Raw genomic sequence first — 193,815 nt, 5'->3', positions numbered from 1 at the left:
GACCGCAACAGAATGGCCTTCAGAGCGCCTGTAAACGGCTCACGTTGAGAGAAAAGGGCCCGGGCCTTCAAAAAAGACGGCCAGAGCGACGCGTAACACCCCGCCAATGGGGTTGTTCAGCGATTAGATAATCGCGATGACCACCAGCAGTTCGATGAGCGTGAAACCGGTACGGCGGGACTTCCGGAAGCAAAGCATGGCTTGTGCACCTCCCTGAGTGGTTCGCAAAGGAGTTGCGAATCGGCGTCACCGCGCGAAAGCGCGGAGAGCGGCTTATTAACGGCGCTCAAGGCAGGTCAGCAGGGAGGTGCGCGGGGTTGCCAGGCGGCGGGAGTCTCGGTGTCCTGAAGAGGCAGTGCGGCAATGTGTGTCGATCTGGAGAATTGCGCGTCACACGTGATGACCAGCGGTGAGGGCACAGCAACTGCGCCCGAGTGCAGCACCTGGGAAGCGGGGCACTGGTCCGTCTGGTGCCCCGGTTGGTGGGCGTGCAAGTACGGCGCCCCGACCATCAGGAAGAAGGCCAGGATGCCGAACAAGGTCATGCTGCGAACGTAGACTGGACCCTTCCGCGACGCCACAACGCTTTGTTGCTTTCCTAGGATTGCACGAACAACCTATTGCCTGTTTCTCTGAACACACAGACCTCGATCCAGGTTTCCGGGTTTTCACCCGTCTATACAGGTACATCGTCTGCGGACGCGGAACAATCATAGGTCGGATACCGCCATGCCGGCAGGTGAGCGAAATGTTGGTTCGCCGCGTACTTCCCCTCGCAACCCTCGCGCTGATCATTCTTGCCGCATGTCCGGGCCACTCGCAGGAACAGCCCCTCACCGGCTGGACTTACACCTGTGACGCCAACCCCCTGGGCGACCAGTGGGCCGACCCGCAGTTCACCAAGCTCACGGACGGCGACAAGAACCCGTCCAGGAGCGCGATCTTCAGTGGCGGCCGGGTGGTCATCGAGATCACCCTGCCTGAGGAAACCCGGGTGCGACGAGTGGTCGCTCAGGTGCACCGCCACAACGACAATTACAAGCTCACGAAGACAACCGTGGAGGCGCTGCAGGCCGGACAGTTCGTTCAGGTCGGCGCGAACCCGGAGGGCTTCTGGGGCCCCACCGCGCAGAGCGCCTTCACAATCCCCATCGCCGTGGATGTGACCACCCGAAACCTGCGGGTCATCTTCCACGCCGCCTCGATCGTCAGCATCCAGGAGATCGAACTGTTCGGTGAGCCCCAGCAGCAGGCTGCCACCGGCGACTACGCCCTGGCTTTCGACAACCGCCCTGGCGCCCGCGCGACCGAGATGGATGCCGATAACGACGGCCGTCAGGAACTGATCCTCGAGAACCCCCGGGTACGTCTGGTGTTCGAACCCGAAGGCGGCCTGTGCCGCAGCTTCGCGCTCAAGGACTCCGGCGCGGAACTGGTGGGTGGCTCGGGACGTTACGGTCTCCTGCGCGATCAGCTCTGGTCCCCTGACTACTCCTTCGCCGAGCGCGATTACTTCAGCGAGATGGAGACGACCCCGCAGACGGCGCGGCTCGACCTGTGGACCCAGGGCCTGGGCGGTATGCTGGCCTTCACCGAGATCCGCAAGAGCATTTCGCTGGACGCAGACAGCCCCGTGGTCCGCGTGAAGTACCGGCTCACCAACGACCAGAACTCCCAGACCGAGTACAGTTACGGTCTGTGGTCCCACCATTTCCTGGGCGTGCGCGGGCAGGATGCCACCTACTTCTTCCCCACTACTTCCGGCGTGGTCGAGGAGCGCTTCGAAGCCGGCAAGCCGCTGGAGACCTGGCACTGGGACCCGGCTCGGGGCTGGGCTGCATATGTGGCTGACAACGGGGTCGGACTTGCAGTCTCCATGGAGTACAGGATCCTCAACTGCTTCTACATGTGGGCCGGTGCGGGCACGGCTATCCCCACCTTCGAATGGCGCTACAACCTCCTGCCCCTGCGCGCCGGTGAGAGCCTCGAGACCGACGTCACCCTGCTGCCCTTCGAAGGTCTCAAGCGCGTTGACGGAGTGGTCGGGGCCACCGTCGGCGGCCTTGAGATCAACACAGACGACCCTGCCGCGGTGCGCATCGGTCTCGGCGCGGTGCAGGTGGACGGCGCGGAGGGGACCGAGATCGCCTTGCGCACCCGGTCACTGCCTGATGGGGATTGGAAAGAGCTGGGCCGCTTTCCGCTGATGGATGGGCGTCTCAATCAGGAAGCGACCCTCGGGCTCTCGCCCGGCGCATATGTGGCCAACTGCGTGATCTACTCCGGCGGACAGGTTACCGGCGAGTTTGAACGTCCTTTCACCGTGGGCGGCGCGAAACTCGCGTATAAGTTGGAGCCCCTGGAAGAGCGGGTCGGCACTTCCGGCCCGGCCCAGACCGTCCAGCACAAGGGCCATGAGCTGTCCACCGAGGTCGAGACTCCCCACGTGAAGTGGGCCAAGCCCTACTTCAGCGGGCCGATTCGCGCCCTCGTCCTGTGTGATGATCGCTACTGCCGCGAGGTCATCGAACTGTGGCAGCGCCTGGACCTGGAGTTCGAGTACGTCAAGTTCTTCTCCACCCTTGACAAAGAGTGGCTCTACCACGGAGACCGCTCGATCCTCACCCTCGAGGCCGCCCAACGCAGGCTGTCCGAGAAGCTGGAGAAGGAATTCGACGTCATCATCCTCTCCGGCCTCAAGTGGGACCACCACTTCACCCCCGAGCTGCGCAGGACCATTGCACAGAAGGTCGAGGCCGGCACCGGGCTGGTCTATATCGAGCCCGAGGGTCTCAAGCCCGACGACGAACTCCAGGGCGTCTGCGGCATTCCCGACGGCGAGAGGCGCAATCTCAATGCGTGGGGGAAGTGGGAGCAGGTTGCCGAACACTACATCACCAGCGGCCTGCCCTGGGATACACTGCCGCGCACCCGCGCCATGCCCTTCGCCACACCGCCGCAGGGAGATGTCTTGGCGAACTATGTCGGCCAGATCACCCAGCCCTTGATCGTTGCGGGCAAACTTGGACAGGGCCGCGTGGTGACACTCACGTACGACACCCTCACCCACACGCCAGGCTACCGCGGGTACTCCGCACTCACCCCGGCGATCAGCTACCGCGGCAACTACAACCTTCCCGATGAGATGGCGAAGGTCACCTGGGACTACTTCGAACACTGGTGGGCCCTGCTCTGTCGCTGCGCTACCTGGGCCGCCGCGAAGGAACTCGATCTGCGCTTCCAGGACTTCCAGGTGAACGACGACCTGAGTCAGGTCTCCGCGCGGATCGTGGGCGATCTGCGCGCGCCCGAACTGCGGGATGCCGCACTGGAATGGCTCTTCCGGGACCGCTTCTCCAATGTGGTTGCCACCGCGAAGTCGCAGCCCGAAGAGAGTATTTCCGTGGCCGTGCCTGACAGACTGCGGGCCGGCAAGTGCTTCGTGGACGTTATCCTGCGCGACTCCGCCGGCGCCTCCCTCGCATGGGGGGCTTTCAGCTTCGATGGCCCGACCTCCCCGGCGCTGGAGCAGGTCAGTGTCGAGCAGAAGACCATCATCGACACCGAGTCACTGGTCCCGAAAGGGCAGCCCTGGCAGCGAGCCTTTCGCTCGAAAGTGCCCCTGCGCTTGACCTGCCGCGCAAGCCTGCCCGAGCCCGTTCGCGAGCCCGCAACGGTGACAGCGAGGCTCACCGACTGTCACGGCCGGCTGCTGTTTCAGGACTCAGTCACCGTCACTCGCGCACAGACCGACCTGACCTTCGAGTCCCGTCCGCCGATCCTGTACAACACCGGTATGCGCTGGGACCTCACGCTATCTCGGGGCGACCGAGTGTACGACACCGGCCAGGCGTTTCTCATCGCGATTCCCCCGCGAGAGCTGGACCGCCTGACGCTCACCAGTTGGGGCGGGCAGCACCTGTGGCGTTGCCAGTACCTGTTCGACGAGATGAGGCCGCTTGTGGAGAACCTCGGCCTGGACGTGGCGATGAACGGGGAAACCGAAATCAACACGGGCAAAGTCTGGTGGGATTACTACCAGAACATTGATCACTCCTTCCTGGGCATCCTCGGCTATCTGGGACGCGACGTGCCCGAGTTTATGGACCGCGAGTATGCAAAGAAGGCAGCAGAGTACGCGAAGACAAAGGACAAGCGGTGGCTGGTGCGCAACCCCAGCCTCAAGGACCCTGTGTACTTGTCGGCTCTCGTAGACGGTATCAGGAAGACCAAGCTCCAACTGGTGAAGCAATTTGGCGGTGCCTACGACTTCTGCATGGGCGACGAGATGAGCCTCACTTACTACACCCAGTACTTCGACTTCGACTTCAGCGAACACTCTCTCGCAGCCTTCCGCAACTGGCTGCAGCAACGCTATGCATCGCTTGATGCCTTGAATGACGAGTGGGAAACCAGCTTTGCGAGCTGGGATGCGGTCATGCCCATGACCCTCGATGAGGTCAAAGGCCGGCCGAACGCAGCGCCCTGGGCCGAGTTCCGGGACTTCATGAATGACAGTCTAGCCGAGTACTACACCCTCGTGCAGGACACCATCCGAAGTGAGTACCCGGGTGCCCAATGTGGTCTGTCGGGCACCCAGGAACCCAAGCCCGGCAATGGCATGGACTGGTGGCAGAACAGCAAGGCCTTCAGTTACTACCATTCGTACAATACCGGCTGGTCCGACGAGATGCGCCGCTCCTTCCAGCCTCACACCGGCGTGCGCTGCTCCCCGTACAGGTGCGGATACTGGCAGGCCGGGCAGGGACTGGAATACCAGATGTTCTGGTGCCTCTTGCACGATACCAAGGGCATCAGCGCCTGGACAACCCCCATCTTCTTCTACGGGGACTTCACTTACAGCGAATCCGGCCGAGACACCCGCGCCAATATCCGCGAACTCAAGGCGGGCCTGTGGGACGCCATCCGTCGGGCGAAACGCAAGCACGATCGCATCGCCATCCACTATTCCCACCCGAGCATCAACGCCGCGCTGCTAGCGGGGAAAGACCAGCACATCGTGAAGGTCCGTGACTCGTGGGTGAAGCTCATCGAGGACCTGGGGCTGCAGTATGACTTCGTAAGCTATGCTCAGATCGAAGAGGGCATCCTCAACAACCCGCCTAGTGAGGACTTCCGCTACAGCCTGCTGATCCTGCCGGAGTCCCTCGCGCTGTCGGATAAAGAGGTCGCGGAGATCAGAGCTTTCGTGGACAACGGCGGCGGAATTCTCGGCGACCAGGCCATCGGGCTCATGGACGCCAAATGCCGGCGCCAACCCGAGGGCCTGCTGGATGAAGTCTTCGGCATCCAGCGCATCGCCGACGCCCAGACGCTGAAGCCGGGGCTGGTGATCGAGGACATTGAGGGCGAGATTCGCCTGCCCGCGGCCGAACCCGAAGTCCGCGCCACATCCGCTGCCGGCCATGGGCGGGCGGTGGAAAGCGATGTCCCGGTGGTGCTTATCAATCGCTGGGGCAAGGGCGCCGCGGCGTATCTGAACATCGATCTCGCCGAGTTCGACAATGAGCGCAAGTTCGGCACCGCCACCGAGAAAGGCATGCGCGCAGTCTTGCTCAACGTCCTGGCGCAGTTCGGGATTCAGCCGCCGTACCCGGTGACCTTCGCATCCGGTCGCGCTCCGCATGTCGAGGTCATCCGCTACGAGGCCGGGCCTCTGGAGTACCTCGGCTTGCTGCGCGAGCGTCAGGACGAGGAGGACGACGTCGCCCGGGTGCCGCTTGGCCGAACCCGGCACGTCTACGACCTGCGTTCCGGCCAGTACCTGGGGCAGCTGGATACCATCACCGCGCCCATGCAGACCGGCGACTGCCGCGTCTACTGCCTGACTGACCAAAAGCTCAACCCGCCCGCGCTCCAGGCGAACATCGGCACCGACCGCACCGTCACTTGCACTGTGAACATCGCGCCTGCAATGGACCGGGAGCTCCAGATCGTCCGCCTGCGTTTCCTGCGACCCGACGGGACCGAATGTGAGGATTACTCACGGAATCTGCTCCTGGAGGGACAGCCGATAACAGTCCGGACGCAGCTTGCGCTCAATGATCAGCCCGGCCAGTGGACCGTGGAGGCCGTCCCGATCTGCGGTGGCGCGGATTCGGCCGCTAGAGCGAATTTCAGCCTGCCGGAGTAGACTCCATCCGCTACCTGCAGGCCCGGGCTCGTGCCTGGTAACCGCCTGCTGTCGCCTAGTCGGCCTTTGCCTTTGCCGCGTGGGGCGGGCATCTCGCCCGCCGCCGGCTCTGCCCTTCCTCGTCCGTCACGGCGTCCTGGGCTAGGGCCCGCCGTATATCGCCATTGGAGCTTCGCCCACATGGGACTCACGCTTGCTCTCACATTCGCGGCAATGCCTATCTTCGCCGCTTCACCGCATCTCATCACTGATCTCGATAGTCCGCGTCATGTGGACTATCTCATCATCGCCGCGGACCACCTGGCCCATGCCTGCGCGCCCCTGCTCGAACACAGGCAAGCTTGCGGCTATGGGGTGGGTCTCGTCCCCCTGAGCGCCATTGCCGGTGCGCAGTCAGGCCCACCGGAGTCCACCGTCGCTCTCACCCGTTTCATCGCCCGTGCTCGACACGATTGGGGCGTTCGGTTCTTGCTCCTCGTGGGGGACGCCGCGGGTCCGCCCGGGCAGTTTGTCCCCATGGTCGTCACCCCATCAGGCTACTACAGCACCGAGTTTCTCAGTGACCGCGATGTTGCCACAGACTATGACTACGCTGCCGGCGAGGACGGTCTCCCTGCGCTGCACATTGGCCGTCTTCCCGCGGACACCCCAGACGAACTCGCGTCCATGGTCCACCGGATCATCGAGTATGAGACTTCCCTGCCGGCGGGTGACTGGCAGGCGAGGGTCAGTTTCGTGGTGGGGCGAGCGGGGTTCAGCGAGTTCATCGACGCAGTGCTCGAGTCCCAGTTCACGCAGATACTCACCGCTGACCTTCCCGGGCGCTACCAGGTCAGCCTTCTCCATGGGAACGCGAGCTCGCCGCTGTGTCCGTACCCGCCCCAATTCCTGCGCGAGACCCTGGATATGCTCAACGCGGGGAGCCTTTTCTTCGTCTATGTGGGCCACGGCCGACAGGACGAACTGGATGATGTGCACTGGTCCGGGGGCCGAGCACCCATACTTCGCGTCCGGGATCTTGCCGGAATCAGTATCCGCGAGGGCGCGCCGGTGATGGCCGTGATCGCCTGTGACACTGCGAAGATCGACGACGCGTCAACCGACAGCCTGGGAGAACAAGTGCTGAAGCGACCTGCCGGGCCCGTGGGGTATATCGGCTCCACGCGCATCTGTCAGCCATACGGGAACGCACTGCTTGGACGGGGTCTGGTGCAGGCGGCTTTCAGCCAGGAAAACGCCACGCTTGGGGAGATACTGGACGCCGCCCGCAGGATCGTGCTGGAACCCGACGCAAGCCCCTTCCGGCAGCAGGCCGACGCCATGGCCGGGATGGTTCAGGGCCCCCAGAACCTTCCCGGAATGCGCCGCGATGTAGTGCGCCATTATGTCCTGCTGGGCGATCCCGCAACGCGCCTTCGTTTCCCGGCGTCGCTGCAGGAGTTCCAAGTGCGGCCGGAAGCGGATCGCGTCCTTGTGAACGGACGCGCATCGATCTCCACCGCAACAGGCAAGGTCACCCTGTCGCGCCCAATGAGTTCAGCGATGTCAGGCACCCGCGACGAACCCGCCACGCGCGAAGGATACGAGGCGCGTTACCGTGCGGCCTCTCGGTTTGTCATCGCCGAATCCGCAATCGCCGCCCCCCAGGGCAGATTCTCTGTGTCTCTCCGTCTGGATCAGCCCCTGTCGCCGGGAACCTACACTATTCGCGCGTCTATCTGGGACGATAGCCGCTGCGAGATAGGATCAGTCACTTTCGATGTGCCCAACCCCTGACGTCAGCCCATCTGGAGCGGGGACAGGCATTCGGACACCAGCCGCATCTGAGTTCGGTGGCTGTACCCACGGCATCCGGCTGTGTCCTCGGCGGGGCAGGATGCCGCCCCCTCAGAACCCCCAGTCCGTCGTAGGCTGCGGCAGGCATAGAACTCGATCAAGCTCCTCCAGCAGTTCCGGCGGCCCCTCCAGGCTGTCCGTCACCGCAAGCCCCGTCGCCGGACGCACTCCTAGCCACAGCCGCGTGAACGCATTGACCGTCGCCCGCAGCGTGGGCAACTTTGCGTCGATTCCCCGCACAGCCCCGGACTCCGGACCAAGCGTCACCGTGTACTCCCCCGATATGCCACTCCATTTCTCGCGCTCATCCAGGTGCTGCTGAATCGGATCATCAAGCACCAGGTTGAACCGCGTCGTTCCGTTGATCAGATGGGTGCGTTCCAGGCAGCCCGCAAGATCGCAGATCCGCATTTGCCACCACGCCACAGCCCCACAGTCCGTCTCATGCTTGCCACCCTCGCGCACGCGGGATGTGGAGAAGGGCTGCGAAACCAGATCCTGCAACTGGATGGCGCGCGGCTCGTACAACCGCACGGTGTAGACCTGGTCGCCCAGTGCCTTGAGAAGCGCCAGCAGTTCCATCATCTGCCGGTATTCCTGATAGGCCATCCAACGGACCTCCAGTGGCCCGTGCTCCCGGCGCTCCGCATGCAGCCACATGGCGTGGGTGATTTCGCCGCTGTGGTCACGGTATCCGAGCCCGTACCCGTTCCTGTGCTCCAGCAGCCCAAGACGGGTGATCTGCGGATCATCGAAACTCACCGCCCCGTGCTGCTTTATCCGTCTGAGCCGCGCCCGGTGCAGTGCCTCGAAGTCATCCGCACCCAGCCTCACCGGCGGGCGCGGAACCGTGCTGATCCGCAGGTCTCCGGGGTTGAGACTTTCGTATATCTCCCGCGCGCCAGTGCCGAATCCGAGGCGGTTATAGAAGCCCTGCTCAAACATACCCAGGCCGGCGACCATCGCCCCGTCTTCGACACCCCGGGCAACCGCAGCCGATGTCAGTCGCGCCGCGAAGCCCTGTCTGCGCGCAACGTAACTGGTCCCCACCGCCATGATGCCGCAGAAGGGAATCGGCTCGCGCAGGTGATGAACCACTCCGGGCGATCGGAACGCAAAGCTCTCCACATGCCCGTCCAGCTCCGCCACCAGACCTCTGTAGGCAGACGCAACCGCCTCGCCGACCCCTTCGCGCCCGGGCTCGATCCACCCGATCTCCTCCCAGATGCGCTGAATGTCCGCGGCGTCACGCGTCGCATCACAATCCCTGTAGACCACATCCACCAACTCTCTTCCGGTTCGAGATCCCCAACTATGTGCGCCTTGCAGACGGCCTTCCGCGGTCACTTAAGCCTACCGACAGCGGTTTCGTCGCGGTCGAGCATCTGCCCTGCTTCTCGCGCAATCGCCCCTTGACATCCGCGTTGCGGCGTCCTATAGTTAGGCTGTCCTAAGTTACTTACGGGAGCCGTACATGGTCACTCATCTGTCCGATACAATGCAGGACTACCTCGAGACCATCTTCAGCCTCCAGCGGTCTGACCGGGTCGTACGCGTGAAGGACATCGCGAAAGCGATGAACGTCAAGATGCCTTCGGTCACCAGCGCTCTACGCACCCTGAGCGCCGAGAAGCTCGTGCGCCACGAAAAGTACGGCCATGTTGAACTGACCACTGAGGGCCGGGAACTCGCGGAGAGCATCCACCGCCGTCACATCACCCTCGTTGGTTTCCTGCGCGACATCCTTCAACTTGATGAGAAGACCGCCGACGAGGAAGCCTGCCGTCTCGAACACGGCCTCAGCCGCGAGACCCTTCGACGCCTCCTCGGCCTCATGGAGTTCATCGAGAACTGTCCGCGCAGTGGCGGCGACTGGCTCAAGCATATGCGCGGCCGGTGGGAGCATCGCGAGTGCGACCACGATTGCCGGCAGTGCGTCGAGGGCATCCAGATTCCCGAGGCCGGCCCCTTCGCGGAGCCGGAAATGCCGGACACGCCGATGACGCTGGACAAGCAGGAGCCCGGCTTCAAGGGTACCATCGTCCGCGTGGCGGGCAAGGGCCCCCTGCGCCGGCGGCTCATGGAAATGGGCGTCACAGCGGGAACACCGGTAGAGCTCGAGCGTCTTGCACCCCTGGGCGATCCGCTGGAAATCAAGGTGCGCGGATACCATCTGTCGTTGCGCAAGGAAGAGGCCGCCAATGTCTTCGTCGACGCGGACTGAATGCGTGCGGTGTGGCGCATCCATGCCCCTGAGCCTGGCCCGCTCAGGCGACCAGGTTGTCTGCGTGTCCGTCGAAGGCAGCGTTGGCTCCCGCAGGCATCTCAACGACCTGGGGATTCTGCCCGGAACCCGGATGCAGGTGGTGAGCGGCGGCAGCCAGCCCGGCCCGGTTGTCATCAACGTGCGCGGCGCCAAGCTCATGCTCGGTCGCGGTATGGCCCACCGTATCATGGTCAGGCCTGACTAAGCCTTTCCCTGCCGCGGCGCTCCTCGCGGAGTCATGCTTCCCATCGAGAGTGGTGCGTCCCATGTCTCGCCCCATCATTGTCGGTCTCGCGGGCAACCCCAACGCCGGCAAGACCACGGTCTTCAATGCCCTCACCGGCGCCCACCAGCACGTGGGCAACTACCCCGGCGTGACCGTCGAGAAGAAAGAGGGCATCACCACCCATGCCGGCCGCGAACTGCGGATCATCGACCTGCCCGGCACATACAGCCTCACCGCCTACTCCATTGAAGAGATCGTAGCCCGCGACTTCGTGGTATACGAGAAGCCCGACGTCATCATTGATGTCGTTGACGCGTCGAACCTCGAGCGCAACCTCTATCTGACCACCCAGTTCATTGAGCTTGAGCAGCCCACCGTGGTTGCTCTCAACATGATCGACGTCGCCGAATTGTCCGGCAAACGTATCGACCACGAACTGCTGAGCGAGCTACTCGGAGTGCCCTTCGTCCCTTGCGTCGCGGCGCGTGGTCAGGGCATGCGCCAATTGCTCGACGAGGCGATCCGGGTCGCCGATGAACACCGCAAGCCCGCGCTGCACATGCGTTTTGGCTCCGAATTGGAGTGCCACCTGGACCAGATCGAAGCCATGTTGGTCGCCAGCGGACTTCACAATGACGCGGCCCCGCGCTGGCTCGCAATCAAACTCCTTGAAAATGATTCCCGGGTCCGCGAGATGGTGGCGAAGCAGGCCACGGGAGCCGACGAGATACTCGCAGCCGTCGATGCGGCCCGCGCCCACATCGAGCGGGTCGTGGGCGACGACGCCGAGGTCGCCATCGCTGACCAGCGCTACGGCCTTGCCTCCGGCGCCGTGCGACAGGCCATGCAGCACGACCAGATCCGCCGCATCGACTGGTCCGACGCCGTAGATCGCGTGCTGGTCGATCGCGTCCTGGGGCTGCCCATCTTCGTTCTGTTTATGTGGCTCATGTTCGAAATGGTCTTCCGCCTGGGCGGGCCACCGATGGAATGGGTGGAGGCGTTCTTCGGCACCCTTGCCGGCTACGCAGCCTCTGTCCTGCCGGAGGGTGACCTCAAGTCTCTTATCGTCGACGGGATCATCGGCGGCGTCGGCGGGGTTCTCGTCTTCTTACCCAACATCGTTCTCTTGTTCATTGCCATCTCCATCCTTGAAGATAGCGGATACATGGCTCGCGCCGCCTTCGTGGTCGACAAAGTCATGCACCACGTCGGCCTCCATGGCAAGAGCTTTATCCCCATGCTCATCGGTTTCGGCTGCACCGTACCCGCGGTCCTGGCGACGCGCACCCTCGACCGCGAGCGCGACCGCATCGTCACCATGATGATCGTCTCATTCATGAGTTGCGGTGCGCGGCTTCCCGTGTATATCCTTCTGGCGGGCGCTTTCTTCGCTCCCCACATCGCTGGGAAAGTAATCTTTTCCATCTATGCTCTGGGCGTCGCCGTGGCCATGCTCATGGCCTTCGTCTTACGGTCGACCCTCTTCAAAGGCTCCACGACACCTTTCGTCATGGAGCTGCCCCCCTACCGACTTCCCACCCTTCGCGGCATCGCCATCCACGTCTGGGAACGCGCCTGGCACTACATCAAGAAGGCGGGCACCGTCATCCTCGGGTTCGCCATCGTCATGTGGGTGCTCATGTCTTACCCGAAGCCGCCCGCAGACATGCTGGAGGGCCTCGACGAGGCGCACCAGGCAACGGTTGCCCTGGAATACAGTGCGGCCGGCCGGATGGGCAAGGCTATCGAGCCCGCCCTGCGTCCTCTCGGCTTTGACTGGCGCATCGGTGTGGCTCTCATCGCCGGGTTCGGGGCCAAAGAAGTGGTGGTCTCCACCCTATCGACGGCCTACAGCATGGGCGAAGCCGGAGACGAGACGGAAAACCTGCAGGCCGTGCTGCGCAAGCAGCCTGGTCTGTCGCCCCTGGTCGCCTATGCGCTCATGGTTTTCGTGCTCCTATACGTTCCCTGCCTGGGCACCATCGCTGTCATCTACCGTGAGACGGGCACTTGGCGCTGGCCGGCATTCTCAGCGGCATACACCACCGTGCTCGCCTGGATCGCCGCCTTTATCGTCCACAGTGTCGGATCGCTCCTCGGGTACCAGTAAGCCCCTCCCCTTCCCCTGAACCTGGCTGCTGGGTGCACGCGAAAGACCCTCGCGTGTGCCCCGGTGGGCGTGCCGGGAAAATTCTTCACAGAATCTCAATACAAAGTATTGACATGGTTGGGCGTCCGTGCTATAAAGATGCTGTACAGGGTTGTACAAGTTTGGCAGGCGCAACTTGAACAGACCTAGCAATCAGCGCTCTTATATCCCTGGCTCAGCTTAAGTCTCCCCCTAGACTTGCGCCCAGGCTGAGCTCCAGGGTTGGCGCGGCCCGCCCTGAAGATTACATTACAGCTTGAGAGCCGCGCACTCGGATCGGACCTGCTTCTGCCCCGGAGCAGGTCCGATCCAGTTCTGCTGCCCACCCTCCCATTGCGTCCAGACAGCTTCGCGTCCTTCGGCTCAGCAACCAACCACGACCCGCAAAGATAACCCTTGACGGGTCGCTAATCTAAGCTATACTGTTTCTGTAATGAAATATTCGTGTTCCGAAGGAAAATGCCGTGCCTGCTGACCCATCACGCGAGAAGTTCATGGCTGAGATCGACGAGTTCATGCACTCGATCTTCGGCTCCTACATGAGGCGCGGCCATCGTCCTCCCGCGGCCCATCTCGACCTCACTCTTGCCCAATTGGAGTGCCTGCGCACAATAGGCCATCTCGGCTGTCCGTCGATGACCGAGCTCTCTCGCGCCCTGCATCTGCGCCCCAGTACAGTAACCGGCCTGGTGGACGCTCTCATCGAACGCGGCCAGGTTGAGCGGCTTGACGACCCCGGGGACCGTCGTATTGTTCGCGTGCGACTCACGGCTCGTGGCGCCCGGGAGCGCACGCGTCATCTTGAGCGCGCGCGCCGGCGGATGATGGCTCTCCTCGCGGACCTCGAGGACGACGATCTGATCCGGCTACGCGACGCCCTGGCGCAGCTGCATGCCGCCGCGCTACGCAGATCGCAGGCGGAAGACGCGGCCGAGGAAAAGGAATCCCGTTAGGCCTGGGCATCCTGCCCAGGGTTGTCATTGATCAGGAGGCAATGGGCCGGTGAAGTCCCTGCGCACCATCATCCGTTACATGGCCCCATACTGGGTCCCGGCACTGCTCGCGCCTTTGTCGATGGCGCTGGAAGTCGCCATGGACCTTGCTCAACCGCGCCTGCTGCAGAACATCGTGGACGAGGGCATTGCCAATAATGACCTGCGGTACGTGATCCATACCGGACTGATCATGGTCGTCGCGGGCATCATCGGCCTCCTGGCCGGCGCGGGATGCACCATCTTCGCGACCATCGCCGGGCTCAACTTCGGCGCGGACCTGCGCGGCGCGGTCTTCCGGAAGATTCAGAGCTTCTCCTCCGCCAACCTGGATCGCCTGCAGACCGGCAAGCTGATCACCCGCCTCACCAGTGACGTCGACCAGGTGCAGGAAGCGTCGCTGATGCTTATGCGCATCATGGTGCGCGCCCCGCTCCTGGCAATGGGTGGCCTGGTGATGGCGATCCTGACCGCTCCCGGCCTGTCGCTGATCATTGTCATCATTGCCCCGCTGGTCATCGCCGCCCTGGTTATCACCAGCAAGCGCGCCTTCGGTCTGTTTCTCGGCGTGCAGGAGCGCCTGGACAAGCTCAATATCATTCTTCAGGAGAACCTCGCCGGGGTGCGGCTGGTCAAGGCTTTCGTCCGCGAACAGCACGAGTGCTCACGCTTCGGCTCCGCAAACGAGGACCTGATGGGCCAGACCGTTCGCGCATCCACTCTCGTCGCCGGGGTCACTCCCGCCATTTCACTCCTGGTCAATGTCGCGGTCGTCGCCGTGATCTGGTTCGGCGGGTGGGAAGTGAATCGGGGCCAGCTTCACGTCGGGCAGCTGCTCGCCTTCACCAACTACCTCACCCAGATGTTTCACTCCCTGGTGATGGTGGGCATGCTTGTGATGCGCATGTCCCAGGCCGACGCATCAACCCACCGCATCGCCGAAGTCCTCAACACCGAGCCCGACGTGACGGACTGCGCGGAGCCGGCGGAAATCTCGGCGCCCTCCGGCAGGCTGGAGTTCGATAGCGTACTTTTCGGCTACGACGGCGACGAAGCCGAGCCTGTCCTCCGCGGGGTCTCTCTCACCGCCGAACCCGGACAGACCGTGGCCATTGTCGGAGCAACGGGCAGCGGCAAGTCCAGTCTCGTGCATCTCGTGCCGCGCCTGTATGACGTCCAGGGCGGCCGTGTCCTCGTGGACGGCGTGGATGTGCGCAACCTGAGGCAGGCCGACCTGCGCCGGCACATCGGCATGGTCATGCAGGAGACCGTCCTCTTCTCAGGATCAGTCCGCGACAACATCGCCTACGCGCGGCCCGATGCGACCGATGAGGAGGTCGAACAGGCCGCCCGGACCGCGCAGGCCCATGAGTTCATCATGGCTCTGCCTGACGGATACGCCACGCAACTGGGCCAGCGCGGGGTAAACCTCTCCGGTGGCCAGAAACAGCGGCTCGCAATCGCTCGGGCTCTGCTCTGCAAACCTTCGATCCTGATTCTCGACGACTGCTCAAGCGCCGTCGACGCCGCCACCGAGTCCCGCATCATGGCCGCTCTCGATGACTCGCCCGATCCCTGCACGCGCCTGATCGTCGCCCAGCGGATTGGCAGCATTCTCGCCGCGGACAAAATTCTTGTGCTCGAAGACGGTGCAATCGCGGCCGAGGGCACTCATCAAGAGCTGCTGGAGACGAGCGCGGCCTACCGGGAGATCGTGCGGTCGCAGGTGGACCCGGAGGTGGTTACCGGTGTCTGAGAAGCGCCCGCCGGTAGATCACATACGCGTATTCGGCCACGGCCCGGGGCGCGGCCCGCAGGCAATGATGATGCCCGTCAGCCGGGCTGAAGACGTTCCGGCGGTCATGCGCCGGCTCTGGCAGTATCTCCGGCGCTACCGGTCAAGCCTGCTCCTGGTCGCAGCCCTTGTTGCGGTCAGCACCGTGTTGACCCTCATCAACCCGTACCTGATCAGCCGCGCCATCGATCGGTGCATCATCCCCCGCGAGATGGATGCCCTCGCGCGCATTGTCGCCCTGATGATCGGCATCCATATCCTCTCGGCCGTCACCACCTGGCTGCAGACGGTGATGATGATCCGCGTCTCCCAAAGCACCCTGCGGGACATCCGCGGCGACATCTTCCGCACCATCCAGACTCTGCCGTTGCGCTTCTTCGACCGCCAGACCCATGGCGAGATCATGAGCCGCCTCACCAACGACACCGAAGCCGTGAATCAAGCGCTGGCGCAGACCGTCACGCAACTCATGTCCAGCGTCCTGTCAGTCGTCGGCGCGATCTGCTTCATGTTCGCGCTCAACTGGCGCATGGCGCTGGTCACTCTCGCCACTGCACCCCTGGCATTCCTCTTCTCCCACGTCATCGCGGCCGCCAGTCGCCGCAAGTTCCGGGAGCGCCAGGCTGACCTGGGGGACCTCAACGGATTGATCGAGGAAAACATCACAGGGCAGCGGGTGGTCAAGGCCTTCGCCCGCGAGCAGCGCGCCATCCAGGACTTCGACCGCGCAAATGAGAAGCTACGGCGCAGTGCAACCGCTGCCGGCATGATATCCGGCGTCATGGGGCCGGCTATGAATCTCGCCCGGAACATAACTTTCGCAGTCCTCGCAACCGCCGGCGGCTGGATAGTGCTCCACGATCTCGCGACCATCGGCACCGTGGCGGCCTTCGTAAACTACGCGCATTTTGTCACCATGCCCATCAATCAGATCGCCATGCTCTGGGGCATGGTGCAGTCCGCCATTGCCGGTGCGGAACGAGTCTTCGGTATCCTTGACGAGCCTCCGGAAACCCCCGACGCTCCGCGTGCCGTCGCTCTCGAAACCCCCCGCGGCGACGTTACCTTCGACCGAGTGAGCTTCGGCTACGACCCGGAGCACCCGGTGCTCAAGGACGTGAGCTTCCACGCCGAGGCCGGACAGACCATTGCGCTCGTTGGCCCCACCGGCGCGGGCAAGACCACGATCATCAACCTCCTCACTCGCTTCTACGATGTGGATGAGGGCGCGATCCGCGTGGATGGCCACGACTTGCGCGAGATCCGCCGTTGTGATCTGCGCCGCGCATTGGGGATCGTTCTCCAGGACACGTTCCTGTTCGCCACCACGGTGCGCGAGAACATCCGCTACGGCCGCCCGGGTGCCACCGACAGCGAAGTTGAGCAGGCCGCAGAACTGGCCAATGCGGCCTCCTTCATCCGCCGCCTGCCTCACGGCTTCGACACCGAACTGACTGAAGACGGAGGTAGCCTGAGCCAGGGCCAGCGACAGCTTCTCGCTATTGCCAGGGCGATCCTCGCCGACCCCGCCATCCTGATTCTCGACGAGGCCACAAGCAGCGTCGATACCCGTACGGAAATCCATATCCAGGACGCGATGTTGCGGCTGATGCACGGGCGCACGGCCTTCGTCATCGCTCACCGGCTGAGCACGATTCGCCAGGCGGACTGTATCCTGGTGGTGGACGGCGGGCAGATCGTGGAACGCGGAACCCACGCGGAACTCATGGCGGCGCGCGGAGCCTACTGGCGCCTGCACAATCTGCAGTATGGGGCGATCTCAGGCGAGGACCGCCTGGCCGCGGCGACGTAGCGCCCTTACGCCGAGGGCCTTTGCCTTCCTCGTTGCCGTTGCCGCCTGTGGGGCGCGCACCTGTGCCGCGCCGACCTGCCTGTCCGCCGTCCGCTCCGAGCTGTCCCCCCGAAGGACAGACCTCCCAATCCCTGGAATTGTCATCTCTGGCGTGCGCACTCCATCAACCGGAGACACCCCTCATGCCGCAGACCGTTCTCGCCCTCATCTGCGCCCTCATCTTGCCCGGTCTCCTCCTGGCAACTGACCTGCAGGTCCAGCTCGACGTTCAACCCCAAGTCTCTCTCGGTGCCATCGATCCTTTCGTCTTCGGCGCGGGTATCGACGCCAAGACCAACCCTCTGCGCAGCCCCAGGTACCCGGACGTCGTCGCCAGTCACATCGCGGAATCCGGCCTGCGCATCGCCCGTTACCCCGGCGGGTTCGTCTTCAACCGAAACGATCACCGGGGCTCCTGGGCCAACTTCTACTGGCAGGACCACCTTGCCCAGAACCCCGAGGGCCACTGGTGGGAGGTCTACGACCTCGACACTTACGTCCAGTTCTGCGAACGTTTCGGTATCGAACCTTTGATGCAGATCAACTTCGTTGGGGAGCCCGAGGAGTCCGTGCGGGGGTACATCGAGTACCTCGTGGGCCGGGGCGACGACGATGGCGATGGAGTCAACTGGGCCGCAAAGCGCGCTGCCAACGGCCACCCCGAGCCATACAATATCCGCTACTGGCAGCCGGGTAATGAGGTCCACAGCTACCCGCAGGGCTTCCAGGAGAACGCCGAGGGAGCCCGCGAGTACGCAGAGGTCCTGGCCCGGCTGGTCCCCATCATACGCCGCATGTCGCCGGGCTCGAAGATCCTCGTCCCGTTCATCAACGTCGAGCGCCCGATTACCGGCATGAAGCCCTTTGCTCCCGAGGCGAACATCAACTTCGCCACCAGCAGCGAGTTCGCTGAAGCCTTCCTGCGCAACCTGGACGTGGAGGTGGACTATTTCGACTGGCACTTCTACCCCGCCAACGGGTGGGGTGGAAACTGGCCGTACATTGGCACCGACGACGAGTGGAAGCACCTCTACTGCTGGGGCACGAAGTTCCGCGAGTGCTACCGCGAGATCGTCTCCCTCATGGAGCGCCAGTGCAAACAACGCCCGCTGCCGGGCATCATGGTGGGCGAGTGGTCGGCGGACTGGACCGCCGCCATCTTCCCCCAGTACGAGCAAGGCTTCCGCGGATCGCTCATGCGCACCCAGGCCACCGCAGTGTACATGGCCGACATACTCATGTTTCTCATGACCAGAAGCGTCCCGTCCGAGCATATCCGCGGGGCTTTCTGGCACACCTTCTGCAATGATGCGCAGGCGCTGTTCTCCATCGAGACCACACAGCCGCGCGGCATCTCCTACAAAGGCACCTCCACCGACCCGGGCTACGGCTTCCGTATGCCGATCTACTGGGTCTTCAAGCTCCTGAGCGAACAGCACGGCGAGGAACTGGTGCAATCGAGTATTGAGGGCGACAACACAATCGCGGCTCCCGCTCCGGGCCTGTACGCCGACCCGGAGTACAGCTTCGACCGGGTGACCACCTGCGCATCGCGCACGGGCGATGCGCTGTATCTCGCGCTCCTGAACAAGGACGCGCACGAAGCCGTGGAGGCCCGCATCCGCATCGCTCATTGGCCCGCTCAGTCAGCCATCGAAGCCTACGAGGTGGGCGCGGACAGCTATCTCGCAGAGAATACCATGGCCGAGCCGGACCGGGTGACCTTGCAGGGGCCGAAGCCGCTGGAGATCGCAAACGCCAGCGACCTGACCTACCGCCTGCCGCCGAACACCCTGACCGTGCTGAGCATACGGCGGGCGAAGTGAGCGCCGGGCCTAGGCTGTCACCGTCTCCCGCCAGTGGGACAGTCAATCCTGCTTGTTCGCCACCCGCCATTGTCCGTCTCACCCCATCCTCACGCAGACACAGACCCATCTGATATGCTATCCTTACTTCGGGGAGCAGGGTGATCTGCGCCCCGAAGATTCCATCCGCGAGGGGATGTATGACATGACTGATGAGCACGCTGTCCGCCATGATGCCCATTGCGAAGCCTGCCCGCGCGAACCGATCCCGCACATCATCTGCCGCACTTCTGAAGCCCTCGGGAACCTGTCCGTGCGCACCGACGCGGACGTGCCTGACGGCTGCTCTCCCAACCTGCCCGATACACGCGAGGTCATCGAAGCCCTAACCTGCCTGCGTCAGTGCATGTTCCCTGGCCGCTGGCTGCCCGAGGCATCCGACACCTGCCTGCCCGGCGATGTGGACGGCTGCCTCCTGCCCTTGTTCATTCAGGAGCGCCTGAGCACCGCTTACCCGCGCCTGCTCGAAGCGGTCCGGCGTGCTCTTCCCTACCGTTGGATGAGCAAGTTCGCGCAGGACTCCGGGAAGGGGACGCCGGTGGCCGATGTTGCCGCTGAGGCCCAGCGGATACTCGTGGAATTCTTCGGCTCACTCCCGGCCGTGCGGGAACTGCTGGTGGACGATGTGGTCGCCGCATACAATGGCGACCCGGCAGCCCACTCCTACGCTGAAGTGGTCATGAGCTACCCTTGCATCGCGGCCATCACCACCCACCGCATCGCCCACGAACTGTACCGTCTGGATGTCCCCATCGTCCCGCGCATCATGAGTGAGGTTGCCCATGCGGAGACGGGAATCGATATTCACCCGGGCGCCCAGATCGGCAGGAGTTTCTTCATCGACCACGGAACAGGCGTGGTCATTGGCGAGACTTCGCGCATCGGTTCGAACGTGAAGATTTACCAGGGCGTCACCCTTGGCGCGAAGAGCTTCCCGGTAGATGAGAGGGGTTTCCCAGTCAAGGACATCCAGCGTCACCCGAGTATCGAGGACGACGTGGTCATCTACGCCGGGGCCACGATTCTCGGCGGCGATACTGTGATCGGCAAGGGTTCGGTCATCGGGGCCAATGTGTTCGTCGCGGAATCAGTGCCGCCGGGGTCTACCGTCACCCAGAAGCACCCGGAACTTCGAGTGCGATAGTCGGCTGCTTGAACTGGTCGTCTCGCGGGCTACCGCTTGCAGCAGCGGGCTTGCCCGCGACCGTCGTTGCCGGGGCAGGCAATCCCGCCTGTCCGCCTCATCGCCCGGTTCACCCATTCCTTCCCATCCTGGAGGACCAGCCATGACGGGCAAAGCGCGTATCGGCATCCTCGGCGGCGGAGGCATCGTAGGCGCACATGCCGCCGGGTACCACGCCAATACTGACCGCGCACAAGTGGTTGCAGTCGCCGAACCACGCCCCGAATGTGCCAAGAAACTTCGCGAGCTATTCGGCGATGACGTCCGAATAGAGGCCGACTATCACGACGTCATCGCCGCGGATGATGTGGACGCGGTGGACATCATCCTGCCTCACGACCTGCACATGCCCGCGACCATCGCCGCTGCGGAAGCCGGCAAGCCGGTGCTGGTCGAGAAGGTCATGGCCCGGAACGTGTACGAGTGCGATCGGATGATTGAGGCCTGCGACCGCGCCGGCGTCGCCCTGACCGTCTGCCACGACCGCCGCTACCACGGGCAGTGGATGGCGCTCAAGGAAATCGTGGATTCCGGCGTCCTGGGTGAGATCTTCTGGTGGAAACTCGACCACAACCAGAACGTGGTGGGCCCGGCGGATCACTGGCTGCGCAGTCGCGACCGTCTCGGCGGCGGGGCCATCATGAGCTGCCTCACCCACCAGATCGACGCCCTGCGCTGGTATGGCGGCGAGGTCAAATCCGTCGCCTGCATGACCAAGACGAACCCGGAGCGCATGGAAGGCGAGTTCGCCGGCGTGATCATTGCGCAGATGGAGTCCGGGGCTCTGGGGCATCTCTCCATCAACTGGTGGACTACCTCCAATGCCTCCGAGAACGGCCTGTGGTACGAGATGGTTCAGGTCTGCGGAACCAGAGGCGAAGCCTATTACATGTCGGGCAAGGGAACGTTCCTCAAGCTCCACACCCCCGCTGACAGCGAGACGCCGTGGCAGTATGAAATGGAAAGCACCGGCGGTTTTTCTCTGGTCAGAAGCGGTGACTGGGTAGGGCACGTGCGCTGCATCGGCGAGTGGATAAAGAGCGTGCGCGGCGAGCCCGCCGACATTTGCACTGACGGCCGCGCAGTGCGAGGAACGGTGGAAGTCGCCGAGGCCGCGTACCTCGCCGAAGCAACCGGCTGCACCGTCACGCTTCCCATCGAGCCGAAGCCTTGGCCGGGAACGGTCTGAGGAGCCACCATGAAAGTCGGCATCGACACTTTCACCATCCGCGAACTGGGCCTCGACCCATTCCAGACCCTCGACTTCATGCGGACCCACGGGTTCGACGGCGCCCTCTTCGGAGGCTTGCGCGGATTGAGCGACACCCTCGATATGGGACGGCTTCGCGAAATCCGGCAACAGGCGGACGCCATGGGCCTGTACACCGACGTCTCGGTCCCCGGCTGCAACCCGCACCTGATCGCGCCCGGTCAATTGGATGCCCATCAGGCAGAGCTCGAGCGCCAGATCACTGCAGCGGCAGAGATCGGCTGGCACGAGCTGCACAGCTCACTCGGCGGCGGCGACGAGCGCTACCAGCATCCGGTACCGTGGACGCAACACCTCGCGGATTCCGCCGACTTCATCCGCCGGCTGGGACCGGTCCTGCGCCACCATGGCAGCCGCATCAATCTCGAGACCCACGGCGACACTACCACTTTCGAGCTCGTGCGCCTCGTCGAAGACGTGGGACCAGACATCGCGGGCATCTGCCTGGACACCGCCAATGTCCTGTGTCACGCCGAGGACCCGGTTCTCGCCGCGAAACGCGCCGCGCCCTACACCCACCTCACCCACACCAAGGACGCCATCATGTTCTTCTGCGACCAGGGCTACACGCGCCAGGGCCGCGCACCCGGACAGGGCATTCTCGACTGGCCCCGGATACTGCCCGCGCTGGCGGGGTATTCCCCGGACCTGCGCCTGTCCATCGAGGACCACAAGTGGCTCTTCACCTTCGCGGTGTTCCAGGAGGACTGGCTCGCCCTGCATCCCGACCTCACCTGCGCCGAGTTCGGCAAGGTGATGAGGCTGGTCTGGCAATGCGAGACCCGCATCCGCTCCGGTGAGCTGCCCGACCCTCAGGAATATGAAGCGATCCCGTACCTGGACCAGATGCTGGAGCGCCTTTACTTCGGCCGGGACTACCTGCGCGGATTGCTGGCGAGAATGGAAGGACCCGATCAGCCCACGGGCGAATAGACCGCCGCGTACCAACGCGCAAGCATCAGCTACCGAAGGAGACGGCCATGCGGGCCAGGGCACTCATTTGCGACGCGAACCAGCAGTTCTCGATTCAGGACGTGAACCTCAATGGGCCCGCTCCCGACCAGTTGCTCATCCGCACACTGTGGACCGGCGTGAGCATTGGCACGGAGTTCGCCCTGATACGCAACAAGATCTCGTGGGGCCCGTACCCACTCTGCACCGGGTACCAGGGCACGGGTGTGGTGGAGGAGGTGGGCTCGGACATCACCGACTTCGCCATCGGCGACCTCGTGTACTTCCGGGGTAACGATCACATGGAACTCGCCGACGGGACCCCGGTCTCCTGCGTCAGCGGCGCCCATGCATCTCACGCAATCCGCAAGCCCGCCGGCACTCATGGCGTCGCCAAACTTCCCCCGGGCGCGCCAGTAGATCTCGCCAGCATGTTCGTCATGCCCGCGGTAGGCCTAACCGGTGTGGACATGGCCAATCCCCGCATGGGCGCGGTGGTTGTGGTGCATGGCGCAGGGCTCATCGGCCAAGGCGTCATTGCGGCTTGCGTGCACCGCGGCTGCGTGGTGGTTGCCGTGGATATCAACCCGCGGCAGCTTGAGATGGCGCGGAAGATGGGCGCGGATCACCTCATCAACAGCGCCGAGACCGATGCCGTGGCCGCCATCAACGAGATCTCCCCCGGCGGCGCGGACTTCGTCTTCGAGTGCACCGGCATCCCGGCCTGCATCGACCCGGCGATCGCCCTGTGCAAGCCCCGCGCGACATTCGTCTGGCAAGGCAATTACGGCGCGGAACCGGTGAGCATGCATTTTCTGCCCGCTCATGGAAAGCGCCTGCAAATGTTCTTCCCCTGCGATGACGGCTACCAGCCCGCGCGCGCGGCGGTGTTGAGGAACATGGCCATGGGCGCGCTCAACTGGGAGCACTGCATTACCCACCGCATCGAAGCTGCGGACGCGCCGGCAATCTTCAAGCGCATCAACCAGGGAGACCCGGAACTCACCGGCGTACTGGTTCATTGGAGCGACTAGCCCAGGAAAGGCTGACCGAAAATGAGCACGATTCTCGTCACCGGGGCCAGCGGACTCATCGGCAAGGCCATGGCGCAGGCACTGTCCGCGAACCACGAGGTCGTCTGCATGAGCCGCAAGAACCCGGGTCTCGATCTGCCCTGGGCCCGGGGCGAGTTCAGCAATTTCGAGGACCTACGCCAGCTTGACCGCTACTGCATTGATGGCGTGGTGCATCTCGCGGCCGTTACCGGAGGTTGCCTGGAGCGCGACGGGCTGCTGGTGAATGTCGAGGGCACCCGATGCCTCATGCGCTACCTCATGGACCGCGGCTGTCGGAAGTTCGTGAACGCCAGTTCCATCGCCGCCGTGGGTATGCAGAGCACGAAGTTCCGGCCCTTGCAGGTTCCTATCCCCGACGATCATCCCTGCTTCGACCGCGACGGCTACGGGGTCTCCAAGTACCTGATGGAGGAGATCACTCGGTACTACCAGCGGCAGAACGAGGAGATCGACGTCATCAACCTGCGCCTGTCCACGGTGATTCCGGACGAGAATCTCCCCGCGCCGCGGGGAGTCGGGCCACTGGGGCAGTGGGCGCTGGGCAGCATTACCATCATGGGTCTCAGCGATGCGGTGCGGGCCTTCACATTAGCCGTCGAGTCACCCATCAAGCCTGGCGTGCGCGTGATGAACGCCGTCGGGCCGAAAGCCTGGGTATCTGCGCCGGTGGCCGACATCCTGCGCAACTGGTGGGGGGATGACGTGGATGTGTCCTACTTCGAGCACCCAGGTCACGAGCACGATTCCGTCTACGACCCTAGGCTCATCCGCGAGGAATTGGGCTTCGTGGCCGAGCGGCTGCCGTAGGGTGATGAATGCCTCCCCAACCGCGTAGGTCGAGAGCGTCCCGCTAGACACCACGCCGGTCGTCGGTGCCTCGGGTTGAGACCCGGGGCTAAGGGCCTGCGACCGGGCGTCCCGAGGGACGCGAAGGCCGAGGAGATTGCCGACCGGGACGGTCGGCCTGCGCGAAAACCGCATTCCCCATCAATCCGCGTGGGGCGGGCGTCCTGCCCGCAGTGTCGTTTGCCTTCAGGTCGCGTAGGTCGAGCCTCCCGCTCGACAAGCCGTCGGTCGCCGGCTGCACCCCGTCTCTGGCCGGCACCATCACGTTGGACTCCAACAGCACTTCGAAACGCGGGGGCGAACACTGGACTTCCGAACTCATCGGCTCGATCTCTCTTGATCCGGCAGTCACACTGCATATTGCCCCCGCTAGGCGTCTTCCCACTTGCCCGACTTGGCGCTGCGGTACCCGGCGTGTATGATTCGCGTGGCCTGCATTCCGTCGACTCCGTTGAACTCCGGCGCAAGCCCCTGTGAGACCCGTTCAGCAAAGGACGCCACCAGCGGCAGGTGTACATTGTGGGTCTGCGGCGGAAGGTCCAGCACCTCATCCGTGCCTCCGCGCCGCAGCACAAGCCGCTGGCTGTCGAAGGGACTGGCGATGATGGAGCCCTCGGTGCCGTGAATCTCCATTTCGTCGAAGCTGGTCCCCAGGGCGAAACTGGCCCCGGCCACCACCTGGCACCCGCTCTTCATCCGGCAGATGAGGGTCTCCATGTCCGGGACGTCGTAACTCATGCACAGGTTGTCGGCCATCCCTGCGACGCGCTCGGGCTCTCCCAGCCAGTAGGCGAGAAGGTCCAGCCGGTGGCTTCCCACATCCATCATGCTCCCGCCACCCGCCTGTGCTTCGACTCGCCAATGCTTCCAGTCTCCCGGCGAGGGGTCATACCTGCTCCCGATGAAAACCCGCGCGCTCACCGGCGTGCCGATCGCGCCCGCATCCAGGAGTTCCTTGACCTTCCGTGCTTTCGGATACCAGCGCCGGTAATATGCGACCCCCAACGCCACGCCGGCATCCGCGCACGCCTGTACCATCCTCTTGCATTCCTCCACCGTGAGCGCCATGGGTTTCTCGCAGAGCACATGCTTTCCCGCCGCAGCGGCACGCACGGTCTCGTTACAGTGGCGAGCCGGGGGGCTGGCGATGTAGACGGCGTCAATCTTGCTATCCGCCAGCAAAGCATCAAGACTGCTGTACGCCTTACGCGCCCCAAAACGGTCGCGCATCTCCTCTGCCCGAGACCGAGTGTTGGAGAAAAAAGCAACCAAATCACTGCTTTCGTCCTCAACCATCGCCGGCGCGACCCGTTTGTTGGCGATGTCCCCGCAACCGATGATCGCCCAGTGCAGTGGCATGGCGTCACCTCGACCCCTTCGGGACTACCACGTGCCCGCAGGCAGATCCGCAGAAGCATTTCCGCACACGGCAGAGGCTTCGGGCGGCGACTGGTATAGCCCGGGAACATGTGACCCGGGGGGCACAATTCCGGCACCGCTCACCGCAGCGCCCGGTTCGCCTTAGGCATATCGGACTCCTCGCCACCGAAAGAAAACGCCACCGGCATCTTGCCGGCGGCGTGGTCTTACCAGTCGGTTGCGCGAGCTCGCACGTTATTCAGTGAGACTCTCCGCGGGAAGGGCGCTGGAGATCAGGCGGAACTCCACCTCGCCGTCCTCGCCAATGTCCGCGAGGATCTCACCCTTCTCACCCTCGTCCATAGATAGCACCTTCTCGGCCAGTGGATCCTCAATATACCGACGAACTGCCCGCCGCAGTGGCCGCGCGCCCATGGTTGGGTCGTAGCCCTCGCGCACCAGCAGGTCGCGCACGGCGTCGGTAACACTCAGGGTCAGGCCGCGGTCATGCAGATTGTGGGTGACCTCCCGCAGCTGCAAGTCCACGATGGCCTTGATGTCGTTTTCCGTCAGCGCGTGGAACACCACCACGTCGTCCAGGCGGTTCAGGAACTCAGGGCTGAAAGTCTTCTTGAGCTCTTCCATCACCTTTTGCTTCATGCGCTCGAAGCTCAGCTTGTGCTCGTCTGCGCGCTGCTGGCGTTCGCTGGTGGTGAAGCCCATGCTCCGGGTTTCACCGATCAGGCGCGCGCCCACGTTGCTGGTCATGATGATGACCGCGTTCTTGAAGTCCACCACGCGCCCCTGGCTGTCGGTGAGGCGCCCGTCTTCCATGACCTGGAGCAGAATGTGGAAGACTTCCGGGTGCGCCTTTTCGATCTCATCGAAGAGTACCACACAGTAGGGCTTGCGCCGGACCTGCTCGGAAAGCTGCCCGCTCTCTTCGTAGCCCACGTATCCCGGAGGCGCGCCGATGAGCCGCGACACCGCGAACTTCTCCATATACTCGGACATGTCGATGCGGATCATGGCATCGTCATCGCCGAACAGGAATCGGGCTAGAACCCGGGCGAGATAAGTCTTCCCCACACCGGTGGGCCCCAGGAACATGAAGGAGCCGGTGGGGCGCTTGGGGTCTTTGATGCCCGCGCGGGCACGCCGGACCGCCTTGCAGATGGTGGTGATCGCCTGATCCTGACCGACGATCTCCTCATGCAGCGCGTCTTCCATCCGCAGTAGCCGCCGTGATTCCTCTTCCGAGAGTGTGGTCACCGGGACGCCGGTCCAGACGGAGACAACCTCCGCTATGTCTTCGCGGAACACGTGCGGGCGCGGGGTGTCGTCTTCCTCATCCCAGCCTCCGCCGAACCTGCCAGGCCGGTGCAAGCGCGGCCTGTCTGTCTCCAGGGGGTCGTCGAATTCCTCTTCTTCCTCATCCTCGAAATGGCTCAGGTGCCGTGGCAATTCCCGGACTTCACCCGGCTGCCAGTTTTCCCGCAACTTCACCCGCGAGCCGGCTTCATCCAGCAAGTCAATGGCTTTATCGGGCAGCGAACGATCGCTGATGTACCGCACCGACAGGTCCACGGCGGCCTCGAGAGCATCTCGTTCGTAGATCACGTGGTGGAAGTCGGCGTAGCGATCCAGGATACCCTCCAGGATGCCCAGGGACTGCTCCTGGGTAGGCTCGGCGACCATGATCGGTTGGAAGCGCCGTTCCAGCGAGGGCGTCTTCTCGATGTGCTTACGGTACTCATCAAGCGTGGTAGCGCCGATGCACTGCAGTTCACCGCGTGCCAGGGCGGGCTTCAGGATATTCGAGGCGTCCATCGCGCCTTCCGCCGCACCGGTTCCGACGATGGTGTGGAGCTCATCGAGGAAGACGATGATGTGGCCGCTGGAAGCGCGAATCTCCTCCATGACCCGCTTCATACGCTCCTCGAACTCGCCGCGATACTTAGTGCCCGCCACCAGACTCGCCAGGTCCAGCGCAACAAGCCGCCGATTGCGCAGCGGTCGGGGTACGTCGCCATCGGCGATCCTCTGCGCAAGGCCCTCGGCGATTGCGGTCTTACCTACACCCGCTTCGCCAATAAGACACGGATTGTTCTTGGTGCGCCTACACAGGATCTGGATGACCCGTTCCATCTCCGCCTCTCGCCCGATCACCGGGTCTAGCTCGCCGTCTCGGGCCAGCGCGGTGAGATCACGGCTGTAGTGATCCAGCGTAGCGGTCTTGCTCTTGCGCTCGGGGCGCCCTTCCGCCGGGCGCTCCTGATTGCCCGACATCTTCGCCGCCGCGAGTTCGCTCACACCATGACGGACCTTGCTCAGTTCCGCGCCGTAATTGCGCAAGAGCCGGTAAGCCGGGCCTTTGCCAAGCCGCAACAGGCCAAGCAGGATGTGCTCGGTGCCGATATACGGATCACCCAGGCTGCGGGCTTCCGTCCAGGCCAACTGAAGCACCTGCTGTGCTTCAGGAGTGAAGGCGATCTCGTCGCTGGCCTCGGATTCGCGGCCAAGCTCCACCTGCTGCTGCAGTTCCTGCCGCAGGCGTTCGACATTGACATTGAGGTGCTTCAGGACTTCCACCGCCGTGCCCTCGCCAAGCCGGAGCAAGCCGATGAGCAGGTGTTCAGTCCCGATAAGTTGCGCGCTGGAGCGGGTCGCTTCTGAATGCGCCAGAAGCACTGCCCGCCTTGCGCGGCTGGTGAAACGCTGCCAGAGCTCCATGGAACGGGTACTCCTCCTGTTTTCCCCTCCGCCGGGTACAGATGACTGCGCGAATAGTAACTTGGTTACTCAACGCTTCGGAGACGTTTCTGGTTTCCTTTCCTAACGCCCGACATCCCAGTCCGGTTTCCCCGTTCGCCAGCATCTCCCGCGGTTGCCGCCAATGCGACCTTACCCATTCCGGGGCGCCGTTATCCTTCGTATATCGGCACGCCTTCGGACTGAGTCAACTCCCGGAACATACCTCTTAGACGCTGGGTGACCGGCCCGGGTTTCCCGTCCCCGATCTTGCGCCCATCCACGCGCACAGCCGGGATAACCTCGGCCGCGGTGCCCGTCAGGAACACCTCATCGGCGTTGTAAACAGCGTGCATCCGAAACAGCTCTTCCTTTACGGGTATCCCTGCCTTCTGCGCCAGCTCGATGATTGCCTGGCGCGTGATGCCCTTCAGATTGCCGATGAACAGGGGCGGCGTGATGAGCCCGCCATCCACCACCAGGAACAGGTTGTCGCCAGTGCATTCGGACACATACCCGTCATGGCTGAGCATGATTCCCTCAGGCACTCCCGCCTGGATCGTTTCGATCTTCGCCAGGATATTGTTCAGATAGTTCAAGGGCTTCAGGGCCGGGTCGAGACAGTCGGGCGGGACGCGGCGCGTGGCGCAGGTAATGACGTGCAGCCCCTCGCGATAGTACTGTTCCGGGTAGAGCGTGATCTGGGCGGCGATGATGATCACCGAAGGCTTCGGGCACTTGCGCGGGTCCAGCCCGAGATCTCCCACCCCGCGAGTGACAACCAGGCGAACGTAACCATCACTGATGTTGTTGGCCGCGCAGGTGGCGCAGACGGCCCGTATCATCTGGTCCTTCGACATCGGAATCTCGAGCATCAGCGTCTGAGCACCCTGGAAAAGCCGATCAACATGCTCTTCCAGCCTGAAAACCCGGCCATTGTACGCGCGGATGCCCTCGAATACCCCGTCGCCATACAGCAGACCGTGGTCGAAGACTGAGATTTTGGCGTCACTTTCGGGAACCAACTCGCCGTCGATGAAGATCTTCAGGGCCATTTCGGACCACCTATTGAGGCGGCGCTTCCTGCCGTCTCGGGTTTTTCGCAACGGGACCAGACCCATTGCCGCATACCAGTATATCACAACCGCCAAAGGCGTGACAGACCGCGTGGATACCACCCGTGTCGGAGCACCTGTGCCCCATCGCGCCGTCTGCCTGAGGCACGACGCCGCCAAGCCCGTCACGGAGAGCGCGCACACGCCCCGGACACTTGTCCGCGCAGGCTTGCCCGTGAAGTCGGCAGCTCTTACGTTGGAAGACCTTCGCAAGGTCGCTGAATGACTCGACAGCGTCCGGTGTCAGGACTTCCGCTCAACGCCGTTCCCTGCCCAAATCACGCCATTTTCAGCAGAATCTCCACCATATTCGCCGCTGCAAGGCCATCAGTCACCAGCGCTTTCACAGTGGTGTCATTCACCCGTTCCACTGTGGGAATCAGACTTGCGGCCTGGGCATGTATGGGCCGGTGATATTCCAGCTTTACCTCGATCGGCGATGCAGGCACAAAGGGCTCGGCAGTGGGAGCGGCGGCCAGTCCCTTCGCTACCGCCTGCCGGATGAGCGCCCTGCCCGCCTCAAGCGGCAGGCAGGCGGCACACTCCCTGGTCAGGGCCCTCTTGACCGCTGCTGTCGCCACCTGCGGCCCCAGCACCTCTCCCACTTCGGCGCAGAGCCGCTCGTCGCCACTGACCATCACCACAGGAACCCCAAAAGCACCCGCGTGGGCCGCGCTGATGCCGTATTCGCCCAGCTCCACCCCGTTGTACCAAAGGCGCCGAGTAGCCATGATCATTGTGTGCGAGATCGCGCCGTCCTGGGTCATCGACCGCGCGTGGTAGCCGATGAGCAGGGCTGCGTCGAAAGAGCTGTCGATCCCGTCCATCATCCGCGCCACTTCAGCCCAGCCCTGTATGAGACGCACTCGCGGGTGAAGGCGGTCGATCAGGATGTTGTTCGCTGAACCGTGAGCGTCTTTCACCCATACTTCCGTGGCCCCGGCGTCGAAAGCGGCTTCGGCGGCAGCGTTCACATCTCCCGTCATCAGATCCCGGGCCCGGCCGAAATCGTAGTGGCTTTGTTCGGTCATGTCTGACCGAACGATCCCGCAGATGCCTTCCATGTCCGCGGACATGAACACCTTCATCCGGTTTCCTCCAGGCTTAGCAAAGGTTTCACCGCTGATATTGGCGAAATACACGCAATCCACAAAATTCGCGGTGAGGAGGTTGTGCGCATGAGGGCGCTATTTCCGGCATTTGTCCTGATGTTCCTGCTTGCGGGATGGGCCGGAGCGGAAGGAATTGGCGATTACCTGCTGCCCAACGGCGAACCAATTGTCGGCGTCTACTACTATTCCTGGTATGGTGGCGAGCCGTACCGCGCCGTCGGCTGGACCCCGGAGTTCCAGTACGACAACCGCAATAACGATGCCCACATCCGCGAGGTCATCAAGGCGATGACCGACTACGGCATCAACCAGGCCTCGTTCTCATACTGGGACAACAGCGGGTACTTCAACCTTCTCGACAAACACCTGCGCCAGGCCAGGGATCTCGCCGCTCAGGGGCGCGAGTGTTACTTCTCCCCATATCTGGAGCCAAACACCGTCAACAAGGTCTTCGCAGACCCCGACGCTCAAAGGGAGAATATCGACTTCATCTCCACTTACACTAAGGCCTTTGGCGCACACCCCCTCTTCTGCAGGCTGGGAGACGTCCCGTTTACGAATATCTACGTCGCATACTACATCCCCGACGAGACGGACGAGGACTTCCGGACATTTCTGCAGGATAAGTACGGCTCCATTGATGCCCTGCGCAGAGCGTGGGCCGGTCCTGAAGGCTACACCGACCAGGGCATCCCCGAAGCGGATCTGCCCATGAATTTCGGTGCGGTCAGGTTGCGATCGGCGATCCCGGGCACCATCGCTTTCGCCGACCGCCAGGCTCTGCGCGCGCGGCGGCTGAAAGAAGGCTGGGGCGAGGTCATTAGCGGCGTCAAAGACCGTACCGGCATGGACAGCCGTTACACCGGAGATGTCTCATCCACCAGCGTGAGCCCGGTGGATTACATGCAGAGCCTCACCGGGATGAGCTGGTATAGCTTCGCCTATCCGTTGAACAATCCCACGCGTCGCCCCAAACTCATCTCCGAAGTGGCCAAGTTCACTGACACCACCTTTCTTTACACCATTGCACCGGGCTACGTAGACCGCCAGCAGCGCTGGCCCGGCGCGCGAGTGGAGCGAGAGCCGTACCTGTACCCTTACGCCTGGGTGAAAGCCATCCAAGCCCTGCCCGAGGGTGTGATGATCCTCACCCATTCGGAGTGGTTCGAGGGCTCGATCATCGACGTTACGAAAGAGTATGGCCGCCAGCAGTATGAAGACACTGAACTGTACTCTTCGGTCTTTCGCGCGGCCTTCGAGAGCATCTACAACGAGAAGCGAGACCGTGAACCCGTGGCCATCGTCTTCAACGAGTGGACGAACTATTCACTTCACGACAATGGCCCCGAAATGCGGGATGTGTCCGGACTCATCAAGCTCCTGGAGTGCCTGAACGTCGAATACGACGTGATTCCCGAGAGCTCTCTCTCCACCGAAGAGCTTGCCGGGCGTAAGCTGGTGCTGGTGCCCAACTGCGGCATCTCGCTGGCCCCCGGTCATAATGAATTGCTGCTGGACTGGGCCCGGAATACCCCCGGGGCGCGCCTGATTGTGGACGAGTCGCGTTGGTGGGCCGACGCCCTGGGCATCGAGCTCGGCGAAGGACGGGCGCCGATCCTGCGCTATCGCTGCGACAATGTGGGCAAGTGGATCAGCCCCCTCTCAGAGCGGGCATACGGGCTGCGAGTGGCCAATGCGGGCGTCTGCACCCGGATCGGTGAGACTGAGGGCGAGACGCCCAAGATCCTGGGACGCACCTACGAGGATGATGGTCGCGGCGTGATCTTCTTCAACGGCCGCCTGGGCGCCGAGTTTGAAGCGGCCTTCAACGCCGCAGCGTCCCAGGGGCGCGTGCCCGTGCTGGAATGTGGGGCGCTTCTTGATCTCCTGAGGTCCGGCGGCCCCGAATTCGAGAGGCTTCTGCCCGATCCGCCGTCCAGTGACTTCGAGATCAAGGCCGGCCCGGTCCTGCGCGCGAAAGATACGCTGATTCTCCCCGCGGGCAATGTCCTGCCCTGGGGGGCTATCACCAACCACCGTGAGGTGGGCGGCGGACTGGACAGCGGACATTCCGCGGAAGAGACGATGCCCTGGCAGCGCGGGCGCTGCTCCTTCAGCGTCACGGTCGATCCCGGCGCCCCAGTGGCCCAGGTGTACGCGATCGACAGCGACTCCGGCCGGTTCGTGGACCTGGCATTCCACCGCGAAGGCGACAGCGTATCCTTCGACATGCCTCTCAAGTTCCACGGCCTGTTCGCCGTGGCGCAGTCCCCAATCAAGCTCATTACGCCACCGATCACACTTCAGCCGGGACAGAACGCCAAGGTGACGGTGGAAGCGGTCAATGTGACCGGAGAGCGCACCGAAGCCGTGCTGTCTCTGCGGAAGACCCCCGGCTTGAGCATGGAGCCAGTGCGCTTTGCGGTGCCGGCTCTCGCCACCGCAAAGGTGCCGATTACCCTGGACGTGGGAACCGACTATGCCAGCGGCGAACGCACCGTCAGCTTCGAACTCGAAGCCGGCGGGCGCACAGCTGTCTTGTGGCGCGGACTGCACGTAGACCTGCCCGCCTGCATCGGTACCCGGACCACAATCCTGGGCGGCAAGGCAGGCGAGAAGGTCACCCGGCGCGTGACGTTGGTGAACGTGGGCGAAACCCCGGCGCAGGGACTGCAAGTTACGCTGGAGGATGGACAGGTGGGCGTCCCGGACCTCGCGCCGGGTGCGGAAGCCTCCGTGGACCTGACCTTCACCATCCCCCGGTCCGCGAGGGCCGGCAAGGCGCCGAAATCGCCGGTGGAACTCGTTCTCGGCGCCGGCAAACAGGAGAGGGGGCTGTCCACGAAGTCCACGGCGGACGGCCAGACTCAGGATCTCGAACTTGCAGGACGGGGAGCCACGCAGCCGATCCCGGGCATCAAGGACGCCGGCGCCAGCAACCAGATGATCTACCTCTTCGCCGACGATGCCGCCTTGCCCCCGGGCGACTATGATCTTGAGGCCGTGGTGGACTACTTCGACCGGGGCACTGGTCGTTTCATGATCGAGTATGACTCCACCAGCGGCGACAGCATTGAGGACCGCTACCGCGATTCAGCCCCTGTGAGTCTCACCGACAGTGGCCAGTGGCGCACCGCGACCCTTGCCCTGCCCGGCGCACGTCTCGCAGGACGCCAGAACGCCGGCGCCGATCTGCGCATCAACGGCATCGTCCCCGTGGGGCGCATCATCCTGCGCGGTCTCACCCAGACCAGCCAGACGGTACAACGCAAGATGACCGTCGCATACACCCAGCACGGCCACCCCATGAAACAGGACCTGGACATAACCCTCGTCGCTTTCGAGGGCGATGTGCCGGAGGAGGCCCAGCTGAACCCCTTCGGCAACCACGTCGCGGGCTACCTCAATGGTCCCGCGCCCGCGAGGGACAGCGCCCTCAAGACCACCGACCTCGTGGCTTCTCAGGGGCTACTGGTGGTTGATACCCCCTATCTCAGCGCCGTCTGGGACAAGACCCGCGGTGGGCTGGTGAGTCTGACGAGCAAACAGACCCGCACCGACTACGCCGCATTCCCCGGGCCGATGGTCCCGGTACTGACCCAGCTTGCCGACGGCGATCCGGAGTACTTCGCGCCGGGCGATCTTGTGACCGAGGGCAACCGCATTGCTGCCCGCGGGACAACAGGGCCCGGCGACGTCCTTGATGTGCAGGACACCTGGACGGTTGCCCCGGACCAGCCGAAAGTTACGCTCCAGCGGTATATCGCTCCGCGTCAATCGGTTGAGCTGGCCGAGTTCGCCCCGGCTGTCTTGCGCCTGAACCCGGAGCCCTTCGACCAGGTGCTGCCGCTGGGCGTGGGCTTCAGGGATGAGGCCCAGCCGGGGCGCGGGTGGCTGGAGACTTGGCATTCCGACGGATGGTACTTCGCGTATTCCGGCGCCCCGGAGAGCGCGCGGCACGGGCTGGCAATGACCGTCAGGGCTGAGAAGATCGCGGGGCGGTCGGGCTTGCGGCGATTCCGTTACGGGTTCTTCCCGGCGGACGGTCTGCCCGCGCCCGAACCTGGCGGGGTGGCGTCCGATGAGCTTCAGGTGCGCCTGCGCGGCAATCTGAAGCTGGAACCAACGGACCGCATCCAGATAACCATCGACCTGTACCTGCTGCCCGGGGGGTCGTGGCGCGCGGCCCGGGAGCTGGCGCTGATCAATGCCAACCCCACGGAACTCGCGAGCAACACCACCGTCACGGGCGGCGACTGGTCCCGCGCCGGCGGACCCCAGACTGCGGTTCCTGCAGCGCCCTTGTATATGTTCCCAGTACGCCAACCCTACCCCAGCGCCGCATTGGAGGGTGATCGGTGATGAGAGCGACTGTCATTGCAGCATGTATGGCGGTCCTGCTGGGCCTGCTCGCAAAGGCTGCTACCTGCGGCCCCCTTGCAATTGCGATCGTTCCCCCGCAAGATTACCAGCCGACCATCTCGCAGGTAAAGACCGCGGCGGCGGCCTTGCAGGTGGCCGTGGACGAACTCACGCCCGACCAGCTTGTGGACCCGGGGCTGTTCAATGCGACCCGATACCCCCTGGCGGTGTACGTTGGCGGGGAACGGTATGCCTACACTGTAAAGACCCCCGGCGACGGTGCGGAAGCCCTGCTCCGTTACGTCCACCAGGGCGGGACGCTCTTGGTTGCCGGGATGTGCTGGCCCTTCTACCGCCCGGTGGATTATCTCGGAGAGAAGTGGACGCCCAGCAAGGGCGAGGTGCCCCAGTTCCGCAAGGACGCAGACGAGCATCTCGTCAGTCAAATGAAGGCGCTGGGGCAGAGCTCCGTGGGCAACTTCAACCGCTACCTGGGCATCAACATTTCCGGGGAGGGCACCGAGCAGTTCGAGGCCCCTGACGAGCCCATCACCATGCGCCTGGTCTCCGACCGCATTCGCCCGGCTGGCCTGCCCGAGGCTTTCCCGTTCCCCTCCTCCGGTGATCTGCGCTTCCGCCCGGCGTCCGAGCGTGTCGGCCTCGATGGCGTCGAGTTCGAGCCGGTCATCAAGGCCGTCGGCGAATCCATGCAGGACTACGGAGCCGCGATGGCGGTCATCCGGCACCCAGGCCCGCCGGAGGGCCTTGTGGTATACGTCTGGGGTACCCTCATGACCACCTCCCATGCTCCGGCGATTACCGCCGATGTCTTGCGTCTGGCCGCGCGGCGGTCTTCGACGCCCGAAGAGCGACGCACGGTCTCGACCATGCGAGAGCAACTTGATGGCCTGGTCCGCCGGAACCGAGAGCTGTCCCGGAACCTGTCCGCGTCCGCAGAGAGCATGCCCGCCCGGGCATACCTGCTGCGGGATGCTGGGTACCAGGCGCGCATTCTGAACAACCTCGCCGACATGATCCTCGTGCGAAACTTCGAGCCTGCGCGAGAGGCCATGGCGCGCGCCGACGACGCCATCTCGCGGCTCGAAGCGCGGCTCGCGGCGGTGCAAGACCAGTGAGTGCGGTCTTCCATCGACGCCACGGCAGTGGCGTTGCCGTTCTTGCTCTGCTTCTCTACGGCTGCATGGGCCCGGCACGTGTCTCTGTCGGGCCCTGTGTCTGGGCCGACGAACCGAAAGTGAGTGCACCTCGTACCATGACCGACGCCCATCCCCTCGTCCGACCGGAACTGCCGCTCATCGTCGCCCACAGGGGGTTCTCGGCAATCGCGCCCGAGAACACCCTCGCCGCATTCCGCGCCGCAATGGACGCAGGCTCGCCCGCGGCCGAATGCGATGTGTACCTGTCCGCCGACGGCCACGTGGTCCTCAGCCACGATGCCACCGTAAACCGATGCACAGACGGGACGGGCAGGATCCCGGAGATGACCCTCGCCGAACTCCGGGCGCTGGACGCCGGCTCCTGGAAGGGCCCGCAGTATGCAGGGGAGCGCATCCCCACTCTCGCTGAGACCCTCGAACTCCTGCGCGGGAAGATGCACCTCATCGTCGAGGTGAAGCAACCGGGGATCGCCGAACAGGTGGCAAAGACTATCCGCTCCTGCAATGCCCTGGGCGCCTGCACAATCATCTCCTTCAATCTCGAGACTTGCGCCCAGATGCGCCAGATTGAACCCGCTCTGCCGGTAGGCTGGCTCACAGGCGGCATTCCCGAGGACGACTCGGAACTTGCCGAGCAACTGCTGGAGACCGCGCTCTCGGCGAACGTGCAGTTTGTGGATGTTGCGTATAAGGGTATCCTTCCCGCCCTGCTGAAACGGGCCCAGCTCGCGGGAATGGCGGTCTGGGCGTGGACGGTGGACAATCCTGCCGACATGCAAGCACTCGCCCGGGCCGGGGTGGCGTCCATCACCACCAATGACCCGGCTCTTGCCCTGAAGACCCTGTCTGAACCCTAGCGAAACGCGCCGAATCACCATGCCTATCTGGAGGAACCCGCGGCGATGAATCGACTCTTCGCTTGTAAGTCCCTGGAGCAGGTCTATGAGGAAATGCAGGGCGAGAACCGCCTGCGCCGGGTACTGGGGCCATTGGGGCTCACAAGCCTGGGGATCGGCTGCATCATCGGAGCAGGCATTTTCGTCATCACAGGTTTGGTTGCCCACGAACGCACCGGGCCGGCCCTGATCGTCTCCTTCATCGTGGCCGGATTCGCCTGCGCCCTTGCCGCCCTGAGTTACGCCGAGTTCGCGGCACTCACCCCGGTTGCTGGTTCTGCATATACTTACGCCTACGCCACCATGGGTGAGCTTCTCGCCTGGATCATCGGCTGGGACCTGGTGCTGGAATACACCGTGGCATCGGCGTCCGTCGCGCACGGTTGGTCGAAGTACGCCCAGAGCTTCATCGGCATCTTCGGCCTCGAGATACCCCCCTCGTTAGCCAGCGCACCCTTCGATTTCGACGCAACCGCCGGCAGGTTCGTGGCCACCGGAAGCTACTGCGACATCCTGGCACTCGCCGTGGTGGCTGCTCTCAGCATCATTCTGGTCCTGGGCATCCGCGAGAGCGCGCGGTTCAACACGGCGATGGTCATTCTCAAGGTCGCGGTGGTGCTCCTGGTTATCATCCTGGGGGCAATGTACGTCGATCCGGACAACTGGGTGCCCTTCGCGCCCTTCGGCTGGGCGGGGGTGACGATCTTCGGGAAGACCATCTGGGGTCAGACAACCGCCGGGGGTATGCCGGTAGGGATGCTGGCCGGTGCGGGCATGATCTTCTTCGCATATATCGGCTTCGATTCGGTCTCCACCCACGCGGAGGAGGCCCGCAACCCCCAGCGCGACGTGCCCATCGGCATCGTGGCGTCGCTCCTCATCTGCACGGTACTGTACGTGGCGGTTTCGGCGGTCATCACAGGAATGGTTCCCTATGACCAGATCGATACAGAAGCCCCCATCGCATCTGCTTTCGCGGAGCACGGCCTGGGCTGGGCGCATTTCATCATCTCTCTTGGCGCTGTCGCGGGGATCACGTCGGTGCTTCTTGTGCTTATGCTCAGTCAGCCCCGGGTTCTGCTTGCGATGGCGCGCGACGGTCTGTTGCCCGAGAGCTTCTTCGGCGCAGTGCACCAGCGTTTCCGGACACCGTACAAGTCCACCATTCTCACCGGAATCGTGGTGGCCGCGATGGCCGCATTCCTGCCTTTGTCGGTACTTGCGGAATTGGTGAACATCGGTACGCTGCTTGCTTTCGTGATGGTCTGCCTTGCAGTGCTCATCATGCGCCGCACCCATCCCGAAGCTCCCCGTCCGTTCCGATGTCCCTGGGTCCCGGTGCTGCCGCTGCTGGGCATCGCCCTGTGCCTGCTGCTCATGCTATCCCTGCCGTGGGAGAACTGGCTGCGGCTCGCGGTTTGGCTCTTCATCGGGATCGTCATCTACACAACCTATGGTCGAAAGCACAGCAAACTCCAGGCCCGCATCGAGGCCGGAGCGTCCGGCGAATGCCTGGTGGAAGCCGCTCCGTCTGGGTCTACGCCGGAAAACCGTACGAGCACGCCGGTTGATGACTGATCGCCCCAATCACCTCAGGAGAACTCTCATGCATCACGCACTGGCGCGGCTCGCTGCCGCGGTTCTACTGCTCGCGGCGGCGCATTCGGCGGTCTGCGTCGAACTGCCGCCTGTCGTCCGAGGCAACCACACCGTCATCCTGCGTCTGCAGCCCGGCCCCGTTACAGTCACAGTGTCCAAGCGTGACCTCAATATCTATCCAAATGCGGACCCTGTGCGGTTTACACTGTTCGATTCCCAGCGCCGCCAGGTGGGTCAGGTGGAACTGCCCGATGACGGCAATTCGCCGGGCATCCCCGCGCCGCTGCAGGAGGCGGTCATGGAGGCCGTCTGTCACGGACCTGGAACCTGGCGGCTCGTAGTGGACGGTCCCTCAGGTGACTTTGTCTTTGGCCTACGGTTGTCCTCGGGCGCGTACATGGTCGAAGGCGACATGCTGCTCAACAATGGCGGGATCGGCGGCGACCTGCTATTCACCCCGCCGGTCGGTGCTTTCACTATCCAGGCCCAGGCCCTGCACGATCCGGGCCGCCAACAGATGCCTCTCTTCGACGGCGCAGGCAACCTCCTGCACACCTTTGACCTGGGCAAGACCGGCGACAACCGAGAGTTCAAAGTCGAGGCGGACACCGGCGACCGCAACAGGCCCTGGCGCTTCCGCATCGGGAAGATGGATGTGAAACTCAACGTGCCCGGCGTAACGCTCTGGAACTGCGATGAGACCGCGTTCTTCCCGGTGGAGAAGCACCGCTGGATGCTTTTCCCGTATTCCGAGACTCGCTGTCTGCAGCCGGGACAGGAAGCCGAAGTGCACTTCACACTGCGCAACCAGACCGGCGCCCCGGATCAGTTCGCACTGACTGCGGCCGCGGACGACGGTTTGAACGTCGCCATTGTGGCTCCGGAATCGCCGGTGAGCGTGGATGGGCAGCGCTACCGCAACAGCGCCGAAATCACGGTACGCGTGGGGGTGCGAGGGGACGCAACTGCGGGCGCCGAACTTGGCGGGGTTCTCATCGCGGCTTCGGTCAAAGACCCAGCCGTCGCGGAGACCGTGGGCATCCGGGTTCTGGTGGGTCCGCCGCTGGTATCTCGAATGCTGGACGGACCTGTGGTGCTGGAGCGCTATCGCCACGAGAACTACCAGTTCGGCTACGCTCCCGATTACGTGACGAACGAGGTGTACTTCGACCTGACCAACCGCCCCTGGATACGTGACCGCACCAGCCACCGCTACACGACCGGGGCTCTGACCACACTTGAGAACGGACAGTGGGTCAGTCGGCGGTTCGAGGATGCGGTGCGCGCGACGGTGGAAGGCTTCCGGGGCTTTTACATGGGCGGCGGGTTCATTGGCGCGAAAGTCGCCTTTGACCCCGATGGAGGCGTCTACACGCCGCTTCTCGCGATGCGCACCGGACAACCCCACCAGCCGGTGCTGGTGTACACGCCGGATCGCGGTGCAACCTACCAGGTAATCCCCTTCGAAGGCGGCGTGCCGGACATTGAGCAGTTCACCGGTCACAATGGCCCGGACGGTCCGCCGACGGTGCTCAGCTACCGCCAGACGAAAGAGCACCCGGCCACGTTCTGCTCGTACAATGATTTGCTTCTCTATGCGCCGCGGAAGACGGAAGCGGGGATCGAGATAGGGGAACCGGTGCTGGTGTCCGACAACTGCCTGGGCGCCTGCCAGCATTCGGGCGGTCCGGGGTCTGTGGCCACGCGCGGGGGGAAGACCCATGTAGTCTGGGGCGAAGTTGCCCCGGATGATGCGCCCGGGGTGCCCACGTACATCGCAACCTTCGACCGCGCAACAGGCACTCTCGGCGAGAAGGTGCTGCTGGGCTACGGCCCGCCGGTGAATGATGTGCATAATGTGCCCGCAATCACCCTGGACAGCAAGGGCTACATCCACGTGATGACCGGCGCTCACGGGGCGAACTTCACTTACCGCCGGTCCCTGGTCCCGAACGACGCTTACTCGGGCTGGACAGAGCCGGTAAACGTGCTGGATGCCGGATACGTGGACGACAAGTCGGATGCTGACGGTATCGGAAGGCAGACGTACATCTCGCTTGTGTGCGGGCCGGATGACACGCTCTATACCGCCTACCGTCAGTGGAGGCAGGGCGTTGACCCGTACCACGACGGGAACATTTACGCGGCGCTCAGTTTCCAGAGTAAGCCTCCGAACGGTCCCTGGGGCCCCGCGCAGCCCCGGGTCATTCCTCCGGTTGATGGCTACTCGATCTACTACCACAAGCTCACTATCGACCGGCAGGGAAACCTGTACTTGTCCTATAGCTACTACACTTCGGACCTGACATATCAGAACGAGTACCCGGAGCAGTATCACAACTGCGCGGTCCAGGTTTCGCGGGACAAGGGTGCGACGTGGAAGCTGGCAGAAACCTCGGACTTCGCGGCGGGTGTGGCGAAGTAGGCGGGTGCTCAGCAAGAGCTGAAGGCCCATCTCATTCCACCAGCTCACGCTGGCGGCAGACTGACGCCCCCTGACGGGCGCTGACGGCCATTGGCTGCGGGTGCCGCTGCTTCCGACGCCACTGAGACAATGCCCCCACTGTCGCCTTCGAGGCCGGAGGGTGACGGTGAGGGCACCAGAGACAAGGGCGCCATGCGCCATCAGTCGAAGCGGGTACAGGCACACAAAACATCAACGGCAGCGCATTGCGATGCCGGTCCACCACCGTTGCCGGCCACCGCCTGCTGCCAATCCATTGACCCCTCGCGCGCGAAGGTGTACGCTACCGGTAGAGGCGCCCTGCGGGGCGTCTTTGGCTTGTGAGGGCGCCCCAAGAGGAGTGTGCCCAAACGTCAGGGAACCCCGTCAATGCCCATCAGGAAACTCTATCGGCGCGCCGTCGCCGTCCATCCCGAGCTGCCCCGCTACCTGCTGGCCATCGCAATGATGTCTGTCTGCGGAGGCGTGTTCGAAAACACATACAACAATTACCTGTATGCGCGCTTCGACATTACCGGCGAGACCCGCGGGTACATCGAACTCGTGCGCGAGTTTCCGGGCCTCATCAACGCCCTGATCATGGGAGCGCTGGCCTTTCTGCCCGAAGCTCGCATCGCCGCCTTCTCGGCGCTGGTGACCGCGCTGGGCATGTTCGGCTTCGGGCTCATGGGCGACACGCTCTTCATGATGCTCTTCTTCTCCCTCTTCTGGGGAGTGGGTAGCCACCTCATCATGCCCGTCCGCGCGTCTCTCACCATGAGCCTGGGAGGAGCGAACAACAAGGGCCGCAGGCTCGGCCAGGTGGGCTCGGTCGGCATCGTGGGCTCCATCATCGGTGCGACTCTCGTCTGGTTCATCTTCGACGCCATCGGCGGGAACCAGGGCACGAATCCCCAGGACATCCTGCGCATCCCGGAGTGGAAGTTTGACATCGCCTTCTACGCCGCCGGGATCGCGTGCATCATCGGCGCGCTGTGGTTCTTCAGTCTCCGGTCCGTGGGCGCTCACGTGCAGCGCCAACCCCTCGTTCTGAAGCGCAAGTACTGGCTGTACTACGTGCTCAACGTGCTCTTTGGCGCCCGGAAGCAGGTCTTCCTCACCTTCGGCCGCTGGGTGCTGGTCGAGGTGTTCAAACAGACCCCCGCGACTTTCGCAAAGCTCTGGATCGTTTCGTCCGGCGTGGGCGTGTTCTTCAATCCCATCATCGGCCGCCTGGTGGACAGGCTGGGCGAGCGCAAGGTTCTCGTGTTCGATTCTCTTGTCCTGATGCTGGTCTGCTTCGGTTACGGCGGCGCGAAGCATCTGGGCTTGCCGGACTTCTGGGCGCTCATGCTGGTGTTCGCCTGCTTCATCGTGGATCAGCTGTTCTTCGCAGTGGGCATGGCGCGAGACACGTACATGGCGAAGATTGCCGAAAGCCCCCGGGACCTCACCGCGAGCCTGTCGCTGGGCATCAGCATCAACCACTTGATTGCGATGACCGTGCCCTCTTTCGGAAGTATGCTGTGGAAAGCGTATGGTTACGAATCGGTGTTCATGGCTGCCGGTGTGGTGGCCATCATGATGACCTTCTTCGCATCGCGGATCCGCATCCCCCAGCAGCAGGAGAGAGCGCAGAGTGAATTACGCGGAGGCGCTTAGCTACCTGGATTCGCTCACAGATTTCGAGCGACTGGGCTTCCACCGTCATTTCGCCGAAACGGTGAGCCTGGATTCGGCCCGCGAGTTCCTGCGGCTTCTCGGCGACCCGCACCGCGCCGTGCCCTGTGTGCATATCGCAGGGACGAAGGGCAAGGGCTCGACGGCGGCGATCCTGGACAGCGTTCTGCGCGCAGCGGGCTACAGGACCGGGCTGTTCACCTCGCCCCACCTGGTCTCTCTGCGCGAGCGGGTGCGCGTCAGCGGTAGACCGATCCCGGAGCAGGCGCTGACAGACTGCGTGGAACGGGTGCAGCCTGCCCACGAGGCGGTGCGCGACAACCCTGACCTGCAGCCGTGCACCTTCTTCGAAGCCTACCTGGGCATCGCGGCCCTGCATTTCCTGCGCGAAGAGGTGGACATCGCCATCTACGAGACCGGCCTGGGCGGGCGCCTGGATGCGACGAACCTGGTCATGCCGCGAGTCGCGGCGATCACCACCATCGGCCTGGATCATACCTACATTCTCGGCGACACCCTGGATGCAATCGCACGGGAGAAGGCTGAGATATCCAAGCCCGGCGTGCCGCTGGTGGTAGCCCGGAATCAGCATTCCGAAGCGCTCAACGCGATCCGCGAAATCGCGGCGAAGAACGGCGCCGAAGTGTTCCTGGCACCCGAGGTCCACCGCGTCGAGCCTCCGGTGAAGGCGCGCGTGGATAACGCGGGCGAGCCGATCCCGCCCATGGACAAGTTCCAGATCCGCTCCGCCCTGGCCGCGACGGGCGAAGCTTTCCTGCATTGCCCGCTCATCGGCGCGCACCAGGCGTGGAACATCGGCGTCGCGGTCGGGATCCTTGAGCAACTGTCGGCCCGAGGCTACACTATAGGCAATGCGGATCTGACGGAAGGGCTGCGCAAGGTGCGCTGGCCGGGCCGCTTCGACTTGCGCGGCGCGAAGCCCTGGCTTGTCTTGGACTGCGCGCACAACCCGGACTCCGCGCGGGCGCTTGCCACAGCGCTCCGCGAGTACCTGGATTTCCGCCGCCTGGCGCTGGTCGTGGGTATGAGCGGAGACAAGGACATCGCCGGCTTCGCAAGGGAGCTTTCCGCGCTTTCACCGTCGGTGGTGCTCACCCGGGCCAACAACCCGCGAGCGCTGCCGCCCGGAGATCTGCAGGAGCGCGCCGCGCCGACCTGGAACGACGCGGAAGCGGTGGAAGACCCGCTGGAAGCCCTGGACCGCGCTCGACAGATTGCCGGCGAATCCGGCGCAGTCTGCGTCACCGGGTCCTTCTATGTGGTGGGCGAAATCATGGAACGCCTGAGCTTTCAGTGAGCCACGCGATACGAAGAGAGGACATTCAATGCTGGCCAAACGCATCATTCCGTGTCTCGATGTCACCGACGGGCGCGTCGTCAAGGGCATCAAGTACCTGAACTTCCGGGATGCCGGAGACCCCGTGGAACAAGCCGCCCGGTATGACGAGCAGGGCGCGGACGAACTGGTTTTCCTGGACGTGACAGCTTCCGTGCGGCACCGGGACATCATGCTGGACATCGTGCGCCGCACTGCCGAGCAGATATTCATCCCCTTCACCGTGGGCGGCGGAATCCGTTCGGTAGAAGATATCCGGGCGATCCTCAAGGCCGGCGCGGATAAGGCGTCGATCATGACCGCCGCCATTGAGAACCCGGCCGTGGTGAGCGAAGGCGCCGAACGTTTCGGCAGACAGTGCATCGTGGTCGCCATCGACGCACGGCGCGTGCCCCGAGAGGGCCGGGACGACACGTACCTGGGACTGAACCCCGACGCGGACATTGAGTGGCGCGTCCACACCCACGGCGGTAGTCGCCCCACGGAAGTTGACGCCTTGGAGTGGGCCGCAAAGGCCGAGGAACTGGGTGCAGGAGAGCTTCTCGTCACCAGCATGGACGCCGACGGCACTAAGACCGGTTACGACGTGGAACTCCTGCGCCGCATATCCGAGCGTGCATCGATACCCGTCATCGCTTCAGGTGGCGCGGGGACGGTGGACCACATGCACGAAGCGCTCATTGACGGCAAGGCCGACGCGGTCCTGGCGGCATCCATCTTCCATTTCGGAGAGATGACCGTGGGTGACGTGAAACGTGATCTCGCCAGCCGCGGTGTGGTCGTAAGAATGTAGCGAGGCGCGGCCGCCCAACTCACACTTACGGAGATTCAAATGTTCACGGGAATACTCAAGTTCGACGACAAAGGTCTCATCCCGGCCATCATCATCCACCACGAGACCAACGAGGTCCTGATGCTGGGGTACATGAACGAGGAGGCAGTGCGGCGCACGGTGGACACCGGACTGGCCACTTTCTGGAGCCGCTCGCGCCAGAAATTCTGGGTCAAGGGCGAGACATCCGGCCAGACGCTCAACGTAAAGTGGATCCGCACGGACTGCGACGCCGACGCGCTCCTGGTGGCCTGTGAGCCCGTCGGGCCCGTCTGCCACGAGGGCTACCTGAGCTGTTTCTTCCGCGAACTGCGGGAAGGCGAATGGCAGACCTGCGCGGAATGCCTCATTCCACCGGAGGAGCTGTACGGCAAGAAGAAGTGATGCCCGCTTTCGCCGGGGAGGTGTCGCGTACGACCATGGGCGACCGGGCAGCACGCGTCTTGGCACGGCGCGGCAGCATATTTCTGCACGCACTGAGCGGGGTGCTGGGGTTGCTGGTGTGCCTCACGCCTGCAATCGCCCAGCAGCCCCAGACGTCGGATGCGAAGGCGCTCATGGCCGAGGGTATCAAGCTGGCCCGGGATGGCAACCACGCCCGAGCAGCTTTGGTATTCCAGCAGGTCGTAATGCTCTACCCCGCCGATTTCGACGCACGTTACAACTTCGCGCTGGCATTGTACAACGCTGGGAACCTGGCAGGGGCAGAAGTGCAGTTCGGTCTGGCCCTTGAGATTCAGCCCAACTCCGCTGAAGCGCACCGAGGGCTGGGGCTCACCCTCAACGCTCTCCACCGATATGCGGAGGCCGCGGCACACCTGCGCGCGGCGGTTGCAGCGCGGCCCAAAGACGCCGCGGCTCAGGGGGCACTCGGCAGGGCATATCTTGGGGCAGGCAACCCGCGCAAGGCCATTGAGCCCCTGCGGGCCGCGATCAGGCTGCAGCCCGACAACGCCGGAGTCTCCTACGATCTGGGACGCGCCGCCGAGGCCTGTGGGGACTATCCCCTCGCTCTGTCCTCCTACTCTCGCAGTCTTTCCCGCAAGCCCGACTCCTTGCCCTCCGCCATGGGGCTTGCGCGGGCGGCGCTGGCGCTCAAGAAGCCTCTGCAGGCGGTGGAAGCCCTGCGTCCTTTCGTGGCCCCCCCCCCCACTGATCCCGCCTTCTGGCGGCTGCTGATGCGCGGCTACGACGGGATCGGGCTCGAAGAGGAGGCCATGCGGGCACGGCTCACCCTGGCCGACCTTGCGGAACCCGGGGAGTCGGCCCAACTGCGCGCGCAGGCAGCGGAGCGGCTCATCGGTTTGAACCGTTTCCCCGAGGCGCTGCTGGAGCTTCAGCTGGCGGCCGTGGAGGATCCGGCGAATACTGAAGTGCTCCTGCTCATGGCGCGCTGCCACCGAGAACTGGGCGACAAGGGCCGGGAGATCGAGACCCTGCGAACCGCGGCTGCTCGACAGCCCAGCGACGCCACCGTCGGTCTCGGACTGGCCACGGCACTCGCCGGGGCAGGATCGAACGCCGAGGCCCTGAGCGTCCTGGAACGGGCGCTGTCCGTGGAGCCGGCGAACGAAACAGCGCTGCGCATGGCTGCCGACACGGCCGGCGCACTGGGAAGGCTGCAAGACCGCGAGCAGTACCTGCGCCGAATCCTGGCCCTGAATCCCCGCAGTCCACGGGATCGAATGGCGCTGGTGGACTGTCTCGTGGAACGCGACCAGACAGCACAGGCATTGCTGGAGGCCCACGAGGCGCTCCTGGCCCCCGACCCGCCCGCCGAGGCATTCATCAAGACAGCGCAGCTTGCCGAAAGGATCGGGAGCCGGGATATCGCCATCGACCAATGGAAGGCACTCGCCCTCAAGCACCCGGACCGCACAGCCCAGGCGGCTCTCGAGGCCGGACGGCTTCTGGTTGCGAGCCACCGAATCCCCGAGGCTGTGGACACCTACACCCGAGCGCTGGCGAGAGAGCCCGAATCACCCGACCTGGAGCTGGCCCTGGCCCGCGCTTGGCAGGCAAGGGGGCGGGATGAGAACGCCCTGCCGATCCTGGAGAAACTGGTGGCGCGCAAGCCGGAATTCACCCCAGCCCGAGCGGCCCTGGCAGAGTCTCTCGCCTGGCTCGGCCGAGACGACGAAGCGAGAGCGCACGCCGAGCGGGTCCTTGCCACCCACAAACTGGACGCCGCAAGTTGCCGCGCGGTGGCCACGGTGTACGAGCGCGCCGGGCAGCCCGCAGAAGCCTGGGAGGCTCTTGAGCGGCTGATCCCGGATCGGGCGCCGCTGGCTTCGGTCTTGTCCGTCCTTCAGGGCATGTACGCGCGAGCAGGCAGCGAGGAGGAGGGTGGCTGGCGGCTGTACGAGCTGTTCGCAGCTAACCCTGGGCATCCGGAGATCGGCCTGACGGCCGCAGCATTGCTGGCCCGGGCCGGCCACACATCGGAGGCGCAGGAAATCCTGCTCCGGATCTCCGCCCAGCCGCCGTGGCGCCACCGGGCCTTGGGCCAGCTGTCCCGCATGTACCTGTCCGCGGGAGCGCCGGACAAGGCGATCTGGGCGCTCCGCCGCCTGCTTGAGTCCGACCCCAACCATGTCTGGGTCATCGTCGCGCTCCTGGAGCTTGAGCAGCGTCCGGATATGGCCGCCGATGCATTGCCGACCCTTCAGAGGCTAGTCGTTAGCATTCCGGGCAGCCCGGCATTCTGGACCGCCGCCGCGGAACTCGCCGGATTCCTGGGCAAGACCACTCAGACCATCCCGCGCATGCGAGCCATCACCGCCGAAAACCCCGGTGACCCCGGGCCAGCCACCGGTCTTGCCGCCCTGCACCTGCTGGACGGCGATGCGCGCGCCGCAGATCTTGCCATATCGGCCGTGCCCGAGTTACTTCGGCAGGATCGGGCCCTGCTCAACATCTACGCCAGCGCCCGCCTTGAACTGGGCGATCCGGAAGGGGCATTGCGGCTCATGGAGCGCGCGGTGCGGACAGGACTGGCGGAACCCGAAGATCACCTGCTGCTGGCGCGGATCCAGCATCAAGCCGGCCGGCATGAACTGCGATTGTGGCATCTGAGCCAGGCGCTGATCCTGGACCCGGCGTCGGAGACGGCCCGCGAAGGCATCGAGGATTGCATCGCCGGGCATTTCGTCTCCGCGGAGACTGTGCTCGCCGCTTTGTCCGATGTCTACTATCACCACCCCGACTCCGCGCTCGTACAGGATCTCGCGCGACAGGTGGCCCTGGACATGGAAGTGACCGACCTCGTGGCGGAATGGCAGGCGGTGCACCAGGCTGCTCCAGCATCTCCCCTGCGACCAAGAACCGGGAGAATGGGTCGCGCCGGGCTGACGCGTGAGGACTCATTGGACGAGGACCCATCGGAACTCGGTACCGAAGACACGGTAGGCCCATGAAATCACCTCCGACGACGAACATCCTGGCCGTTGACGGCGGGGGCACGGGGACACGGTGCGTCGTAGCGGCATCGGACGGAACGGTGCTGGGCGCCGGGGAGGCGGGGCCTTCGAACTACCGCCGCGTTGGCATAGAAACGGCTGTCGGCAATGTTCGCCGGGCCGCCGAAGCCGCTCTGCAGGCCGCGGGGATGAAACCGCCGGTGGACAGGGCCTGCTATTGTCTCGCCGGAGCGGGATTGCCGGATGGACGGGCACCGTTTCTCGAGGCCCTCCACGGCCTGCATCTCGCGCGGTCGGTGTCCCTCTACAGCGATGCCCGCGCGGCCTGGGCAGGTGCGCACCTTCTGGAGCCGGGGGTGGTGCTGATCGCGGGGACCGGCGCGGTTGCATTCGGGGTAGATGCAGAGGGCCGGGAAGCTTTGGCAGACGGTTGGGGCCCCCTGTGGGGAGACGAGGGAGGCGCGTACTGGATCGGTCTGCAGTCCTTGCGCGCAGTGGCCCGCGCCGATGATGGCCGTGGCCCGGCGACAAGCCTCACACACGCGCTGCTGGTGCATTTCGCAGCCGGCGAGCCGCGCGAGATCATCTCCAGGCTGCCCCTGGACCGCACTCACTCCCGGGAGATCGCCGCCCTTGCGAGCATCTGCAGCATTGAGGCCGAGAGGGGCGACGAGCCCGCGCGGCGAATTCTTGAGGAAGCCGGGGAGCTCCTTGCGATCACCGCGGCTGCCCCGGTGGCATCTCTTGGCCTCGGGCCAGCCCCAAACATCGCGGTCATGGGAGGGGTCCTCAGCAGCCAGATCGTCCGCGGAAGTTTGGTTGCCCGGCTGCGGGGTAGATTCAAGGGTGCCGCAATCGGCGATCCGGCGTTGCCGGCGGTCCTGGGAGCGGTGCTGCTCGGGCTCCAGGCCGCGGGAGTTTCTCCATCGCCAGAAACACACCAGAGGCTGGGGGCTTTCGTGGGACGGTCAACAGCCAACAACTGTTTCAGACACCCGTGAACAATTGCGGAACTCAGGCACTGACAGGCGCAGACGGGAGGCAGTGTGATGAGACTCTCCAGGGTAAAGCCCTACCACGTCCTATTCGTAACGCTTCTTGCCATCGTTGTTTCAGGCGGGGGGTACGCAGCCGACGACTGGCCGCCGTATGTGTCCATCAACGGCGAAGTGACGGAGATGCCAACCAGCGCACCGATCCTCACGGCGGGAGAGATACTCGTGCCGCTGGAGGATCTTGTCGCAGCGCTCGACGGGCAGATGGCCAGAACGGGTGACCGTCAGTACAAGGTTGAGCGCGGCGACTCCGTGATCGAACTCACAGTTGACCAGGCCGCGTTCAAGGTCAACGGCCAGACAGAGACTTTCACGATCTTCCCCGTGCTCGTTGGCGGCGTTCTATATGTGGATGCGCGGGACATGGTCACCGCGCTCGGCGGCGACTTCGCGTGGAATGCGGCGAAGCTCACCGCCGAGTTGACCATCGAACCGCCCAACCTCGTGCGGCAGATTGTTCAGGGGTCACTGGTATACGTGGATAAGCGCCAGACCCCCCCGTTTTTCCTGGTCTCGACGCCCCAGGGCACCACATCAGTTCTCTACGCCGCACCCCAGATCAAGTACTTCGTGTCTGCCCCGTCGGGCAGTCCGGTTCCCGCTTCCCTCGATGCGTTTCAGGTCCAAGATTCCGTGGAACTCGGCCTGGACCGCAGCAACCAGGTGGTTCAGGCGACCCTGGTGCGCGAGTATCTCACTGCAAAAGTGGAGTATGTCGTGCCAGGGATATTGGTCGCCAGTGTCAACGGCCAGCGCAAGGCGTACAATATCCCCGAGGACGCCGAACTGCTGAGCGACGAGGGTAAGCCCATCGCGCAATCCGCGGTGAAGCAGGGGCAGGCGGTGGCACTGCTCCTGGACCGTGAGGGCAAGAATATTCGCCAGCTGGTGGTTCAGACTCCGGCGACCGCCGGCAGACCGAGGATCACGTTAGTTCAGGTCGAGGGCATCAGCGGCCCGGTTCGCAAGCGCGAATCAGTCAACGTGACGCTACAGGGGACCCCCGGCGGGACAGCGACCTTCGACATCGGCCATGCCGTGCAGGGCGTACCGATGACGGAAGGCCCGGCTGGTACGTACAAGGGCTCCTACCGCGTTGAGGACAACCTACTCACGGTGGCGCAGCGGGTGCGGGGTAATCTCGTGGTCAACGGCGTCAGCGCGCCGTCTGTATTGAGCAAGCAGATGGTGACCATCGACACGGACACTCCGCGCTTCGTGGACATGTCCCCGGCCAAGGGCGCACGCCTCGCCAGGGGCCCGATCCAGATCACCGTCGGCTACACGGACCGCAAAGGCCCTGGCGTGGACCCCACCCGGGTTACTCTCAAGCTGGACGCCAAGGACGTCACGAACCAGGCGATTGTCACCGACTCGCAACTGACCTACACCGGGCCGGAACTGGCGCCGGGTGCTCACAAGTACGAAGTCACCATCGTGGACTATGCGGACAACTCCCGGACTGAGACCGTGGACTTCACTGTCCTTGCCTCCACCGCTGCCATTGTTGCCGTGACCCACAACGCCACCGGTCCTCTCGCACCCGGGGATACCCTGACGGTTGTGCTCGAGGCCGCCGCGCCCGGCCGCAGCGCCTACTTCATTATCGGCGCGAACTGGCGGCGTGTGAACATGGAGCGGCAGGCAAACACGAGCATCTATACCGGTCAGTATGTGGTCACGGCCGATGACCGCATCGATGCGGCGCCGGTTGTCGGCTACCTCATTGACCAGGCAGGCAGGACTCACCAGCTTCAAGCGGAGAAGACCGTCACCATCACCACAGCGCTGCCCACGCAGTTGCGCATCGTTTCACCGGCCGAAGGCTACAGGCACGTCAACCTCGACGAGAAGCTGGTTGTGTCAGGACGCGCAGCACCCGGCAGCCGGGTGCGAGTGACGGTCCGGTATTCCTACTTCCTCTCCACAAAGGACCTTCACAGAGACACCGTCACTGCCAACAATATGGGGCAGTGGCAGACACGGGAGTTCAACCTGAAGCTCGGCGGCATCAAGGGTATGCTCGTATCTGAGTACGAGATTATTGCCGAAGTACTCGACGCCCAGGACAGGGTGGTCGAGACCGCGACCGTGAAGGTACCCCTGGGGGAGGAAACGGCTGAAGAATAGTCCTGTAACTGGACTGAGCGATCAAGAAACGGCAGGCCTCTTGTGGAGGCCTGCCGTTCTTGCGTGCTGCAGACGACAAACGGTGCCGGGTGAGACGCTCGCCCCACGCGACCCAAGGCAGTAGCCGGCGCGATATATGCCCCCCACGTCAGTGCTGACCTCAGAAGCGCTGCGCCAGGTACTTATCCGCTTGAGCTGCGGCATTGCGGGCTAAGCCGATCATCCCGCTCACATTGCGGTCGGCTGGGTAGAGCTGGGTCGAGTCTGTGAGGAACAACCCGGCGATGGGCGACTGGATCGCCGGTATGTTTGCGCCGAAACCCGGCGGACAGAAGGCCTGGGCATACGAGTCCCGCGTCACCACCGCTTCTATCACCTGGTCGGCGCTGAAGCCCGGGAACAGCGTCTCGAGGCCGTTCACCGCCTGACCCACGAGTTCCGGCTCGGGAGTAAGAAATCTGGGATCGTTCACCGGCAGGTACAGGGGAATGTACAAGAGCCCCTCTCCGTTGGGCAGCGCAGCGTGATTGAGATTCGCGTATTCGATGAACCCGCTGAACGGCGCACGGGAATCATTTACATTGACCCAGAAGTAGGGCGTCACCGCTTTCTTCAGACGCAGCATCAGGCATACCACACCCAGGAATTGAACCCTGTCGAGGTCCGCGCGGTAGTCACGGGCAACGTCGGGCAGGAGAATCGACAGATCCGGCAAGGCCACCGTCGAGATCACACATCGCGCCTGAAAGTCGCCCTGGTCGGTGGTCAGACCAGTGATCGCTCCGCCGGTCTCCAGCAGTCCGCGGACGGCAGTTGCCGTGTGTACAGCACCTCCTGCAGCCTCCACCTGTTCGCGCAGTGCGTCCAGCAATGTTCCCGTTCCGCCCTCAATGTATCCGAGGCGCTCGGGCTGGAAGATGCTGGCGCGCGAGGTGATGACGCGGTGGATGCGATGCCAGATCCAGGGTGCAGACACGCCACCCGCGTCGTCCCCGAACTTCATGCGCAAGAGGGGCAGCCAGATGGTCTCATAAGCCTCCCGGCCCATGCCCGCGACGAGCCACTGCTCAGCCGTCAGGTGCTCAATTCTGCCCCAGTCCGTGAAGCGCCGGGCGTTCATCCCATGCAGGCCGAAACGGACCCGTGAGATCAGTGACAGCGGCGCGAAGCCGAGAATATCCAGGGGTGTCGTGAAGGGGTACAGCCTGCCGCGAACGTAGTAACTGGTGGGTCCAGTCACCCAGTGGAGCCGTTGCTCAATGCCCAATTCGGGCAGCAGCGCCCGCAGATGATGGTCACAGCCGCAGACGAAGTGGTAGTAGCGGTCCACCTTGCTGCCGTTGAGGTACATCGAGCGTGCGAGACCGCCGATCTGTTCGCGCTGCTCGAAAACGTCCACCTTCCGGCCGGACTTCGCGAGGGCATAGGCCGCCGTGAGGCCCGATACGCCCGCGCCGATGATCGCGACATTGCTTCCGGACTTGAAACTCATCAAGTAATCACCGGCCGCAGCCCAATGGGTGGCGCCGCGGCTTTGGGCACTAGTCGCTCCACGGGAGGCTGAAGGACTTCCTCCCGGCGTCGCTGCTCAGTGGCCGGTATTCCTGCCCGTCCTGGGTGCGGGTCAGGTCGAAAATGGTGTAGCCAGACCCTTCTTCTGCCTGCCGGAAGGTATCAGTCAGGTACTGCCGAATCATCGGCTGCTGGCCTGCGGGGTCAAAGTCGAAGTACACAGCCCACCGGGCACCCCGAAGGATCCGTGTGTCTATGTAGTCCGGTCCCGGTATGTCTTCGGGAGGAACCTCGTTCGCCGGTTTGCCGAACCCCTCGCGCCCCACCCACCCCGGGCGGTCAAAGTAGTACAGGCAGCCATATCCTGCCGGAAAGATAAGCACGGGGTGTTTGTCTGGATCGAGCCGGTTCAGGTCCGCCGCACAGGCGTGAATCGCTGTTACCTGCTGGAACTTTGGCTCCACGCCCCACACGCAGAACGCCAGGAACACCCCCAACAGGAGAGGGTTCAGGATCGGCGAGAATCGCTGTGAGTTTACAAGCTGATACCAGCCGTACCCGACAAGCGCCGCCGCCGGCGGGAGCATGTGAAGCTGGTAGTAGTTCTGGCGCAGATTGCCGCCCGAGACCAGGACGAAGTAGACCGCCACCACTCCCAGCCAGACATGGAAGACAGTGACCGGTATCCGGCGGCGGTCGCCCACCACCAGTCCCAGAATCAGCAACACAATTCCCACGGGCGTCAGGTGGTCGTGAACCATCCGCGTGACCATCAACGAGTAATTGCCCGGTTTGAGAAAGTCGGACAGTGAGAACCACATGCCTCCACCAAATCCCACGCCTACGGTGAAGTACTCGCGCCCGATGTTCAGCCTCGCATGGGTATAGTACGCGATGGCCGGCAGGAGGGACATCACGGCGATGGCCCAGAGATCGGGGCGCCTGAAGGTCTGCCCCTGGAACCGGGTGTACGCCAACCACAGAAGCGGAACCACCAGCATCACCGCGGGAAGCTTCACAAGAAAGCAGAGCGCGCCGCCGGCAACGGTCCAAATGAAGTGCCGTCGCGATCCCGTTGACAGGTAGCGTGAGAATGCATAAACGAGGGCGATGGAAAAGCAGAGCATCAGCGGCTCGGACATGAGGACCCGAGAGAAGTACCAGCTGGAGGGCACAAAGGCGTAGAAGACCAGACCGTAGATGGCCGGCCCAGGCCCAAGGTACATCAAGATCAGACGATAGAGAAGCACCATCCCCGCCATGCTGAAGGAGATGGTGACCAGCCGCGCGCACCACTCATGAATCCCGAAAACCTTGTACAGCAAGGCGGAGAGCCACGTCACCAGCTGGAACTCGATCTCGATGTACGCTGGCCGGTCCGCGCTGTAGTCGGTCTTCGGCCACAGTATGTTCATGCTCTCCGTGGCGAAGTTCTTCGCAATGGGTGCGATCTGAAGCTGCTTGATCCAGTGCTCGGTGGTGAAAGGCGCGTTGATATCCACCAGTCGAACGGCAAGTGCGAGAGCAAGGACGAGGTAGAACTCATGGCGGCGCGAGAGGGAAGCCAGCATAAGTCCGGCCTGAGGCGGCACCGGCGCACTGTATCGCCGCGTGGGGAAGATGCCGCGCCTCATGGTTCATCCCGCTTCGGCGGCGCATACGAGGCCGGCGCCTTAGTGAAGCGTTCCCCCAGAAGGCGGAAGCAGAGCATCATGCTTTCGAAGATGATGCGCTTTGACAGCTTGGATGCCCCCGCCCGGCGGTCGACGAAAACGATGGGAACTTCAACGATCCGCGCGCCGATGCGCTGGCAGCGGAATAGCAGTTCCACGAGAAAACCGTAGCCATCGGCGCCCGTGGACCACGGATCTGCGCGCTCCAGCACATCGGCCCGGTATGCCCTGAATCCGCTGGTGCAATCGGCCTGGCGCAAACCGGTAAGCAGGCGCGTGACCACACCGCCCCCGAGACGGCTGAGCACGATACGGCCGAGGGACCAGTTGCGGGTAGCGCCTCCCACCGTGTAGCGAGAGCCCACCACCACATCGGCCTCTTGGAGTGCGTCCATCATCGCGGGGATCCGTTCGGGTTCGTGCGACAGGTCCGCGTCCAGCGTCACCACCACGTCGGCGCCCCTGTCCAGGACTGCACGCATACCCTCGCGGTGCGCTGATGCGTAGCCCAGTTTCCCGGCGCGGTGGATGACCAAGGCGTTCTCCCGCGATGCAGCCCACTTGTCGGCGACTTCTCCGGTGCCGTCGGGAGAACCGTCGTCCACCACGCAAACGCCCGGGGGCTCAGGCAAGGCGTCGATACGGCGGAGCAACTCTGGCAGATTGTCGGCCTCGTTGTAGGTGGCGGTTACCAACCAGACTTGCATCGGGGGCCTCTGGTCCGGTTTTGGCCGGCGGGTTTGGCTCAAGCTTCGTCTGTGCTCCGCGCCTGCCGCACCATGATCGCCACCCACAACTCCAGTGCCGTGAGCCAGAGCTGGACGAAACTTGCCTCAGTTTCATCTGCAAGTGTCGCGCCAAAGAACTCGCGCATCGCCGTATCATAGTCGGCCGGAGCGCCGTCGATCACGAACACGCCGTCCGCGGGCGGCGGGCTCGCGAGGGCTTGCAGCTCCAGCAACTGCTCCTGAATCTGCGCGAGGTCCGCTCTTTCCAGGCGGGCCCCCCATGCCGCTTCTACGAAAGCCTGAAGCTGTCGTCGCGTCATGGCGCCACCCCCGGAAGCTGCCACTAAGACTGCTGGCCCCCATGCGGGGCCAGCAGTCTATTGGACAGAGGGATTACCAGCCCTGCGGGGTCTACTCAACCAGCGGCTCGATGAGCCCGTAGCCCCCATCGCGCCTGCGGTACACAACGCCAACCTGCTCGCTCTGGCCGTCTACGAACACGAAGAAATCGTGACCCACGAGTTCCATCTGCAGGGCCGCTTCTTCTGGGGTCATCGGTTTCAGACTGTGAGCCTTGGTTCGCACGATCTCGATATCACTGGCGGTCTCCACCGGCTCTTCTTCGGGGGCCTCGGCCTCCTCGATCTCCTCACCCTCAGGGGCTTCAGCCTCGCCGACAACCTTGCGGATCGATGTCTTGGTGTGATCCCGCATGCGTTCCCGGTACCGGCGCAATTGGCGCTCCAGCCGATCCAGGGCCTTGTCAAAACTCGCCAACTCGTCATTTGTGCGCTCTTCCGCGCGCAGGAGAAGACCGTCAGCCTCGAGAGTGATTTCAACGGTCTTCCAGGCCCGCTGTGTTGAGAGCGTGACCCGGATCTCCTGGATTCGATCAAAGAAGCTCTCCAGCGAGCTGATACGCGGTTCGGCATGCTGCATGAACTTGTCCGAAACTTCGCAGTTACGTCCCTGGAACTCTACTCGCATTCGATACGTGAACCTCCCCGGTCCAAGAACAGGAATATGCCCCGCTCTCGGACGCTCAAGGACGTTCGACAGCGGAGGCATCTTGGCTCATTGCGATGGGCGGGTACTTACCAGAGGGCTTCAGAAGAGTCATCCGGTTCGCCCGCGGACCCTCCAGCCGCGATTTTCACGACATTCGCGGCTGCCGGACCCTTCTCCCCCTGGACGATCTCGAACTCCACTTCAGCCCCGTCCTCGATCGTCTTGAACCCTTCCATCTGCAGCGCCGAGTAGTGGACGAACACGTCGGGCTGGCCTTCTCGTTCGATGAACCCATAGCCCTTCTGTGCGTCGAACCACTTGATCCGTCCCGTCAAGCGCAAGGAACTCGCCTCCCGATGTGGACCAGACAGCGGCGCGACCCGAGCTCTATTCACTACTGTATTCAACACCCCGGCCTGTGTCAACCGCGGGAGGCTGCAGGGGGTGCGTTCCCGAAAACAGGTGAGTTCGGTCCAGCCGGGGCTTCTTCTCTTTTCGCGGGTGTACCCGGAAACGAAAGGAGACGCCGCTGTTACCTCGCAGCCCGCGGAGTGCGCGACAGCCTCTCTCCGGGGGCGGAAGGGGACGGCTGCATCAGGGGGCCTGTGAGGCTGCTGCCCGGAAGGACTTGCCCTGCGGATTGCGGAACATATCCTGCGAGAAGCTCGCTCCAGCCATAACCCGGAGGCCATTATGCGCGATTTCCGCGTTCCTCTCGCCCAACCCAGCCCCGACTGCGACAGTTTCATCAGCGCGCTTCTCGGGCAACATATTCCGCAGCGTCCGCCGCTGGTGGAGTATCTCGTGGACGCCACGGTCATGCGTCCAATCCTCACGGAGGGCATGGGACGCGAATGGGTAGTCCCGCAGGCCGGAGACCCGGCATCTTTCGCCGCCTACTGGGACAACTTCATCGCATTCTGGTACCACATGGGCTACGACTTCGTGCGCCTTGAGATCGCCCTCCCCTTCCCGTCGAATGTTCATGTGATCGACGATTCAGCCCCCGGGGTCTCCCAGAAACGCGCCTGGCGCGACCAGCACCACGGGACAATCGAGACCTGGGAGGATTTTGAGCGGTACCCCTGGCCCGATCCGGCGCAGATGGACTATTCGCCGCTGGAGTATGTGAATGCCCACCTGCCCGAGGGCATGGGGCTGATCTCCTGCCACGCAGGAGGCATCTACGAGCACTTGTCGGCCATCATGTCATACGAGCAACTATGCTTCGCGCTGATCGATGCCCCCGATCTCGTAAGGGCCGTCTGCGACCGTATCGGTGAGCTGATGCAGGCATACTACCGGCACATTCTGGATCTGGACAATCTCATTGCTGTCTTCCCGGGCGACGACATGGGGTTCAAGACGGCCACGCTGATCTCACCCGAGGACCTGAAGCAATACACGCTGCCGTGGCACAAGCGTTTCCGAGACATGGCCCACGACAGGGGCCTGCCCTACTTTCTGCATTCCTGCGGAAATCTCGAGTCCATCATGCCCTGGCTCATCGAACAGGTGGGCATCGACGGGAAACATTCCTTCGAGGATGCTATCATCCCGGTGACCGAGATGCACCGGCGCTATGGTGATCGCATCGCCATTCTCGGCGGCGTCGACGTGGACATGCTCACCCGTGCCGAACCCCACCGACTACGGGCGTATGTCCGTGGAATCATCGACGAGCTTGCGCCGAAGGGCCGATACGCAGTAGGTTCGGGGAACTCGATCCCGAGCTACATCCCAGTGGAGAACTACCTGACGATGGTTGACGAGGCGCTGCGCTAAGGGAGGGCCCGGCGGGAAGCATGCCCCGCCGACGGCCGAGTGCCTGGTGCGCCTGCCGTCGATGCCGTGGGCCAATGGAACGCTCCCTCGCGTCACGGGTTCGGTGCTCCGGGCGTCGATCACGCCGCCGGCCTGCAACGCGGGGGGCCACAACCGTCTCCAGGAAGCGGAACGGGGAACAGGCTTGCTGGAAAACCTGTTCCCCTCTATTGTGTCATGTTGCGGCCGCTTTACCGTTTGAGCGGAACCAGCTTGTCCTCGCCTGCGGCCCGCCGAATGCACTCTCGCGCAAGCACATCGGTAGAGCTGACTAGCGGGATGCCCTTGAGGTGGGTGCCGTCGAACGCCAGGGGGATCTCGGTACATCCGAGGATGACCGCCTCCGCGCCGTCGGCGATCAAACGGAGGGCCGCTGCTTCCAGGGCATCGCGGGCCTGCTGCGTGACCGGGGCGGACTTGGACTTGATGCCCCACTCCGGGTGGTAGATCGCGCCCTGGACCAACTTCTGGTTGGTTTCCGTGGGCAATACGGCCTTGACATTGTGATGCCCCAGCGCGCGCTGGTATACTTCCGTTTGAATGGTCCCGTCGGTGGCCAGTACTCCGACATGAGACACGCTGGGGTAGGTCCGCGTCACGAAGTCCGCAGTGATGTGCACGATGTTCAGCAGCTCCGCTCCGTTGGCGAACTGGGCGAAACCTTCCTCCACCACATCCCAGATCGGCGGGCAGGTGGCGGTGTTGCACGGCACGCAGCAGACGCCCGCGCCGAACTGCACGAGAAGCTGAAGCGAGCGGAGAATTTCGCCCGCCGGGTTCTCGCTGATGCGCCCAAGCAGGAAGTCGGTCCTGTCGGGAATGTGGGGGTTGGTGTACAACAGGATTTTCAGGTGGTCTGGATCGCAGATCGCCCGTGTGTTGCCAAGGATTGCGGCATGCAACCCCTCGCCGGCCTTCGGTCCAAGACCGCCGAGGATTCCTATCATCTTACTCATCAAAATCACCCGCGCAATCATATTGCCGTGGGCAGCCCCTGTCAAATGGGGCCGTGCAGGCACCTGATCCGCCTGAGAGATCACGCATGAGCAAGCGCCGGAAGAAACAGGTCATCACCCCCGAGCACCGCGGACCGAGCGCCGAGCCGCGCAAGCCGCTGATGCCGTGGCCGCTGCTGATTGTCATTGGCGCTTACCTGCTGTTGGCAGTCTCCGCCGCGCTTATCGTCCCGCGCGATCCCGCGCCGGACTCGCGTCTCACTCCGCCCGACGAAAGCGCCCACTGGCTCTATGTGAAAGACCTCGCGGAGAGGCTCGACCTGCCGGTCTTCACCAGTGGCAGTGGAAACTACGAAGCCCACCAGCCGCCTTTGTACTACCTGAGCGTCTTGTGGACCTTCTGGCTGTGGGGCGATGCGGGCCTGATCGCGGCCCGACTGTGCAGTGTTCTACTGGGCGCGATCACAATCTTCGTCGCCTGGCAACTTGCCGCGGTTCTCGTGCCCGGCAGAGGGTGGGTCCATCTGGGCGCAGCCGCGGCGCTTGCCTTCACGCCGGGGAGATTGTTCGTGTGCGCCTCCGTGAGCAATGACCCTCTGTTCGAACTTCTCGCGGCCTGCACTCTGTACTTCGCTCTCCGGTGGTCGCGGACCGGCATTGCCCCTCGCCGGGCAGCACTGATTGGACTGTCGCTGGCAGCGGGACTGCTCACGAAGACCAGTACCCTCATCCTTGTGCCTGTGGTTGGGGTATTGCTGCTGGTTGAGCCACGCTGGCGAAGAGGCGGTTTCCGCTACCTGCTGGCTAACAGTCTGGTCATCGGCGGCCTGTGCGCGGTAGTGTGGGGCTGGTGGGTACTGCGGAACTTCAGCCTCTACGGAGAGCCTCTGGCGCTGGGCGTTTTCCAGAGGATCTTCCTCAGGGACCGCCCTACCCCTGAGTTCTTCCTGAACCGCGGGATGACCTGGTCCGGTTACTGGACCCTGGTAGCGATGCAGGGATGGATGAGCGTGTGGGGAGTGTTCGGTCAGGCCACCGTGTACATGCCGCGGTTGTTCTACTCGCTGGGCAACGTCATTGGGCTGGCATCCGCGGCGGGGCTTGTGGCAGCGTGGTGGCGTGGGAGAGATCCCGACAAGCCCCTGGATCCAGTCTGGCCTCTGGCGGGGCTGGCCTGCCTGCTTACGCTTGGAGGATTTGTGCAGTTCAATATGGTCTTCTACCAGGCACAGGCCCGATATTTCCTGGGTGTCAGCGCAATCCTCGCGGCGGCGCTCAGTCTTGGTGTCTCGAGCCTGCAGCCGCGCCAGGACGCCCCCCACGCGCCTGCGGCCCTGGCAGTGGTCCTGTTCGCGATGTCGCTGTGGGCGGTGGTCGCGCATCTCACCGGCGGCTACAGCTTCACTCCGCCTTTCATTCAGTAGGCAGAATCGGCCCTGCAGAGAGGGTGATCTCACGGTGAAAGCCGCGATCTTCGTGGGTGGACGGGGCACCCGTTTATTCGGGGACCAGGCACCCATGCCCAAAGCCTTGTTCCACGTGGGCGACCGCCCCATCATCTGGCATATCCTGCGCATGTATATGGCCCGCAACATCCGCGAATTCGTCCTGCTCCTGGGCTACCGTGGCGACCTGATCACTGACTACTTCGTCAATCATGCGGCCTTCATCGACGCGGACGTGCGTGTGAGCAGCGGGGCCGGCACGCCCGAAGTCGCGATTCTCGACGGCGTCCGAGAAGAGTGGCATGTCACTCTCTGCTCGACCGGAGTGGATACGGAGAAAGGCGACCGCCTTCGGTTAGCACGCCGATACCTCGAGGATGAGCCGCATTTCATGGCAACCTACGGGGACGGGTTGTCTGACATCGACCTGGGGGCGCTGGCAGACTTCCACCTGTCCCATGGGAAGCTGGCAACCATGACCACGGTCCGGGTTCACTCGCAGTGGGGTCATGTGCGGACCGGCGATGGCGGCTTAGTGACGGCCCTGGAGGAGAAGCCCATGTTGCCCAGCCGCATCAACGGGGGTTTCTTCGTGTTCCGCCGCGAAGTGCTGGATCTCTTGCAGCCGGGCGATCCCTTCGAGACCGGCCTGCTGCCCCGTCTGGCGGCCATGGGGGAGTTGATTGCCTACGAGCATGACGGCTTTTGGACCGCGATGGACACTTACAAGGACAACCAGGTGCTCAACGAACTCTGGGATGCAGGCGTCGCGCCCTGGAAGACGTGGGCGTGAGTGGACCATCTCCCACTCGGCCGCCGGTTTGTGGTAGACTGCCGACATGGAACTCAGCGTGGTGATTCCCGCTTACAACGAGATAGCGACCATCGACGAAATCGTCTCCAGAGTGCGCGCGGTGGATGTGCCCAAGGAGATCATCCTTGTCGACAACTGCTCTACCGACGGCACCCGCGAGCGAATCCAGGAACTCGCGAGCCAACCGGGCATCCGCGCGATTCTGCAAGAGCGAAACATGCGCAAGGGCAACTCTGTCAAAAGGGGTATCGCCGCGGCGCAGGGCGAGTTCATCATCATCCAAGACGCCGATCTGGAATACGACCCACAGGATTACCTGGTTCTTCTCGAAGCCGCCCGCAAGCCCGAGACTTTCGCGGTGATCGGGTCCCGCATTAGAGGGATGAAGGCGCGCGGGGAGAAGCTCCCGCCGGGGGCGTTTTCCCTCGGGCGCGAAGCGATCAATGCATTCTTCCGAATCCTTTTCTGGAGCGGGTTGACGGACATCGCCAGCTGCTACAAGCTGGCCCGGCGCGAAGTCTTCCAGGGCCTGAACCTGCGGAGCAATAGTTTCGACCTGGACTTCGAGATCGCCGCGAAGTTCGTCAAAGGGGCCCGGCGCTCGGGCAAGCGCGTGGCCGAAATCCCCATCCGCTATTCTCCCCGCACCATCCGTGAGGGCAAGAAAATCGGTTGGCGTGACGGCTTCGCTGCCCTGTGGACCATCCTGAAGTTCCGCTTCATCGATTGAGGCCCAGCGCCGATGAGACCACGCGTAGCGTACCTGGTGGCGGCGGCCGCCGTGCTGTTGTCGATAGGGGTGGTCTGGCTGGCCACCCGACAGCCAGGGACGCCTGCCGGAGATGACAGGGGCAGGCCCGTCGCAACGAAGAAGCCGAACGACCTGGAGCGCATCCAGGTCGAGTTTGAAGGGCTCAAGCTCAACGAGTATGACGACCAGGGCAAACTCCTGTGGCAGGTGAAAAGCCGCGGCAGCATTGCCTTCGACCGCAAGACCATGCGCGCCACCGGGACCGATATTCTGTGGGAGCTGGCTCGGGGCGCTGAGGAAAAACTGGAAGTCCGCGCCGAGCAGTTCGTCATTGATATGAAGAATCGCGCGGTCCGGTTCGCTGACGGGGTGGAAGCCAAGTCCACGGTGGGAGGGTCGTCTTTCGCCTGCGAGAGCCTCGACTACAACATGGGCACGCAGGTGCTGGAGGCATCCGGCCCTGTAACGGCGTCGTACGCGGGGTACGACCTGAAATCCGGCAAGCTTGTGGCTGAACGGGCTTCAGACATGATCACGCTGTCGGACACGGTGACGCTGCAGTACCAGGGCTACTCAGTGAAGTGCGGGCAGGCCACAGTCGACAGCGACACAGCGGTGGCTACGCTCACGGGCTCTCCGACGCTGGACGGCCACGGATACCATGCGCGCACCGAGAAGGCGATATTTCGCCGCAAGGACGGCCGCCTGGACCTCAGCGGCGGCGTGAAAGTGACCCACGAGAACATCACCGCCGAGGCTCCCCGGGCAAGAGCAACCAACGACGGCAAGAACTGGGAGCTGTCCGGCGGCGTCACACTGAAGGGAAAGGGCGTCACAGCCACGGCCCCGAAACTCATCATCGATGCGAAGAGTGGGACTGCAACGTTCCTGGGCAAGGTGACAGCCCGGGCTCGGGTGCCCAGGTAAGGCAGTTCCGTCTGACACGGAGGAAATTCGCATGAGACGCGCACAACGCATTACGACAGCGATAGTGACAGGCTTGCTTCTGATCACCTCCGGCCTCGCCCTGGCAGCCGAGAAGCAGACCCAGCAGGCGACTATCACGGCGAACCGCAAGGCGACGTACAACTGGAAGACCGGAGAGATCGAGTTCTCCGGCGGCTGCAGGGTGGAGATCAAGGGCGAAGACAAGTCCGTCATGACTTCCGAGCGCATCAGCGGGAAATTTAGCGCCGATGGGAACAGGATCGAGCGCATCACCGCTTCCGGCCCCGTGCATTTCGACATCACCGAAGCCAAAGACACTGAGGGCAGGCAACGGATCATCACCGCGGACTGCAAGGGAGACGCGCAATTCTTGGGCGATTCGCGTATCGTGAAGCTCACCGGCGGCGCCGAGGCCGTCATGAGCACGATCCCGCAGCCGCCCAACAGCCAGCCCGCGAAACTCACGGGCCAAACGATCATCATCGATATGAACACGTTCGACGTGACCGTCGAGGGCCCGGTGCACATGGAAGTTGAGATTCCGCCGACCACGAGCGCGCCGCAGCAGTGAGCGGGCGACTTTTCAGGCCGGGCTTGGCCCAACTATTGGGGACTGGCATCGGGGATCGGGCCGTGTCCCAGCCCGGTGCCTGAACCCAATGCGACGCAGCCGTCAGCTGCTCGGGACCGAGTACAGGCATGCGCCTCGCAGCCACAAGCGGTTGCGGAGCGACGCCAGTCCTCCGGTCTGCCGTTGTTGTCTACTCTCTCCCGGGAACCTGTTTTCATGCCGCTGGAAGCCATCGAACTGAAAAAGAGCTACCGCGGGCGCGAGGTCGTCCGCGGCGTCAGCTTCACTGTGAACCGTGGTGAGATCGTGGGCCTTCTCGGACCGAACGGAGCCGGGAAGACCACCAGTTTCTACATGACCCTGGGCCTCGTGCAGTCTGATTCAGGCCGCGTCCTGCTTGAGGGCGAAGATCTCAACGGCCTGCCCATGCATGTACGCTGCCGCAAAGGCATTGGCTATCTTGCACAGGAGCCCTCGGTTTTCCGCAAGCTCACGGTACGCGAGAATCTGCTGTTGATCCTCGAACTCCAGGGCTTGTCCCGGGCCGAGCAGTTCGACCGTGCCGACACGCTCCTGGAGAAATTGGGCCTGTCGGCTCTTGCAAACTCCAAGGGGATGGTGTTGTCGGGGGGCGAGCAGCGTCGTGTCGAGATCGCCCGGACTCTGTGCACCAACCCGTCCTACATCCTGCTGGACGAGCCTTTCACCGGCGTCGACCCCATCGCCATTGAAGACATCCAGAACATTGTGCGCGGCCTGAAGGATGAGGATACGGGCATCCTGATCACCGACCATAATGTGCGCGAGACCCTGGGAATTACGGACCGGGCGTATATCATATCGGATGGGATCATTCGCACCCAAGGCTCCGCGGCTGACTTGCCCCACGATCCCATTGCGCGCAAGTATTACCTGGGGGATCGCTTCCGCATGTGAGCGCCGTGGTATCCGGCGCACCCAGGCTGCAACTCATGAAGATCATCGACCGCTATATAGGAACACAGTTCGCGGGCCCCTTCCTGGTGGGGGTGGCCGCTTTCGTGGCTATCCTGCTGGGCGTCGGCCCCGTATTCGATGCCGCGCGACTCGTGGTGCGCGACGGGTTCCCGCTCGCTCTCGTCCTCCAGGTCTTCCTCCTGCGAATCCCCTCGATCATCGCACTGACGCTGCCCATGGGCACCGTTTTTGCCGCGCTGATGGGTTCGGGCGAGCTTTCAAGCCACGGCGAGATCGTTGCTATGCGAGCGGGCGGGATCAGCATCTGGCGTCTTGCCACCCCCGTTGTCTTCGCCGGAATGTGCATCACGGTCCTGGCATTCCTGTTCAACGAGGCCATAGGTCCGGTCTCCAGCGCGAAGGCGTCAGCCCTGCTGCGTGAGTACGTGCTCACAACCCGAGATGTCGACGAGCCCATGGTGCTGCGGATACCCGACCGCGGCGAGGCAAAGCTTCTCGTTTATGCCGACCGCCTCAGCGTCCGCGAGGGCCGGATGTCCAACGTCACCATCATCGAATTCAAGGGCAAGCGTGCGCCGGACCTGTATTTCGCGGAGTCGGCGCATTGGGACGGGAAGCAGTGGGTCATGCGCAACGCCCAGCACCGGTGGATGACAGACAAGGGTTACGCGGAAGTCGTGAGCGAGACCGCGCGGGCGCCCATAGGCAAGTCCCCGGAGGAGATCCGCTCCGGCGGCAAGCGAAAGCCCGAGGAATACACGCTGGCCCAGTTGCAGGCCGAGATCAAGCGCCTCGAGGACCCCGAGAGCGCGCCTCCCGGCAATCGCAACCTGCGACTGACATTCATTCAGCACCTGCACCTGCGCTTTGCGGTGCCATGGGCCGCGATATGCTTCGCGATCCTCGGGTTCCCACTGGGCATGAGGCCGCAACGCACCAGCACCGGCGTGGGCTTCGGCATCTCGCTGGCGATTGTTTTCGTGTACTATATTGTGTTCAACGTGCTTCGAGCTTTCGGCGAGCAGGGGGCATTGTCGCCACTAATCGCTGCGTGGCTGCCCAATGCCGTTGTCTTGTCGGTGGGCTTGGGGCTCATGTACGACGCATCACGGTAGCCGGGCCCTCTAGCGGGTGCATTTCAGTCTCTTGGGTATTTGCACGTCGTCTGATCGCGCGCCCGAGAGCATCTGGAGCTCCCGGGAGGGACTCCGGCCTCACAGCCCGCTTCGCGAGCGGTGAGGCCGCGGCAGCGACCCCGTTCGTTGCGGGATACAGCCGAGGAAAGCGAACAGACCTCGGCTGAGACGACTCGCCTGTTCTCGGGGGACACACCTCCCTGCCTGCCGTTGCCCTTGCCGTGGACTGGTTTTCCGCGTATCCTGCCGTCTATACTGGCCGCACCGGTGTCAAGTGCGGGACTCTGCAGTCCCGGGCGGAACTGCCCAAATGTCGCCGAATCTGCTGATCGCCCTCATCGTGCTGCCCCTCGTGGGCGCCCTCATTGCCTGGGCGGGTGACGTCATCGGTTACCGCTTGGGCCGCAACCGCCAGTCCTTGTTTGGCCTGCGGCCCAGGATGACCGCGCGCCTCGTTGCGGTGGCAGTGGGTGCTGCCCTGCCTCTTGCCGGCCTCGGGTTCGCCATGTCCGTGAGCCAGGATGCCCGCGACGCGCTCTTGCGTATCCGCCAGCTTCGTGAGCAGGCTGAGACCCTGAAGGTTCGTAATGCCAATCTCAGCGCGAAGATCGAGCGTGCCGAGAAGGATGCGCGCGATGCCCGCCTGGAGGCGGAAGATGCGACCGCGAAACGCGATGAGGCAGCAGCGCAGCTTTCCACCACACGGGGCGCACTGGGGGCGAGCCAGGCGGCCCTGAGCCGGACCCGTGATTCTCTTCACGCCGCGCGACAAGGGCTGCAGGCTACCCGGAAGAACCTGTCGGGCACCAAGAGAAATCTCGAGGCAGCCCGCGCATCACTCAGAATCGCCCGCGAGGCCCTGGCAGACGCGCGCGAGCGACTCACCACCACACAGGGCGATCTTTCGTCGGTGCGTGCCGACCTGGATCAGACCAAAGGGGAACTCGAAACGGTCTCAAAGGAACTGGACAGTGTGTCCAAGGAACTCATGAGCAGCCAAGCGGAGGTTCACAAGATACAGGGACTGCGAAGGGAAATTGAGCTCGCCGAGGAGCACTTGGGCGAACTGGACGTGCAACTGGCCGAGGCCCGTGAGACGGTGGAACGCTATCGCCGCGAGCGGGAAGCGATTATGGACCAGCAGGTCGCCTATGAGCCCGGAGCGGAGCTCGTGCGGGGCATCGTAGAAAGCCATTGGGCTCCCGAACAGCTTGAGGCGATCATCCGCGAACTGATCAGCTATGCCAGCCAGGCGGCGGCAAGCCACGGCATTGCGCCCGGGCCTACGGGCAGGTCGGTCGAGGTGGTGTTTCCCCTGCCTCCCGGCCGAGCTCATCCCACCGAAGCAGACATTGTGCAGGAAGTGGTCAACCGCATCTCCCAGGCAGACGAGCCCGCTTACGTGGTAATCGTCAAAGCTTGGGACGGCGCCTTTGACCGGCAAGCGGAGCCGATGACGGTCGAGTTGTGGACCGCGCCCAACAAGGTGATTTTCCGGCCCGGTGAGACTGTGTTCTCCACCGTCATCGACGGCAGCCTCTCCCGCGGCTATGTGTTCCGCAGGCTGTGGCAGACGGCGCGGCAGGTGCGTAATATCGCGGCTGACCGGGGCATGCTCCCAATCCCGCAGACTGGTCACTATCTTGAGATTCCGGCGGAGGAGCTGCTGGATGCCCTCGATGAGATACTCGAGATCGGGGCGCCAACCCGAGTGGACGTCGTTGTTGAGACTGAAGCCCGCGTCGCGCAGCGCACAGATGACCCCATGCTGGTACGCCTGGATGTGGCAAAGGTGAGCGGCCAGTGACCGTCCGGCCGCATTGCCTCCTCGCGATTGACCCGGGCAAAGCCAAATGCGGCCTGGCGGTCGTCGCCCTCGACGGCTCCTGTCTCGACCTGAGCATTTCGCCCAACGTGCGCTTGGCCGCTGATGTCGCCGATCTCATCGCCAGGCATTCCCCGTCGCTGATTCTCGTGGGCGACAGCACGGGCCGGGGGCTCGTGCTGGAAATGCTTCCAACCGTGGGCATTCCCGTTCAGGTTGTCGCGGAACGCGGCACCACTCTTGGCGCCCGGGCGCTGTATTTTCGCGATCACCCCCCACGGGGGTTTGCTCGCCTGATCCCGACGGGAATGCGGGTCCCTCCGCGGCCGGTGGATGACTACGCGGCCCTGGCCATCGCGCTGGACTGGTTACGTTCCCACCCGGAGGGCATCACAGCGGATCAGTCCCCCTGAGTCAGGGGCACCCCGGCTTTCTCCGCGCACCGCCGCAGATACTCCGCGTTCGCCCTCATGCCCACTTCAGGCCCCGGGAACTCGGGCTTCCAGTACTTCTCGTATTCATCGCTTAGGTATCCCTGGAAGCCGGAACGATGCAGTTCCCGGAGTACTTCCGTCCAGTCGATGATCCCATCCTCGAGCAGAACCGTGGTGTGTCTCCCTTCCACCCACACCAGGTTCTTCACGTGGCAGTGCAGTATGCTGCCGCCGAGCAGGTCGATGACTTCGCGCGGCGACTCGTCCCCTGCCACCACGTTCCAGTAGAAGTCCAGCAGTACTCCTACCATCGGGTGATTGACCCGGGCGATGAACTCTGCGGTTTCCTCGGCGGACATCGCCAGCGTGCCAATGTGGTTTTCGACGGCAAGGCGAACCCCGTGCTCAGCGGCAACATCACCGGCCCAGCGCAGCCCGTCGACGGTGCGCGCCAGGATGTCACTGCGCTCGCGGCCCTCCACCGGCCAGACTCCCGCCATCGCCCGCACGAGGCCGCAGTCCATCCACGATGCTGCGCGCGCCGCAATCTCCAACCCGGCCAAGGTCTGTATGGAGGATTCATCGGTGCCGAAGTCTCTGTAATATGGGGTCAGGCAGGCGATGCCGATGCCCTTTCCTCGCGCATAATCGGCCACCGCGCGGGCGTCTGCTTCCCCAACCGCTTCCAGGCAGAGATGACCGTCGACGGCGCAGCGGATCTCCATGGCATTCAAACCGAGTTCCGCGAAGAGATCGGCGGATTCGTAGACATCATATCCGGGCGTCCCCATGGTGTGCCCGCAGAGCCTCATCATCGAAAAGCATCTCCCCTTTGTGCGAATGGTGGAAGGTTATGCTCGGGCCCCGTGGAAACCTCCCGGTGAGGCCGTACACCTCTGGCCAATCGAGAGAGGGAGACTGAGCTGTGAAGAAATCGATCTACTACGGTTCGGTAATGCCCAAGCTAAGCGACGTCGAGCGCATGAGGCTCTGCGCCGAAGCCGGGTACGACGGTGTGGAGATCCCTCAGTACGCAACGCAGGAGGAGACCGAGGCGGCTGCTCAGGCCGCCAGCGACGCGGGGATTCACATCCACAGTGTCATGTGCAGCACACATTGGGGTTTCCCGCTGTCCAGCACCGACGAGGAAGTGCGGGAGAAGGGGGTCGAGGGGGTCAAGGACGCGTTGCGCGTGGCCAAGTGGGCGGGCGCCGACGTGGTTCTCGTGGTCCCAGCCGTGGTGAACGATGACGTGTCCTACGCCGCAGCCTATGAGCTGAGCCGCAAGAGCCTCTATGAGGCCCTGCCAACTGCGGAAGAGCTTGGCATCACAATGGCCCTGGAGAACGTCTGGAACAAGTTCCTGCTGAGCCCGCTGGAGTTCCGCGATTACATCGACGATTTCGGCCACGAGCTGATCAAGGCGTACTTCGACGTGGGCAACATTCTGCTCTATGGGTACCCGCACCAGTGGATCGACATCCTCGGCGAGCGCATCGTACGGGTACACGTGAAGGACTTCGATGTGAACACCCGGCAGTTCGTGGCTCTGCTAACGGGCAGCGTGGACTACCCGCGGGTAGTCAATGCCCTTCGCGGCGTGGGTTACGATGGGTATCTTACCGCTGAACTGGCCGTCTATCGCCAGTATCCCGAGCAGTTCGTCTTCGACACCGCCCGGCACCTTCAGTGCATCATCGACAGTCCCGCCTGACGATCATCTTCCACAAGCAAGCGAGCCCGGGCGCAATCGACGCCCGGGCTCGTGATTCCCATCGGATGCGCTCAGCCGGCGTACCGGGTCGGGCGCGTTTCCGCCCCTTCGAGGTCGTCTTGCGAAGGCGCAGAGGTCTCGTGCACGATTGGGAGCGTGAACCAGAAAGTGCTCCCCTCCCCCGGTTTGCTGATCACGCCCATCTCGCCGCCCTGGAGTTCGACAAGACGTCTGCTCAACGGCAGGCCGAGGCCTGTTCCGTCGGCCATGCGCGTGGCGGCCTCGGTACGCTCAAATGGCTCGAAAACGCGTTTCTGGTCCTCTGGTCGGATGCCGACGCCCTGATCGGTGACGCTGACACGGACATGCCCATTCTCACTCGCCGAATGCACTCGGACGACGGACCCCGCCCCGGAGTACTTGGAGGCGTTGGAGATGAGGTTGAACAGGACTTGCTTGAGCCGCCTGTCGTCCGCAAGGACCAGAGGATCGGCAGGGTCCGGGTCGAAGCGCAGGGACACGTCATACTCACGTGCCAGGCCGCGACTGATCAGGGCGACCTGCTCGATCGCCCGGTTGATGCGGACCGGCTGCACGTCGACTTGCAGCCGCCCGGCATCGATACGGGCGATGTCGATCACGTCGTTGATCAGGCCCAGCAGGTGCTGTCCCGCTTCGGCGATGCGGCTGACGAATCGCTGCTGTTCCGAGTCCAGAGATCCATACGAGGTGTCGGCAAGCAGTTCCGCGAAACCATTGATCGCGTTGAGTGGCGCCTTCATTTCGTGGCTCAAGCTTGCCAGGTACAGTGACTTCTCGCGGCTCTCTCGCTCAAGAGCCTGCGTTAGGCGTTCAAGCTCCGCGACTCGGGCGCGCAGTCGGCGGATCGTTTCAGCTGGGGATTCGTGATGGTGCTCTGTGGTCAGCTTACGGGCCGTTGGCTGAGACATTGGGTGCCGCTCAGTACTTTCTCCCCCCTGCTCTCCATCGTGCGTCAGGCAGGCGAGCACAATACTGCCCTTTTGTCTATAGTCTCTCGTAGCAATTATAGGCTCTCATGGGGGCTCTGTCAACGCAATAGCCGCAGACGTTCACAATTCCGTTTCGGAATAGCTGCCTGACTTCAAGGCGCGACATCACCGAGCTCCGATGAGTTCGGCCAGAGCCGGAATGCTTACCTCAGCAAGGCTTGTCACCACGCGGTCCGCGGCGCGCAACTGGTCGGCATCAACCGAGCTGGTCACCGCCACGCACCGCATCCCGGCGGCTTTCGCCGCTTCCACACCCGCCGGAGCGTCCTCGAAAACCACGCAACGCGCAGGAGCGATGCCCAGGCGTTCCGCGGTCACCAGGTATATCTGGGGATCCGGCTTCTTGCGGGTGACATCGTCTCCGGTGATCACGGCGTCGAACCAGTCGAGTCTCAGCCCGGTGCCCTCAATGACCGGAAACTGCTTGTCTTTGTTGCCCGAAGTCGCGATTGCCAGGAGTATCTCGGGGCTTTCGCGCCCAGCTTGCACGAGTTCGAGCACTCCAGCCATCGCGGGCAGGGGAGCATCGCGCAGGAGCCTGAAGAAGTTGTCTTTCCGTCGCTCAACAGCCGCAACGGTGTCTATGCTGACCCCGTACTTCTCGGCCACCCCCTCCACGTATCGCTCATCGCCTGTGCCCACGAAGGCCCGGAAGTCCTCCGCTTGCACTGTGACGCCGTACAGCTCCTTGAACATCAGGACGCTGGCGCGGGCATTGAGAGCCTCTGTGTCCGCGACCACGCCGTCGACGTCAAAGATCATCGCCCAGGTTGTCTTCCCCATCGCCACTCCTCTGCCGGCCGTGCCGGTGAAGGGATTTCCAGCCCCGGCCGAGAACAGGTGGGCCGGAGGTGGTTGTCTTGCCGGGACCCGACATTCTCATCAGTTGCCTGCATTACGACTGGGACACGCCCGAGGAGGCGCTGGACCGCGCCTGCAATGAGTTCGGACTGCAAGGCGTGGAGTTCTCCTGGCCCCATCCGGCATTGGACGAGGCGTGCCTGTCCATGCTGAGCGTCTTGGCGGCGGATATGGGCCTTGCGCTCTCCGTTCACGTCTGGGGCGACCTCGCCCGGTCAGGTCCGGATGCAGGAGGCGAGATGCTGGCCGAATGGCTGCGCATCTGCAGGATCGGTGGGTTCGGCCAGGTTGTGCTGCACGGAGGCAGCCACGTCGATCAGGCCACCGGACTGGCTGTCACCCGGCAAGTCTTGCAGGCCGCCCTACCAGCATACGAGGCTGCAGGCGTGGTGATCTGCCTCGAAAACCATTACGCCTACACTTACCACGACAGCCGCGAGCTGTTCAGCACACCCACCGAGTTCCTCGAGCTCTTCGGGCATCTGCAGAGCCCGTGTCTCCGCTTCCTGCTGGATTTCGGGCATTCCCACATGAACGGGAACACCGAAGAGATGCTGCGGGAGTTGTCGCCGTGGCTTACCAACACCCACCTGGCCGACAACCGAGGCGTGGACGACGACCATCTCGCCTTTGGGCAGGGAACGCTGCCATGGGAGCCCGTTCTGACCCTGTGTCGCGACCTGGGCTATTCCGGGCCTTTCACAGTAGAGTTCCCGGTGCGCGAAGAGACGATGGACTGCTTTGTCGCCTGCAAAGACACAATCCACCGGCTGTACGCCTAGCACTGCGCGCGTATTAGAGATACCCCTTCAGGCTGTAGATCAGGAGCCCCCAGTATTCGCGAATGGAGTGGCTCGCATCCGCCAGGTTGTTGATGTTCGGCATCAGGGACATCAGATCGTACGGGGCACTCTGGGTGCGAAAATCCACCGGGTACGGGACGGGATACACCCCGACTTGGTGGAAGCATCCCATGGACCGGGGCATGTGGAATGCCGACGTCACGAGCAGCACGGAAGTCCGGCCTTCGGCGCGCAGGATGGTGGCGGTCTCCACGGCGTTCTCGCGGGTATTGCGCGACCGCCGCTCTGCCCGGATCTGCGCCCGCGGGACCCCCAACTTCTCCGCGTACTCTGCAAGCCAGGGTGCTTCCAGGCGCGAGGAGTCAAACAGGCTCGACGTACCGCCGGAGAAGACCAGTGCGGCGTCCGGGTACTTCTTCGCGAGGATGACTCCTTCGATGAAGCGGTCCGCGGCGGAACCGAACTCGAGGCGCTCCGGGAGCGATGTGGCGAGATCTGTCGCTCCGCCCAAGACCACGATGGCGTCGACGCAGGCAGGCAGAGCAGTCCGCGGAAACTGCTCTTCAAGCGGGCGGGTGATCAGGTCGGCAACCGGGCGAGTGCTCAGGGCGTACATGCCGAGAAGAGCGGTCCAGAAGCAGACCCACGCCGCGCGGGGACGGCGCCTCACGAGGAACGCGAAGGCCGCCAGAAGCAGCAAGACCTGAGTGAAGGGCAAGCAGAGCCCTCCCAGGATCTTCGACAGGGGGAAAAACATGGAGTTGGTCTCCGGGCCGTTTGGGCCCTCTCAGACCAGCCGCACCTTCTCGCAGTCGCCCTCAATTCGGCCGATCTCGTAGACTGTCTCTCCGCATGCCTCAAGCGCCGCGCGCATGGCACCTGCCTTGTCGGGACCGCAGATGGCCACCATCCCGATGCCCATATTGAAGGTTCGGTACATCTCGGGCTCATCGACATTGCCGATGCGGCGGATGAGGTCGAATATGGGTGCTCGCGGGAAACTCTCCTTCTCGATCACCGCGCACAAGCCGCTGGGAATGCACCGGGCGACGTTGTCCGGAAGGCCGCCGCCGGTAATATGGGCCAGCGCATGGGGCACAATCCCGGCATCCAGCGCCGCCATGATCGCCGGGGCGTAGAGCCGCGTGGGAGTGAGTAGGGCTTCGCCCAGAGTGCAGCCGAGTTCCGGAAGATGCGTGTCGACGGTGTAGCCGCCGATCTCCAGAAGCACCTTGCGCGCCAGCGAGTATCCGTTACTGTGCAGGCCGTCCGAAGCGAGGCCCAAGACCACGTCACCACACGCCACCTGGGAACCGTCGATGATCTCCGAGCGTTCCACCACACCCACGGCGAACCCCACGAGGTCATACTCGCCGGTCTTATACAGCCCGGGAAGCTCGGCCATCTCGCCGCCGAGAAGCGCGCAGCCCACCGTCTTGCAGGCCCGTGCGACCCCGGTGACGAGGGCCGCCGTCTGCTCAGGGTCCCGCACGCCGCTGCCAACATAGTCCAGAAACAGCAGAGGCCGCGCGCCCTGACAGACGATGTCATCCACGCACATGGCGACGCAGTCCTGGCCGATGGTGTCGTGCTTGTCCATGGCGAAGGCTATCATCAGCTTTGTGCCAACGCTGTCGGTGCCTGCGACCAGGACCGGGTCCGAGTAGCCCCGGCCCAGAGCCATCATCCCGCCGAAATCCGACAACCCGCAGATCACCTGGTCGGTGTAGGTTTCACGCACGGCGTCGGCGAACAGACTCGCGGCCTTGTCCTGGGCCTCGATATCCACTCCGGCATCCTTATAGGTCACCTTGCGGTCCATCCGGCGCACTCCCGTATGCCTCACAGGCGGCGAGCAGTCACCGGCCGCCCGGGCCCTGGTGTCATACCTGGGTCTTCTCGGCTTCCAGGTCGTACTTGGTGATCTGCAGGTCCGCCGGGATCTCGATAGGGTAAGTCTCATCGAAGCAGGCGGTGCAGAAATTGATCTTCGGCAGGCCAACAGCTTCCACCAGACTGTCCATGTCCAGGAAGGCGAGGCTGTCGGCGCGTACGTGCCGGCATATCTCGTCGACATCCAGCCGGGCCGCGATCAGTTCCTTGCGAGTGGATGTGTCGATGCCATAGAAACAGGGGAACCGGATGGGCGGACAACTGATGCGCAGGTGAATTTCCTTCGCGCCTGCCTCGCGCAGAAGGTCGATCTCCGGCCCTGTGGTGGTGCCGCGGACGATGGAGTCGTCTACCACAACCACGCGCTTACCGGCCACCGCCTCCGGCAAGGGAGACAGCTTCATGCGCACCCCGGCTTCCCGCAGGCGCTGGTCGGGCATGATGAAGGTCCGGTGGATATAGCGGTTCTTGATGAATCCCTCGCCGTAGGGGATGCCGGACTGGCTGGCGTAACCCATGGCGTGGGGAATTGCGCTTTCGGGGATCCCGATGACCAGGTCCGCGTCCACCGGCGCCTGCTGGGCGAGCAGTTCACCCATGCGCAGGCGGGACATGTAAATGCTGCGCCCGTAGATGTGGCTGTCAGGGCGGGCGAAGTAGATGAACTCGAAGATGCAGCAGGCGCTGCGGTCGGGCTGCATGGCTTCGATGACACGCTGCCCAGACCCGTTGAGCACCACGATTTGGCCGGGCTGAACTTCACGCACGAAACTCGCGCCTACAACGCTCAGCGCGCAAGTCTCCGACGCGGTGACCCACGAACCGTTCATACGACCAATGCAGAGAGGGCGGACGCCGTTGGGGTCGCGCACGGCGATGAGACTGTCGGCGGTGCACAAGGCCAGAGAATAAGCGCCTTTGAGGCGCGGCATGATCTCGGCAACGGCCTCTTCAACACTGTCGGCGGGGCTGGTCTCGATCAGTTTCGCAATGACGGCGGTGTCGCTGGTGCTCTTGAAAACGTGGCCCTGCCGCTTGAGTTCGTCGCGCAGAGCCACTGTGTTGATGAGGTTCCCGTTATGGGCCACGGCGAACCTGCCAGACCTGTGCTCGCCGACCATGGGCTGCACGTTCTCGGGAACATTGCTGCCCGTGGTTGAGTAACGCACATGGCCGACCGCCACCTGTCCCCGCAGACCGGCGATGATCTCCTCATCGAAGACTTGTGACACCAGGCCCAGGTCCGCATGCAGGCGCACGGTCTCCCCATCGCCCACGGCGATTCCGGCGCTCTCCTGCCCCCGATGCTGCAAGGCGTACAGGCCAAAGTATGTGCGCCGCGCCACGTCTTCCCCCGGCCCCCAGATACCGAACACGCCACAGGCGTCTCGCCAGGTGCGCTCGGGCAACAGCCTACAACCCGATGTACCGCAGGCGCCCTGGCCACAGGGTCGTGCCGTCTGCATGGATAATCAGCTCCGCCAGATAATGAGGTTCGGTGGACGGGTCGCGGGACCCCGGTAGATCACTGCTCGGCGGCAAGCTTGCGCGCGGCCTGCCGGACTTTCTCTGCCATATCTTCTTTCATTCTCGCCAGACGCTCCGCAACGGCGTCATCCGCGACACCCAGGATCTGTGCCGCGAGAATGCCCGCATTGCGCCCGGTGTCGATGCCCACAGTGGCCACCGGGACGCCGGGGGGCATCTGCACCATAGCGTAGAGAGCGTCCTTGCCGCCAAGAGGCGAGCTTCCGATGGGCAGGCCGATGATGGGCAAAGTGGTATGCGCCGCGAGAACTCCCGGCAGGTGTGCGGCCCATCCCGCAGCGGCGATGATGACCTTCAGCCCGCGCTCCCTGGCGGTGCGTGCGAAGGTGGTGGCCTCCTCCGGCGTCCGGTGCGCCGAAGCCACGGTAATTTCGTAGGCGATGTCCAGTTCCCTGAGCACCTCGACGCAGGATTCTACCTGCGCCATATCCGATGCGCTTCCGAGAACGATCCCGACGACAGCCTTCCCGTTGCCCATGGTTTGTCCCTCGCGAGAGTAGGTATGGTGGGTAAGGTGATGTTCCGGCTGCTGGTTCGGCTCGCTCGAGCCTACGCCAGTGCCCGCCAGCCGATGTCTCTGCGATAGTACATACCGTCGAAGTGGATCTTCTCGACCGCCGCGTAGCAGCGGTCCAGCGCATCCCTGTAGCCGTCGCCCAAGGCGGTCACTCCTAGTACCCGGCCGCCGGCGCTGACGATCTTGCCGTCCGAGAGAGCCGTGCCCGCGTGGAAGACCATGACCCGGTCGTCCTCTTCGGCCCGCTCGATGCCCTGGATTACTTTGCCCTTCTCGTACTTCCCCGGGTAGCCGCCCGAGGCGATGACCACGCAGACGCAGGTCTCGTCAGACCATTCCACTTCGACCCGCGAAAGCCTTCCCTCGGCCGTGGCAAGTAGCACTTCTCCAAGATCGCTCTTGAGGCGCGGGAGTATCACCTGGGTTTCCGGGTCACCGAAACGCACGTTGTACTCGAGGATCTCCGGCCCCGTGTCGGGCAAGATGATACCGCCGTAGAGGGTCCCGGAGTACGGCGTGCCCTCTTCCGCCATTGCCCGCACCGTGGGCCTCAGAAATTGCTCCACGCACTGCGCGACCAGAGCGTCGTCGGCCACCGGGACCGGGGAGTAGCAGCCCATACCGCCAGTATTGTCCCCGGTGTCACCCTCGCCGATGCGCTTGTGATCCTGTGAGGGCACCATGGGCGCCACGGTCTCGCCGTCGGTGAACGCAAGGATCGAGCACTCCTGCCCCGTCAGGCACTCTTCGATGACAAGGCGTTTGCCGGCAGGCCCGAACTCAGCGTCGACCATGCAGCGGTCCACAAATTCCCAGGCCTCTTCCACGGTGCCGGCCACTTTGACGCCCTTGCCGAAGGCGTCGCCGTCGGCTTTGACCACGATGGGTGCGCCACGGTCAGCGATATAGTCTTTCGCCGGGCCCGGCTCGTCGAACACTCTGAACTGCTTCTTCGAGATGCCGTGCCGCGCCAGGATCTCGTCGGTGAAGGCTTTACTGCCTTCGAGCCTCGCGGCTGCCTTCGTGGGTCCGTACACCGGAACGCCAAGATCCCGCAGCTCGTCCACCACACCCAGGATCAGCGGGCGCTCAGGCCCGATGACGACGAGGTCGGGCTTCTCCTGCCGCGTGAGCTCCACCAGCCCCGGCACATCCTCGACGTCCGCCGGAACGCACCGGGCCACACTGCCGATGCCCGCGTTTCCCGGAGCGCAGACGATTTCGCGGACGCTGTCGCTGCGGCTGAGTTTCCAGGCGATGGCGTGTTCGCGGCCACCGGAGCCGATGAGGAGGACCTTCATACTGGGCTGGCACCATCCCGAGACGTGATCAGGTTGTCGAAGACGCGGAACTTGGGGTTGAACAGCACGTTGACCGTGCCGATGGGGCCATTGCGGTGTTTGGCGATGATAATCTCCGCTTCGCCCGGCTCATCCAGGCGCCTGCGGGCTTCGGCAACGGTCGCCTGATCTTCCGAGTTCTCCATTTCGGCCTTTCGCTTGTAGTAGTCAGGCCGGTACAGGAAGCACACAAGGTCGGCTTCGGCCTCGATCGCGCCGCTTTCCGCGAGGTCAGACAGGATTGGACGCTTGTCCTCGCGGCGCTCAACGAGACGGCTCAACTGGGACAGCGCCACCACAGGTACATTGAGTTCCCTGGCCAGGCTCTTGAGTGACCGAGCGATAGCTGAGACTTCCTGGTAGCGGCTCTCGGCGTACTGACTCATACTCGCGAGCTGCAAGTAGTCCACAACGATGAGGCCGACATCGTAGGTGGCTTTGAGCCGCCGTGCTTTGGAGCGCAATTCGAGCACCGGAATGCCCGGGGTATCGTCGATGTATATGGGCGCATTGGGCAGAAACCCCAGGGCATTGCCGATGGCGTTCCAGTCCTCCTGGGTGGCGATCCCCCGCCGCAGTGCCCACGAGTTGACCCGCGCCTGGGCGCACAGGAGCATCTCAGCAAGCTGGCTCTTGGACATCTCAAGGCTGAAAATGCCCACACCCACATTGCCCTGAACGGCGGCGTGGAGGGCGAAATTGGCGATAGCCAGCGACGTCTTGCCCATGGAAGGACGGCCGGCCACGATGATGAGATCGCCGGGCTGCAAGCCGGATGTCTGTTCGTCGAAGTCCACGAGGCCGGTGGGCACGCCGCTGATGAATCCGGGGTTGTTGAATTTCTGGTCCAGCTTCTCGAAGGTGTCCAGCACCGCCGGGCCGATGTGCACGAAATCGCCGCCGGTGCGCCGCTGGGCAATCTCGAAGATACTCTGTTCAGCCTGGTCCAGCACCTCGCCGATATCCTGGGGGTTGGCGTAGCCCAGCCCCTGTATCTTGCTGCCGGCCGCGATGAGCTGGCGCAGGACCGACTTCTCCGCCACGATGGTAGCGTAGCGGCCGACGTGAGCGGAGGTGGGAACCTGATTGATGAGCGCGGTGAGATACTCGCCGCCGCCGACCTGCTCCAGTTTGCCCTGGCGGCGCAGTTCAGCGGCCACGGTCACGATGTCAACGGGCTCGGTGCGGTTATGCACCTCGAGCATCGCGCGAAAGATAATGCGGTGGGCATCTCGGTAGAAGTCTTCTTCCTTGACGATGCTCATCGCTCGCGCGGTGGCGCCGGCCTCGATGAGCATCGCACCCAGGCACGCCTGTTCCGCCTCCAGGTCCTGCGGCGGCAGGCGGTCGGGGGGCACGTCCGCATTCCGAGATGATGCATCAACGGCCAAGGGAATCGACCTCAAGGACCAGTCAATTTCCGCGAGAAAGACGCGCCCGACTGAGGCCCGGACAGACTGTCCGGACCCCAGTCCTTTGACGGCTCAACTCACTTGTTCGCGCGCGGAACGCGTCGCCTGTTACTCTTCCGGCGCCTCTTCTACTTCGGCATCCTGGGATTCGTCGGTGGCTTCATCGGTGGCTTCGTCTTCTGCCGGGGTCTCTTCTTCGGCGACTTCAGCAGCAACAACGGCTTCTTCCTCGTGCTCATCCGACTTCTCGCGCACAACGCTGACCGGAAGCTGGGCCGCCACGGTCTTGTACACGCGCACGCTGATGAGATAGTCGCCCAGCTCGCGGATCGGTTCGGCGATGTCGATGTCGCGGCGGTCAATCTCTGCGCCAATCTGCTCGGCCGCGGCTTCGGCGATCATCGCGGGGGTGACCTGACCGTGGATGCGCTGTCCTTCACCCGCCCGAGCCTTGACGACCACACGTTTGGTTGCGAGTTCGTCGGCGATGGCCTGGGCCTTGGCCGCCTTCTGGGCCTCCCGGCCCTCGATAGCCTTGCGGCGCCTCTCAAGATCCTTGAGCGCGCCCTTTGTTGCCTCGACCGCAAGCTTCTTGGGGAGCAGGAAGTTGCGCGCGTACCCGTCGGCCACTTCGATCACGTCACCCTCGTGGCCCACGCGTTCCACGTCGTCCATCAGAATAACCTGCATTGTATGTCCTCCTGACTATCCAGTCCGAATGGCCCGGCCTGTTCCGGGCTGCTCCAATCAACCCGCGCACGGGGTGGGGGTTCTGCGTTATGTCTGTAGCGGTCCTGCAGTATTCCAGGTTCACTCAGCGTTTCGCGGCGCCGTCACGTTCCGTCGGCTGTGCCCGCTGAAGGCCGGGCTTTCTCGGAAGGCACCGCTGCCTCGCCGCAGGCGGCGTCCCACCCAGGTTTGCGCTGCGCCTGAGACCGATGAACGGTTCGGTTCCGGCGAAGACTTCGCTGGCGCCCAGCGTCAGGTCCCAGCAGTCGCTCAGGCGCCACAGTCCCCGGGCGTCCAGGCGCGGGTCATCCGGGTCCCAGGCATCCAGTTCCAGCCGGAACCGGTCGCTGAGCTGGTAGTCATAACCCACACCAAGCTCATTGGCAAACAGGCCGGCGCGGAAAGTTCCGCCGGAGCCGGTGTGCATGCCGCGCTGCAGGATGAAGGTCTCCGAATCACCCAGGTCACGGATTCCCAGACGCCAGAACAGATCGCTCTTGTCGCCGAAATAGAAGTCGCCCACGAGATCGGCGCGCAGGCCAAAGTCCTCGATGGCTTCCAGGCCTGTGTATGCTTCGCTGTAGCTCGGGCTCAACCTGCGCGAAATGTCCTTGACCCCGGCCACCGTATCGTCAATCCGCGTGAGGGTCTCCTCGGCTTTCTCAGCCACCGCAGCGCCGCGCTCCGTCAACTTTCGAGCGTTCGATACGGTCGCGGTGATATCCTCGGTGACGGCCGGGTCAGTGAGTATCTTGCGCCCGTGCTCGGTAATCGCCTCAAGGTCCTCTGCCGACTGGTTCAGCCGCTGGATGGCCTGCCGCACGTTGGCCCACATCTGCTCATCGTTCACATTCCTTCGGCCGTCTCGCAGGAGCGCTTCGGCTTCCTGGGTCACGCCCAGAATGTGATCGCTGGCCCGGGACAGATTGGACAGCGCTTTGCGGATGCTGCCATCCACTTCCGGGTCGCCGAGAGCGGACACCAGTTCGTTCGTGACCGTCTCCACGTTCGCAGCCGACCGGCGGATGTGACCGCTGGCGGCGGCCAGATCGCCGGGTATCGGTGACATCGCCACGAGATCGTGGATGCGCCGGGTGGTGAACTCAATATCCGCACTGCTTTTTTCGGCAAGCTCAGCGATACGCCCGGTGGTCTTCTCGATATTGGTCGCCGACGTCTCAACCATGGTTCGCGCCCGGCCGGTGACCGCTTCCATGTCCGCCCGCAGCTTACTCGCCGTGGCGGCGATGTCCGAGCTTGTTTTCTCGACATCCGCCGCGCTGGTTTCCATCATCGCGCGGGCCCGGGCAGTCATCGCCACAACATCTTCATGCACGCGCGAGGACATCCCGGCGAGGTTGGCGCTGGCGGTCTCCACATCTCCCGCGCTCTTCTCCACCAAGGCCGCGATGCGCTTCGTGGACCTGCCGATATCAGCGCCGCTGGTCTCCACGAGGGCCGCCATTTCTCGCGTGGCCTTCTCGACCTGCGCTGCGGCGGCCTCGAGGTTGCTGGAGGACTTGGCCAGGAAGCGCCGGAATTCTTCGGCCGAGAGCCGAGAGGTCTCCTCGACGGTCGCCGCGGTCTTTTCAATGTTGGCCGCGGTGTTCTGCACCATCTCATCCAGGCGAGTGGTCATCCGGCCCAGCGACTGCCTGGCCTCGCGCGTGGTTGCATCCACATTCTCGGCGGTTGACAGCACCAGGTCCGATGCCTTCCGCACGGAGCCGATGGTCTGCTCCAGGTCGTCGGCGCTGGTGTCCACCAGTTGCGCCGCGCGTCCGGTGACCTTGCGGATGTCCTCAGCGCTGGCGACAACCAGCCCTCCCGTGCGCTCCATGTACCTCGCGGTCGCTTCAACGCTTCCCGCGCTGCCCTCGATCATCTGGGCGATCCGTCCGGTGCTGCGCTCGATATTGGGCGCGCTGTGGAGGATCATTTGACGCACTCGCTGGGCGCTCAGGTCAAGTTCCCGCGCCGCGGACGCGATCTGGGTGGCTATCTCGCCAATTCGCCCTTCATTTTGCATCGAGATCCGCGCCAGCGCTCTGGAGAAATCCATGGCGTTGGCAGTGGCGCGCTCGACATTTGCCAGGATAAGCGGCAACTGCTCGCGGATCTCCGGGCTCGTGTAGACTTCCTGGAAATCGGCGATCGCCGATTTTACCTGCGCCAGCAAGACGTGGGCATCATCGCCCAGCTCGGTGATACCCACGGCTTTCACGCCGGCGACGTGGTGTCCCGGAGGGATTGGGCGCGGCTTCTCCAGCGGTTCGCCGGAGAGGGCGGCTTCCGCCTCCAATTGTTCCTGAGTCAGGCGCCTGACCGCAATGCTGGTGTCTCCCAGCAGGCCGGACTGGGTGATAACGAACCGGTCGCTGGTCTTGAGATTGACATCCCTGTCGATGGACACATGGACCACGATGGGCTTCTCCGGGAACTCTCGCAACTCCTGGGGAGTAGCCATCCGGATATCCAGCACGCGGCCGACTTCCATGCCCATCAAGAGGACTTTCGCGCCCTTGGAAAGCCCCTCAACATTCGCGAAGTGAATGCTGAGCTGCTGGCCTGACAGGTACCCTAGACGCCCCGTGAGATACACGCCGGTTCCCACCGCGAGCAGGATGACTATCAGGAACATGATGCCGACTTTGGCCTCGGCAACCACAGTCAGGTCAACTCCGCTGATGCCCGTGCACCAGGCTCCCGAGATCACCCGGAAACCGACCGGGCTTACACCTTGATTGGCCCCTCAGCGCTGCCGTGCACGAACTGCTGGACAATGGCGTTATCCGACTCGCTCAGACCCTGCGGCGTATCACAGGCCACGACCTCGCCCTCGTGGATCATCATAACGCGGTCGGAGATGGCGAACAGCTCATCCACTTCGTGGGTCACAACCAGCGACGTAATCCCGAACTTCGCTCTCAAGTCAACGATCAGCCGGTCGATGACTGCCGACATGATCGGATCAAGCCCCGCGCTGGGCTCATCATAGAGCAAGATCTCGGGCTGCAGGATCAGCTCCCGGGCGATACCCACGCGCTTGCGCATGCCGCCCGACAGCTCGGCCGGCATCTTATCAGCAAGCCCGTGGAGACCGACCTCGTCCAGATGCTCATCCACCAGTCGCTTGATTTCCGCCGGCGGCAGCTTCTTCCGGCGCTTGAGACCGAAAGCCACGTTCTCGCCGACAGTCATCGAGTCAAAGAGCGCGGAATACTGGAAGCACATACCCATATCCCGCCGCACTGCCATGAGCTCTTGCTCGGTCAGCTGGAGAATGGATGTGCCCTTGATCGTGATGTCTCCACCGCAGACCGGCAGCAAGCCCATCAGGATCTTGAGCAGAGTGCTCTTGCCGGAACCGCTCATGCCCATGACGCCAAAGATCTCGCCCGGGTAGACGTCGAAAGTCACGCTGCGCAGGACCTGGTAGCCGTTCACCTGGTAGCAGAGATTCCGGACCTGGATGATCGGCTCACGCGTTTCGGACATCATTCATCCCTGGTGCGCGGATGGGCAGCTCGCGCGCACCCCGGTTCCCAGAGGGCAAACCATCACACCTGGAACAGGATGGGTGCCAGGAGCAGGTCGGCGGCGTATACCAGCATGATGCAGTAGACGACAGCGCGCGTCGTGGCCTTGCCCACGGCCTCCGACGCCATCCCGCAGGTCAGCCCCTGGTGGCAACTCACCACGGCGATAATCATCCCGAAGAAGAGGCCTTTGGCGACTCCCCCGACAATGGTGGTGGTCGCCAGGCCGCCCGGGATGTACGCGAAATAGTCGGCAGCGTTGAGATATGGGGTGGTGACGGCCATCAGATACCCGCCCATCACCCCGATCACATCGCCCATGAACACAAGGATCGGCACCATCACGATGCACGCAATGTACCGCGGGGCCACAAGGAAATCCACGGGACTGGTGGCCAGCGCCCGCAGAGCGTCAATCTGTTCAGTGACCTTCATCGTGCCGAGTTCCGCCGTCATGGCAGACCCAGCGCGTGCGGCGACCACAAATGCCACGAGCACAGGCGACAACTCGCGGCACATCATCTCAGCAACCAACCACCCGGCATATTCGTCCACGCCCCACTGGCCGGCTTCGATCGCGCCGTGATATGCGAGAACGGCGCCGGACATCAGCATGGTCACCGCTGCGATGGGCAGGCTCTCCACGCCGATGTGGGCCATCTGGTGTACCGTCGGAGCATATTCAAGGCGGCCCCGCAGGATACCCCCCAGCACATCCATATGCAGGAGAGTGGTCTGCCCGAAAAACGAAAAAAAGCGGACAACCTGCCTCCCGAGATATGCCAGCAAGAGGGGTGCACCACCAGCGTTGCGCGCGACTGGATTGTCCGATCGACGGGCCGATTATAGCCCAGCGGGGAGAATCAAGTCAACCGCACCCCCCGTCTCGCCCGCGCAGGCACAGGTCCGAGCCGCTACCATTGCGCACGCAACGGCGCGTCGCTATACTTCACTCTCTTCATCCGGCGAGACCGTCTGGCCCGGAACCCTCCGCGCCGGCTTCGTGTTGGTAATTCGGGGGTTGTCACGGGGTGGAATACTCACCAATTCATACCGGGTGATCTGTATGAAGCAGGCTCGCATCTGGATCAGCATGGCGGCTTTAGCGGCGGTGCTGATCGCCATGTATGCCATCAATCAGGCCGCGATGGCGCCAAAGCCGAAGCCCGACATCATCTACGAGGGCCGGCTGGCGTACCTCAACGAGACCAATCCCCCCTCGAGCGCGGACAAGCTTCCCGGACAGGAGAAGCCGGAGCAGAAGGAGCCCGCCTCGGATAAAGAGAAGAAGCCCGGGGAAGCGAAGACTACGGAAGTCAAATTGTCGGAAGAGGAGAAGGCCTTGGTTGACAAAGCGAAGGGCTCAGTTGTCAAACTGGTGACGAGCAAGGGCGACATTGTCCTGGAGTTGTACGATGACAAGACCCCCATCCACGTAGGGAACTTCCTGGACCTGGTGGACACCGGCTTTTACAATGGCCTCAAGTTCCACCGCGTCATTGCGAACTTCATGATTCAGGGCGGATGCCCCAAGGGAGACGGCACCGGCGGCCCGGGCTGGACCATTCCGGACGAGGCCGACAAAGGACTCAAACACCGACGCGGGACACTCTCCATGGCCAAGACCTCCGCGCCGAACACCGGAGGCAGCCAGTTCTTCATCTGTCACTCACCACAGCCCCATCTGGACGGTGTTCACACCGTCTTCGGCGAGTGCATCCAGGGCATGGACGTGGTGGATAAGATCGCGCAGGGCGACAAGATCATCACCGCAACCATCCTGAAGAAATCCGACCTGGCCGACGAGGACATCAAGAAGGCCAAGGACGCCCGGGTACCCGAGCGATAGCCCGGTTGCGGCGTTGCGCCGCGACCGCGCAGAGGCAGAAGCAGGAGAGTGAGGGAGTTTGAAACAATCTCGGCCCCGGGCACGCCACCGCATTTCGCTGCTTGCTGCCACGCTTTTCGTGGTCAGCACCCTGATCGTCGGCGGCCTGGGCAGCGCCCAGATGTGGGAAGCGGGCATCGCGCGCACACTCATTCCCCACGGCCGAATCTTGCCTGTGATCCTGGTGGCGGAGGTTCTGGCTTACGCGGCGCTGATGCTTGGGCAGTTCGGTGGTTCCCTGCGTGGCCTACATGTCGTGGCCGGGATCGCTATCGGCATCGTCACCCGCTTTGGCGAGGCGCTTCTTGCCGCCACCGCACATAGCCCCGAGCAAGCCGAGACGCTGCAGCAGGCCTTCTTGCTTTACTACGCCGAGTATTTCCCCGGTGTCCTTGTGCAAATCGCGGTCACCGTTCTGCTTCTGTGGCTCATCAAGGGCGCCTTCGGGGCAGCTCGGGCCACTTTGCAGCCTGCCATCAGGCCGTCCGAGAGCCCCGAAACTATCCGGGAGCAGGAACCCACCCGCGAGCGCCGACGCGAACTGATCGAGCAACTCATGCGCCGCGAGGGTGAGGAGGAGCCGCGGGGAGAGGCCGAACAGCCTCCTGCCACGACGCAAGCAGAGCCGGGACCCGAAAGGGAACCGGCACGCCCACGGTTTGAACTCCGGCCCGTGCCGCGTGGCCCCCAGGCTGTGGAGCCCAGCGCTGAGCACGAGACGGCCAAGCCTGAGCCCGAGGTCATCGCAATGTCTGCTCCGGAGCCGGAGCAGGCCGCCGCGCCGGCCCTCTCCTCGCGCGAGGCCATCCTGCAGGCGCTCGACGACGATGCCCCGGTGGAGCCGAAACGACCCGAACGGCCGGCGGTGGTGCAAGACGACGAGCCGCCCAACGTTCAGGTCATCCAGCCGCACCTGGCCCTCGATGATACCCCCGAGGAGCCCGAGCCCGAACCCGAACCGGAACCGGAACCGGAACCGGAACCCGAACCCGAACCCGAACCCGAACCCGAACCCGAACCCGAACCGGAAAGCCCAACGTTCGTGCCCTCTGAGCACGGGCTGTTCACTTACGAGGTCTCAGCAAGTCGAGCGCCAATTGCAGATGCCGCAACCCTGTCTGGGTGGGCCGATGCAGCTACCCGGGCGCTCCTCTCGGTAGGTGCGGCCCGCCCTGCGCCGGGAGAGACCCCGTCCGGCCGGGCAATCGCATGGGCGCTAGAGCCAGGTGAGCCCGGCGAGAACGCTCCCGCGGTGCTGGAAGACCTCCTGTGCGCGGCTTCCGGGATACTGGAGACGTGCGGCTATGGCGCCTTCGCACGCGGTTTCCTCAGGGTTGGGCGCAAGTACGTGGGTGTTAGCGCGGTGCGCAGCGAAAACAGGGGCCTGGTGGTGGCGCTCACGCTGCCCGGCGAAGCCAACCTGGGCATCGCTGACCTTGCCGTGGGCAAGGTCACTGCAGCATTGCAGGAGGAGGCGCTGCCTGCCTGGCCGCCGATCTCGCGCCCCCAGGCGGTTCCTGCGTACCCGGATGAGGATCTGCAGAGCCGCATCGCGCCGCTGTTTGCGGATCTGCCGGAAGCAACCGGGTTGACGGCGACCGCCAGTTACTGCCCTGGGCGACAGGTCGTGGCCCTTACACGCCGCCAGCCAGGAAGTGTCTTGCCACCGGGCGAGGCTGCCGCGGTGTTCGGGCTGTGCGAAGACCTCTGCTTTGCCTCGCGGTTGGCGGACTGCGACCGCGTGGTGCTCGCGGGAGAGACCGGTTCGGTGGTGCTTGCCCTCACGCAACTCGGCGGCCAGCATGTTCTCGTCGTGCTTGGTCATCCAGGGATCCCAGGGGCCGCTGCGGCAGGCACCCACCTGGATCAGTTGCTGCGCGCTGTAGCACGCCGCCAGGATGCCGTCACCCCGACCGGAGAGTGAACGGATGTCCGGGAATGCCCACTCCGACGCACCCGCCGTGCTTTTGTCAGGGATCTGTTTGATCCTGTGCGCCGCATGGTTATACGGCGCATCGCCAGCGCCGTGGGCAATCCCCTACTGGGTATGCCCGGTGGCGGTTGCGGCCGTCTATCTCGCGATAGCCCTTGGGCTGGAGCGCCCTTCACCGCGCGCGGCTGGGCTCTGGGCGCTCATGATGGCCAGTCATCTTTTCTACGCGGCCCTCATGTCGCTGGCCGTCCAGGCTCTGCGACCCGGACCCGCAGACATCCACATCGCCCTCGACTTCGCCCTGCGCAACGCCCCCGCATGCCTGCTGCAGGCTGCTTTCGTGGTTCCGGCGGTGGCCGGACTGATCTGGCCGGCACTCGCCGGTTGGCCCTTCGGTGCTCAGCCGCACCGGGAAATCGTCGCGGGGATCGCCGATCCGCGGCAGTTCCTGACCAGCGTCCTGGTGCTCGACTCGACGCGGAGAGTTGACCCGCGCGGAGCCCTGCGAGACCTGGCCGTCAAGGCACGGGAGTTGCTGGCTGAAGACGGGCAAGCACCCGGGGAGCCCCTCCCGAAGTTGCCGGGAGAACCGCATGAAGCGGATACCGTCGCTGAAGGAGTGAATGATGGGGAATCGGCCTAGAGGATTTGCAGGGCTGATCAGTAGGCTCGGGATGTGGTGGAAAGCTGTGCGCGCACCCGGGAAATTCCTTTGCGACAGCTGCCGATATGACTACAGGGGAGCCTGCAGGCGCCCCGAGCGCCCCAATGCCAGACGTTGTGAGGAGTATAAGCCGCGCTGACGTTCTCCGTTGGTCACTCTAGTCGCCCTTCGGCCGGCCTGCAACAATCAAGAACCTCACGGGCAGCATCAAGATCACGAGGCACGCGAAGGTGCTCAAGTAGCCCTGAAGCGCGTCCAGAAAGCGCAGTTGGCCGATCCCCGACCATTCCACCGCGTTGGCGGCCCTGTCCAGCGCCAATGTTCCGAATGCCAGTGCGGCACTGGCCCAGAGCCGGGTGCGTCCGTGGGCTTCCCGGTTTGCCACCAGTGCCAGCACGGCGGCGGAGAAGAACATGCTCATGGCCAGCATATCGATAATCGCGATACCCAGGTTCACGCGCTCCCATCCTCCCCACCGCCAAGCCTCAAGAACGCCTCGCGGATGCCCCGCACGCCGATCAACATCGCTCCCGCTCCTGCGCCGCACAAGAGCATGTGCTCAAGCGCATTGAGCACCTGATGCTGAAGCATGTCATCCTGCCAAAGCTGTTCGAGGTTGGTGGCGATCTGTGCGCAGAGGAAGAGCACGAGCATGGCGAGAAAGCGGGTCCACCACAGGCGCGTCCTGGCGCTGTTGGCCGGATGCGCGCGAGCCGACAGGGTGGCAGCGCACGCCAGCGCTACAGCAACCAGCGCCACGATCTCGTTGACTTCCAACACGCCCACTCATCACACCCCCTCCGCCGCAACCGGTTTGGCTCTAGAAGAAGTCCTCCACGTCGCGGCGCACAGGCGACCCTTTGAGAAGCCCCGTCGCCACGTCGAACTTGCTCATGAGTTCGATGCCCGAGGGCCCGATGACGTACTCCTTGATCTCCTTGTCATGGCCGACATACCGCGCCTTCAGAATCGACACGGCTCTGCGCATCTCGCTCCCCAGTTCCACGTACCGCAGGATGATCACGTTGTCCACCAGCGAGGAGACCATGACACCCCCGGTCACCTCGAACTCGCCCACGATGCCCGGGGTCTCGTCGCAGATGATCGAGGTGGCCGGACTGGCGCAGAGCGCGGAGACAAAACCGGTCAGGTCTGCCTTGGCCCTGGTCGGCTCCATAGGCGCCTTCGCGAGTGTGGACAGGGCATCCACCACGATGCGCTTTGGCTGCAGTTCCTGGATCATCTGAACGATCCCGGACACCAGCAGCCCCATCGCGCCACGGCCCGGTCGGTGGCAGGAAACGGTGATGAGGCCGTCCGGCCGGAGTTGGCTTTCCGGCATCTTCAGGCCGCGCGAGAGTCGGGCAAGCTCGGACGCTGTCTGCTCGAAGGAGATGAAGAGCCCGCGCTCGCCGGCGGCCGCCCCCGCCATGAGGAACTGCAATCCGAGGATCGTCTTGCCCACGCCAGTGCTCCCGGCGACAATTGTCGTGGATCCCTCCACGAGACCACCGGACAGCATCCTGTCCAGACCCGCGGAGCCGGTGGTGATGAAGCGCGGCTCCACGGGCGTAACCGATTCCTGGATCGGCATGATTGCCGTGAGATCCGGCGCTACGACCATCCCGTGGTCATTGATATCGAAAAGATGCCGCCCGGCGATATGCGGGCGTGCCCGGCTCTTGACGACTTCGAGCTCCCGCACCCTGGCTCCCGAACTCTCCACCAGCCGATACTCCAGGCAGATCACCACGTCGCAGATGTAACGTTCGAAGGGGGCTCCATTCCGGCGCAGATTGTCGGACTCGGTGATGAGCATCGAGGTCAGACCGTGGCGCTTGAAGCCATTGCGAATGCCGTAAACCAGCTTGCGCAATTCGAAGGGGTCGCGCGAGAGGTTGCCCATCTGTGTGATGCTGTCCACCATCACCCGCTTTGGAGCCATCTCCTCGACGTAACGCGCGAACAGTCCTTCGGGAGCCATGGTGTCTTCCAGAAAGACTTCGGGGGATGTGCAGATCACACCCAGCTTGCGCTCGCGTTCCAGGGTTCGCAGGTCCCAGCCGTACGACTGCGCATCGCGGTGCAACTCCTCGGGGAACTCCTCGAAGCTCACGAGCAGCCCCGGCTCGCCGTACTGCACAATCCCCTGGTAGAGGAACTGCAGTCCGAGGGTGGTCTTGCCCGCGCCCGGCGCCCCCTCCACGACGACGCACGCTCCGGGCAACAGGCCTCCGCAAAGGACCGTGTCCAGCCCGGGGACACCGGTTCCGACAAGCTGCGTGCTGCTCACGCTGCACTCCTGGGCCATACCGACCTCTCCCACACGCTGCTGTCGCCTGCGTGGCCGCAAGCGTTCCTGTCAGGTGCCGCCCGATAATCCGAGTTCTATGCGGGCGCCCCTTCTATGAATCGCTTCCACCGCAGTCCGGCCTCGCAGCGCTCCTTACACGCGTCAGGCCGGATCGAAAACGCGTACGTGATCGACCAGGAAGACATCCGGCAGCTGCTCCGCCTGGATTTCCCGGTTCGGATTCATGCCACCGGCTGCGCCCCGGATCTCCGTGGTCACCAGCAGGAACTGGGGGCACTGCGGCACGGCATCCGAGACCGCCCAGGTCTGCCTGCCGTCGATGTAGAAGGTGAGTGCGTCCGGCGTCCAGAGGACTCCGTAGTTGTGGTACTCGTCCTGCCAATTCTCCACCTGGATGTCACCGCTGCCCCGTGACTGGTGATCGGCCCCGTAGCCTCCCCAGTGGATGTTGTGACTGACCTTGCCGTTGCGCTCGAAGTTCTCCAGGACGTCAATCTCCACCCCGGTTCGGGCGTAGTCCAGGCTGCTGCCGATCACCGCGGACTGAATCCAGAAAGCTCCCCACCAGCCGGGCACCCGCGGTAGCTTACAGCGGATCTCCCAGTAGCCGTAGGTATGCTCGAAAGTGGGCGTGGCCAGCTTGCCGATTGGCCAGATCATGTCCTTGTTGAAGCACATCGGCTCGCCCGGGCGGTCCATGAAATTCGAGCCCGTCTGGATGGCTCCGCAGAAGAACTCACCGTCTCGCTCGAAAGCGGTCAGCTCCAACTGCCCTTGGCCGTTGAGCCGCACGGCTTCGGGCGTCCACTGGGGAACGCGCCGGCCGAATCGGTGCAACCGGTACAGCCACTTGGTTTCATCCAGCGTCTCCCCGTCGAACTCATCATGCCAGGCCAGTTGCCATTCACCCTCGGGGAGGGTCGATGTGCTCAGATCCATGCGGCGCTCTACTCCTTGAGGCTCCAACTGCAACGCCGGCTCAGCGACTAGATTCGGCAGTCCCCGGAAGACTCCTGCAACTGCGTCAATGCATTCAGAAGGCGTAGCTTAGACACAGGATGACCATGACGGCGGCAAGGACAGATTTGAGCACCGTACCGGCGAGGCGTCCCACGACGGCACCCATGCCCGCACGCCTTGCTTCTTGGTCGGATTTGCCCTGGCCTCGCTCGTACCAGTACCCGCCCGCGAAACCGCCCAAAAGGCCGCCGATGATGGGGCCAATCACGGGAACGAAAGCCCCGACAATGCTGCCGATGACCACGGCGCCGATGAGACCGCCGATCATGGCCCAGATCATCCCCGCGGTGGAGCCTCCGTACTTCTTCACCCCGGCAGCGCTGACCACATTGTCGCTGATCTCCGCCACCAGGGTGATGACCCCCAGCACCAGCAGCAGTCCCCATTCCAGCTTCTCCCAGCGCGTGGCCGCCGAGTAGATCACGGCATCCACCAGGATCAGCACCGTACCAGGAAGGCCGAGGAGCGTGATGAATGCGCCAACGAACAGGGTGATCACGAACAAGGCAATGCCCAGGTACGTGAGAATGCCCGACAGAAACTCCATGTGCGCCTCCTTCAACCTGCAGCCGGCCTGCCGGATGCGGGCCGGTCAGGCGATATTTGTCTCGTCCTGCCGGCGCTCGGGCCGTACAGCTTCCTCGCTGGTCCCCAGCGGGATGCGCCCCCGAGCTTTGGCAGCTTCCACTTCTTTCATTGCATCAAGCCTGTCCATCCGATTCTCGAGGGCGTTCAGCCGGTCCAGGATCACCTGAATATTGGCCGCGATCTCCTTGCTCCCAAGGCCGAGAAGCTCGCGGTCCAGTTCGGCCTGACGCTCCTTCTCCTCCAATTCGAGGCGTGCCATCCTGTTCTTGTGGATCACCCAGATGCCGAAGCCGACCACCCCGATGAAGCCGATAACGGCCACCAGCGGCACTGCGATAAACCCGAGAGCGACAAGAACCCAGTCGGGCATCTGCTGCTCCTCCATCCGTGACGAACGACACATCGCCGTCCATTCGAATGTAGCAAACACTGGCAGAACAGTACACAAACGCCCGGTTGGGGGCAAGCCCAAACAACCCCGCACCCATCGATTGTGAATGGGCCCCGAGGTGTTATAATCAGTTTTGTACAATCTGCCTGGCTTATGGAACACGGGCCATCGTCGCAACGTCATAGGGGCACCGGGGACCTTCAGGTCGCCGTGGGGTTGTTCACAACTTACAAGGAGGTCGGTGGGGCGATGGTGCGCATTGTTGCGCTAAGTCTGGCAGTCCTTGTATTGGCGATCATGGCCGGCTGCGGAGGCGGAGGCGATGAGGCCACTCCGCCTGCGAACAATCAGACGGGAGTCCTGACGGGGAGCGTTGATCTCAACAGCGGCTCGCCCGAGAACTGCAGACTGCTTCTCAACGGTACGGAGCTGCCTGTGGGCGTGAATCCCGACGGTACTTTCCGCATTCCCAACATCCCGCCGGGCGAGCATGTCCTGGACATTATCGGCCCCGACGGCACTGAAGCGGGCCGGTCGGAGTTCGAGATCGAACCGGGCGAGGTGATCATACTCCCGCCGATCCGTCCGCTTCCCGCAGGGCAGATCGCGGGACTGGTCATCAAGAATGAGAACGGTGTCTGGGTCCCCGCGGTGGGTGTCGAGGTGGTCGCCCGATCCGACCTGCTCTGGATCATGGACGATGAGGGTAAGCCTACCATCGCTCCGGACGGAACGTCCGCCGATTCGTCGCCCAACGCCGGTGGCGCCAACACTGCCCCGGCAGTCCCATTCATCTATCCGCCGCCTCCGGGGGTCTCGTACTCCGCGATCACGGATGATACCGGCAGCTTCGTGATGCGCGCTGTCCAGGAGGGCCCGTACTTCGTGACTGTGGCCGTCCCGGGATACTTGACCGGCGAGGCCTTCGTCTATGTGAGTCCCGGACAGACTGCTGTTGCGGACTTCCAGCTCTGGCCCGAGAAGGACCCCGAAACGGGCAAGATCGTCGGCAAAGTCATGGGTGTGAAGCTCGATGGCACTCGGGCACCCATCGCCGGAGCGAGTATCGAAGTCCGCATGGATCAACCGTGGTTCCTCCCACCCCCGGAGCCCATTGAACTGCCGCCGGATATCAGGCCGGACTTGCCGGTGGCTGGCGGAGCAGACGCGACCGATCCGGGCGGGTGCATCGGCATCAAGCCACCTATCATTGATTGGCGCGTGTTCTCCACCGTGACCGACGAAAACGGCGAATACTCCATTGAAGTGCCGGCCGGCGTGCGGGTGGTATCCGCCTGGGCATGGCCGTATGAATGGGCTGAGCAGCGGGTGGTAGTACCGCTGAACGGGGTCGTGCGAGCGGATTTCGAGCTGAAGGAACTGGACTTCGAGGAGCCGCCGATCGAGCCCCTTCCCATATTTGACAGGCCACGAAAGTGAGACGGGAGCATCACTCGCTTCCGCGAGTTTCGTCCCGCGCGGAGCGGCCTTCACGGGCTCTCCGCGCGGCTGACTGATTCCACGTCGCCCGGAGGCCGGCATGTTCGACCCGAAGATCGCCTGCATGACTCTGCCCTACTCGGAACTGCCTTTCTCTCGCGCCGTCGAAGGGATCGCCCGCGCCGGATACAGATACCTGGCATTCGGGACGACCCACGAGGGAATCGAGACCCCCGGATCGTATGATGACGATGCGCGCATCGGCGAACTGGGGCGCATCGTGCGAGACGCCGGGCTTGAGCCGGTGATGATGTTCCAGCCCCGCGCTATCGCCCTTACTGCTGAAGGCGGTCAGGACTTGTTCCGCAGGCGCATCGACCAGGCGAAGCTCATGGGCGTGCCGCAGATACTCGTGATCGGCCCGTGGGAGTACAAGAGCTGGCCGGACGAGAAGCACCCGGCTGATGTCTGGGCGCGGATGACCGACGAGTGGTTTGAAGCGGTGGCGCCCGTGGTGAAGTATGCCGAAGAAATGGATGTGATGCTGGTCTCCAAGCCCCACACGGGCATCACTGCCACTGCAAGCCGCTGCCGGGAAGCTGTGGAACGCGTGGGCTCTACGCACTTCCGCATCTGTTATGACGGAGGCAATGTCCACTTCTATGAGGGCGTGGACCCGGCCGAGGACATTCGCCTGTGCGCGGACATCACTGTGGCCCTGTGCATCAAGGACCACGTCGGTCCCCGCGCGAACCCGCTCTTCCCGTACATAGGCGAGGGCGACGTGGACCACGAATCCATGCTGCGCACATTGTCCGAGTTTGGCTTCAGCGGTCCCTGCCCGGTGGAACGCTTCGAGGGCCCGAACAAGAAGGCGGAGATGTCGCCGGAACTCATCGACAGTCTGGCAGCAAAAGCGCTCGAGACCGTGCAGGCGATGGTGGACCGCATCCGCTCCGGACAGTCGTGAGTAGCTCCCCCGTGATTGTCTGATCCACGGACGGGCGCGTGACCCTGCATCTCGCCAGGTGACTGCGTCCGTCCTGTCTGCCCCGCTGGAAACCCGTACGCGACAGGCCTGTCCAATACCTGGAGGCGCGGGAAAAGCCTGGCCGCGGCAACTCACCCATGGGAAGATCGGCCGCAGTAATGACGGCAGCAGTCCTGATTGGGGCCATTCTTGCCCCGCTACCTGTCCTTGCCAACCCGGGACGGGTGCCCGGCCCTGCCATCGTTGCCGAGGTCAGCGCCGCCAACTTTCTCGAAGCCCCATCCATTCTCGCACCGGCAAGCGTGTACCCGCTGGGTAAACAGAGCTACCGCGTGGTTGCACAGATGCTGGACCGCGCGGTGATGGATGCCACCGGAACGCGCAAGTTCCAGGAGGCGTGGGGTTCGCTGTCCGGTCAGGGCGAACGGGTGGGAATATTGCTGGACGCCCAGTACCCGCCGGCCTCGCTGGCTTTGCTGGACGCGCTCATCGACCGTCTGGTTCGAGCGGGCGTTCGCCCCGCATCCATCACGGTATGGGCCGATAGCGAGACATCCCTCTTCTCAGCGGGGCTTCTCGTGCGCAAGGACCCCGACGGCGTGCGGACCATGGGCGCCGAATCCGAGGGCTTCCGGGGCGGCATCAGCCGGATTGTGCTCGAGGAATGCGATGTGCTCATCAGCCTGGCCCGCCTGCGCGCGGACCGGCAACTGGGCATGTGGGGAGCCACCAGCACCCAACTGGCCTGCGTCCCGCGCGCTGACAGACTCCAATTGATGTCGGCCCCGGACCAACTGGCGCTGGCAGCAGCGCGGCCCTCGGTGCGCCTCAAGTTCCGCCTTCACATTCTCGACGCCCTGCAGCCCAACGTGGAGCCCGGCCTGGCGCGCATGCCGCCGTACTGGAACTGCGGCAAAGTCCTGGCATCCACGGACTGCGTGGCGCTGGACGTGACGGGGCTGAACATCCTGGCCGGAAAAATGATCGAAGAGCAGCGCGACACTTCTTCTCTGGACATCGCGCGACAGTATCTTCAGGCGGCGTGCGCGGTTCATCATCTCGGGCAGGCCGACCCGGCGCAGATCACGGTACAAGCGCACACGCTCGGCGAATAGCTGTCCCGCGACACGCCTATCCCCTCAGCCTTTCCAACAGGTACTCGAAGGCCCACAGGGGCACATCCGGTGGCGTTGAGTGGTCTACCATCGGGAAGTAGCCGCCCAGTTCCAGCAGGCGCCGGGCCTTCTCCACTTCAGCATCGATAGCGTCTGTCCCCCGCGCCAGCGCACGTTTGTCGATGCCCCCGGCGAGCACGATGTCGCGCCCGTACTCACGCTTCAGAGCCAGCGGGTCAGTCCCCGCCGCGATTTCCAGCGGCGAGAAACCGTTGATGCCGACCTCCATCCACAGCGGGATCAGCTCATCGATGCAGCCGTCGCTGTCCACGAAAATGGTGCGGACCCCTTTGGCCCGGAGGGCATGGGTGATGCTGCGGTAGTGGGGCTGGATGAACTCGCGGAACATCCGCGGGGAGATGAAGCTGCGGCCTTTGTAAGCGATGTCCTCGCCGAAAGACGCGAAATCGAACTGCGCGCGCTGCAGGAACGGTTCAATCAGCGCGAGGAAGAAGCCTTCGAGATATTCCATCATTTCGTGTACGAACTCGGGCTGCTCGCAAAAGAGGATGCAGAGGTGTTCGGTGCCCACCCAACGCTGCAGTGTGTGTCCGAAGAAGCTGCCGGGGGCAAGGCCCAGGGGTTGGTCCCGCTCTGCCCACTTGCGCTCGAACTCGTCCCAGTCTTTCGGGTATCGTGCCGGCGTGTTCGGGTCGAGGCGCTCGCGGAACGCAAGCCAGTCGTCGCGGGTCTTGATGGGGTATTCGAGCCACTGGGGCATCTTCGACGCGGTGTCCTGCTTGAACACACGCAGGGTCGCGCCGAGCCTGTCGCGCACCACCCGGGTCTCGGCGTCCTCGGACAGGACTTCCTCTTCGAAGGCGGGCATCGGGCTGTACGGTGCGCCGCCGGTGAAGAATACGCGGTCCAGACCGAAGTGCTCAGCCAGATCAGCACCCGCCGGGAGTCCTTCCCCGTACCAGCGCTCCAGGGTCTCCTCCATGAACCACCCAACATTGAGGTTCAGGGCGAGGTACAGGTGATTGGTGAGTGTGCCGTCCGCGACACCGAGAAAGCGCTCTCGTGGGGTCATGGTCTGGTTGGGTCCAGCCCTTTCGTGGCGGTGGGTGGGGCAGCGGTGGTCCAGGCTGACGCGTGGGACGTGCGTCCTGGCCCGTCTGTCCTTCGTTCTGGTACAATACACCAAACCCACGGGCTTCGGGAGGCATCATGTCCTTCAGTTTCGGCGACGCGCGCGACTGGTTCTTCGAGCACCGCTTCGGGCTGTTCGTTCACTGGGGCCTGTACGCGCTTGGGGGATGGCATGAGCAGGATCAGTTCCGCCGCAGCATCCCGCGGGACCATTACGCCGCGCAGATCCACCAGTTCGATCCACAGCGCTTCGACCCCGACGCGTGGCTGGACATTGCCGAAAACGCTGGAATGAGCTATCTGTGCTTCACCACCAAGCACATAGACGGCTTCTGCATGTGGGACAGCGACGAGACCGAGTACAAGGTGACCCGCACGCCTTACGGTCGAGACGTGCTGACGATGCTTGCCGATGCCTGTCACCGGCGCGGCTTCCCCCTTTGCCTGTACTACTCGGTCGCCGACATGCACCACCCCCACTACCCCAGCGCGGGGCGTTCCTACGAGCTTCCTGCCCCCGACCCGGGCGACGAGCCCGACCTCGGCAAGTACCTGGCGTATGTCGAAGCCCAGGTGCGCGAACTGTGTACCCGCTATGGAGAGATTCATGGGTTCTGGTGGGATGCCAATGTCATCGAGCACCGTGACCCGCGGTTCAATGCGCTGATCCGGGAGTTGCAGCCGTCGGCGGTCATCAACGGCCGCGGGTTCGGCGAGGGAGACTTCGACACCCCCGAACGCGAGTACGAACGCGCGGTGGACGAGGTGCTGGTCTTCGACCGACCCACTGAGGCGTGCCAGTCTGTGGGCATGGAAAGCTGGGGCTACCGCGCGGATGAGGACTACTACACCGTCGCCCACCTAGTGCGCAGTATGGACAAGATCCTCGCGAAAGGGGGCAACTACCTGCTGAACCCCGGGCCGCGCGGGGACGGCACATTCCCGGAAGAGGCGCTCCGCGTGCTGGAGCCGGTGGGCCACTGGTACAAGACGGTGCGCGAGGCCTTCGAGGGTGCCGAACCCGCGCCGGGAGTGACCGACAACCGAACCGTGCTCGTCACGCGGAAGGGAAGCACGCTCTACGTCCACCTGCATCGGCCTGCGGTGGGCACGGCACTGTATCTGCCGCCGTTCGCGGTGCTCCCGGAGAGCGCGGTTCTGCTGAACACCGGCGCGTCAGTGGAGACGAGCATCGACCTGACACCCGCGCGTCACGCTGCAGGTCCCTGCCTGCGCCTGCGGAATCTGCCGCTGGACGAGATGCCGGGCACGGTGCCGGTGATCCGGCTGGACTTCGCCAGCCTGGAGGGCTGAAAGCAGGGGAAACGAACACAGGCAGCGGGTTCGGTGACGATGCGAACCCAAATGTCCGTTCCCCGTTTCCCGGGGAGCAAATTCGCCCGTCTCTACTCCTCCCCGAACATCCTCTCGATGATGGCGACCGCCTCGTCTACGATCACCTGGCCACCAGCGGGGGAGACCTTGCAGCTTGCGGGCACCGCTCCGTAGCTCAGGCCACTGGCGGCGCGCTCGGTGGCGAGATAGCTGCCGCCGCCGGACAGCTGCACCACGAAGGTCTGCACAGCAGCCGAGCGTCCCTTGATCCGGTCGCCGAAATCCAGGTAGTACTCGAAGGGCGAGGTCACGAAAGCCACATCGCCCAGGCGAACCACGTTCATCTCGATGGGCACAAAGGGCAGCGGGTTTTCATAACGGTCAACTGCCCGCTTGCACCAACCGATTCGCGAGCGAAGCGCGGTGTAAGTGCTGTCCAGTCGGTCACCCCCCTCGAGGCCCTCGAGCTTCGCGGCCAGTTCGTCCATCTCCGCCCGGGCGGATTCGTACTCCTTCTCAGTCACATTCCAATGGGGCAGTTCCAGGTCGCGGTACTCGTGCTTCAGCACCGCCTCGTCGCGCAAGTCCTTGCGCACCGCGGGCTCGGCATCATCCACGGCGTACGCGATGCGCTTTGCGATATCCAGCCGCAGAGCGTCATTGAGCGGCCTGCCACGGCCCTCGCCGTACTTGAGCGCCAGCATGCGCTGCTCGGCACGGGTGTGGATCAGGCGGTGAGGCGACTGGTCTCCCGCCGCCGAGCACTGAGGCAGCACAAACAGGCTCTCACCATAGCGCTTGCGCAGTTCCACCCGCACATCGTGCCAGAAGTCGGCGGAGACGAAATCCTGCCCGCTCTCACTCGCCTGCGACGGTGAGGCGACGTTCACGAGAACCCCCGTGAGATTCTGCTCTGGGTCGTAGGTGAAAAGAAGGTAAACGCCGTGGTCCACGTGGCCCTCGATGTGCGAGAAATCGGCGGCGGCGGTGCTCCCGTACATCATGGCTCGATCGTCGAAGTAGCGCACACGCCTGTTCTCGCCTACCACCGCGTATGAGTATCCCCAGCCGACAAGACCTTCCGTCCGGTTCTCCCACGCCTCGCACACGGCATCGACAAGCGCATTGACCACCACGTCCGTGTACTCCGATGTCGGCATGTAGTCCGGGTACCTCGCCACGATGTCGTCCAGGTAGTCCGTGTCCTTTTGCAGGCCGATTGCGCCGCCCACGAAAGGCGCGGTGTGGGTGTGCGTTGCGCTGGCGATGAGCTTGCGGGGATCGAAGCCGGGCAGTCTCTCGGCGACTTTTTCACGGCTGCTCGCCAGCAATTCATCATCCACAGCGCAGGTGTCGATGGAGACGATGATCGCCTGCTCGCCCCCGCTTTCGATGGCCAGGGCGGTGAGGGTCAGCGGGTCCTGCACCCGTGTGGCAATGCGCAGGTTGAATAGGCCTCGCAGCGACACGGGGCGATCCGGCGTAATGTCACGACTTGCCCAACCGATCCTGATCTTGTCGCTCATGGTGTAACCTCTCCTCGACGGCGAAGTATTGATCTGCCCCCCTGCCGGGGCAATGATTTTCGACTGCAACATCCGGGGGGGCGATGAGCTCGCGACGGGCCTGCGTCTTGTAAGTGGCGCAGTGGTATAGGTCGCGGACGGCATCGGGAATGGACAAGCGAGATTGCCCGGGAGTGTCGGGCATGGCGGGAATTGCCCCCGATGCGCGAGACGGATGGTCGGACGGCAATCCGCCGGGCAGGAAGAGTCCCCCTCCTACCCGGGCTTCCCACCCTCACCTCGCAGGCGGGTAGTAGGCCTCAGCAGGCTCAGCGTATGGGCCCGCCGCGAACTGGTCGCGCAGAGCATCATTGAGGTAAGCCAGCGCAAAGAAACAGTTTCCCCGCGCGTTGTAGGACCGGCAGAGATCCACCTGCTGCTTCACGAGGTCCAGATCGCGGGTGACGGTCCTGCCGCCGCCGGACTTCGAGTAGATGGAAAGCCCGGGGATGATCCGCGCCAGTTCCGGGTCGAAGGCCGTCCACTCGTCCAGCGCCTCGGCGAGCTTCGCGTTGTCTTCGGTGTAGGCCATGGGCAGCACGTAGTCGATGATGCCCTCACTCAGCCAGCCGTACCAGTCCTGGCAGACGCTGTCCGCGGCAGCCCGGTTGTAGAAGACCGCCGCGGAGACCTGGGCCTCGGGCTTGATCTGCTTCGCGCCCCGGTAGACCTGGCGCACGAGATCGGTCACCACGCTTCGCCGGAACTGCTCCCAGGCAGCAGCGCGCTTCATCTCCATTTCCGGGTCCACCGGTGGCCCGGGAATGATCAGGTCCTGGTCCGGCGCGGGACTTATGACGCGCATGGCGCTGAAGTATCGCTCCGGTCCGGTCAGCCCCAGCACTCGCTGCAAGGCGGGCTCCTTGATGGAGAATATCGGGCCGTCCACGAACAGGGCGTTCCCGCCGGCGCTCACGTGCCGCTCCAGCCAAGCCGCGGTCTCGGGCGGGATCAGATACTGCGCGGTGAAGAGCACGGTCGCCCCGGCCGGGACCTTCTCAAGCTCGGCATCGGTGACCGCCGCAACCTTGCAGCCCATACCGCGCACCCAATCCATGCCCTTCTGCTGACTGCCCAGCCCATAGCGGTCGGTAGTGGGCGTGTTGCGCACCTGGTAGACGGTATCGCCGGTCGCGCCGAAACGTTCCAGCAACTTGGCCGCGATCTCCGGAACCGCCCTATTCCCGGTGTTCTCCGCCTGCCAGTTGAACAGCGCGGCTTCGCCTTCGCCGAGCTTGTTGAGGGTGATCGCCGGGACGCCATCTTCAAAGGTCGCCAGCACCTGCGCGGTGCTGACCTTACCCACCGGGTTGCCACTCATCTGGCTGGCCAGCGGGAAGGTCGGATTCGCAGCCGACACCGGTGGGATCCCGAACTGCTCCTGCACCTGCCTTTGGCATTCATCGCAGTAGCACATGCCCCGTCCGTTGAAGCGGATATAGTCAAAGTGGATGCCTGCCACGTCGTACCTGCGCAGGCACTCCAGCATCACGTCTCGCTGGAAAGCGCGCACTTCGGACTTGCCCAGGTCGTACCACCCGTCGCCCGAGTCGCTTCCGCTCTGCAGTTCCCAGTCTGGATGCTTGGCAAAAACGAAGCCGGGGCGCGTGTGGCCGTAGCTCCCATTCACGAACCAGGCGTGGACGTCGATGCCCCTGGGTTTGGCCGCCTCGATGAGTGCGCCCAGTGGGTCGAACCCCTCGGGCGTTCCGCTCTGCATGGGGCAGATATCGCTCACGTAAGTAGCCTGTCCGCCGTTGTACCAAACGAGGATGTAGATCGCGTTCATGCCCGCCGCGGCGATGCGATCCACCGATTTCTGGAGTGTCTCCGGGTCTTTGATGTCAGAGAAATGCGCCCAGACCGCGCGTTGCTCCACTTGCCGGCAGGTCGCGCTTGCACACAGAAGCACCAGCCCTAGACCGGCCACGATTGCGTACTTCATGTCACGCCTCCACACGGTCGGATTCCAGTCGCCACCCACAGCCGGCTTGCATACGCTACCAATTGCTCATGAATTCGAAGGCCTTGTCATAGAAGCCCGGCAGACCCTCATGGCCGAAGTCCGGGTAGATGATAGCCCGCTTCGGCGAGGTGATCTTGTTGAAGGCCGCGTACTGGGTCGATGGCGGGCAGATGGTGTCCATGAGCCCAACGCCCATCAGCACTTCGGCTCTGATCCTCGGCGCCAGGAACTGAACATCGATGTATCCCAGGCGCGTGAATATCTCGTCCTTGCGCTCGTGAGTTGGGTCGAACATCCGCAAGTATGTTCGCAGTTCCTCGTATGCGCCCTGCGCGAGGTCCATCTCCCAGACCCGCAGGTAGTCGCACAAGAAGGGGAAAACTGGCGCGGCTTTGCGGATGCGGGGCTCAAGCGCAGCGCAGGCGAGGGTCAGACCGCCGCCCTGGGAGCCGCCGATGGCGCAGACGCGCTCCGCATCCACCTCGTCGAAACCCATGACGATGCCCGCGAGCTGCGCGGTGTCCAGGTAGATATGGCGGAACAGGAGATTGTGCGGTTTCTCATCGTCCAGGCCGCGAATGATGTGGCCGCGGTGGGTATTGCCTTTGACACCGCCGGTGTCTTCGGACTTGCCGCCCTGTCCGCGGCAGTCCAGCGCGGCGATGCTGAAGCCCATTGCGACATAGCTCAGCTTGTCGAACCAGTCCCCCGAGCTTCCGGTGTATCCATGGAACATGCAGGCGGCCGGATGGGGCTTGTCCGCGCTCTTCGGGCGCAGATACTTGGCATGTATGCGCGCTCCACGCACGCCGGTGAACCACAGGTCAAAGCACTCCGCTCCGGGCACCTGGAAGGGTGCGGGCTCGAGAGACACGTTGGCATCCACGGCGCGCATCTCGGCAAGGGCGTCATCCCAGTACTGGTCGAAATCGGCCGGGCGCGGATTGCGTCCTTCATACTGCACCAGCTTGTCCAGCGGCATGTCAATCAGTGGCATTTGCGGGTCTCCTGTTGTATGTAAACGGTCTCGGCGTGTGATTGGGATGGCTCAGACGCAGTTCGACGGAGGGATCGGTAGGACCTGTGCTGTTGGTTTGCGGGCGTGTGTCACACCACGCACCGCCTGGTGTGACACGCTGACAAAGCACTGCTTCCACTTCGCGGGAAGCAGTGGCACCCACGATTGCCTTACAGCCCGCAGAATGGGCGGCAGATTCCGACCTCTTCACACCACCTCGACGTCCAGCGCAACCATCCCCCGTGGCGGCACGCGCACTTCGATGATGCGGCCGTCATACGGGATCGGCCTGCCCGGAAAGTGGCTGCGAATGCTCACTGTGCGCACTTCGCGCAGCATATCGATCCGGCCCACTACGTAGAAGTGCGCCTCGTTGCCCACCAGGATGCGCACCGAGCTATCCTGCGTCTCGAAGGCCAGCAGGCGCAGGTCCGGCTCATCTCCCATAACCCGGGGGACGTCAGTCAACTCGACCAGGAGATCGGCACAGGCCTGCAGGAACCCCTGGCTCACCGGGCGGTAGTAAAGGCCATGCAGGTAGTTGGGCGGGTTCGGAATCTCGGCGGGCAGGTCCGCCTGCGCGGTGGGTTCGAGGGCCGGCGACACCAGTTCCCGTCCCGCGTTGTAGACCCAGCAGGCAAGCTGGTCAGGCCCAGTTCCTTCGGCGAAAGCCGGCTCCGCGCCGGGCAGGTCGGTTCCCTGCCGCCCAATCATCACCACCGGGCCGTGCGGGTACTCCAGGAGCTGCTTCAGCTCGTCTTCCGGCAGCAACTCCGGCCTCGGCACCAGCAGGCACCCGCGCGACGCGGATACGTGCCGGGCGTCTACCACCACCTGCAGGGGCGCGCCCAGCTTCTGCAGACGCCCAGCGATCTGCTGCCGGGACAGTATCCGGCGCGCCGGGTAATCCGCAATCTCGGCGTCCAGCGCCGCCTGAGACCACACCACCGTTGCCCCGAGCACCCGCGCCGGCAGGCTCTCGTACGCCGCTACCCAGTTCTCCCGTAGCCACCTCCACTGGGGGCCGTTGATGCCATCCGCGAGACACACCAGCGGCCCGTCCGAGGCGTGCCGGAAACCGCGGTCATCCTGCAGGAACATGTGCCCGAGGGTGAGGATCTCCCGCTCACTCACGGGTGGGGCATGGTTGAGCACGTCCCAGTTCTCCGTGGTGTCTCCGGTGGCGTTGAGGCACTGAAGAGGCATGTCCGGAATGCAGGCTCTGGTGAATGCGAGCATGAAATTGAGCTCATGGCGCAGGTCGGCCCGGAACCCGCTTTCCGCGCCAATGGACACCCCCGCGCCCACGGTTTCCAGGAAGAACCGGTCCACCCCTGCCCGGGCGATCCTGCGGTAGTCGATGCCATAGCGGTCGTACGCTTCGAAGGGGTCGCGGGTCCAGGCGTTGTTGAAGGTGACCTGCCGGCCGATCTCGTGCATTGCGGAACAGATCTTGGTGTAGAGCCCTTCGAACCGCCGGGCGTAGAACTCGCACCATTCCCGGCGCAAGTTGGTCCAGATGAAGTCCGCCCGGGCGCGGATCAACTCCGGGGACGGTTCGAGGTCCGCGCCCGGCTGGACCTTCTCAGGCAACTCCACACCCATCATGCTCACGAACTGTTCCGTCATATCGTCCGAGTAATCCGCCATCCAGATAGGCAGGCGCGGGCTGCTGTAGCCGTCGGCCGCGTGAACTCCTGCGAAACCGTAGTCCTCAGCCACGTCCACCAGCCGCGACACCAGAAAGTCCTCATAGTGACTCCCGTCGGGGAATCGCTTGAGCGGGTTGAGGCACTGGGCGGACTGGCCGTCGCGCGTGAACTCCATCAGTTCCGGGTGAGCGTCGCACCACGGGCTGCGGTACAGTTCACCGTCGATTTCGCTGACGAAAAGGTTGAAGAGAGTGAAGTAGACCGGGACGCCGTGTCGTCCGAGTTCGTCCACGAGTCCCTTGAGCTGATGGTTCGTCCAGGCCTGCCTCTCGCGTTCCACGTTGTAGGGCTTGCCCGCGTATGAGCAGTAATCCGGCGGGAACACCACCTCGCGCTCGAGACCATCGTGCAGGTGAACGAAGTCTGGCGTGGAGAAGAGAATCGACAGGCCATCGGGCACGAACCCGGCGTTGTCGAGAAACGCGGCCACGTTGTAGTCGGGAACTGTGTTGTCGAAGCCGATCAGCTCAATCCACATCCAGCGCTGGCAGTCGGGCTGATCGGCCGGAAGCTCCGGCATCATCGGTATTGGGTCTCCTGTGGTCGACACCCCGCGCCGAAGCACGGGGCTGAGGGCTCGAGTCGAGCCAGGCGTCCTCGCGGACGCCAAGCGGGCCTCACCGTCCGGGAGACGATCGGCCCAGAACGACCACATCTGGTCGCTCTGGGCCAAGCAGCCCCGTGCTTCAGCGCGGGGCAGTAGTCGACGGCCGTGCGGTCTTGGTCTCCGCGACTTAGCGTTCCGCACCCGCGTTTCGTAACCAAATCCCGTCGGTGCCCCGCTCTCCGCCTACAGGCCCCGGAGGGGCCGCTCGCATATAGCCAGGGGCGGCAGAGCCTCTCCCCTACCTTCCCAGACTCTTGCGGTACTCGGGGATCTCCTCGTCAATCACCGCGCGCATCTGGGCGATCTTCCACTCCAGATGCGCCCGATCGCACATGTACTCCATGCTCGGCTCCCAGCCCAGGCGAGAATCCGCTTCAACCAGCGGGATCGCCTCCTGCGCATTGGCGATCTCCGCTTCACCCAGCGCGACCAGTTCATTCAGGATCGCATCGGCCTGCCCGGGTTCGGTCTCCAGTCGCTGTTTCAGCAGCCACCAGCGCTTGGTATTGATGGTGGTCTGCACGCAGTTGCGGATGAACCTGCCCAGCCACAGCATGCGCATTGCTTCGGGCCTCTTGCGTTCGGGTGTGGCCGCGACCGCAGCTTCGAGCTTCTCGAGGCCCTGCTCCCAGCGGCTTTTCATGCGCTCCAGCAGGAAGATCTCCGTGGGCAAGTCTTCGGGCTTGTGGGGCCGGTAGTGGGTGGTCAGGATCCGGTTGCCAAAGTGCGCATACGGGGCGTCCGGGAAGGGCTCCTTCTCCACCTGAAACAGCAGTGGGTAAGCCGGGCCTACGCGGAATGGGCCATACTGGTCCTCATTGGTGGGCACATAGTCCAGGATCGCCTCGCTCCAGTGATCCCAGCACTCCACTGCCAGGGGTGCGGCGGTCTGCCCGAAGTCCCGCGCGGCGAGTTTCAGCGCCATATCCCGCGTCTCGGTGGCCGGCTCCCAGTACGCCCATTTCGCAAGTTCATTCACCACCGACGGCCACCAGCCATAGTGATGGGATTCCATGAGTCCCACCAGGCCCCAATCCTCCCGCGCCTTCAGGAGAGCTTTGTAGCGCCGCTCCCACTGGAAGGGCACGGGCTCGTACGGGATCACGCCGATGTCCCACGTCAGGCCCGCGGTATTGCTCATGGTGTACAGCGGAATGCCCCGCTCGTGGGCGGTCTGCGCCTCGCTGCTGAAGTACTTGCCTGGTCCCGCGAAAGACGCGGTGTAATCAACGCAGCGGGTGACGATGCCCTCCTTCACCACGTCTTCGAACATCTCGAAGGTCGCCTGGAGGGAGATGTCGGTGGGCAGGGAGCGAATCAGCGCGAGCCGGTCCTCTTCGGGCGCCCAACCCCAGTTGTAAGTCCAGAAGACGATGTCCAGATTCGGATTGTACTTGCGCAAGATGCGCTTGAGCAGGTCAAGCCACTCCGGGTAATCGAAACAGGGCCACCAGCCGGGGCTCGGGCGCTTGTCCACCGTGCGGTCCACGCTGGGGTCGAGGCGCAGCTTGCCGGTGGTATGTTCGTCCTTGCTGGGGAACTCGCAGGACTCACCCACGAAGATGAGACCTCTGGCTCCCGGGCAGGCCTTCATGAGCGCGCCATAGGTGCTCTCGTAGTACTCTTCGGCATCGGGTTCGGAGGGGTGTTTCTCGCTGATCAGATAGCTGTACAGATACACATCGAGACCGAACAGGGCGGCGCGGTCCACGAGATTGTTCAGGTCCAGGTACCCGGTGGTGGTCATGTCCGGGCCTTTGACGAACACCAGGATTGCGTCCATCCCCGCGTGGGCGATGGCATTCAGGTGCGGGTCGGGGAACTGGTCGATGCCCCAGCCGGAGTGCACCATGCGCGGCGAGAAGATGGGGGTGCGGGTGATGTCCTGCCGCTCCACGAAGGGCGCCTCGCGCAGGTTCATAAGCTCTTCCAGCCAGTAACAGCCCTGGCCGATGCCCCGCTCGTCGAACCCGCAAATGGTAATGGCGCCATCTGCTGCGATGAGTCGGTAACTGCGCGGTTTCACAAGCCCGGCTCCCAGATCTGGCGATGCTTCCCGCGTGGTCAGGCAGATGGTGGCGGGTCCGGCCTGTTCGCCGGGAGCCAGCAGCGTCGGGACGCCCATGCTCGTGAGGAAGTAGTCCTGCAGGTCCTGCGCCACGCCGGTGATGTACTCGGACGCCCCCTCGGGGATGGCAATGCGCCAGCCTTTCTCCACGACGACCTCATTGTCTGCCGGGGTCAGGGCAGGGTCGCGGCGGTCTGGCCTGTGTACGCGATTGAGTCTCTGGCGGAACTGGAAATTGCGTTCGGACATGGATGGTCTCCTGATGTCGGTTCAGTTGGGTCTGCATACCGTCGCTATCTGTCCGTCGCCGGGGTCCGCATTGGGGGACCGGCATCCAGCTCCGGGCCGCATCGGGAGATGGTGCCTTTACCCAATGCGCTCTTGCACTGCCGCCTGCAGGGACGCCACGTTTCGCGCCCGGCCGTCGCTTTCCGCCTTCGCCGTCCTCCCCTTACTCCTTTACCTTCCGGAACAGGAAGTCGCCTTCTGTGGAGTCGCCGCCTCGCACATTCGCGAGCACCGCGTAGCCACGCTCTGGGTCATACTCCTTGAGGGGAAGCAGGTACACGTCGTCTTTCACCCACGCGCCGGCATGGCAGTCGTGGCGGTCAACGGCTTCCTCGCGCAATTCGTCCGGCTTATCTTTCGCATAGGAAACCAGCGCGACCTGGGTCGCGATGAGCCCCAGCGAACCCATCTTGTACGCAGGTCGGAACCAATACGTGCCCTCGCCTCTCACGAACTGTGTGACGTCAAGCCGCTTCGTGACTGCCCCCCGTTCCGCAAAATCCGCTGTCTTCCACGACCCGATCACATGCATCCTGTAGGGCTTTCTCACATCCTCCAGCCCGATCTCCTCCATCAGCTCGCCCATGTTCGCGGACAGCTCCTCCATGAGCCTCACCGTGGCCAGGTACCGGTCCGGCTTTCTCACCGACGCGTCCGGCAGGCACGCGTCGCTCCAGGTGGGATACGCGGCGATGAGACTGTCCAGACCCTCCTGGCAACTCTTCAGCCATTTCTCGGCGGCCGCGAGGTTCTCCGGCGCAACGCCCTCATCGCCGCGCATGATCTGGCTTAGCTGCCAGACTGCTTGCAGCGTCTGGGTATATCCCCGCACGATCACGGTCTCGGCGATATACTCGTCGTCACCCACTTCTCGCGCGAGCGCCAGTGCTTCATCGAGTTGCATCAGATTTCTCTCGAACTGCTCGGGAGACTGGAAGGCTGCGAAAATAGACTGCCCCAGGCCGACCTTCATCCTGCCGGAGGCGATTTTCGCAGTGGGTGCACCCCAGTTCTCAAGGTAGGGGAACCTTGACGCATACAGGTCCCACGCGGGGGGCCCGACAAGCTCTGTCCAGTCCGCGAACTTCTCCGGGTCCGGTATTCCGTGACGCACAGCAAAACTCACTGCGAACTCCCGCTCCGAACGTCCGTGAGCGTTCCAGGACCACTCAAGCCCCGCCTCGGTGTTCACTCGGTACAGCCAAGCAGCGGGAACGACGTAGGCCACAAGGCAGTGCAGGCCCTTGTCCACGAATTCGGTCATCCTGTACTTCACGAACTCCGGGTTGCTGAAGGGCGCCACGCTCAGCCAGTTGGACGAGAGTGTGGGATAAACGCCTAGCCAGCGCCCCTTGCTGAGATACTCTTCCAGCACCGGATAGATCATGGGGGCGCGGTCGGTGTTGTAAGTTCGTCCGCCATCGTAGTACGAGACCTTCACGTCTTCGGGCAAGGCCTTGAGCACCGCCTCATTCGACGGGTAACTCGCCTGGGTCAGGAGAACGCGCAGACCAAGATCGGGGCATGTCTCCTTTGCAACCCGCCAGGCTGCCACGCACGCATTCAGTTCGTTCACGAAGCGATCGACCTGTTTGCAGGCGTCGCACCCGCAGCCCTTCCCCTCCTCGGACAGCCAGATCATCACTTCAGACACGTCGGGGATCTGCCCCAGTTCGGTGAGCCATTGGGACAGCGGCTTCACCAGGTCCGGCTGAGAGAAGCAGATGGGCTTGAGGGTCGAGTTTTTGTTTTCGACGTTCGTGGCCCGGAGTTGCGGGTAGAACTTGAACAGTCCGGTGTCCTCAAGCTGTTCGAGGTGGTGGATGATAGGCACCACGCGAACGCCCAGCGCTCGGGCGCGTTGCATGACGGCCTGATCCATCGTCGCGTGGGCTACCCCCTGGTCGTCGATGCTCAACTTGGCGTGCAGCTCGATCAAGTTGTGTTTGAACCCGGCTAGCCATTCCAGGTCCTGCACCACGCTGCCGCCCCATTGTCCGCGCTCTTCCAGGTCCGGCCAGTCGGTGATCTTCCCCACCGGGATATCTACTGTGACTTCCTGGCCGGTTCCCTGCGCCGACGCAACCAGCAACTGGATCAGTGTCCGCATTCCGAACATACTGCCGGTCTCACTCAATGCCCGGCAGGTGAGGGTGACCTGGCCGTCTTCAGTAACCGTCTCCAGAATGTACGCCTGGTCAGGATGCGCCTTGTCCGCCAGAAGCGTCTTGTCCTGCTCTCGCCGGCGGAAGTCCAGCACGAAGTCGCCCGGTGCCGCCTCCGCGGCGAGATCGGGCTTCACGCCAGTCTTCGCCTCCAACGCCCCGGCAAGTTCCACCCCCAGTTGACCATCGAGCACGGTCGCGGGGTCATTTGTCCGCACCCGCAGGCGCTCCACGGGAACGGTGACCTTGCCGGTCAACTCCACCTGCTTTGGTAAGGGGCAGAGCCAGCGCTGCCAACTTGCGAGTTCATCCGCCGTCATTGTCCTCACCTCGTCCTGATCTGCGGCCGAAACTGCGGCCAACATGAGGCAGGCGATCCCGATCAGCCTTCGACACATGTGTCGTCACCCCTTGTGCCGCAAGAATCAACCCATTGCGCGGCACGGATGATTTCGCCGGTACTGTCAGAGCGTCCTTCATCTACCTTTCTCACGGCAGGGGAAGGACGGGCAGGCCGCCACGGTGAAACAGTGGGTCTTCGCTGCCGCATCCGAATCTCGACCGCCCTACTGGAGTGTTGCACCATGGATTCACGCTGCATGATGTGGCCGCTCATCTGCTCCCTCGCCTGCGTTGCCGGGGCACAGGAGCAGCCCGGCATCAGCATGAATGTGCAGGGCGAGAGCCTCGTGCTGGCCGCCCAGAAGCCCGCGAACCTGTGCTTCGATCAAATCCTGCCGGGTACGCTGACCCTCCGCAGCACTTTCCTGGCGACAGATGAAGGCTGCGTGGTTTATACCGAAGGCGCCGACTACAAGGTGGACTATGCCGCCGGCACCATCACGCGCACCGCCGGTTCGCGCATCCCAGACTACTCCACCCACGTCCTGTACGGCCTGGAGCAGTTCAACCACACGGATTTCACCAACTGGAGCAATCACCCGTTCTTTGTCTGGGCCGACTACCGCACCAGCAACGGTAAGCCCTGGGCGCAGCCTAATGACCAGACCCAGGCCATGGCTGCAGTGCGCGCAAAACTCGAGGCGGGCGGACCTTTCAAGATCGCGTCCTACGGAGACAGCATTACCGCCGGTGGCGAGGCGTCGCGCCCCGAGTTCCGGTTCCAGAACCGCTTTGCGAGCTACCTGCAGCGCCGGTTCCCCAAAGCGCAGGTCGAGGTGCAGGATGTGTCCATCTCAGGCTACGCATCGCGCCAGGGCATCGACTGGTTCGACAAGTACATGGGGACCGTGGACAAGCCAGACCTGGCGCTTGTTGGCTGGGGGATGAATGACCACAACAAGGGGAACACCGAGCCCGAGGTGTTTCGGGCGAACCTGGTGGAGCTGGTGAAGATGATCCGGGATCGCAAGGGAGCGGAGGTCATCCTGTTCTCGGCATTCCCGCCCAATGACCACTGGGTTCACAGCACGCACCGCATGGACCAGTATGCCGCCGCGACCCGTGAAGCCGCCCTCGAAGCTGGATGTGCCTACGTGGATGTGTTCAGCACCTGGGAGATGGTCCTGAAGCGCAAGGACCAGTCATCACTGCTGGGCAACAACATCAATCATCCCAATGACTTCGGGCATTGGTTGTACGAGCAGGCCTTCGAGGCGATGAGGTTCTGAGGGCGTTGGCCGCCCGGGCGACGCTGTGCCTTCTATCTGCTGGATTGCGTTGACCCTCCGGTGCCCCTGCGTGGCTTCTGGCCACCGGTATCCAGGGGCTTCCGCCCCCGGCTATATGCGCACGGCCCCTCCGGGGCCCAAAAGCGACGGCAAAGGCTAAGGGTTCCGGAGGGACCCTATCCGGCCCGGCCGTTGCTGAGTCGTTGTAGGGCGGGCAACCGTGGCCCGCCGGCCGTTGCCGCATAGTACCTCGAACCGGGTACAGGCGCCCGTTTCGCCAAAGGCAGTGAAACGCGGTGCCAATCCCACGGCTCGGCCGGGTTCCACATCACACCTGCAGCGCGCCGCCCCTTCTCGTCAGTCCAACACTGCCGGCTGAAACCAGTCCCTTTCCGACAGCGCCAGCCAGCCTGGCACCCCCGTCAGATGCACCCCGATGTCTCCCGCCGCGCTGAGGATAACGCTCCAGAGCTTTCCTGTCTGCTCCGGCGCCGGCTTCACGGTGATCGTCGCCCGCTCCGGGTTGCCCGGTGGGACCGGGCCCGATGCCGGTGGCGCGCCTGGAATCAGTGCCGCTCCCGGGTTCGCACCCTGGTAGCTTCCCGCGGCTTTGCCGTCCGGGTCGAGCACCAGCGCTGCGTAAGGCCCGACATGCACGCCCACGAGGTTGATACCGAACTCCGGCGTACTCTCGGGCACCATGAAGTAATACCGTGACCGTCCCACTCCACCGATACGGAAGTCGGGACTGGTGCGCATGACAATGTCCAGACTGTCGCCCCTGAGGCTCCAGACACCACGCTGGTCGTCGTCTACAAGCACTGCATACTCGTCGCCGGGCTGACCGGGAAGCGCCCACGTCACCTGATACTTGTCATCGGTGCTGCATCTGCCCTCGTGAACGGTATTTCCCGACGCATCCAATACTCGCACCGTCGCGAACTCCGCCCGTCTGTTCATGGCGCCGTGGGGAGTGCGTATCACTGACAGCTCTGCCCCGGCTTCGCGCAGGCGAACCCCGAACACCTTCTTGTCGGGTGCGCGCACACTGTGCCGGTCGCTGGTGGCTGTGCGGATGAGCATCGCGGTCATGCTCTCCGGGCTGCCATCGAGGACGTTCAGCCCCTTGTCCTCGCGGGTCCTCGCCAGCCACGCCTGCAGTTCGGCCAGCACCGGTCCGGTGAAGAACAACTGTTGCGCCAGGCTCTTCCCATTGGCCGCCGGACTCTGGAATGCGCTGGCAGACAGGGCTTCCTGCACAACCTGCATCATGCTATCGTTCCCGGTCAGTCTTCCCACGTATGCGATCGGGCCAATGATCAGCTGGTTCAGGCTGGTGCTTGCCCGATACAGCGGCGTCCCATCTGTTTTCGCCGAGTACGGCCAGCCGGAGGCCTTGCCGTCCCAGGACTTCAGCACCCAGCCAACTCCCGCCTCCAGAGAATGCAACGCCGCCGGGTCACCGGACATTTCGTGGTACGCCTGCAGGCCGCTCAGAAGGATTCCGATGAGGAAGAGGTTATTGCCTTCGGCTCCCTGCTCGCTGCCCGCGTGATCCCTGGGCAGGACATGGGGCCATGCTCCGCCCTTCTCCATCTTCTGCTCCCTGAGCGCGACCTCGGCTATCCTGCGCGCCGCCTGCAGATAGACAGGATCATAGGTGGCCTGGTATATGGCGCCTATGGCGACGAGAGACCATCCAGCCGACCGCTCGTGGGTGCCCAGCGCATGGAAGGTCGGCGCGAAGGCGTAGGCGATGTGCTCACCCAGGGCGATGGCCGATTCCATGGACTGCGGCTCGCCGGTGAGGAACCAGCTGTCCACAATGCCGTGCGCCCAGACATGCCCGCCCTCGGCGGAAGTGTGCATATCATAACGGTAGCTCCAGGTGGCGCGCTCTACGGCTTCCGTCCAGGTCCCGCTGTGTCCGATGGAATGCTGGTGAGTCGCGCCGACATAGTACGGGTCCGGATAGGCCCAGACGGTGTCTACATCCGCTCGGTGCCGCGCTGAAACTCTGGCCAGTCTGAACAGATCGCGATTTCCCGTTCGCACGAACTCGCTGAACAGGCCGTGGGCGAGGTCATACTCATTGTTGCCCCAGTTTCGGCCGCGTTCGCCGAACCAGTCGCCGTAGTTGAAGTAGCCGTACTCGCGCTGTCGCTCCTTCGTGGCCAGATGAGCTTCGAAGCTCTTTTCCACGAACTCATCCCACGCCGCGAACTGCTTGCCCCTCGGCGCTGCGACGGGACCAAATGCGCGTGTTTCGGCATACCATTCCGCGGGGATGACGGCGACCACGGGCACCTGCGCTTCCGCCCAGAGCTCACGGACCGGGACCGATCCTGACAGGTCGAGGCTGATGCGCTCCGTCATGCCCATGCCCCACTTGAACCGATACTTCCCCTCCACGAAGGGGTACATGAGCCAGTAGGGCAAGTCCTTTCCGTATTCCGGTCCGGGCTGCTCGGGAAGGAGATCGAAGATGACTTGCCCGTCGCGTACCGAGAGCGCCTTGGGCCAGCGCTGCCAGAAGTCATGCACCACCGCGCTCCCCCGCAGGCCGCCTGAGCTCCAGGATAATGCGCCGGAACCGCGCTCCCCGGTCTCGTCCTTCTGGAAAACCGAGATGCTGCGTCCCTGCGCCGGCTTCTCCCAACCATCTTCCGGGAACAGGGCGCCCGAGTCCGCGCCGCCTTCGGGTCGATACGTAAAACTCAGAGATGTGATGTCCGTGAACTCCGTTGCGAGGTAGTCATTGATATGTGTGATGGCCGTCTCTACGACCGGGCTGCCCGCGCGGAAGGTCAACCGGGTGATGTACCGCATGTATTTGGCGCCATCTTCCGCTCCGTAAGAGCCTTCGACCCGCACGACGGCCTTCTGCGGCCCGAGCATCTCCACTCGGAAGTCATCAGGAGGCGCGGCGGACATGCGGAACTCCTTGCCCTTCTCATCTCGCAGGACCACACCGGCCGGGTCCGTGGCGCCGACGCGTTCATCGTCTGCGAACAGCCCGTCACCATTTCGGTCGAACCACGCGGCACTGATCAGGCAGAACTGCTCCCTATCGATGACGGCCTTGAGGGGGCCGGTGGTGACCGTAAGCGAGTCCGGGTTGTCCTCGACGCTCAGTTTCGGGGCGGCATCGGTCTGCGAGACTTCCCGCCCGAACTCCACTACGAGATCGGCACGCTCTTTCGCGCCCAGAGGGACCCGCGCATCCGCGATCACCCATTTGAGGCTGCCGTCCGGCCAGAAAGCCGTGGCCTGAAATTGGCAGGGGACTTCCTGCCCGTCGCGCAAAAGGCGCATGTTTGCCGGGTCGGTGAGTGCACGCTGTGGCAGGGGAATGCCGAAGCTGATGGCCGCTGGTGAACGCGCGATCCCCGCTTCCTCAAGGAGTTCCACGTTGATCCGCCGCCGCGCAACCACGTCCGGTCCCGCAGGGCCGCGGGGTGTGGAGACATAGGTCACACGCGGCCGCTCCCTGCCGAACTGGATGGGTTCTTTCGGCGCAACCTGCTCGGCACGCAGTCCCTTATCCGACAGCTTCTCGTAGGCGACCTTGTCATTGACAAAACGGAACTCCGACGCTGAGCGCGAAACGCCACCCTTGCCCAGCGGGAGAACCGGAACGCTGGCACCAGACTTGGGCAGGTCGACCCGCGCATGTCGGGTGCTATCGCTGAAGGTCGAATCCTTGCGCTGGCTGAGCACGTGCAGACCCAGGGGAATGCTTTCGCCGTCGATCCGGAAGGGTGCATCCAGGGCGACGTAGAGAACGTTGCCGGCCTTCGCTGAACGGGCTCCTGTGTTGCCCGCATCGCAGGGCGCGTAGAAGGTGAATTGCATCATCCTGTCGCTGAATATCACCATCACATCGGTACCACCGTGGTACTGGTCCACCCGGCCTGTCTTCGTATCGCCGTCGACATCCACGTAGAAGATGAAGGTCGAGCCGGCGAAATCCACGGGACGCGCGAAGGTGGCCTTGAGGAGCACCCGCCTGTCACCAGCATGACCTGCCTCAACGGTCAGCACGTCCGGCGCGGACCGCCCGGCTTCCTCATCGCTCAACCCTGCGTCGGGGCTGGTGGCAACCTGCAGCAGTGACACCGGGGCATCCAGTGGAAGTCCGAGCTCGGTCTCCAGGTCGTCCGCAAGACCATCGCCGTCTGTGTCGGCAGCCAGTGTCGCGATCACCGGCATGAGCAGCAACAGGCACAGCATGGGCAAATGACGGGTTCGCATGGTCAGCTCCTTGGGTTCTCTGGGCGCGGCAGGGCATTGAATGTGGGGTCTTTCCGCTGGCGATGGCCGACTTCCTTCAGCGTTGGTGCTTGCGGGATCAACGCCGGTGTGGGCTATAATGGCAACGATGCCCCGCAGCACCAGAATGGCTCGAGCTGCTATCATGTTTCCACGAATGGATATCCCGAAGACTACACTGCTTCTCACCATCGCCGCCACAAGCGTCGCGCCGGTGTTCTTCGTTTCACTGGATGAGCCCATCGCGACGCTCAATGCATGGAAACTGACCGCCAAGATCGGCTCCCTTTTCGGAACAATGCTGCTTTTCTGGCAGTTCCTTCTCGGCTACCGCCAGGCCATTGCGCGCTGGGTTACACCCGATTACATCTGGACCATTGGCCTGCACAAGGCAATCGGCACGGCCGCGCCGGCGCTGGTGCTCCTGCACCCTGTCTTCATCGCCCTGTACTACCGGGACAAGCACGACCAGTGGCTGTTCGGAGGCGCTCTTCCTCCGCGCCTGGCGGCCTATGTGACCCTTGGCATCGTCGCCTTCGCCGTACTGTGCGGGATCGTCGCCGCGAGTACTCTTATCCGCAAGCGCATCGGCAGGGACCGGTGGTACTTCACGCACCTGTCCAGCTATCTCCTCCTCCCTGCTGTCTTCGTTCACGGTTACGCAATCGGGGAGACGCTCAACAGCACCCCACTTGGAAATGTCTGGTTCATCGTGCTGGCCGCGGCAGGTCTCTTCTACGTACTCAGACTCCTGGCAGAGCTCGGGATATTCAGTTCGGTCTACGAAGTGACCCGGGTTGCACACGCCGCCACGGACGTAGTCGACATCGCGATGAAACCAGTCCGGCGCCCGCTGCGCCCGTTACCCGGGCAGTTTGCATTCTTCCGCCACGGAGCATTCCGGCCAGTGCGCCCGTTCACCATCTCCAAGTACCGAGAAGAGACCGGTGAGATCCACATCACCGTGAAAGCGCTGGGCGTGACCACTCGCAGGCTTCAGGACACCCGACCCGGAGAGCGCTTCTTGATTGACGGCCCCTACGGGGTTTTCGGGCGCGAGGCGTTGCGGTCCCACAGGCCGGTGGTGATGCTGGCCGGAGGCATCGGGGTCACCCCGTTCCGGCGCATGATTGACGAACTGGAGCGGCTACCGGAACGCGAAGCCTATCTCTTCTACGGGAACCAGTATGAGGAGGACATTGCCCTGCGCGAGGAGGTCGAGGCCGCCGACCATGTCGAGCTTGTTCATGTGCTGAGCGGTCTTGAGGAGCATGAGAGCCTGCGGGTAGGGTTCATCACCGTGGGCCTTCTGAAGGAGCACCTCGCCCGGGAGCTTGCGGAGTATGAGTTCCTGCTCTGCGGCCCGCCGATAATGGTAGAGAAGCTCGAGACGGACCTTCGCGCGAACGGCGTGCCGCGCAGCCAGATCCACCATGAGCTGTTCGGCTACTGATCTTGCGGCGACTCACTGGCGCACCGGTGTTCTACAGGTCCGCCGCCACCCGGCAGTTCCCGTAGCACCACCACCGATGCCGAGTTGTTGCCCGAGCGCACCCCGCGAGGGACCGCGATCCTCACTGGCCGGAAGGGCGTCAGGCGCATCCCGGCGAATGAAGGCGGCAGCAGGGCATCGCTCTGCGGCGCCCTGAGAGTAATGACACCCGAAGGGAGTTGCTCCCCCTGTTCATCGACATCCATTGCCACGCGTATCGCAAGCCGCCTCCCATATACTCCTTCTCTACGCCCGAACAGGTTCTGGAGGTTTTCGACCGATTCGAAATCGAGAAGGGCGCTCTGCTACCCATTGTCAGCCCCGAAATATACCTGCCCCAGGCAAACGAAGACATCCTGGAGATGGTGGAGCAGTACCCGGACCGGTTCTTCGCCTTCTGCAACATCGACCCGCGGGCGATTGCCAACTCGCCGCATTCGCCGCTGGACGAGCTTCTTCAATACTACAAGGACAGGGGCTGCCGTGGTCTGGGCGAGGTTATGCCCAACCTGCCGATGATGGACCCCCTTGTCCAGAATCTTTTCGCCTGTGCGGAGAAGGTGGGCCTGCCCGTCACCTACGACGGTTCCGACCAGCTCACCGGGGACTTCGGTCTGTACGATGACCCGGGCCTGCCCCAGCTTGAGCACACTCTGCAGCGCTATCCGAATCTCATTATCTTCGGTCACGGCCCGGTATTCTGGACAGAGATCGCGCGCATGGAGACCCCCGGAGAACGGGGCTACATCTTCCGGCGCGAGGGCGGACAGGTTGGCCGCCTGCCCAAGGGACCCATCAAGGAAGAGGGCGTGGTCCCCAAGCTCATGCGCCTGTACCCCAACCTGTACGGCGACCTGTCCGACTTCACGCCCTACAACGCTCTTTCGCGCGATCCGGATTACGGCCCGCAGTTTGTGACCGAGTTCCAGGATCGCCTGCTGTTCGGCACTGACCTGTGCTTCCCGACCATGCCGATCCCCATGACGGAACTGCTCATAAACTGGCGCGATACCGGCAAGATCACGGAAGAGGTCTTCAACAAGGTGGCCCGGGAGAACGCGATCCGAGTGTTCAATCTCTAGCCGGCAACACGCGACGTGCGTGGAGGTGCGCAGATGCCCAGCCGCAGGGAATGGATCTGGACCACCTCGGTAGGACTGCTCGCTTGCGCGGTCACTCCGGCGCTGGCGCAGGGCAGGAGGGATGAGCCGATAGAAAGTGAGATGATCGTCATCCCCGCAGGGCCCTTCATCATGGGCACCTCCGAGGAGGAGGCGGAGCGTCTCGCAAGCGAGGCCGGCTTCCACTCAAGCTGGCTCAGCGGCGAAGTCCCTCGGCGGCTCGTGGACCTGCCTGCGTTCGCCATCGACAGGTGCCCGGTTACGAATCGCGAGTACCACCGATTCTGCAGCGAGACGGGCTATCCCCCGCGTATGCACTGGCCCGGCGGAAAGCCACCCGAGGAGATACTGGACCATCCGGTGACCTTCGTGAATCTCATGGATGCCCAGGCTTACGCGGACTGGGCCGGCAAGCGCCTGCCTTCCGAAGCTGAGTGGGAGAAGGCTGCCCGTGGTCCCAACGGACTGCTGTACCCCTGGGGCAACGAGTTCGACCCGGGCGCCTGCCGCTGGAATGTGGCCCCCGGCGAGCGGGGCCCGAAGACCGCGCCGGTCACCGCGCATCCATCGGGCGCGAGCCCGTACGGCGTGCTTGACATGGTGGGCAATGTGGGCGAATGGTGCGCTGACAGCCCCGGCCCTGGATCGGCCATCATCAAGGGCGGCGCGTGGTGCATGACCCGGCCGGTGAACCTGCGCCCGGCGGCCCGGAACATGAGCGGGTTCGCCAATAACGCCGGCGACTTCTACGGTTTCCGCTGCGCGCGGGGGGTGGGCTGAATGGCCCGTATCCAGATCAGCGCGAATTCGGGCAACATGGGCGCGTGGCTCACACAGATCCCCGCGTTTCCCGACGAGAGCTTCGGCCTGGGTTTCCCCGAAGCCATCGGCGATATCGCCCGAGGTTACTGGTTCAACAATGCCAAGCCCGAATGGCGACATCTTGAGGGTGGCGTTTGGGAGCAGGTGTGCCGGGCAGATGGCGAGCTTTCATACACGGTCACGCTGATCCCCGGCGAGGACTTCGTAGATGCCCGGCTCCAGGTGACCAATGAGAGCGACCGGAACTGGACCCAGAGCTTCGCGTTCAACTGCTTCCAGGCCGGCGGGGCTCCGTCAATACGTGACAACGAATGCGTGCGCCACTGGTGCCGCACCGGTGGCGAGTTCAGGCGACTTGTGGAGATCCCCCGCAAGTTCGGCCCGCGACCCACGATCCAATTGTACAGCGTGGAGGGCGCGCTTCCGGGAATGGACATCCCCTTCGTTGCGAACTTCCAATCGACACCGCCGGACGCGGCCCTTGAGGGCTGGCTGGCGATTGAGACCCGTGACGGGAAGCGGCTTGTGGCCACGGTCTCACGCCCTGCCCTGTTCCTGTTCCAGAACATGGAGTACTCGTGCATCCACAGCGCGCCGTCCTTCGGGCCGCTGAAGCCGGGGGAGACGGGAGAAGCGTTGACGCGAGTATACTTCGTGGAATCGAGTGTTGCGGAGTGGCACGCGCGGATGGTTGGGGAGTTGGGGGCATAGAGGCCGTCAACGTCCGTCGACCGGGACGGTCGGCCTGCGCGGCATTGCCGTGCCATCTGCGCGGGTCGAAAGTCTCGCTCGACTCCGCCCGGGGCTATCGCGTTCACCAGTTCGCCGGCGAACAGGCGACCTCGAAATCGCGTGAAATCGTGCGCCGTTCGCCGCTCATCTTCGGGTGGATTCCGTGAATTTGCGCGGTGAGCGCACCGACCTGGCCGTTCTCGTGGGGCCTTCAAACGGCGTCGAATCTCGGTAGCTCGACGAACTGGCCGCTGTCGATGGACAGCCGGGTGGCGATACCGATCTGAGCGCTCTCGTACCCTGCCTGCAGACCTGACACCGGCTCGCGACCTTCTCGCACTGCACGCGCGAAATCAGCCAGGAGCACGGGGTCAGAGCCACCGTGCCCCGTGTCTTTGGATGGGCGCTCCCGCCGCTCGTTCTGTGTGTGGCGTTCGCGCACCTGCACCCAGCACTCGCCCGTGTCGTGGTTGGCTTCGGTGTCCAGTTGCGCTTTGGAGCCATAGATGGCGAAGTGGGTGCCGTAGTTGGGTGCGAAGTGCACCTCATTGTACGAGGCCACTACGCCGTTGTCATACTGGATCGTCAGAAGGCTGACGTCCTCCAGGTCGCAGGCGGAAGACCAGACGCAGTGATCATCACCATGGTCCAGCGTGATACCCGGAGGGTTCAGCGGATACGTGTGCTCGTGGAAATGCGGGCAGGTCTCTTTGATTTCGCAGTCTCGGCAGCGTTTGTCCGCGGGCTTGTCGCCGCCGAAATGGGCCAGTCGCCCGACGGCCCCCACGCGTCGCGGCGAAGAGCCCACGAACCAGTTCATCAGGTCCAGGCAATGAACGCCTTTCTGCAGGACCAGGCTCAGCATCATATCCTGTGACCTGCCCCGCTTGCGCCCGAAAAACTGGCTCTTGTCCCGACCCACCAGGTCCACGAGAGACACCGCATGGATGACCCCTATCTCTCCGGAATCGATGATCGCCTTGACCCGCTTCCACAGGGTGCTGTGGCGCAGTTCCAGGTAGGTGCCCACCACCAGGCCTGTTTCGCGCTGCAGGCGCGCGATCTCATCCAGGTCGGAGAAGCTCTGGGCGAGAGGCTTCTCCACAAGTACATGCTTGCCGGAGCGGAGGGCTTCCATGGCATTGCCCGCGTGGAAGCGGTCGCCGGTGCCCACCAACACTGCCTCGATATCGGCCTCGCGAGCCATGGTCTCGCCGCTCCCATACCGGGCGACGTTGGGGAACATCTGTCGGGCGATGTCCAGCATCTGCGGGTTCATGTCCGCAACCGCGACCAGTTCGGTCTCGGCACCCTCGTTCGCCATGCGGGCGATCCATAAGCCGCGAATGCCCAGACCGACAACGCCAACGCGTACCGGCTCCATGATTATCTCCTGTTCGGGCGTGAGTATGGCAGTTCGCGTCCAGCAAGCCATCGGCGTGGCGTGACACCTGCTGTGCCGGCGCGCCCAGTCGGACTCCAACCTTCTCGCCTTGCTGCAGGTCGATAGCCACCGCTCATCATTGCGCGCCCTTTTCGGCCTCACAGTCCATGGTCCACGTCACAAGCCGTTCCGTCGAAACCACGCCGTGAGCTCTCCAGGCCAGACCTGCCTCAGACGTCGGGCGCAATTCCCCGTCGCATCTTGCCTGACCTGCACGGGCGACAGGACGGATACGCCCGCGCGGGGAAACCACCGGTTGGCTGCAGTCTGCAGAAAGCCGTACCGGGAGCCACTCATGCCCAACCTGCCCCGCTGGTTACTCGAAGCGAAGGATTCGGTGCCCCGTTGGCTCAGTTCGCTGGCGCACCCGTCGGGACCGGGACGCTACCGCTTCGCCACCGATGCCTTCGAGCCTTTCGACCTCGATTCCACCTCCATGGCCTACAACATCCGCAGTTGCCTTGGCATGACCATCTCCGACCAGGAACGTACCGGGTGGATCGACTACCTGTGTTCCATGCAGCGCCCCGAAGACGGGCTCATGATCGACGAGGGCATGGAGCGCCACATCATCACAACGCACGCACAGCCTACCGCTGAGGAGGTCGCCAATGTGCGCCGCTGGACCACGCGCAACGGCATCATGACACTCTTGGGCCTTGGCGGCCGTCCTCCACATCGCCTGCATCACGCCGAGGCTTTCCGCTCGCCTGCCGAGATCGTGGACTACATGGAGAGCCTCCACTGGCACAACCCATGGGGTGCGGGCTCCTGGGCCGGTGCGGCGATCATCTTCCAGAACCTCAACCGCCTCATGGGCGACGAGAATGCGCCGGAGATCATCGCCGCCGGGGTGGACTGGCTCGTGAAGCACCAGGACCCAGAGACCGGCGCGTGGTCGGATGGCAGCGACATCGCCTTGAATGTGCTCATCAACGGCATTTTCAAAGTCTGGATTCAGGTCCTGAACATCACCGACATGCCTGTCCAGTATCCGGAGCGCGTGGTGGACCTGTGCCTGCGTGGCTTCGCCGAATCACCTGCCCTGCGCGACACGCCGGATGCCTGCAGCATCTTCGACGTGGCCTATGTGCTGGACATCGCCCTGCGCCACTGCGACTACCGGCGGGACGAAGTGGCCGAGGTTACGTCCCGCTGCTTCGACGGATTCTTGCCTCTCCTGCGACCCGACGGAGCCTTCAGTTACGGCCCGGGCGGGTCGTTGGCGAACCACGGCGGCCTGCAACTGGCCCCCGTGAAGGACCAGGCGGACATCACCGGAACGGCGCTGGTCTGCAGCGCACTGTCGCTCCTGGCCAATCTCTGCGGCGCCCGGGAGGAACTGGGCTGGGTACCGTGGCAGGAATGGGCGGGGGTGAGGGGACAGGACGCGACCACCCAGCAGTTCTAGCGGAAGCGGGACCACCTATGGGACAGGGGAAAGCACCCGGCGGCAAGATCGACCTCCACGCACTGAGCACCCGGCTATCCGGTATGGTTGCGCCACCAGCGACGGCGCCGCTCATCCTCGCTGAACCCGCCGCCCTGTCCACAAGCCGCAGCGCAGACGTTCGCAGGCACCCGAAACCGTTGGACCAGGCAGCGCCCCTTGACACATCAGGCCGGAGCTACCTGCACGCCGGCTACCGCAGGGCCGAAGCTCTCGAGGTCCTGCGATTTCCCGTACTGGGATGCTTGCTGGAGGGGGAAGCGGACTACCGGATAGCCGACCACATCATCAGTCTCAGAGCGGGGAGCTTTTTCGTCGTGCCGCCGGGGGTGCCTCAGCCCGACGGTACCCGGCCCCACTGGGAGCGTGCCCAGCCCCAGAGGCTTCCAAACGAGACTTTGTGGCTCGTACCCCTGCCTTCTGGGGCTTTCGTGGGGAGCTGTCGGGTTGAGGAAGGCGAACACCGGGTGGGGTGGCCACGGGTGTTCCTCCCCGATGACCGGCTCCTTGCCCTGACCGACATGCTCATCGATGCCCTGCGTCGCTCCTCCGAGTACTGCGACGCTCTGCCCCACGCGCTACTGCGAGCGCTGGTTCTTTCAGTCTGTGCAGACCTTCGCACGAGCCTGCCCACCCTTGCACCGCCGCTGGATGAATCTGCCCGAGACGTGGCGCCAGTGGTTCGTCGCGTACTGGACTATGTCGACAGCCACCTGCACGAGCATCTGAGTCTGGCGCGCCTCGCCTCGGCTGCTCATCTGTCGATCCCCCACCTTCAGCGCCTCTTCAAAGCCCAGATGGGTGTAAGTGTCATGCAGCACGTGAACGCCCGGCGCATGGAACAGGCCCGGCAACTCCTGGCATGCACCGATCTGCCCGTCTCCGAGGTCGCCAGGCTTGTCGGCTTTGCATATCCGGCCCATTTTACACGGTCCTTCCGCCAAGCTACGGACATGGCTCCCGGCACTTTCCGCAACACGCACCGAAATGATCCGAATTGGTAACCCGTGAGTGTATTTTCTGCTCAGCGCTTCTTGCCCCCTTGCATGGACTTGCCTAGACTTTGCCTCAGCTTTGGCCAAATAGAAAACGTCAGGGGGCTTCCATGCCACAATCCATGTCTTCCCGCGAACGCATTCTCGCTGCGATCTGTCGCGAACCGGTGGACCGCGTGCCCTGCTGCGGGTTCTTCAACCCGCTGACGCCCCAACAGCGCGTGGGGCATACGTGGAACTTCCCCTGGCCGGACGGGACGCCGTATGAAGAGCAGATCCGGTACCAGGTCGAGGAACTCGGCCTCGACCAAGTGGTATACTTCAGCGCGTCCGTGACACGCCGGCACCCGGATGTCACATCCGAAGTCCACATCGAGGGCGACGTCCTGCGTAAGGTCTACCACACCCCGTTGGGGGACCTGTCCGCTGCCGTGCGCTACAATGAGATGTGGCCCCACGGCGAAGACATCCCTTTCTATAGCGACCACAATGTGGGGCATTACATCCAGCCCTGGCTCCAGACCCGCGAGGACCTGGACTGTCTGCGCTTCATCTTCGAGCCGCTGGATATGGACGAGGCGTTGGATTCCGCGCGCTCATACTACGCACAGCAGCGGGCTCTCGCCGACCGCTTCGGCCTCGCGGTGATGGGCATCGGCGGCATGGGGCTCACCGGCGCGCAACACCTGTTCGGGGTGCGCGAATTGTGCATGATGACCATCGAGAACCCGGAACTGGTGGATGACTACCTCGAGTTCGACCACCAGCGAATCCTGCGCACCCTCGACCTGTACGGCGAACTTGGGGTGGACATCGTCACCCGGAATGGATTCTACGAGACCGCCGACTTCTACGGTCCCTCGACACTGGGCCGGTTCCTCACGACGCGCCTCAACACCGAAGCTCGGACAGCCCACAGCCGCGGGATGCTCACCACCTACACCGTGCACACGGGTGTGATGCCCATTTTGGATCACCTCGCCGGGCTGGAACTGGACTCACTGGTGGGCATTGATCTCGCCTTCCACGGGGTCGACCCATACGTGATACGCGACCGGCTGGCGCCCACCAAGGCCTTCTGGACTGGCCCCAGCAGCACGTTCCATATCTGGAAGGGCCCCGACGCAACCCGCGAGGCCGTGCGCCTTGCCTTCGACTGCTTCGGCAAGACCGGACTGATTCTGTCGCAGTGCGTCTCGTCTCACAGCATCATGCCCTGGGAGAGCACCCTCGCGATGATCGATGAATGGAAGAAACTGCGGTGATGGCGGAGCTGGAGGCGAAGGTGATGGAGGTGTTGCGGCAGGCCGGCGAGATGCAGGTCGACTCGCCTCCTGCCCACCTGTACCTGGACCTCGCCGAGAACGTCGTGCGTCAGGCAGCCCGGTGGCAGACACCGCAGGGAATGATCGGCGACCCTCACAATGCGCCGGGGGGTGAGTCGGCCACCGCCACGGCCCGGTACTGTGCAGCAGTCGGACACCTGTTCAACGCCGGGCGCTGCCACGACCTGCTAACCACTGCAATGTCGGCGTTTGACTGGTGTTGCGGCCAGATGATCTCGCACTACCGCGCGGGCAAGCAATGGCCCTGCTCAGTCTTCAATCTCAAAGACATGATGATCCTGTACGGTGCCCTCAAGCCCCTGGCACCGTTGCACCAACTGGCGCGCTGGACCGAAGCTCTGCGCGAACCGGAGCCCGAGAGGGTCTACTTTGGCGAGCGCAACTGGGCCTTCTACGGCGCCGCGGCAGAAGGCCTGCGCATCTATCATGGCCTGTCGGACCGCGTGGACTACATCGACCGGATCCTCGAGAGCGAACTGCAGTGGTGGACCGACTTCGGCATGTACCTCGACCCGGGCGACCCGGTGACCTATGATCTCACGGTTCGCCAGAGCCTCGCGCTGATGCTTGAGTACGGGTATGCAGGGCGTTACGCCGACTGGGCCCGGGAGGCCCTGCGCACGGGCGCCCTTACAACGCTGCTGTTCGTCAGTCCCACGGGTGTGGCGCCTTACGGCGGCCGCAGCAACCAGTACCACATGATGGAGGGGATGATCGCGTACTTCGCCGAATGGCAGGCGAAGCAGGAAATGCGCGCGGGGAATCTCAGCCTGGCCGCAGCCCTGCGACGGATGGCCTTGCTCGCGGCCGCGTCAGTGTCTCGCTGGCTGCTCCGGGACCCTTACTTCTGCCAGAAGAACCAGTTCGCAGATCAGCCGTTCTTCGGGCAGGATGGCTTCGCTGCCGACCAGAACGCGCACAGCGGCTACGGTCTGCTGGCCGCGAACCTTTTCGCCGGAGCCTGGCACGTGGCGGACGAAAGGATCGCTCCCGGAGCGTCCCCCGCGGATACTGGCGGATATGTGCTCCATCTGCCCGACGCTTTCCACCGCATCTTTGCCACCGCGGGCGGCTACCACATCCAGATCGACACCCGCGGGCAGGCAGGATACGACGCCACCGGGCTCGGGCGCATCCACAGACGCGACGCTCCCATCGACATTGCCATGAACTCCAGCATCGTTCCCGCCCCCCACTACCAGATGCCGTTGCCGAATTCGCCCCGCGCAGTTGCGTTGGGTGTCGGGTGGCCGGTGGGGGATGACTGGCGTACCCTGGCGCAGTCCGGCCGCGACACCCACGATGTCGAGGTATGTGTGGAGCGCGAGGAGGCTTCGGGGGTGGAGTTCACAGTCTCGTATCTGGACCGTGAGGGAGCGCTGGGCACCGCGCGCGTGAACGAGCATTACACTCTTTCCGGGGAGGGCCTGCGGGTTGCCTGCGAGGTCCCCGGTTTGTCCCGTCTCCGCCTTCAGGCGCCGGTTATCGAGACAGACGGCACGGAGCGTTCCGAGGTCGCACTGGACGCAGACGGCCTCGAGGTCCGGTATCTGGGGTGCGTGTACCGTCTGCGAGTGCCCGGCTGCATTGAGCCGCCACGGTTCGAGCCCTGGCTGGCCCCGAACCGCAACGGGGTGCATCGTGTCGCCATCTTCGAGGTCGAGGGGCCGCGCATCGAGTGGCAGGCCGAAATTGTCTGAGGCAGCAGCGGCCCATTCCCCGCCGTGGCTTCAACACACCTGCTCGGGCGCTGGATGGTAGTTAGCCCAATGCAGCCCCCCGGCTCGTGGCCATCTGCCCGAGTGTTTTCGCGGGACTTCTCCGCATGCCGGAAGGTGTTCTTCCACCCCGCGGCGCATATACTCACATGAGAGCCCGCGCGGACGCCAGGGTTCACGTCTGATTGTGCCGCGCGTCTCGAAATCACATTCACGAACGCACACGGTGCGAAGGGAGATTGGGCACACATGAAGCTTGGCGCCAATTCAGTCTTGTTCGGCGGCCATTCCATGGAGACGGCCTTCAAGTACATCGCAATGGCCGGCTACGATGGCATCGAATTGTCAGCGATCGACGGTATGAGTGAGCACCTGGTTCTGAGCCGCTGGCAGGAGATCGCGCCGGAGGTGAAGCGGCTGTCCGCCGAGTATGGTCTTGAGCTCTTGGCCATGGAGCAGCCATCCCGCGATCCGGCGATCATGGAGACCGCTTTCCAGGCCGCAGCAGAGATCGGCATCCCCATCGTCAATTGCGGTCCCGGCGGGAAGACCGATGATGAGGAGAGCTTGCAGGAGACCATCGATTCCCTGGGGACCCTCGCGGACCGCGCCGGCACCTACGGACTCACTCTCTGCGTCAAAGCCCACGTGGGTGCCTGCATCTACAACACTCCCACCACTCTGCGCGCGATGGAGGCGATTTCCTCGCCGCATTTCGGCATCGACATGGACCCATCCCACATCTACCGGTCGGGCGAAAACCCGGTGGAAGCCATCGCGGCAGTGATCTCCCGGGTCAAGCATGTGCACATCCGCGACTGCAAGGGCCGCCAGCAGGGCCCCGGACCGGCGGAACTGCAGGCCAACGGTCGTGGCGACATCGATCTGGTGGGATATATCCGCGTGCTGCATGAGAACGGCTACAACGGGCCGCTGAATCTGGAGGTCATCGGCGCGAAGGATTACCCGGCGGACTGGTGCGCAGTAATCGCCGCGGAGGCCCGCGGGCACATGCAGGCATGTCTCCAGGCCTGCGGCGCGAGGTAATCCCGCCCGTGCATTGGCGCACAGAACCTGTGGAACGCCTGTTTGACAAGACGTCGCGGCCCATGGTACCTTCTGGGCCACGAGACGCACGAAGAAGGAGGGGGAAGCCCAATGCCGTCTGAGACGCTGCGACTGGCAGCGCACGAACTGCAGGTCTCATCGGAGTACCGTCACGACGCTACGGTGACGCTATACCATGGTGACTGCCTGGCGCTACTTGGACAGATACCCGATGGGGCGGCTTCCCTCATTGTCACGTCCCCGCCTTACAACCTTGGCAAGGAGTACGAACGGAAAAACTCAGTCGACGCGTACATTGAGATGCAGTCTCGGACTATCGCGGAAGCGGTCCGCATCTGCGCGGAAGACGGGAGCATCTGCTGGCAAGTTGGCAACTACGTTGAGAACGGCGAGATCGCGCCACTCGACATTCTGCTGTACCCAACGTTTGTGCAGCATGGGCTGAAGCTGCGGAACCGCGTGGTCTGGCATTTCGAGCACGGTCTTCATTGCACGAAGCGCTTCTCGGGCAGGTACGAGGTCATCCTTTGGTTCACGAAGTCAGACGCCTACTACTTCGATTTGGATGCCGTGCGCGTTCCCCAGAAATACCAGTCGAAGAAGCACTTCAAGGGCCCGAAAGCCGGGGCCCTCTCCTGCAACCCCAAAGGTAAGAACCCTGGCGATCTCTGGATCATCCCTAACGTCAAGGCGAACCATCGCGAGAAGACCGCACACCCGTGCCAGTATCCGATTGCGCTTGTTGAGCGTCTGGTTCTGAGCCTGACAAGGCCGGGTGATCTCGTGGTGGACCCCTATCTCGGTGCTGGTACGTCCGCAGTTGCCGCCGTAATGCGTGGGCGGAGAGCAGCTGGCGCCGATACAGTCGCGGAGTACTTGGAGATTGCGCGGCAGCGAATAGCGGAGGCGATTGCGGGCACAGTCCCGTACCGCCCACTCGACATGCCGGTGTACAACCCGTCTCTGCCCAACGGGGGGCACGACCGATGAAGGTTGCCGCCACCTATAGCTACAGGCACGCCGAAGCGATCCTTCTGCACGAGTTCGCGCAGGAGATGCAGGAGATAACTGACGTCATCGCCACCGTCCAGTGGCAAGCATCCCCAAAAGGCCCCACTCCGCGCGTTCGTGACGGTAGACAGGTCGCCATGCTTAGCATCAACCAGGCTGCCACTAACCGCGAGTTCGACCGAGAGTTTGAGCAGAGAGGCTGGGAGCGGCATCCACGCATAGTGTCACAGTCTGAATCGCGACTGGTCGCGGACTTCAAGAAGGGTCCGATCCAGATCGAGGTCCAGTTCGGCAACATGGCACGGTGGTACACGGATATCTTCAAGTTCCTTCTCTCGTACGCAGCCGACGACATTGAGATAGGTGTGCTAATCGTTCCCATGCAGTGCAGCGCACGTCAGATCGATGAAAACGTCGTGTACTTTGAGCGAGTGGTCCGCGAGTTGCCACACGCGAAGATGGCGGTCACCATCCCCGTCTGGGTTGTGGGCGTGAACGGAGGGATCGTCGCAAACGCGTCCCAGGAGTTCGCCCACGATGCGGACGGTTGAACCTATGCCTGCGGAGCCCTGCGCCCTGGCTCACCAATAGGAGAGACCACAACATGTCATGCTGCTGCCGAAAGCCCAATATCCTGCTGATCGGCATTGATTCGCTGCGCGCCGATCACATGAGTTGCTACAACTACCCGCGCCTGACCACCCCCTACATGGACCGCTTCGCTGAGGGTGGCACGCTGTGGGAGAACTACTTCAGCCCGCATATCCCCACCACCAGCGGCTACGGCTCCATGCTCACCGGCATGGACTGTTTCAGCACCCAGGTGGTGGCCCTGCGCCATAAAGGGCCGATGCGTTCGGAAGTCCGCACCCTCGCGGAGATCTGCAAGGAGGCAGGTTACAACACCACCTCCGTGGGGTTCGAAGGAAATCCGGCCTCGCGCGGATTCGATAAATACATCGGCTTCTCCGGCTGGGGAAGCTGGAACGAGGGACGCAGCCCGAAGGCCGAAAACCTGAACAAGGTGGCCATCCCCGAACTCAAGCGCCTCGCCGCGCAGGACGAGCCTTTCCTGCTGTTCCTGCGCCACATGGACCCTCATGCCCCGTACCTGCCGCCCGAGCCGTATGAGCGCATGTTCTACCATGGCGACGAGTGCGATCCGGCCAACAAGTCCATGGAACCGGTGATGAGCTTCAAACCCTTCTGCGACTTCTTCGCAAGCTGGATGCCCCCCGGCATCACGGACAAGGACTACGTCATCGCCCAGTATGACGGCGCGGTGGCCTACATGGATGCGGCGATCCAGACGATCTTCACCGCGGTGGAGACCCTGGGCATCCTGGACAACACCATCGTGGTCATCACATCCGACCACGGCGAGACGCTTTATGACCACGAGTGCTGGTTCGACCACCACGGTATCTATGACACGGTACTGCACGTGCCGTTGGTGATACGTTACCCGTGCAAGGTCCCGGCCGGACAGCGATTGAGCGGCTTCGCCCAGCACAAGGACCTCACCCCGACCATATTGGACCTGGCCGACATTGAGGTCCCGGATTACAGCTTCGACGGCGAGAGTCTCCTGCCCATGGCCCGGGGGGAGGTACCTTCGCACGACCCGGAGTTCTATATTACCGAATGCACCTGGATGCGCAAGCACGGCTGGCGCACGCCGGAATGGAAGCTCATAGTGGCTCTCGAGCCGGACTTCCACTTCAAACCGCCGGTCGAGCTGTACAATCTGGTCACTGACCCGGACGAGAATTGCAATCTCGCTGACCAGTTGCCCGACGTGGTTGAGCATCTGAAGGGCCGGATGGAAGCGTGGATCGCCAAACGGGAGAAGGAGACGGGCATGCCCAACCCCATGCACCACCAGGGCGACTGGCATGGACATGAGGGCGTGGGGGCCTTCAAGACCTCGCAGCAGGCCTACGACACCTTGCACATTGGCGACCCAGGGCAGGCCGCGCGATTGCAGGCCGAGTCGAGGAAGTAGCCGGGCGCGAACACAACGACTACTGCGACGGCCGGGCCTGCCTTGTGAGCCCGGCCGTCCGCCGTCTTGCAGGGCGGCGGCTTGGAACCCGCCGGCCGTTGTCTATCACGCCCTACCCCTGCCGCAGTCGCCGAAACACATCGCCGAAGATAGCGTTCCTGTCGCAGTGGATCGCCTCACGCATAAGGTGCCGGCTGCGATCCAGTGAATAGGTCACTTGGTCCGTGAGAATCGGCGCGTGGGTGAGCACCGTGGGCACCCAGGCGCTGTCGATGAGCCACGCCACAGTGGAGATGTCCCAGATCACCTTTGCCCACGCGAAATGATCGTGGTGGTAGCCGCGCACGATGTCCACGAGGTAGTCCGCAAGTGCGCCGTGTCCGGCCACATGGGCCTCAAGCTCCGCTATAGTTGTGGTGAGGTGTTCGGCCACATTCTTGCACGGGATATGCACGAAGGGGACCCCGCTATCGAGAACAACCCGTGCAGCGGGCACATCCTGCTGCAGGTTGAACTCCCTCGCAGTGAACCACGTGTGGGGCTGCCCGCCCAGCCAGACCACCACGATATGCTGGATGATCTCGGGCTCCATCAAGATCGCGGAGGCCACGTTGGTGATGGCGCCGATGGCCAGTACATACAAAGGCTCATCGCCAGAAGCCATCGCTTTCGCTACCAGGTCTCGTGCGGCCTCACTTTCCACGGGCAAATCCGCGCCCGGCAGGTAACTGCGGGAACCACGGAATACGAACCCTTCCGGTGAACGGCCTAGACGTTCCAGAATGCGAATGATCTCATCGTAGCTTTTCTCCATCCCGTCTTCGGGGCCGCTGGAGCGATTGTTGTGAAAAGGTGCGGCGTAAAGCGCCTCAACTTTCAGCTTCTCGGGGGCGAGGAGAGCGTAGGCGACGGCGAACTGGTCATCCACTTCATTGTATGTGTCGGTATCCAGCACCATGGATACGGGGCCGGTCGGAGGGGCGAGCCTCTTCAGGCGCAAAGCTTCGTCGATTCTCGGGTAGTCCATTGGTCCTCTCCACTGATGGGGTTCGGCGTCACACAGCGCTGATTCACCGCCAGTAGGCCCCCGACCTGCGACTGCCTCGCGCTTTTCAAAGACCGCGCCGTGTGATATTCTACTCAACACACCTGACGCGTTCGTTCCGCCACCGAATCCGGGACTCCCGATAACTACCAACGCCCTGGACCGTGTTCACATCTTCCCGCAAAGGATGATCAGGTTGGGCCTGCGACGCTGTCTGCCCGTACTCGCGCTTCTTATCTCCAATTTCTGCGCCTTGCGTCCCGCGTCATGCGAACCCGGCCCGCAGGACACTGTCTTCCCAATCTCCGTCACCTCCCGGTACAACGCCCAGAATCGCCAGCCCAAGATCATCCGGGACTTCCTCGCGGAGCACCCCAATGTGCGTCTGGTGCAGTGGGACGGCATCCGCATGCCCGCCGAGGGCGCCCGGGCAAGCCTGGCCATGGCTATGGCCGCGAACATCGGTCCGGATATCTTCGAAACCGACATACGTCAGGCCGTTGAGCAGCGTCTTGCATACCCGCTCGTAGAATGGATCGGCGAAGACGGGGTTCTCGCCAACGGAAAGCCAAAGCTCGGTAAGGACGGCAAGCCCGATCTCAACGGCCTTATCGACTTGGACGAGAGCAAGTGGCCGGAATGGGCGAACATCAAGCCCTTGTACCGCCAGGTTGTCACGGTGGACGGCAAGCCCTATGCCTTGCCCAATCGCGGCGGAACATACGTGGGCATTCTCTACAGCAAGACCCTCCTTCGCAAGGCCGGTCTCGATCCGATGAACCCGCCAAAGACCTATGACGAGTTCATTCGCTGGGTGCGACTCCTGTATGACCCGGTCAAGAAAACCTTCGGCCTGGAGCTAACCTCGCAGAGCTGGGCGTTCGCGCCGTGGGTGGCCACGACAGGCTCGAGCATCGTCGTCCAGGACCGCAAGTGCCCCACCTGCGGAGAGATAGTTACCCTCAATGAGCAGGAGACCGACCTGACCTGCAGTAAGGGACACGATGTATCCACCGCCAAGCCCAAATGGCGCTGCAATGTGGCCAGCCCCGAATGCACCGCCGCCGTGGCTTTCTACCACCGCCTGCGCTGGGCTCCGTGGATTCTGGACAAGGCATCCGGGGAGCCCGTGGAGTTGACACAGCAGGATGTGGACAACGGTTTCGTCATGTTCCAGGGCCGCCGGGTGACCTTCGCGAAAGACGACGTGATCGAAGGATGCATCGGCGTCACTACCACCAACCTGCTGGAAACCCTCAAGCGACTGGGCCGAGACCTTGCCATGTACCCGCTCTGGGCGGGGGACATGACGGAGTTCCAGAACCTGGGCATCCCGCCGGATGACCTGGGCATGATGCCCTTCCCCGCGATGAACGACAAGTTGCGCCCGGTGCTGCAGGCATCCAATAGCTTTTTCATGATCGGCAAGGACGTCCTGCGCCGCGGCGGTCATTCCGAGAAGGACAGGAAGGCCTACCGCGACCTGGTCTGGGAGATGATGCGGCGCATCTGCAGTCCCGAGGGCTCCGACGAGGAGATCCGCCGCAAGGTGGCTGCCGGGCAGGCCAAGTTTCTCAACCCCCGCGACCTGGAGCGTCTCGGCTTTCAGGATTACCTGCGGGAGATTCCACCCGAGAACCTGCGGATGTGGAAGCAGATCGAGAACGGCGAAATCCTGGAGGTCGTGGAGCCCTTCATGGGCAAGTGGCTTCAATTCCGGGACTTCTACCAGCGCGAGATCATTGATCTGGTCCTGCGCCCAAGCGGGAAGGACTTCGACTACAAGACCGCCCTGAAAAACCTGGAGCGCGACGCGAATACAGGGATCATGTTCGAGCGCCCTCGCGAAGTGCTTGATAAGTACCGCCCGAAGGCGCGGATCATCGCCGGGTTCATTGCCCTGTTCTTCGCGTTTTTCACCGTGCTCATCGTGCGCGACCAGTTACGCAAGACGGAGAGCAGGGCGGGCGTGTATACGGGTTGGTTGCCGTGGTTGATGCTCCTGCCCGCGCTGGCGTCCATTGCGTTGTGGGGCTACTACCCCCTGGCCCGTGGTCTTGTCATGGCTTTCCAGGACTACAAGGTGGTCGGGCATTCGCCGTTCGTTGGACTGAGCAATTTCATCAGTATCGCGCTTGACCCCAACTTCTACCACTACCTGCTGACCACGTTCCGTTTCGTCCTGTGGAACCTTGGCCTGGCGTTCTGCACCCCGATCATCCTGGCGTTCCTGCTGACTGAGGTGCCGCGGTTCAAGGTCTTCTTCCGTACACTGTTCTTTCTGCCGCAGATGACCTCGGGTCTGGTCGTCACTCTTATGTGGAAGGAAATGTACGCCGGGACTGCGCAGGGCACGATCAACCGAGTCCTCGCGCCGATACTCGGCCTGTGGGACCTGCCTCCGGTGGACTGGCTGGGCAACCCGCACACGGTCATGGCCTGCGTCATCATCCCCAGCGTCTGGGCGTCGGCTGGCATCAGCAGTCTGATCTACCTGGCGGCGCTCAAGTCCGTGCCAGAGGAGCTCTACGAGGCGTCCAGTCTCGACGGCGCCACAATCCTCGGCCGCATCCGACATATCACCATCCCGACCATCTCCCCGCTGGTGCTCATCAATTTCGTGGGGGCTTTCATCGCCACGTTCCAGTCCATGGGCTCCATCTTCCTGCTCACCTTCGGCGGGCCGGGCAAGGAGACCATGGTCATGGGGATGGCGATCTGGCAGGAGGCGTACGTGAACATGCGTTTTTCGCTGGCCACCTCGTACGCCTGGATTCTCGGCAGCATCCTTATCGGTTTCACCTACATGCAGCTTCGCATCCTGCGCCGGGTGGACTTCCGCCAGGCGAGGGGAGACGACTGACGAGTGCCAATTATCAACGATATCGACCGCAAGACACCCAAGGGTCGCGCAGTGATCATGGGCATTTACATCGCCTTGATCATCGGCGGCATAACCATGGTCTACCCCTTCATGGTCATGCTCACAGGGTCGGTCAGCAATGGCTTCGACTACGACCGCCGCGACCCCATGCCCCGGTACCTGTGGTCGGTCGAAGACCGCTTCATGCACATGCTGTGCGCCTACTTCCCACCGGCCCACAGGGCATCATTGCGCCAGGTACGCGCGTATTTTCCGGACCTGCCCGCGGACTGGACCATATGGAGCCAGATCGGCGATGACCACGAGAACAGTGACGCGTGGGCCGCGAAGCAGCTTGTCCGTCTCAAGGATCCTGAGCAGCGCGAGCAACTTGAGGCAGCGGCGCGAGACTACGCGGAGTTCATGGAGACGTGGGACCTGCGCGAGACGATCCTGGCCTATGACAACCGGTATGTCGCGCCTTTCCTGCGCGCGCGCTACAAGACCCTGGAGAACCTGAACAAGGCCTGGCAGATGTCCATCGACGACTTTGCCAAGGTGAACGCCAGCGAATGGAGCGGCGAGCCCATCGACCAGGCCAGTTACACGCCGGAACTCGACGTGCGCTACGAGGACCTGCTGGAGTTCCGCAAAGCCTACCGCGACAACCGCTTCACCCCATATCTCAAGGGTGAAGGCGCATACGCGGGTTACCTGAGGCCGGCAGCGCTGCGGTTCATCTGGGAGGACTACGTCGCGAAACAGGACGAAACGCTTACGCCCGAGCAACTGGCCGCCTTGCCGTTCCCGGTGCCTGATGACGCGCCGGCGGAGCAAGTGGCGATGTGGCGGCAGTTCCTGATGACCGACTTCCCTCTGCGTCACGTTGAGATTAGCGTTGCCGGCAGACAGGCGAAGTTCCAGAAGTTCTTGCAGGACCGGTTCCCCAGCATTGACTACCTGAACCGCGTCCTGGCCGGGACCGGGCAGACCTGGGACCCGGTCTCGAAGTGGGAGGACATCAAGCTCACGCCAACCGTCCCCAACGGCCCCCTGGGCCGGGTCTGGATGGACTTCCTGCGCACCAACATCCCCGTGGAGCAGTGGCGCATCCGCGACACCCTGCCCGAGCAAGCCTTCCAGAAATTCGCACTCAAGCGCCACGGCAGCTTGGCGGCGATCAACGCCGCCTACGGGCTGAACCTCACCTCAATTGAGCAGCTCGGCATTCCCTTCGGACAAGCCCTGCTGGTCACCTTCGACAACAAGCAAAGGTCCTTCCTGCTCGACAACCTTTTCGGTAACTACATGGCGGTCATCGACTACCTTATCCACCGTGGCCTCGCGGTGCGCAACACGGTGATTCTGGTCTGCCTGGCGGTCTTCATCGCGCTTACCGTCAACCCGCTTGCGGCGTATGCCCTGAGCCGGTTCCGCCTGCGTGGGTCAGATAAGATCATCATCTTCTGCCTTGCAACCATGGCCTTCCCGGCAGCGGTCGCAGCGATCCCCGGCTTCCTGCTTCTGCGCGACCTCGGCTTGCTCAACACCTTCGCCGCCCTGGTGCTCCCCGGTGCAGCAAACGGCATGACTATCTTTCTGCTCAAGGGGTTTTTCGACTCGCTGCCCCAGGAGCTGTACGAGGCGGCGACTATCGACGGTGCGCCCGAATGGCTCATCTTCATCCGGGTCTCATTGCCGCTGGTCAAACCGATCCTGGCGGTGGGGATGCTGAACGCCTTCATCGCGGCGTACAATGGGTGGGAGTGGGCGATCATCGTGGCCCAGGACCCGAAGATCTGGACCATCGCAGTGTGGACCTACCAGTTCTCGCAGACGCTTGCAGGAGCGCCATACGTGGTGATGGCCTCCTTCATCGTGAACTCAATCCCGGTGCTACTGGTCTTCCTGTTCTGCCAGAAGATCATTCTGCGCGGGATCATCCTGCCGCAGATGAAGTAGGCGGGAGCCAAGAATCACCCTGTCATCTTAGCACATTGGGGACCGGTGCCCGAGTTTGGACCTTTTCCGAACTCGGGCGCCTGTACCCAACGCGTCTTCACCCAGGATCTGCTGAAGCTGCACCGCTGCCTCAGCCCTACTTCAGCCTCACATCAACCACCGCCACATCCCCCGCCGGCACACTCAGGCTCAGATTCCTCTCACTCACCTCAACCGGCTCGTTCAGCCAGAGTTCTCTGGCCTGCGCCACTTCACCGAGACGCACCGTGACCGTTCCCTCCCAGTCCGCGAACAGCTCATTGTTGGTCAAGGTCACCAGCAGCCGCTTCGGGTCATTCGCGAAACAGTTTACCCGCACATTCAGCCCACCGGGCTCACAGGACACCGGGCTGAAGCTCCCGAAGTACTCGCCAAGCACCGCCCGTACACCTTTCAGCAGCGTGTAAGGTGCTCCATGTTCACCAGTTCCGGCGCGGCATAATTCAGCCTGTCGGTCATCCAGTAGTCCGCCGCGCCCACAATCACCCGGCCCTGACCTGCCGCGTTCACCGTCACCAACCCGTGCCCCCGCTCATTCACCAGCAGCGCCTGTGCACCGTTGAGCGTCAAGACGCTGTAGGTATAGGGGTGCTCGTCGAACACCTCGCCGGTGTCCGTGCGCCTGGACAGAACCCCTCTACGCTCGTCGCCGCAAGTCACCCCGGTGAGTTCCTCGGGCAACTGCCGCGCGTGCTTCGCGTCGGTGATCAGGTCCCCGCCGGCCTCCACGAAGGCCCGGAGCTTCGCGGTGATCTCAGGCGTCAGTTCCACGTCACCCAGGAGCATGATCGCCTGATACTGCTGGATGATGTCCTGATGGCAGCGGTTGTTCAGCACGTCAAAGATGTCGCCGAAGGGTGTGGGGGTGATGAAGCCGCGCTCACTGCGCAGATAACTGCAGTCCTCGTAACCGGGCCAGACCATCCGGAACATGCCGTCGATAAGGTAGTCGCCCTTTTCGTACGGCAGCTTGCCCCAGATCTTGTACTTGTCGCCCCGGTAGAGGTGGCGCGGCATGTTCCAGCCGTTGTAGAAGTCCAGCATGAAGGCCACCGGAGTGTACATGACGCCCCGGTCCGGGTGTTCCTCGACCCATCGCTTGATGGCCAGGTGCTGGGCACCCAGGGGGCTGAGTTCCGGCGCCCCGCTTTCCAGGCGGTCGGCGGTGAACTGGGAGGTCTCGGTGCCCACGATGCTGTCGCCGCCGGAGTAGCTCTGGAAGAACAGGCGCCGGTGCAGGCTGAGGGAACAGCCCTTGTTGGGGCCGAGCCCATACCCGCCGGGGTTCTCATTGCGTCGGTCGTGGTACATGTTGTAGCCGTAGCGGTTCCAGATCGAGGTGGCCTGGGTCAGAAGCCGACCGTACTGCTTGCCGGCGCCGCGCAGGAACGCGAACATAAGAGTGTCGCTGGGGAGTCCTTGCGCGGTCTCAAGGCCCAGGGTGCGCGCGCCGCGTTCCCCGTAGTAATGGGAAAAGTTGAGGGACCCGGTGGCGTTCATGAAGTTCATGCTGTCATTGCAGATGCCCTCGTCCCACCGCACGAAATCCTCCCAGCCTTCCTTTCGGTTGGTGTGCGGGCCACGGTCCGCGTAGGCCCCGATGTACCGTCCGTCCTGCTCCCCATTGTCGTACCCCAGGAAGCGGTCGCCGAACACCCGCAGCAGGGCCTGGTGGTGCTCGGGCTCAACTCGCGGCGTCGGGCCTGCTTCGCCGAAGGGCACATAGCCCCAGATGTCCCACAGGATCAGATTTCGGCGGTTCACCTCGCGCAGCCGCTCTTCCATGTCCCCGAGCGCCTTCGCGTACGCCGCGTCGTCCGCGTAATTCCGGCGTTGAGGTAATATGCCGATGTGCGGCCAGCAGATGTCGCCGAAGTCATAGTGGGTGTGAAAATCGTCGAGCGCTGGGGCAGAGATATCACGTGCCCCGGTGAAATGCAGATCGTAACCCAGGACACCCCGTGTTACCGGCTTCGGCTCGGTGATCGCAAACAGCGGGTGCTCTTCGGGCACAACAGGCTGCGTCCAGGGGTGGAATCCCGGAGCAAGCAGCGTGGCGCCCCTCGCGGGCACGTCAGGCAGCATCTCCCGCGCCGCCAGAACAGCCGCCGCATAGCCTTCGGGTGTGGCGATGATATCTCGACGCTCGAACTTCGGAGCAATGATCGCGCACGCGAAATCGTTCACCTCTTCCGCCCGCATATTGCCCTCGTCCAGCACTACGCAGACCGCCGACACGCGGCCGGGGTCGAACACCGTGTTGCCCTCGAAGGACAGGGGGACGTTCACCTGTTGTGGGGCGGCTGAGTTGTCGCGCCTGCGCCACAACAGCTTTTCGTCGCCCTTGGCGTCTATCAGCCACAGGGAGACCACGTGCCCTCTGCCCTGCCCGCGAAACTCGAAACTCACCCTGCCGAAGGGTTCCAGATCCCATGCGCAGTCATGAACGAAGCGCACGGCGTCCCCTGCGAAGAGATCTTCTTCATTCGTGTTGGTGAACCGCGTCGCGAAGCGCAACTCACAAGTATCTCCTGATTGACCCAGCCTCGCCGACGGTTCCTCCGGCTTTCCGAAATCAGCCCGTGCGTCCCAGTCCGAAGCCCTGCAAAGGAAGTCTCCCGCGGGCACCGGGAACCTGTTCCACGGCACCCGCGCCGGACCGACTTGCGCCACGGGATCAAGCCGCAGCGCCACCATGTCCGGCAGGAAATTCTGGACCCGCAGCCAATGTGGGCCCGGATCAAGGGTGACCGTTCCCTGGTATTCCCAGAAGGCATCCTGCGCCATGGTGCGTCCTGTGCTGTTGCGCGCGCCCATGTGGTAGGGGTGCACATCGACGCCATCCACCACGATGTCACACGGGCGGAACCCCGAGCTGGCGTAGCGCATATAGACGCGGTATGCCGACCGCGCTGGCACGTCGAACCACCACTCCACGTGCCCCTCGCCCACGATGCAGGGCGGCTGGTCGGCACGAGATGCATCGATCTCCGGTGCGCCCTGCACGCGGTCCACGTTGCCGGGCAGAAGCACGATGCGTCCCGAGTTCGGCGCGCGATCCGCGCCCACACCGAGAATCGCTAGCACCGGCGGACCGAAGGTGCGGCGTGACTGCACCTCGCCCTCCCAGGATGCAACTGGTGCGCCCTTGGCGCTGAGAGTTGCTTGCTTTAGTGCGAAGTACCCCCCGGTGTCCACCTGCTCAAGTCCAAGGATGTATCGGCCATCGCCCGCGAACTCGTCAGTCACGTCGATGTCCAACGAAGTCTCAGCGCCGTCTGCGAGGTTCTTCAGCGCATACTCGCCCACAACCACCGCGGGCTTCGCCGGCGGCTTTAGGTAGACCCACCCGGAAGCATTTCCCCCATAGCGCTTCCGCAGAGTCATGCGGAGGGTGGCCTCTCCGGTGCGTTTCGGCTCCCGCAAAGCGGCCGCAGGACGAACCAGTTGCACGGCGGCTTCCGGCATCTCAAACACCTTCTCACCGATTGTAAGCTTGTTATCGGGGTCATAGCGCACGCAGTTGGAGACCCGGAACTCGTCCAGCAGGCCGCTGAACCAGTAATCCATCCCCACATAGCATCCAAGCCACAGGCCCCGCGAGGGAGCGCCCAGCGAGAAGTCCGACGGGCCGGGATGCCGGGCTTTGAGCACCCCGTTGATGAAGAAGCTCACCATCTTCCCATCGTAGGTAATCGCCACATGGTGCCAGCGCCCGGGCCGTAGACTGCCCACCTGCGAGGCTACCTGCTGGTGGGGTTTGCCCTCCGCATTGGGCACTCCGCCGCCCTTGTTGTACAGGGAGATCGAGGCGCCTGAACCGTCGTCCAGTTCGAAGTGGAAGCCCACGTCCTGCCCCGCCATGAACCGCCGTCCCGACGTGTGCTCCTGGTTCGCCCAGCACTCCACAGTAATTTGCCTCAGATCTCGGATCGACTCCGGCACCTCGCGGAACACGCAGTCATCCTCGCCGTCGAACCACAGCGCGCTGCCGAACTTCCCCGGCGACCACTGGGGCCCGCGCAACTCGGCGTGGTTCCCATGCGGGCTGGCATCGTGCAGGACCGCGCCTTCGCCCTCGTCGAAGTGGTAAAGGACGCAGGTGTTTTCATCCGGTTCCAGGGGCTGCAGAGGACTGCCCGGGGACTGCGCGAAACAAGGGGACAGCGCGGCGAGCAGGAGCGCGAACAGCGAAAGGGCAGACACGGGCGCACCACCTTCCAGGGCGGAGAGTGGTACACATTTCGGCGCAGCAAGCAAGGGGACCTCGGGCGATCAGCCGACCTTTACGGGCCCGACAACCAGGTCCGGCGGAAACCGGAACTTGCCGAGCCAGCCGATCTCGTTGCCGAAGGGGAATGCCCGGATATTGGTCTTCGCGACAGACACCAGCGTCTCGGGGTCGCCGCCGACCACGTGGATGTCCACCCCTCCGTGGCCCTGGAGCCACTCCCCGCCCACGATGCGTTCGCCACGCCAGATACCGTGCGTCGCAACCAGCAGCCCGAAGCGCGCCAGGTCGAGGGGCGACATGACCACCCAGCCCGGGCCCCCGCGCACCACAATTCCTTCGATCTCCCACGGACCGTCCACGTATTCGCCGTATCCGGGGAAATCAGGGTACCAGTTGCGGGTCTCGAACAGCACTCTTCCGGGGGTCCAGTCCCAGCGCTCCGCCGGAATGCCAAGCTTCGAGAAAAGCCGCTCGTCGAGCACATCTTTCAGGTCCCGCTGCCACAGGGCCGTAAGCGCCTGACCGAGCCGCCAGTACCCTGCGCTGGAGTACCGCACTGTGGCGCCCGGTGGCGTATGTGCGTAGTTGTCGAAAACCGGGTCGCCGGTCCATTGCACGCCTTCGGGCAACTCCTCGTGGAAGCCCGTCCGGGTGCGCCAGTGATAGCCGCTCTCAATTACGAACCCCGCCTCGTGATTGAGCAGTTGCCGCCAGGTGATCTCGCGGTGCAAACCCTCGTCCATGCACTTGTGCTCATGCGAAAGCTGCCCGCGTCCGGTCCAGACTTCTCGTACCGGTGCGTCTGGGTCCACCAGGCCGGCCTCAGCGGTGATCCCCACCAGTGCCCGAGTCATGCACTTGCCCAGGGACGCCGAGGGCGTCTTGAACTCTGGGTCGCCCCAGGTGTGGACGAGATATCCGCCTCGGGTCAGAGCCGCCCCGTATTCATGGGGCGCGGGAGCCGTGCCGCCCCAGCCGGCAGCTTCAACCGGGGTCGCGGCAAGCGCCGCCGCGAAACCGGCCTCATCAAGCCCGGCCTGCTTTGGGGTGATTCGCTCCCAGTCATCGCCGGGCCACTTCAGCCACTGGGGCAGCCTGTCAGCAGTCATTGCCTGCCGCCTTTCGCTTGGTTTCCGGCGGGATCAGGGGCAGTCGCACCCGCGACGGATATCGGGCGCTGTGATGAATGGTCTGCCGCGCCACCTGCCAGGTGGTATCCGTCGCTGGGTCTCCACCGGTGTTCAGGTTCCGGTCCCAGAGCGGGAAGTTACTGCTGGTGATGTCCAGTCGCAGCCGATGCCCCGCCAGGAACACATTGCTGGTCACGTCGAGATCGATGGTGAGTTCGTACACCGTGCCGGGCTGCATGAGCTTCGGCGGCCCACAGACGCCATCGCGAAACCGCGCCCGGATCACGCCCTCGGTGATGTTCATCGAGCGGCCGTCGGGGTGCACATCCGTGAGCCGCGCCACGAAATCAGTGTCCGGCGCCGACGAACTCGCAAACAGGGTCACGGTTACCGGCCCCGTGATCTCCAGGTCCTCGCCAAGGGCATCGGAAGTGTACGTGAGCACGTCCGGGCGTTGCTCAATCTCGCGCTGGTCGAAGGGTCCCGGTTGGGCCAGCTCGTACAGCCCCGGGTTATACGGGCCGATAGAGTGGTTCCCACCTCGAGTGGGCACGGGATCCGCGGGGTCATAGTCATACTCATCCGGCGGCTCATCGCCGGGCAGTTCAGGGTTGAGGGCCCCGTGGGCATGCAGGAACCAATCCTCATAGCGCGTACGCGCCAGGGGCCATTCCCACTCGTCGCGCCACTGGTTGCGGCCCATCACGAAGATCCGCACCGGCGCCTCCTGCACATCCGCCGGCGAACCGCCGCTCAGCAGCGTGGATAGCCAGCGGTCAGTGGCCCCATTCTCGTCATTCGCGGCAGGCCCGAAATCCAGTTCGCCGAGGACACTGTTGCCGCTGATGCCGTGGGTCCACGGGCCAATGATCACCCGGTGGCTGTCCCGCAGTTCGGCGCTGGGAGCCAGTTCTCGTAAGGCCTGATAGTTGCGGAAGGTCTCGCCCGCGTAGTAGTCATACCAGCCCCCGATGAGCAGCATCGGTGCGCGTACGCGGGCGAAGTCCTTGCGGACGTTAGTGACTTCCCACTGGGGCCCGTACCGGTTGCTCAGGGCATAGTCGCGATACCAGGGCACGATGCCCGCACCGCTTGCCACATCCATTTCCGCAACCGGGAGTGACGACAGCAGCGACCGCACGTCGAAAAGCGGCATCAGCGCGGCCTGGGATGTGGGCGCGGAACACTCGAAGCACAGCCAGCTCCAGGTCAGGCCAAGGCTGAAAACCCCATCGCAGTAATACGCGCGTTTCCAGCAATCGCCGGCCATAAACCGCGGCACCAGCGCGCACAGGGCCGGGTGTCCTGAGAGCGCCGCGTAGAACTGAGTGGCGGCGAGATATGAGTCGCCGAACATCCCCACGCGCCCGTTGCACCAGTCCTGGGCCACCAGCCAGTTCAGAGTGTCTTCGCCGTCCGCGGTCTCATTGACGAAGGGATACCACTCGCCGCCGGAACCGTATCTCCCACGCACATCCTGGACCACGAAGGCGACCCCACGCCGGGCGAAGTCCACTCCCTGCATGGGCACCCGGTTGTACGCAGTGCGCACGAGAACCGTGGGGTATGTCCCGGCTTCAGTGGGCAGGTATACGGTGGTGGCGAGACTGACGCCATCCCGCATGGGCACCAATACGTTGCGCAGAATGCGGCAGTCCCGGGCGAAGTTGGTCATCGGTGGCTCCCTCTGTGTGGCGGGCTCAGATCCGCCCGACGCCGGCCTTCCTTACCTGCGGTTCGCCGTTCGTGGAAAAGACAATGCTGACTGGCAGCCGTTCCTTACAGACTCAGCATTGCCCCAACTCACCCAACGTCCCCCGGAGCACCTCCGCGCCCTCTTCCTGCCGCGACACGGTGGCATACAGGTGCCCCTCGTGAACCAGGCTGCGCGGATACCCGGATTGGCCGCCCTTCCAGCGGCCCTCCCCGCGTTCGTCCCGAGCGCCAACCATACAGGTCGCCTGCGCTCCCACGTCGAAGAATCTTCGACGTTCGCGCGCAATGAGCCTCCGCTTTGTTCGGGGTGACCTGCATGAAAGCATTGCTCCCTGTTGTGACGCTGTTGGGCATCACCATCTCCTGCGCCGCGCAGCCGCCGGTAGCAGCCTTGTCTTTCGACGAGGGCCAGGGGCGCATTGCCCTGGCTTCATCACCCTTCGGGCACCGCGCTCGCATAACCGCGCCGCAATGGGTGCCCGGCAAGATCGGGACCGCGTTGTCCTTCACTGCCGAGGATTCCGCTGTGCGACTGGGCCGCCGCGCGTGGCTCAACCTTGACCAGCAGCTCACCCTGGAAGCCTGGATCTGCCCCGGTGCTCCCGATGACCGGTCGCACATCATCATCGCGAAGAACGACGAGTACCTCCTGCGCCTGGACAAGCAGCCCGAAGGTGGGCGTATCTCCTTCTTCGTGCACGTGGGCACACCCGCGGTAAACTGGGAGCCGAGGGTATCCAGCAAGACCCCGCCCGAGCCCGGCAAGTGGACCCATGTTGTGGCCACCTGGGACGGAGCCAGCCTGCGCATGTACATCGACGGCGCACTCCAGGACGAACGCGCTCGAGTGGGATTCCCGAACCCCAATCCGTACCCCGTGATGATCGGCAATTTCGAGTACCCCAGTTGCCACGGCGGGAGCTTCGGTGGGCTAATCGACGAGGTCCGCATCTACAACCGCGCGCTGACTCAGGACGAGGTTGCCCAGCGATACGCGGCTACGCGGTGATCGCTGCTTCTTCGGAGGCGGTGTGCGTGTTCTCGCGCTTGCTCGCGTTCGGCGCAATCCCCGCCGAGGGCCAACCCGGACGCGCGGAAGCACTGGCGAAGATAGATGCATTGCGCGAAGCGGACGAAGCGGAGGGACCGGTGCCGTAACCCGGTCAGGGCAAGGCGAACCTCAGCGTCTTGATCTCGAAGGGCCGCAGGCTGAACCGGGCCTCACCGTCCGCAACCTCAACATCGCCCAGTGGATCCTCCAACAGGTTCACTTCCTCGGCTCTCTCCACTCCCTCGGGTAAGCGGATCCGCACGTCGTCCGTTGCCTCCCCGTGGGACTCGTATACTCGCACCACTGCGCAACCGCTGTGGGACACCTTCAGCGTGGAAACTACCACATTCTGCGGCGCGACCTGTACGAAGCCATGACACAGCCCCAGTCCGCCCGGGTGGTTCGCCGCTGAACAGGCCATGAGCGGGCAGTTGAACGCTTGTCCCTCCTGGGCCAGCCCGGCCTGCCGCCAGTCGCCTGAATGGGGTACCAGCGCGTAGTCGAGAGTCAGCTCCTTCCCCAGTTCGAACCCGGTATCCGAAGACATCCCCGGCCCGTACCCACCGCCGAACCCATAGGCGACGATGCACGTGCTTCGCAGGAGTGACAGCACCAGCGTGCCATCAATGACCGCGTTCCCGGGCAGGCCGCGATTGAGCAATGCGAGACCAATCTGTCCATCGCTCCAGTCCACCCAGTTTTGTGCCGGGAACTCGATGCCTTCAGGCCGCGTGATTGCCCCGAAGGGGATCTCGTGCACGTTCTCGCCGCTCGCGATGGTGGTCGGGAAAATGACCCGGTAGCGCACGAACTTCTCGTCATTCAGTATGTCTGTGCGGACCTCAATCCGTGGCAGCGAATTGTAGACACGCACCGTGGTGCGGAAGCGTCCCTCGTTACCGAGGGGGTGCGCCACGGTGAACTCCGAGAATACCGGACCGCTGACGCCGTGGCCGGTCTCGCCGCGTTGCTCATCGCTGTACAGCGCCTGTCCTCGCGGCGGGACGGGGTGCGGCTCATTCATGGCGATTCGGCTGCCGCCGTCCAGCGGCCGATAGAGTTCCCACAGGTCTCCATGGTCCTCCTCGCGCACCACAATGTTCCCCGGAGCGCGCAGGACCTCCCGGCCATCCGCCTTGCACATGATGCTGCTGATTGCTCCGGTCTGCGGGTCGACTTCCACCCGGTACAGGTCGCTCTCCAACACGCCGGTACTTCCCACTTCACCCAGCTTCGCAGCATCTGGATCATCCGGCTCGGCGGGCAGTATGCGGTAGACGTGGTGGCCAAGCGCCGGGACATCCCGTGCGATGAAAGCGATGCGCGCTTCCACCAGCCCGCCACCCTCAAGGCGCTGTTCACTTATGATCTGGGCGCAGACCGGCTCACCGTCGGGGTCCAGCACGCGCAGCGCCCGCACACCGACATCCGCGAACCCCACCGTCGCGAGGACCGCATCTGTCCGTGAAGACCCCAGCGGGTTGAACACTACCAGCGCCTGCCCATCGCCCTGCGTGTTCAGGCGTTCCGAATACCGGCGCAGGCGCGTCTCGACTTCCTGCTCGGCAATCCGCCGGGCGAAATCAAAGCTCTGCAGCGTGTCCTCATAGACCCGGTCGGTCATCACGCCGGACATGAGGTCGTGGGCCTGGTTGAACAGTACGCGCTCCCACGCCTCCCACACTTGGTCGTCGCAAACGGGCTCTCCCAGCGCGCACAGGAGAACCCCGAGCTTCTCGGCGGTTGTGAGCAAGGTTTCGAGCCGGCGGGTCTGCTGTTTCAGCTCAATGCGGCTGCTGTAGATGCCCTGGAAGATGGGGTTGAGTTCGCCCGAGACTACCGGCGCGTTGGGCCCGAGCTTCACGTCAGCCTCGAAGTCCAGCGGGGTCGCGAGCCGAAGTTGCACGCCGCGCTGGGAACTGGCGTTGTGCTCGCGCACCAATCCGGGCAGGTGCTCCTCGGGAGCGCAAACATCCGCCCCACCCGGCCCGGCTCGCAACGGTCCGGGTGAATAGCGCCCGAGAGCGTCATATCGGGCTTGCATGAACGCGCTGAACTCCGGCAGCGTTTTCGGCGACCCGTAACTCACCGCATAGCTTTCCGGGAGCCAAAAGGCGGGGATGCGCGTGCCGTCGATGCCCTGCCAGAGAAACTCGCCCGGCGTGTCCCAGTCCGGCACTCCGCGGAAAAACCAGAAGGAGTGCAGGCCCGACAGCCTGAGCAACTGGGGCATTTGGGCGTGGTGGCCGAAGGTGTCCAGTTGCCAGCCCACGGTCACATCCACCCCCAGTTCGCGCCGGAAGTAACCTTTGCCGTACAGCACCTGGCGCACCCACGATTCGCCGCCCGGCATGTTCACGTCCAGCATCGAGTCGGTGCCACCGACGATGGCCAGCCGCCCCTCGTTCACGAACCGCCGAAACGCCGGAGCCTCATGAGGGTAGCGTTCGAGAAAGGGCTTCACATAGCAGACCTGGTCCAGCGTGAACCGGTAGTCCGGATCGGCTTTGAGCAGGGCCAGCGCCCGCAGGATGTTGGGCAGCCCCATCTCCAGGTACGCCTCGCGGGTCTGGAAGACCGCGCCTTCCCAGTGCGTATGGGGGATCAGGTAGAACGTGCCGCGGTTTTCGTTCCCGATCATGTGTCTACTCCCCCGTCTTTGCTGCGGTCAGTGCGAGCAGCGCGGGGATACCGCGCGGCTGGTCGCCATACATCATGTCCACGGACGCAATCTCGGTATCCGGGCGCGGGTTGTTCCACTGCATCGAGTACAGGACCGCGGAGAACTCGGTCCCCTCGTACTCGCGCGTCCAGGCGATCTGCGCACCCGGAATTGCCACCGGCGACTTCTGCCGGTAATGTTCGATGTCAATCTCCGCGAACACCGGCACGTTCACGCTCTGCCCGTCCGCGTAGTTGACCACATAGCGCAACGTCTCATACTGCTTGCCTTCGCGAATCTCCCGGTCGTTGCGTCGGACATCCAACCGCGCGGTATGCAGGAAGAACAGGGCGTCGGCTTTCTGGTTCACCGCGATTCCCTTCACTTCGCGCGGCGGGTCGTTAGGTACCCCGTCACCGCCAAGCATGATGCAGTTGAACACCGGGGAGGTCGCGAACTCATACACGTTGTATGGCACACCTGCGAAGATGTGGGGGCCGTTTGGCAGGTCCTTGAGGGTGAACTTCGGGTCCCCGAACCATCCGCGCTCGTTGCGGTACTGATTGGCGTACTTCGACAGATCCACCGGCGTGTACTGCAGGTCCGCCCCTGCCACTACCGTCTTGCCACCCGCAAAAGGCGCCTTGAGATTGCGCAAGATCGTCGCCAGGATATTTCGCTTCTTCACCGCATTCTCGGGCACGTCTTCGGCGTCCTTGAAGTTGATATTGCACAGGACGATATTCCCCGGGCCCTTTACGTAGCGCATCAGCCCGCCCACATTGAGCATCTGTTTCACATCGCGATAGAACTCGGCCGGACGCACGGCTTTCAGGTACACGTTGTCGATGCCGATGTTCGGTGCCTTGCCCTGCACCGGAGTCCATTCGGCGATCTGCAGCGTGACCTCCCTCGCCTCGCGCGGTGGGTCCACGGCGAAGGTCTGCGGCTCAGCATTGGGCTCCACCGCGAAAGACAGCGCTTCATCGCGCTTGCCATCGAAAATCAGGTTCACGCGGTTCTGCGGGTAGTAGAAGGTGTTGCCGACCCAGGTGAACTCCCGGATGGTCTGGGGCTTCTGCAGCGTGATGGTCACGTCGTAGGGCGAGTTGTCCTTGTTGATTGGGAAATTGATGATCAGCGGCCAACCGTCGGCCGAGAAGAACCCGTTGGTGATGTTGTCATAGGCCCAGAAAGGCGAGCTGCCGAAGGACGCGACCTCGTCGTAGTCCACCACATGGGTGAACATGTCGCTGACCACATAGTTGCCCTGGGTCCACGAGAAGATGCGTTCCGAGGAAAAGAGCACCACGTCGCCGGTTGTCAGCCCGGACATCAGTCGATCGCGCACCGGCGGGAACACCACACGCTCCCGTTTGCCGGGCCGGATCATGTGGTCCACGCCCACGATGGTGTTGTAGTCCGCAAGGCCTTCGGGCGTGAGGCCGCACAGGATCAGGCTTCCACCGCGTGCGTTGAACTGCCGCACCGCGTCCAAGTTCGCCGCCAGCAGCTTCAGGTTTTCTGGGGAGGCCGACACCACCGCGATCTTCGCCGCGCCGTCCGCCAGGGCTTCCAGCGGGCCCGCCGCCCGCGTGTACTCCAGCCCCATGGCGTCCAGCGCCTTCGCGACTTGCGAGCCTTCCTCCAGCGCCACTGTAACCGGGCTGAACTCCAGCGTGTAGGTCGCGGCGTAGCCCAGCAGATTGAGCGCAAGCTGCTTTGCCACCGGGTTGGTGGCGATCTGGTCGCACACCTGCAACTGGCACAGCAGCATGAGGCCCTCGTTCACCGGGACCTCGGCCAGCGCAGTGAAGCGCAGGTGGTCGTCGCACTGCACGAGAGAACGCGCACCCCGGCCGGGCTTGGCGTAGGCATTGCGATAAACAAGCCGGTCCGCTCCCCAGGTGAAGAAGTCCTTCTGCTGCAGGCCGCGCAATGCGGGGTGCTCCAGGTCTTCCCCGAAAGCCGTGCGTCCCTCATTGATCGCGGATGCCATCTCCGCCGGCAGTCCTTGGTACCGGAGCGGGTGCTCCTGTTCCAACACCACCACGCGCATGCCTCCCGCTGCAAGCGCCGCCAGCCGGCTGGAACTGGCCTCCCGCGCATCCAACGCGTCCTTGCCCACCAGAAGCACCTTCGTCCCCTGCGGCACCGTATCCAGAGACCCCACGGCGGCGAATGGGATGCCCTGCTCCCTCAGGAAGCGCGACACTGCGCCTTGCGGGTCGTAGACGGCAAGTGTGTCGGTATTCAGGGTTGTGATGCCTTCCGGGGCGCCCGGCTTGAGTACCGAGACCGCTTTCACGTCCCGGAACACTTCCTCACCCCTCACATACAGGGCCAGCGTAAGCTCGCCCTCCTCCCGATGCCCGGTGATCGCCGGCATCGGGATGGTCTCGTCGAACTTCACGCTCTCTCCGGGCGCAATTGCGTATTCCTGCTCACGCCCGGCAACCTGCTTTCCGTCGAAGCTCAGCGCCCATCTGAAGGTGATCGGGTCCGCGAAGCGGCTGTCGTTGAAGATGCCAAAGGTGCGCTGCGCTTGCTGTCCCGATTCGAAGGTCCAATCCCATTGGCGGCAGAACACCGCCCGAGGGCTCATGGCGATATACTGGCTCCTGTCCGTATCGTTCTGGCCCAGCCAGAAATGCCACGCCCCGTAACCGGCCCAGCGGTAGCCCTCGTGCAGAATGCGCTCCCAAATCGCAACGCCGCGCACCGGTTTGCCCGCGAAAGCACCCTCACCCTCGAAGTAAGCGACCTCCGGGTGATTGCCGGTCATATAGAAGTCCTCGCCCAGGAAGCGCGGGCGCTGCTGATCCCACTCCCAGCGTCCCCGTCCGCCGCCTTTCGGGTTGGCCTTGTAAGCGAGATCCGGGTACTCCTGGGGCTTGCCAACCACGTAATGGTCCCCGTGTACCGGGAGGGTCTGCGCCTTGGTCGCGCCGCCGCCATCCACCATGGTCGGGCGCGTCGGGTCGAGGTCGAGCACGGCATTGGACACGTCGGTGACAACCGCCTCGAACTGATCCATCAGGTGCCCGTAGAGATTGATGCAGTTGATGTACAACCATTCGTTCTCCAGCGACCAGATCATGACCGACGGGTGGTTGCGCTCGCCCTTGACCCACGCCAGCACCTGGTCCTTCCAGTTATTGAGCAACTCCATCTTGATCTCGGTGCCGAACAGCTTCTTCAGATCCTCATCGCGCTCCACCGCGTAGTAACCGATAGCCTGGCCGTCCAGCATGCCGCTACGGCGCACGATGATTCCCTTCTCGTCAAACCAGTCCAGCGCTTCGCCGGGCGGCATCCCCTGCCAGGTCGTGCCCCAGAAACGCATCATCTTCTGGTTGAACTCGTGGTATAGCCGTAGCCACTCCTCCCTGCCCGACGCCGTGAAACAGTCGGCCCACCCGTGCCAAACCAGCCCGTTCAGCTTGAAGTCCCGGCCGTCCCAGGCCCATTCCCGGAAGCCGAAGCGGGTCTCGGCGACGTCGACTGTCTGTCCGCCGATGACAAGGCTGGTGCGCAGCCGGTAGAGATTGGGCTCATCCGGCCACCAGAGCTTCGGATTCTCCCAAGCTTCCTGGAGTGCCAGCGTGAGCATCTCCCCGGCCGCAACTGCAAAGGGCGTGGGTTCGAAGGTCTTCTCAACTTCGCCCGTCTTCTCATTGACCGCTTCCCAGCGCAACTCCCCTGCCTGCAGTTGCGCGCCCGGGTTCGTCAGCGTCACCTCCGCTTCCAGCCGCTTGCGAGTCACCGAGGGCTTGCAGAAAACGTCCGCCACGTACACCGGCCCGGCGGCCACCAGCTCAGGCGTGTTGAGGATTCCGGACTCCCCGTGGTGCCAGATAGGGTAGGCCAGGTCCTGCCAGCCATTATCGAAAAACCGCGCGGGGATGTTGAATGTCTTGCGCAGTTTCATGGGGTTGTTGGGGTTCGCCGACCGGCCATACCACGCGTCGCGTATACCCACCCAGATCTCGTTCACCCCGGGCTTCATCCCCGGCGTTACGTCAATCTGGACCCGGGCGAAGGGGTTCTTGTCGAACCCGCAGTAGGTCCCGTTCACGAAGACGGTTGTGTTTAGATTGTTCTGGGGGAAGACCAGGAAGAACCCGCGCCCTGCCAAGGACTCGGGCACATTCACCCGCGTGCGGTACCACAGCCGGTGGCAGAAGATCAAGTCGGGGCGCAACGTGTTCTTGTCGCCGGGAACCTTGATCGCCGTCCAGCGCGGCAGTGCGGGGAAGTCCTGTATCGGCGCGGCGACCGGGCCCGGCAATTGCTCGTCATTGCGGCAGACTTCCCAGGTTCCGTCCAGCTTCACCGAGGACCGTCCCGCGGCGGCATCAGGCTCCGGTAGCGAGAACACGTGCTCAGCCGCGGCACGATCCTCGTCAGTGCGCCAATCCTCGCCCGGCTTGTAATGTGAATAGGGATGGAAGGGTTCGGCGCTCAGGCAGACAACATCGGAAGCGTACAGGATCCTGGCGAACTTGCCCTTGTCGTCCTTGATGCGGGGCAGGCGGATCTCCAGCGTGTGTGGGCCTGGGGCCAATTGCCTCTCCCCCAGTTTGAGCCAGGCCACCTCGCACCAGACATCAAGCTCCATCAGGTCGGTAGTGAGCCTGTCCGGGGCGATGGTCTCCCACTCGCCCTGGTCGATCCGCCACTCGAAAGGTGACCGCACGAACTCGAAACCGATGCGGTCCCACACCTCGTACTTGCCCTCGGCGGGGGCGGTGAACTCATACCGCAGCAGACCGCCCTCTTCGGGGACCTCCTTCTCCACCTTATCCGCGTCCACGCTGATATGGAGCCACTTGCCTTCGGACAGGAACTCGGTACGCCCCCAGCCGGAGACATTGACATTCAGGTTGGCGGAGGTCGTGGCCTCGCCTTCGATCCAGACGAAATCCGCCGCGAGAGAGGGCAGTGCGGCGAGGGTTGCCAGCAGTGCGGCAATCACCAGGACCGGTGTGCGGGGCATGTGACGAATCCTCCTGTGGGTGACGACATCTCGCGCAGGGAGGGGAGACAGCAACCTGGCGCAGAAGTGTTCGCCTCGGCTCCCTGCAGCCCCTTCCATCCCCCTCCGCGAAGGCCAGCGCTGCCCATCGGGGGAACCTCTGCCAGTCGGATGCCGCACAGTCCGGGAGGAGACGCCATGAGAGCCTGCGCGATCGTACTCGCGATCGCCGTCCTGTCCGTTGCCTGCGCGGGGAACCTCCTGGAGAACGGTGGCTTCGAGGGAGAGTACGGCGCAGATGGCGTCGCACCCGGTTGGAAGGACAACTCGTGCTCATCCAAGGGGCCGCTGGGGATCACCTACGCCCGGGAGACCGAGAACGTCCGTGCGGGCTAAGCCTGCCAGCGCATGACGTGCACACAGATCGGTTACATCTCCACCAAGCGCACGGGCCACGCATTCCCCGGTGCGACGCAAGCCTGGGACATGATGGGCCGCCAGTTTGCACTGACTGAGGGCCGGGTCAGGCTCACACCTGACCCGGTGTATGTACTTCTGCCGGAGTAGGCCCTGTGTCTCGCCCGCGTGGGGCCGGCGTCTCGCCGGCCGCAGTTCGCCTCATTGCCCGCGCTCTATCCGGAATGTCGCCTCCATCCATGCAGGCTCCAGGTTCTCCAGGGGCAGCGAGTCCTCGGTGTACGACAGCCGGTACCGAGACCGCGTGCCCTCGGCGACCACTTTCACCCGCACCAGGCCGTCCGGGATGCCGCGCAGGTTGACCTTCTCCCGGTCGCGTTTCACATTACGGGCCACCACCCGGTCATTCACCAGGATCGTGAAACCCTTCGCCGGTCGCCCCACGGTCATCCACTTCAGCCGCAGGTCATCGTCACGCACCACCGGGATCATGCTGTGCCCGGGGCGCTCCGCAGTGGGCGAGGTGAGCACGACCACCGTGGTGTCAGGCTCCGGACGCCGGTACAGGTCTACGAGCGCCCGGACGAGGTTCAGATAGTAGAAACCCCAGCCGCTGTCACATCTATACGCGGGCGCGCTAAGCGAGGTGGGCTCGAAGTCGTCGCTGAACTCGGCGCTGTAGCTGTCGTAGTAGTGGTCCTTGTTGGGTCCATGGCCCTGGCCTTCGGGCTGCCCGGCGAACTCGTTGAACTGGTGCAGATGCAGAAAGCGCGGTCGCTCCCGCAATGCATGCAACCAGTCTTCCGCCAGGGTCGCGCCCCACCTGTGCCCCCGCGATTCCCGACCCATCCAACCCTCGCCGCCGAAACTCCCGATGGACACCGTCATCGCTTCAGCGATCCCGTCGCGCATAGTGGGCACGGGGCGCTTCCAATCCATCCAGGTCCACAGGCCATACTTGTCGGTGCCGTTCACATCCTGGCTCACGCCCACGAATCGGATCGCAAACCGATCGTCCAACTGGATGTTCTCCCGCACATACGAAGCGCCCAGATCGAGGATCTCAACCAGGGGCTTGCCGTCCAATTCGACCCAAAGCCCCTGGTACTTCGGGTTCGCGATGTAGGTGTCCCAGATGAAGGCAAGCTGTTCGCGTACTGCTGTGGGGCCTTCCGGTCGCACGTGGCTAATGCCGCTGAGCAGCGTCATCTTCGGCACCGGATGTCCCTCTTGGCGCATCTGTGCCATGACATCCATCATCAGCGTGGTGTTGTTGATAATCTCCCAGGACCCGGGACCGATCTCTTTCCAGCTCTTCGAGAACCAGATGTGATTGGACCAGTCCGCGAGCAATGCGTCCACGCCGGACTCCATGAACCAGATGAGATGCTGACGAGCCACCTCCGGGTTGCTCGACCAGTACAGGCCCATGAGCGGCACGCCGGGCCCGGTGGTCCAGGTGGCGTTTCGCGGCGTGAACCACGGTTCCCACTGGGCGATAATAACCGTCCGCGGGTCAGCCGGAGGCGTCTCCAGTTTCCGAGCGCGCACCTGGACGGTGACGGTGTTGGACTCCGCTGCACCCTCGATCCTGGGCGAACCGGCCATGATCGCGGTGCGGTCAAGTCCCGGCCAGGGCTCGGGAACCACCACGCCGGTGTTGGCATCGCCGTAGGTCACGGCGGCGTCCCCGCCGTTCGCCATCGAGCCCGGCCAGCCCGCGGGCTCCTCAGCAAATGCGCGCCAGGACGTGTCACTAGAGACGCGCAATTCTCCCTGCGCTGTCTTCACTTCGAGCCGCACCAGGAGCCCGCAAGGTCCCGTGCCGTTCTCCGCGCGCGCCGAGAGCACGTTCTCTCCCGCGCGCAGCAGATCTAGCGGCACCGCCACCGCCTTGTTGTCCTGCCAGCCTCCCTTGTCAGTCACTTTCGTCCCGTTGAGGAACACGGTGGCAACGTCATCCACCGCCACCCAGAGCGTGGCGCTCTCGGGCTCGGCAGGGAGCGTGAAAGAGCGTTGCAGGTAGACCGGCCCGGGCACCCCCTGCCGCGTGTCCCAGATCCAGTGTTCGAGAGGCTTCCTCTCGATCTTCCGCGCCAGCACCTGAATGTGCTTCACCCCGGGCGTGGGCAGCGGCAGGATGAAACGCGCCTGCCCGTTTTCATCGGTGAACTCGTGGGAACCCCAGCGCGTGTCGTTCACGTAGGGCAGCAACTGCCAGCCGGCGGCAGGCTGACCATCCGGCAAGGTCGCCGTCGCGGAGATGATGACGCTTCGGCCCATGCCGATTGTTCTTGCGTTCCCCTCGATCCGCACAGTCGGCAGGGCTTCGCAGAAACCCGACGCCGCCAGCGAGACGCAGATGCTAACCACGGCTATTCCGGTTCGCATGACTTGGGTTACCTCGCCGAGAGTGTTCTCAGTACCTGAGCACCCGGACCTCGCCCTGCTTGACGTCCAGCGTCACCTGCGGGCCCTGGCCCAGCAGGGCGCCGTCCAGTGCGTCGAACACCGGGCCTTCCCTGCCCGTGTCGAAGGTGAGCGGCCCGCTCTCGTGGGCCTGGAAGGAAATGAACCCCTCCGCGGCCCAGACCGTTGCATTGCCCCGGGTGAACAGGTGTACGCCGGCGATGTCGGCGAGCGCGCGCACCAGTTCCGGTGTGAGCTTCGGGACGCCCACGAACACATCGACGCCGGCGTCGGTACGCCGCACCGCAACCGCCGCCGAGCCATCCGAATACGTGGCAAGGGCCTCGTCCGGCGCACATTCCACCGCGAACAGCGGACGGATCGCTGCCTTCGGCCCCCACGGCTCAGTCAGACCAAGCGCGCGGCCGGCTGCGGTTGGGGTGACCTCCGCAGACTCCAGCGCGACGGCCTTCGCCGGGAAACCGGTGATCTCCTCAATGCCCCCGATGTCCTGCCGGTCCGGGTAGATGTACCCCGGCGCATAGCACCAGACCCGCGTTGTCCCCGGGCGGCGGCCGGCAGCAAGAGCCTGCCGCTCTTCGGGCGTGAGCGCCCAGGCGGCGAGGTACACCTGGAGCTTCGCAGGCACATTTCCCGCGATAGCGTCGTCCAGCAGGTACTGCCCGTAACCCGTCCCCGACCGTCCCAGCGCCGCCCGGCTCTCGTAAATGAGCGGGCGCGCGAATGCCGCTGACCCGCCCGGCAAGTGGCACATACTGTCCTCGTCAATGATCGCCGCGATGTCCGGTCTGAAGGGCTGCGCGCGCCGGGTCATTGCTTCGTCCACCGGGCGCAGGCGCTCGATTTCGTCCCAGATGCGGGCGTCGTTGAACCATCCTTGCGCCGGCAGGTCCATCCACCAGGTCCCGAACCCGCGAAGCGCCGCCTGCGCGGTGTTGCGCAACATCACTTGCCGCGTCTGCTCGAGGTCCACCAGCCCGCCCTCCTGCACATGCTCGGCGGTGCGGGGATCCAGGAATGTGCGCGAGTCGTCTTCATTGAGCCACATGATCCCCGCGGCGGTGACGCTCTCGGCCACGGTCATGGAGGGCGCCGTGCCCATCCAATCCCGATCGGTGTAGGAGATCGGCGAGCAGAGGATGTCGATATCCCTGCTCTTCAGGAGAGTCGAGAGTGCGTAATGACCGCAGGTGGGCGCACCGCACTGGGCGGGCGCGAATTCGAAGAGATAGCCGAAGAAGAAGACCACAAGCCGCTCGCCATTGGTTCCACGGCGACACGCCGCCGCCATCGCCGCCACGTGATCGGCCATCTCCTGCTGCTGGAACCGCGCGAAATCGATGAGCCGCTTTTCCCGCGCCGGATCGCGCAGCAGACCGTACGGATGAGCGCGCCGGTCATCCGCACTGGGAGGTTCAGCAGTGGCTGCATCCGGTTCCCCACGCGCCGCCAGCCATTCGCGAAAAGCGGCTCGCGTGGCCGGGTCATACCCGCTCAAAGGCCTGCCCCAGGTGTCCTGGTAGAACCACTCGCCGGTGTTCTGGCCGCACGGGTGGATGCCCGCGAAGTGGTCCGGGAAGGCTTCCGCGAGATGCCTGCAAAGCTTCTCAAGATGAGCGCAGACCGCTTCCCGGTACCCACGGTGGGAGACGCAGGAGACGTTCTTCACCTGATCGCCGTCGTACACCATCCGCGCATCCGGGTTGCGGTCCAGCCACCAATCCGGCGCATTGGCGCTGACACGGGGGACAAGGAGGGCGTTGGGGTTTACGGCGATAATGCGCCGGCACAGGTCGTCCAGCGCCGTCCAGGTCTGGGGTTCTTCGGGCGGCAGCCAGCAGTTGGGTGCGCTGAAAGAAAGCAGGTCCACCCCGGCGTCCCTGGCGAGGGCGACCTGGCTCAGGAATGAGCCCGGGGGCCCGCCCACATAGTTCCACACACCCCCGGTTACATTGTACAGCGCGACGCGAAGCTCCTGGTCAGGCTCCGAACGCGCCCGGAAGCTGCAGCGGTAAAGGCGCTCCGGTGCGAAGCTCATTCCGGTGCGGCTGTACAGATGGAAGTCCGGCCACTTGCCGGAGGGAGGGGCATTGAGCGTCACGCGCACCGCACCGTTCTCCACCGCCATTTTCCCCACGGTATTCTCCTCACCTACCGGCCAATGCAGCCAGACCTTTGCGAAGCCCTCTTCCGTCGCGAAGCTTCCCTGCGGCAGAACGTCCTCGCCCGTCTCGGCATCCTGAATCCGCACGTCGGCCAGCCAGACATCCCCCGGCACCTGGGAGAAACGAAAGTGCAGCGTCCCCCCGCCTTTCACCTCACCGGGCATGAACTCGAAGGAGTAGTCGGTCCACTGGGCGGTGGTGGGGGTTCGACCTGAGTTCATGGAGCCCCAGAAGAACCGTGGCGGCACAGGCTCACCGTTCACATGAATCTGCGGCCCGCCCGGGGTGGGCTGGACGCGAACCGTGAGAGCGCTCGCGGGGACGAGAGCGAGGGTGAGGCAGCTCAGCGCAAGTGCGAACTGAACCATGGCAACCTCCGTGGACTGGATGGCGATTGGGTGATGTTTCGGGGGAAGGGGACGAGGCACCTTCGAGCATGCACCGTGACGGTGCGCTACAGCTTACCTGTTACCGCGAGGATCGGGCCGAGTTCGGCCATGCTGTCGCACCGGTTGAGTGCCGTGGAGTAGACGCTGCAGATGCTGCCGTCCAGGAAAAGCGCGTTGTCGCAGCCAAGACCGTCTCGGAAGAACGTGGCGAACTCGTAGAAGTTCACGGGGTCTTCGGTGATCGCGAACACCACCTCATCCGGCGAGATGACCCCCACGCCATCCCGAAACAGCCGCGACGGCGAGTTCCGCCCGAACTTGGGGTGCAGCTTACCGTCGATCACCAGCATCGGCCCCGATTGGGTTGCCAGGCGCGTTTTCCCCTTGATCGACGGGTACTTCGAGGACTCCACGATCTTCGCGCCGTCCTCGGTAATGGCGAACACGCCATTGGGCTTCAGGCAAAAGTTGCTGCTGCCATTCGCGAGGTTGAGTGGACGAAGCTCTGTGGCGTTCTCCACGTACAAGCCCACCGGCGCAAAGTCCTCCGTGTACATGCCCGCGTTCATAGCGAACAGCAGGCGCCGGCCCTTGCGGTTCAGCCACGTCTCCAGCGCCGCAAAACCCTTGAAAGGTCGCTTTTTCTCGTCACGCCAGAAGAGCTCAATGTCGAACTTGCGCAAGTCCACGGTGCAGACCGTGTAGCGGTGCCCCTCGTATTCGACTGTCTCGACCGGCGGGCCGGGTACGACCTGTGGAGCGGCTTCGGGATCGGGAATGCCGGCGGTGGCCTCCGAGGGAGCCTGCAGAGCCCGCGATGCGAGATAGAGCGCGATGATGGCAAGAAGCGCGAGAGAGCAGGAAACGGCGCGACGCATGAGAAACCTCCATGAAGGTTTGCGGGGCCGCAGGCGGCCCCATCTCAGTATACGACAAAGCAGGGCCGTTTTCCTGCCCACCACTGAGCTTCCGGAACGGGCAGGAGCCTGTGCATCGCGTGCCCAACTGCCATCCCGTTATCTGGCGGGAACATCCACAAACACTCAACTTTATCCAAATGAGAGCGCGTTTCAGTTCTGCAGGCATCTGCGCGTCATCTATCGCTGGTCCGAGCATGTCGGAACCTGCCGAAGCCCGGCGCGCTCCCTGTTCGTTCCCAGTTCCACTGGCCGAGGGTGTTGAAATCTCGCTGGTGGGCCTTCTGCCTCACAGCCCACGAAGGGGGCGGCAGCCTACAGCCACGGGTGAATTGGAGCGAAGCGGAACGGAACCCGTGGACTCGCCCCCCGAATCGCTTGAGCCCCCGAAGGGGGCGACAGAAAGGAAACCAGACCATGCCGTGGTGGCTTATTCTCTGTCCGATTTTCTGTTTGCCAGTCTGCGCCCGTGCACAGGGTGACTATGACATCAGCGTCAGCGAGACTGACCTTTTCGAAGCCCTCAATCCTGATTTCCCCGGCCTGGAACCGACGATCCGGGCCTGGCGCGCCGGCGACATCCGGGCCGCCAAGACCGAACTGGCCAACTATCTGCGCACCCGCACCATCAAAGTCTGGTCCTTCGACCCACTCAAGCCGCACAGGAATGTGCCCAACGCTGAAGCCAGCCTCGCAGCGACCAGGGACATGCTGGCCCGGCGCGGCACTTTTCCCGAAGAGTGGTGGCTCGAAGGTGGTGAGTTGAACTGGCTCAAGAACCCCAACCACGGCAACATGAGCCGCGCCTACTTCCTCGAGGCGTTGGGGCGGGCATACTGGGCGTCCGGCTGCGATGAAGACATCGCGAAGTTGTGGGTCAGCTTACTGCGAAGCTGGCTGCGCCAGGTCCCGCAGAGCGGTGGCAATTCCGACTACTGGAACACCCTCGTCACCGGCATCCGAATGCGCAGCAGTTGGCCTAATGCCTTCTTCCATTTTCTGACATCGCCCAACTTCACCGATGAGGACATCATCCTGTACTTGCGCTCCACCATCGAACAGACCCGCCTGCTGCGGGAGAAGCATCGTGTCACCGGGAACTGGCTGACTTTCGCGATGATCGGTCTCTATACATCAGGCGTGATCTTCCCGGAGCTCAAGGAAGCCTCCGAGTGGCGCGAGTATGCCCTGAAAACCGCCCTGGCCGACCTGGATCGCGGATACCTGCCCGACGGCATGGGCGTGGAACTCTCCCCCGGCTACCACAATCTCTTCTACAATTACCTGCGCATGCATGATCTCGCGCTCTATGCGGACCGGGGAGATGACCCCTCCGTGCAGGCGCTCGCGGCCCAGTGCGAGCGGCTCTTCGAGCCCTACGTGGCGCTCTGCGCGCCGGACCGCACGCTGCCGAAATATCAGGATGGCGCGTTGGTGAATGTCCCTGAACGCCTGGCCGATGCGGTCCAGCGTTATCCGCACCGTTCGGATTTCAGGTGGCTTGCCGGCGGCGGGAAGGAGGGCGCAGAACCCGCGTTCCGCTCTACCATGCTGCCGTACGCGGGCTACTTCGCCATGCGGTCCGGCTGGGAGACGGACGCCAATCATCTTGCTTTCGACGCAGGACCCATCGGCTGGAAGCACTGCCACGAGGACAAGCTGAACGTTGTGATGTGGGCTTACGGCCGCCTGGTCTTGTTCGACCCGGGCCGCGGGAACTATGATGACACGCCGCTCGGGAACTACTGCATGGACACTTTCGGCCACAGCACGGTGATAGTGGACAACCGCCCGCAGCGCCGGAAGTGGAGCACCCCCGATCCGTCCCAGATGCCCTACAAACCAGTCTCCGACGTTCGCTGGCGCACCACGCCGGAGGCAGACTACGCCTACGGTGTCTTCAATGCGGATTACGGGATGCCGGGACCGTCCAAGCCTTATCCGTACTGGGAGGGCAGCAACTTCTACGAGGGCTGGGCGCGGCCCGCAACCCATCACCGACGCATCGTCTTCCGCCTGCCGGACCTGTTCGTGGTGGCCGACACGCTGGTCTCTCGGGACGGCGAAGCCCACGAGTACGATCTGCGCTGGCAGATCAACTCCACCCAGTGCCGGGGCGTCGAGGGCAGCCCGATAGTGGCCACCGCGGATGCGAACCTGCCGAACCTCGCGGTCATCCCGCTGGAAACCGAAGGCCTGGAGGTCGCAACCGCCTCCGCCCAGATGGAGCCGGAGATCCTCGGCTGGAAGTTTTACGAGAAGCCGGAACCGGCCACGACTCTGCGCCATATCCGCAGCGGCAATGGCACGGTGCAGTTCGTCACGCTCCTGCTGCCCCTGCGCGCCGGGCAGGAATGCGGGCAGGTCTCGGTACAGCGCATTGACCCCGAGACCTGGCAGGTCGCCCTCACCGACGGGCGCACTCTGCGCATCCACGTCCCCGCGGATGTGTCGCGGGATCTGGAGATAACGGTAGAGTAGGTGAGCCCGTTGCGAACGGATGTCTACTTGCCTGCATTCGCGCATGCGTCTCGCGCGCCGACCGTGGATGCTGAAACAGGAGAAACCTACCGCTCCAGCAACTCTGCGGCCTTCTGCACCACGATGTCCACCAGCCGCCGCAGACTCTCTTCGCCGAGCTCGACGTTGGCCTGTTGGATGGTCTCGATCACTTCGGGGCTGTTCGCCTGAAGCTGCGAAGGGCGCGGATCGGACAGGATGCGCTTCGCTCGCTCCAGTTCGACCATCCCCGGCGCGGTGGCCATCATCATCGAGGTCTCCCAGAGAGTCCCATGGCCCGTGGACCCCGGTGTCTGCCGGGCCAGTTCGGCCAGGAAGTCACTAAGCAGGCTGTAAGTGCCCGCGCCGAAGAACCGCATTCCCCGGATCACCCCACCGTGAGCCTGGGTCATGTCCTGCATAAGTTGGTCTGCGGGCGCGTGACCGGCCAGCGCGATGCACGCTCTGAAGCCCATGTCCGCCATGCTCTCGAGAACCTCGGTGTAGGCGAGTTCGCATAGCTCTCGGCTCACGAACAGGCTGGGCGGGTACAGCTCCCTCTCACCGGAGCGCATTTCCTCCCGCGACAGTCCGGGGAAGTAAGCGGGCGCGAAGGGAATCAGTGGGAACACGATCCCGCCGGTGATCTCCGCTGCGCGCAGGCAGACCTCGTACGGCGGCCACATGTCCATTCCAAGCGGGCAGTGCAGGCCGTGCTCCTCCGGTGCAGCCGCCGCCATGTACGCCAGCGGAGCGCGGCCGAACTCATCGTAGAACTCTTCGGGCAGGAGATCCTCCCACCGGTGTGATCTCATACTATGCGCCTTCCTTTGTGAAACCATCGAATGTAGCGGGCGGCAAGCAAGTCAACCTCAGCATTTCTCGAAGCGTCCCCTGTGACCTCCGACCGCGCCCAATGAGCAGGTCACCGGTGTCCTGCGGAAGAAACGTGGCTCAAATCGCAACATCCCGGCAGTACGTGGAGGCAGCGGACCATGAGCGACGTCTTCCTCGCCTTCATTCTCCTCGCATTCCTCGCCACTCTTTCATTCGCTGCGGATGAAAATGTAACCGTGCGTCCGCAAGATAACGGAGAAGCCCTCTGCAATCCGGGAATGGGCTGGGTGCTTCATTTCTACGACAACATTCCGCAGAACTACGGCTCCCGTCTGGAACCTTCCGACACCGTGGACGACTACCCCGGCCTGACCGTGGTATACCTGCGTATCCCGTGGTCCTACATCGAACCCGAAGAAGGCAGGTTCAACTGGTCGGTAGTAGACACTCCGGCGCAGAGGTGGATCGCGAAACGCAAGCGGGTTGCCTTCCGGTTCTCCGTGTGCGAGTCATGGACTCGCTGGGCCACGCCGGAGTGGGTTGCAAAGGCCGGTGCGAAGGGCAACAACTTCACCCCGGGACGGCTGGACGAGAATGGGCCGTACTGGGAGCCTGACTACGACGACCCGGTCTTCCTGGAGAAGCTCGACCACTTTCTGGCAGCCGCCGCCGCGCGCTATGACGGCGACCCCAACATCGCCTTCTTTGACATCGGCTCCTTCGGCGTCTGGGGCGAGGGCCATACCTGGTCCAGCACGGGTCTGGGGTATTCCGCCGACACCGTGCGCACTCACATCGATCTGCACCTGAAGCATTTCAAACGAACGCTGCTGGTCATCAACGACGACCACCACATGCAGGGCCGCGGGCAGGAGGTTATCGACTACGCGCGCGATCGCGGCCTTGCGTTGCGTGACGATAGCATTCTCGTTCAGGGCGGCGAACGCGCCTACCTCAGCGCCGATATGGCCCAGCCCTTCTGGCCCCATGTTCCCGTTATCCTGGAATCCGAACACTACGGCGGCTCGCGCGACCGCGGCAACTGGCAGGATGGCAGCAAATACCTGGAAGCAGTGGAGCGCTATCATGCCGCCTATGCGTCGATCCACTGGTGGCCCCGGGAGTTTCTGTCGGAGATGCGGCCACTCATCGACCGCATCAACCTGCGCCTGGGCTACCGGCTTCAGCTCATCGAGGCCACCTGGCCCCGCACCGTGCGCGTCGGAGAGTCGTGGCGGTTGCACACCGTCTGGCGGAATGCCGGGGTGGCCCCGTGTTACCCGGGCGGATTCCCGGCGATTACCCTGCGCGATGACAAGGGAGGCATTGCCGGCGTCTTCGTGGACGAGACCCTGGATATGCGCTCACTTCCTGTGGGGCCGCCGGGCGAAGCCGAAACACGGTCCCAGGAGGTCACATTCGCGCTCCCGTACAACCTCGCGCCGGGCGACTATGAACTACTGATCTCAGTGGGCAGCCGCACCGGCACGCCGCAGATCGCTCTTCCCCTGTCTGGGCGGGACGATTCGCACGCAAGCGGACCGCGCTACCACCTAGGGCGCCTCAAGGTGACGGGAGACTACGCGGTTGAGGTGGGAGAGCTTGAACAAACCGGAGGCGGGCTCGCACTGCCAGCGGCCTGGACGATCGAGCTTCCGCTTCCCGTCGGGGTGCGGCCCTTCATGCATTTCGAGCGCGATGGACGCATCGTATTCCAGGGCGGCCCGGCGGAGAATACCGACTGCTCCGCGCTGGAGCAGCCCGGAACGTATGAACTACCGCTGCGCTTCCGCCTGCCCGAGGGTGCACAGCCCGGGGTGTACCAGGTCCGACTGGGACTGTGGGTGCCCGAGCGCATAGGCAGGCCCGACGAGCGCATGATCCCCGATGATGGCGACCAGGATCGTCGCGTCACCGTAGGCGAGTTGGTGGTCAGAGAGGACGGCCAGCTGGACTTTGTGAAGCGCTGAATGCGGCGCCGTCGGTCGATGACCGGCACCCCACAGCGTCGGAGCACACTCGCCGCCACAGCCATTGCATCAGGGCCCGGCGGCCCCACGTCGGGCATGTTGTCGGGCCGTCCCATTGGCTCATAACTGAACCGCGCCGGATGAGGGCAGCAGGCGCACGCCCGTGATGTTTGGCGAGGCCGCTCGGGAAGCGCCCGCGAAATGGCATCTGGACCAACCACGAAGAGCGCAGGCGCGCACAGCAGGTGGAAGAGCAAGGCGCGGGTCATGATGCACGCGTCGTCAGGGTTCTCGGCGCCATAACGCTGCAACTGGGCCGTAAGCTCGTCCTTGCTCCATCCCGTCTGCGGTCCGAACCGGATGTCTCGGTACTGCTGCTCCAACCGCTCGCCCCTCATCGAATGGTCTGAGCATGGCGCCCGTCCGCGACCCGTCCATCCGCCGGAATTGCCCGTGCATTGGCCGGGTTGTCCAGAAACAGCCGGATCGAGCGCCGGACACCCTTGACCAGGTGTGTGGAGCAGACAGCGCTCACCGAGAAGGGAAGCGGCTTCTTGCCGAAATCTCCCTCCGGTTCGAAGCCGAGATCGTGCCCGGGCAGATGGCACAGGGCAGGCTTTCTCCCCATCGCCCAACAGCCCGGGCAACGGTTCCATCCTGCGCCGCTGTTCCTTGCGCGCCGCGCAATTTCTGGCGCTCTACGGCCCGATCTGACGCATGACGACATTATCGAGGTACATCTCGGCCGGCTCGGTGCCGTTACTTACGAACCCCAACCACTCGATTTTGTTGAACTCCGGGCCGCAGGGCAATTCTTTGCCTTCGAACAGCACCCGTCCGTCCGCGCCAGTGATAGTCAGATCCCACTTCGCATCGGCCAGCGCGCCCAGGCCGTCGGTGATGGTGAAATGCAGCCACTCGCTATCGGGGAGAATGGTCTCGGTGGGTCGCTTCTCATTGAGCAGCAGACGCCCGTTCTTCTCAATGTAGATGCATGGGCCGACCTTGGCATACGACGCGGTGTTGCGCCATTCGGTCCAAAGCATTGCGCCGGGTTCGCGGTACAAGTCGAAGTCCAACCGCAGCAGTATGTCCCCCGACAGGTGCGGACTGTAGTAGATATGCGGCAGGTGGTATGTCAGGTTCGGCGCGTCCACGAACCGCAGGCTGTGCGGCGCAGAGGCGGCCCGCAGGTCGCTGATCTCCACGTAGGCCCCGCCTTTCACATCTTCCACCACTGCTGCGAGCGCAGGCTTCTGCCCCGGCAGGCCGTCGTCGAAATCGTCCTCCGGCAACATTGACCGCAGGTGCCTCTCATTGGGCAGGAGGGGGTTCAACGCGAACTTCGAGGGCAGCGACGTCCACGCATCATCTCCGTAAAGGCCGACAGTGCTCGTATCGATGGGCCGGAACCCCATAGCCAGCGCAGGAGAATCAGGCTGAAGCCGGAAATCACGATTCTCGGCATCCACAAACTTCGGGTCGGCGATGCGCGAGTGGGCGTCCATTCGCGGCGTGTACCAGATGTCGTTGATCCCCTCCTTCTTGCGCCACTCATCCCAGGTGAAGTCCAGGAACTTTATGGGCCGGCCGTCGGGCCGCCAGTAGAGGTTATAGTCGATGATCTTATTGTAGCTCTGCCATTGGGGGACGTACCGAAAGGGCGTGCCCTGCCCCTCCAGGACCACGATGTTATACTGAAAGATATTGGTGCGCTCGGAGTCGATCCCCAGTCCGAACCCGCAGAAGGCGGAGATGTTGTTGAGCACCGTGATGCACGAGGTCCCATGCTGGATGCGGATGCCGCCGTGCCCGCAGTCGTGGCACACGTTGTTCTCGCATAGCAGACCGGAGCTTCCACCGTCGATGTAGATGCCGTGCCCGATAGGGTCCGGCGGCGTGCCGATGTGATGCACCAGGTTATTGCGGATCACCGAGCCCGGCGTGAGGCCCAGGCTGTAGATGCCGCCGCCATCCTCCAGCGTTCGCATCACGTGGTGTACGTGGTTGTACTCCACGATGTTCTCGCGGGTACCCGAGTACACGATGTCCCAGGTCCAGCCCAGCGAAATCCCGGTATAGCGCAGGTCGCAGACCTCGTTGTGCGAGAAGGTGTTGTTCGCCCCGTAGCCCATGAAGATCCCCACCGCGCCGGGGTTCGTATGCCCACCATCGTGGATGTAGTTGTTATCCACAAGATTATGGTGGGCCAGCCGGGTCACGGGTTGCGGCCGGTCCGTGGTGCCTATGCGCACTCCCCCGCCGCCGAGATCGTGCAGGTGGTTGCGCTGAACCGTATTGTAGGAACTGTCCCGATCGAAGGAGATGCCGTAGCGTCCCACGTGGGCAACTTCACACCCGGTGACCGCGCAGTGTCTCGCGGCAGAGAACTCCAGCGCCGCGCCCAATCCGCTGGCGGCCTGCGGCGTCGAAAAGCCGGTGGGCGGCAGATGCCACTCAGCGTGCTGGAAGGACAGCCCCTCGAAGCGCACGTGCTCGACCCATCTGTTCTCCTCTGCGTCTCCCCGCGCGGCGATCAGGCACTCGAACATCGGGGCCACCACTTCCGCCGCACCCAAGTCATCACCGGCGAAGGGGATGATCCGCAGCTCTCCGGTCTCGCGGTCAAGCTGCCACTCGCCCGGCGCGTCGCAGGAACCCGGATGATTCATCACAATATACGGGCACGTTGCCATGCCCGGCTTCGGCAGCTCCCAGACCGCAGGGCCCGCGAGGGTCACGATGCGGTTTTCCGGGTCCACGGCCTTGAGGGGGAATGTGCCGGTATTCCAGCTGAAGGTGACGCGAATCTCCACGTCCGACAAGTTTGGCCAGGCCTGGATGTCTCCCGCGCGGAACATGAACCGGTCACGGGAGGCTCCCGACCCGCCTTCGGGAGGCACGCCACGCATGATGGAATACTGGCCCTCATTGGGGGAACGCGCCGGGATGTACCGCCTGCCGTTGACAAACAACTGGCGGAAGACCCAGCCGTGATTCGCGGCCTGCGGGATGGTCGCCGACCAGGAGCCGTCCTCGTTCCGGCGCAACCCGGTGATCACGCGCCCGCCAGAGATGACAGGCGATTCACCCTCCGCTGCCGCGTAGACGATCGGCGCGCTTTCAGTCCCCGAATCCTCGGGCCCCAATGCCAACGGTTCAGCAAGGCGGTGAGTACCTTCGTGAACTGCGATCCGAATTCCGCCCTCAGGCAGCCCGGTTCCGTGCTTCAGATCGCGGATCGCATCCCGCGCCCGAGTCAATGTGCGGAACGGCGCATCCGCGCTTCCCGACGCAGCGTCATCCCCATCAACCGCGACGTGGAACACCATGGGCTCTGCGAAAGCAAGGTAGTTGGCCAGCGCGAGTACTCCGAGCGTAAGTCGGACAAGTGGCGTCATCCATGATCACCTTCAGACGCGTGGCGCATTCCGGCGCGCCTTCGCAGGTATCGCTGTCCGTGAAGAAGACCGGCTGCAGGGGGAACATCGGCCCGGCTTTCTGGGCCTGCTACGTCACTGTCGCCTCCACGAACGCGCACTCACACGGGTTGCCTTTGGTCATCCGGATCAGCCTCTCGCCGGGAGACATCATCACCGCCGCGCAGGTGCGCACTTCGCTGATCCCACTGGCGTGACGACAAAGCGGGGTCTCGTGATCCCCCAATATGTTCCACAGGGAGGCCATGTCGTGTCTCTCATCGGCGCGCAGCAGTTCCCACATCCGGGCCTCGCGCTGCAGGGAGTTCTCCGACGGCGTGGTCTGACCCACGTACTCGATCATGCCCGGATCGTTGTAGTGGTTGGCATGGGCCAGCAGACCCGAACCGTCCGGCTGCACAAGGGCGTGCCTCTCAGCGCTTGTCTCTATCGCCGCCAGTTCGCCGTCCGGCCCGGCCACATAGTAGTAATGCCCTGACATGCGCGGGGCATCGGTGATTGCGCGTACCGCAGCCTCGTGGGTCGCCTGCGCCAGCGCGTTGTGCAGAAGCGCCAGGTACATGACGCCGTGCCGCGCATCCGCCGGGGTGAGGTTCGTGTTGCCCACAGCGATTCCGTGCTCGTTCAGTCCGATGAGTGCCAGGCAACCCGCAGTAGTAAGGGTCAACGTGACCGGGCCTGAAGCCGGAGTGCGCCGGAAGGCCACCACGTGGGGGAATGCCCCGGCGTTCATATCCCACGTCTGCCCCACGTAAAGATGCCCCTCGGCGGAAGCTTCCGGCAGGACCGCGCACGATGTGCACTCGGACGGACCTGTCACGCGCCGCACAAGGTCCACGAAGTCCGTGTACCCGTTCCCGATCAGCAGCTCCTCGCACGATAGCCCCGCACCCTCCGCGATGCCCCGGAACTCGGCGTATGTGTCGGGCGCATACTCCGCAAAGGCCGGCAGTGACTGGCCTGCGAGAGCCAGCAGGTCGCCCCGGGACATGTTCCCCGCAGCGGCCAGGCACAGTTCCATCCGGGTCTCGTACATTGCTCGTGCGCCCTCTGCGAGCAGTTCCCCGTGCTGGCGCCCCATCTCTTCCGGGGTGCCCTGGAGATCGATGATCTCGATGATCATGCTCTCACTTCCCTGTTATTCGGCGAGGAATCCCGTGCGTGACCATTGCCTCATCGCCTGCCGCTGATCCGTCCCGGAGCGAAGCTGTGGGGATACCTGATTTCCAGCACGCACTTGCGCACTTCCAGCTTGCCCTCAAAGCCCGGGCTTTCCTGAATGCGCCGCAGGGTCAGCGTATTTTCGCCATTGCTGACAGCTGCGACGGGCACGGTGAACTCCACGATGTCGCTCCAGCAGCCGTGATCGTAGTGATTATAGTGGTACCCGTTCCAGCGAGGCCTGCTTCAGCAGAATCGCCACATCCTCCAGCCGGTTGAGGCCCTTCAGCTCCAGCGTAAGCGTCACACTTGCCTTCCCGAAGCTCGGCTGAATCACGTCATCAGCCAGCATCAGCGGAAACGCACCCTCAGCCTGCCCTGGCGCCAGGGCAAACCGGCTCTCCCAGCCTTCATTGCCGTGAATCTGGGCGTCCCAGGGCCACATCGCCCAGACATACTGCTTGTCTCCAGACGCAACGCCCTCAGCGTCCGCCAGTTCGCTGAGGACTTCGCGGTCCCACGGTCCATCGGCACAACTGAAGTTGAACAGGCTCAGACCAGTCTCCTCCCACGTCGCGGCCCGGTTCATTCATACAGTCCCGGCACTCGCTGTCACCGCAGATTGATCAGCACCGCTGCCGCCGTTACCAGCGCGATGCCCGTCATGCCGATTTTCCCCGGCACCTCGCGCCAAACCAGCGCCGCGAACGCCACGGTCAGCGCAACCGCCATCGCCTCTCCGAAAGGGAAGACCACCGCACCCTCATAGGTCTTCAGCGCCATCACAATCACCGGCGTTGCGCCCGCGTAGCACAGGCTCATCACCGCGCCCCAGGACACCACATGACCGTCGATCCGTCCGCGGTACAGCGGCCACAGGAAGCCCATCCCCACTGCCGCCGACGAAAAAGTCGCCAGCATGAACCCCGCGAAATGCTCCTGCGCATGCTGTTCGTCGAACCATTTCAGGGCCACCAGTACGCCGCCATTGAAGACCACCAGCCCTGCGAATATCAGAACCTTGCGAAGCGTCAGCTCGGTATCGGTCACGCCTTTGTCCAGGGCGAGCATGGGCATGGCAATGAGGCAGAGGATCGCCCCGGCCAGACGCACCGCCGTGGGATGTTCATTCCAGATGAGGAGGGATGCCAGCATGGGGACCAACGCCGATAGCTGGCACATCGCGGCCATCACCGACACACCGCGGTCAGCAAGGGTCGGCACGAAAAGCAGATAGGTGACCACGTAAAGTACGCCCAGCAGCACCCCTGCGTACACGAACAGGGGCGGCATGCTTGCAGGCTGCAGGCCCACGATCGCCCCATAGATCAGGGCCGAGAAGAGGTACGTGAACCCACCTACGGCATACAGGTTCAGTCTCGCGCGCTGGATATGGCGCGCGGCGACGCTCTGGAAGGCATATAGGACGGGGATCAGCAGCAGGTAGCCCATGTTCGGCGTTGGATTGACCGCCGGGTGCCGCGAGACCTCCCTCAGTCATTCCCCGTCGTCACGGAAGCCGCTCGCCCGTCCGTCTGAAATGCTCCCACCGCCGCCGGTACTCCGCCTTGTACTCGGCCACCGCCTGCTCGTAATTCAGCGTCGGTGCATCGTCCCGAATCGCGCCGCGCAACACGAGACGCTTCGCTCCATGGGGAATGAGCAGTCGCCCATTCTCCGGCAGAGCAGCCTCGCCGTCCACTTCGGCCCGTTCCAGCGCGAAGAACCAAGGGACCCGCACCCACACCCGTGCCGGCGCATTGCGGTATTCCGTGGGCAGGTCCACCGTGAGCCCATCTTCCGCCGCAGTCACGGTCATGTCCAGCGGCCCAAAGCTGCTGGGCTCTCCGCGAACCTCAATCCTCTTGCCGGGCCGCACCCATTCGGGCGAAACTGCCGAGAGCAGATGCAGGTCCTCGTCCTGCTCTCGCACCAGCATGTTCCGCAGCACCTCGATGGTCTTGGCGATGGTCAGGCCCTGAGGCAGGATGTTGAAACAGTGGCTGCACTCCCGGCTGCTCCACGGGATGGTGCCGAACTCTCCGGGCAGGTGGGTGGATGTGGTGTGCAACAACAGCGCATACAGCTCCCTCACCGCCCACTCCTGGTCCCACGCCGTACCGCGCACCAACGACACCTGGGTATTGTTGGGCGTCTGCCAGTAGTGCAGCATCGGCTGCTCGTTGAAGATGAATGTTTCGCCCTCCTGCTTCACCGCCGAGGGCCAGATGTACTGCAGAATCCCTTCCTGGTACTCGGCCCGCACGTGTCGCAGTGTGGCTTCCACCCGCGGGTCGAAGGGGTCCAGGAGCACCTCCGGGTATAAGGTGAGCAGGTTGTCCCAGTCATTGCCGTCGGTGGTGCGTTCCAGCGCAGGCGGGATGTAGCCCCCCGTCTGTTGCGTCACCGCATCCAGCACCGCCTCGAAGGACCGCCGGAACCTTTCGCGCTGTGCGCCAAACCGTTCCACATCTTCCGGGCAGCCCATCTCTTCAGCCAGAAGGACAGCGCACTTCAGGCCCACCAGCGTCCAGAACTGCTGCCCAGTCTGGCGGCAGTTCTTCAGGAATGCATCGTCACCAATTGTCGCCACTGGCCAAAGCCCCAGCGGGTCATCCGAGGTCATCCGGTCCTGCCACGCACAGGCTTCCACCACGCCGGGGTAGATCGTCTCGAGAAACTCCCGGTCACGGGTAAGCTGGTAATGCCGTGTCCAGCCCCACAAAGTCCAGCCGAACAACTCCCAGTAATCCAGGTCCATGTGCTTGTGCATGCGGAAAGCGCCGTCGGGAAACTGCATCTTCCGCCAGAACAGGAACCCGTCGCGGGTGATCTCCGCCAGGCCCATGTAGTCCATGGCCAGCAGCATATTTGTCGGGTCACACCCGCCATACCAGTCGTGGTAGTGGAACTTGTTGACATTGGTGATGGTGTCGCCGCCGATATGATCGATAGCTAGCAAGTTTGCGATGGTTCCGGCCACCAGGTACTCCTGCACCTTCTGCTCGGGGAAGACAAGCGGCGTCCTGTCCGCAACAAGCTTCCGCCAGAAGCCCATCGTCTCCGCGAACACTGTATCGTAGTCGGCTTCCCGCACCTGCCGGGCCTCAGGCGAACCCTCGGGCAGGGGCACTATCGGCACCTTGTATGTCAGCGATCGGCTCTCTCCCGGAGCAAGCTGCAGGCAGTAGGTGACGATCCCCAGCGGCGTGTGGGGGTCGCAATGATAGGTGGGGTTCGGGTTGCCGGAGATTTCGCCCGAGAAGAACCGCACCATCCGAAGGCCGTTGTCTCGCAGCGCAATCGAGGTCCATGCGGGCTCGGGGTCCGACGGGTAGCAGTAGACCAGCCTGCCTTCCCGGATCAGGCCGTCCTCCGCGAAATGGTAGCTCCACTCGGGGTTGAACCGGTCCTGCCCGGCCACCAGTTCCGGCGGCATGTTCTCGAATGCCTGCCCGAAACGGTAGTCGGCCAGCGACGTGTACGCTGTGTTTACCGGTCCCGCGAAACGCCATCCCGTCGCGAAATAGGCGGCTCGCGGTTCGGCGGTGTTGTTCGTCACCGTCACCCTCGCGAAATTCACCGGCAATCCTTTCAGCCCACCGCCGAGATCCGCCGCGAACATCTGCAGGTCATATCGGACGCCATCATCCACCACGTCATACTCCACCGCCGGCAGGTATCCTTGATGCAGCGTCCGGATCCGCTGCCATATCGCCTGCGGCGGGTTGCCGGTGAAGAACATCAATTCCCCAAAGCCCGTGAAGATATACCCTTCGGGCGTGACTTCGCTGGCAACGGGGGCGCCGAAGGCGCCCAGCACATCATTGGGGTTGGCGAAGTAGCTGAAGGGTCTGCCCGGCGGGTCGATCACGTCGGGGTCGTGCATGCCGTACAGATCGGGCATCAGTCTCACCTGCTCGCGCGGATTGGGCTGGTCTGACAGTCCTCAACTCTCCTGCGCAGACGCTCGAAAACGGTCCAGGTCGCCTCGGAACACCAGCCCCAGCACCTGCTTCGTTCGCGCCACATTGCAGTATCCTTCGGCCTCCTCCGTGCCCACCACGTGGAGCACCTCGTGGCCGATGCTTGTGCTCATAGCCGCCAGCAGACAGGCTTCCGCGAGATCGTGGCGACAGACCCAGCCCATCCGCCACGGCTGGCTACCCGGACCGAGTCTCTCCCGAAATCGCCCGATGCCTAGTCGGCTGTCCACGATGTAATCGGGCCGCAGCACCACCGTGCCCATGCCGAAGGCGTCGTGGAACTGCCGGCACATCTCCTCCTGTAGTCGCTTGCAGATGCCGTACACATCGCCTTCGGTGGAGCGCGTCTGGGAGTCGAAGAACAAGCCCTTCGGATGTTTCGTCATGCAGGAGCCCACATGAACCACGCGAGTGATGCCCTCGCGCCGCGCCGCTTCGAGCACGTTCCACAGGCCTTTGAGATTCACCAGCCACGGACCCGGATCATTGTCCACATCTCCCCGCGGGTACATGACCGCAGCGTGAATGACTGCATCCATGCCGGCCACAGTGTCCCTCACCGTCTGGAAGTCGGTGATATCCCCGTGCACAATCTCCCCTGGCCAGTCACCATCGACATCCCGCCACTCATCCCAGGCTTCGGGGCTTCGGTCGAAGGCGCGGATCTGCGCCCTCTCCCCGGCTCCCGACAGGATCGCCCTGCCGAGCCACCCGGCGCTTCCGAACACTGCGATCTTCATTGACAACTCCCATGGCTTCAGGTCACATAGCGCTGCACGGCGCGGGGTTTCTCGCTATCTCCACTCCGCACCTGCCGGAAAACCCCTTCAGCGCCAGAATCCGTTGCGAACACAGAAACGGTCCATCCGCTTCGAGCGAAAACGAAGCAGATCGGGCTGAAAGGCACACCACATCGGGCGTGCTATGGCCCCCATTCGGTCGGCCGCCCGACTTGCCTGTGGCCCTCTCGTCCGCACAATCAGCTCGTCCACTTACCGCCGCCGCTTTGCCATCTCCCCCGCGTCGGAGCATGGGCGTAAGTGAGGCATTCTCCACCTGCAGGAGTTCCTCGGGCATCCCCCGGCAGTTGTAGTCCTCCACTCTATCGCGCATGACCGCGAACCGCGTTGAGGTCAGCAGACTATCGGGGCCGGGGTACAGGAAGTTCCCGTCACTGTTGCGCCCACCGTCATTCCACGCCGCTTGGGGTCGCTCGGAGGTCCCAGGCCCCGGTCTGGCCACACGGCCCTAGCATCTTACCAGTCCTTCCGTCACTCCAGTTCCCCGGCCACCGCCAGGAACGCACTCACCAATTCCTCATGGATATTCGCGAAAGGCAGCTGCCCAAGAATCAGCGGCACAACGTACATCGTGTATCCATCGGCCTTGGCCTCGGCGGTCTTGCGATCGGTTGCATACCCAAGCTGGTCGTCGGTCAGTCCGAGCACCATGCTCAATGGGAACGGGGCCCGGCTGCGAACCTCGTTCTTGATGGCCTGGAAGATCTCGAAGGGCCCACCCAGGATCGCCAGCGGTCCGAAGCGCAGCCCGTGGATTTCCGTGGGCTCATCCAGCGATCGCCCCTGCTCCATCGCTTCCAGGAAGCCCCTCAACCCCAAAGCGTACACGGTCGCCATGCGCACCGCGATGTCTTCATCGCTGGCCCCCGGCGCGTGGAGGATCGTTTCCTGTTCGGTCAGCTTCTCCCGCACCCACGCCAGGTCCACCGGGCGCCTGCTGAACCGCACCGGGTTGGACGCCCACTTCACGCAGTCGACTTCGATCGGCTTCGCCTCGGCAATTCCCGTCCGCACCGACCGCGCATACCGCCCGGCGATCACATCCAGCGCCAGCAATGCTTCCTGTTCGGGCTTATGCACCACGCACGAGTTCACGTCGCCCTGAGCGCCCTGCAGGAACAGGCCCACGCAACCGGGATGCTCGCGTTCGATCAGGTTCGTCGCCACGCCCACGAAATCCCCGTGGATATACCTGGTGGTCTGGCAGCACACCACCGGGTGGCAGCCGAAGTAACTGGCAAACCCGAGTAGCCTGCCATCCGTATCCCGCGCCGCGAGCACCTGGCAGGTGGTATCGGTCAACTCCGGCATCGCCGGGCGCCAGTCATCCCGCAGCACTTCCTCCAGAGGCGGCGCGTCCCGGTCCCATTCGCGGTTGAGGCCGATTCCCTCGCAGGGCACCTCGGCGTGGGAAAGCAGGGCATCGCGCAAGTTTCCCACCGCTTCGATCGCCGCCTGCGCAATCCGCCCGGGGAGAAGCTCCAGGTACGGGTAGTCCGGGTCGCCCCAGCCATTGAGGGTGCCGGTTACCGGGCCGCTGTGAGTGTGAGTGCAGTGCACCATCACCTGCTCGGGCGCCAGGCCCGTCGCCTCACGCACCAGTTCCCGAATACGCGCCACCTGTTGTCGACAGAGCGAGATGATGTCATTGCTCACCAGCACCGCCACTTGCCCGTCGCACTCAACCGCCATCGCCCGGGACCACAGTCGATCGCGCACCGCAATCGAGTGCCGGTTCAGGAAGGGCCCAAAACCTGCAAGCTCCACCCCCACCCGGGGCGTGATATCCACCTTGCCGAATCCGATCTTCATTCCCATCGATCTCCTTGCTGCAATTGGCCTGCATGGCTGCCGATCATAGCCGCCACGTCGACAGCTTCGAAGGTTCGCGCGGGCGAGGCGATCAGCAGGACCGCCCGGCAATACTTGATGAACATCCCAGCACGTTGTGGAGCTCTGCGCAGTGCGTTCGAGGTTCCTCCGACACCGTCCGCGACCTCCCTGCTGCCATGGGGCTTTACATTCGACGATGGCTCAGCCAACTACCCGAAGGCATTGCCCCGGCCGGCGGAGAAAAGTGTCACCAGGACTTCGCCACGACTGGAGGAACCCGCTTGCTCCGCACACACGCGTTGGCCCGTTTTCCCGCGTGCATCCTCCTGGTGTGCGCAACAGCCACGTCACTGGCATCAGATGTGCAGACCGAGTATGTCTATACAACCGACCAGGGCCTTGAGCCTGACCAGACCCCCGGCTCGCCCTGGGCATCCTCGCGCCTGGGGACGGCGCAGATCATCCCCGGCTCGCCACCGCGTCTGCTTACCACCGACGACAGCCCCCAGGCCGACGGTCGCTTCTACTTTCTCGCCCTGAAACGCCGGCAAGTCGGCCCAGGTGTCCCGGTTCGCCTGGAACTGCGGATGCGGGTGTTGTCCTCAAGCGGTAGTCTCGCGGCCACCTGCGTACAGGTGTGCGTGGAGGACCGCCGTTTCGGTCTGGGTTTCGATCCGGGCGCGGCCGGTCCCGGGGATGACCGCGTCTTGCTTCTCGACTTCGCCGCCGGGGGTGCGGGGCAGATTCTCGGGGAGCTACCCCTGCCTCTTGACGTCATGCGCGACTACGTGCTGGAAGTGCACAGAGCGTACCCCGGGACAGGGGATTCTCTGCGCCTGGTCGCAGGAGACGCCGGGCCGCTCTCGGTACCCTGGGAATCACTGGCACGCTCGGCAATCAGCGCATACTACGGCCTGTTGGTCGGACATCCCGTGGGTGGCGGGCTTGGGCAGGCCGAATGGGAGAGGATCAGCTTGACCTGCGCAGGCACAGTTGCGAACACCGGGCCGCGCACCATCGGGCCGCAGCGCCAGCTTCTCGCTGACGACTGGCTGATCGAGAGCACCTCCAACCTGACGCGGGTCCAGTGCAAGCCCGAGAAGTATCCAAACAATCCCGTCCTGGTGCGCGACAAGCCCTGGGAGGCATCCCGCACCGAGCTCTATGGCAGCGCCTTCTGGGATCCGACCGTCCAGAAGCTGCGGCTCTACTACTCTGCCATGGTTCGGCCCTATGATCTCCACCAGGCGTACGCCGAGTCCGATGATCTCGGCCGGACCTGGACCAAGCCGAAGCTGGGCATCATGAGTTTTGAGGGCCAGGACACCAATTTCGTTTACCCCGGGCGCTACTGGCCCCACGGTCCCAGCGTCTTCCTGGACCCGCAGGACTCTGACCCGGCACGCAGGTACAAGCTGTTCACCGCGGACTACCCGATCCCTCTGGACTCCCCGCGCAACAATGGCGAGCCGGGCATCGATGTGGCTTTCTCGCCGGACGGCATCCACTGGACGCCCTCGGAGCACAATCCGGTCATCCCCGGCTTCATCAGCGACACCGGCCAATGCGCTTTCTGGGACCCGCGCCTCGAGCGTTACGTCGCTTATGTGCGCATGTGGAGCGGCGAGCGCTGCGTGGGACGCACCGAGAGCCTGGACTTCGAGGAGTGGTCCACGCCCGAGCTGGTCTACTCCCCCGAACCCGCTGACCGCCGCAACAACTGGCAGTTCTACAGCATGTCGGTCACGCCGTATGAGGGCATGTACGTGGGCCTGGTCTGGATCTTCCCCGCCGTCCCAGCTTCGGGAGACTGGGACGCGGACACGCCGGTGACCTGGCCCGAACTGGTTGTCAGCCGCGACAGCTACGAGTGGACCCGCGTGGCTCCCGGTGAAGCGTTCCTGCCCCTCGGACCTGTCGGGAGCTTCGATCACCGTCAGATACGCACCGCATCGTCCTTCGTGGTGCTTCCTGACAGAATCCTTCTCATCTACTCGGGCTCACCCCACCCGCACGTGAAGGAGCATAAGTTCGACATCGGCTGCGCCTCCCTGCGGGTGGACGGGTTCGCCGCGATGCACGCCGGCGATGAGGGCGGCACTCTTGTTACACGTCCGCTGATCTGCGCGCCGGGCGAACTGCTGATCAATGCTCGCACTGAGGGCGATGGTTACGTGGCCGCCGAAGTCCTCGGCGAGGACGGTCAGCCGCTCCCGGGATACAGTCGCGAAGAATGCTTGCAGTTCACAGGAGACAGTCTCTCGGCCCCGCTTGCGTGGGGCGGCCAACTGGCCTTGCCCGCGAACCCCAAGGGACTGCGCCTCCGGTTCCTGCTGCGCAATGCCGACCTGTACTCCTTCCGGGTGACCCCGGAGGAATGAACCGGGGCACCATGGAAACCCACCCGCCGGGAGGCGACGCCCATGCCGTCACGTGCGATGCTAACCTTCGCTGTATTGGCACTCTGCGCAGCCTCACTCTGCAAGCAGACCGAATGGACCCTGATTTGCGATTTTGACACCACCGACCGGGGTTGGCGGGCGGAATCCGGCGCATCGAACAATGTGCGCGTCACTTCCACAGCCGCCCATTCGGGCCGACGCGGCCTGCAGGTCACAATGGCGCTCATCGACGGTGGCCGCATGATTCGCCAGACCTGGCAGACCGATGTGGCCGACCTCGCGTGGTCGCCCGAAAGCCGCCTGCGCTTCTGGTTCAAGGGCAGCTCTCTGGCGGGCAATCCCCACGGCGGCCTCATCTTCGTCGAATCCGGCGGCCGCAAGGGCAGCGGCGACTCCCACTGGATGCTGAGCTTCGAGGGCGCCATGTACCGCGAGCCCGAATGGCGCCAGATCACTACCCTGCCTCTATCAGAGGCCAACAACCCGGACTGGGCGCCCGATGCTGACGGCCGTCTCGACCCCGCCCGCATCACCTCGCTTCTCTGGGTGGCCCAGCAGGACGCTCCTGACGACCCGCGAACCCCCTACACGATCGCGCTCGACGATGTGGAGGCGAGTCATGTGCAGCCCCAGCCCATGCGCATCCGCGACGCGGAGATCGAGACGACCCCAGACCACGTCACCCAGATCTGGCGCGGCTTCAAGGGCCGCAAGCGGGAGCACCCCGCGCTGGTCACCTTCGAGGATGTGACGGGCTGGCGTGTTCTGCAGAGCGGCACCACGAATGCCCGGATGCTGCGCTCCGAAGAAGAGCCCTGCTACGAAGACCTCCGTTACCAGGCCAAACTGGTCTACTCGTCCACCGACGGCAGCGGACATTTCGAACTCCTGCCCCCGAAGCCTATTCCCATCACCGAGCGGTTCAATGCCGCCTGCATGTGGGTCTACGGGAACAACTGGGCGTGGGTGCCCGACCCGACGACCCCACAGGTGCGGATCTGGCTGCGAATCCTCGACGCCGCCGGACAGACCCACCGCATTGACCTTGGGAACATCGACTTCCGCTTCTACGGCATGCTTACCAAGCGCCTGTGGGACGATCCGGAAGGCGACCCGCGCCATATCTTCTTCGGCGGCCCGCTGGATGGCCGCGTGCACCTGCCCGCATCCCTGGAAGCCATCGAGATCCGCGGCGGCACCCAGCCCATGCCGCGTACCATCTACATCGAGTCCCTGGCCCTGTGGCAGGATGACATGCCCCTGCCGGATTTCCGACCTGAACTCATCGAGAACCTGCCCTTCCCAACGACCCAGGACACGATCCAGCCCACACTCGCCGCCCCGTCACAGACCACTGTTGCCCGCGAGGGCCAGGCGTTCGTGTTCACCTCGCGGGGGGATGAGAATGTGGTCTGGCGCTACACGCCGGCCACGGGAACGTTGACAGACCTCACGGTGCAGGTGGCCGGCAGGCCCACATTCCAGCCCTGCAATGGCGCCGGGCCCGTGCTGCTCATGGCGGGTGCCGAGAGAGAGCCGACAGACCCCTCCGTGACCCGGGAGCTCATCAGCGCCGAGATCGACGGAGACATGGTCCGGGCGACCTGGCGAGCCACCCTCGGCGATGAATCCACCGAATACGGCCTGACAATCCGGGCCCGGGGCAAGTCGCTTGTGGTGGACTGGAGTTCCGAGGGGCAACAGGTCACAGCACTGAAAGTGGGCAAGGTCCTCGCGGATTCCGCGCCGCGCATCATCCGCGTGCCCTATCTGAACATCTGGAACAATGGCCCGTGCGTGGCGCTTCTGGGCGGCGAGACCTTCTGCAGCGTACTCATGGACTGGTACAACACTGAGAGTTCCGGCTTCTGGTGCGAGACCCGCGCTGATGGCGACACCGGCGCGGTCATCAACGGGGGAACGCACTACAACCCGCTCACCGACGGCTCCCGCAACCCGCTTGGGGAGCGCCAGTTCATCAATGTCTCCTCGCGCTTCGAAGAGGTCCTGCCCAATATCCCCAACCCGCCGTCCACCCAGGCCGACGTGACCCGCGAGTTTGTCTACTGCCATATCGGCGGCACCGCGCCCGACCGATTCGATGGCTACCTGGACATGTGGCGGGAATACCACCGCAAGGGCATCCGCAAGGTGCGAGTCAGCCATCACGAGGACGCCTGGAGCGACGGAGCTGACGTGGGCCAGGGCCCCCAGGAATACACCATGTGCATCGAGGCCGCGCCGGAAGTGGGCGACGAGAAGCTCATCGCCTATTGCAGGGCCATGCGCGACATGGGCTACTACATCGGCCTGTACGAGAACTTCACGGACTACAACCCGCTGGGCAAGAGCTGGGACGAGCGCAACGCAGGCCGCAACAGCCGGGGCGAGATGATGCGCGTGTGGCCGCCCACGTACGCAATGCGCCCGCTCAAGGCCCTGGAGTACGCCCTGGACTATCCGCGCCGCGTAGCCGCGAAATTCGGCACCAACACCGCCTATCGCGACTGCACCACTGCTTACCCGCCGTGGGGTCAGGTGGACTACCAGGCCGGAACCCCCGGCGCGGGGAAGTTCGCAACCAACTTCCGGGCCTGGGGCGCCCTACAACTCGACGGGCACAAGGCCTACAATGGCCCGATCTTCAGCGAAGGCGGCTACCACTGGTTCTCCGCCGGCCTCGTGGACGGCAACTACGCGCAGATATGGATGCCAAACGCCACCGAATATCCGCTCCTGCTGGACTTCGACCTGCGCAAGATCCACCCGCTGGAGGCCGACATATCCATGACTCCCGGCTGGAGTTGGGGGCCTGGCGGGGTCTGGGGGTGCCTTGCCGCCGCCATCGCCTACGGACACATCGGCTTCCAGCCCTTCGCCGATCTATCCCTTGCCGCGCGTTACTACTATCTCATCCAGCAACTCCAGTACCGGTACACCATGGTCCCTGTCACCGAGATTCTCTATCACCAGGACGGGACGCTGCGCGACATCACCGCCGCACTCAAGGCCGATGCGCTCGCCGAGAACCAGGTTCTCATTCGCTACGAGAATGGGCTGGAGGTGGCGGTCAATTACAACCCGGACAAGCCGTGGAGGGTGACAGTCGGTGGGAAGGCGCGCGATCTGCAGGGCTACGCCTGGGCAGCCGCTGGGCCGGGTTTTGAAGAGTTATGCACCGTGATCAACGGCCGGCGCATCGGCTTCGTGGACTCGCCGGCATATCTTTTCGCAGACGGTGGCGGCAAGTGGGAGGACTTCGGGCCCATCGCATCCGATGGCGCGGTCGCGCTCGTCCGGGATGAGCCCGAAGGCCTGCGCCTCATCCCCCTGGCGGATGTGACGGCGGTCTCGGTCGACCTCCCCGCCGGGTCCCGCCTGGACGCATACGACAGGCAGGACAGGCTCATCGGCCCGGCGGCTACCGAACCGGACGGGGCGCGCATGAAAGTTACCGTCGCGGACGGCGTGGACTATTACCGGGTGGTTCAGGGCGGTTAGGCAGTACGGCCTCGCCCGATCCACGCCGGGAATGCCTACCGTGGCCCGTACACAGCGAAATCATACAGCGAATACCCGTAGGGCGTTCCGCGTTTCGTCCCGCTGAGACGTACGTAACGGGCATCGACGGCCTCGAAGGGGATGCTCTCCTCGTCGCCCATGCCCGTCTGCGTCGCATAGACCTGCTTCCAGTTCTCGCCGTCGGTGGAGACCTCCAGCGCGTATGTGCTGCCGAAAGCCGTCTCCCAGCGCAGGACAACCCGGTTGACCTTGCGCACCTGTCCCAGGTCCACCATGATCCACTGGGGGTCCTTGTGCTCCGATGACCACCGGGTAGACAGGCTGTCATCCACGGCCGCTTCAGCCGGGGTATCGTCGCGCTCCACCGAAGACACCTGCACCGGCCGATTCAGCGCGAAATTCGGGCCCCAGTCAGGCGCGGCCTCGGCAATCCACTTGCCCATGTTCGCCACCGGCCAGGTCACCGTCTCGCCGAGAACCACATTGCCGCGTAGACGGATGTCTCGGGACGACGCCCCCACCTGCAGCTCATAGGTCCCCGCGTCAGCGCGCCACTGCTTGCCCGGCACGTCGCAGTACGCGAAAGCCTGCGGCTCCAGTTCGAGAGTGACCTGCTTCGCTTCGCCGGGCTCGAGAGCCACTCGGGCAAAGCCCTTCAGCTCCCGCACAGGCTTGTCGATCTGCGGCGCCGGGTCATGCACATAGACCTGCACCACCTCTTCGCCCGCACGGCCACCCGTGTTGCGAACCGTCAGGCTGACCGCCGCCTTTTCACCTGCCCGGAGCCTGCTGGGAGCGATCTCCAGGTCGCTGTACTCGAAGGTAGTGTATGACAGGCCGAACCCAAAGGGATACAGGGGCTCCACTCCGCTCTTGTCGAAATGCCGGTAGCCCACGTAGATGCCTTCCGCGTAGTCCACCACTCCCCGCCCGCCGGGGTAGTTGCCGAAGTCGGGGTAGTCCTCACGCCGCATCGCCAGTGTGTCGGGGAGCTTTCCAGAGGGGTTCACGTCGCCGAATAGCACGTCGGTGATCGCGAGACCGCCACCTTCTCCCAGATACCACGCCTCCAGCACCGCCGGAACCTGCTGGATCCAGTCGGCCATCATCAGCGGCGTACCGTTACTGAGCACCACCACAGTCTTCGGGTTTGCGGCCGCAACCGCCTTGATGAGCGCCGCCTGATTCCCGGGCAGTTCTAGATTCTCGCGATCCCGGCCCTCGCTTTCGTGGCTCGCCGACAGCCCCGCCACAACGACAGCCACATCCGACTTCGCTGCCGCCTGCACCGCAGCTTCGATGGCCGGATCCTTGCCCGGATCGACACCTGGTGCCAGCATTCCCAGCGTCATACTCGCCAGGCCGCTGTTTTCGTAGTATTCCAGGCGGATCTCGTACGCTCGCCCGGCCTCAAGCTGCACCTTCGCTCGCTCGGCCTCCACCGCGTGATCCCGCCAGGTCTCAACGATTCGTTTTCCGTCCAGGAAAAGTCGGGAACCGTCGTCGCTGGCGATCCCCAGGAAGTACTCGCCCGACACCGCCGGGGTGAACGTCCCGGTCCAGCGTACTGAGAAGTGGTCAGTGGGCAGACCGCCGCCCGGGCCATTGCCGCCCCAGTCGAAGTCCACGCTGACATCGGTCCGCACCAGCGCCGGCTGGCCTTCCAGGTTCTGGTTGGCGAAATACTCGGCTCTCAAGCCATGCTCGCCGGGATTGCCTCCCGCCGGGCTCAAGAATTCCGAAGGGATCGCGGGGAGAGCCTCGTCGCCCGAACCAGCGCCCCGCGCGTAGTTGACCGTGACACTCTCGCCCACCCGGGCTTTGATGCAGTCCAGCGCGTGGGTATTGCTGGTGGAGTGCACATACCCGCTGCCGCCCATGCCCAGACGGTTCTCGGCCGCATTGGGCCCAATCACCGCGATGGACCGCAGCGCCTCCGCATCCAGCGGAAGCACGTTGCCCTCGTTCTTGAGCAGCACAATGGCCCGTGCCCCCGCCTCGCGCACAAGGTTCCGGTGCTCCGGGCAGTTCACGATGCTGTTGTCAGGTTTCTTCGGGCCGTCCAGGAGGCCCACTCGGATCACGGTCCGCAAGATGCGCCGCACCTTGTCGTCGATGAGCTCACGGCTGACCTTGCCCGCCTCGATCAATGGCAGGAGGCGCGCCGGGTTCATGTGCGCGCCAGTGGGCATCTCCAGATCCGTTCCCCCGATGGCGACGCCAAGAGGGTTGTGGGCCGCGCCCCAGTCGGTCATGACGCAACCGTCAAAGCCGAAGTCACCTTTGAGCACATCGTTCAACAAGTAGCTGTTGGCTGAACAGTAAGAACCATTCACCTTGTTGTAGGCGTTCATGATGCACCAGGCATCGGCTTCCTCGACGGCTGCCTGGAATGCCGGCAGGTAGATCTCGCGCAGAGCCCTCTCATCCACGCGCACATTGATGGTCCCGCGCTCCCACTCCTGGTTATTGCAGGCGTAGTGCTTCACGCACGCCGCCGCGCCGGTGCTCTGGACACCTCGAACATAGGCGACAGCCATGCGCGACGCGAGATACGGGTCCTCGCTGTAACTCTCCCCGTTGCGGCCACCCAGGGGTGTGCGGTGGATGTTCACACACGGGCCCAGGATCACGCTGGCGCCGATGCCTTTGTTCTGCACCTCGCGTCCAATTGCTTCTCCGATCCGCTGCACGATGGCCGGGTCCCAGGTAGCCGCCATTGCGATTCCGCACGGGAAGGCCGTTGCCGGTCCCTGGGTGCCGCCTTCACCACCACGCACACCAATTGGCCCATCACACATGGCCATGGGCGGCAGATCAAGGCGCTCAAGAGCCTTCGTCGCAAAACCTGTACCACCCAGCAGCTCTAGTTTCTCATCCAGCGTGAGCCTCTGGAGCAGGTCGTTCACCCGGTCCTCAATGTCGGCGGCCCGGTCCTTGTATATCGGCTGGTTCTGAGCGAGTGCGGTCTGAACCGATGCCGCCGGCAAGACTACCACAGCAAGGCAGAGCGCAATCAGGTGCGACCTGGGCATGTTTGCACTTCCCTTCAGCGCTGCATCGTCGCTCGTCTGTATCACGAATTCATCGCCGGAGCTCAAGACGCCTGCAATCAGGGCATACGGGGCCGGGACTCAGCAGTCCCGCAGTAGCTCCAGCGCAGCCTGCGCGCGTTCCTCGAAGAGTGCTTGCCATTCGGGAGCCAGCATGCAGTCGCTGTCCTCCTGCGCCCACCCGCGGTTCTCGAGTTGATCCGCCGTGGGCGCGTAATAGATGTACCCGTTCGTACACCCGGCCACGAAGGTGTTTTCATGAGGCGATGCGGCCTTGATGTTCAGCCCGATCTGAACTGACAGTTCGCCCGGCGACGTCACCAGCACGAAGTCCCCGACCCTCAGCCCCACCAGTTCCGCCTCCACCGGCGCCCAGCCTGCCTTTTCGTTCTGGGCCTGATGCATGCGCAGCAGTTTCAGGTTTTCCCGCACCCGCAGGTACTGCTCCATCACGAGACAGTTGGCTCTGTAGCGCTGGACCTGCTCCCGGTTCAGAGCATCCATGCGCTTGAGGTTTTCGGCGCCCGTGGCCGCTTCGTGCAGGTACCCGTGAGAGTAGTATGACGGGAACTCGGGAGCGAGGCCGCCGCACATCACCAGTTGCAGGAAGGTCTTCAAGTTGATGCTCGTGTTCTGGAGGGAACGCAAGAGCCGCTCCTGTTCCTCCTCGAGTGCAACAATAGCTGGTGCAAGATCGGCCCTCGGTAGCTCCAGCACGTCGTGCACGATCGCCAATGCGCCGTCGCCGTGGGTCTCGATGCCCCGTAATGCATCCAGCACACTCAACCCCAACAGGTTCCCCAGTGGCTCGGCGTCGCGTGGGCGATCCACGTCCTTGTACAGGACCGGATTGATGTCACCTGCGCAGCCCTGTATGAACAGGGCAACAGCATCCTGCCCCAGCCCCGCCTCAATCGCCCGACACGCAAACCCGCTGATGTCCGCTGTATTGCCACCGCTGGGCACGCCCTGAATGGGATGACAGGCGAAGTTGAACACCACCGCCAGCGGGCGACCGTCCAGCCTGTCGATGCGCAGGATGCCGATTTCCGGGTCTACCGGCCCGATCCCCGCCACCTCATCATCCGGCGGAAGTGGGTATGCGTGGCGCACGTCAGCCTCCCGACCGTCCTTCAGCCGCAGGCGACGGTTCTGCGTGATCCTTCGCTCATACCCGGTACCGGCACCCACCCTGACAGGGACCAGGCTCTGTTTCGCCCCGGCAACGGCCTGCACAGTCCGCTCCGCCACATCATCGCACACCACACCGTGGCAGTGGCTGGCATTGACCACGATGTTCCGGGGCTCAATGCACAGCTCCGCACGCAGCCTCTCTCGCACTGCGGGCAGGTAGTCGTTCCCGATATGTCCGATTTCGCCCAGCGCTACGGCGTCCACGGTGATGATCGCCACAGTCAGACCGGACTTGGCCAACACCAGGGCCTTTACGTACAGCGGGTCGTTCACAGGGCCGGCCTCATAGTCTGTGACGTCCACCCGCGCGACCCCTGCACGCAAACCGTCGTCAGCATCCGACGCATGATCTGTGAAAGCCATGTCCTGCATGCTACCTCCCGATTCGGTCATGTCGGGCAGTTCCCTGCCGCGAGGCGCTGTCCTTCCTGATTCAAGGACTGGTGCAACACCACGGCGAACTTGTCACCGGGGCAGGTGCGTTATAGTCATTACAGAAGTTCAGGCGCAACTGGTTCCAAGCACGCAGGTGAAAGCGAGGGGAATTGCATTGATCTCGCGCGAACAGATCGAGGAGCTTGCAAACCACCATGAGGGGCCGTTCGTAACCATCTATGTGCCTGTTGCCAAGGCCGGCGCGGAAGCGGCCGGCAACCCGATCCGCTTGAAGAGCGCCCTTCAGGAGGCGGCGGACCGGCTTGAGGGGATGGGTTGGAAGCAGCGACCAATTGACCAATTGCTCGAGCAGGCCCGGAAGTTCCAGTCCGGCGAAAACTTGGACCGCTACCGAGGCGGCAGCCTTGCGGTCTTTGTAGCACCCGGCTTCTTCCGGATCTACCACCAGCCGATCGATGTCGCGCAGACGGTTGAAGTCGGGCCGCGTTTCCACCTTCGCCCACTTCTGCCGGCTCTGGCTGCCGACGGGCACTACTACATCCTCGCCCTGAGTCGGAAGCAGACGCGGCTGCTGTCCTGCACCCGCCGGGAGTCACGCCCGGTCGAGGTCCCTGACATGCCCGGAAGCATCGAGGACGCGCTCGGGCGCGAGGTGGCCGACCAGTACCTGCAGCTTCACCCATCCGCTGCCGGAGCGCGGCGCGAGGGCATCTTCCACGGACATGGAGCGGGAAAGGACGACAGCCTTGATGAGGAGCGTCGGTACCTGCAGTTGATTGATGAGCCACTCACCAGAGCGCTCCTGCCCTCCGGCTCTCCTCTCGTCATCGCTGCGGTGGAGCACACGAGAGCACTTTACTCGGAGGTATCGGCCTATCCGAATATCCTGCCGCAGGGACTGGACGGCAATCCTGACCACCTGAGTGACGACGAGCTACGGGAAAAGGCCTGGCCGATCGTGGAACCCGCGCTGAAACGACCGCAGGAAGAGTCCATCGCGAACTACCAGAAAGTAGCAGGCACGGAGCGGGCCACATCCGTTCTCGCCGACATTCTCGCTGCAGCGCACCAGGGCAGGATAATGACACTGTTCCTGCAGGACGGGGCGAACCAGTGGGGCGTCTTCGACCCCATGGAACAGCGCTTGGATGTCCATGATGAGCGGCAGGCGGGAGATGATGACCTTCTGGACCTGGCCGCGGTTTGGACCCTGATCAGCAAGGGGACGATCCATATCCTGCCTCAGGAGCGCATGCCCGCCCCTGCGCCCGCAGCGGCGATTCTGCGGTACTGATGTTGCTGATGACCTCAATAGGGGCCGCGTGGCAGACCCCATCTGCCCGCGGCCCTGTTCACAGTTCCGGCCGCACGACCTCGCAGGGGATCGCCGGAAGCACCCCCAGGGACACGTAACGGTCCACCCCGGCCCTCTGCCCACTTGCCCCTTGGCCCCGATCCCCCCGACGCGCTTCGAGGATCAGGTAGCCGCTATCCCCACACCGCGCCACGTTCGCATCGGCCTCAATGATTACATCCACGCCGCCGGGAACCGGGCTCGCCCCCACAAGAGTGATACCTCGCGGAGCCGCGGACAGGTCGAAACGCACGGTCTCAAGCGGCGACTGTATCTGGTCAGGCAGAGTCTCCGGCGCATAAATGTGCACGGTCGAAGTGCCCCCCAGCGGAATAGGCAGGTTCTCGCCCAAGTCCACCGACATCCCCGGCGCAAGCGGCCGCCACACCACCGGCACTGTCCTCGCACCCGTCACTGCCACCAGAAGTTCCTCACAGGGCACGAGATGCCGGTATGCGAAGGCCTGCATCATGTCCTCCGCCGCAATTGCCGTTCGCGTGACCACGTCATCACCAATCTGCGCACGGCCCTGAATCTGCACCGGAAACACGCCGAAGCCGGCGTCGCGTGGTGCATTGACGGTCACCTGCGCAGAGGCCTTCTCCGCAGCTATCTTGCCGCCCACCAGCGTGAATCCGTCCGGCGCGTCCTTGAGGGTGAGCGCGATCTCACTCGCGAAACCGTCCCTGCGCAAGGCATGGACGGTCACCTGTGCGGCCCGTCGCCCAGGCATATTGATGCTCGATGGCGTCACCCGAAGCTCGAAATCCGGCCGTGGAAAACGCAGGTGCAGGCGATAGCCGTGGGCCTCGCCTCCTTGTCGTTGAATGTCCAGCACGTCCACGCGATAGGCGCCATCGGCGGGGAGCGTTGCCATCAGGTATGGATCGGCTTGGTGCGCCATGAGCGCGGCCGCAAGGTCGTCGTGGTCATCGTTGGCGGCGACCACATCCCCACCCGGACCCACCAGTCGCAGGGCTGCATCTAGAGGCGACCCAAGCCGCCGTGCGAAGACCTCAGCCACGATCTCCTCGCCTGCCCGGCCCTCAAAGCCGAAGCTGTCCACGTCTCCGGGCTTGTCGATGCGGCCGTTCACGATGACCGGTAGCGCAACCCCTTCGGCCTGCCCTGGGAGATTGTTGGGCTCCCGCTCAATGCGCTCGGGCACTGCATTGACTGCGTAGGCCACAGGCTCCGGAATGCCCTCAACGCGCGCCAGGCGCACAGAATGTTGGCCGGGACTGGTGTCCAGTGTGATCTCGGCCACGGGCAGGTTCCAGCCGCCGAGGTTCGCTGCAACCGTCTCTCCCTCGCGGCCGCCAAGGGGAAAGACGTGGGTGACGAAGGGCAGCTCTCCCACGGCGATTCGGTAGACAAAGTCCTCGCGTCCCCGATAGATGGAGTCACGGATCTCAACCGTGTAGGTCCCGTCCCGCTCCACCTGGTACCGCAGCACTGGATCGGGATCCGAGCCAAAGTCATCCGCGAAGCCCACCCGCTTCCCCTGCGGGTCGTACAGCGCCAGTATCGCCTGGAACCAGCCCGGCACAGCATCCGCGAGGTACGGGACGAGATGCCTGGCCTGCGTCCGGAGTACCAGTTGCTGCCCCTTGCGCGCGTTGACCCGAAAACGGTCCACTTCGCCCGGCATCACCTGGCCGTTGATCAGGACCGGCAGGTCAGCCGCGGGCACGTCAGGACTGTCTGCGCCGGTGTCCTCGCCCTCGCGGAGTTCCGGCAAGCTGCCCACCTGGAAGCACATGGGGTTGCTCAGGCCGCCGGCGGTGACAAGGCGAAGTTCCCGGTCTCCCAATGGGGCGTCGGCGTCGATACTGACCTCAACCTGCACTTGCTCGGCGATCTGCGCGTTGGGCTGTTTCTTGTCATCGGAGAGCCGGGCGCGCAGCAGCGAAAGCTCCCCCGGGGTCATGCGATCCAGCCCGTACAGCCACGGGTGATCGGGCAGCATCTCCGCGTCAGGAGCCGGCTTGGCCACCTTACCCACCGCCGTCGGTCCCCAGCGACGCTTCACCAGGTCGCGCACGAAGGCTCGGGCATATCCCCGCTCGTTGTCGTTCAGCGGCCGAACATACCGGACTACCGAAGCCCGAACGCCCTCTCCAGATACATACGCGCCATCGCATCCCGCCAGGAACTGCCCACCCACCGTCACCAGCAGCACGGTCCCCTGTTGGCCGCCTGCCGGATACACGTAACCGATATGGGGCGAATTCTGGGCACTGGCGATACCGGTGCAGGCGGCGAAGGCCAGCGTCAAAAGCCGACACAGGACGGGTGAAATCGGTACGCTTTGAGTAGACCGTCTCATTCGCGCCTCACAGTTCGCTTCTGCGGCCCACCTGTTACATGATCTCCGTCAGGCGGCCCGCGCCCTCATTGGGCTTTTCGCTAAGAGGCATAACCTTCAGGTCCAGCCCGCGCGGGTTGGGCAAGGGGCCGTCGGGATCGATGCCCAGTAACTGGCACATGCTCCCCAGCAGGTCCGGTGCGGACACCGGCCGCTCCGCCACATACTCCCCCTTCGCATCGGAGGCGCCCACAACGTGGCCGCCGCGGAACCCGCCTCCCGCAACCATTGCCGAAAAACACGCCCCGTGGTGTGACCGTCCGCCATTCCAGGGCGCTTCCCACTGGACCCTGGGGGTGCGCCCGAACTCTCCGCTCCACCAGACGATGGTGCTGTCCAGCAACCCCCGCTCGGCCAGGTCCTGCAGAAGCGTTGCAACCGCCCGGTCCATCTCCGGGAGCTTCCAGCGCATGGTCTCGAAGTGCTGTTTGTGGGTGTCCCAGCCGCCGTAGTTGATGGTCACGTAGGGGACGCCTGCAGCTACCAGCCTTCGCGCCATGAGGCATGACTGCCCGAAGGTATTGCGCCCGTAGCGGTTGCGCAGTTCGGTGTCCTCCTGGGACAGGTCGAACAGCTTGCTGCCATCTCCCAGGATCATTTCGTAAGCGTTCCCCCGGGCCTCTTCCAGCGCCGCAAGCTGCGGATCATCAGGCATGGCTTGCGCCAGCGTATCCAGGGAATCGCGCAGGGAGCGCCGCCTGCGCTGGTGCTCTTCGGTGATGCCCTCCGCCACAACGCCCTCCACCACGAACCGCGCCGCCGCCGGATTGCCGCCAGTTGCGAAAGGCTTGTACCGCGGCCCGAGAAACCCAGCCTCATCGAAGCGTCCCTGCGGCGTGGTGAGCACCACATACGGCGGAACCAGCGATGTGTACCCGTGTTCGTAACCCTTGAATTTCGAGACCAGCGCGCCGATAGACGGATATACCAGTCTCTCCCCCGGCTGGTGGCCAGTCTGGACGATATACGCCGCTGTCTCGTGCCCGTTGTTCCCGTGGGTCATGCTTCGGATAATCGAGTACTTGTCCGCCTGCTGAGCTAACTGGGGCAGCAGTTGGCCGATGAATACCCCGGGCACATTGGTCTCGATGGGCTTGTTCAGGGGGCCGCAGTAGTCATATCCTGCGTCCGGCTTGGGGTCGAAAGTGTCCAGGTGCGACGGGCCACCCCAGAGCCAAATCTGGATCACCGACTTGGCCTTCGCTGGCAGGGCTGCCTCGGCCGCATGCGCCTTCCCGGGGAGCAGGAAGGCAAGGCTGCCATCGAGAAGCGCCAGCCCCGCTCCGCCGAGAATCATCCGCTTCAGGGCATCGCGCCTGCTGATCCCCCCCGTGCCGCCTTCGTTCGACATCTGTGCTCCCCACCTTTCTCCCGGTTCAATGCCGGTAGAGAAACTCCGCGCTGTTGATCAATGACCACGCCAGGTCCGTCGCCGCCGTGCCCGGACTGCTCTGCCAGTACTCTTCGGCAAGGGCTTGCTCCCCGGCCGTGGGGTATCTCGACAGCAGCAGCAGATAGGTCTCTCGGATCAGCTCTGCGCTGTTCCCCTCCGCATCCTTGGCGATCGCGCGCAGACGCGGACTACGGGCAATGCAGCGTTGCACGTCGCTGGAGTTCAGCAGATACAGCATCTGCGCATCCGACGGCTGCAGATTCCGCTCGGATTCCAGCCCGGTATCTCGCGCGGGTCGCCCGAACATTTCCAGGAACGGGCTGGTGATGCTCCCGTCCGAGAGAGCGATGGTCCTCTGGCTCTCAGGCACGAAAGTGAAGGGTTCCGGTATCGGGCTGACATACCCCTCGCCCGTGCCACCGATCCAGTTGAGGGCGTCCACCAGCACCTCGGCGCCCAGTCGCCGCACCGGATAGTATGCGAACAGCGCCGGCGCGCGCGGGTTCTCACTGCGCGGGATCGAGGACTGCTGATATGTGCGTGAGTTCAGGATCAGCCGGTAGATGTGCTGCAGATCGAAGCCCGACGTGACCAGCTCTCGCTCCAGGTACGCGAGAAGCTCTGGATTGGACGGCGGGTTGTCTGGGCGAATATCGTCCGGCTCGTGGATAATCCCCCGGCCCATGAGCCATGACCAGATACGATTCACGATATTCCGTGCAAACCACGGGTTGTCCGGCGCAGTCAGCCAGTCTGCAAAGGCAATGCGGGGGTCATCCCCCGGCGCGATGGTGGTTTTCGTGCCGTCCGGGAACACGACGTCCAGTGGGGTGTTTGCATCCAGGCTGACGGTGACGATCTCTTCCTTCCATTCACCGGTCTTCTTGTACGCGACCCGCGAAAAGAATGCGGCCATGTCCGCCCGCCGCTTTTCATCCCAGGTCGCCAGGCGGGTACCCATGAAGGTGAGGGCAACGGCTTCCGCAAGTGCCGAAGGTTCCCTGCCCTGCACGGCCCGCATGAAGTTCACCGGCGGCACCCGGAAGTTGCTGCCGTTGGACGTCAACAGCTCCCGCGCGAACTGGTCATACGGGCGGTTCTCGCGGATCGCCTCGCGCACCCAGTGGTGGTAAGCCTGCACCGCATTGGGCCACAGGTTCACCGGGAACTCCGCCTTGATGCGCAGCAGATCGCCCCACTTGAGAGACCAGTAGTCGGCGAACTCCTCGCGCTGAAATAGCTCATCAATGAGCCGGGCGCGCTTGTCTGGAGACGCGTCCTGCAGGAACCGGCGCACCCGCTCAGGCTCGGGCAAGGTGCCGATGACATCCAGGTAAGCCCGGCGCAGGAAAACCTCATCGGAGCACGGGTATGCAGGCTCAATCGCCTTCTCGCGCAGCGCGGAAAGCACCAGACCATCGAGTTCACTGGCCGGCACGCTCCAGTCCTGACTTTCGAAGGGAGCCACTGCCTGCGCTAGAGCCGCGGCTGATATGAGGAGTGCGAGAAGAATCGAGGCCGGCAGGATGGGCTGTCTCATTGGATGAGTTAGCATTTCCAGGATGGCCCGCTTATTGTGGTAAGAACATCGCCGCATGGCAGACGTTCCAGCATCAACAAGGGTTTGAGCCGCGAACCGACGAAATCGTCAGTGCGAGAAGTCGTCACTGGTTCCAGTTCGCTCCGTGCCTGGGCATTCCTGCCGGGCCGTGCTGAAATAACGTGACTGCGGGAGGACAGACCAATGGAGCGCATCCGCTTGTCCGCAATACTCTCGGGCCTGGTGGCCCTGACGCTTCTCGTGTCCACCAGCATCTCTTGCGCGCAAGAGGGATGTACACTCAAGCTCGATCCCACGGGTCTGATCACCATCTTCCGGGGCGGCGTTGACGCGGGTGCCATAGAACTCAACGCTCATGGTCCCAACTGGCAGCACGCGCCCCAGAAGAGCGCCACGGGACAGATAAGCAGCCTCCGGGGCAACGCCGGGAAGCGAGTCTCGGGGAGCTTGCCTATCCCCAACACCACCGCGGGTGCAGCCATCAAGTTCGTCGAGACAGTGCGCACGCTGCCGCAAGGCGCGAACTTGACCTACGACCTCGCCATGGGCGCGGACATGAAGCTCAGTGGGGTGCAGGTCTCGGTGCTTCTGCCGGTAGCGCTGTTCGCAGGGAAGGAGATCGTGGTCTCACGGCCCGACAACGACCCCGAGGTCGTCGCGCTGCCGGAGGAGCAGGGCACACGCGGCTTCCAGCTCTGGCGCGGGGACGGAGCGAAGATCGAGGTTGCCAAAGGCACGCCACAAGCGATGACGATCCAGTTCCGGGCCGCGGCGGATGTGGTCATCCAGGACCTGCGCCAGTGGGAGCAGCAGGTCTTCGAAATCCGCTTCCCGGCGATCATGGAAGACCCCGGCAGAGACGTTTTCGCCGACGACAGGCTGCACCTGGACCTCACCGTCACCTTCCCGGATGCGGTCACACTCCAGGCACCATGAGCACCGCTCTCTCGCCGGTGTGCCCATCGCCAGTTGCGCCTGGAACCCCATTGATTGCAGGGAG

Annotated in this window: 135 protein-coding genes; 69 read left to right on the top strand and 66 right to left on the bottom strand. The window is 63.7% G+C overall.

The genetic code is table 11. The features are described 5' to 3' along the window. Positions 1-123 precede the first annotated feature (123 nt). On the bottom strand, positions 124-228 hold the full coding sequence (locus tag HPY44_16860; GenBank protein ID NSW57684.1) for a prepilin-type N-terminal cleavage/methylation domain-containing protein: 105 nt from the start codon (positions 226-228) through the stop codon (positions 124-126). Positions 229-748: 520 nt separating this feature from the next. Here HPY44_16860 and HPY44_16855 point away from each other — a divergent pair. Both HPY44_16855 and HPY44_16850 read left to right on the top strand, forming a co-directional pair. Then, on the top strand, positions 749-6,154 hold the full coding sequence (locus tag HPY44_16855; GenBank protein NSW57683.1) for a beta-galactosidase: 5,406 nt from the start codon (positions 749-751) through the stop codon (positions 6,152-6,154). 180 nt (positions 6,155-6,334) lie between these two features. Further along, positions 6,335-7,930, top strand: a complete 1,596-nt coding sequence (locus HPY44_16850; protein NSW57682.1) for a hypothetical protein — start codon at positions 6,335-6,337, stop codon at positions 7,928-7,930. A gap of 111 nt (positions 7,931-8,041) precedes the next feature. On the opposite strand, the gene HPY44_16845 is transcribed toward HPY44_16850, so the two are convergent. Beyond that, on the bottom strand, positions 8,042-9,274 hold the full coding sequence (locus HPY44_16845) for a hypothetical protein (protein ID NSW57681.1): 1,233 nt from the start codon (positions 9,272-9,274) through the stop codon (positions 8,042-8,044). Between the two features lie 190 nt (positions 9,275-9,464). On the opposite strand from HPY44_16845, the gene HPY44_16840 reads away from it, so the two are divergent. From HPY44_16840 to HPY44_16785, 12 genes are all read left to right on the top strand, one after another. Then, positions 9,465-10,214 carry a DtxR family transcriptional regulator gene (locus tag HPY44_16840; GenBank protein NSW57680.1) on the top strand — a complete coding sequence of 250 codons (750 nt, stop codon included), beginning with the start codon at positions 9,465-9,467 and terminating at the stop codon, positions 10,212-10,214. Between the two features lie 22 nt (positions 10,215-10,236). After that, entirely contained in the window at positions 10,237-10,461 is a 225-nt protein-coding gene (locus HPY44_16835) for a ferrous iron transport protein A (protein ID NSW57679.1), read from the top strand. A 61-nt stretch (positions 10,462-10,522) separates the two neighbouring features. Next, positions 10,523-12,595: a ferrous iron transport protein B gene (gene feoB, locus HPY44_16830; protein NSW57678.1), complete on the top strand. Its 2,073-nt coding sequence runs from the start codon at positions 10,523-10,525 to the stop codon at positions 12,593-12,595. Between the two features lie 503 nt (positions 12,596-13,098). Further along, positions 13,099-13,587 carry a MarR family transcriptional regulator gene (locus tag HPY44_16825; protein NSW57677.1) on the top strand — a complete coding sequence of 163 codons (489 nt, stop codon included), beginning with the start codon at positions 13,099-13,101 and terminating at the stop codon, positions 13,585-13,587. Between the two features lie 79 nt (positions 13,588-13,666). Further along, positions 13,667-15,382, top strand: a complete 1,716-nt coding sequence (locus tag HPY44_16820; GenBank protein NSW57676.1) for an ABC transporter ATP-binding protein — start codon at positions 13,667-13,669, stop codon at positions 15,380-15,382. A 64-nt stretch (positions 15,383-15,446) separates the two neighbouring features. Next, complete coding sequence (locus HPY44_16815) at positions 15,447-17,234, top strand: ABC transporter ATP-binding protein (protein NSW57675.1); 1,788 nt, start codon at positions 15,447-15,449, stop codon at positions 17,232-17,234. A gap of 182 nt (positions 17,235-17,416) precedes the next feature. Next, entirely contained in the window at positions 17,417-19,099 is a 1,683-nt protein-coding gene (locus tag HPY44_16810) for a hypothetical protein (GenBank protein NSW57674.1), read from the top strand. Positions 19,100-19,283: 184 nt separating this feature from the next. After that, complete coding sequence (locus HPY44_16805; GenBank protein NSW57673.1) at positions 19,284-20,282, top strand: serine acetyltransferase; 999 nt, start codon at positions 19,284-19,286, stop codon at positions 20,280-20,282. Between the two features lie 142 nt (positions 20,283-20,424). Beyond that, positions 20,425-21,510 (top strand): Gfo/Idh/MocA family oxidoreductase, encoded by a 1,086-nt coding sequence (locus tag HPY44_16800; GenBank protein ID NSW57672.1) that lies wholly within the window; start codon positions 20,425-20,427, stop codon positions 21,508-21,510. 9 nt (positions 21,511-21,519) lie between these two features. Next, a complete protein-coding gene (locus HPY44_16795; protein NSW57671.1) occupies positions 21,520-22,524 on the top strand; it encodes a sugar phosphate isomerase/epimerase in 1,005 nt (334 codons plus the stop codon). 47 nt (positions 22,525-22,571) lie between these two features. Next, a complete protein-coding gene (locus HPY44_16790; protein NSW57670.1) occupies positions 22,572-23,576 on the top strand; it encodes a zinc-binding alcohol dehydrogenase in 1,005 nt (334 codons plus the stop codon). Positions 23,577-23,597: 21 nt separating this feature from the next. Continuing rightward, a complete protein-coding gene (locus tag HPY44_16785; protein ID NSW57669.1) occupies positions 23,598-24,425 on the top strand; it encodes an NAD(P)-dependent oxidoreductase in 828 nt (275 codons plus the stop codon). A 408-nt stretch (positions 24,426-24,833) separates the two neighbouring features. Here HPY44_16785 and HPY44_16780 read toward each other — a convergent pair whose 3' ends face one another. The 4 genes from HPY44_16780 to HPY44_16765 form a co-directional block, all read right to left on the bottom strand. Further along, entirely contained in the window at positions 24,834-25,823 is a 990-nt protein-coding gene (locus HPY44_16780; GenBank protein ID NSW57668.1) for a Gfo/Idh/MocA family oxidoreductase, read from the bottom strand. 255 nt (positions 25,824-26,078) lie between these two features. Next, complete coding sequence (locus HPY44_16775; GenBank protein NSW57667.1) at positions 26,079-28,556, bottom strand: ATP-dependent Clp protease ATP-binding subunit; 2,478 nt, start codon at positions 28,554-28,556, stop codon at positions 26,079-26,081. A gap of 191 nt (positions 28,557-28,747) precedes the next feature. Then, the gene (gene ilvE / locus HPY44_16770) at positions 28,748-29,629 is read right to left on the bottom strand and encodes a branched-chain-amino-acid transaminase (protein NSW57666.1); all 882 of its coding nucleotides are present in this window, start codon (positions 29,627-29,629) and stop codon (positions 28,748-28,750) included. Positions 29,630-29,967: 338 nt separating this feature from the next. Further along, positions 29,968-30,777, bottom strand: coding sequence for a M55 family metallopeptidase (locus HPY44_16765; GenBank protein NSW57665.1), 810 nt, complete (start codon positions 30,775-30,777; stop codon positions 29,968-29,970). Positions 30,778-30,867: 90 nt separating this feature from the next. Here HPY44_16765 and HPY44_16760 point away from each other — a divergent pair, with 90 nt between their 5' ends. The 12 genes from HPY44_16760 to HPY44_16705 all read left to right on the top strand — a co-directional run bounded on the left by HPY44_16760 (position 30,868) and on the right by HPY44_16705 (position 51,752). Further along, the gene (locus HPY44_16760) at positions 30,868-35,163 is read left to right on the top strand and encodes a hypothetical protein (GenBank protein ID NSW57664.1); all 4,296 of its coding nucleotides are present in this window, start codon (positions 30,868-30,870) and stop codon (positions 35,161-35,163) included. Then, positions 35,163-36,299, top strand: coding sequence for a hypothetical protein (locus tag HPY44_16755; GenBank protein NSW57663.1), 1,137 nt, complete (start codon positions 35,163-35,165; stop codon positions 36,297-36,299). Before HPY44_16760 ends, HPY44_16755 begins: the two co-directional genes overlap by 1 nt. 137 nt (positions 36,300-36,436) lie before the next feature. After that, positions 36,437-37,198, top strand: a complete 762-nt coding sequence (locus tag HPY44_16750; protein ID NSW57662.1) for a glycerophosphodiester phosphodiesterase — start codon at positions 36,437-36,439, stop codon at positions 37,196-37,198. Positions 37,199-37,243: 45 nt separating this feature from the next. Next, on the top strand, positions 37,244-38,815 hold the full coding sequence (locus HPY44_16745) for an amino acid permease (protein NSW57661.1): 1,572 nt from the start codon (positions 37,244-37,246) through the stop codon (positions 38,813-38,815). Positions 38,816-38,843: 28 nt separating this feature from the next. Beyond that, complete coding sequence (locus HPY44_16740) at positions 38,844-41,261, top strand: BNR-4 repeat-containing protein (GenBank protein NSW57660.1); 2,418 nt, start codon at positions 38,844-38,846, stop codon at positions 41,259-41,261. A gap of 408 nt (positions 41,262-41,669) precedes the next feature. Continuing rightward, complete coding sequence (locus HPY44_16735; GenBank protein NSW57659.1) at positions 41,670-42,941, top strand: MFS transporter; 1,272 nt, start codon at positions 41,670-41,672, stop codon at positions 42,939-42,941. Beyond that, complete coding sequence (locus HPY44_16730; protein NSW57658.1) at positions 42,919-44,277, top strand: bifunctional folylpolyglutamate synthase/dihydrofolate synthase; 1,359 nt, start codon at positions 42,919-42,921, stop codon at positions 44,275-44,277. The genes HPY44_16735 and HPY44_16730 overlap by 23 nt, the downstream gene beginning before the upstream one ends. A gap of 28 nt (positions 44,278-44,305) precedes the next feature. Further along, positions 44,306-45,109 (top strand): imidazole glycerol phosphate synthase subunit HisF, encoded by an 804-nt coding sequence (gene hisF / locus HPY44_16725; protein NSW57657.1) that lies wholly within the window; start codon positions 44,306-44,308, stop codon positions 45,107-45,109. A gap of 39 nt (positions 45,110-45,148) precedes the next feature. Continuing rightward, complete coding sequence (hisI, locus tag HPY44_16720; GenBank protein NSW57656.1) at positions 45,149-45,532, top strand: phosphoribosyl-AMP cyclohydrolase; 384 nt, start codon at positions 45,149-45,151, stop codon at positions 45,530-45,532. Further along, positions 45,532-48,564 (top strand): tetratricopeptide repeat protein, encoded by a 3,033-nt coding sequence (locus tag HPY44_16715; protein NSW57655.1) that lies wholly within the window; start codon positions 45,532-45,534, stop codon positions 48,562-48,564. Before hisI ends, HPY44_16715 begins: the two co-directional genes overlap by 1 nt. Further along, positions 48,561-49,568, top strand: coding sequence for a hypothetical protein (locus HPY44_16710; GenBank protein NSW57654.1), 1,008 nt, complete (start codon positions 48,561-48,563; stop codon positions 49,566-49,568). The genes HPY44_16715 and HPY44_16710 overlap by 4 nt, the downstream gene beginning before the upstream one ends. A gap of 48 nt (positions 49,569-49,616) precedes the next feature. Then, positions 49,617-51,752, top strand: a complete 2,136-nt coding sequence (locus HPY44_16705) for a hypothetical protein (protein ID NSW57653.1) — start codon at positions 49,617-49,619, stop codon at positions 51,750-51,752. Between the two features lie 160 nt (positions 51,753-51,912). Here the strand turns inward: HPY44_16705 and HPY44_16700 are convergent, their stop codons facing one another. The 6 genes from HPY44_16700 to HPY44_16675 form a co-directional block, all read right to left on the bottom strand. After that, positions 51,913-53,244, bottom strand: coding sequence for an NAD(P)/FAD-dependent oxidoreductase (locus tag HPY44_16700; GenBank protein ID NSW57652.1), 1,332 nt, complete (start codon positions 53,242-53,244; stop codon positions 51,913-51,915). Between the two features lie 49 nt (positions 53,245-53,293). Then, positions 53,294-54,898, bottom strand: a complete 1,605-nt coding sequence (locus HPY44_16695; GenBank protein ID NSW57651.1) for a glycosyltransferase family 39 protein — start codon at positions 54,896-54,898, stop codon at positions 53,294-53,296. After that, positions 54,895-55,644 (bottom strand): polyprenol monophosphomannose synthase, encoded by a 750-nt coding sequence (locus HPY44_16690; protein ID NSW57650.1) that lies wholly within the window; start codon positions 55,642-55,644, stop codon positions 54,895-54,897. The genes HPY44_16695 and HPY44_16690 overlap by 4 nt, the downstream gene beginning before the upstream one ends. A 38-nt stretch (positions 55,645-55,682) precedes the next feature. Continuing rightward, positions 55,683-55,985, bottom strand: a complete 303-nt coding sequence (locus HPY44_16685) for a hypothetical protein (GenBank protein NSW57649.1) — start codon at positions 55,983-55,985, stop codon at positions 55,683-55,685. A gap of 91 nt (positions 55,986-56,076) precedes the next feature. Beyond that, a complete protein-coding gene (raiA, locus tag HPY44_16680; protein NSW57648.1) occupies positions 56,077-56,652 on the bottom strand; it encodes a ribosome-associated translation inhibitor RaiA in 576 nt (191 codons plus the stop codon). A 107-nt stretch (positions 56,653-56,759) separates the two neighbouring features. Beyond that, the gene (locus tag HPY44_16675; protein NSW57647.1) at positions 56,760-57,365 is read right to left on the bottom strand and encodes a cold shock domain-containing protein; all 606 of its coding nucleotides are present in this window, start codon (positions 57,363-57,365) and stop codon (positions 56,760-56,762) included. Position 57,366: 1 nt separating this feature from the next. Between HPY44_16675 and HPY44_16670 the strand changes: the two genes are divergently transcribed. Continuing rightward, on the top strand, positions 57,367-58,458 hold the full coding sequence (locus HPY44_16670; protein ID NSW57646.1) for a hypothetical protein: 1,092 nt from the start codon (positions 57,367-57,369) through the stop codon (positions 58,456-58,458). Between the two features lie 230 nt (positions 58,459-58,688). On the opposite strand, the gene HPY44_16665 is transcribed toward HPY44_16670, so the two are convergent. Next, positions 58,689-59,453, bottom strand: a complete 765-nt coding sequence (locus HPY44_16665) for an aspartate/glutamate racemase family protein (GenBank protein ID NSW57645.1) — start codon at positions 59,451-59,453, stop codon at positions 58,689-58,691. An 86-nt stretch (positions 59,454-59,539) separates the two neighbouring features. Here HPY44_16665 and HPY44_16660 point away from each other — a divergent pair, with 86 nt between their 5' ends. From HPY44_16660 to HPY44_16620, 9 genes are all read left to right on the top strand, one after another. After that, on the top strand, positions 59,540-60,877 hold the full coding sequence (locus tag HPY44_16660; GenBank protein ID NSW57644.1) for a hypothetical protein: 1,338 nt from the start codon (positions 59,540-59,542) through the stop codon (positions 60,875-60,877). A gap of 34 nt (positions 60,878-60,911) precedes the next feature. Beyond that, positions 60,912-61,691 carry a glucose-1-phosphate cytidylyltransferase gene (locus HPY44_16655; GenBank protein ID NSW57643.1) on the top strand — a complete coding sequence of 260 codons (780 nt, stop codon included), beginning with the start codon at positions 60,912-60,914 and terminating at the stop codon, positions 61,689-61,691. Positions 61,692-61,737: 46 nt separating this feature from the next. After that, positions 61,738-62,442 (top strand): glycosyltransferase family 2 protein, encoded by a 705-nt coding sequence (locus HPY44_16650; protein ID NSW57642.1) that lies wholly within the window; start codon positions 61,738-61,740, stop codon positions 62,440-62,442. Between the two features lie 12 nt (positions 62,443-62,454). Further along, positions 62,455-63,390, top strand: coding sequence for an LPS export ABC transporter periplasmic protein LptC (gene lptC / locus HPY44_16645; protein NSW57641.1), 936 nt, complete (start codon positions 62,455-62,457; stop codon positions 63,388-63,390). Between the two features lie 31 nt (positions 63,391-63,421). Beyond that, positions 63,422-63,982 carry a hypothetical protein gene (locus tag HPY44_16640; GenBank protein NSW57640.1) on the top strand — a complete coding sequence of 187 codons (561 nt, stop codon included), beginning with the start codon at positions 63,422-63,424 and terminating at the stop codon, positions 63,980-63,982. A 216-nt stretch (positions 63,983-64,198) separates the two neighbouring features. Beyond that, positions 64,199-64,918, top strand: a complete 720-nt coding sequence (lptB, locus tag HPY44_16635; protein NSW57639.1) for an LPS export ABC transporter ATP-binding protein — start codon at positions 64,199-64,201, stop codon at positions 64,916-64,918. Between the two features lie 35 nt (positions 64,919-64,953). Continuing rightward, positions 64,954-66,054 carry a YjgP/YjgQ family permease gene (locus HPY44_16630; GenBank protein NSW57638.1) on the top strand — a complete coding sequence of 367 codons (1,101 nt, stop codon included), beginning with the start codon at positions 64,954-64,956 and terminating at the stop codon, positions 66,052-66,054. Positions 66,055-66,385: 331 nt separating this feature from the next. Beyond that, positions 66,386-67,882: a DUF3084 domain-containing protein gene (locus tag HPY44_16625; GenBank protein NSW57637.1), complete on the top strand. Its 1,497-nt coding sequence runs from the start codon at positions 66,386-66,388 to the stop codon at positions 67,880-67,882. Continuing rightward, positions 67,879-68,313 carry a pre-16S rRNA-processing nuclease YqgF gene (locus HPY44_16620; protein NSW57636.1) on the top strand — a complete coding sequence of 145 codons (435 nt, stop codon included), beginning with the start codon at positions 67,879-67,881 and terminating at the stop codon, positions 68,311-68,313. Before HPY44_16625 ends, HPY44_16620 begins: the two co-directional genes overlap by 4 nt. On the opposite strand, the gene HPY44_16615 is transcribed toward HPY44_16620, so the two are convergent. Beyond that, positions 68,301-69,149 carry a sugar phosphate isomerase/epimerase gene (locus HPY44_16615; protein ID NSW57635.1) on the bottom strand — a complete coding sequence of 283 codons (849 nt, stop codon included), beginning with the start codon at positions 69,147-69,149 and terminating at the stop codon, positions 68,301-68,303. The genes HPY44_16620 and HPY44_16615 overlap by 13 nt on opposite strands. A 110-nt stretch (positions 69,150-69,259) precedes the next feature. Between HPY44_16615 and HPY44_16610 the strand changes: the two genes are divergently transcribed. Beyond that, positions 69,260-70,048 carry a sugar phosphate isomerase/epimerase gene (locus HPY44_16610; GenBank protein ID NSW57634.1) on the top strand — a complete coding sequence of 263 codons (789 nt, stop codon included), beginning with the start codon at positions 69,260-69,262 and terminating at the stop codon, positions 70,046-70,048. Positions 70,049-70,119: 71 nt separating this feature from the next. On the opposite strand, the gene HPY44_16605 is transcribed toward HPY44_16610, so the two are convergent. Together HPY44_16605 and HPY44_16600 are read right to left on the bottom strand one after the other, a co-directional pair. After that, entirely contained in the window at positions 70,120-70,998 is an 879-nt protein-coding gene (locus HPY44_16605; protein NSW57633.1) for a HAMP domain-containing histidine kinase, read from the bottom strand. Positions 70,999-71,184: 186 nt separating this feature from the next. Further along, positions 71,185-71,862 (bottom strand): HAD family phosphatase, encoded by a 678-nt coding sequence (locus tag HPY44_16600; protein ID NSW57632.1) that lies wholly within the window; start codon positions 71,860-71,862, stop codon positions 71,185-71,187. A 77-nt stretch (positions 71,863-71,939) separates the two neighbouring features. On the opposite strand from HPY44_16600, the gene HPY44_16595 reads away from it, so the two are divergent. Beyond that, positions 71,940-72,722, top strand: a complete 783-nt coding sequence (locus HPY44_16595; protein NSW57631.1) for a sugar phosphate isomerase/epimerase — start codon at positions 71,940-71,942, stop codon at positions 72,720-72,722. A 13-nt stretch (positions 72,723-72,735) separates the two neighbouring features. Here the strand turns inward: HPY44_16595 and HPY44_16590 are convergent, their stop codons facing one another. The 10 genes from HPY44_16590 to HPY44_16545 all read right to left on the bottom strand — a co-directional run bounded on the left by HPY44_16590 (position 72,736) and on the right by HPY44_16545 (position 84,510). Beyond that, positions 72,736-73,500, bottom strand: a complete 765-nt coding sequence (locus HPY44_16590; protein ID NSW57630.1) for a YdcF family protein — start codon at positions 73,498-73,500, stop codon at positions 72,736-72,738. 30 nt (positions 73,501-73,530) lie between these two features. After that, on the bottom strand, positions 73,531-74,565 hold the full coding sequence (locus tag HPY44_16585) for a phosphoribosylformylglycinamidine cyclo-ligase (protein NSW57629.1): 1,035 nt from the start codon (positions 74,563-74,565) through the stop codon (positions 73,531-73,533). Positions 74,566-74,626: 61 nt separating this feature from the next. Next, positions 74,627-76,102: an amidophosphoribosyltransferase gene (locus HPY44_16580; GenBank protein NSW57628.1), complete on the bottom strand. Its 1,476-nt coding sequence runs from the start codon at positions 76,100-76,102 to the stop codon at positions 74,627-74,629. 59 nt (positions 76,103-76,161) lie between these two features. Next, positions 76,162-76,662: a 5-(carboxyamino)imidazole ribonucleotide mutase gene (gene purE / locus HPY44_16575; GenBank protein ID NSW57627.1), complete on the bottom strand. Its 501-nt coding sequence runs from the start codon at positions 76,660-76,662 to the stop codon at positions 76,162-76,164. A gap of 71 nt (positions 76,663-76,733) precedes the next feature. Next, complete coding sequence (gene purD, locus HPY44_16570) at positions 76,734-78,002, bottom strand: phosphoribosylamine--glycine ligase (GenBank protein NSW57626.1); 1,269 nt, start codon at positions 78,000-78,002, stop codon at positions 76,734-76,736. Next, positions 77,999-79,399, bottom strand: coding sequence for a replicative DNA helicase (gene dnaB / locus HPY44_16565; GenBank protein NSW57625.1), 1,401 nt, complete (start codon positions 79,397-79,399; stop codon positions 77,999-78,001). The genes purD and dnaB overlap by 4 nt, the downstream gene beginning before the upstream one ends. 162 nt (positions 79,400-79,561) lie before the next feature. After that, a complete protein-coding gene (locus tag HPY44_16560; GenBank protein NSW57624.1) occupies positions 79,562-80,143 on the bottom strand; it encodes a 50S ribosomal protein L9 in 582 nt (193 codons plus the stop codon). A 124-nt stretch (positions 80,144-80,267) separates the two neighbouring features. Beyond that, positions 80,268-82,898 (bottom strand): MCE family protein, encoded by a 2,631-nt coding sequence (locus HPY44_16555; GenBank protein ID NSW57623.1) that lies wholly within the window; start codon positions 82,896-82,898, stop codon positions 80,268-80,270. Positions 82,899-82,915: 17 nt separating this feature from the next. After that, on the bottom strand, positions 82,916-83,680 hold the full coding sequence (locus tag HPY44_16550; GenBank protein NSW57622.1) for an ATP-binding cassette domain-containing protein: 765 nt from the start codon (positions 83,678-83,680) through the stop codon (positions 82,916-82,918). 62 nt (positions 83,681-83,742) lie between these two features. Next, the gene (locus HPY44_16545; protein NSW57621.1) at positions 83,743-84,510 is read right to left on the bottom strand and encodes an ABC transporter permease; all 768 of its coding nucleotides are present in this window, start codon (positions 84,508-84,510) and stop codon (positions 83,743-83,745) included. A gap of 358 nt (positions 84,511-84,868) precedes the next feature. Here HPY44_16545 and HPY44_16540 point away from each other — a divergent pair, with 358 nt between their 5' ends. Genes HPY44_16540 through HPY44_16530 form a run of 3 tightly spaced genes read left to right on the top strand, consistent with a single transcriptional unit; the run spans position 84,869 to position 88,185 of the window. Beyond that, entirely contained in the window at positions 84,869-85,570 is a 702-nt protein-coding gene (locus HPY44_16540; protein ID NSW57620.1) for a peptidylprolyl isomerase, read from the top strand. 58 nt (positions 85,571-85,628) lie between these two features. Further along, positions 85,629-87,533: a hypothetical protein gene (locus HPY44_16535; GenBank protein ID NSW57619.1), complete on the top strand. Its 1,905-nt coding sequence runs from the start codon at positions 85,629-85,631 to the stop codon at positions 87,531-87,533. Between the two features lie 4 nt (positions 87,534-87,537). Next, entirely contained in the window at positions 87,538-88,185 is a 648-nt protein-coding gene (locus HPY44_16530) for a hypothetical protein (protein ID NSW57618.1), read from the top strand. A 178-nt stretch (positions 88,186-88,363) separates the two neighbouring features. On the opposite strand, the gene HPY44_16525 is transcribed toward HPY44_16530, so the two are convergent. The 6 genes from HPY44_16525 to HPY44_16500 all read right to left on the bottom strand — a co-directional run bounded on the left by HPY44_16525 (position 88,364) and on the right by HPY44_16500 (position 92,498). Further along, entirely contained in the window at positions 88,364-88,663 is a 300-nt protein-coding gene (locus HPY44_16525; GenBank protein NSW57617.1) for a hypothetical protein, read from the bottom strand. Further along, positions 88,660-88,992 carry a hypothetical protein gene (locus HPY44_16520; protein ID NSW57616.1) on the bottom strand — a complete coding sequence of 111 codons (333 nt, stop codon included), beginning with the start codon at positions 88,990-88,992 and terminating at the stop codon, positions 88,660-88,662. The genes HPY44_16525 and HPY44_16520 overlap by 4 nt, the downstream gene beginning before the upstream one ends. A 34-nt stretch (positions 88,993-89,026) precedes the next feature. Beyond that, a complete protein-coding gene (locus HPY44_16515; GenBank protein NSW57615.1) occupies positions 89,027-90,517 on the bottom strand; it encodes a hypothetical protein in 1,491 nt (496 codons plus the stop codon). A 144-nt stretch (positions 90,518-90,661) separates the two neighbouring features. After that, complete coding sequence (locus HPY44_16510; GenBank protein NSW57614.1) at positions 90,662-91,459, bottom strand: glycoside hydrolase family 16 protein; 798 nt, start codon at positions 91,457-91,459, stop codon at positions 90,662-90,664. A gap of 94 nt (positions 91,460-91,553) precedes the next feature. Then, positions 91,554-92,087 carry a DUF456 domain-containing protein gene (locus HPY44_16505; protein ID NSW57613.1) on the bottom strand — a complete coding sequence of 178 codons (534 nt, stop codon included), beginning with the start codon at positions 92,085-92,087 and terminating at the stop codon, positions 91,554-91,556. Positions 92,088-92,132: 45 nt separating this feature from the next. Then, a complete protein-coding gene (locus tag HPY44_16500) occupies positions 92,133-92,498 on the bottom strand; it encodes a hypothetical protein (GenBank protein ID NSW57612.1) in 366 nt (121 codons plus the stop codon). Between the two features lie 270 nt (positions 92,499-92,768). Here HPY44_16500 and HPY44_16495 point away from each other — a divergent pair, with 270 nt between their 5' ends. The 3 genes from HPY44_16495 (at position 92,769) to HPY44_16485 (ending at position 96,065) form a co-directional block, all read left to right on the top strand. After that, entirely contained in the window at positions 92,769-93,959 is a 1,191-nt protein-coding gene (locus HPY44_16495) for a hypothetical protein (GenBank protein ID NSW57611.1), read from the top strand. A 100-nt stretch (positions 93,960-94,059) separates the two neighbouring features. Then, the gene (locus HPY44_16490; GenBank protein NSW57610.1) at positions 94,060-94,929 is read left to right on the top strand and encodes a sugar phosphate isomerase/epimerase; all 870 of its coding nucleotides are present in this window, start codon (positions 94,060-94,062) and stop codon (positions 94,927-94,929) included. A 179-nt stretch (positions 94,930-95,108) separates the two neighbouring features. Further along, positions 95,109-96,065 (top strand): DUF362 domain-containing protein, encoded by a 957-nt coding sequence (locus HPY44_16485; GenBank protein NSW57609.1) that lies wholly within the window; start codon positions 95,109-95,111, stop codon positions 96,063-96,065. A 16-nt stretch (positions 96,066-96,081) separates the two neighbouring features. On the opposite strand, the gene HPY44_16480 is transcribed toward HPY44_16485, so the two are convergent. Further along, on the bottom strand, positions 96,082-97,158 hold the full coding sequence (locus HPY44_16480) for a hypothetical protein (GenBank protein NSW57608.1): 1,077 nt from the start codon (positions 97,156-97,158) through the stop codon (positions 96,082-96,084). A gap of 137 nt (positions 97,159-97,295) precedes the next feature. Between HPY44_16480 and HPY44_16475 the strand changes: the two genes are divergently transcribed. After that, positions 97,296-98,531, top strand: coding sequence for an alpha-L-fucosidase (locus HPY44_16475; protein NSW57607.1), 1,236 nt, complete (start codon positions 97,296-97,298; stop codon positions 98,529-98,531). A gap of 92 nt (positions 98,532-98,623) precedes the next feature. Here HPY44_16475 and HPY44_16470 read toward each other — a convergent pair whose 3' ends face one another. The 6 genes from HPY44_16470 to HPY44_16445 all read right to left on the bottom strand — a co-directional run bounded on the left by HPY44_16470 (position 98,624) and on the right by HPY44_16445 (position 110,339). Then, positions 98,624-100,078: a hypothetical protein gene (locus tag HPY44_16470; GenBank protein NSW57606.1), complete on the bottom strand. Its 1,455-nt coding sequence runs from the start codon at positions 100,076-100,078 to the stop codon at positions 98,624-98,626. A 274-nt stretch (positions 100,079-100,352) separates the two neighbouring features. After that, on the bottom strand, positions 100,353-102,062 hold the full coding sequence (locus HPY44_16465; protein NSW57605.1) for a family 10 glycosylhydrolase: 1,710 nt from the start codon (positions 102,060-102,062) through the stop codon (positions 100,353-100,355). Positions 102,063-102,117: 55 nt separating this feature from the next. Continuing rightward, on the bottom strand, positions 102,118-103,080 hold the full coding sequence (locus HPY44_16460; protein NSW57604.1) for an acetylxylan esterase: 963 nt from the start codon (positions 103,078-103,080) through the stop codon (positions 102,118-102,120). Positions 103,081-103,308: 228 nt separating this feature from the next. Continuing rightward, positions 103,309-105,336 (bottom strand): hypothetical protein, encoded by a 2,028-nt coding sequence (locus HPY44_16455; protein ID NSW57603.1) that lies wholly within the window; start codon positions 105,334-105,336, stop codon positions 103,309-103,311. A 322-nt stretch (positions 105,337-105,658) separates the two neighbouring features. Then, positions 105,659-107,737: a hypothetical protein gene (locus tag HPY44_16450; protein NSW57602.1), complete on the bottom strand. Its 2,079-nt coding sequence runs from the start codon at positions 107,735-107,737 to the stop codon at positions 105,659-105,661. A gap of 202 nt (positions 107,738-107,939) precedes the next feature. After that, positions 107,940-110,339 carry a hypothetical protein gene (locus HPY44_16445; protein ID NSW57601.1) on the bottom strand — a complete coding sequence of 800 codons (2,400 nt, stop codon included), beginning with the start codon at positions 110,337-110,339 and terminating at the stop codon, positions 107,940-107,942. A 186-nt stretch (positions 110,340-110,525) separates the two neighbouring features. On the opposite strand from HPY44_16445, the gene HPY44_16440 reads away from it, so the two are divergent. Continuing rightward, on the top strand, positions 110,526-111,572 hold the full coding sequence (locus tag HPY44_16440) for a hypothetical protein (GenBank protein ID NSW57600.1): 1,047 nt from the start codon (positions 110,526-110,528) through the stop codon (positions 111,570-111,572). 357 nt (positions 111,573-111,929) lie between these two features. On the opposite strand, the gene HPY44_16435 is transcribed toward HPY44_16440, so the two are convergent. After that, on the bottom strand, positions 111,930-115,826 hold the full coding sequence (locus HPY44_16435) for a hypothetical protein (protein NSW57599.1): 3,897 nt from the start codon (positions 115,824-115,826) through the stop codon (positions 111,930-111,932). A 163-nt stretch (positions 115,827-115,989) separates the two neighbouring features. Between HPY44_16435 and HPY44_16430 the strand changes: the two genes are divergently transcribed. The 4 genes from HPY44_16430 to HPY44_16415 all read left to right on the top strand — a co-directional run bounded on the left by HPY44_16430 (position 115,990) and on the right by HPY44_16415 (position 119,990). Further along, on the top strand, positions 115,990-117,297 hold the full coding sequence (locus HPY44_16430) for a ferric reductase-like transmembrane domain-containing protein (GenBank protein ID NSW57598.1): 1,308 nt from the start codon (positions 115,990-115,992) through the stop codon (positions 117,295-117,297). Positions 117,298-117,515: 218 nt separating this feature from the next. Then, positions 117,516-118,418, top strand: a complete 903-nt coding sequence (locus tag HPY44_16425; protein ID NSW57597.1) for an amidohydrolase family protein — start codon at positions 117,516-117,518, stop codon at positions 118,416-118,418. A gap of 33 nt (positions 118,419-118,451) precedes the next feature. Beyond that, positions 118,452-119,237: an SUMF1/EgtB/PvdO family nonheme iron enzyme gene (locus HPY44_16420; GenBank protein ID NSW57596.1), complete on the top strand. Its 786-nt coding sequence runs from the start codon at positions 118,452-118,454 to the stop codon at positions 119,235-119,237. Continuing rightward, positions 119,238-119,990, top strand: coding sequence for a hypothetical protein (locus HPY44_16415; protein ID NSW57595.1), 753 nt, complete (start codon positions 119,238-119,240; stop codon positions 119,988-119,990). Positions 119,991-120,222: 232 nt separating this feature from the next. On the opposite strand, the gene HPY44_16410 is transcribed toward HPY44_16415, so the two are convergent. Continuing rightward, positions 120,223-121,395 carry a Gfo/Idh/MocA family oxidoreductase gene (locus tag HPY44_16410; protein NSW57594.1) on the bottom strand — a complete coding sequence of 391 codons (1,173 nt, stop codon included), beginning with the start codon at positions 121,393-121,395 and terminating at the stop codon, positions 120,223-120,225. A 355-nt stretch (positions 121,396-121,750) separates the two neighbouring features. On the opposite strand from HPY44_16410, the gene HPY44_16405 reads away from it, so the two are divergent. The 8 genes from HPY44_16405 to HPY44_16370 all read left to right on the top strand — a co-directional run bounded on the left by HPY44_16405 (position 121,751) and on the right by HPY44_16370 (position 131,048). Next, entirely contained in the window at positions 121,751-122,866 is a 1,116-nt protein-coding gene (locus tag HPY44_16405) for a hypothetical protein (GenBank protein NSW57593.1), read from the top strand. A gap of 17 nt (positions 122,867-122,883) precedes the next feature. Further along, positions 122,884-123,909 carry a helix-turn-helix domain-containing protein gene (locus HPY44_16400; protein ID NSW57592.1) on the top strand — a complete coding sequence of 342 codons (1,026 nt, stop codon included), beginning with the start codon at positions 122,884-122,886 and terminating at the stop codon, positions 123,907-123,909. Between the two features lie 101 nt (positions 123,910-124,010). After that, a complete protein-coding gene (locus HPY44_16395) occupies positions 124,011-125,165 on the top strand; it encodes a hypothetical protein (protein ID NSW57591.1) in 1,155 nt (384 codons plus the stop codon). Further along, on the top strand, positions 125,147-126,946 hold the full coding sequence (locus HPY44_16390) for a hypothetical protein (GenBank protein ID NSW57590.1): 1,800 nt from the start codon (positions 125,147-125,149) through the stop codon (positions 126,944-126,946). The genes HPY44_16395 and HPY44_16390 overlap by 19 nt, the downstream gene beginning before the upstream one ends. Before the next feature lie 267 nt (positions 126,947-127,213). After that, complete coding sequence (locus HPY44_16385; protein NSW57589.1) at positions 127,214-128,011, top strand: sugar phosphate isomerase/epimerase; 798 nt, start codon at positions 127,214-127,216, stop codon at positions 128,009-128,011. 111 nt (positions 128,012-128,122) lie between these two features. After that, positions 128,123-129,022, top strand: coding sequence for a site-specific DNA-methyltransferase (locus HPY44_16380; GenBank protein NSW57588.1), 900 nt, complete (start codon positions 128,123-128,125; stop codon positions 129,020-129,022). Then, positions 129,019-129,594 (top strand): hypothetical protein, encoded by a 576-nt coding sequence (locus HPY44_16375; protein ID NSW57587.1) that lies wholly within the window; start codon positions 129,019-129,021, stop codon positions 129,592-129,594. Before HPY44_16380 ends, HPY44_16375 begins: the two co-directional genes overlap by 4 nt. Positions 129,595-129,647: 53 nt before the next feature. Beyond that, entirely contained in the window at positions 129,648-131,048 is a 1,401-nt protein-coding gene (locus HPY44_16370) for a sulfatase (GenBank protein NSW57586.1), read from the top strand. Positions 131,049-131,160: 112 nt separating this feature from the next. On the opposite strand, the gene HPY44_16365 is transcribed toward HPY44_16370, so the two are convergent. Continuing rightward, positions 131,161-132,075, bottom strand: coding sequence for a nucleoside hydrolase (locus tag HPY44_16365; protein NSW57585.1), 915 nt, complete (start codon positions 132,073-132,075; stop codon positions 131,161-131,163). A gap of 214 nt (positions 132,076-132,289) precedes the next feature. Between HPY44_16365 and HPY44_16360 the strand changes: the two genes are divergently transcribed. After that, complete coding sequence (locus HPY44_16360) at positions 132,290-134,956, top strand: extracellular solute-binding protein (GenBank protein NSW57584.1); 2,667 nt, start codon at positions 132,290-132,292, stop codon at positions 134,954-134,956. Between the two features lie 3 nt (positions 134,957-134,959). Then, the gene (locus HPY44_16355) at positions 134,960-136,918 is read left to right on the top strand and encodes a carbohydrate ABC transporter permease (protein NSW57583.1); all 1,959 of its coding nucleotides are present in this window, start codon (positions 134,960-134,962) and stop codon (positions 136,916-136,918) included. 136 nt (positions 136,919-137,054) lie between these two features. Here the strand turns inward: HPY44_16355 and HPY44_16350 are convergent, their stop codons facing one another. The 4 genes from HPY44_16350 to HPY44_16335 all read right to left on the bottom strand — a co-directional run bounded on the left by HPY44_16350 (position 137,055) and on the right by HPY44_16335 (position 143,996). After that, positions 137,055-137,336: a hypothetical protein gene (locus tag HPY44_16350; protein NSW57582.1), complete on the bottom strand. Its 282-nt coding sequence runs from the start codon at positions 137,334-137,336 to the stop codon at positions 137,055-137,057. Positions 137,337-137,350: 14 nt separating this feature from the next. Next, positions 137,351-141,163 (bottom strand): LamG domain-containing protein, encoded by a 3,813-nt coding sequence (locus HPY44_16345; protein ID NSW57581.1) that lies wholly within the window; start codon positions 141,161-141,163, stop codon positions 137,351-137,353. 69 nt (positions 141,164-141,232) lie between these two features. Beyond that, entirely contained in the window at positions 141,233-142,300 is a 1,068-nt protein-coding gene (locus tag HPY44_16340) for a serine hydrolase (GenBank protein ID NSW57580.1), read from the bottom strand. Further along, positions 142,290-143,996, bottom strand: a complete 1,707-nt coding sequence (locus tag HPY44_16335) for a CocE/NonD family hydrolase (GenBank protein ID NSW57579.1) — start codon at positions 143,994-143,996, stop codon at positions 142,290-142,292. Before HPY44_16335 ends, HPY44_16340 begins: the two co-directional genes overlap by 11 nt. A 357-nt stretch (positions 143,997-144,353) precedes the next feature. Between HPY44_16335 and HPY44_16330 the strand changes: the two genes are divergently transcribed. Further along, positions 144,354-145,046, top strand: a complete 693-nt coding sequence (locus HPY44_16330) for a LamG domain-containing protein (GenBank protein NSW57578.1) — start codon at positions 144,354-144,356, stop codon at positions 145,044-145,046. A 154-nt stretch (positions 145,047-145,200) separates the two neighbouring features. Here HPY44_16330 and HPY44_16325 read toward each other — a convergent pair whose 3' ends face one another. Further along, positions 145,201-147,729: a hypothetical protein gene (locus HPY44_16325; GenBank protein ID NSW57577.1), complete on the bottom strand. Its 2,529-nt coding sequence runs from the start codon at positions 147,727-147,729 to the stop codon at positions 145,201-145,203. A gap of 4 nt (positions 147,730-147,733) precedes the next feature. Further along, positions 147,734-152,749 (bottom strand): hypothetical protein, encoded by a 5,016-nt coding sequence (locus tag HPY44_16320; GenBank protein NSW57576.1) that lies wholly within the window; start codon positions 152,747-152,749, stop codon positions 147,734-147,736. Between the two features lie 177 nt (positions 152,750-152,926). Between HPY44_16320 and HPY44_16315 the strand changes: the two genes are divergently transcribed. Further along, positions 152,927-153,124 carry a hypothetical protein gene (locus HPY44_16315; protein NSW57575.1) on the top strand — a complete coding sequence of 66 codons (198 nt, stop codon included), beginning with the start codon at positions 152,927-152,929 and terminating at the stop codon, positions 153,122-153,124. A 12-nt stretch (positions 153,125-153,136) separates the two neighbouring features. Continuing rightward, the gene (locus HPY44_16310; GenBank protein ID NSW57574.1) at positions 153,137-153,295 is read left to right on the top strand and encodes a hypothetical protein; all 159 of its coding nucleotides are present in this window, start codon (positions 153,137-153,139) and stop codon (positions 153,293-153,295) included. 51 nt (positions 153,296-153,346) lie between these two features. On the opposite strand, the gene HPY44_16305 is transcribed toward HPY44_16310, so the two are convergent. The 3 genes from HPY44_16305 to HPY44_16295 all read right to left on the bottom strand — a co-directional run bounded on the left by HPY44_16305 (position 153,347) and on the right by HPY44_16295 (position 159,007). Then, positions 153,347-155,536: a hypothetical protein gene (locus HPY44_16305; GenBank protein ID NSW57573.1), complete on the bottom strand. Its 2,190-nt coding sequence runs from the start codon at positions 155,534-155,536 to the stop codon at positions 153,347-153,349. Positions 155,537-155,564: 28 nt separating this feature from the next. Further along, a complete protein-coding gene (locus tag HPY44_16300; GenBank protein ID NSW57572.1) occupies positions 155,565-158,108 on the bottom strand; it encodes a hypothetical protein in 2,544 nt (847 codons plus the stop codon). Between the two features lie 86 nt (positions 158,109-158,194). Next, positions 158,195-159,007, bottom strand: coding sequence for a phosphodiester glycosidase family protein (locus HPY44_16295; GenBank protein ID NSW57571.1), 813 nt, complete (start codon positions 159,005-159,007; stop codon positions 158,195-158,197). 456 nt (positions 159,008-159,463) lie between these two features. On the opposite strand from HPY44_16295, the gene HPY44_16290 reads away from it, so the two are divergent. Then, the gene (locus HPY44_16290; protein NSW57570.1) at positions 159,464-161,527 is read left to right on the top strand and encodes an alginate lyase family protein; all 2,064 of its coding nucleotides are present in this window, start codon (positions 159,464-159,466) and stop codon (positions 161,525-161,527) included. A gap of 86 nt (positions 161,528-161,613) precedes the next feature. Here the strand turns inward: HPY44_16290 and HPY44_16285 are convergent, their stop codons facing one another. Next, on the bottom strand, positions 161,614-162,360 hold the full coding sequence (locus HPY44_16285; GenBank protein ID NSW57569.1) for a creatininase family protein: 747 nt from the start codon (positions 162,358-162,360) through the stop codon (positions 161,614-161,616). Between the two features lie 180 nt (positions 162,361-162,540). Between HPY44_16285 and HPY44_16280 the strand changes: the two genes are divergently transcribed. Beyond that, positions 162,541-164,352, top strand: coding sequence for a DUF4832 domain-containing protein (locus HPY44_16280; GenBank protein ID NSW57568.1), 1,812 nt, complete (start codon positions 162,541-162,543; stop codon positions 164,350-164,352). Positions 164,353-164,746: 394 nt separating this feature from the next. On the opposite strand, the gene HPY44_16275 is transcribed toward HPY44_16280, so the two are convergent. The 9 genes from HPY44_16275 to HPY44_16235 all read right to left on the bottom strand — a co-directional run bounded on the left by HPY44_16275 (position 164,747) and on the right by HPY44_16235 (position 175,551). Beyond that, positions 164,747-164,980, bottom strand: a complete 234-nt coding sequence (locus HPY44_16275; protein NSW57567.1) for a hypothetical protein — start codon at positions 164,978-164,980, stop codon at positions 164,747-164,749. 70 nt (positions 164,981-165,050) lie between these two features. After that, positions 165,051-167,753 (bottom strand): right-handed parallel beta-helix repeat-containing protein, encoded by a 2,703-nt coding sequence (locus HPY44_16270; GenBank protein ID NSW57566.1) that lies wholly within the window; start codon positions 167,751-167,753, stop codon positions 165,051-165,053. A 109-nt stretch (positions 167,754-167,862) separates the two neighbouring features. Further along, a complete protein-coding gene (locus tag HPY44_16265) occupies positions 167,863-168,915 on the bottom strand; it encodes a hypothetical protein (GenBank protein ID NSW57565.1) in 1,053 nt (350 codons plus the stop codon). Positions 168,916-168,965: 50 nt separating this feature from the next. Then, positions 168,966-169,124: a hypothetical protein gene (locus HPY44_16260; GenBank protein NSW57564.1), complete on the bottom strand. Its 159-nt coding sequence runs from the start codon at positions 169,122-169,124 to the stop codon at positions 168,966-168,968. A 43-nt stretch (positions 169,125-169,167) separates the two neighbouring features. After that, positions 169,168-169,542 carry a hypothetical protein gene (locus HPY44_16255; GenBank protein NSW57563.1) on the bottom strand — a complete coding sequence of 125 codons (375 nt, stop codon included), beginning with the start codon at positions 169,540-169,542 and terminating at the stop codon, positions 169,168-169,170. A gap of 23 nt (positions 169,543-169,565) precedes the next feature. Beyond that, the gene (locus tag HPY44_16250; GenBank protein NSW57562.1) at positions 169,566-170,405 is read right to left on the bottom strand and encodes a DMT family transporter; all 840 of its coding nucleotides are present in this window, start codon (positions 170,403-170,405) and stop codon (positions 169,566-169,568) included. A 58-nt stretch (positions 170,406-170,463) separates the two neighbouring features. After that, positions 170,464-172,860, bottom strand: coding sequence for a hypothetical protein (locus tag HPY44_16245; GenBank protein ID NSW57561.1), 2,397 nt, complete (start codon positions 172,858-172,860; stop codon positions 170,464-170,466). 42 nt (positions 172,861-172,902) lie between these two features. Next, positions 172,903-173,679, bottom strand: coding sequence for an NAD(P)-dependent oxidoreductase (locus HPY44_16240; protein ID NSW57560.1), 777 nt, complete (start codon positions 173,677-173,679; stop codon positions 172,903-172,905). Positions 173,680-174,210: 531 nt separating this feature from the next. Further along, positions 174,211-175,551 (bottom strand): neutral/alkaline non-lysosomal ceramidase N-terminal domain-containing protein, encoded by a 1,341-nt coding sequence (locus tag HPY44_16235; GenBank protein NSW57559.1) that lies wholly within the window; start codon positions 175,549-175,551, stop codon positions 174,211-174,213. Between the two features lie 302 nt (positions 175,552-175,853). Here HPY44_16235 and HPY44_16230 point away from each other — a divergent pair, with 302 nt between their 5' ends. Continuing rightward, a complete protein-coding gene (locus HPY44_16230; GenBank protein ID NSW57558.1) occupies positions 175,854-177,953 on the top strand; it encodes a hypothetical protein in 2,100 nt (699 codons plus the stop codon). 42 nt (positions 177,954-177,995) lie between these two features. After that, positions 177,996-181,475 carry a hypothetical protein gene (locus HPY44_16225; protein NSW57557.1) on the top strand — a complete coding sequence of 1,160 codons (3,480 nt, stop codon included), beginning with the start codon at positions 177,996-177,998 and terminating at the stop codon, positions 181,473-181,475. Between the two features lie 35 nt (positions 181,476-181,510). Here the strand turns inward: HPY44_16225 and HPY44_16220 are convergent, their stop codons facing one another. Both HPY44_16220 and HPY44_16215 read right to left on the bottom strand, forming a co-directional pair. Continuing rightward, complete coding sequence (locus HPY44_16220; GenBank protein NSW57556.1) at positions 181,511-184,531, bottom strand: glycoside hydrolase family 3 C-terminal domain-containing protein; 3,021 nt, start codon at positions 184,529-184,531, stop codon at positions 181,511-181,513. Positions 184,532-184,630: 99 nt separating this feature from the next. Then, positions 184,631-186,106 carry a hypothetical protein gene (locus HPY44_16215; GenBank protein ID NSW57555.1) on the bottom strand — a complete coding sequence of 492 codons (1,476 nt, stop codon included), beginning with the start codon at positions 186,104-186,106 and terminating at the stop codon, positions 184,631-184,633. Between the two features lie 187 nt (positions 186,107-186,293). On the opposite strand from HPY44_16215, the gene HPY44_16210 reads away from it, so the two are divergent. After that, a complete protein-coding gene (locus HPY44_16210; GenBank protein ID NSW57554.1) occupies positions 186,294-187,433 on the top strand; it encodes a hypothetical protein in 1,140 nt (379 codons plus the stop codon). 58 nt (positions 187,434-187,491) lie between these two features. Here the strand turns inward: HPY44_16210 and HPY44_16205 are convergent, their stop codons facing one another. From HPY44_16205 to HPY44_16195, 3 genes are read right to left on the bottom strand one after another with little or no spacing between them, the layout of a single operon-like run. Next, positions 187,492-189,822 (bottom strand): hypothetical protein, encoded by a 2,331-nt coding sequence (locus HPY44_16205; GenBank protein NSW57553.1) that lies wholly within the window; start codon positions 189,820-189,822, stop codon positions 187,492-187,494. 34 nt (positions 189,823-189,856) lie between these two features. Then, positions 189,857-191,212: a DUF1501 domain-containing protein gene (locus tag HPY44_16200; GenBank protein NSW57552.1), complete on the bottom strand. Its 1,356-nt coding sequence runs from the start codon at positions 191,210-191,212 to the stop codon at positions 189,857-189,859. 25 nt (positions 191,213-191,237) lie between these two features. Next, positions 191,238-192,794 carry a DUF1553 domain-containing protein gene (locus tag HPY44_16195; GenBank protein NSW57551.1) on the bottom strand — a complete coding sequence of 519 codons (1,557 nt, stop codon included), beginning with the start codon at positions 192,792-192,794 and terminating at the stop codon, positions 191,238-191,240. Positions 192,795-192,998: 204 nt separating this feature from the next. On the opposite strand from HPY44_16195, the gene HPY44_16190 reads away from it, so the two are divergent. Then, complete coding sequence (locus HPY44_16190) at positions 192,999-193,751, top strand: hypothetical protein (GenBank protein ID NSW57550.1); 753 nt, start codon at positions 192,999-193,001, stop codon at positions 193,749-193,751. Positions 193,752-193,815 lie beyond the last annotated feature (64 nt).

It is taken from the genome of Armatimonadota bacterium, assembly GCA_013314775.1.
In the GTDB taxonomy this organism is placed as follows: Bacteria; Armatimonadota; Zipacnadia; order Zipacnadales; family JABUFB01; genus JABUFB01.
Note: the sequence above shows the minus strand (reverse complement) of the source record. Positions and strands in the feature narration are given on the sequence as shown.

What these genes read in the sequence shown, in the direction of transcription:
- HPY44_16855 (NSW57683.1), top strand. Translation starts at nt 749, where the DNA reads ATGTTGGTTCGCCGCGTACTTCCCCTCGCAACCCTCGCGCTGATCATT.
- HPY44_16850 (NSW57682.1), top strand. Translation starts at nt 6,335, where the DNA reads ATGGGACTCACGCTTGCTCTCACATTCGCGGCAATGCCTATCTTCGCC.
- HPY44_16840 (NSW57680.1), top strand. Translation starts at nt 9,465, where the DNA reads ATGGTCACTCATCTGTCCGATACAATGCAGGACTACCTCGAGACCATC.
- HPY44_16835 (NSW57679.1), top strand. Translation starts at nt 10,237, where the DNA reads ATGCCCCTGAGCCTGGCCCGCTCAGGCGACCAGGTTGTCTGCGTGTCC.
- feoB (NSW57678.1), top strand. Translation starts at nt 10,523, where the DNA reads ATGTCTCGCCCCATCATTGTCGGTCTCGCGGGCAACCCCAACGCCGGC.
- HPY44_16820 (NSW57676.1), top strand. Translation starts at nt 13,667, where the DNA reads ATGGCCCCATACTGGGTCCCGGCACTGCTCGCGCCTTTGTCGATGGCG.
- HPY44_16815 (NSW57675.1), top strand. Translation starts at nt 15,447, where the DNA reads ATGATGATGCCCGTCAGCCGGGCTGAAGACGTTCCGGCGGTCATGCGC.
- HPY44_16810 (NSW57674.1), top strand. Translation starts at nt 17,417, where the DNA reads ATGCCGCAGACCGTTCTCGCCCTCATCTGCGCCCTCATCTTGCCCGGT.
- HPY44_16805 (NSW57673.1), top strand. Translation starts at nt 19,284, where the DNA reads ATGACTGATGAGCACGCTGTCCGCCATGATGCCCATTGCGAAGCCTGC.
- HPY44_16800 (NSW57672.1), top strand. Translation starts at nt 20,425, where the DNA reads ATGACGGGCAAAGCGCGTATCGGCATCCTCGGCGGCGGAGGCATCGTA.
- HPY44_16795 (NSW57671.1), top strand. Translation starts at nt 21,520, where the DNA reads ATGAAAGTCGGCATCGACACTTTCACCATCCGCGAACTGGGCCTCGAC.
- HPY44_16790 (NSW57670.1), top strand. Translation starts at nt 22,572, where the DNA reads ATGCGGGCCAGGGCACTCATTTGCGACGCGAACCAGCAGTTCTCGATT.
- HPY44_16785 (NSW57669.1), top strand. Translation starts at nt 23,598, where the DNA reads ATGAGCACGATTCTCGTCACCGGGGCCAGCGGACTCATCGGCAAGGCC.
- HPY44_16780 (NSW57668.1), bottom strand. Translation starts at nt 25,823, where the DNA reads ATGCCACTGCACTGGGCGATCATCGGTTGCGGGGACATCGCCAACAAA.
- HPY44_16775 (NSW57667.1), bottom strand. Translation starts at nt 28,556, where the DNA reads ATGGAGCTCTGGCAGCGTTTCACCAGCCGCGCAAGGCGGGCAGTGCTT.
- ilvE (NSW57666.1), bottom strand. Translation starts at nt 29,629, where the DNA reads ATGGCCCTGAAGATCTTCATCGACGGCGAGTTGGTTCCCGAAAGTGAC.
- HPY44_16765 (NSW57665.1), bottom strand. Translation starts at nt 30,777, where the DNA reads ATGAAGGTGTTCATGTCCGCGGACATGGAAGGCATCTGCGGGATCGTT.
- HPY44_16760 (NSW57664.1), top strand. Translation starts at nt 30,868, where the DNA reads ATGAGGGCGCTATTTCCGGCATTTGTCCTGATGTTCCTGCTTGCGGGA.
- HPY44_16755 (NSW57663.1), top strand. Translation starts at nt 35,163, where the DNA reads ATGAGAGCGACTGTCATTGCAGCATGTATGGCGGTCCTGCTGGGCCTG.
- HPY44_16750 (NSW57662.1), top strand. Translation starts at nt 36,437, where the DNA reads ATGACCGACGCCCATCCCCTCGTCCGACCGGAACTGCCGCTCATCGTC.
- HPY44_16745 (NSW57661.1), top strand. Translation starts at nt 37,244, where the DNA reads ATGAATCGACTCTTCGCTTGTAAGTCCCTGGAGCAGGTCTATGAGGAA.
- HPY44_16740 (NSW57660.1), top strand. Translation starts at nt 38,844, where the DNA reads ATGCATCACGCACTGGCGCGGCTCGCTGCCGCGGTTCTACTGCTCGCG.
- HPY44_16735 (NSW57659.1), top strand. Translation starts at nt 41,670, where the DNA reads ATGCCCATCAGGAAACTCTATCGGCGCGCCGTCGCCGTCCATCCCGAG.
- hisF (NSW57657.1), top strand. Translation starts at nt 44,306, where the DNA reads ATGCTGGCCAAACGCATCATTCCGTGTCTCGATGTCACCGACGGGCGC.
- hisI (NSW57656.1), top strand. Translation starts at nt 45,149, where the DNA reads ATGTTCACGGGAATACTCAAGTTCGACGACAAAGGTCTCATCCCGGCC.
- HPY44_16715 (NSW57655.1), top strand. Translation starts at nt 45,532, where the DNA reads ATGCCCGCTTTCGCCGGGGAGGTGTCGCGTACGACCATGGGCGACCGG.
- HPY44_16710 (NSW57654.1), top strand. Translation starts at nt 48,561, where the DNA reads ATGAAATCACCTCCGACGACGAACATCCTGGCCGTTGACGGCGGGGGC.
- HPY44_16705 (NSW57653.1), top strand. Translation starts at nt 49,617, where the DNA reads ATGAGACTCTCCAGGGTAAAGCCCTACCACGTCCTATTCGTAACGCTT.
- HPY44_16700 (NSW57652.1), bottom strand. Translation starts at nt 53,244, where the DNA reads ATGAGTTTCAAGTCCGGAAGCAATGTCGCGATCATCGGCGCGGGCGTA.
- HPY44_16695 (NSW57651.1), bottom strand. Translation starts at nt 54,898, where the DNA reads ATGAGGCGCGGCATCTTCCCCACGCGGCGATACAGTGCGCCGGTGCCG.
- HPY44_16690 (NSW57650.1), bottom strand. Translation starts at nt 55,644, where the DNA reads ATGCAAGTCTGGTTGGTAACCGCCACCTACAACGAGGCCGACAATCTG.
- HPY44_16685 (NSW57649.1), bottom strand. Translation starts at nt 55,985, where the DNA reads ATGACGCGACGACAGCTTCAGGCTTTCGTAGAAGCGGCATGGGGGGCC.
- raiA (NSW57648.1), bottom strand. Translation starts at nt 56,652, where the DNA reads ATGCGAGTAGAGTTCCAGGGACGTAACTGCGAAGTTTCGGACAAGTTC.
- HPY44_16675 (NSW57647.1), bottom strand. Translation starts at nt 57,365, where the DNA reads ATGGCCTCCGGGTTATGGCTGGAGCGAGCTTCTCGCAGGATATGTTCC.
- HPY44_16670 (NSW57646.1), top strand. Translation starts at nt 57,367, where the DNA reads ATGCGCGATTTCCGCGTTCCTCTCGCCCAACCCAGCCCCGACTGCGAC.
- HPY44_16665 (NSW57645.1), bottom strand. Translation starts at nt 59,453, where the DNA reads ATGAGTAAGATGATAGGAATCCTCGGCGGTCTTGGACCGAAGGCCGGC.
- HPY44_16660 (NSW57644.1), top strand. Translation starts at nt 59,540, where the DNA reads ATGAGCAAGCGCCGGAAGAAACAGGTCATCACCCCCGAGCACCGCGGA.
- HPY44_16650 (NSW57642.1), top strand. Translation starts at nt 61,738, where the DNA reads ATGGAACTCAGCGTGGTGATTCCCGCTTACAACGAGATAGCGACCATC.
- lptC (NSW57641.1), top strand. Translation starts at nt 62,455, where the DNA reads ATGAGACCACGCGTAGCGTACCTGGTGGCGGCGGCCGCCGTGCTGTTG.
- HPY44_16640 (NSW57640.1), top strand. Translation starts at nt 63,422, where the DNA reads ATGAGACGCGCACAACGCATTACGACAGCGATAGTGACAGGCTTGCTT.
- lptB (NSW57639.1), top strand. Translation starts at nt 64,199, where the DNA reads ATGCCGCTGGAAGCCATCGAACTGAAAAAGAGCTACCGCGGGCGCGAG.
- HPY44_16630 (NSW57638.1), top strand. Translation starts at nt 64,954, where the DNA reads ATGAAGATCATCGACCGCTATATAGGAACACAGTTCGCGGGCCCCTTC.
- HPY44_16625 (NSW57637.1), top strand. Translation starts at nt 66,386, where the DNA reads ATGTCGCCGAATCTGCTGATCGCCCTCATCGTGCTGCCCCTCGTGGGC.
- HPY44_16615 (NSW57635.1), bottom strand. Translation starts at nt 69,149, where the DNA reads ATGATGAGGCTCTGCGGGCACACCATGGGGACGCCCGGATATGATGTC.
- HPY44_16605 (NSW57633.1), bottom strand. Translation starts at nt 70,998, where the DNA reads ATGTCTCAGCCAACGGCCCGTAAGCTGACCACAGAGCACCATCACGAA.
- HPY44_16600 (NSW57632.1), bottom strand. Translation starts at nt 71,862, where the DNA reads ATGGGGAAGACAACCTGGGCGATGATCTTTGACGTCGACGGCGTGGTC.
- HPY44_16590 (NSW57630.1), bottom strand. Translation starts at nt 73,500, where the DNA reads ATGTTTTTCCCCCTGTCGAAGATCCTGGGAGGGCTCTGCTTGCCCTTC.
- HPY44_16585 (NSW57629.1), bottom strand. Translation starts at nt 74,565, where the DNA reads ATGGACCGCAAGGTGACCTATAAGGATGCCGGAGTGGATATCGAGGCC.
- HPY44_16580 (NSW57628.1), bottom strand. Translation starts at nt 76,102, where the DNA reads ATGCAGACGGCACGACCCTGTGGCCAGGGCGCCTGCGGTACATCGGGT.
- purE (NSW57627.1), bottom strand. Translation starts at nt 76,662, where the DNA reads ATGGGCAACGGGAAGGCTGTCGTCGGGATCGTTCTCGGAAGCGCATCG.
- purD (NSW57626.1), bottom strand. Translation starts at nt 78,002, where the DNA reads ATGAAGGTCCTCCTCATCGGCTCCGGTGGCCGCGAACACGCCATCGCC.
- HPY44_16560 (NSW57624.1), bottom strand. Translation starts at nt 80,143, where the DNA reads ATGCAGGTTATTCTGATGGACGACGTGGAACGCGTGGGCCACGAGGGT.
- HPY44_16550 (NSW57622.1), bottom strand. Translation starts at nt 83,680, where the DNA reads ATGTCCGAAACGCGTGAGCCGATCATCCAGGTCCGGAATCTCTGCTAC.
- HPY44_16540 (NSW57620.1), top strand. Translation starts at nt 84,869, where the DNA reads ATGGCGCCAAAGCCGAAGCCCGACATCATCTACGAGGGCCGGCTGGCG.
- HPY44_16530 (NSW57618.1), top strand. Translation starts at nt 87,538, where the DNA reads ATGTCCGGGAATGCCCACTCCGACGCACCCGCCGTGCTTTTGTCAGGG.
- HPY44_16515 (NSW57615.1), bottom strand. Translation starts at nt 90,517, where the DNA reads ATGGCCCAGGAGTGCAGCGTGAGCAGCACGCAGCTTGTCGGAACCGGT.
- HPY44_16510 (NSW57614.1), bottom strand. Translation starts at nt 91,459, where the DNA reads ATGGATCTGAGCACATCGACCCTCCCCGAGGGTGAATGGCAACTGGCC.
- HPY44_16505 (NSW57613.1), bottom strand. Translation starts at nt 92,087, where the DNA reads ATGGAGTTTCTGTCGGGCATTCTCACGTACCTGGGCATTGCCTTGTTC.
- HPY44_16500 (NSW57612.1), bottom strand. Translation starts at nt 92,498, where the DNA reads ATGCCCGACTGGGTTCTTGTCGCTCTCGGGTTTATCGCAGTGCCGCTG.
- HPY44_16495 (NSW57611.1), top strand. Translation starts at nt 92,769, where the DNA reads ATGGTGCGCATTGTTGCGCTAAGTCTGGCAGTCCTTGTATTGGCGATC.
- HPY44_16490 (NSW57610.1), top strand. Translation starts at nt 94,060, where the DNA reads ATGTTCGACCCGAAGATCGCCTGCATGACTCTGCCCTACTCGGAACTG.
- HPY44_16485 (NSW57609.1), top strand. Translation starts at nt 95,109, where the DNA reads ATGACGGCAGCAGTCCTGATTGGGGCCATTCTTGCCCCGCTACCTGTC.
- HPY44_16480 (NSW57608.1), bottom strand. Translation starts at nt 97,158, where the DNA reads ATGACCCCACGAGAGCGCTTTCTCGGTGTCGCGGACGGCACACTCACC.
- HPY44_16475 (NSW57607.1), top strand. Translation starts at nt 97,296, where the DNA reads ATGTCCTTCAGTTTCGGCGACGCGCGCGACTGGTTCTTCGAGCACCGC.
- HPY44_16470 (NSW57606.1), bottom strand. Translation starts at nt 100,078, where the DNA reads ATGAGCGACAAGATCAGGATCGGTTGGGCAAGTCGTGACATTACGCCG.
- HPY44_16465 (NSW57605.1), bottom strand. Translation starts at nt 102,062, where the DNA reads ATGAAGTACGCAATCGTGGCCGGTCTAGGGCTGGTGCTTCTGTGTGCA.
- HPY44_16460 (NSW57604.1), bottom strand. Translation starts at nt 103,080, where the DNA reads ATGCCACTGATTGACATGCCGCTGGACAAGCTGGTGCAGTATGAAGGA.
- HPY44_16455 (NSW57603.1), bottom strand. Translation starts at nt 105,336, where the DNA reads ATGATGCCGGAGCTTCCGGCCGATCAGCCCGACTGCCAGCGCTGGATG.
- HPY44_16450 (NSW57602.1), bottom strand. Translation starts at nt 107,737, where the DNA reads ATGTCCGAACGCAATTTCCAGTTCCGCCAGAGACTCAATCGCGTACAC.
- HPY44_16445 (NSW57601.1), bottom strand. Translation starts at nt 110,339, where the DNA reads ATGTGTCGAAGGCTGATCGGGATCGCCTGCCTCATGTTGGCCGCAGTT.
- HPY44_16440 (NSW57600.1), top strand. Translation starts at nt 110,526, where the DNA reads ATGGATTCACGCTGCATGATGTGGCCGCTCATCTGCTCCCTCGCCTGC.
- HPY44_16435 (NSW57599.1), bottom strand. Translation starts at nt 115,826, where the DNA reads ATGCGAACCCGTCATTTGCCCATGCTGTGCCTGTTGCTGCTCATGCCG.
- HPY44_16430 (NSW57598.1), top strand. Translation starts at nt 115,990, where the DNA reads ATGTTTCCACGAATGGATATCCCGAAGACTACACTGCTTCTCACCATC.
- HPY44_16420 (NSW57596.1), top strand. Translation starts at nt 118,452, where the DNA reads ATGCCCAGCCGCAGGGAATGGATCTGGACCACCTCGGTAGGACTGCTC.
- HPY44_16415 (NSW57595.1), top strand. Translation starts at nt 119,238, where the DNA reads ATGGCCCGTATCCAGATCAGCGCGAATTCGGGCAACATGGGCGCGTGG.
- HPY44_16410 (NSW57594.1), bottom strand. Translation starts at nt 121,395, where the DNA reads ATGGAGCCGGTACGCGTTGGCGTTGTCGGTCTGGGCATTCGCGGCTTA.
- HPY44_16405 (NSW57593.1), top strand. Translation starts at nt 121,751, where the DNA reads ATGCCCAACCTGCCCCGCTGGTTACTCGAAGCGAAGGATTCGGTGCCC.
- HPY44_16400 (NSW57592.1), top strand. Translation starts at nt 122,884, where the DNA reads ATGGGACAGGGGAAAGCACCCGGCGGCAAGATCGACCTCCACGCACTG.
- HPY44_16395 (NSW57591.1), top strand. Translation starts at nt 124,011, where the DNA reads ATGCCACAATCCATGTCTTCCCGCGAACGCATTCTCGCTGCGATCTGT.
- HPY44_16390 (NSW57590.1), top strand. Translation starts at nt 125,147, where the DNA reads ATGGAAGAAACTGCGGTGATGGCGGAGCTGGAGGCGAAGGTGATGGAG.
- HPY44_16385 (NSW57589.1), top strand. Translation starts at nt 127,214, where the DNA reads ATGAAGCTTGGCGCCAATTCAGTCTTGTTCGGCGGCCATTCCATGGAG.
- HPY44_16380 (NSW57588.1), top strand. Translation starts at nt 128,123, where the DNA reads ATGCCGTCTGAGACGCTGCGACTGGCAGCGCACGAACTGCAGGTCTCA.
- HPY44_16375 (NSW57587.1), top strand. Translation starts at nt 129,019, where the DNA reads ATGAAGGTTGCCGCCACCTATAGCTACAGGCACGCCGAAGCGATCCTT.
- HPY44_16370 (NSW57586.1), top strand. Translation starts at nt 129,648, where the DNA reads ATGTCATGCTGCTGCCGAAAGCCCAATATCCTGCTGATCGGCATTGAT.
- HPY44_16365 (NSW57585.1), bottom strand. Translation starts at nt 132,075, where the DNA reads ATGGACTACCCGAGAATCGACGAAGCTTTGCGCCTGAAGAGGCTCGCC.
- HPY44_16340 (NSW57580.1), bottom strand. Translation starts at nt 142,300, where the DNA reads ATGACTGCTGACAGGCTGCCCCAGTGGCTGAAGTGGCCCGGCGATGAC.
- HPY44_16335 (NSW57579.1), bottom strand. Translation starts at nt 143,996, where the DNA reads ATGACCAACTTCGCCCGGGACTGCCGCATTCTGCGCAACGTATTGGTG.
- HPY44_16330 (NSW57578.1), top strand. Translation starts at nt 144,354, where the DNA reads ATGAAAGCATTGCTCCCTGTTGTGACGCTGTTGGGCATCACCATCTCC.
- HPY44_16325 (NSW57577.1), bottom strand. Translation starts at nt 147,729, where the DNA reads ATGATCGGGAACGAAAACCGCGGCACGTTCTACCTGATCCCCCATACG.
- HPY44_16320 (NSW57576.1), bottom strand. Translation starts at nt 152,749, where the DNA reads ATGCCCCGCACACCGGTCCTGGTGATTGCCGCACTGCTGGCAACCCTC.
- HPY44_16315 (NSW57575.1), top strand. Translation starts at nt 152,927, where the DNA reads ATGAGAGCCTGCGCGATCGTACTCGCGATCGCCGTCCTGTCCGTTGCC.
- HPY44_16310 (NSW57574.1), top strand. Translation starts at nt 153,137, where the DNA reads ATGACGTGCACACAGATCGGTTACATCTCCACCAAGCGCACGGGCCAC.
- HPY44_16305 (NSW57573.1), bottom strand. Translation starts at nt 155,536, where the DNA reads ATGCGAACCGGAATAGCCGTGGTTAGCATCTGCGTCTCGCTGGCGGCG.
- HPY44_16300 (NSW57572.1), bottom strand. Translation starts at nt 158,108, where the DNA reads ATGGTTCAGTTCGCACTTGCGCTGAGCTGCCTCACCCTCGCTCTCGTC.
- HPY44_16295 (NSW57571.1), bottom strand. Translation starts at nt 159,007, where the DNA reads ATGCGTCGCGCCGTTTCCTGCTCTCTCGCGCTTCTTGCCATCATCGCG.
- HPY44_16290 (NSW57570.1), top strand. Translation starts at nt 159,464, where the DNA reads ATGCCGTGGTGGCTTATTCTCTGTCCGATTTTCTGTTTGCCAGTCTGC.
- HPY44_16285 (NSW57569.1), bottom strand. Translation starts at nt 162,360, where the DNA reads ATGAGATCACACCGGTGGGAGGATCTCCTGCCCGAAGAGTTCTACGAT.
- HPY44_16280 (NSW57568.1), top strand. Translation starts at nt 162,541, where the DNA reads ATGAGCGACGTCTTCCTCGCCTTCATTCTCCTCGCATTCCTCGCCACT.
- HPY44_16275 (NSW57567.1), bottom strand. Translation starts at nt 164,980, where the DNA reads ATGGGGAGAAAGCCTGCCCTGTGCCATCTGCCCGGGCACGATCTCGGC.
- HPY44_16270 (NSW57566.1), bottom strand. Translation starts at nt 167,753, where the DNA reads ATGACGCCACTTGTCCGACTTACGCTCGGAGTACTCGCGCTGGCCAAC.
- HPY44_16265 (NSW57565.1), bottom strand. Translation starts at nt 168,915, where the DNA reads ATGATCATCGAGATCATCGATCTCCAGGGCACCCCGGAAGAGATGGGG.
- HPY44_16255 (NSW57563.1), bottom strand. Translation starts at nt 169,542, where the DNA reads ATGAACCGGGCCGCGACGTGGGAGGAGACTGGTCTGAGCCTGTTCAAC.
- HPY44_16250 (NSW57562.1), bottom strand. Translation starts at nt 170,405, where the DNA reads ATGGGCTACCTGCTGCTGATCCCCGTCCTATATGCCTTCCAGAGCGTC.
- HPY44_16245 (NSW57561.1), bottom strand. Translation starts at nt 172,860, where the DNA reads ATGCCCGATCTGTACGGCATGCACGACCCCGACGTGATCGACCCGCCG.
- HPY44_16240 (NSW57560.1), bottom strand. Translation starts at nt 173,679, where the DNA reads ATGAAGATCGCAGTGTTCGGAAGCGCCGGGTGGCTCGGCAGGGCGATC.
- HPY44_16235 (NSW57559.1), bottom strand. Translation starts at nt 175,551, where the DNA reads ATGAAGATCGGATTCGGCAAGGTGGATATCACGCCCCGGGTGGGGGTG.
- HPY44_16225 (NSW57557.1), top strand. Translation starts at nt 177,996, where the DNA reads ATGCCGTCACGTGCGATGCTAACCTTCGCTGTATTGGCACTCTGCGCA.
- HPY44_16220 (NSW57556.1), bottom strand. Translation starts at nt 184,531, where the DNA reads ATGCCCAGGTCGCACCTGATTGCGCTCTGCCTTGCTGTGGTAGTCTTG.
- HPY44_16215 (NSW57555.1), bottom strand. Translation starts at nt 186,106, where the DNA reads ATGGCTTTCACAGATCATGCGTCGGATGCTGACGACGGTTTGCGTGCA.
- HPY44_16205 (NSW57553.1), bottom strand. Translation starts at nt 189,822, where the DNA reads ATGAGACGGTCTACTCAAAGCGTACCGATTTCACCCGTCCTGTGTCGG.
- HPY44_16200 (NSW57552.1), bottom strand. Translation starts at nt 191,212, where the DNA reads ATGTCGAACGAAGGCGGCACGGGGGGGATCAGCAGGCGCGATGCCCTG.
- HPY44_16195 (NSW57551.1), bottom strand. Translation starts at nt 192,794, where the DNA reads ATGAGACAGCCCATCCTGCCGGCCTCGATTCTTCTCGCACTCCTCATA.
- HPY44_16190 (NSW57550.1), top strand. Translation starts at nt 192,999, where the DNA reads ATGGAGCGCATCCGCTTGTCCGCAATACTCTCGGGCCTGGTGGCCCTG.